This window comes from Spirochaetota bacterium (assembly GCA_017999915.1).
In the GTDB taxonomy this organism is placed as follows: Bacteria; Spirochaetota; UBA4802; order UBA4802; family UBA5550; genus RBG-16-49-21.
The window spans coordinates 115,344-310,666 of sequence record JAGNKX010000005.1 but is presented as its reverse complement, the minus strand read 5'-3'; the positions used below and the strand labels follow the sequence as shown (position 1 = coordinate 310,666).

The 195,323-nt window shown below is 56.2% G+C and carries 159 protein-coding genes and 3 tRNA genes; 100 read left to right on the top strand and 62 right to left on the bottom strand.

The annotated features are described in order from the left end of the window. Together KA369_10000 and KA369_09995 are read right to left on the bottom strand one after the other, a co-directional pair. A partial coding sequence (locus KA369_10000; protein MBP7736290.1) for a tyrosine-type recombinase/integrase occupies window positions 1–914 on the bottom strand: 914 nt, incomplete at its 3' end. A gap of 119 nt (window positions 915–1,033) precedes the next feature. After that, window positions 1,034–1,105 (bottom strand) — tRNA-Gly (locus KA369_09995). A 155-nt stretch (window positions 1,106–1,260) separates the two neighbouring features. On the opposite strand from KA369_09995, the gene KA369_09990 reads away from it, so the two are divergent. Both KA369_09990 and KA369_09985 read left to right on the top strand, forming a co-directional pair. Then, a complete protein-coding gene (locus tag KA369_09990; protein ID MBP7736289.1) occupies window positions 1,261–3,207 on the top strand; it encodes a hypothetical protein in 1,947 nt (648 codons plus the stop codon). 5 nt (window positions 3,208–3,212) lie between these two features. Continuing rightward, window positions 3,213–4,808, top strand: a complete 1,596-nt coding sequence (locus tag KA369_09985) for a SpoIIE family protein phosphatase (GenBank protein MBP7736288.1) — start codon at window positions 3,213–3,215, stop codon at window positions 4,806–4,808. 117 nt (window positions 4,809–4,925) lie between these two features. Here KA369_09985 and KA369_09980 read toward each other — a convergent pair whose 3' ends face one another. The 4 genes from KA369_09980 to KA369_09965 form a co-directional block, all read right to left on the bottom strand. After that, window positions 4,926–5,249 carry an STAS domain-containing protein gene (locus KA369_09980; GenBank protein MBP7736287.1) on the bottom strand — a complete coding sequence of 108 codons (324 nt, stop codon included), beginning with the start codon at window positions 5,247–5,249 and terminating at the stop codon, window positions 4,926–4,928. 270 nt (window positions 5,250–5,519) lie between these two features. Beyond that, window positions 5,520–6,914 carry a VWA domain-containing protein gene (locus KA369_09975; GenBank protein ID MBP7736286.1) on the bottom strand — a complete coding sequence of 465 codons (1,395 nt, stop codon included), beginning with the start codon at window positions 6,912–6,914 and terminating at the stop codon, window positions 5,520–5,522. Continuing rightward, window positions 6,911–7,819, bottom strand: a complete 909-nt coding sequence (locus KA369_09970; protein ID MBP7736285.1) for a MoxR family ATPase — start codon at window positions 7,817–7,819, stop codon at window positions 6,911–6,913. The genes KA369_09975 and KA369_09970 overlap by 4 nt, the downstream gene beginning before the upstream one ends. Before the next feature lie 100 nt (window positions 7,820–7,919). After that, window positions 7,920–8,372: a hypothetical protein gene (locus KA369_09965; protein ID MBP7736284.1), complete on the bottom strand. Its 453-nt coding sequence runs from the start codon at window positions 8,370–8,372 to the stop codon at window positions 7,920–7,922. Between the two features lie 568 nt (window positions 8,373–8,940). Between KA369_09965 and KA369_09960 the strand changes: the two genes are divergently transcribed. From KA369_09960 to KA369_09940, 5 genes are all read left to right on the top strand, one after another. Continuing rightward, a complete protein-coding gene (locus tag KA369_09960) occupies window positions 8,941–10,875 on the top strand; it encodes a methyl-accepting chemotaxis protein (protein MBP7736283.1) in 1,935 nt (644 codons plus the stop codon). Window positions 10,876–10,957: 82 nt separating this feature from the next. Next, on the top strand, window positions 10,958–11,197 hold the full coding sequence (locus KA369_09955; protein MBP7736282.1) for a hypothetical protein: 240 nt from the start codon (window positions 10,958–10,960) through the stop codon (window positions 11,195–11,197). A gap of 226 nt (window positions 11,198–11,423) precedes the next feature. Then, window positions 11,424–11,876, top strand: a complete 453-nt coding sequence (locus KA369_09950; GenBank protein ID MBP7736281.1) for a Spy/CpxP family protein refolding chaperone — start codon at window positions 11,424–11,426, stop codon at window positions 11,874–11,876. Window positions 11,877–11,922: 46 nt separating this feature from the next. Beyond that, the gene (locus KA369_09945) at window positions 11,923–12,609 is read left to right on the top strand and encodes a response regulator transcription factor (GenBank protein MBP7736280.1); all 687 of its coding nucleotides are present in this window, start codon (window positions 11,923–11,925) and stop codon (window positions 12,607–12,609) included. A 12-nt stretch (window positions 12,610–12,621) separates the two neighbouring features. Then, the gene (locus KA369_09940) at window positions 12,622–13,908 is read left to right on the top strand and encodes a HAMP domain-containing histidine kinase (protein MBP7736279.1); all 1,287 of its coding nucleotides are present in this window, start codon (window positions 12,622–12,624) and stop codon (window positions 13,906–13,908) included. 63 nt (window positions 13,909–13,971) lie between these two features. On the opposite strand, the gene KA369_09935 is transcribed toward KA369_09940, so the two are convergent. Together KA369_09935 and KA369_09930 are read right to left on the bottom strand one after the other, a co-directional pair. After that, window positions 13,972–15,156, bottom strand: coding sequence for a hypothetical protein (locus tag KA369_09935; GenBank protein ID MBP7736278.1), 1,185 nt, complete (start codon window positions 15,154–15,156; stop codon window positions 13,972–13,974). 90 nt (window positions 15,157–15,246) lie between these two features. Beyond that, window positions 15,247–16,452 carry an argininosuccinate synthase gene (locus KA369_09930; protein ID MBP7736277.1) on the bottom strand — a complete coding sequence of 402 codons (1,206 nt, stop codon included), beginning with the start codon at window positions 16,450–16,452 and terminating at the stop codon, window positions 15,247–15,249. Between the two features lie 224 nt (window positions 16,453–16,676). On the opposite strand from KA369_09930, the gene KA369_09925 reads away from it, so the two are divergent. From KA369_09925 to KA369_09900, 6 genes are all read left to right on the top strand, one after another. Continuing rightward, entirely contained in the window at window positions 16,677–17,036 is a 360-nt protein-coding gene (locus KA369_09925) for an ATP-binding protein (GenBank protein ID MBP7736276.1), read from the top strand. A 152-nt stretch (window positions 17,037–17,188) separates the two neighbouring features. Next, window positions 17,189–18,352, top strand: coding sequence for an ABC transporter substrate-binding protein (locus KA369_09920; GenBank protein MBP7736275.1), 1,164 nt, complete (start codon window positions 17,189–17,191; stop codon window positions 18,350–18,352). Window positions 18,353–18,361: 9 nt separating this feature from the next. Beyond that, entirely contained in the window at window positions 18,362–20,338 is a 1,977-nt protein-coding gene (locus KA369_09915; GenBank protein MBP7736274.1) for a PAS domain S-box protein, read from the top strand. 130 nt (window positions 20,339–20,468) lie between these two features. Further along, window positions 20,469–24,149 carry a choice-of-anchor D domain-containing protein gene (locus tag KA369_09910; protein MBP7736273.1) on the top strand — a complete coding sequence of 1,227 codons (3,681 nt, stop codon included), beginning with the start codon at window positions 20,469–20,471 and terminating at the stop codon, window positions 24,147–24,149. Between the two features lie 554 nt (window positions 24,150–24,703). Continuing rightward, window positions 24,704–29,383, top strand: coding sequence for a choice-of-anchor D domain-containing protein (locus KA369_09905; GenBank protein ID MBP7736272.1), 4,680 nt, complete (start codon window positions 24,704–24,706; stop codon window positions 29,381–29,383). Window positions 29,384–29,496: 113 nt separating this feature from the next. After that, on the top strand, window positions 29,497–29,997 hold the full coding sequence (locus KA369_09900) for a hypothetical protein (protein ID MBP7736271.1): 501 nt from the start codon (window positions 29,497–29,499) through the stop codon (window positions 29,995–29,997). 9 nt (window positions 29,998–30,006) lie between these two features. On the opposite strand, the gene KA369_09895 is transcribed toward KA369_09900, so the two are convergent. From KA369_09895 to argJ, 7 genes are all read right to left on the bottom strand, one after another. Beyond that, complete coding sequence (locus KA369_09895) at window positions 30,007–31,344, bottom strand: bile acid:sodium symporter family protein (protein MBP7736270.1); 1,338 nt, start codon at window positions 31,342–31,344, stop codon at window positions 30,007–30,009. Window positions 31,345–31,507: 163 nt separating this feature from the next. Further along, window positions 31,508–32,437: an ornithine carbamoyltransferase gene (gene argF, locus KA369_09890; GenBank protein MBP7736269.1), complete on the bottom strand. Its 930-nt coding sequence runs from the start codon at window positions 32,435–32,437 to the stop codon at window positions 31,508–31,510. Between the two features lie 11 nt (window positions 32,438–32,448). After that, window positions 32,449–33,639 carry an acetylornithine/succinylornithine family transaminase gene (locus tag KA369_09885; protein MBP7736268.1) on the bottom strand — a complete coding sequence of 397 codons (1,191 nt, stop codon included), beginning with the start codon at window positions 33,637–33,639 and terminating at the stop codon, window positions 32,449–32,451. A gap of 204 nt (window positions 33,640–33,843) precedes the next feature. Further along, entirely contained in the window at window positions 33,844–34,944 is a 1,101-nt protein-coding gene (locus tag KA369_09880; GenBank protein ID MBP7736267.1) for a hypothetical protein, read from the bottom strand. Between the two features lie 133 nt (window positions 34,945–35,077). Further along, window positions 35,078–35,413, bottom strand: coding sequence for a PilZ domain-containing protein (locus KA369_09875; GenBank protein MBP7736266.1), 336 nt, complete (start codon window positions 35,411–35,413; stop codon window positions 35,078–35,080). A 178-nt stretch (window positions 35,414–35,591) separates the two neighbouring features. After that, entirely contained in the window at window positions 35,592–37,121 is a 1,530-nt protein-coding gene (locus tag KA369_09870; protein MBP7736265.1) for a radical SAM protein, read from the bottom strand. Window positions 37,122–37,214: 93 nt separating this feature from the next. Further along, window positions 37,215–38,465: a bifunctional glutamate N-acetyltransferase/amino-acid acetyltransferase ArgJ gene (argJ, locus tag KA369_09865; GenBank protein ID MBP7736264.1), complete on the bottom strand. Its 1,251-nt coding sequence runs from the start codon at window positions 38,463–38,465 to the stop codon at window positions 37,215–37,217. A 250-nt stretch (window positions 38,466–38,715) separates the two neighbouring features. On the opposite strand from argJ, the gene KA369_09860 reads away from it, so the two are divergent. The 7 genes from KA369_09860 to KA369_09830 all read left to right on the top strand — a co-directional run bounded on the left by KA369_09860 (window position 38,716) and on the right by KA369_09830 (window position 45,713). Next, window positions 38,716–39,057 (top strand): STAS domain-containing protein, encoded by a 342-nt coding sequence (locus tag KA369_09860; protein ID MBP7736263.1) that lies wholly within the window; start codon window positions 38,716–38,718, stop codon window positions 39,055–39,057. 61 nt (window positions 39,058–39,118) lie between these two features. Continuing rightward, window positions 39,119–39,586 (top strand): C40 family peptidase, encoded by a 468-nt coding sequence (locus KA369_09855; GenBank protein ID MBP7736262.1) that lies wholly within the window; start codon window positions 39,119–39,121, stop codon window positions 39,584–39,586. A 287-nt stretch (window positions 39,587–39,873) separates the two neighbouring features. Further along, window positions 39,874–40,362 (top strand): pantetheine-phosphate adenylyltransferase, encoded by a 489-nt coding sequence (gene coaD / locus KA369_09850; protein ID MBP7736261.1) that lies wholly within the window; start codon window positions 39,874–39,876, stop codon window positions 40,360–40,362. Window positions 40,363–40,529: 167 nt separating this feature from the next. Then, on the top strand, window positions 40,530–42,056 hold the full coding sequence (gene rny / locus KA369_09845) for a ribonuclease Y (GenBank protein ID MBP7736260.1): 1,527 nt from the start codon (window positions 40,530–40,532) through the stop codon (window positions 42,054–42,056). Between the two features lie 218 nt (window positions 42,057–42,274). Beyond that, entirely contained in the window at window positions 42,275–43,042 is a 768-nt protein-coding gene (locus tag KA369_09840; GenBank protein MBP7736259.1) for a TIGR00282 family metallophosphoesterase, read from the top strand. Window positions 43,043–43,168: 126 nt separating this feature from the next. Beyond that, a complete protein-coding gene (locus tag KA369_09835; protein ID MBP7736258.1) occupies window positions 43,169–45,037 on the top strand; it encodes a 1-deoxy-D-xylulose-5-phosphate synthase in 1,869 nt (622 codons plus the stop codon). Between the two features lie 25 nt (window positions 45,038–45,062). After that, window positions 45,063–45,713: an isoprenylcysteine carboxylmethyltransferase family protein gene (locus tag KA369_09830; GenBank protein MBP7736257.1), complete on the top strand. Its 651-nt coding sequence runs from the start codon at window positions 45,063–45,065 to the stop codon at window positions 45,711–45,713. Window positions 45,714–45,750: 37 nt separating this feature from the next. Here KA369_09830 and KA369_09825 read toward each other — a convergent pair whose 3' ends face one another. After that, window positions 45,751–46,116, bottom strand: a complete 366-nt coding sequence (locus KA369_09825; protein MBP7736256.1) for a hypothetical protein — start codon at window positions 46,114–46,116, stop codon at window positions 45,751–45,753. 186 nt (window positions 46,117–46,302) lie between these two features. Between KA369_09825 and KA369_09820 the strand changes: the two genes are divergently transcribed. Next, entirely contained in the window at window positions 46,303–47,280 is a 978-nt protein-coding gene (locus KA369_09820) for a hypothetical protein (protein ID MBP7736255.1), read from the top strand. 74 nt (window positions 47,281–47,354) lie between these two features. On the opposite strand, the gene KA369_09815 is transcribed toward KA369_09820, so the two are convergent. Together KA369_09815 and KA369_09810 are read right to left on the bottom strand one after the other, a co-directional pair. Beyond that, window positions 47,355–48,167 carry an SDR family oxidoreductase gene (locus tag KA369_09815; protein ID MBP7736254.1) on the bottom strand — a complete coding sequence of 271 codons (813 nt, stop codon included), beginning with the start codon at window positions 48,165–48,167 and terminating at the stop codon, window positions 47,355–47,357. Window positions 48,168–48,171: 4 nt separating this feature from the next. After that, complete coding sequence (locus KA369_09810; protein ID MBP7736253.1) at window positions 48,172–48,627, bottom strand: VOC family protein; 456 nt, start codon at window positions 48,625–48,627, stop codon at window positions 48,172–48,174. A gap of 290 nt (window positions 48,628–48,917) precedes the next feature. Between KA369_09810 and KA369_09805 the strand changes: the two genes are divergently transcribed. The 8 genes from KA369_09805 to KA369_09770 all read left to right on the top strand — a co-directional run bounded on the left by KA369_09805 (window position 48,918) and on the right by KA369_09770 (window position 55,321). Further along, complete coding sequence (locus KA369_09805) at window positions 48,918–49,763, top strand: TlyA family RNA methyltransferase (GenBank protein ID MBP7736252.1); 846 nt, start codon at window positions 48,918–48,920, stop codon at window positions 49,761–49,763. Between the two features lie 132 nt (window positions 49,764–49,895). Further along, entirely contained in the window at window positions 49,896–51,221 is a 1,326-nt protein-coding gene (locus tag KA369_09800) for a hypothetical protein (protein MBP7736251.1), read from the top strand. A gap of 7 nt (window positions 51,222–51,228) precedes the next feature. Further along, on the top strand, window positions 51,229–52,026 hold the full coding sequence (folP, locus tag KA369_09795) for a dihydropteroate synthase (protein MBP7736250.1): 798 nt from the start codon (window positions 51,229–51,231) through the stop codon (window positions 52,024–52,026). A 3-nt stretch (window positions 52,027–52,029) separates the two neighbouring features. Beyond that, entirely contained in the window at window positions 52,030–52,857 is an 828-nt protein-coding gene (cdaA, locus tag KA369_09790; GenBank protein ID MBP7736249.1) for a diadenylate cyclase CdaA, read from the top strand. Between the two features lie 4 nt (window positions 52,858–52,861). Then, window positions 52,862–53,842, top strand: coding sequence for a YbbR-like domain-containing protein (locus tag KA369_09785; GenBank protein ID MBP7736248.1), 981 nt, complete (start codon window positions 52,862–52,864; stop codon window positions 53,840–53,842). Window positions 53,843–53,856: 14 nt separating this feature from the next. Further along, window positions 53,857–54,609: a pyridoxine 5'-phosphate synthase gene (locus KA369_09780; protein MBP7736247.1), complete on the top strand. Its 753-nt coding sequence runs from the start codon at window positions 53,857–53,859 to the stop codon at window positions 54,607–54,609. Window positions 54,610–54,666: 57 nt separating this feature from the next. After that, on the top strand, window positions 54,667–54,885 hold the full coding sequence (locus KA369_09775) for a hypothetical protein (GenBank protein ID MBP7736246.1): 219 nt from the start codon (window positions 54,667–54,669) through the stop codon (window positions 54,883–54,885). Between the two features lie 19 nt (window positions 54,886–54,904). Next, window positions 54,905–55,321, top strand: coding sequence for a hypothetical protein (locus KA369_09770; GenBank protein MBP7736245.1), 417 nt, complete (start codon window positions 54,905–54,907; stop codon window positions 55,319–55,321). A 1-nt stretch (window position 55,322) separates the two neighbouring features. Here KA369_09770 and KA369_09765 read toward each other — a convergent pair whose 3' ends face one another. From KA369_09765 to KA369_09755, 3 genes are all read right to left on the bottom strand, one after another. After that, a complete protein-coding gene (locus KA369_09765; protein ID MBP7736244.1) occupies window positions 55,323–55,589 on the bottom strand; it encodes a hypothetical protein in 267 nt (88 codons plus the stop codon). Between the two features lie 21 nt (window positions 55,590–55,610). Beyond that, window positions 55,611–55,684: transfer RNA gene (locus tag KA369_09760), tRNA-Met, on the bottom strand. Window positions 55,685–55,690: 6 nt separating this feature from the next. Next, a tRNA-Met gene (locus tag KA369_09755) sits at window positions 55,691–55,763 on the bottom strand. 391 nt (window positions 55,764–56,154) lie between these two features. Here KA369_09755 and KA369_09750 point away from each other — a divergent pair. The 17 genes from KA369_09750 (at window position 56,155) to KA369_09670 (ending at window position 77,984) form a co-directional block, all read left to right on the top strand. After that, the gene (locus KA369_09750; GenBank protein ID MBP7736243.1) at window positions 56,155–57,021 is read left to right on the top strand and encodes a FecR domain-containing protein; all 867 of its coding nucleotides are present in this window, start codon (window positions 56,155–56,157) and stop codon (window positions 57,019–57,021) included. Between the two features lie 68 nt (window positions 57,022–57,089). Beyond that, a complete protein-coding gene (locus KA369_09745; GenBank protein MBP7736242.1) occupies window positions 57,090–58,541 on the top strand; it encodes a hypothetical protein in 1,452 nt (483 codons plus the stop codon). Between the two features lie 15 nt (window positions 58,542–58,556). Then, a complete protein-coding gene (locus KA369_09740) occupies window positions 58,557–60,035 on the top strand; it encodes a hypothetical protein (protein MBP7736241.1) in 1,479 nt (492 codons plus the stop codon). 56 nt (window positions 60,036–60,091) lie between these two features. Further along, window positions 60,092–61,894 (top strand): fibronectin type III domain-containing protein, encoded by a 1,803-nt coding sequence (locus KA369_09735; protein ID MBP7736240.1) that lies wholly within the window; start codon window positions 60,092–60,094, stop codon window positions 61,892–61,894. 22 nt (window positions 61,895–61,916) lie between these two features. After that, entirely contained in the window at window positions 61,917–63,374 is a 1,458-nt protein-coding gene (locus KA369_09730) for an NHL repeat-containing protein (protein MBP7736239.1), read from the top strand. Window positions 63,375–63,907: 533 nt separating this feature from the next. Then, window positions 63,908–64,651, top strand: a complete 744-nt coding sequence (locus KA369_09725) for a hypothetical protein (GenBank protein ID MBP7736238.1) — start codon at window positions 63,908–63,910, stop codon at window positions 64,649–64,651. An 88-nt stretch (window positions 64,652–64,739) separates the two neighbouring features. Then, complete coding sequence (locus KA369_09720; GenBank protein MBP7736237.1) at window positions 64,740–65,123, top strand: hypothetical protein; 384 nt, start codon at window positions 64,740–64,742, stop codon at window positions 65,121–65,123. A gap of 67 nt (window positions 65,124–65,190) precedes the next feature. After that, window positions 65,191–65,802, top strand: a complete 612-nt coding sequence (locus KA369_09715; GenBank protein ID MBP7736236.1) for a tetratricopeptide repeat protein — start codon at window positions 65,191–65,193, stop codon at window positions 65,800–65,802. Between the two features lie 102 nt (window positions 65,803–65,904). Beyond that, a complete protein-coding gene (locus tag KA369_09710; GenBank protein ID MBP7736235.1) occupies window positions 65,905–66,990 on the top strand; it encodes an amino acid ABC transporter substrate-binding protein in 1,086 nt (361 codons plus the stop codon). Between the two features lie 4 nt (window positions 66,991–66,994). Next, window positions 66,995–68,974 carry a PAS domain S-box protein gene (locus KA369_09705; GenBank protein ID MBP7736234.1) on the top strand — a complete coding sequence of 660 codons (1,980 nt, stop codon included), beginning with the start codon at window positions 66,995–66,997 and terminating at the stop codon, window positions 68,972–68,974. Beyond that, window positions 68,971–69,336 carry a response regulator gene (locus KA369_09700; protein ID MBP7736233.1) on the top strand — a complete coding sequence of 122 codons (366 nt, stop codon included), beginning with the start codon at window positions 68,971–68,973 and terminating at the stop codon, window positions 69,334–69,336. The genes KA369_09705 and KA369_09700 overlap by 4 nt, the downstream gene beginning before the upstream one ends. Before the next feature lie 282 nt (window positions 69,337–69,618). Then, on the top strand, window positions 69,619–70,512 hold the full coding sequence (locus KA369_09695; protein MBP7736232.1) for a hypothetical protein: 894 nt from the start codon (window positions 69,619–69,621) through the stop codon (window positions 70,510–70,512). Window positions 70,513–70,662: 150 nt separating this feature from the next. After that, a complete protein-coding gene (locus KA369_09690) occupies window positions 70,663–71,652 on the top strand; it encodes a patatin-like phospholipase family protein (protein ID MBP7736231.1) in 990 nt (329 codons plus the stop codon). 50 nt (window positions 71,653–71,702) lie between these two features. After that, window positions 71,703–73,715, top strand: a complete 2,013-nt coding sequence (gene ligA / locus KA369_09685) for an NAD-dependent DNA ligase LigA (GenBank protein MBP7736230.1) — start codon at window positions 71,703–71,705, stop codon at window positions 73,713–73,715. Then, entirely contained in the window at window positions 73,708–75,321 is a 1,614-nt protein-coding gene (lnt, locus tag KA369_09680; protein MBP7736229.1) for an apolipoprotein N-acyltransferase, read from the top strand. Before ligA ends, lnt begins: the two co-directional genes overlap by 8 nt. A 108-nt stretch (window positions 75,322–75,429) precedes the next feature. After that, window positions 75,430–77,505: a transporter substrate-binding domain-containing protein gene (locus tag KA369_09675; GenBank protein MBP7736228.1), complete on the top strand. Its 2,076-nt coding sequence runs from the start codon at window positions 75,430–75,432 to the stop codon at window positions 77,503–77,505. Between the two features lie 77 nt (window positions 77,506–77,582). Next, window positions 77,583–77,984 carry a response regulator gene (locus KA369_09670; GenBank protein ID MBP7736227.1) on the top strand — a complete coding sequence of 134 codons (402 nt, stop codon included), beginning with the start codon at window positions 77,583–77,585 and terminating at the stop codon, window positions 77,982–77,984. A 390-nt stretch (window positions 77,985–78,374) separates the two neighbouring features. On the opposite strand, the gene ygiD is transcribed toward KA369_09670, so the two are convergent. The 19 genes from ygiD to lysA form a co-directional block, all read right to left on the bottom strand. Continuing rightward, window positions 78,375–79,148: a 4,5-DOPA dioxygenase extradiol gene (gene ygiD, locus KA369_09665; protein MBP7736226.1), complete on the bottom strand. Its 774-nt coding sequence runs from the start codon at window positions 79,146–79,148 to the stop codon at window positions 78,375–78,377. Window positions 79,149–79,277: 129 nt separating this feature from the next. Next, entirely contained in the window at window positions 79,278–80,288 is a 1,011-nt protein-coding gene (locus tag KA369_09660) for a CBS domain-containing protein (protein MBP7736225.1), read from the bottom strand. A gap of 15 nt (window positions 80,289–80,303) precedes the next feature. Then, window positions 80,304–80,660, bottom strand: coding sequence for a hypothetical protein (locus KA369_09655; protein ID MBP7736224.1), 357 nt, complete (start codon window positions 80,658–80,660; stop codon window positions 80,304–80,306). 120 nt (window positions 80,661–80,780) lie between these two features. After that, on the bottom strand, window positions 80,781–81,239 hold the full coding sequence (locus tag KA369_09650; protein MBP7736223.1) for a hypothetical protein: 459 nt from the start codon (window positions 81,237–81,239) through the stop codon (window positions 80,781–80,783). Between the two features lie 117 nt (window positions 81,240–81,356). Continuing rightward, window positions 81,357–81,857 carry a DUF4442 domain-containing protein gene (locus KA369_09645; protein ID MBP7736222.1) on the bottom strand — a complete coding sequence of 167 codons (501 nt, stop codon included), beginning with the start codon at window positions 81,855–81,857 and terminating at the stop codon, window positions 81,357–81,359. Between the two features lie 279 nt (window positions 81,858–82,136). Then, window positions 82,137–83,057, bottom strand: coding sequence for a carbon-nitrogen hydrolase family protein (locus tag KA369_09640; GenBank protein ID MBP7736221.1), 921 nt, complete (start codon window positions 83,055–83,057; stop codon window positions 82,137–82,139). Window positions 83,058–83,431: 374 nt separating this feature from the next. After that, the gene (locus tag KA369_09635) at window positions 83,432–84,271 is read right to left on the bottom strand and encodes an FAD/NAD(P)-binding protein (protein MBP7736220.1); all 840 of its coding nucleotides are present in this window, start codon (window positions 84,269–84,271) and stop codon (window positions 83,432–83,434) included. Then, entirely contained in the window at window positions 84,271–85,284 is a 1,014-nt protein-coding gene (locus tag KA369_09630; GenBank protein MBP7736219.1) for a 4Fe-4S dicluster domain-containing protein, read from the bottom strand. The genes KA369_09635 and KA369_09630 overlap by 1 nt, the downstream gene beginning before the upstream one ends. Window positions 85,285–85,290: 6 nt before the next feature. After that, complete coding sequence (locus tag KA369_09625) at window positions 85,291–86,079, bottom strand: 4Fe-4S dicluster domain-containing protein (GenBank protein MBP7736218.1); 789 nt, start codon at window positions 86,077–86,079, stop codon at window positions 85,291–85,293. Next, window positions 86,069–86,524 (bottom strand): hydrogenase iron-sulfur subunit, encoded by a 456-nt coding sequence (locus KA369_09620; protein MBP7736217.1) that lies wholly within the window; start codon window positions 86,522–86,524, stop codon window positions 86,069–86,071. Before KA369_09620 ends, KA369_09625 begins: the two co-directional genes overlap by 11 nt. Window positions 86,525–86,680: 156 nt before the next feature. After that, window positions 86,681–88,672 carry a CoB--CoM heterodisulfide reductase iron-sulfur subunit A family protein gene (locus tag KA369_09615; protein ID MBP7736216.1) on the bottom strand — a complete coding sequence of 664 codons (1,992 nt, stop codon included), beginning with the start codon at window positions 88,670–88,672 and terminating at the stop codon, window positions 86,681–86,683. After that, window positions 88,673–89,608: a CoB--CoM heterodisulfide reductase iron-sulfur subunit B family protein gene (locus KA369_09610; protein MBP7736215.1), complete on the bottom strand. Its 936-nt coding sequence runs from the start codon at window positions 89,606–89,608 to the stop codon at window positions 88,673–88,675. Continuing rightward, window positions 89,605–90,186 (bottom strand): 4Fe-4S dicluster domain-containing protein, encoded by a 582-nt coding sequence (locus KA369_09605; protein MBP7736214.1) that lies wholly within the window; start codon window positions 90,184–90,186, stop codon window positions 89,605–89,607. The genes KA369_09610 and KA369_09605 overlap by 4 nt, the downstream gene beginning before the upstream one ends. 346 nt (window positions 90,187–90,532) lie before the next feature. Beyond that, on the bottom strand, window positions 90,533–91,699 hold the full coding sequence (locus KA369_09600; protein MBP7736213.1) for a hypothetical protein: 1,167 nt from the start codon (window positions 91,697–91,699) through the stop codon (window positions 90,533–90,535). 12 nt (window positions 91,700–91,711) lie between these two features. Further along, window positions 91,712–92,407 carry a TetR/AcrR family transcriptional regulator gene (locus KA369_09595; GenBank protein ID MBP7736212.1) on the bottom strand — a complete coding sequence of 232 codons (696 nt, stop codon included), beginning with the start codon at window positions 92,405–92,407 and terminating at the stop codon, window positions 91,712–91,714. 213 nt (window positions 92,408–92,620) lie between these two features. Further along, window positions 92,621–94,120 (bottom strand): amidase, encoded by a 1,500-nt coding sequence (locus KA369_09590; GenBank protein MBP7736211.1) that lies wholly within the window; start codon window positions 94,118–94,120, stop codon window positions 92,621–92,623. Window positions 94,121–94,381: 261 nt separating this feature from the next. Next, the gene (locus KA369_09585; GenBank protein ID MBP7736210.1) at window positions 94,382–95,005 is read right to left on the bottom strand and encodes a carbonic anhydrase; all 624 of its coding nucleotides are present in this window, start codon (window positions 95,003–95,005) and stop codon (window positions 94,382–94,384) included. Window positions 95,006–95,194: 189 nt separating this feature from the next. Next, window positions 95,195–95,707: a signal peptidase II gene (gene lspA / locus KA369_09580; GenBank protein MBP7736209.1), complete on the bottom strand. Its 513-nt coding sequence runs from the start codon at window positions 95,705–95,707 to the stop codon at window positions 95,195–95,197. A 236-nt stretch (window positions 95,708–95,943) separates the two neighbouring features. Beyond that, window positions 95,944–97,212 carry a diaminopimelate decarboxylase gene (lysA, locus tag KA369_09575; protein ID MBP7736208.1) on the bottom strand — a complete coding sequence of 423 codons (1,269 nt, stop codon included), beginning with the start codon at window positions 97,210–97,212 and terminating at the stop codon, window positions 95,944–95,946. A gap of 528 nt (window positions 97,213–97,740) precedes the next feature. Here lysA and KA369_09570 point away from each other — a divergent pair. Together KA369_09570 and KA369_09565 are read left to right on the top strand one after the other, a co-directional pair. After that, on the top strand, window positions 97,741–98,319 hold the full coding sequence (locus KA369_09570; GenBank protein ID MBP7736207.1) for a nitroreductase family protein: 579 nt from the start codon (window positions 97,741–97,743) through the stop codon (window positions 98,317–98,319). 2 nt (window positions 98,320–98,321) lie between these two features. Continuing rightward, window positions 98,322–98,537 carry an AbrB/MazE/SpoVT family DNA-binding domain-containing protein gene (locus KA369_09565; protein MBP7736206.1) on the top strand — a complete coding sequence of 72 codons (216 nt, stop codon included), beginning with the start codon at window positions 98,322–98,324 and terminating at the stop codon, window positions 98,535–98,537. Between the two features lie 48 nt (window positions 98,538–98,585). On the opposite strand, the gene KA369_09560 is transcribed toward KA369_09565, so the two are convergent. Further along, on the bottom strand, window positions 98,586–102,995 hold the full coding sequence (locus tag KA369_09560; protein ID MBP7736205.1) for a DEAD/DEAH box helicase: 4,410 nt from the start codon (window positions 102,993–102,995) through the stop codon (window positions 98,586–98,588). Between the two features lie 476 nt (window positions 102,996–103,471). Between KA369_09560 and KA369_09555 the strand changes: the two genes are divergently transcribed. The 4 genes from KA369_09555 (at window position 103,472) to KA369_09540 (ending at window position 107,526) form a co-directional block, all read left to right on the top strand. After that, a complete protein-coding gene (locus KA369_09555) occupies window positions 103,472–104,932 on the top strand; it encodes an MBOAT family protein (protein ID MBP7736204.1) in 1,461 nt (486 codons plus the stop codon). A 5-nt stretch (window positions 104,933–104,937) separates the two neighbouring features. Then, window positions 104,938–106,002, top strand: a complete 1,065-nt coding sequence (locus KA369_09550) for a hypothetical protein (protein ID MBP7736203.1) — start codon at window positions 104,938–104,940, stop codon at window positions 106,000–106,002. 66 nt (window positions 106,003–106,068) lie between these two features. Further along, window positions 106,069–106,785: a CPBP family intramembrane metalloprotease gene (locus KA369_09545; protein MBP7736202.1), complete on the top strand. Its 717-nt coding sequence runs from the start codon at window positions 106,069–106,071 to the stop codon at window positions 106,783–106,785. 21 nt (window positions 106,786–106,806) lie between these two features. Continuing rightward, the gene (locus KA369_09540) at window positions 106,807–107,526 is read left to right on the top strand and encodes an MBL fold metallo-hydrolase (GenBank protein ID MBP7736201.1); all 720 of its coding nucleotides are present in this window, start codon (window positions 106,807–106,809) and stop codon (window positions 107,524–107,526) included. Between the two features lie 69 nt (window positions 107,527–107,595). Here KA369_09540 and KA369_09535 read toward each other — a convergent pair whose 3' ends face one another. Next, on the bottom strand, window positions 107,596–109,083 hold the full coding sequence (locus KA369_09535) for a PQQ-like beta-propeller repeat protein (GenBank protein MBP7736200.1): 1,488 nt from the start codon (window positions 109,081–109,083) through the stop codon (window positions 107,596–107,598). Window positions 109,084–109,437: 354 nt separating this feature from the next. On the opposite strand from KA369_09535, the gene larA reads away from it, so the two are divergent. Both larA and KA369_09525 read left to right on the top strand, forming a co-directional pair. Next, window positions 109,438–110,781 carry a nickel-dependent lactate racemase gene (larA, locus tag KA369_09530; protein MBP7736199.1) on the top strand — a complete coding sequence of 448 codons (1,344 nt, stop codon included), beginning with the start codon at window positions 109,438–109,440 and terminating at the stop codon, window positions 110,779–110,781. A gap of 70 nt (window positions 110,782–110,851) precedes the next feature. After that, entirely contained in the window at window positions 110,852–111,259 is a 408-nt protein-coding gene (locus KA369_09525) for a hemerythrin family protein (protein MBP7736198.1), read from the top strand. A 113-nt stretch (window positions 111,260–111,372) separates the two neighbouring features. Here KA369_09525 and KA369_09520 read toward each other — a convergent pair whose 3' ends face one another. The 3 genes from KA369_09520 to KA369_09510 are packed head-to-tail and all read right to left on the bottom strand — an operon-like array spanning window position 111,373 to window position 114,302. Then, a complete protein-coding gene (locus KA369_09520) occupies window positions 111,373–111,897 on the bottom strand; it encodes a gamma carbonic anhydrase family protein (GenBank protein MBP7736197.1) in 525 nt (174 codons plus the stop codon). A 17-nt stretch (window positions 111,898–111,914) separates the two neighbouring features. After that, window positions 111,915–112,778: a diaminopimelate epimerase gene (locus tag KA369_09515; protein ID MBP7736196.1), complete on the bottom strand. Its 864-nt coding sequence runs from the start codon at window positions 112,776–112,778 to the stop codon at window positions 111,915–111,917. A 45-nt stretch (window positions 112,779–112,823) separates the two neighbouring features. Next, complete coding sequence (locus tag KA369_09510) at window positions 112,824–114,302, bottom strand: hypothetical protein (GenBank protein ID MBP7736195.1); 1,479 nt, start codon at window positions 114,300–114,302, stop codon at window positions 112,824–112,826. 331 nt (window positions 114,303–114,633) lie between these two features. On the opposite strand from KA369_09510, the gene KA369_09505 reads away from it, so the two are divergent. Both KA369_09505 and KA369_09500 read left to right on the top strand, forming a co-directional pair. Further along, window positions 114,634–116,091: an MBOAT family protein gene (locus KA369_09505; GenBank protein MBP7736194.1), complete on the top strand. Its 1,458-nt coding sequence runs from the start codon at window positions 114,634–114,636 to the stop codon at window positions 116,089–116,091. A gap of 38 nt (window positions 116,092–116,129) precedes the next feature. After that, complete coding sequence (locus tag KA369_09500) at window positions 116,130–117,236, top strand: hypothetical protein (GenBank protein ID MBP7736193.1); 1,107 nt, start codon at window positions 116,130–116,132, stop codon at window positions 117,234–117,236. A 10-nt stretch (window positions 117,237–117,246) separates the two neighbouring features. On the opposite strand, the gene KA369_09495 is transcribed toward KA369_09500, so the two are convergent. Then, window positions 117,247–118,902, bottom strand: coding sequence for a DUF362 domain-containing protein (locus KA369_09495; GenBank protein ID MBP7736192.1), 1,656 nt, complete (start codon window positions 118,900–118,902; stop codon window positions 117,247–117,249). 361 nt (window positions 118,903–119,263) lie between these two features. Here KA369_09495 and KA369_09490 point away from each other — a divergent pair, with 361 nt between their 5' ends. The 3 genes from KA369_09490 to KA369_09480 are packed head-to-tail and all read left to right on the top strand — an operon-like array spanning window position 119,264 to window position 121,590. Continuing rightward, window positions 119,264–120,091: an ABC transporter permease gene (locus KA369_09490; GenBank protein MBP7736191.1), complete on the top strand. Its 828-nt coding sequence runs from the start codon at window positions 119,264–119,266 to the stop codon at window positions 120,089–120,091. Between the two features lie 3 nt (window positions 120,092–120,094). Beyond that, window positions 120,095–120,844: an ATP-binding cassette domain-containing protein gene (locus tag KA369_09485; GenBank protein ID MBP7736190.1), complete on the top strand. Its 750-nt coding sequence runs from the start codon at window positions 120,095–120,097 to the stop codon at window positions 120,842–120,844. 11 nt (window positions 120,845–120,855) lie between these two features. Beyond that, entirely contained in the window at window positions 120,856–121,590 is a 735-nt protein-coding gene (locus KA369_09480; GenBank protein MBP7736189.1) for an MCE family protein, read from the top strand. Between the two features lie 8 nt (window positions 121,591–121,598). Here KA369_09480 and KA369_09475 read toward each other — a convergent pair whose 3' ends face one another. Next, the gene (locus KA369_09475) at window positions 121,599–122,594 is read right to left on the bottom strand and encodes a glycosyltransferase family 2 protein (protein ID MBP7736188.1); all 996 of its coding nucleotides are present in this window, start codon (window positions 122,592–122,594) and stop codon (window positions 121,599–121,601) included. A 248-nt stretch (window positions 122,595–122,842) separates the two neighbouring features. Here KA369_09475 and KA369_09470 point away from each other — a divergent pair, with 248 nt between their 5' ends. After that, entirely contained in the window at window positions 122,843–123,895 is a 1,053-nt protein-coding gene (locus KA369_09470) for a 2-hydroxyacyl-CoA dehydratase (protein ID MBP7736187.1), read from the top strand. A 49-nt stretch (window positions 123,896–123,944) separates the two neighbouring features. Here the strand turns inward: KA369_09470 and KA369_09465 are convergent, their stop codons facing one another. Next, window positions 123,945–125,891, bottom strand: coding sequence for a carboxy terminal-processing peptidase (locus KA369_09465; GenBank protein MBP7736186.1), 1,947 nt, complete (start codon window positions 125,889–125,891; stop codon window positions 123,945–123,947). A 234-nt stretch (window positions 125,892–126,125) separates the two neighbouring features. Here KA369_09465 and KA369_09460 point away from each other — a divergent pair, with 234 nt between their 5' ends. From KA369_09460 to KA369_09435, 6 genes are all read left to right on the top strand, one after another. Beyond that, window positions 126,126–126,578: a hypothetical protein gene (locus tag KA369_09460; protein ID MBP7736185.1), complete on the top strand. Its 453-nt coding sequence runs from the start codon at window positions 126,126–126,128 to the stop codon at window positions 126,576–126,578. A 252-nt stretch (window positions 126,579–126,830) separates the two neighbouring features. Continuing rightward, a complete protein-coding gene (locus tag KA369_09455; GenBank protein MBP7736184.1) occupies window positions 126,831–128,147 on the top strand; it encodes a glycosyltransferase family 4 protein in 1,317 nt (438 codons plus the stop codon). 75 nt (window positions 128,148–128,222) lie between these two features. After that, window positions 128,223–129,221, top strand: coding sequence for a GTP 3',8-cyclase MoaA (gene moaA, locus KA369_09450; GenBank protein MBP7736183.1), 999 nt, complete (start codon window positions 128,223–128,225; stop codon window positions 129,219–129,221). 36 nt (window positions 129,222–129,257) lie between these two features. Beyond that, entirely contained in the window at window positions 129,258–129,707 is a 450-nt protein-coding gene (locus KA369_09445; GenBank protein MBP7736182.1) for a hypothetical protein, read from the top strand. A 106-nt stretch (window positions 129,708–129,813) separates the two neighbouring features. Further along, window positions 129,814–131,433: an MBOAT family protein gene (locus KA369_09440; protein MBP7736181.1), complete on the top strand. Its 1,620-nt coding sequence runs from the start codon at window positions 129,814–129,816 to the stop codon at window positions 131,431–131,433. A gap of 9 nt (window positions 131,434–131,442) precedes the next feature. After that, complete coding sequence (locus KA369_09435) at window positions 131,443–132,507, top strand: hypothetical protein (GenBank protein MBP7736180.1); 1,065 nt, start codon at window positions 131,443–131,445, stop codon at window positions 132,505–132,507. Window positions 132,508–132,534: 27 nt separating this feature from the next. On the opposite strand, the gene KA369_09430 is transcribed toward KA369_09435, so the two are convergent. Beyond that, window positions 132,535–132,930, bottom strand: coding sequence for a DUF2784 domain-containing protein (locus tag KA369_09430; GenBank protein MBP7736179.1), 396 nt, complete (start codon window positions 132,928–132,930; stop codon window positions 132,535–132,537). A gap of 173 nt (window positions 132,931–133,103) precedes the next feature. On the opposite strand from KA369_09430, the gene KA369_09425 reads away from it, so the two are divergent. The 4 genes from KA369_09425 (at window position 133,104) to KA369_09410 (ending at window position 140,461) form a co-directional block, all read left to right on the top strand. After that, window positions 133,104–135,149, top strand: a complete 2,046-nt coding sequence (locus tag KA369_09425; GenBank protein MBP7736178.1) for a thioredoxin domain-containing protein — start codon at window positions 133,104–133,106, stop codon at window positions 135,147–135,149. A gap of 99 nt (window positions 135,150–135,248) precedes the next feature. Further along, window positions 135,249–137,372, top strand: coding sequence for a cAMP/cGMP-dependent 3',5'-cyclic-AMP/GMP phosphodiesterase (locus tag KA369_09420; GenBank protein ID MBP7736177.1), 2,124 nt, complete (start codon window positions 135,249–135,251; stop codon window positions 137,370–137,372). Window positions 137,373–137,925: 553 nt separating this feature from the next. Continuing rightward, entirely contained in the window at window positions 137,926–139,296 is a 1,371-nt protein-coding gene (locus KA369_09415) for an MBOAT family protein (GenBank protein MBP7736176.1), read from the top strand. Window positions 139,297–139,306: 10 nt separating this feature from the next. Further along, entirely contained in the window at window positions 139,307–140,461 is a 1,155-nt protein-coding gene (locus KA369_09410) for a hypothetical protein (protein ID MBP7736175.1), read from the top strand. 14 nt (window positions 140,462–140,475) lie between these two features. Here the strand turns inward: KA369_09410 and creD are convergent, their stop codons facing one another. The 5 genes from creD to creB all read right to left on the bottom strand — a co-directional run bounded on the left by creD (window position 140,476) and on the right by creB (window position 145,793). Next, window positions 140,476–141,825, bottom strand: coding sequence for a cell envelope integrity protein CreD (creD, locus tag KA369_09405; protein ID MBP7736174.1), 1,350 nt, complete (start codon window positions 141,823–141,825; stop codon window positions 140,476–140,478). A gap of 435 nt (window positions 141,826–142,260) precedes the next feature. Continuing rightward, on the bottom strand, window positions 142,261–142,545 hold the full coding sequence (locus KA369_09400; protein ID MBP7736173.1) for a hypothetical protein: 285 nt from the start codon (window positions 142,543–142,545) through the stop codon (window positions 142,261–142,263). Window positions 142,546–142,869: 324 nt separating this feature from the next. Beyond that, window positions 142,870–143,529, bottom strand: coding sequence for a hypothetical protein (locus tag KA369_09395; GenBank protein MBP7736172.1), 660 nt, complete (start codon window positions 143,527–143,529; stop codon window positions 142,870–142,872). A 141-nt stretch (window positions 143,530–143,670) separates the two neighbouring features. Continuing rightward, window positions 143,671–145,107, bottom strand: coding sequence for a two-component system sensor histidine kinase CreC (creC, locus tag KA369_09390; protein ID MBP7736171.1), 1,437 nt, complete (start codon window positions 145,105–145,107; stop codon window positions 143,671–143,673). Beyond that, window positions 145,104–145,793, bottom strand: a complete 690-nt coding sequence (gene creB / locus KA369_09385) for a two-component system response regulator CreB (GenBank protein MBP7736170.1) — start codon at window positions 145,791–145,793, stop codon at window positions 145,104–145,106. The genes creC and creB overlap by 4 nt, the downstream gene beginning before the upstream one ends. Before the next feature lie 263 nt (window positions 145,794–146,056). Here creB and KA369_09380 point away from each other — a divergent pair, with 263 nt between their 5' ends. The 7 genes from KA369_09380 (at window position 146,057) to KA369_09350 (ending at window position 153,962) form a co-directional block, all read left to right on the top strand. Further along, window positions 146,057–146,914 (top strand): ankyrin repeat domain-containing protein, encoded by an 858-nt coding sequence (locus tag KA369_09380; GenBank protein ID MBP7736169.1) that lies wholly within the window; start codon window positions 146,057–146,059, stop codon window positions 146,912–146,914. A 324-nt stretch (window positions 146,915–147,238) separates the two neighbouring features. Then, the gene (locus KA369_09375; GenBank protein ID MBP7736168.1) at window positions 147,239–147,460 is read left to right on the top strand and encodes a hypothetical protein; all 222 of its coding nucleotides are present in this window, start codon (window positions 147,239–147,241) and stop codon (window positions 147,458–147,460) included. A gap of 26 nt (window positions 147,461–147,486) precedes the next feature. Further along, on the top strand, window positions 147,487–147,942 hold the full coding sequence (locus tag KA369_09370; GenBank protein ID MBP7736167.1) for a hydrogenase maturation protease: 456 nt from the start codon (window positions 147,487–147,489) through the stop codon (window positions 147,940–147,942). A gap of 338 nt (window positions 147,943–148,280) precedes the next feature. Continuing rightward, window positions 148,281–148,676 (top strand): cytochrome c3 family protein, encoded by a 396-nt coding sequence (locus KA369_09365; protein MBP7736166.1) that lies wholly within the window; start codon window positions 148,281–148,283, stop codon window positions 148,674–148,676. A 78-nt stretch (window positions 148,677–148,754) separates the two neighbouring features. Continuing rightward, on the top strand, window positions 148,755–149,741 hold the full coding sequence (locus KA369_09360) for a hydrogenase small subunit (protein MBP7736165.1): 987 nt from the start codon (window positions 148,755–148,757) through the stop codon (window positions 149,739–149,741). A 3-nt stretch (window positions 149,742–149,744) separates the two neighbouring features. Continuing rightward, a complete protein-coding gene (locus KA369_09355) occupies window positions 149,745–151,310 on the top strand; it encodes a nickel-dependent hydrogenase large subunit (protein ID MBP7736164.1) in 1,566 nt (521 codons plus the stop codon). Between the two features lie 339 nt (window positions 151,311–151,649). Beyond that, a complete protein-coding gene (locus tag KA369_09350) occupies window positions 151,650–153,962 on the top strand; it encodes a HAMP domain-containing protein (protein MBP7736163.1) in 2,313 nt (770 codons plus the stop codon). A 15-nt stretch (window positions 153,963–153,977) separates the two neighbouring features. Here the strand turns inward: KA369_09350 and KA369_09345 are convergent, their stop codons facing one another. Further along, the gene (locus tag KA369_09345) at window positions 153,978–154,643 is read right to left on the bottom strand and encodes a GntR family transcriptional regulator (protein MBP7736162.1); all 666 of its coding nucleotides are present in this window, start codon (window positions 154,641–154,643) and stop codon (window positions 153,978–153,980) included. A 162-nt stretch (window positions 154,644–154,805) separates the two neighbouring features. On the opposite strand from KA369_09345, the gene KA369_09340 reads away from it, so the two are divergent. The 3 genes from KA369_09340 to KA369_09330 all read left to right on the top strand — a co-directional run bounded on the left by KA369_09340 (window position 154,806) and on the right by KA369_09330 (window position 157,585). Continuing rightward, window positions 154,806–155,510 carry a hypothetical protein gene (locus KA369_09340; protein ID MBP7736161.1) on the top strand — a complete coding sequence of 235 codons (705 nt, stop codon included), beginning with the start codon at window positions 154,806–154,808 and terminating at the stop codon, window positions 155,508–155,510. Between the two features lie 84 nt (window positions 155,511–155,594). After that, entirely contained in the window at window positions 155,595–156,176 is a 582-nt protein-coding gene (locus tag KA369_09335; GenBank protein ID MBP7736160.1) for a TetR/AcrR family transcriptional regulator, read from the top strand. Window positions 156,177–156,463: 287 nt separating this feature from the next. Then, entirely contained in the window at window positions 156,464–157,585 is a 1,122-nt protein-coding gene (locus KA369_09330) for an epoxyqueuosine reductase (GenBank protein MBP7736159.1), read from the top strand. Between the two features lie 78 nt (window positions 157,586–157,663). On the opposite strand, the gene KA369_09325 is transcribed toward KA369_09330, so the two are convergent. Next, entirely contained in the window at window positions 157,664–158,422 is a 759-nt protein-coding gene (locus KA369_09325) for an SH3 domain-containing protein (protein MBP7736158.1), read from the bottom strand. Between the two features lie 227 nt (window positions 158,423–158,649). Here KA369_09325 and KA369_09320 point away from each other — a divergent pair, with 227 nt between their 5' ends. Genes KA369_09320 through KA369_09310 form a run of 3 tightly spaced genes read left to right on the top strand, consistent with a single transcriptional unit; the run spans window position 158,650 to window position 161,437 of the window. Then, window positions 158,650–159,798 carry a DUF819 family protein gene (locus tag KA369_09320; protein ID MBP7736157.1) on the top strand — a complete coding sequence of 383 codons (1,149 nt, stop codon included), beginning with the start codon at window positions 158,650–158,652 and terminating at the stop codon, window positions 159,796–159,798. 27 nt (window positions 159,799–159,825) lie between these two features. Next, window positions 159,826–161,064 carry an aminotransferase class III-fold pyridoxal phosphate-dependent enzyme gene (locus tag KA369_09315; GenBank protein ID MBP7736156.1) on the top strand — a complete coding sequence of 413 codons (1,239 nt, stop codon included), beginning with the start codon at window positions 159,826–159,828 and terminating at the stop codon, window positions 161,062–161,064. A 1-nt stretch (window position 161,065) separates the two neighbouring features. Next, the gene (locus tag KA369_09310) at window positions 161,066–161,437 is read left to right on the top strand and encodes a VOC family protein (protein MBP7736155.1); all 372 of its coding nucleotides are present in this window, start codon (window positions 161,066–161,068) and stop codon (window positions 161,435–161,437) included. A 56-nt stretch (window positions 161,438–161,493) separates the two neighbouring features. Here KA369_09310 and gltS read toward each other — a convergent pair whose 3' ends face one another. The 5 genes from gltS to KA369_09285 form a co-directional block, all read right to left on the bottom strand. Then, window positions 161,494–162,726, bottom strand: a complete 1,233-nt coding sequence (gene gltS, locus KA369_09305; GenBank protein ID MBP7736154.1) for a sodium/glutamate symporter — start codon at window positions 162,724–162,726, stop codon at window positions 161,494–161,496. A 77-nt stretch (window positions 162,727–162,803) separates the two neighbouring features. Next, a complete protein-coding gene (locus tag KA369_09300; protein MBP7736153.1) occupies window positions 162,804–164,516 on the bottom strand; it encodes a hypothetical protein in 1,713 nt (570 codons plus the stop codon). A 78-nt stretch (window positions 164,517–164,594) separates the two neighbouring features. Beyond that, on the bottom strand, window positions 164,595–164,996 hold the full coding sequence (locus KA369_09295) for a hypothetical protein (protein MBP7736152.1): 402 nt from the start codon (window positions 164,994–164,996) through the stop codon (window positions 164,595–164,597). 15 nt (window positions 164,997–165,011) lie between these two features. Next, entirely contained in the window at window positions 165,012–168,830 is a 3,819-nt protein-coding gene (locus KA369_09290; GenBank protein ID MBP7736151.1) for an AAA family ATPase, read from the bottom strand. A 489-nt stretch (window positions 168,831–169,319) separates the two neighbouring features. Beyond that, a complete protein-coding gene (locus KA369_09285) occupies window positions 169,320–169,805 on the bottom strand; it encodes an AsnC family transcriptional regulator (GenBank protein ID MBP7736150.1) in 486 nt (161 codons plus the stop codon). Window positions 169,806–170,004: 199 nt separating this feature from the next. On the opposite strand from KA369_09285, the gene panB reads away from it, so the two are divergent. From panB to KA369_09245, 8 genes are all read left to right on the top strand, one after another. Next, a complete protein-coding gene (panB, locus tag KA369_09280) occupies window positions 170,005–170,802 on the top strand; it encodes a 3-methyl-2-oxobutanoate hydroxymethyltransferase (GenBank protein MBP7736149.1) in 798 nt (265 codons plus the stop codon). 95 nt (window positions 170,803–170,897) lie between these two features. Beyond that, window positions 170,898–172,796 carry a GNAT family N-acetyltransferase gene (locus KA369_09275; GenBank protein ID MBP7736148.1) on the top strand — a complete coding sequence of 633 codons (1,899 nt, stop codon included), beginning with the start codon at window positions 170,898–170,900 and terminating at the stop codon, window positions 172,794–172,796. A 722-nt stretch (window positions 172,797–173,518) separates the two neighbouring features. Continuing rightward, a complete protein-coding gene (locus KA369_09270; protein MBP7736147.1) occupies window positions 173,519–174,376 on the top strand; it encodes a helix-turn-helix transcriptional regulator in 858 nt (285 codons plus the stop codon). Window positions 174,377–174,582: 206 nt separating this feature from the next. Next, window positions 174,583–175,599, top strand: coding sequence for a hypothetical protein (locus tag KA369_09265; protein ID MBP7736146.1), 1,017 nt, complete (start codon window positions 174,583–174,585; stop codon window positions 175,597–175,599). A 351-nt stretch (window positions 175,600–175,950) separates the two neighbouring features. Continuing rightward, window positions 175,951–176,229, top strand: coding sequence for a hypothetical protein (locus KA369_09260; protein ID MBP7736145.1), 279 nt, complete (start codon window positions 175,951–175,953; stop codon window positions 176,227–176,229). A 17-nt stretch (window positions 176,230–176,246) separates the two neighbouring features. Further along, entirely contained in the window at window positions 176,247–177,074 is an 828-nt protein-coding gene (locus tag KA369_09255; GenBank protein ID MBP7736144.1) for a 4Fe-4S binding protein, read from the top strand. A 46-nt stretch (window positions 177,075–177,120) separates the two neighbouring features. After that, window positions 177,121–177,801 (top strand): hypothetical protein, encoded by a 681-nt coding sequence (locus KA369_09250; GenBank protein ID MBP7736143.1) that lies wholly within the window; start codon window positions 177,121–177,123, stop codon window positions 177,799–177,801. Between the two features lie 121 nt (window positions 177,802–177,922). Beyond that, window positions 177,923–180,148, top strand: coding sequence for a hypothetical protein (locus KA369_09245; protein ID MBP7736142.1), 2,226 nt, complete (start codon window positions 177,923–177,925; stop codon window positions 180,146–180,148). A gap of 12 nt (window positions 180,149–180,160) precedes the next feature. Here the strand turns inward: KA369_09245 and KA369_09240 are convergent, their stop codons facing one another. After that, complete coding sequence (locus KA369_09240) at window positions 180,161–180,727, bottom strand: cupin domain-containing protein (GenBank protein ID MBP7736141.1); 567 nt, start codon at window positions 180,725–180,727, stop codon at window positions 180,161–180,163. Window positions 180,728–181,108: 381 nt separating this feature from the next. On the opposite strand from KA369_09240, the gene KA369_09235 reads away from it, so the two are divergent. The 9 genes from KA369_09235 (at window position 181,109) to KA369_09195 (ending at window position 195,296) form a co-directional block, all read left to right on the top strand. Continuing rightward, window positions 181,109–181,318: a 4Fe-4S binding protein gene (locus KA369_09235; protein ID MBP7736140.1), complete on the top strand. Its 210-nt coding sequence runs from the start codon at window positions 181,109–181,111 to the stop codon at window positions 181,316–181,318. Continuing rightward, window positions 181,315–182,367 (top strand): 3-methyl-2-oxobutanoate dehydrogenase subunit VorB, encoded by a 1,053-nt coding sequence (locus KA369_09230; protein ID MBP7736139.1) that lies wholly within the window; start codon window positions 181,315–181,317, stop codon window positions 182,365–182,367. The genes KA369_09235 and KA369_09230 overlap by 4 nt, the downstream gene beginning before the upstream one ends. Window positions 182,368–182,370: 3 nt before the next feature. Beyond that, a complete protein-coding gene (locus tag KA369_09225; GenBank protein MBP7736138.1) occupies window positions 182,371–183,123 on the top strand; it encodes a 2-oxoglutarate oxidoreductase in 753 nt (250 codons plus the stop codon). Between the two features lie 40 nt (window positions 183,124–183,163). Next, window positions 183,164–183,718: a 2-oxoacid:acceptor oxidoreductase family protein gene (locus tag KA369_09220; protein MBP7736137.1), complete on the top strand. Its 555-nt coding sequence runs from the start codon at window positions 183,164–183,166 to the stop codon at window positions 183,716–183,718. 461 nt (window positions 183,719–184,179) lie between these two features. Continuing rightward, window positions 184,180–186,054, top strand: a complete 1,875-nt coding sequence (locus KA369_09215; GenBank protein MBP7736136.1) for an acyl-CoA dehydrogenase — start codon at window positions 184,180–184,182, stop codon at window positions 186,052–186,054. Window positions 186,055–186,550: 496 nt separating this feature from the next. Beyond that, entirely contained in the window at window positions 186,551–191,443 is a 4,893-nt protein-coding gene (locus KA369_09210) for a PAS domain S-box protein (protein MBP7736135.1), read from the top strand. Between the two features lie 25 nt (window positions 191,444–191,468). Next, window positions 191,469–191,882 (top strand): response regulator, encoded by a 414-nt coding sequence (locus KA369_09205; GenBank protein MBP7736134.1) that lies wholly within the window; start codon window positions 191,469–191,471, stop codon window positions 191,880–191,882. Between the two features lie 13 nt (window positions 191,883–191,895). Next, on the top strand, window positions 191,896–194,286 hold the full coding sequence (locus tag KA369_09200) for a PAS domain S-box protein (GenBank protein MBP7736133.1): 2,391 nt from the start codon (window positions 191,896–191,898) through the stop codon (window positions 194,284–194,286). Then, window positions 194,283–195,296 carry a response regulator gene (locus KA369_09195; protein MBP7736132.1) on the top strand — a complete coding sequence of 338 codons (1,014 nt, stop codon included), beginning with the start codon at window positions 194,283–194,285 and terminating at the stop codon, window positions 195,294–195,296. Before KA369_09200 ends, KA369_09195 begins: the two co-directional genes overlap by 4 nt. Window positions 195,297–195,323 lie beyond the last annotated feature (27 nt).

Here is a 195,323-nt window from a genome sequence, read left to right as displayed (position 1 = left end):
GCAAGAGCCCGATAAAGTCCTTTTATCAGGGTATTTCTTTCCGTAGGATTATCAGGTATGAAATCCGACCAAAAGACAGGGCTTTCATCATTAAGAGGGTGCGGATTCGTAGAGATCACCCTTTGCAATGCATATACAACGTGGGATGAAAGAATTATGTTTCGGCTTCGTCCATTTTTTGTCGTTTCATTTAAGCATCTGTTTCTATAATCATAAGAACGCCTGCAAACCAGATAACTTTCAGGCAGGTGTAAATCAGCCATAACAAGACCCTGAATCTCTCCAAGCCTTAGACCTGTAGAGGCTGAAAGAAGCGATGCTGCAAAAGCTCTGTAATCCTTCCAGATGCCTTTTGTGAAAAGCGTCTTAACTTCTTCTACGGTTAAACAGCCACGGGGATTTAATACCGCTGTTGAACATTCCGGCAACAAAGGCGGTGCCTGAATCAGTTCGTCTTTGCAGGCTTCTTTCAGTATCGCATTGATTGTATGCAGGTGCTTAACGATAAAAGACCCTGTATATCCTTCCTTGAATTTATCATTTCTGTATTGTTCAAGAGTCTTGTATTTGATGTCGAAAATATATATATTACCTAAATATGGGATGATATGATTTTTCATTATATCCCGGCGCTCTTTGAGATGATGAAGTCCTATTCGTTTACCTGAATTATGCTTGTTGGTTGCATAAATACCTGTATCATCAAAAAAGCCTCTTGCGTATTCAGCAAAGGTGATCCGTTTGTCGATGAAAAAACGATTATTCTTCAGGTATTCGATAGCCCAGGACTCGGCGCGTGCTTTTGAAATTTGTCCTGATGATTTCGATGTTGACCTGCTTCCATCTGGAAGACGAAATCTAACATAATAAACTTGACTTCTTTTTAATAATGTGAATGGTTTTGAGTGTGACATTCTAATACCTCTATTTTTGTGCCAGTTCTGTTGGTCACAGTCTGGTCACATTTTAGGATTTAGAAGCACACCCGTTTTCGGGAAGGCTTTATAACCCCTGAATTTATCAGGGATTGATGAGCGGGTGATGGGGCTCGAACCCACGACGTCCAGCTTGGGAAGCTGGCATTCTACCACTGAATTACACCCGCGGACATGATACCGATGCGACAGAAATACACATGAACCGGCGCCGGGTATAATTTCAAGAATATTTTAGATTTATATATTTATTATTAATAAAAATTGTATAATCAGCATCAACCGGCTGTCTAATATAATGGAACCATGTTCCGGCAACTAATCCATGGCACGTACATCGAAATTCAACATTTTCCTTCTTGCCCTCCTGGCGGCCCTGCAGCTGCAGCCGGGTCTCCGGTCCGCCACGGTTAAGGATATGAATCGCGAAGCCCAGGCCTTCTTTGACAAGCGGGAATACAACCAGGCCATCGGCCTCTGGCTTTCATGCCTTGAGATGGAGCCGGAGAACGAGAAGATCCAGCAGAAGGTCGAGCTGATCTACGAGATCAAGCAGCGCAAGGACATCGCCTACCAGAAAGCCAAGTTGAGCTACCGTATTGCCCGGAAGAAGCTTAAATCGGAAAACGATCCGGACCTCGAGCTGGGGATCTCCAGGGGGAAGGACGCCATAACCGGCTATATGACCGCTTACCGTCTCGACCCCAATGACAGCGAGATGAAAGACGCCCTGGATAACATGAAAAAACTCGACATCGAAATCCGCGCGGCCCAGGAGAGGCTGCGGCTCTCCAAGGCCATGAGGGAGAAGATAGAACAACTCAAGACCGATGCGCGGACCGAGATGGCCCTGGAATTCCCTGATTATGAAAAGGCCCGGAAATTATGGAAGGAGGTTCTTCGCTACGTGCCCCGGGACAGCGAAGCCCTCGAGGGAAAACGCAAATGCGATTATGCCATCGAAAACCGGATCAAGTTCGAAAAAATACGCAACTACATGGCCCGCGGAATCGAGCGGTTCGATAAGAAAGATTACAGCGCCGCGAAGCCGGAATTCGAGGAAGTCCTGAAAATTGACCCGAAGCACCGTGAAGCGAAGGATTATCTGGAAAAGATAACGGAGATCGTCGATGAGAAGATGCTCTATGCCCAGCGGCAGAAGCAGGCGGAGGATTCGTACCAGTCCGGGATCAACAACATCAAGAACAACAGGTTCGACGAGGCCCAGCAGGACCTCGAGGCCTGCCTGGCCCTCATCAAGGACTACAAGGACGCGAAGGAGCGCCTCCGCGACCTTGACCGCCTGAAAAGGGAATACCAGAAGAGGGAGCAGGCGATGAGGCTCCAGCGCATCAACCAGAAGTTCCAGGAAGGCATCATGGCCTATACGCAGGGCAGGTACAAGGAGGCCATAGACGCCTTTGTGGCGACCCTCGCCATGGACAATAAGAACACCCAGGCGAAGGAGTACCTGCGGCGCGCCAGGGACGCCCAGCGCATCAACGAAGAGGAAGTGGTGGATGAGAATTCCCCCTATTACGATGTGATCAATACCCTGGTCGTGGCGGGGCGGAGCCTCTATGAAAAAGGGGAATACGCGGAATCAAGAAAGAAGTGGGACAGCATCCTGAACCTCTTTCCCAAAAACAAGATCGCCCGCGAATTCATCATCAAGTGCGACCTGATGATCAACCCGGACAACAAGGAGAACGTGGTGGCCTCGCGGGTCATGGAAGGACGCGGGTACCTCGAAAAAAAGGACTACCGGAACGCCCTGCGGATATTCAATATAATTAAATCAATTGACAGGAATTATCCCGGCCTGGATAATCTCATCGTTCAGGCGAATAACGGAATGAAAGAAGTCGCCGCCGGGGGGGACCTGACACCGGCGGACCGGGCCGAGCTGAACCGGCGGTATGATGTGGGCTTGAACCTGTACCAGATGGGCGGGAAGGACAATATCGAGAAGGCCCTGGCGCAGTTCCGGTGGATCGTGCAGAAGGACCCGACCAACGTCAAGGCGGTCATCACCGTCAACAAGATCGAATCGCAGCTCCGCATCGGCGGCGGCGAGGCCGACCGGGGCCAGATGCTCACCGCCAAACAGCGCGAGCTTGTCAACAAGTACTATTACAACGGCATCAATTTTTACTCGAATAACAATTTCCAGAGGGCCATAGAGGAGTGGCGCAAGGTGCTCGCCATTGACCCGGGCAACATCAAGGCGCGCAACAATATCCGCAAGGTGCTGGCCTTCATGGAGCGGTAGAGGGGATGAACAAAAAAGACGTGAAAGGAAACGAAAAGAGTGCCAGGGCCGACGCGCCGCGGGACACAAAGGCGGATACGGCCGAACAGGCGCCCAGCGTCAGGTTCGGCATCCGGCTGAAATTTTCCCTGGCCATCATATCCCTGGTGGCGCTGATCATTATCTTCATCACCTTCTTTTTCGTATGGAACGAGAGCAGTATCCTTACCCGGCAGACCCTTGACGCCGTCGAGCGGGAAACGGTGCACCTTGCCAATACCGCCCAGCAGTCCATCGGCCTGGACGAGCTTTCCATGATAGCGGCCATCAACGACCTCAAAAAGATGAACCACATCCATTACGCCTTCATCCTCGATAAAGATGACGCCGTGGTCCAGTATTTTGACCGCCGCAAGGAGCGCGAGCTGCAGGCGCCCCTGAGCGACCGGATCGAACGCAAACTGGCGGAGCGGGCCACCACGGAGGATATCCGGGTCGTCAAGGTGGAGGACCCGGGTCCGACGGGGGGAAAGATATATGACTTCTCAAAGACCATCCTGAACAAGCTTGACAAGAGGAAGATCGGGACGGTCATCATCGGCATGTCCGATGTCATCATCCGGAACGAAATAAGGAACCTGCTCACATTCATAATCCCCATCTCGCTGGTGTTTCTCGGCATATCCATCGTCGGATCGGTCATTCTCGCGACCTATACCATCCGGCCTATCAAGGCCCTGGCCAAGGGCACCGAGATCATCGGCGCTGGCAACCTGGACCATCGCATAGAGATCGATTCCAGGGACGAGCTGGGACAGCTGGCCAATGAATTCAACCAGATGACCGCGAAGATAAAGGAAGCCAAGGAGAAGGAGAAAGAGGCCATCATCATGGAAGAGCAGATGGAAATGGCCAAGGAAATCCAGGAGGGACTGAACCCCACCGGGTTTTACGAAAAGGGGGGCATACAGCTGAAGGGGCACACCAAGGCGGCCCGGGGAGTCGGGGGCGATTACTTCGATTACATCGATATCAATGAGGACAGGGTCGGCGCCCTCATCAGCGACGTTTCCGGCAAGGGGGTTCCGGCATCGCTGGTCATGGTGATGATCAGGACCGTTTTCACATCGTACATTTCCAGGGGCGATATCGACTGTGCGGGTGTTGTCCGCGCAATAAACGAATCCCTCAGCGCCGATTTCGCCATCGACAAGTTCGCCACCCTGTTTTTCCTGATATACGACCGTTCAACGGAAGAGATCGCTTTCTCGAACGCCGGCCACGGTCCCCTGTTCTGCTACCGGGCGTCGAAAGAAAGCTGCACCGTCACCAAGCTGGACGGCGTCCCCATCGGCATTGACGAGGAATCCGAATACAAGCAGGCCAAGGTGAAGCTCTATCCCGGCGATATCGTGATACTCTACACCGACGGCGTCACCGAGATGAGGAATGAGAAGCAGGAGGAATACGGGATCCAGCGCGTGAACCAGCTCCTCGTCGATAACCACTTTCAGAATGCCGATGAGATCGTCCGCCTCCTGGTTGATGACCTGGAACAGTTCCGCGGCCAGGAGCCGCCCCACGATGACACCACCATGCTGGTCCTTAAAAGAATATCGTAACGGGAACGTTCAGGTCTGTGCCGAGACGGCTGCTTTTCCATATACGGAATACGGACCTTCACAAAAAAAACCGGCTCGGGGCCGGTTTTTCGTGGTCATTGCTGATGGGCGGTAACGCTACAGGATCTCGTCCTCTGAATCGTAAATCTTGAAAAATTTGTCCAGCGTGGCGAGCTTGAGGATGTTCAGCACGTCTTCATGTATGTTCATCAGGGCGAACTTACCGGTATGGGCCCTCATTTTCTTTTGTCCCGCTACCAGCGCGCCGATGCCCGAAGAATCCATGTAGTTCACGTTCTTCATGTCAACGATGACGCTATGATGTTTTCCGTCGGTGATGCTGAACAGCGCTTTTTTAAGCTCGCTGACATTATAAAGATCCACTTCACCGCTGACCTGGATGACTTTATGTTCACCGATGTCTCTGAATTCAATCTCCATCCATTCCTCCTGGAACTATCGGTGATACACCCGGGGGTATCACGATTCCGGAATTTTGCATAATGTAAAAAAATAACCTGCTTTGTAAAGTAAAAAAAACGAATGTTTTTTCTATTATATATGAAATATTCGGCTTTGTATTGCTTGTGATATCCCGCCAGCGGCTTTTTAAAAAAATAAATTATAAAAAACCCCCCCCGAAGGGGCTATTATCATGACAATACAGGTTAAACCTAATCATTTAATTATAGATATGTTACATAAACCTGTTTATAAATCAAGAAATAATTTATCAATAAATTCGGAAAGGTCAAGAAAATTGTTAACTTCCTTCATTTCGTTGCAGTTTTCACGGTAAATATAGGCAATGCTGTCCGCCCAATTCCACAGGTGCATCCTGTCGGGGTTGAGCCAGAAAAGGTTCCGGGAGCGCTCCCGAATTCTAATAAAGGAATCGAGGCCAGGGTCCTGGTGATTATTCCTGCCGTCGCCCAGTACCAGGACCGTGGTTTTCCTGGTCAGTGAGTCGCTGTAATCGCGCATGAACTGGTTGAAGCAGCGGCCGTAATTGCTGCCCCATCCGTATGTGAAATTCGTATCCTCGAAAATGGAATTGAGGGCCCGCTCGGGGTCCATCTCCATGAAAAGAGGCGTGATCTCGACCATGTTGCTGATAAAGGCAAAGGACCGGACCTTGGAGAAAAGGCTCTGAAGCGTGTAGGTCAGGAGGAGCATGAAGCGTGAGTACTGGTTGACCGATCCGGAAATATCGCACATGACCACCAGCTGGGGCCGGTCTATCCTCCGGTCCTTGTGGAAGATCTTGAAGGGAACGCCGCCGTACTGCAGGCTGGTGCGGAGGGTCCGCTTGATGTCGAACCCGCCGTGCTTGATCCGCTTCTTGCGGAGGCTGATGCGGTTCTTGAGCTTCTGGCCAAAGCGCTTGATGAGCTCCCGCATTTCCTTGATCTCTTCCGGCGTGATCTTGTATATTTTCTTGGTGAGGAGGTAGTCCTCGCGGTCCCGGATCCGGGTCCCGATTTTTTTTGAGCTCATCCGCTTGCCGATCATGGCTGCCAGGGCGTTCCTTATATCGGCCATGTCCCCGGATTCTTCCGGGCCGCCGGAGCCGCGTCCCGTGGCGGCGCGGTTGCGGTTCCGGACGTTGAAAAGCATCTGCCCCATGCCGCCGGCCGATTCCGATTGGGCCAGCTCGTCCAGCAGGAGGTTCAGTATCTCTTCGGGCGACCGTTCAAAGAGTAGCTCGTCCGGCAGGGCGTCAATGAAGTCCGCAAGGGCCTCTTCGATACCCGTCATCTCTTCCGGCGTCATGGCGGCGCGCTCCTGCACCGTGTCCCGGGCGTTCATCTCCCGGAAGGCGTTTACCACGTCCACCTGGGCGTCGTCTCCCCCGGCGAAGAACTCGTCGAAGCAGCGGTCGAAGACGGGAATGTCCGTGTAATCCTTCACGAGGGTGGTCTTCAGGGTCTGTCTGAAGACCGGCTTGTCCATCAGGGAAATGTGGGGAAGGGCATTGAAGAGCGAAAGCACTTCATCGGTGGAGATGTTGATGCTGGCGTCCTTGAGAACGTCCATGAATTCATAGAGCTTGATCTGGACGGCTGATTCGCCCCGTGACGTTTCCGTAGAGAGCCTCCCCGTCAATGGAGAAAAATATTCTTGGAGTTTTTCCTGGCGTATTCTATGTCTTTTTCGTATTTCAGGATGCAGTTGAGCGTATCAACCGCGACGTCGTGGGTGAGGTCGTTGATGCCGAGGATCACCAGGGCCCGCGCCCAATCCAGGGTTTCGCTGATGCTCGGCTCTTTCTTAAGCTGCAGCTCCCTGATCATGTGCACGGCGCGGACCACCTCGGTGCGGAGCTTGTCTCCGCATTCGGGGACCTTCAGGGAGACGATCTCCTCTTCCAGTTCCCGCGAGGGATAATCGATATAGAGGTGCAGACACCGCCGTTTCAGGGCATCGGACATCTCCCTGGCATTGTTGGAGGTGAGGAATACCACGGGCTTGGAATCCGCCCGTATGGTGCCGATCTCCGGAATGCTTACCTGGAAATCGGAGAGCACTTCCAGGAGAAAGGCCTCGAACTCTGAGTCCGATTTGTCTATCTCGTCCAGAAGGAGGAGGCTTCTGTTCTTGCTTGTGATGGCTTTTAAAATGGGCCGGGGAAGCAGGAACTTGTTGGAAAAGAAGACATCGTCTTCCCGGGAGAGCCGCTCAACGGCTTTCGCCATGGTGGTTTCATGCTCCATGATGGCCGAGAGCTTGTCTTTCAGTATCTGGGTGTAGAGGAGCTGCTTCGCGTATTCCCATTCGTACAGGGCCTTGGACTCGTCCAGGCCCTCGTAGCACTGGAGCCGGATGAGGTCCATATTCAGGGCCGAGGCAATGCATTTACCCAGTTCGGTTTTGCCCACGCCGGCCGGACCTTCCACTAGTATGGGCTTTTCCATCTTCAGGGCCAGGTATACCGTTGTGGCGATGGCCTCGGAAGCGATATATTTCTGGGTCGCCAGCCCATCTATGGTGCTTTTTACGCTGTCAAACATGGGGATATTGTTGTAACGGGTGCCCTTATTGGCAAGGAATTAATTGGTAAAAGGGCATTTTTCGGAAATCTGGCCGGACGGATTTAAGGATCGGCTTATATTATCCTTTGTTCCGCCGGGACCTTACCACGGCATAGTCGGAAAATCCCTTGAGCCCGCAGATTGTTTCGAAACCGGGCCGGGGGTCAAGCCCCGCTTCTTCCGCCGTGACATAGAGTTCCGCCAGGGCCAGGAGCATGTCCCGCTGATCGACCTTTCCCAGGGATTCCTCGATGGAAGCAGCCGCCAGCGCGGTGTTGAGCCAGGTTGCGTCCCGCGTTGACCGGATTCGCTCCGCAGCATCGTATATGTAGCCGGCCAGCATGTTAAGGAGACCGTAACGGCCGCGGAAAGCCTCAAATATATCCTTCTGTTCTCCGGGCGGGGCCTCAATGTAGCGGATCATGATTCGATCGAGCAGCTGCCGCTGGTCGCCGTCGGGGCGGTATATCAGCAGCGTCGAATCGGAAAATCGCCGGTCGATTTCAGCCAGGCCCTCTTTAATATCATGCATGTTCATGTCCTGTTTTGCATGCCCTGGCCAGGGAAAAAAGTCAATAGCAATTCAAGATGCCCGCCGCAGACATGGATTGGAGCGGCTATACAATAATGGCGTCTTTATACAGTTTTTCCGGCAGGAGATGGAAGAAATAGCATGGTATCGTGAAAGATCCTTCCATGGCGCCCCCATCATGCGTCGAAATGTGTGTGATCCTTTATAGCATTATTACAACAGGAGGCCTAAAAAGATACATTTCATTTTTTCTTCTTGCAATAATCATCCGATGATTGTATCTTTTTTTCACATAGGGGTTTCACGGTACATTATCTGCGTATATACTTTCCCGATGCACGAGTAGTTATTGTAACTACATTTTTTTCATTCGATTGGCTACGCTTAAATGGAATATCTTTCGGCATATTGTATTTGAAAAATAACGTCGGTTATTCTATTCTTTGATAAAGTGATAATTTGTTAAAAAGAAAAATAAGCTGGTCGCAATGGTGGTTGTTTTTGTAAGCGCTATCTGACGGCACGGATTAATGCCGGATCATCACGTCGCATCGAGAGGAGTGCTATCATGAAACGGTTGCCGGGTCTTAAACTGAACAGTGTGGGCAGCAAACTTATTTTCTTCCAGGCCATAGCCATCGTGGCCGTGCTTCTGATGCTGGCCATCCTGACCGGGCAGATCATCAAGAGCAGGTACACGGTCATCAGCACCGGGGATATGACCGAATTGAACCGGCGTATCATCGAAATGATCGATGTGTATAACCTCAAGCTCATGGAGCACGCCGTTTCCCTGTCCGATGTTTTTATCAGTTATAACCAGGGCCAGGGCGCGGACGGATATATTTCGCAGGATAACATCGACCGCTTCACCAAGATCTCCGGCGCCGTGGCGACCCTGTTCATGAGGCAGGGAGACGACTTCCTCCGGGTGAGCACCTCCCTGAAGAAGCAGGACGGCACCAGGGCGGTGGGAACGCTCCTTGACCGGAAGCATCCCGGCTATAAAAAGGTGCTGGCCGGGGAAAGCTATACGGGCCCCGCGGTCCTCTTCGGGAGGAACTACATGACGCGCTACGTGCCGATCCTGCGGGGCGGCGCGGTCGCGGGCATCTACTTCATCGGCCTTGACTTCACCGAAGGGATCGAAAACCTTAAAAAGAAGATACGGGCCATCAGGGTCGCAGAAACCGGTTATGTCTATGTTGTCGAGGGTCCGGGGAGCAAGGAAAAGGGGAAATGCGTGGTCCATCCCTCGGCGACACTGGAAGGCAAGGATCTTTCCGGTTTGAAGGACAATGACGGAAACGAATTCGTCAAAACCATGATCCGCGATCTCAATGGCGTCATCAGGTATGAGTGGAAGGATAACCTCAAGGGAGGAATCGTGTACACGAAGTACGCGTCATTCAACCATTATAAAACGTGGGACTGGATCATCGCCGCAAGCGCTGCGGAGAACGAGCTCATTGCCGAGGGCATCGTGCTGCGCAACTATATTTTTATCGGGTTTTTCCTCTGCAGCATCTTCATCCTGGCCGTCCTGTATGTGGCGGTGAAAAGGATAATCACCAGGCGGTTCAAAAATCTGGCAACGATCATGGAAGATCTTTCAGAGGGCGAGGGCGACCTTTCGGTCCGTCTCGACTTCACCGAAAAGGACGAGATCGGCGTCATCGCCGGGAGCTTCAACCGGTTCCTCGACAACCTCGAACAGATGATGGTGGAGATCATCAGGGCGGGGAAAAACGTGGTGGCGTCGATCGAGAATATCCGGGTGGAGAACCAGAACCTGTCGCAGCGTACCTCCGACCAGGCGGCGAACCTGGAGGAGATCACGGCCACCCTGGAGGAGGCCACCGCGGCGATCAACATCAACGCGGAAAACGCCCTTAAAACAAGGGAGATCACCGAAAAGGGCGCCGAGCGTGCGGACGAGGGGAACCGTGTCTCCGAAGAGGCCATCGCCGCGATCAACGCGGTGAACGCCTCGAGCGACAGGGTGATGGAAACCCTGAATATCATCCGCGACATCACCTTCCAGACGAACCTGCTGGCGCTCAACGCGGCCGTCGAAGCCGCCAGGGCCGGCGAGCAGGGGCGCGGATTTGCCGTGGTGGCCGGCGAGGTGAGGAACCTGGCACAGCGTTCGTCGAGCGCGGCAATGGAGATCGAGGCGATCTTGCGGGAATCGGAGCAAAAGGTCAAGGAGGGGACATTGATGGTGGACAGGACGGGGAAGGTCCTGGCCGAGGTCGCCGGCTCGGCAAAAGATTCGGCGTCGCTGATCGCGGATATCAGCACCTCCACCGACGAGCAGCGCCTGAGCATGACGCAGATCAACAAGTCGGTTTCTTCCCTCGATTCGATGACCCAGAAGAATTCGGCCCTGGTGGTGAAAATCGCCGAATCGTCCAACGAGATGGCCGAACAGGCGCGGTCTCTGCTCTCCATGCTGGAGCGTTTCAAAACCACCGGGGATAGGGGCGGCGTGACGCGATAGCCGTGCCGGGATATATTCTTCACGCCGCATGTCGCGTCATAAGGGCGCGGCGCGGCATATGTCAATACTAAAGGAGCGTTCAATGAAAAGACTGTTGTTGCTCATGATCTTTCTGTCGGTGGCTGTCTCTGTCTTCGCGATGAGCGCGATACGGAACAAGACGAGCCGCCCCATATTCCTCAGGCTGGAAAGCGGCCAGACCGTGAGATTGCTGCCTGGAAAAACGGTCTCCGTGACCGATAAGGACCTGAAAAACCCCGTTATTGCGGACCTGATAAAGAGTGGGGATGTCGTCGTGGAAAAGGAGAAGGGCAAGAAATAACCGTGACCGGTCGAGAAATGCCGCGGAATCCCTTTCCCGTCATTACCGCATGACATCTGATCAGTGATATTAAAAAAAATACGCTTGTAACAAATCGTAACATTCATGCAATAATGCCGTTACAATGACTCTGTATCATCAGATTATCAGGAATGTATGACGTGCTGGCGCGATATAAACGCGCTAAAGGTCAGCCCTGTAATAATGTAAAAGGAGAGTCATTCATATGAAAAAAGCGGCAATTATCACACTGGCCGTGGTCCTCACGCTCGGTTCGGTGGTGGGGATCGGTTACGCCTTCGGCAGGCGCTTCTGCGCAATGACGCCGGCCCAGAGGGCGGACAAGATCGCTTCGCGGATCGCCCGCGAGCTGGACCTCACGGCGGAGCAGAAGACGAAGCTTGACGCCATGAAGGCCGAAGTCGTGGACCGGGTCACCAGGCTCCACGAGGACCGGGCGAAGATCCATGGCGAGGTCCTCGCGCTTGTCAAGAGCGACAATGTCACCGCGAAGGACATCGAGAAGATCCTCGAAGAGCGCGAGGCGAAATGGCAGGAGATGAAGCCCTTCGTGGCGGACACCCTTGCCGATTTTCACCGCATGCTGACCCCGGAGCAGAGAAATAAGCTTGCGGAAAAAATGGAATCGTTCCATAACAGGTGCGGCCGCTTCGAATAAGGGCCTCCCGCGGCGGGGACCGTCCCCGCCGCGGCCCGGACAGCCCATGAATGCCACGATCCTCATCATAGACGACGACACCAAGCTCACGACGCTTCTCAGTGGCTACCTTGGGAAGTTCGGCATGGCCGTGGAGTCGGCCTCAGACCCTGAAAAGGGGCTGGCCATCCTTAAAAAATCGCTCCCTGACCTTGTCATCCTCGACATCATGCTTCCCGGCATGGACGGGTTCGAGGTGTGCCGGCGCATACGGAAGAATCACACCGTGCCGATCATCATGCTCACGGCCCGGGGCGATGTGGCGGACCGGATCGTCGGCCTGGAGCTCGGGGCCGACGATTACCTGCCCAAGCCCTTCGAGCCGCGGGAGCTGGTGGCACGGATACAGTCGGTGCTCCGCCGGAGCGCCGACGCGAAGGAGGGCCGGCGCATCGTCGCGGGCGACCTGGAGCTGGACCTTGACGGCCGCGGCGCGTCCCTCGCCGGGAAGAAGGTGGACCTGACCGCCATGGAATTCGACCTGCTCACGCTGTTCGCCCGGAATCCCGGCGTCGTCCTCGACCGGGACCGTATCTTCGAATCCATCAAGGGCCTTGACGACGACTCCTTCGACCGGTCCATCGATGTCCTGGTGAGCCGGGTGCGGGGCAAGCTCGGCGACGATCCCCGGAACCCCCGGCTCTTGAAGACGGTTCGGGGCGCGGGATATAAATTCATAGGCCACACATCATAGGACGGGTATCGTATGGGGATCAGGATAACCAGGTCGATATTCGCGAAGCTCTTCTTCGCAATGATCATCGCCGGTATAGCCGTCAACCTTCTCGTGGGGGCCTTCTTCAGGTATTTTTTCATGCCCCGGAACCAGGCCAACCTGATGAATAACATCAGGGTGTATACGGATTACATCGTCAGGGAGATCGGGGTGCCGCCCGATACGAAGCGCGCGGGAGAGATCGCCCGCCGCACCGGGTTTGGCATTTCCATCGAGGGGAAGGGCCTGTACTGGTCTTCAACGGACCGCACGCTGATCCAATCCCGCTCCCATGAAGTGCACCGCCTCGCCGACGGCAGGATCCGGTGGGAGCGGGGCCGGTTTATCTATTACAAGGAATTCGGGCCATACCGCTACACCTTCTCCACCGTGCACAATGTCAATAAGGAAGTGAAGCACCTTCATCTTGCAATCCTGATCCTGCTGGTGACCGTTGTCTTCGGGGGTTGTTTCCTGCTGATACGGAGAATCCTGATGCCGGTGCGCGTCCTCACCAGTGCCATGGGGGAGGTTTCCGGGGGAAATCTCGATTACGAGGTGGCCGTCAGGACCGGCGATGAGATCGGCGAGCTCGCCCGGTCGTTCAACGAGATGAGGGGGCGCATACGGGACATGCTTCACTCGCGGGAGCAGCTCCTCCTGGACGTGAGCCATGAGCTTCGGTCGCCCCTCACCCGCATCAAGGTGGCCCTGGAATACCTGGAGGAGGGCGGCGCGCGTAAGGATATCGCAGAGGACGTGCTGGAAATGGAGAAGATGGTGACGGAGATCCTCGAGACCGAGCGCCTTAACCGCAGCGGGGGCATTTCGCAAAAAGAGACTATGGGATTGCTTCCGCTCCTCGAAGAGGTCCTCGGGGAGATGCAGGTCCCGGCCGGTGAGATTCTGCTGGACGCCGGCGATGACGTGTCTGTCAATGGGGACCGGCGGCTCATGAAAATGCTCTTCAGGAACATCCTGGAGAACGCCCGCAAGTACTCCGACCCGCTGAAAAAGCCGGTGGCGGTTTCCGTGCGGAACGAGGCCGGATCGGCCGTCATCGAGGTCCGCGACCATGGGATCGGCATTCCACCGGAGGAGCTTCCCTTCGTGTTCGAGCCCTTCTACCGGGTGGACCATTCGCGGTCGAGGAAGACCGGGGGGTACGGCCTGGGCCTCGGCCTGTGCAAGAAGATCGCCGAGGCCCACGGCGGGTCCATCGCCATCGAGAGCGCGCCGGGCGAGGGCACTGTCGTTCGGCTGAATCTGCCGGCGTAAAAAAAGCGATGTTCATGGACATCGCTTTTCCGTTCATGCTCCAGCGCCTTCCCGGCGCGGCGCCTATTGAAGCTTTCGGTAATCGTGGATGATCGCGTCCTTGTTGTTGCCGAAGAACATGTGCTCCCAGAGGGCCTCGGTTTTTATTTCTCTTTTGGCACCGTTCTCGGTCATGGTCAGGACCGCCTCGCCGATGATCCGCGCGTAGGTCGGGTTGGCGCCGGACAGCTTCGCCAGCGTTTCCACGATCCAGGAAAATTTCTGCGTTGCGATCAGGTCGACAACTTCGATGTCGCGTTTCCTGATCAGCTCGATCCTGTATTCCGCTCCCCGCGGCGTCTTCTGCGTGAATATGAGCCTGTTGTCCACGAATTTCTTCGTCGTTGGATGCCGTACCGTGTCCTTCCTCTCGATTTTCACAGATGATTCGTCATCATCGATTATGGCGCCGTTCCTGGCGATCATGAAAACGGGCAGGCGGGTATATCCGAATTTTTTCACGCTTACCAGGTCGCAGGCGATGACCGTGTATTCGCCGAAAACGGCCCGCGACCAGTACCAGTGGTTGAATATCTCCTGCATGCCGGTGTTTCCCCAGTTATGGTCGTGGTACCCGGCGCCCTTCATCTCGCGGACTTCCTTGCCCGTCCGCAGCGTCGACGCCAGGTCGGCCGCCGGCACCGCCACGAACCAGGCGAAAAAGTATTCCTGTTTGTCGCCGAAGTACCAGTGACCGGTTTTCGGCCGCCACATGGGCAGCCTGGGTGTCATGGTGGATTTGAACATGACGTCGTCGATCCTGACGAAGAGCTCATAGGTTTTCCCGTTATACCGGAGGTAATTGTCGCCGACCCTGACATCCCCCTTCTCCCTGGAAGCGTTTATGACCGTGCCCTCCTTGTCGGAGTACTCCTTTTCTATTTTCGAGCCGTCGGGCCGATTGATGTTTATCGTTACGGTCGGATGGGCCGGTCCCTTGACGTCGAACTTGTACTTGGTGTAGAACACCACCACGACCTTGGTGCCGTCGGTGAACTCGGAATCGGTGTACCACCATTCATAGGTCCCCTCTTTGCCGGAGGTCCTGATGCCATCCTCGCGCGGAGCGGGCTGCCGGGTGATGCCGATTGAATCGTAATGCTTCTGGTCTGACGCCAGGAATGCCCCGGGGCCGGGCTTGGTTGAATCGCACCCGGCGGAAACCGTTATGACGGCAGTGAGAAGAATTATCGCGGTTCTGAATTTCATGGTTTCTCCTTGATCCGCGTGATGCGCGGTATCCGTGTATGCCCTAAACACAAACAGGCGGCGCTGTTTGCGCCGCCTGTCCGATCTTCCTTATTTTCTCTTCTGGCTCAGCAGAGCCTCGACCCGGATGGGCAGGCCGAAGATTTTCATGAATCCCGACGCGTCCTTCTGGTCGTAGAGCGAGCTCGCGTCGAAGGTGGCGATGTCCGGCTCGTACAGGGTGACCGGCGATTTTCTTCCGACCGCCATGCAGCTTCCCTTGTAGAGCTTCACCCGCACGGTGCCGGTGACGTTCTTCTGCGTTTCCTCGATGAAGGCGTCCAGGGCCTCGCGCTTTTTCGTGAACCAGAGGCCGTAGTAGACCAGCTCGGCGTACTCATGGGCCAGCCGGTCCTTCAGGTGCTGGGTCTCGCGGTCGAGGGTGATCGCCTCCAGGTCGCGGTGGGCGGCGTGGAGCACCGTTCCGGCCGGGGTCTCGTAGACGCCGCGGGACTTGATGCCCACCAGGCGGTTCTCGACGATATCGACGCGGCCCACGCCGTTCTCTCCGGCGATTTTATTGAGTTGTCTCATAAGCTCCACGGGACCGAGCTTCTTTCCGTCAAGCGATACGGGGTTGCCCTTCTCAAAGCCTATCTCGACGTAGGTGGGCTTGTCCGGGGCCTTTTCCGGCGATTTCGTCAGGATGAACATGCTCTCGTCGGGCTCATTATAGGGGTCTTCAAGGATCCCTCCCTCGTAGGAGATGTGGAGAATATTGCGGTCCATGCTATAGGGCTTGTCCTTGGTCACCGGGACCGGAATACCGTGCTTCGCGGCGTAGTCGAAGAGCTTCGAGCGCGAATCGAGGTCCCAAAACCGCCAGGGAGCGATGATCTTCAGCTCCGGGGCCAGGGCCATGTAGGTCATCTCGAAGCGCACCTGGTCGTTCCCCTTGCCGGTGGCGCCGTGGCATACGGCGTCGGCCTTTTCCTTGAGGGCGATCTCCACCTGGCGCTGGGCGATGATGGGCCGGGCCAGGGAGGTGCCCATGAGATACCGGTTTTCATATATGGCGTTGGCCTTTATGGCCTTGAACACGTATCCGGACACGAATTCCTCTTTCAGGTCTTCGATGTAGCATTTGCTCGCGCCGGTCTTTTTGGCCTTTTCCTCAAGGCCGTCCAGCTCCTCATCCTGTCCCACGTCGCCGGCGACACAGACGACCTCGCAGCCGTACGTTTCAATGAGCCACTTGACCAGTATTGAGGTGTCGAGACCTCCGGAATAGGCAAGAACGACTTTTTTTATATCCATAATATACCTCGATTGTTGTTTGACATGTACCATCAGTGGTTTCGGGACCGTAAATTTCAATAAAAAAAGAGGTATTTGTTGACAAATTCAGGCAAGGGTGTATATTTCTGCCCGTAAGAGTAATTGTTTCCCCGAGTAACACATATAAATATCAACCTTTAATCGAGTCGTGCCGCATGCTTATTTTTGAGAAGACCATTTCGAGCAGCAGAGAGGCTTCAAGGATGTTGATTCATGAAGCCATGAGTTTCTTTGCCCAAATAAAGAAGAAGGGGTATGCACGGAACGTATCTGAGTTCTTTATGCGCCTCGCGCTGGACGAAGCCCTTGAAAATGCCCTCCGTCACGGCAATAATTACGATCATTCTAAAGCCATTGTTTTCAGGATGAAGGGCGATAAAACCAAGATAAAAGTCACCATCCAGGATCAGGGAAAGGGCTTCCGTCCGGACCGGATCGCGAATCCCCTCCATGGCAATAACAGGTACGCGCCCAACGGCCGCGGTCTCCACTTGTTGACGAACATCGGCGATGTTTCGTGGAACAGTGAAGGCAACTGCGTTTCAATTGAATTATCGAAATGATGCCGCTGTTATCGCCCCGTACCCCATGATAATTGAACTTGATTTTTTTTCCCCTTCTATCATAGTGGTTCCATCCGAGTTGACGGTTTGCCATCGATAACGCTTGCATCTTTGACGGGCATAACCATTTCGCGACAGGACGGTGTGGCGCCATGAATAAGATGATCATCTTTCTTATTGCAGCAGCTCTTTTCGTTCCCGCATCATGCAAAAAGGAAAAGGAGAGCGAGATCAGGGTGGGCGGCATTTTCGATCTCACCGGGCCGACCTCCGAAACGGGAAGCATGTACGCCAATGGCGTGAAAGATTATATCGAATTCATCAATGAAAAGGGCGGCGTCAACGGGAAGCGCGTCAGGCTCATATCGATCGACAGCGCCTACCTGATGGCGCGCGATATCGCCGCCTATGACCGGCTGTCGCAAAAAGAGAAGGTCCATCTGATCATAGGGTGGAGCACCGGCTCCTCGGAGCGGCTGGCGCCGCGGCTCGCTGAGGACCGGATCCCCTTCACCGGCGTTTCCTTTTCGACCAAGCTCGCCGACACCAGGCGCGCTCCCTACAATTTCATCATGGGCCCCACCTATTCAGACCAGATGAAAATCGCCCTGAAGTATATCAGGGACAACTGGAAGGACCCGTCGCGCAATCCCCGGGTCGCCTTTATCTACAATGACAAGGAATACGGCAGGTCGCCCATTCCCGACGGCAGGGCCTACGCGAAAAAGATCGGCATCGACCTGGTGGGCGAGGAGGTGGTGTTCCTCGACGACCAGGAGGTGCGGGAGCAGGTCCTCAGGCTCAGGGACAAAAAGCCTGATTTCATCATCAGCAATAATACGTCGTGGCCCACCTACGTGGTGCTGCGCGACGCTAGGATACTGGGGATGTCCGCGAAATTCATCGGCCTCATCTGGAGCACCGATGACAAGCTGATCACCCTCGCGGGGAAAGACGCGGAGGGCTTCATCGGCTCCGCGCCCTTCGTCGCCATGGACCCGGCGCTGCCAGGCGTCCGGGAGATACTGGATTTCAACAGGCGCCGCAACGTGCCGTCCGACAGCGTGAGATTTCTCTATGCCCATGGATGGACCGCTGCCAGGGTCATGCTCGAGGGGGCGAGAAGGGCCGGCGAGGACCTCTCCGGGGAAAACATCAAGAAGCGGATCGAGGAGATCAGGGATTTTGATACCGGGGGAATCACCGCGCCCTATAGCTTCAGCGGCGGGGGCCACGTGGGGCTGCGGAAGCTCAAGCTCTGCAGGGTCGTGGCCGGGAAATGGCGTCCCATCACCGATTTCATAGGGGCTGATTGACGGCGAACGATGAATAAACAGCTGTTGCATTCAATAATAACGAAGATCACCGGCAGCCTGCTGATCCTTATCGCCGCCATCGCCGCCATAGGCTTCTATTCATACGGCGGGCTCAATTCGATTTCTTTTTTTTCCCGGCAGCTGATGGACCGGGACAATACCCGGTGCCTCGTCAAGGACATCATCATCAAGAGCAAGAACATCGACAACCATGTCAACAGGTACCAGTGGACCAACGACCCGGTGCAGAAGGACTCGCTCCGCTCCGTCATCATCGACGAGCTGAGGATCATCAAGGAATTCATAGAGCAGATACATTCCCGCGAGCTCATAGCTGAAGAGCACAAGCTGCACAAGCAGCTGAATGACATATTCATCGGGTATGACGCGTCCACGCGGGAGCTCTTTTCCCAGCGCTTCGACAGGGAAAACTACGACTTCCTGAGCAACAAGTTCATAACCCAGCTGATCCGTTTCGACACCAGGGAGACGGAGCTGATGTACGATTCGTGGGAGTACGCCAGCCGCCGGATCGGGATGATCAAGTTCTTCGTCATAGTTTCCATCACCATAGCCCTGGCGGTGGGCCTCTTTCTCATCATCATGAGCTACCGGACGATAGCCGTTCCCATAAAGGAGGTCGCCGTCATACTGGACCGGTACGGGGCCGGGGATTTTACCGTGCGGGCGCCGGTGAACCGGAAGGACGAGATCGGCAATTTCGCCCGGCGCTTCAACGACATGCTCGACCAGATACAGGAGAACGCCCGGCATATCGAGCAGTCCAACCTGTTCCTTCAGCAGAAAAACGAGGAGATCCTCCACACCCGCCTTTATCTCCAGAACATCATCGATTCGATGCCCTCGATGATGATGGGCGTCGACAACGAGGGGATCGTCACGCACTGGAACCTCGTGGCCGAGCGCGCGACGGGCATATCCCGGGAGAAGGCCGAAGGGATGCGCATCGAGGCGCTCTACCCCGACATATCGGCCCACATGGAAAAGATCCGCCGCGCCGTGTCCGAGCGGGTCCCCCAGATCTCGGAAAGGGTCCCCCTGGCCAGGGAAGGGGAATCCCGCTATTATGATTACACCTTCTATCCCCTGACGACCAACGGCGTCGAGGGCGCCGTGATCCGCGTCGATGACGTCACCGCGCGGGTCCGCATCGAGGACATGATGATCCAGACGGAAAAGATGATGAGCGTCGGGGCCCTGGCCGCCGGCATGGCCCACGAGATCAATAATCCCCTGGGGGGCATTCTCATGGGGGTCAACAATATCCAGCGCCGCATCTCGCCGGACCTGGCTAAGAACAGCGAGGCGGCCCTCCAGTGCGGCATCCGGATGGACCAGCTTGCCGAATATGTCGAGAGGCGCGAGATATCCAAAATGATCGACGGCATCAGGGAGCTGGCCGTGCGGGCCGCCGGGATCGTCGGGGACATGCTCAGCTTCAGCAGGGCCAGTTCGTCGCGCCACGAGGCGGTTTCCCTCGCTGACGTGATCGAGAAGACCGTCACCCTGGCCGCCCACGACTACAACCTGAAGAACAATTACGATTTTCGCAGGATAGAGATTCTCCGCGAATTCGACGCCGATCTTCCCCCGGTCCCCTGCGTCGCGGTGGAGATAGAGCAGGTGCTGCTTAATTTATTGAAGAACGCGGCCCAGGCCCTGGCGTCAAAGGGGGCCGGGGAGGATAAGCAGCGGATCGTGCTGCGTCTCAGGCGCGAATGGTCCATGGCGCGCATCGAGGTCGAGGATAACGGGCCGGGCATGGAGCAGGCCACGGCAAAGAGGATCTTCGAGCCGTTCTTCACCACAAAGCCGGTGGGCCAGGGGACCGGCCTGGGCCTTTCGGTGTCGTATTTCATCATCACCCGCAACCACCATGGCATCATGAGCGTGGAAACCGCCGAGGGAAAGGGGACCAAGTTCATCATATCCATACCCCTGGCCGGCATAACAGAGGGGCGATAACAATCGCTATCTTGTGCCAATCAAAAAATTTTTTCAGAAATAATTTGACATTTTAGGGTAAAATATATATTTTGCTTAAAGTGTATTTTTGGATACAATATACATTTATTTCTGGCCCATATCATAACCTATGCTTAAACGGACTATTATCACTTTTGTTATAGCATTTGTTTCTTCTTTCTTTTTAACCCAATGTGAAAGGAACACTCTATACTTTTATTCTCCTGACGCCCTGTCCCTTTTAGGCTTAAATGCTTTATTCGCCAGTGACCGGATAAATGTTGAGGCCGGTCGGATCAATTACCTTGATTCCGGCACCTATAATTTCGGCACGGTCACCGTCGGGACATCGAGCCCGGCCGTCGTGTTCACGATCAGGAATACCGGAACCGATTATCTCGTCCTATCGGAGTCGCCCGTGGTGACGGTCGGCGGGGACAACCAGGCCGATTTCATGGTGTCGGATCCCGGTACCATGACCCTCGCGCCGGGAGGAAGCACCACCTTTACGGTGACCTTCACCCCGTCGGCGGAAGGCCTGCGCAGCGGTGTCATATCGATCCGCGCCGATGATTCAGCCAGGGACTTATACACCGTAAATGTCACCGGCACCGGAACGGCCACCGCGGTGCCTTCCATCTATGTGCGGATCGGCGGCGACTATTACGCGTCCGGCAGCAGTTACGAATTCGGTTCGGTCACCTTCGGCGGCGCGTCCAAAACGGTCGCCTTCACGATAGAGAACACGGGGGCCACGGACCTCAACCTGTCGGGCGTAACGGTGACCGGCGTCAACGCATCTGATTTCATCCTGAGCGGCCCCGGAGCATCCGTGATCGCAGCCGGGGCCAGCGCGGCCATGACCGTCACCTTCACCCCGACCGGGATAGGGGAATGTGAAGCCATGATCACCGTCGCCAACGACGATCCGGATGAAAGCACCTATACGATCGACCTCGGCGGCACGGGCTCCGGATCATTGGAGCCGGATATCAATATCCATAGCGGCGGCACCTATATAATCTCGGGCAACATTTACGGCTTTGGAAACGTAGTGATGGGGGCGCCGAGCACCGTCAACTTTACCCTGGAGAACGTGGGAACCGGGACCCTGAACGTTTCGGGACATACCCTGAGCGACGCCACCTCGTCATTTTCGGTGAGCGGCCTGGGCGCGACATCCATTGGCGCCGGGAGCAGCACGACCTTTACCGTCACCTTCGACCCGACGGCGGAAGGAACCCTTACCGCGGTTCTCACCATATCGTCGGATGACAGCGATGAAGGCTCCTACGTCATAAATTTAAACGGCTACGGTGTCGGCAATCCGGAGATCAATGTTAAGGTCGGTGGGGCCGATTGCCCGTCGGGAACAGGCTCCTATGATTTCGGCACGGTGAACACGACCCTTCCCCAAGCAGCCGCCTTTACGGTCCAGAACACCGGCACCGGGGCCCTCACCATCTCGGTCCCGACGACAGCCACCGGAGAATTCACGGTGACCGATCCCGGCTACTATATTATTGCGGCCGGCGCCAGTATGACTTTTACCGTGACCTTCAGCCCCGGCGGCGACGGTAATTTTACCGATACCCTTACGATCGCTTCCACCGATGCGGACGAAAGCCCCTACACGATATCCCTCTCCGGGACCGGATCGACATCGACGGTCCCGGACATAAACCTCAAGGTGGGCCTGACCGATTATTCGTCGGGAGCCGGTTACGGCTTCGGCTATGTCACGGTCGGCTCTTCGGCCACGGCAACCTTCACGATCCAGAATGTCGGTGTGGCGGACCTCACCATATCAACGGCGCCGACATTGGCCGGCGCGACGACATTCACGGTAAGCGACCCGGGCTGCACCACCATCCCGGCCGGGGGAGGCGCCACCTTCACCGTCACCTTTACCCCGACGGCGGAGACCGATGACACGGCCCTGTTCACCATCGTATCCGACGATCCGGATTTGTATGAGAAAACCTATACGATCAATCTTACCGGCTCGGGGCGGTCGACACCGTACCCGGACATAAACCTCCGGATAAGCGACGTTGATTATCCTTCGGGCGGCGCCTACAGCTTCGGCACCGTTGCCACGACCGATACTGACGGAAGCGGCCAGGTCGAGTTCCGGATCCAGAACCTCGGGCCGCTGGCCCTCTCCCTTACGGGCTCGCCGGCGGTGGCTATAAGCGGTCCCCACGCCGCTGATTTCACCATGGTGACGGCGCCATCCGCGTCCATAGCGGCTACCGGCGGTTCGACGATATTCACCGTGGCCTTTTTACCGTCCGGCACCGGCACGCGGGTAGCCCTTCTCACGATCGCCTCCGATGATCCGGATGAGGCGGCATATACGATCGATCTCAGCGGCACGGGAAGCGCCACCGCAGTTCCAAACATCAAGGTCCAGTACGGCGGCATTGTCCCCTCGGGCGGCACCTATGACTTCGGCGAGCTGCCGGTGGACCTGAACACTGTCAGCGTCGGTTTTTACATCTGCAACTACGGGGATACCATTCTCACTCTGACCGGCTCGCCGTTCGTGAACACAGGCGGCCCCTATACGGCTGATATTTGGAATTTAACTCAGCCGTCACCGACATCCATAAATCCGGGCGGGAACGCGCCCTTCACCTTCACCTATAATCCCCAGGGGACGGGAACGCGCATGGTCCCCATCACCATCCAGAGCAACGACCCGGACGAGCCTGTCTATACGATTAACATGATGGCAGCCGGGGTCATGCCGGTCATGGTGGTTCACGGAGGAGGGGATAACACTACCTCCATATACAATCCGGCAACAAATTCTTTTTCCGCGGGTCCTGCTTTGAGCGCTGGTACTGTGGCCCATGGCGGTCACAGCTTCGACGCCCCGAGCGGGAGCGCATATTACGGGCAGCGTGTCATCATTCATGGGGGCTTTCCCGGTTCGGAAACCAATGATACATCCCTGTATGCCCCTAATTTAGGGTGGGGAGTGATAGGATCGTTCAGTACGGGACCATCTACGGTTACCCCTGTCGGCAGAGGCGCCCATAGTTTTCTTACAAACTTTGGTCATGTCATGCTTATTCCAGGCGGTCAATTCGGTTCGGTTAATGCCGACACTTTTTTGAGCGCCTTTGGGTTGCATATCGATTCATTGGACTATGCCACCGGTGAAGGATCCTTGGCTCTGCCGATGACTTCCGGCAATCTATTTATATTGGAAGGCAATGGCGAAATTCATGGAACAATTTATAATAAGGCAACCGATGTATTTGATACAACAGCTGTCACTATCCCGGGGGCCAACGTACAGAACGGGGCACACGCTTTCTCCATTACCGGCGGTAATTATTCAGGATACATGCTTCTTGTCCCGGTGGGCGGCACAATCGGAGATGAGACGTATTTATATAATCCTTCGGGACCGTCTTTTACAGACTATTTACGGCCTCTTAGCGATACAGCCGGAGCGGGGGGGCACAATATACCCATAACGAGCGGCGCCAACGCGGGCCGTGTCCTCATAGTTCACGGCGGCACGATGGGGAGCACTAAAACATCCATATTTGACCCGACCGCCAATGGCGGCAACGGATCGATTACAGCAGGCCCATCATTTACCGATGGATCTGTAGGCATCGGGGCGTTCTCCTTTGCCATAACGGGCGGGCCCTATAAAGGCATGTACATGATCGTCCATGGCAATGGTGATACTGTGGCGACAATATTTGATCCGGAGACTATGGCCTTTGTCGGCACAGTCACACTGTCGGGCAGTGCCGGCGCCGGCGCCCACTGTTTCCCGGCGAAGTGATTACTGATAGAAGTTCGCTGAAGAAGCCCCCTGGTTTCCGGCCAGAGGGCTTTTTATGGCTATCCTGCTTTATGAATATTTACCCTGACACCTTATCTCCGGGAATTTATGGATTTTGGCATCGTCTATAACTGAATTTTGCTCTGCCCACCCTGATTTTTTCATCAATTGATCCTTGTCCAATATACATGTTGCTCTGACCCCGTCCCCATTTTTGATTTTTTCGATTTTACTCTGACACCGTAAAAAAAATTCAGCTATTTTGTGAGATTGTGAATCTAATTCTCAGAAATACAGATCTTATTAAATTTGTTTTTTAACACTCGATTAAATATTTAACAGGATTAATTTGACTGGTCGATAATTGAAATATATATTTAATAATGTGCATTTCAAAATTTGGAATTTTCATTATCATGGCATTGAAAAAACTAATTCATTTTGATGAAAGCGCAATTCAGGGAACAGCTAGATTGAATTAATCGATGTTCCCCATATATACATAAAGTCTTATTGTAGCATACTATTTTCAATTGTTGAAGGGTCTGTTATTGATGCTGAGGAGAAAACTATCCACCGGAATTGTGGTTCTTGTTTCGTTGTTTTTCTTTACACAATGTGAAAGAAATAACCTTCAAACAAATTCATGGAATCCCCTATCGCTTTTAGGTATTGAACAATTTTTCAGTTTTATCCCCACGGTGACAATCGGCGCGCCGTCAACGGCCGCCGTTAATTCGAGTGGGAGCGTTAATTATAACATTATCTACTCGAATGTGACCACGGTAAACCTGACCGCCACGGACGTCACTCTCACCACAACGGGGACCGCAACCTGTGCGCCGATCATCGTTACGAATGGCACAACATTTACGCCAACGGTAACGCTTTCCGGTTGCACCGGCGACGGCACGGCCACAATTACCATTGCGGCGGGCACATCGTCCGACGATGAGGGCAACATGGACACCGGCACGGGCCCCGGCCCCGCGGTTGCTGTGGATAATACGATCCCGGGGTTGATGATAACCACCCCGGCGGGCGGTGCCTACGTCAACGGGACTGCCGTGATAGTTTTCACGGACACGGAGCCTACCACCCCAGAGGTGTCGGTCGACAACATCAACTGGACCGCCGCGACGAACGGGGTTACCACCCTGTCAGCCATTCCGGAATTCGCGGGAGTGGGTGAGACCGGCTTTACCCTGTACCTGCGTGATACTGATGCGGCCGGCAACAGCGGAAATGCCTCCAGAAATATTATAAAGGATACGGTCCTGCCGACTGTTGCCATCACAACGGCGCCGACGATAAACGCGGCGAACCAGACAACATATTCTGTATCCGGAAACTGCTCGGATGTTGGTACGACGGTAATAATAAGCATCAACGGAACGGATAATACGAGCGGTACCTGTATGGGCGGCGGTACTTTCTCGGCAACTTTAATGAACGTGAGCGCCCCACCGGACGGAACGGTAACCGTGGCGGCCAGGCAAACCGATACGGCGGGCAACCAGGGCAGCGGCTCCACCGCGGTGTCAAAAGACACTGTCGCGCCCACTGTGTCCATCAGTGCACCGTCGCCATCGTTGATCAACAGCCTGGGAAACTCAAGCTTCGCGGTAACCTATACTGACGCCGATACGGTCAATCTGACCAATGGTGACATATCTCAAACACCCGCGGCCACATGCGGCACGGTCAATGTCACGGGCGGTACCACCTCGACGCCGATGGTAACACTTTCCGGCTGCACCGGGGACGGTACGGTTGCCATTACCGTGGCGGCCAATACCGCATCGGACACGGCCGGTAACACGAGCCTCGCCGAGGGACCCAGCGGCTCTTTAACCGTTGACAATGATGCCCCGGATGTGACATTTACATCGACGCCGACGATCAATTCGTCAAACGCTTCGGGCTATGTTGTTTCCGGCACCTGTGAGAACGGATTGACGGTAACCGTCACCGTCGGTGTTTCCGTCATCGATACGCCGACCTGCAGTGGCGGTTCCTTCACCACGGGAACCATGAACGTAAGCGGCGTTTCCGAAGGCCCATCGGTCAGCGTGACCGCGGAACAGACCGACGCCGCGGGCAATTCGGGTATAGATTCGACAACGGTGGTGAAGGATACTGTGGCGCCTTCCAGCTATGGAGTTTCTTTTGACCAGGACCCCGTCAACAGCGCGAACGAAGCATCTGTCTCATTTACCTTCGGCGGCGCTGAATTGGGTGCAGCATACAATTACAGCATCACTGACGGCACCGGTACGGTCAGCGGCAGCGGCACGGTCGCCGCGGCCGGAGAAACGATTACCGGCATCAATGTTTCCGGCCTCGGTGACGGCACCCTGACCTTGAGCGTCACCCTAACCGATGCGGCCGGCAACATAGGGGCCGCAGTGACGGACACGGCGACAAAAAACACTATCCCGGACATAAATCTTCAATACTCCGGTACCAATTTTGTGTCGGGTGACGGCATAGGCGCCACCACCTATGTTGGTACGCCGCTTGATTTAACTTTTACGATACAAAACCTGGGCGGCGGGGACCTGACCTCCGTGAGTTATTCATTGACCGGCACATCTGCGGGAGAATTTATCGTAAGCGGCCCAAGCACAGTAGCCGCAGGAGACCTCACCGCGACCTTTACGATTACCTTTGATCCGACAGCGGCGGGTTACCGCCCTGCTATTCTTGAGATCCATTCCGATGATCCTGATGAACCGGTGTATTATGTAAATCTTAACAGCTGCTATGCCTACTTGCCGGACATCAATGTCAAGGTGGGTGCTGTCAATTATCTTTCGGGCAGCAGCAGTTATAATTTCGGCACCGTTCAGCAGGGAACCTCTAAAACAGTAACTTTTACCGTGCAGAATACGGGAACCGGAACGCTCACCATCGGCGTTCCGTCTCCCTCGGTTGGCGTATTCGTTGTCAGCGATCCCGGACTATATGGAGCGCAATTCTACAACATTCCGGGCGGGGCCAGCGAGAACATTACGGTCACGTTCACTCCAAACGCGTCCACGGGCTTCAGCGACACCCTCTCGATCTCCTCAAACGATGTTGTTGGCGGTGAAAGCCCCTACACGATCACCCTCACCGGAAACGGCGTGTCTGCCCCGGCACCGGATATATCACTTAAGGTCGGGTCGACCGAGTATCCTTCGGGCAGCAGCACCTTCAGCTTCGGTGCTGTAGAGGTCGGTGTCACGAAGACGGCCACATTTACGATAAAGAACAACGGCGTCGGCGGCCTTGAGCTTTCGGCATGGCCCTGGATCGTTACCGGTTCCACGTTCTCAGTTACCGGCATAGATGAAATGAGCATTCCCGGCGGCGGCACCACGACATTCACCGTCGCATATACGCCTGACGCGGCCGATTCCGATTCGGGAATTCTGTCCATAGCCTCGAACGATCCCGATACCCCATCGTACTGGATCAATCTTAGCGGCGCTGGCAGCGCTGCGGCGGTCCAGGATATCCAGCTCACCGTTGACGGCATCGAGTATGTTTCAGGCGGCTCCTATAATTTAGGCATGGTTCAAAGCGGCGGCGGTTTAAGCGGGGCGCGATTCGTCATAACCAACAAGGGGACATCCGCGCTTACCATCTTGGCGAATCCTTCTGTCGCGGATACAACACATTTTTCTACCGGCACTCTCACGCCTTCATCAACGATAGCCGCGGGTGGAAGCTCGTACTTTGATGTTAACTTCGCGCCGATATCGGTGGGGCCACTCTCGACGGTGCTCACGATAATCTCAAATGACCCCGACGTGGGGACCTTTACCCTGAACCTCAACGGCAGCGGTTATGGGGCGGCGACCCCCGATATCCTGGTTAGCAATTCGGGAGGTAGCGTGTATTATCCCTCGGGCTGCGACTTTGATTTCGGCGAAGTGCTGATCGGGGGGACCTCCCTGACATCCGTGTATGAGATCCAGAATAGTGGCTCCATGGATCTTAACATATATAATGTAACCATTACCGGTATTCATGCCGGTGAATATACAATAACGCTCATGCCCAGCTTGCTGGTCACCACTTCTAGCGTAGGTGATCTTGAAATCACCTTCGACCCTGCGGGCGAAGGAGTACGTACGGCTGCCGTTGAAATCGAAACCGACGACCCGGACGAGCCTTTCTACGTGATCAACCTGACCGGAAGGGGCGTTATGCCGATGATGGTGGTCAATGGCGGCGGCTCAAGCAGCAATACGGCAACATATGATCCGATAAACAACGAATTCACCAACGCAGTTTCCATCGGTCCGGTCTCGTCAGGGGGGCATAGCTTCCTGATGGATTCCAGTTCTTCGTATCCGGGTCGGCGCATGGTTATCCACTCCAATGGTACTGCTACTTCGATATACAATCCGGCGGATCAATCAAAAATAACCAACCCCACCAGCCCTAGCACTATTACCGGTATTGGTTATGGGGCGCACAGCTTCAAGATAACAGGCGGTTCTAACATAAATTCGTATCTGGTCGTCTGTGGCGGCGTTTCTAATGCAACGCGGTTATATAATCAAACAACCGATAGTTTTGATGCCGGTATCGTTACTATGGGCGCGAATGTCGGGTATGGGTCCTTCAGTCTGCCTACCGCGAGCGGTGATAGGGTGATTGTGCTCGGCAACGGTCCTTATTATCAGGTATTTTATCAGGCCACCAATACCATGGATCCTTTGATGGAAATAGATCCCACTGCCTATATTTATCAGGGTGGCCATGCGTCCCTGATTCCAGCAGGGGCATTGCAAGCTGGTAAGTGGCTCGTTATTGAAGGACTTAATATTACCTGGCTCTACGATCCGTCAGGCCCATCATTCTCGTCCGGGCCCAACCTGACCGGAAATGCCGGTCTCGGGGCCCACAGTATTCCTATAAAAGAAGGACCCAATGCCGGGTGCATTCTTATTTTCCATGGTGAAAATGGCGGTTTCCCAACGCCGACAACGACGTCAGTATATAATAAGAATAATACGATTACCTCTGGCCCGATTATCTCCCCGGGTATTGACGACGGAGCGTTTTCGTTTAGAATAAACGGCGGCGTCCATAAAGGCAAGTTCATGGTCATCCATGGAGGTTCAAGCCAAACAACAAGCATTTTCAATCCTATTACCATGTCTTTTGAAGCTGCCAATGGGACTGATGACCTGCCTCAACCGGCGAGCTCGGGCGCTCACTGCTTCCCGGCGCGGTAAAACTATTAGGGATTCTCACAGCCCCCTGCTTATCCCTCGCAGGGGGCTTTTTATATCATACATTTCCCGAATAAATACTTGCAATCCCCGAACTATCCTTCATGATACGCATGATGATACACTGTAAAACATTCCCGATAGTTATCGCCTTCCTTGTCCTCCTTCCTTCCTGCGACACCTGGACCGAGAACAGTTCCGTCATGAAGGTTGCCCCTGAGTATGAGGGTATCACCCCGGATCTGGTCAGGGCCAACATCGCCACCACAGACTACTCCGCCATCGTGTTCATAGAGAAGGGAAAGGTTAAGGAGAAGGGCCCCCTGCGCCGCCTCGGGGGCTACGTGAACCATATCTACCGCGCCAGGGTGCTGGAAACCCTGCGGGGCCCCCGCTACGAAAGGATCACCTTCTCGGTCATGGCCGAGAGCGACATCGACCCGATCCTGCCAGGGTATCCGATCATCGTGAGCCTCTGCGGCACAGGGCCGGACGCCCTCTATGTGCCGGACAACGGCTATGAGCTGCCGGCGTCATCCGCACTTGCTAAAGCGGCCCGGGACGCGGCCCAAAAGGTGAAATCAACCAAGCCTGCGAAAAGCGTCTGCTCGGAATAGCGGCGGACTTTACTCCGCCGCCTCACCGGAGGAAAACTTCCTGAACAGGAACACGAAGATCAATCCCGCGATGTACATCTCCAGCCCGTAGATGCCGTTGACGATGAAGAGGGAACTGTAAAAGTCCCCGATCTGGTCCTGGATGAGAATGGCCAGGGTCATGGAAAGGGCCGAATTGCGCACGCCCGCCTCAAAGGCCAGGGAGCGCACCTGCCGCGAGGGCATCCGGAAGATCTTCGCGGCCCCGACCGCGACGGCCATGCCGGTTAGGGCCAGTATGAGGGGAACGAAGTAAAAGGAGACGCTGTAGCGCTCCGTGTCGGTCAGGGCGGTGATGTTGCCCGCCACGCCGGTCACCATGATGAAGAGGACCGTGACGATGCCCAGCACCGAGAAGAGGGGCGCCGCCTTTGTCGCGATCTTTTCAGCGCGGGCCCGCACCGTCATGCCCACGGCCAGGGGGATGATGACCAGGACGACGATGGTCTGGGCGATAAGAACGGCGGGAACGGTCGCCCCGGCGCCGGTGTTTCCGTAGAGAGTGAGGAGCAGGGGCGTGCAGAAAAGCGCCAGTATGGTGGAGATCGAGGTCAGCGATATGGAAAGGGCCAGGTCTCCCTTGGCGAACTGGGTCAGCAGGTTCGAGGTGACCCCCGCCGGGCTCGCCGTGGCCAGGATCAGCCCCATGAAGATGAAGGGATAGGCTTGGTAAAAACCGAAGAGATGGCTTAAGCCCAGGGCTATCAGGGGCATCAGGCCGTACTGGAGAAGAACGCCGATAACGATGCCCCGGGGCTTGCGGAAGACCAGGGTGAAGTCGCCGATCTTCAGGGTGAGTCCCATCCCCACCATGACGAAAAAGAGCATGAGCACTATGGATATCTTGAATATTTTATCAAAGAGGGAGGCCTTCGGCTCGCCCTTGATCCGTGCGAACAGGTAGGCCCTTCCTTCATGGTCGCCGGCGAGGGTCTCCAGGGTGAAGCTCATCCTGTTCTCGGTCATCTTCTCAAGTTTCTCCGGCGAGGTCCCCCCCTCCGCTGGCAGGGAGAGGATGTACATGGCGCCGCCGGCGTCCCGGATGAAGTAAAGGGCGCCGCCGGATCCTTTCGGCTTCAGGATGCGGAGGTTGCCGGTCACCTCGGCGGTGCGGGCCCCGGACCAGTCGAGGCCGCGGGAGCGGGCGTTCAGGCCCTCCGTGAAGGACGTGTCACCTTCGGTGATGATCTTCTGCGAAAGATACTGGTAGAGTTTCTCACCCTGCGAAGAGGCTTCGCCGGCGCTGAGAGCGGACGAGGCAAGGGCGATGAAGCAAATAACGGACACTATTCCGGCCGGAATCTTCATAAGCGTGTACCCCCAGGTATTGTTTGATTTTTAAGGCGCTCTCCCTCTCTTCGGAGCCTGTGGGTGTTCATTACCATGGAAACGGATAATTGTCAACCAGTAACCGCGGCGGGAACCGGTTAGATACAATGAATTGCGAATGGAGTTGCCGGGGCCGCCGGCGTTACCGCCTGGCCATGAGGGCGCACATCACCGCTTTCTGCACGTGGAGCCTGTTCTCAGCCTCGTCGAACACGATGGAACGCCCCGAGTCGAGGACGTCGCCCTCGATCTCCTCGTCGCGGTGGGCGGGAAGGCAGTGCATCACCTTGGAATCGGCCCGTCCCTTGCTGAGAAGCTCCTTGGTGATCTTGTATTTCGCCAGGGCCTTTCTCTTGGCGGCGGCCTTCTTTTCCTCGCCCATGCTGATCCACACGTCGGTGTAGATGTAGTTGGCGTTCTTGACGGCGGTTTCCGGGTCCCTGGTTATGACGATGGTCGATCCGGACCGGGCCGCGATCTTTCGCGCGTCGTCCACCACGTAGGGGTCCGGCTCGTATTGCTTGGGGCAGGCGATAGATATGTCCGCGCCCAGGATGGCGGCGCACTGGATGAGGGAGTTGGCCACGTTGTTGCCGTCGCCCACGTAGGCCAGGTGCGTCTTCTTGAAGTTCCCCTCGCGCTCGAAGATGGTGAAGAAGTCCGCCAGGGCCTGGCACGGGTGATGCTCGTCGCTGAGGCCGTTGATGACCGGCACGGTGGCGCTCTTCGCCAGCTCCACGACATTGTCGTGGGAGAAGGTCCGTATCATGATGCCGTCCACGTAGCGTGAAAGCACCTTCGCGGTGTCGACGATCGTCTCGCCCCGCTTGAGCTGTATGTCGTTGCCGTCCAGGAAGAGGGCGTGGCCGCCGAGCTGGGTGACGCCGGTCTCGAAGGAGACCCTGGTCCTGGTGGAGCTCTTTTCGAAGATCATGGCGAGGGATTTCTTGTGCAAAAAGTCGGGGTGCTTTCCCCTGGCCGCGTCCCTTTTCAGGCCCGCGGCCAGGCTGAAGATGTCCATGATCTCGCCCTTTTCGAGGTCGCTCACGGCGATAAGGTCCTTGGTTTTGATCTTGGGAATATTCACTGCGCGCCTCCCTCTTCCAGGAATAGACGCTCGAGGATCTTCATGCCTTCCCGCGCCGTTTTCAGGGTGATGTTCAGGGGCGGCATGATCCTGATGACCTTGTCGGCCGTGCAGTTGATCACCAGTCCCTTTTCCAGGGCCTTCGGCACCAGGTCCGCCCCCGGCTTCGTGAGCTCGATGCCGATGTGCAGGCCCAGGCCGCGAACTTCCTTTATGAATCCGACCTTCTTCGAGAGGCCGTTCAGCGCGTCGAAGAAATAGCCGCCCACGGCGTTCACGTTGGCGAGGAAGGCCTTGGCGCGCACCTGCTTCAGCACGGCGGCGGCCGCGGCGCAGGCGAGATGGTTCCCGCCGAAGGTGGTCCCGTGGGTCCCCCTGGGCAGGAATTCCGGCAGGAAATTCTTCGCGTGTATCGCCCCGATGGGGACGCCGCCGGCCAGGCCCTTGGCCATGGTGATGATGTCGGGGACCACGCCGAAATGCTGGTAGGCGAACATGGTCCCGGTCCTGCCGACGCCGGTCTGCACCTCGTCGACGATGGTGAGTATGCCGTTCTTGTTGCAGAGGCGGAACAGGTCCTTGACGAACCTCTTATCGGCTACCTGTATCCCCCCTTCGCCCTGGATGAGCTCGATCATGACCGCGCAGACATCGCGGTTTTTCCTGATCTCCTTCTCGAATATCTTGATATCGTTTCCCGGAAGGTAGGTGAAGCCCGGCACCAGGGGCCCGAATCCGTCATGGATCTTCTTCTGGGCCGTGGCGGTCATGCCGCCGTAGGTCCTTCCGTGGAATGAATTGTCAAAGGTGATGATGCGGTAGCGGTCCTTCCCGTGGCTCAGGCCGTAGCGGCGGGCGAGCTTGATGGCCGCCTCGGTGGCCTCGGTGCCGCTGTTGACAAAGAGGGTCTTCCCGGGGAAGGACACCTCGTTCAGGAGCCTGCCGGCCTCGTTCTGCTCCCTGTTGAAATAATGGTTGGAGCTGTGTATGATGCTGTCCACCTGGCGGTGCAGGGCCTTCGCATAGGCCTTGGTGCCGTAACCCAGGCTGGACACGGCTATGCCGGAAAAGAAGTCGACGTACTTCCTGTTGTCCTGGTCGTAGAGGTAGCTGTTCCGGCCCCTGACGAAGCAAACTTTCTGCCTGTTCCCGTAATTCTGGAACAGGTGGTTCTTGTCGTCGGTCATTATCTTTTTAAGTTTTGTGGAGGCCATGATCCTAACCCGGTGTCGTAAGTGTCTTTCCTAAAAAAAAATAAATCGGGAACGATCCCGATTACCTGATAAAAGTCATATATGGAATGATTAATTATCGTAACGTACACCGTAAAATAACATCTTCGGATGTCAAGAAAATTATAAGAGCATGTTTTAAAACTTGGCGGGCGCTAATTACAAGTGGAAGCCCACGCCGAAGAAGACGGTGATCAGCGAGAGGGACTTACCCTTGAAAAAGGCCGATTTATATCCGCCGCCGGCATTGATCTCCAGGGGCTTGAACCTGAGGTTGAGCGACGCGGCCAGGTTGAGGTAGGGATCGTTGCTTTTCCGCGCGGAAACGATCCCCAGGAAGGGATTGTCCCCGGTTCCCATGACGATCCTGCCCATTGAAGCGCCGAAGCCCGCCGTGAGCTTCACGCCGAAATGCTCGAAGAACATGTAGGTGAAATCGGCATTGAGGGTGACGGCCCAGAGCATCATAGTCGATCTCTGCTTGACGATGATGTTCTCGTTGTCCGCCTTCAGGTAATCGGCCTGCGCCGTGAGGCCGAACCATTTCAGGATATCGCAGGAAAGGTAGGGGCTGTAATACTCGGAATCCGCGTATATCCTGGAAAAGGGGCCCTTGATGAAGAAACGGCCCGTCTGCACGCCGAAGCCGACGCGGTCAAGGGCGCCGCGGTAGACCTTGAGGAAGGGAGACGGTCCTGTCTCGACCCGGCCTTCGCGGCGCTCGCCGCCCCTGCGCCGGCCCGCGGTTTCCGCCCGGTATACGCCGAGCTTCTGCTCGATGTTGACGGATATTTCATTGATGATGCTCTTGAGCTCCGCCCCCGTTTCGAAGCTGTCCTTGATGATGGCAATGAAATCCCGCGTTTTGACGTTTATCAGGGCCAGCTCCAGGGAGAGCTTCCTTCCCCGAACCGTGGCGCGCCCGCCGATGATATACTGCGCCCCGTACCGGTTGCCCAGCCTCTCCATGTCGTCATAAAAGGCGTCGCTGCCCATGTCCTTAATGGGAAGCTCGCCGTCGATTTTCCTGGCCTCGACCCTGCCGGAGGAGTTCAGGTTCTGCGCGATGGTGTGGGGGATGATGAAGGAAAAATGCCCGAACTCCTCTGTGGCGGCCTTACGGCGCGTATCGATGAAAATGCTTTTCTCGTAGGCGATGGAGATGTTGTAGATGAGGATCCGGTCCTTTCGCGTCTGCGCGGAGGCGGCGACCGACAGCGCCAGGATCAGCGCGGCATATATGGAAAATCGTTTCAACATATGGATTTTAATCTAGACCGTACGGGCATTGTTGTCAACTGAAATTGTAGGCTCATCCCGGCCGCTGATGCTCGTGATCGTTCCGGCGGGGTAATGTGCGGTATTTGCGCGCGATGCGTTCTGGCGTTACGGGCTACTTGTGGGACTTGATGATTTCACGGATCTCTCCCTCTTCGATTCTGGAGGGATTGACAAACATCAGGGCGATATGGTAATGTTCCGGCCCGTTTTCGCATCTAACCACGATGGCTTTAATGCGTGAACTCAGGTTCAGGGCCGTATCGGCGGGATCGAAGGATATGGTGACCAGCTGATTTGCCTTCAACTCGCCGGGATATTCAACGAGGATGCCGCCGAGGCTGATATTGATGATGGGATAGGAGCTGTCATCGGTATCGGACGGCTTCACCTGGAATTTCGCGCGGACCCGGATATTGCCCGTGCGTTCATGCTTTCTGCGTTCTTTCATAAATAATGGATTACAATGTTATTTTTTCCGCCGATAACCCACATAACAAGCATGTATTGAGACCCATGAGCCTTGATGGCTTAAAATCTGTCTGAATGCAATATAAATAATAAAGTATATTTTCGGCGATCTGTCCACTATTTTTTTTAATTAAGGGCGTCTCTGAAAATTGGAATTTTCAATCCCCGGCGCTTTCATCGATCCCCTGCCATGACGCGCTCATGGAGAAATCATAGTGGTGGGTATACTGCGACATGATGGTTATGGCCTTCTTGAAGTGGCGGGGGTTGATGTCCCATGCTTCCCTCAGGAACCTGAAATAGAGGTTTCGCACCTGTCCTGGCTCGTGGAGAACGTAGAACCAGGTGATGAAAAAGAACTTCATTAACTTTGACATCTTCATCCTGGATTTCCCGTAATGGGACGAAAGGTATTCGATCCCCTCCAGCCATCTGAGGGAGCGCCGCTCGAACCGCTCCGGATGGTATATCTTCCGGAACAGCGAGCGGTGACCGTGCAGGAGGTCGTGAAGGGGCATGCTTTTCTGGACGATGTTCGTGGAGAAATGCCATTTGCCGTCGAACTCGCCGGATATCCTGTCCTGGGCGCGAAGCCGGTCGTAGAGCACCGTGTTTTCCGGCGCGCTCAGTATGCTAATGGAGGCGAAAGGCGTATTGGTCCTTTCGATGAACTGCTCCAGCTCGTCGAAGGTTTTTTCGTCGTCGTGATCGAAGCCGACGATGAGCCCAACAAAGGGGAGTATTCCGTACCTGGATATGTTCATCACGGCCCTGTACGGGTCCACCTTCGCCATGTGCCCCTTGTTCACTTCCGCGAGGCATTCCGGCCGTACGCTCTCGACGCCGAGAAAAAGCACCGAGAATTTCGCGTCCGCCATGAGACGGAGGATCTCCTCGTCCTCCCCGACGCGCACCGTCACCTGGGCGCTGAAGGAGAGGGGGGTCCTGACCGAGCGGTTCCAGCGGATAATCTCGTTCAGCAGCTCGACGGTGAAGGCCTTGTTGACGAAAAAATTATCTTCAGAGAAAAACACCGTTTCCGCCCCGGCCCTGAAGGCGTTCCCGATCTCGGTCATGATCTGGGGGATCGTCTTCATACGGTAGCGCCGTCCCACCAGGCGTATGGCGTCGCAAAAATCGCATTTGTTGGGGCACCCCTTGCTGGTCTGCACCGGGAAGTAGAGATAATCGCCGCCCCGTATGTGGGACCAGTCGGGCGCCGGACTGTCCGTAAGGTCCACATGCTCTTCCTGCTTGTAGACTTTTTCGGCCTTGCCCGCCGCCCACTCCGAGAGAAACCGCGGCCACGTGTATTCCGCTTCGCCGATGAAAACATGATCGGCATGCTGTTCGGCGTCATGGGGGTAGAGCGTGGCATAGACGCCGCCGAGGGCGACGGGAACGCCCCTTTCCCTGAAGGCGGCGCATATCTCCCTGATCCGGGCAGAATGCAGGACAAAGCCGGTGACCGCCGCCAGGTCGTAATCGCCCTCCCATTGTATGGGAGACACGTTCTCGTCGCAGTAATGATACTCGATGCCGGCATCGGCCGGGGTGAGGGCCACCAGGGTCGCCAGCGCGGCGTTGGGCATGAGGGTTTTGACCCCCACCGCGCGGACCGAACTGTCCATGGTCCAGAAGTTCTCGGGGTTCTTCGGATTGATGAGATATATCTTTCGGTTTTTCATCGTGTCCTTTTTTTTACCCTGCAAGGATGAGCCCTGTCCACAACTTTTTTGGCGGAAGGGGTGTGCCGCGAAAACCGGGCATCGAACCGGGCTCTAGGTCGAGTACTCGGCGTTGATCCTGACATAGTCGAAGGTGATATCCGTCGTGAGCATCGACCATCCGGACGAGCCGAGGCCCACGTCAACGAAGACCTCGAAGATGTTTTTCTTCATGATGCCGACCAGGCCGTCGCGGTCGAAGGGGACCGGCGCGCCGTCGACCAGGAGGGGCATGTCGTCGAAGGAGACGCAGAGCCTGTTCTCGTCGATGGCCGCCCCGGAGTACCCGGCAGCCGCCGCTATCCTGCCCCAGTTCGGGTCGTTGCCGAAGAAGGCTGTCTTCACCAGGAGCGACTGCGCCACGGACCGCGCGATCCGCTCCGCGTCGCCGGCGGAGGCGGCGTTTTTAACCGTGACGCGGACGCGCTTGGTCGTGCCCTCTCCGTCATCGATGAGCATTTCCGACAGACGTCCCAGAACCGCGGCCAGGGCCTCTTCGAAGGAGGCCAGGTCGTCCTTGCCGGAGAGGGGCCTGGCCGACCGCGGCGAAAGGATGATGGCCGTGTCGTTGGTGGACATGTCCCCGTCTATGGTGATGGCGTTCAGCGTCGAGGAGACGCCGCGCCTGAAGATGGCGGCGAGGTCATCGGGGGCCACCGGCGCGTCCGTTACGATAAAGCAGAGCAGCGTGGCCATGTTCGGGGCGATCATGCCGGATCCCTTGGCGGTGCCGGCGACGCGGAATTCTCCCGCCGGGGCCGTAAAGGAGACGCAGACCTCTTTCGGCACGGTGTCGGTGGTCATGATGGCCCGGGGAATTATCCGCCCCCCGTCGCTGCCGAGGGCCGCGACGAGGCCTTCATGGGCGGCCAGCATTTTGTCAAGGGGGAGCTGCCGGCCGATGATGCCCGTCGAGGCCATCAGTATCGATTCGGGCGCGACCTTCAGGCGCGCCGCGATGTCCGCGGTGAGGATTTCGGCGGTCCGGTATCCCTGGTCGCCGGTGCAGGCATTGGCGTTGGTGGCGTTGACGAGTATACCCCGGATGTCGCCGCCGATCCTGGCCCGGCACAGCTTCACCGGTGCGGCGTTGACCTTGTTGGTGGTGAACATGCCGGCGGCGCTGCAGGGCCCCTCCGCCGCGATGAGGCAGTAATCCAGCCTGCCGCTGTACCTGATGCCGCATTCAACGGCGGAAAAGGTGAAACCCTTGACCTGTTCAAGGCCCCCTTCGATGAATTTCATGCTGTTTCCTTCTTTGAAATATTTAGTTGCTTTATCCTGCATGGTGTCTGATGTCATCATCAACCGCATCATGTCAATTCGAAAATGACAATGCTCTCTCGCTCAAGATCAGGCTGTCGAATTTTCGAGGTGCATTATCTATTTTTATGAATCAGCTATTATTTTGTTGACTATTGATTCGCTATGGTAGTACTATTGTACGAATCACGATACAGGTCAATTATTTTGTTACTGACGGTCCGGTTTATTGACGGAGAACCGGCTGAAGCGGCGCATTATTCTTCTAAAGACGCTCTTGCAGGAGTAGAATGTGGTTTCAATAGATATAGATGACCATGGCGCGATAAAGGTTATTAAGATCAAAGGGGAGTTTTTTCTAGGATACGTCCGTCAGGTCGAGGAAACCTGGAACAAGCTGGCGGCCATGGGTCCCGAGATCATCGCCATCGATTGCCGCGAGATGACTTTCGTGGACTCCTCCGCTATCGGCACCTTTGTCAAGTTTCTCCATAATTCCATGTCAAACAATATCAAGCTGATATTTTTCGATCTCAACGAGTCGATATCCCGCATTTTCGGCAAGGCGAAGCTCAACAAGATATTCACGATCCTGTCCCGAGATGAATTTGAAGATCTGACGGCAAAAAAATAATTCCCCCCGCAACGGCATTTACGGTATAATTCCCTTTTAAATTTCCGATAATAGTAGGGTGATGGTACGCAGATGTATCTGGATTATCATTGTCCTGTTCCTGATCTCTTCCATCTCCGGGTGCGGTTTTTACCGGTATGGCCGGTATTACTATAAGGGAGACCGCGGAAAGATCGTGCGGACGGCGCAGCGGTACCTGGGCGTTCCCTACCGCCACGGCGGAGCATCGCCAGGCGGCTTCGACTGCTCCGGCTATGTCATGTATGTTTATGAAAAGAACGGCATACTGCTGCCCCGATCGGTGAAGAGCCAGTACAGGGCGGGGCGGCCCATACGGATGAGGCAGGCAAAACCGGGTGACCTGGTCTTTTTCAGGACAAGCGGCCGGAAAAGGCTGTCCCATGTGGGGATTTACATGGGGGGCAGGCGGTTTATCCATGCGCCCAGTTCGGGGAAAAGGGTTTCCTATGCCGATATGGGCAATCCCTACTGGAAAAAAAAGTATATAGGGGCGGTAACGTTCATTTGACGGGCGGGATGTGCGGCTTGTTACCGATAACTATCGAGCGGGGGGAGTGCTCTGACCCCCCGGTATACCCGATAACTATCGGGTTTAACGGGTCAAATTGCAGAGGGGTCAGAGCAAAACAGGCTCGTTCTGGTGTAAGGGCAACCATGGCACCGATAACTATCGGTGACAAGGGATCGGTTTATTTTTGAAGCGTATTATTAAAGTAGGGAATCAATAATAATAAATTGTTGACAGAATTTGAATAGTTGTTAAATTAGCTGTGGCTTGGAGTATTTGGATTATATATGCGACTTGGGATTTATCCAGGATCCTTTGACCCTTTAACTAACGGACATCTCGATATTATTGAGAGGTCCCGGGGCATTTGTGATAAACTGGTAGTGGCAATAGCGATCAATCGCGAGAAACAACCTCTTTTCTCTGTTGCTGAGAGGTTAGAGATCATAAATAACTATTACAAGGATGATAGCTCGATCGAAGTAGTTTCTTTTCAAGGATTGTTAATAGAGTTTTGCAGGAAGAATGGAATATACTATATCATTCGTGGAGTCAGGAACATAACGGATTTCGAATACGAAATGACCAACGCCTCAATCAACAGCAAACTCGCTCCTGAAATAGAAACAGTTTTTCTCATGACCAAAGGTGAATACGCTTTTATATCCTCAAAAGCGGTCAAGGAAATTGCGAGCTACAACGGTGATCTTACCAGCCTCGTCCCCCAGTTCGTCATAGACCAAATCCAGAAAAAATACTCCTCCGTGCGGTCCTGATCGCGCTATAACCGCGCCGGGCCCTGCGTCTGAAACGGATGAACCGGTACGGTTCCCGGATCGATCATGGCGGCCTGGACAGAATTACAGACCGTCATGGCTGAAATATCGCCATGGCGGGGGCTGTTACATATTATAGGGGGGACGGGAGGAACTGTATGACAACATTGACGATTATACTCATTATTGCACTCCCAGTTGTTGGAATAGTGGGATATGCCTTTCGCGCATATCTTGGCAAGATAAAGCTGAGCTCCGCCGAGGCCAAGTCGCAGCGGATCGTGCAGGACGCGGTGAAGGATGCCGAGAACAAGCGGAAGGAGCTGCTCCTTGAAGCGAAGGACCAGCTGCTTAAAGAGAAGAACGCCCTGGAGAAGGAGGGCCGCGACCGGCGGCAGGAGCTTCAGAACATCGAGAAGCGCCTTCTCCAGAAGGAAGAGACTATAGACAAGCGCCTTGACCAGATCGACAAGCAGGAAAAGGTGCTGAAGGTTAAGGAGCAGGAGAACACGGAGAAAGAGGAAGAGCTCCGGAAGGAATTCGAGCGCCACAAGAAGGAGCTCGAGCGCGTGGCCGGCATGACCTCGGACGAGGCCAAGCAGGTGCTCCTGAAAAACCTTGAGAACGAGACCCGTTTCGAGGCCTCCAAGATCATCAACAAGATCGAGGAAGAGGCGAAGCGTGCCGCGGAAAAGAAGGCGAAGGAGATCATCATCACGGCGATCCAGCGCAACGCCTCCGATTACACCTCGGAGAGCACAATCACCACGGTATCCCTGCCGTCGGACGAGATGAAGGGGCGGATCATCGGCCGCGAGGGCCGGAACATACGCACCCTGGAGAACCTCACCGGCGTTGACATGATCATCGACGACACCCCCGAGGTCGTGGTCATATCCGGCTTCGACCCTGTGCGCCGCGAAATAGCGCGCCTCTCCCTTGAGCGGCTGATCCAGAACGGGCGGATCCACCCCGCCAGGATCGAGGAGGTCGTCGAGAAGGTCACCACCGAGATCGAGGAGAACATGCTCGATGAGGGCGAAAAGGCGGCGTACCAGCTCGGCATCACGGGCCTTTCCAAGGAGGCCCTCTACAACCTGGGCAAGCTGAAGTACCGCTCTAGCTACGGTCAGAACGTGCTCTCCCACAGCCTTGAAGTGGCCAACATGGCGGGCATCATGGCCGGCGAGCTCAAGCTCGACGTGCATCTGGCGAAGCGGTCGGGCCTCCTCCATGATATCGGCAAGGGGAGCGTGGTAGAGGGCGAGGGCGCCCATGCCATCGTCGGGGCCGAGCTGGCCAAGAAGTTCGGCGAGAGCGACAAGTGCGTGAACGCCATCGCCTCTCACCACAATGACCGCGAGCCGGAATCCTTCGAGGCGGTGCTGGTGCAGGTGGCAGACGCCATATCGGCGTCCCGTCCGGGGGCCCGCAAGGAGTCCCTCGACACGTACCTGAAGCGCCTCGACAACCTCGAGCAGATCGCGCTCACCTTCAAGGGGGTTGAGAAGTGCTACGCCATACAGGCCGGCCGGGAGCTCCGCGTCATCGTGGACAATTCCATCGTGAGCGACGAGAAGGCGGAGGGCATAGCCCGGGATGTGGCCACCAAGATCGAGTCTGAGCTGAAGTACCCCGGCATCGTGAAGGTCACGGTCATCCGGGAGACCCGGATTATCGAATACGCGAAATAATAGAAAATTGGTGGCGGTTTTAACCGCCACCAATAACAATTGATATTTCTGATAAGCAGTGGTTTTAACCGCTGCATTGAGGCGATGTAAATCGCCTTCCAAATATATCTGATAAGCAGTGGTTTTAACCGCTGCATTGAGGCGATGTAAATCGCCTTCCAAATAAATCTGATAAGCAGCGGTTTCAACCGCTGCATGCAGGCATAATGAGTGATACCATAAAAATATTAGCCGTCGGTGACGTCGTGGGACGGCCCGGGCGCCAGGTCCTGAAGGACAAGCTCCAGGGGATCGTCGACACGCACCGGATCGGCATGGTCATCGTCAACGGCGAGAATGCCGCGGGCGGCAAGTCGATAACGCCGGACATCGTCCACGAGTTCCTTGCCGCGGGCGTGGACTGCATCACCACCGGCAACCATATCTGGGACAACCAGGAGGTGATGAAGATTATCGACTCCGAGGCGGCGCTGCTCCGGCCGGCCAACTATCCCGCGGGCGTGCGCGGCCACGGCTGGCACATCATCGAGCGGAAGGGCTTCAGCGTGTGCGTCATCAATCTCCAGGGAAGGCTTTTCATGGAGCCCATCGACTGCCCCTTCCAGAAATTCGACGCCATCTACGGGGAAGTCAGGGACAGGGCCCCCATAATCATCGTGGACCTCCACGCGGAGGCCACCTCGGAGAAAAAGGCCTTCGGGTGGCACGTGGACGGCAGGGCCTCGGCCGTGTTCGGCACCCACACCCATGTCATGACCGCCGACGAGGACATCCTGCCGAACGGGACCGGTTACATCACCGATGTCGGGATGACCGGGTCCTTTGATTCGGTCATCGGCATCAACAAGGAAAATTCCGTGAAGCGTTTCCTTACCTTCACCAGGGTCAAGTTCGAGGTGGCGGAAAAGAATTGCAAGATCAACGCCATCGTGTTTGAAATAACCAGGGACGGGAAAACGGAGAAAGTCACGCGGATAATCGCGTGAGGTTTGTATTCCCCTCCCTTGATGGGAGGGGTCAGGGGAGGGTGGATCGTGCAATAATCACCCCCACCCGGCCTCCCCCATCAAGGGGGAGGGAAAGCTTAATAGCCATATGAGTATAAGCCGTAAATGTTACTCGAAAAGATAAACAGCTCCAGGGATCTGAAAAAACTCAAGCCGGCCGAACTGAATGACCTCGCGGGAGAAGTGCGCGATTACATCCTCGACGTGATATCCAAAAACGGCGGGCACCTCGCCTCCTCCCTCGGCGTCGTGGAGCTCACCATCGCCCTTCATTACGTTTTTAACACGCCGGCTGACAAGATCATCTGGGACGTGGGCCACCAGAGCTACGCCCACAAGATACTGACCGGCCGCCGGGACGCGTTCCGGAACATCAGGCAGTACGGCGGCATATCCGGATTTCCCAAGATGCATGAATCGGAATACGACGCCTTCGACACCGGCCACAGCAGCACGAGCCTCACCCTTGCCAGCGGCTCCGCCGTGGGCAGGGACCTGGCCGGGAAAAAGCACAAGGTCATAGCGGTGATCGGCGACGGCTCCCTCACCGGCGGCATGGCCTTCGAGGCCATCAACCAGATCGGCCAGATGGACAGCGACGTCATCATCATACTCAATGACAACGAGCATTCCATCAACGAGAACGTGGGCGCCCTGTCCAAGTACCTCACCCGCATCATTACCGGTTCGACCTACAACCGCATACGGAGAAAGTCGATGGAGCTGGTGAAGCGCATACCGCGCATCGGCGGGCCCCTCTTCAACTTGATCTACCGCTCCATCGAGAGCTTCAAGAAGATGATCATTCCCGGCCAGTTCTTCGAGGACATGGGGGTCCGTTATTTCGGCCCCATCGACGGCCATAACATATCCCAGCTGATCCATGTCATGAACAGGGTGAGGGCCATCAATTACGGGCCCAAGATAATCCATGTCCTCACCAAGAAGGGGAAGGGATACGTGCCGGCGGAGCTGAACCCGGCCCTGTTTCACGGTATCGGCCCCTTCGACCGGGCCACCGGTATCGCCCGGGGCGACAAGCGTATTTCCTATTCCGAGATTGCCGGCAAGACCCTGGCCCACATAGCCAGGAACGACAAGAAAATCGTCGCCATCACGGCCGCCATGAAGCTGGGCACGGGACTGTACGAGTTCGAGAAGAAGTGGCCCAACCGCTTTTTCGATGTCGGCATCGCCGAGCAGCACGCGGTCACCTTCGCGGGCGCGCTGACCGTAAGCGGGATCAAGCCTTTCGTGTCGATTTATTCGACCTTCCTCCAGCGCGCCGTTGACCAGCTCATTCATGACGTCGGCATCATGAAGCTCCCCATTCGCCTCCTGGTGGATCGCGCCGGCTCAGTTGGACAGGACGGCGAGACGCACCAGGGCCTCTTCGATATCGCCATTATTAAGAACATCCCCGGTTTCATCCTCCTGGCGCCGTCGACCGGGGAGGAGCTGCGCGACATGATTTACTTCGCGGCGCGGCACAATGACGGCCCCGTGGCCATCAGGTATCCCCGCGGCGGCATTGACCGGACCGAGTTTAATTACGATAAGGGAAAGAGCTTTGTCCTGGGCAGGATCAAGAAGCTGACCGCCGGAAGGGACCTCGCCATTTTCACCTTCGGCGACATGGTGCCCGTGGCCCTGAAGGTGCGCGACCTTCTCGGGGCGCGCGGCATCGGGACCGCGGTGGTAAACCTTCTCACCATCAAGCCGCTGGACGTCAGGGGAATCGAGCGGGTCCTGGGCGGCGTGAAGCGCGCCATCACCCTCGAGAACGCCATGATCTCCGGGGGCGCCGGCGAGCATCTCCTCGCGTCGATACGGCCCGCCCTCAGGGAAAAGGTCCTCTTCTGCGGCGGCTTCCCCGATGTTTTTATCACCCATGGCAGGAACGCGGAGCTCTTCAAGCAGTATGGCATAGACCCTGAGACCCTGGCCAAGCGTGTACTCAAGCTGATAAAATAATAATACATCATCCCGGAGAATCGAAATGAAAAAGTACGGTTCGCTGATCCTGCCGATGATACTTATCGTGCTTGTCGTTTTCTGCGTATTCATGAGATTGAACGGCGAGGGCTCTATCCCGGCCGGATCCCGTATCGACCTGGAGATAATCGTGATGCTGATCTACCTGCTCTGGCTGTTCCGTGAAATGAAAGTTTTCCGGCCCGATCTCCACCATGAGAAAAAGTCTTCGGATTACGGAACCAGGGAGCTCTACGGGGTCGGGCAGGCCCTGACGGTCCTTTCGGCCCTCTGGCTCGCTCCGCCGTATGTGCGGCACGGCATGGCCCACTGGGCCGGGGCGCTCCTGTTCCTGGCGGGCATTCTTTTCAGGACATGGGCGATTGAAACTCTTGGCGATTATTATTCCCACGCGGTCAGCGTGATGAATGATCACAGGATCATTACAACCGGACCTTACCGGTTTATGCGGCATCCCGCGTATGCCGGAATGCTGGCGGCCCATGGGGGCATTGTCGTTTTTTTCTTCAATTATGTAACGCTGGCCATATACCTGCTGCTGTTCATTCCCGCCATTGTAGTACGAATCCTCATCGAGGAGAAGACCCTCATGAAGATAGAGGGATACGCGGAATTCGCCCGGGACCGCAAGAGGCTGATTCCGGGATTGTGGTAATCAGCCGATAGTTATCGGTACGATAAATAATAGCATGTCACATTTTTGAAAATTCGGAGAGCTTCTCCATCACCAGGTCCCGGAGCCCGGCCTCGAGGGCGCCGGAGCTGTCCCTGAATTTTTCCATGATGGACGTGAGTGGAAAGACGCCGTCGTCGACGAGGATCGGCGTCGACGGGTGGCGGTGCGGCGACCGCGAATTGTCTATCCTGTGATGGCTGAACCCGCCCGTGGCATGCCAGGTGAAGGCATGCTCGTCTTTATTCTTGTCATAGCAGAGCTGAAAACCGGTGATTTGCCCGCTCTCCCTGTCATGCCATACGATCAGGTCGAAGTATTCATCCTGGAACCAGCGGCGATAGGTGCTTTCTTCCTTCTGGCTCACCAATGATTCACGAAGCATCGATAATCCTCTTATTGCTTTGTCTGGATGGGATGTTTTATATAGTACATGCGGCGACCTGTCAATACAATATTCATGCCGGGGCCATCGGGGAGAACGGGAGTTCCTGAAAACCTTCATGATACACGGCGCTGCCGCAGCCGTTAAATTATTGACAAATGGGGAATTGCCTGCATGATATAATTTATGAAAAAACAAACAGCGATCTTCATGTTCATTGTTCTTTTCAAAGCTGCCTATGCGCTCGCCGCTGTGGACCTGAGCATCGGCGGCACCGCCTGGTACGTGTGGTGGAACCCCGCATGGTCCGACGCGAAATCCATCACCATGGTGTATATTGAAAATCCGGGGCTCTTCATCGAGGATTCCCGCGATTTCAAACCGTCCCCCAACGCCATGGCGGGACCCGTGATTTCCATCGGCTTCCTGGGGCGCTGGTCCATCCAGTCGGTCTTCGCCATGGGCCAATTCAAGGCTCATTCCCGGGGATTTTCCAGGACCCAGTTCCTGTCGGGAGTGTCGGGCAACGGCGGATTGTCGGCATCGTATAAAAAGTATTCGCGGGACATCCTCAAGTGGGACAGCGACACCTCAATAGGATGCGCGGTGCACCGGATGGTGAAGATCTTCGGCGGCTTCAAGGCCCAGGGATACCGCTACGAGGAGCGCCTCGACGATGTTCTTCCGGGGTCGACACCGGTGATCATCGGCAGGTTCCTTGTCGATGAGGTGAAGGCCTTCGGCGGGGGAATCGGGGTGGGCCTGACCTTTCCCCTCGGGGCCGATTTCTATCTCATGATGAGCGCCTCCGGCCTGGCCCTCTGGTCGACTGAGAAAGTGAGGATCAACAGGGCCCGGTCGTTTCTCTATGAGAACTCGGTATTTAGCCTGCTCCCCGTAAGACCGGAAAAGGGCCGCTATTTTTCCTACGGCGGGAGCGCCTCCCTGTCCCTGGCCTACAATATCAGCAGGATCAACACGACCCTTTCCCTCGGCGGCAGATACCAGCTCCTCTACAACATGCAGCGGTTCAACAAGAACAGGATCAACGGCTATTTCAACAACGACGTGTCGATGAACATCATCGATAAGGAGTACGACCACTTTTTCGGCATACTGGTGTCCGCCATATACACGTTTCATATCGGGAACGGGAATGAGTGACATTGCCGCGCCGGGCGGAGCGATGCAAGGCGGGAAGAATCGTTCCCGCTTTCAGAGGCGGCGCATCCTCCGTTTCATTTCCCATAAAGCCTGTAATTCCCCGCGATAATCTTGAAGAAGAGCCGTTCCGGCAGCAGTTTTTGCAGCGCCATGATGAGCCCCGCCATCTTCGCCACCGGGTAACGGTAACGGCCCCCCGCCGATTCGATGGCGTCCGCGATCTGGCGCGCCACATGGGCCGGGCTGTCGGCGCCCGGTCCCATCTCTTTCGCTTTCACGGCGAGGAACCGTTCCAGCATGTCTTGATAGGGCGAGGCCGGCGCGTCTGTTTTGGCGGTGCGCTCCCAGATCGAGGTTCCCACGTCGCTCGGTTCCGCCACGATGACCCGGATGCCAAAGGGCGTCACTTCGTGCCTGAGAACCTCGCTCAGTCCCTCGAGGGCGAACTTGCTGGCGCTGTAATGTCCCTCGAAGGGGAGGCCGATCCTGCCCGCCGCGGAGGTTACGTTCACGATGGTCCCCGAGCGCCGCTCCCTCATGGCGGGGATGAGCTCCCTGATAAGCGACAGGGGGCCGAAGTAATTTGTCTCGAACATGTCCCTGGCGATCGCCGCCGGCGTTTCCTCCACGGTGCCGCAGTGGCTCACGCCCGCGTTGTTCACCAGCACATCGACGCGACCCTCGGCATTGATGACCTGCCGCACGGCCTTTTTGACCGACTTCCCGTCCGTCACGTCCATGGCAATGTACGCGAAGGGGAGCTTCTCCTTTATTGCGCTGCGGCCGGTGCCGTAAACGCGGTGCCCCCGGCGCGAGAGCTCTTCCGCCAGGGCCCGGCCGATCCCCCTGGAAGCGCCGGTGATCAGTACGACCTTCATTCCCTTCATGGCATCATCCTCCTCCGAGCTTGATGAGCTCGATGCACGATCCGCCCCAGAGCCCTTCGATCTGAAGGTAGGCCGTGCCGATGCCCGCGGGGTGGGCCGTCCGCTGCAGCAGCGTGCCGCCTTTCTCCTCCCATTCCTTCACCGACCGGTTTAGGTCCTTGACGTATATGCCCAGGTGATGGATCCCCGGGCCGTGAGATTCCATGAATTCCTTAACGATATGGTCGCCCTCGAGTATCTGCATCATCTCCAGGTCAATGGCGCCCGCCCTGGCGATGGATATCCTCGTGATGAACCGCACCTCCCTTCCGTGGAGTATGGCCCTGGCTTCGGGCATGTTGAAGGTCGTGAAGGTGAGCCCGAACGCCGCCTGCATGAATTTAGCCGCTTCGTCGGCATTGCGGACGGCTACGCCGACCTGGTCGATCTTCCCGATCTGGAACATTGGGTTCGTTTCCATGATTTCCCTCCGCTTGCACTCCAGGCAAATAAATCGCGGCCTCAGGTTGACGGGGCCGCCAAAGGCGACGCCATTGTTATTGCGCGGGATTTTATCCCGGCCATGAGCGGTCCCGTTATTATTTGCATTTTTGCGCCGGTGTCCAGCTAAATTTTTTTACACGACCATGGGAAATAGCCGCCATGGAGTTTCCAGGCATGGGCCGATCGGATCAGGCCGGTCAGTGAAACAGGGATGATTTTTTTCATTTGACACGGACTCTTATCTGGATCACATTCCAAGCGGAAGATATCCTCATGAAAAAAACGCGCCTTGATATCCATCTCGCCCGGAGCGGCCTGTCCCAGTCGCGGGAGAAGGCCAGGCGCGAGATCGTCGCCGGCTGGGTGAAGGTGAACGGCGAGACCGTCATGGACCCGGCCAGGACGATTTCCGGAGCCGAGACCATCACCGTTGAAAGACCCGGCGGTCTTTATGTGAGCCGGGGCGGCCGGAAGCTCAAGCTCGCCCTGGACCGCTTCGGCATTTCCCTGGCCGGGAAGACAGCCGTTGACCTGGGCGCCTCCACCGGCGGGTTCACCGACTGCATGCTCAGGGAGGGCGCGGTGAAAGTGTACGCCGTGGACGTGGGCTATGGCCAGCTTGACTATTCCTTGAGAAAGGACCCCCGCGTCATCGTCATGGAAAAGACAAACGCCCGGAGCCTGTCCCGGGAGATGTTCCCGGATCAGGTTGATTTCATCGCGGCGGACCTTTCCTTTATTTCCATAGTGAAGGTCTTCGACACGGTCCGGGACGTCTTCGCGCCCGTGGAGGGCGTGATCCTGGTGAAGCCCCAGTTCGAGGCGGGGCCGGGGGACCACAAGAAAGGCGTCGTGCGGAAAAAGGAGGTCCATGCCGTTATCCTGAAGCGCGTCATCGCCGCCCTCGCGGACAAGGGCATGGCCATGAAGGGCCTGACCCATTCTCCCATCCGGGGGCCCAAGGGGAACATCGAGTTCCTGCTCTACTTCTCCTGCGGCACGGAGGAGGCCGCTCCCGCGTCAGCGGAGCGGGAAGCCACGGTCGACGAGGTCGTGGCCGGGGCCCATGATTATTTCGAAGGCTCGCCGGATGATGATTCGATAAAAGAATGACCCGGTGGAATGACGCGATGGATCAAGATTCAATTTTAAGATTGCTTCTAAATTTTTGTTGACCTTATGATGAAATCGATATATCACCTTCATGTTATCAAATCCATAATTACGGGCTTGCGTTAAATCGTCATGAAACGTGTTTTGACATTGTTCCTGGGCACCTCCTGCATTGTTTTTTCGGCAGTGGCCGCCTTTGCGTACAACACGCAGGGTGTCATGGTGTGGCCCGTGCCCTTTTACCCGGGGAGCGGCATCGTGCAAATAACGGACCTGCAGGCCCTGGCGCTGGAGGCGATGGGATATCCCTCGCCGATGTTCAACAAGGTCAAGGTCAACATATACACCGTTGACGGAGAAGACGTCAACGGGGGGGTGTTTCCCGGCTACCCCGCGGTCTGGACGGGCAGGGACCGCCACGGAAACCGCGTTGAGCCGGGGATGTATGTGATGCGCGTTGAATCCGAGGACGTGCGCACCGGCCTGCGCGGGAGCAAGACCGTGCGGGTCCTGGCTCGGGGCCGGAGCAGGGGCACCTTCACCCGCGGCGGATGGGTCGGCGGGAAATACGTGGCCATGGGCAGGAACGGGGAAGTGACGGCCGACGACGTCTTCTCGATCTACTGGAACCCCGCCGGACTCACGGAGCTGCGCCACACCCAGTTCCTCACTGAAAAGGAAATCAAGGACAAGGCGCGGAAGGGTAAGGTGGAGGATATTTCCGAGAGCGACCTTATACGGTTCTCCGAGGAGGAAAGGAGCTTCACCGTGCAGGCGGCCCTCAGCGGGTCGATGCTTACCTACGGGACCAACACGGCCTTCTTCGGCATGGCCATCAATCTCCCCAAGGGCGTCCTCGGCCTGGGCGCCTACACCGTTTTTTCCGGCGGGATCGACCGGAGGGACTATAACAACCTGAAGACCGGGAGCCTCGGGTATCTCGCCACCGCGGGCTACCTATCCTATGGCGTGTCGCTGGGGGTCACCTCCTTCGGGTTCAGCGTCAAGGGGCTGTACGAGAGGATCGGCAACGATTACTACCTGGGATGCGGCGCCGATATCGGCACCCAGGTGTACCTGCTTCCCTTCCTGAAGGTCGGCCTCGTGGTGCAGGACCTGGGAACCGGGATGTACCCCATGGTCAAGAGGGCCGGCCTTGACCGGACCTACGCCTTCGCCTATCCCACGCTGAAGCTCGGCATCGCCCTCATCACCAACAGGAACTTCACCCTCGCGGTCAGCGGCACCAAGAAGCTCGACGTGAAGACCTTCGGCTACAGCGTCGGCGCCCAGTACGATGTGATGAAATGGGCGTCGATCTATATCGGCATCAAGGACCTGGTCTTTTCGGCCGGCCTGACCTTCCACGTGGTGCAGTTCGACGTTTCCTACGCCTTTACCATGGACACGATAACCAGGGGCTTCAACCATATCGCGTCGGTCAAAGTGACGTTCTGAGGCGCCCATGGACCGCGTGCGCATAATGGGGATCCTCAACGTAACGCCCGACTCGTTCTATGACGGCGGCAGGTACGCCGATCCGGACCGGGCGGCGGAGCGGGCCTATTGCATGCGCGACGAGGGAGCGGATATCATCGATATCGGCGGCGAGTCCACCAGGCCCGGCGCGAAGCCGGTGCCGGCGGGCGAGGAGATCGACCGGATCTGCCCGGTCATCGAGAGGATCGCCGGTGATATAGGCGTCCCCCTCTCGGTCGATACGAACAAGGCGGCGGTGGCGCGGGCGGCCCTGGCCGCGGGCGCCTCGATCGTAAACGACATCAGCGGCCTCACCTTCGACGGCGCCATGGCCGGCGTCGTTGCGGAGCGGGGCGCCGCGGTGGTCCTCATGCACATCCAGGGGACGCCGGAGACGATGCAGCGGGACCCCCGCTACGCCGACCTGGTGAGCGAGATATGCGCCTTCCTGGCGGCGGCCGCGGAAAGGGCCCTGGCGAGCGGCATCGGCCGCGAAAAAATTATCGTCGATCCGGGCATCGGGTTCGGAAAAACGCTTGAGGATAATTACCGGATAATAAAGAATCTCCATGAATTCAGGAAGCTCGGCTTCCCGGTCCTCGTGGGCCTGTCGCGCAAGTCCCTGATCGGGAAGCTCTACGGCGGCGACGCGGACCGCCTGCCGGCCACCATCGCGCTGAACGCTGCGTCTGTCCTGAACGGGGCCGACATCATCAGGGTCCATGACGTGAAGGAGCACCGCCTGGCCCTTGAGGCAATGGAGATGTTAAAGAGGATATCATAGGGAATGATTGAACTGGCGAACACCGTGACCCATTATTTCAGGCTATTCTGGGAATATTTCCGGAACGTCATCGATATTGTCCTGGTAGCGTTCATCTTCTACCTGGTGTACCGCTTCCTGTCCAACACCCGGGCCATCCAGCTCCTGAAGGGCGTGATGATCATCATCGTGGTGGCGATCCTGGCCAAGTTCCTCCACTTCGACACCCTGGACTGGCTCATCACGAACATCGCCTCCTCCGTGGTGATCGCCGTCATCATCCTGTTCCAGCCGGAGCTGCGGCGCCTCATCACCCAGTTCGGCCAGAGGAACTGGCTGGCCAACGAGGCGGGGAAGGAGCCGTTCCCCCTGGACGAGCTGGTAAACGCCGTGGTGTCGATGGCGGATGAGAAGATCGGGTCGCTCATCGTGATCGAGCGGAACACCGGTCTCAGGAGCTACGCGGAATCGGGCGTGCTGGTGAACGCGGACATATCGGAGGAGTTCATCCGCACGGTCTTTTTCCCGCTGACGCCGCTCCACGACGGGGCCATCATCATCCAGGAGGGGCGCATATCCGCCGCGGCCTGTTACCTTCCCCTGAGCGACTCCAAGCAGCTGAAGAAACAGCACGGCGCCCGCCACCGGGCGGCCCTGGGCATCGCGGAGGAATCCGACGCCCTGGTAATCCTCACCTCGGAGGAGACCGGCAGCATCTGCATCATGGTGAACGGGAGGCTCTTCTCCCGCGTGCGCGTGCAGGACCTGAAGAACATGATCCTCTTCTTCATGAACCCGAAAACGGCCTACGAGGAGAAATTCCGGGTGCCGACGAAGAAGGGCTCAGAGTGATATCATGAAAGTGATTAAAGAACGATTGACATCCATCGTGGGGGAGCGGGATTTCATGGCCAAGGGCATCTGTCTCCTCCTGGCGGTGATCCTCTGGGCCTTCATCATGACCGGCAAGACGGAGAAGCTCCGCTACAAGGTTCCCATCGTCACCAGGAACCTCCCGGCGAACCTGGCCGTTACGGGCCTCTCCGGACGGTACGCGATGGTGCTGCTGGAGGGAAGGAAGGACGAGCTGAAGAGCGTCAACATCAAGAACATTAAGGCCACCGTGAACATGGAGAAGGCCGAGATCGGCGATTCCAAGGCCTACCCGATACAGGTGGAAAAGCTGCAGGTCCCCGAGGATGTCTCGATATCCGTCGTGGAGCCCGAGGTGATCCTTACCGTTGAGAAAAAAGAGGACAAGTGGGTCAGGGTCGTGCCCGCCATAACCGGCACGGCGCCGAAGGGGAAGATCATCGTCGACAAGACGGTTTTGCCCGAGCGGGTCAGGATATCGGGCCCGAAATCCGTCATCAACGACATCGAATCGGTCGATACCGAGGGAGTGTCCGTTGAAAATGAGACGGGCGAGCTGCAGCGCCAGGTGGGCCTGATGAAGGAGCGGTACAAGGACGTCACGTTCAACGAGAAGAAATTCATGGTCAGGGTGCTGATCACGGACCTGAAGGACCTGGTGATGGTGACCGCGCCCGTCTCCATCCGGAACGGCGCGAAGGAGTACGAGTACGAGATCAGGGACCGCGAGGTCGAGGTCTATATCCGCTCGAAAAACAACCGCCCCGTGGCGCCCGGCGACCTTGAGGCCTACGTGGACGCCGCCAGGGTGAACCTGAAGGCCCTTTTCGAGGCCGAGCGGAAGGATACGGTGCTCAAGGAACTGCCCGTCGCCATAACGGGGAAAAACATCAACATTGCCGATATTATATCGGTCATGCCGAAAAAGGTCCTGGTCAGGATCACGCGCCGGCAGAACATGTGAGATCGGGGACGGCCATGGGACGGATAAAGCTCTGCGTAAACATCGATCATATAGCCACGGTGCGCGAGGCCCGGGGCACGGCTTATCCCGATCCCCTTGAAGGGGCGCGCCTCTGCGAGGAGAGCGGCGCCCACGGCATCACCGTGCACCTGCGCGAGGACCGGCGCCATATCCAGGACCGGGACGTGACGGCCCTCAAGGACATCGTCAGGGGTAAATACAACCTGGAGATGGCCCTCTCGGGCGAGATCATCGCCATAGCCCTGAAGGTCAGGCCGCACCAGGTCACCCTGGTGCCGGAGAAGCGCGAGGAGGTGACGACCGAGGGGGGGCTGGACGTCGCGGCGAATTTCGACCGGATCAAGGCCGTTGTCAAAAGGTTCCATGACGCCGGCATTATCGTGTCCCTGTTCATCGAGCCCGAAAAGGATGCCGTGTCCCGCTCGAAGGAAACGGGCGCCGACTACATCGAGCTCCATACCGGATCCTACTGCCTGGCGGCGGACAATTTCGGCGGGGACCTCTACGGCAACCCGCCCATGGAAGTGAAGCGCGAGCTGGACCGGATATACCGGGCGGCGGACTGCGCCGCGGAGATCGGCATCGGCGTCAACGCCGGCCACGGCCTGAACGTCTACAACCTGGGGCCGGTGCTGGCGGCGCGGGGGCTGGACGAGCTCAATATCGGCCATTCCATCATCGCGCGGTCCATATTCACGGGCCTGGCCGGGGCCGTCAAAGAGCTGCTTGACATAATAAACAGGTAGGTTTCGAATGGCCGACGCCGGAATTGACGCGGCGATTTCAGTCGGGAGTGATGCTTAATGTTTTTCGGACAATTGCTGAAAGTTATTTTTTTCGCGATAATCATATACTCGCTTTTCAGCCTGGTGCGGTTTCTGGTAAGGATCGGGACGGCCGTCAACAAGGGCCGTGAAGAGGAAAAAAGAGCGCGGCAGAACATCCGCGAGGAGGGCCCCCGGATGAGGAGAGACAGGCGGGGGGCGATCGAGCTCGACAAGGACCAGTACAAGGTCGAATAATCACGTAAGGATGGTGGTGATGACAATGCGCGGCTTCGTCCCCATAGGTCTCGTGGCGGTCCTTGCCCTCTGCGCCCTATCATGCGCCGTGGGCGGGACCTTCGGCTTCAGGAAATTCGGCGAGGACACCTATCGTCAATTGAGCGGAACGCCGGAATTCGCGTCGGACGAGGCCGTGGACTGGGTCTTCAAGTTCAATAAGAAATACGGCGAGCGCGCCATCGGCATCGTGTGCCAGAAAAAGGAGCTGGTGTGGGTCGAGGTGCTTTCCCGGTCCGAGAAGATCGATAAATTCAAATTGGTCGTGTACGGCACCATCAAGGACCTTGCGCCGGGTGAATACCAGCTTATCATCACCGATGTCGATAATGACAACAAGCTCATCGACATGAAGGATTTCATTATTTACGAGAAGGAAAGTGACGAGGACGACTAGCCTATCTGCCGTCCCTTATTTTTTTTAGCCCGCCAGTTTTCACTTCATCGATTTTCGTGTTCATATGGCGCAGCGCTTCCTGCTTTGTCTTGGGGACATTCTGGCCGGTGTACACCAGGTATGCCGCGTAGAGGATCAGCAGCGCCAGGAGCACGACCGCTACCTTGACGAGCTTCTTTACGACGGACAGAACAATGATGATGCTGATGATAACCGCTATGACGAGGAGTATCTTGTTGGATGTCAGCGCAGTGATTATGTTTTCCATAAGCAGGGGCGATAAAAATATTAGCGAGGGAGGGATTCGAACCCTCTACGCCGCGGGTATGAGCCGCGTGCTCTAACCAGCTGAGCTACCTCGCCGTTTATTAGCGCGGGCAGGATTTGAACCTGCGACCTTTGGGTTATGAGCCCAACGAGCTACCAACTGCTCCACCGCGCGATCTGTCCGTCAAACTATAGCATGGTGTTTTAGTGTCAACATATTTTTAGTATATGGACATAATGGCATTAATAATATATATAAGAGCCTTTTCAATTTCAAGAAAAGGGAACCCCGAAAAAATTAAAAATTAGCATGTTCCCCTGAGGTCATTTTCAAAATAAAATTGGAATTAACAATATTGATGTATTGAAAGAAATGGCTTAAGGGGCGCTTGTAAATACCCGGCGGAAGGGTGCCGGGTATATCAATGTCATGTCGGGATGGATGAAGTCGCTCATTGTATTTTTATTGACACTACCTTCATTCCTATCTAAGCTGGACTCAAATCAATAATTTTTTCCAAATGTCAAATTAATCTTTATCAATTGTTGCCGTGAAGAGGTATTGTATGAAAAATGGCCGTGCGTTACGCATATTTGTCATCGCTGTGATCGCCGCATTGACGGTGGGGATCCTTGCTTCATGCAGCAGGAGCTCAGACCGTACAGTGGTAACTTTTTACATGGGTAAGGTGGATGTGCTCCGCAGCGGGGCGGCCCTGAAGCCGGCCGTAAAGATGCAGATCAACGACGGTGACGTGATCTCCACCGGTCCCGGCGCCTTTATCCTGCTCCAGGTTGCCGATTCCACGGTCATCCGCATCATGGAAAGCACCACGGTGGAGATGAAAACTCTTCTCAGTCCGAAGAACCGCGAGCTTATTGTGAAGGAAGGCAAGGCCCTTTCCGCGGTGAAGAAGCTCTCCAAGGGAGATTCCTATTCGGCGAAGACGGCGACCCTCACGGCCTCGGTGCGCGGCACAGAGTACAGCGTATCCGCCAGGGCGGGCGAGTCGGTCGTGGCGGTGCGGAAAGGCATCGTCGAGGTGACCGTGACCGGAACGGCTCAGCGCGAGTCCGTGGGCGAGGGTAAGGCCTTCGTGTACACTGACAAGGCGGTGATCCGCGCCATATCCGACGCTGAAGACAAGGAGCTGGAGAAGATAGCGGCCGTTCCGCTCATTTACGGCCTGGAGGGAAAAACAGAGAAGGAGATCCGGGACATCCTGACGCCGCTCCTGGGCCGTGACGCCATGCCGGAGTCGACCCTGGTGGAGATGAAGGCCAAGTACGGCCGCACCGACACCGTTACGCTCTATGACGGCAGGGTGCTGACCGGCGTAATCCTGTCGCGCGGCGCGGTGTATACGATCCTGACCACGGGCGGCGTCATTACCGTGCCGGAGAAGAAGATAAGGAACACCCGGGTGCAATAGGGCCGCGGGTCCTTCGCATCGCCGAGATTCATTGAAATATACGTTGGTTAATCGAAGAAAAAATTCACATGAAAATTGATTCCAGACTGGCCGCTGCCGTAACGGCAGCGGCGCTGATGACCTGCGCCGCCGTTTTCCAGGCCAGCGCCGAAGTGGTGTTTCTCCGCGACGGACGCATCGTCGAGGGGAAGATACTGAACGAGACGCCCGCCGCCGTGACCGTGAAGAAGAGGGACGGATCCACGGCCGTGTTCGGCCGCGGCGCGGTGCTCCGCATCCTCTATACCGACGTGTACATGGGGAAGGTCTACATCCACCGGACCGACGGCAAGGTGGTGGAGGCCTTTATCGTGGACGAGGACCGGGAAACGTACACGGTGCGGACCGACCTGAATTCGACAAAGGAAATGGTGATCAGGCGCCAGGACGTGCTATTCATGGCGCGGAAGAACCCCTCGGCCCTGAAGGAGAAGGTCGCCCAGCGCCACGTGGACCTGGCCTGGCTCGCGCCCTTCAACCCGGTCAAACACTACAAGGTGTACATCCGGCCCCGGGGCGGCGAGTACCGTCTCGACGGCACATCCCTTTTCGCCAGATATCGCGTCTCGGGCCTTGCGTGCAACGGCACCTATTCAACATACGTGACAGCGGTGGACCGGGACAACTACGAGTCCCTGCCGAGCAACGAGGTCCATTTCACTACCCTGAAGGGCGAGCCGCTCCCGCCGGGAAGCGTGTCCATGAAGGTGACGCGGCCTGACAAGAAAAAGCCCTTCAACGCGCGGATCGCCTGGGACAGGGCAAAGGACCCCTGCGGTGGATCCATCACCGATTACCGCCTCTATCGGAGGGGAGCGAAGGGCTATACCCTGGTGGGCGCGACTAAAAAAACCGAATGGGACCTGAAGAACCTGGACCCGCTGGACAAGCACCGGTTCGTGCTCCGCTCCGTGGACGATCGGAACGTTGAGTCGGTGAATAGCGCCGTAGTCTCCACGGACCTGATTCCCGGGGCCATCATCTCGGCGCGGGGGGGCTATATCCTTCCCATCCGCGACTACGGGAAACTCTACCGGCACGGTTTTGGAGGCTCCCTGGCCGTATACGGAAAAAATCTGTTCACCCGGTGGCTTGATATCGGCGCTGAAACAGGTTTCTATTATTTATTTGGGAAGGCCCGCCATGTCAAGTCGGCCTGGATGGTCCCCTTCATGGCCGCCTTCGCGTGCCGCGTGCCCCTTGCCGATTGGGTTTCCATCGGCCCCCGCGCCGCCTTCGGCGGCGTATACGATCGTGTTAAGTACGTGCCGGAGGTCGCCGGACCGGCGGTCATGTTCCTCAAGCCGCCGGTCAAGGAGAAGGGCGCGGTGCAGATGATGTTCTCTATCGGCGTGAACTGCTCCTTTACCCTTAAAGATGTTGCCCTGCTGGAGTTCGGCGCGGACTACCGGGGCATCATAGAGAAGAGCGGTTTGATGGATTTCATGTCCTTTTACGCCGGGGCTGGTGCAACGTTTTAACGGGAGTGTGACGCTATGAATGTAAATATAGTAAGACCGATAGTTATCGGTATGATGGCCATATCGGCGCTGCTGGCGGCAGGGTGCGATGATCTGAACACGGGGTTGGTGAAGAGGGGATATAGTTTTCTGATACAATATCCTTTCAGTTGGGCACATCCGGCGAACCTGGATGCGGATAATATAGATTGTGATTCAGTATTAAAAAAACCAACTTCTGAAAAACCGATGGTTGTTGTTGATAGCAGCGGTAATGCCGTCATTACATGGCTATCGAAGCCTGATAGTGGCAATAACAGCATTTTTAAAAGTGAATATCGAAATGGGAGATGGATTCATCCCTGTGATTTTGATAATGATAAGTTAAACAGTGCAACAGCCGATCCAATTGATAATCACACTGTGTCCATATGCGATAATGGTACTGCAGTTATTGCGTGGGTGCAAAATGATTATGATGGGACATTTGCCAGGTTGCTGTTGTTCAATAACGGTGTTCGGGGTACCATGGAGACGATTTCGACTGCTCCTACCGAAGAGATCGCCTCAGCCTTGAACGCTAACGGCAATGGGTATATTGTATTTACTCAAATGAACGGCGGAATTTACCAAATTTATAGAAGAGAGATTCATAATGGTGTTTTGGATCCTGGTTCCCCCATTGGACCAATGAGTTCAGGTCCCAACCATGCATCATGTCTTCAGGTTGCCATTGACAAACAGGGCAATGCTGTCATCGCCTGGCAACAGAGTGACGGTTCAGCTTTGCAAACATACATGAACGAGTACCGGGGCGCATCATGGTCCGGTCCCATTAAGATCAGTTACAGCGGCGGTGATTTTAATGGTGCATTTATTCCTAAAGTTGCAATGAGCGATAACGGATCGGCTCTTGTTGCATGGCAACAGCAGACGGGTGGTTCTCTAAATAGAATATTCTACAGTTACTACAATGGCAGCAACTGGGACCATCCGGCCAGTGATGACGATAATCGACTTGACGATGCCGGTACGGGCGTAGATGGCGGTTTAAGCCCGCAGATAGCCATGGACCGGAATGGCAATGCAGTTGTCGCCTGGACTAGGACAATACACGGCATAAGTCATATACAGAAAGCAGATTATCGCAACGGCGCCTGGAGCAGGCCTGGCATTGATGATCACATCGATCCTGACAATGGAAGTGCGACAAATCCATCTGTGGCCATGGGAGGGAACGACGCTGTTATAGCATGGAGACAGGATGATGGAAGCAATTATCATATATACAAAGCCGAGTACCGCAATGGCTCCTGGAAATATCCATCTGACCTTTTGATTGAAAACATAGATTCCGAGGTCCCTTCAGAAACATCGGCGAATGTACCATTCGCGGCAATGAACAACAGCGGAGAGACCATTATAGTGTGGGACCAGACATATGGCGGCTACAAGCATATCTATAAAAGCGAATACAGAAATTTTTACCAGGAAATCCTGCCGTTCCTGTACTGAAAGGCAATGACGGGATGCCGCGAGGCCTCTCCATCAGCATTGAGACGGAATTATCTATGAAAAGAACGATAGTTATCGGTATAACGATCATCGCGGTCCTCCTGGCGGGGATCAGCCGGGCCGGGGCGGAATTCGTGTTTCTCCGAGACGGACGCATCATCGAGGGGAAGATCCTGAACGAGACGCCGGCGGCCGTAACCGTGAAAAAGAGTGACGGCTCCGTCACGGTCTTTGCCCGGGGCGCGGTGCTCCGCATCCTATTCACCCGGGTCTACATGGGCAAGGTTTACATCAACAAGACCGACGGCAAGGTCCTGGAGGCCTACATCGTGGATGAGGACCAGGAAGCGTACACGGTGCGGACCGATATCACCTCGCCGAAGGAGATCGTGATCAGGAGGGAGGACGTGCTCTTCATGGCGCGGAAAAATCCCACGGGCCTGAACGGCAGAGTCTCCCAGAAGCACGTGGACCTTGCCTGGAAACCGCCCTATAACCCGGTGAAAAAATACAAAATATACGTCAGCCCCAGGGGCGGCCAGTACCGGGAGGCGGGGACAAGCCTGGGAACAAGGTTCCGGGTGACCGGCCTCAATTGCAACATGGAATACCTGGCCAGGGTGACAGCGGTGGACCGGGACAATTATGAGTCCCTCCCGAGCAACGAGATCAGGATCGTGACGGAAAAGGGGAGGCCGGTCCCGCCCGGGGGCGTGAGGATAGCGAAGATGGCCTCGGACCGGGACCGGGTCTATACCGCGCACCTGGCCTGGGAGAGGGCGGAGGACCCCTGCGGCGGCGTCATCAGCGATTACAATGTCTACCTGAAGACCTTCGATGTTCCCGGGAAGGACGGCGGTTCGAAAGAGGCGGTACCGGCCGGGAAGGTGAAGATTCCATCGGGGTACCGGCTTGTAGGCAGGACCTCGGAGAGCGTGTTCCAGATAAAGGGCCTCAGGGACAGCACCCAGTACGGCGTCATCGTGACCTCCGTGGACAACACGAAGGATGAATCGGATTCCGGGGCGGAGATTGCCTTCAATACCGGCGTGAGCCGTCCCGCCTATCCTTACCCCGTGACCTGCAAGAAGGAGTTGTCGAAGGACGCAAAGGAGCTCTCGGCCATTATAACCTGGGGCGAGGTAAAGGACGAATTCAGGAGGATAGCCGGCTACCGCGTGTACCGCAGGGAAGGCGGTGGATTCAGGGCCATCGGCGCCACGGAAAGGACGGACTTCGCGGTTAAGAACCTATCGCCGGCAAAGAAAGAGACCTTCACGGTGCGCTCTATTGACGTGCGGGGCATGGAGTCGGAGGACAGCTACCCGGTTTCCACCGGCCTTCTGCGCTACACCGTGTTCACCGCCCGGTCAGGGTGCGTGGTGCCCCTGCGCGATTTCGGGCGCCTCTATAAGCCGGGCTACGGCGTGGCCCTCTACGTCGGGGTGGACAACCTCTTCCTGGACGGACTCGGCCTGGGGATTGAGACGGGATATTCATACCTGGAAGGCAAGACCGGCAAGTCCACCTTCACCGCCATGGTCCCCTTCATGGGGAAGATATCCTACCGGATACAGCTCACCCGGTGGTTCTCCCTGGACCCGTCGATCGCCATGGGCGGGAGCTGGAACAGGGCTGACCGGAGCGTGTTCATGGAAGGTCTGGTGGAGTCGCTGCTGTTCCAGCGCTACCGGACAAGGAGCCAGGTGGAGCCCATGTTCGCCGCGGGCCTGGACTGCACCTTCATCATAAAGAAATTCCTGCTGCTGCGCGCCGGCGCCCGGTACGGCGGCATTATCGAGAATAAAGGTCTCATGGATTTTATAAGCCTGACCGGTGCCATCGGGTTCAGGTTTTAACGATTTGTGCGGGGGCGGTGTAATGAAAACCTTCATGAAATTATTACTGGTGGCGGTCCTGATCTGGCCTGTCCTGGCCTGCGGCGACCTCTACACCGGCGTGTTTAAAAACATGGGGATCATTCTTTTGGCGCCGCCGGCGCTGAACGACCTGGGGCCGTTAGCGGATTCCGGCTCAATCCTGGTTCCGCGGCCGACCCTGGCCACTGACGGGCACCTTGACACGACCATTGCCGTCTACTGCGGCATTGACGGCGAAATAAGCGTTACCGGCCATGAAGTGTCCGGAATCTATACCCAGGGCTCCCTCGATACCGCGGCCGGGGGATTTGTCTTCGCCGGCCTGGATATGAATAAAACATATCGCATAATAGTAGTGGCCCGGAACGCCATGGGGTATTCGGTGAAGCAGGCGACACGGATGCCCTATAATCCGATCGCGGTGGCAGTGTACGGGCAGGGGGGTGATTTTACAACATCAAACCCCAATAAAGACGGTATAAGTGCAAAAAGTTTAGTTAGGCCGGCAAGCATTGCAATTAATGATCATGGTGTTTATATAGCTGACAGTCGGAATTATCGAGTATTATATTATGCAGGGAATAGTACAGAAGCATCTTTGGTCTATGGTCAGGGCGGCAGTTTCTCAACTGCTATTAATAATAACGGCGGCGTCAGCGCTGCAAGCATGAGTGACCCATATTCTGTAGCGATTTATGCGGGCGATGTATATATAACTGATCCCAATAACCACCGTTTGCTGTTTTTTGAATGGGACAGTACAACAGCAACGCGGGTTTATGGCCAGGGAGGTGATTTTACAACTCAAGCTTTAAATTATCCTAGTTTAGCTGAAAGCGGTTTATATATTCCTTATGCAATAGCGACGGACGGAGTTGGGATTTATATCGCTGATGCGGGGAACAATCGAGTTCTATATTATGCTGGAACTAGCACGACGGCGACCCGTGTTTATGGTCAGGGCGGTAATTTCGCAACCAGTAACGATAATAAAGGCGGCATCAGCGCCAGTAGTTTGTATTATCCTTGCGGATTAGCGGTTGATGCAGGTGGTATATATATCGCTGATTACCAGAATCATCGGGTTCTGTATTATGAAGGGACCAGCACGACTGCGACGCGGGTCTATGGTCAGGGTGCTTCAGGAACAAATTTTACCTCGAACGGATCCTCTACTAGCGCAACAGGTTTGAATGGCCCGACAGGTGTTGCGCTTGATGCGAGTGGTGTCTATATTGCTGATCATAACAACAATCGTGTACTGCATTACTGGGGAACCAGTGTGACCGCAACTGGGGTTTATGGCCAGGGTGGTAGCTTAACATCCGCTGCCATCAATCAGGGGGCTGGAGCTGCTTCTCCCACCGCTACAAGCTTATACCATCCCTGGGGTATAGCTGTTTATTCAGATAGGGTATATATTACCGACTGGGATAACCACCGCGTGCTCCGGTATTGAGTCGGTGGCGGCGGCCTTTTCTGCCGCCAGGTACCACCCTCCGGCTGATTTGAGCTTCAATCCAAATCCCTCGCCCCGTTTCCTACTGTTTTCGAATTCATCAGCCGATGATCCAGGCGCCAGGGTAAAAAAGACCATGATGCATTGAGGCCCTCAAACGTCCGCCCGCAGGGCGGACACTGATAGGCGCTTGTTGTCTGAGCCCTCACCGAACGGAGCGGAGCGGAGTGAATGAGGGCGAGTTAAGCGCCAAAGCCTCCGCCGGCGCTTGAGGCGGCACGGGGGGTGGGATCAAAAGGGAGGGGGTGTCCGTGTTGACACCCCCCTCCCTTTTAAAATAGTCCGGCCCGTGTCACGGGCTATCCCCATCCCGGGGTTCCGGGTATCAAACAACCGATAGTTATCGGTGGGAGGCCGATAGTTATCGGTGAATGGCCGATAGTTATCGGCGCCTGCAGCGTAGCAGTTTTTTATCTTGACAATTGCTGAAAATAAAGGCCAATCTTTGCATCAGCAAACATGGAGGAGTTCCCATGAAAAAAATACTGGCTGCATCGGCCGCTTTCCTGATAACACTCTGCTGCCTTATCCTGCCTGACCGGAAGAGCGAGGCCCAGGAGAATACCTTTGCCACCTTCAACAACCTTGAGGTGAAGATCCAGAAGTCAAAGTGGCAGGGACTGTTTTTATCGACAGACCAGGCGTATCAGAAAAGAAAGTCCCTGGCAAACAGGAACAGGTCCTATTCCTTTTACGCAAGCGGACTGGTGATGGTTTTTATCGGGACAGATGATTATGACAGGATGTCGAAGGCCACCGGATCGCGGACCTACCACCTGCTTCCGATCAAGGAAAACCGGGACCCTTCCTTCAGCAGCAGGGACGAATCCACGGTCGAGGCCCTTCTGCCGAGCGGTCATACCGCGTATTTTTCTCCTGAAACAGGGGAGCTTACCGGGATTGAGGGCTATACCGTGACCTTGATGCCGCTGGGGCATTTTGACGGCATGGTGAAAAACAAGGGGGGCGTTGAGATACGGCCCCTGAAAGGATCCCTTATCATCGATTATGGATGGCGCACCGGTGAAACCAACAGCACGCTGCTCTGGAGCCCCTCGGTCATTCTTGACGGCTACGGGAATAGGTGCGCGATAAAAAACAGCGACATTTCGATCCGTGATCCCAGGGACTCGGATGAGGTCATTTTCAAATTCAAGAACAATGACGAGCTTGACAGGTTCCTGAAGGTGAAATGTCCGAAGATCGTGCGGCAATAAATTAATAATAGCAGGTCCCAGCCGCGGCCCGTACCATCGATGACGGCACTGGGGGGCGGTATGAAAATATCAGAAGGAGAGCAGGAAAATGCAAAGGTTTCGCTTATTAACCATGATGGCTTTTATCCTCATGTTCGCGGTCGTGTCGGCGCCGGCATGGGCCTTTGACGCGAAAAAGCTGGTCGGCACCTGGTCCTATGAAAAGACCGAAACCAATCTGACCGGCAAGAAGCCCTTCGCCATGAAAGTCTTCTCGGAATGGCTGATGACCTTCAACGCCGACGGGACCTATCGCGAAAAATCGAAGCTGGGGGACAAGCAGAAGCCTGAAGTGAGCGGCACCTACCAGGTCCAGGGCGATCTGATCGTGAGAAGCGAGAACGCGGTGAAGATGCGTATCCTGGCGCTCACCGACAGGGAGCTGGTCATAACCAGCGCCGCCAACACGAAGATATTCTTTAAAAAGAAATAACGATTGCGGGGGCCGGCGGTACTGACGGCCCTTCCGGCACGATCGCTCTGATTCGCGGTAACGCTCCATGAAAAAAATCGGCCTCATTATCGCCATGGGACTTCTGTGGGCGGTCCTTTCACCGGCACCGATCGGAGCCGCCGATTCCCTGAATGAAGGGGTAAACAGGTATAGAGCCGGCGATTTCAAAGGCGCCATTGACTCTTTTACCAGGGCCCTCGAGATCAGGCCGGATGATTACGTGGCGTACAACAACAGGGGCCTGGCAAAGCAGGAGCTGAAGGACCACCGCGGGGCGGTGGCTGATTTTAACAGGTCGATACAACTCAAGCCCGGGTATCATGTCTCCTACTACAACAGGGGCGTCTCACGGGAGGCCCTGAGGGACGTCGCGGGCGCCATCGCCGACTTCACGAAGGCCATTGCATTGAAGCCGGATTATTATAAAGCCTACAACAACAGGGGCGTGTGCAGGGCGAAGAAGAAGGATTACGCCGGCGCCCTGGGCGATTTTCAGAAAGCCATCGAGATGGACCCGGATAACGGGATGGGATACTGCAACCGGGGCCTTGTCAAGAACCTCAAGGGAGACAGGAAAGGGGCCTGCGTTGATTTCAGAATTGCCCTGCGAAAGGGCTATGGCCCGGCAAAGGACCGGATACGGAGAAATTGCAGGTAGGGCATGGTCCGCTGTTTACCCATTATCACTTGACAACCCCATGCGAAATGCTTAACTTAATTGGCAGCGATTCGTGATAACTTGTGGATGCCGGAGGCGGATATGAAATATCGGCGGGCTCTCCCGGTCCTGTGCTGGTTCACATTCTCCATTGCTTCACTGCTGCCGATCTGCGGATGCGGACCCTCCAGGGTTAAAGTGGCCGTTATGACCAAGCTTGAGGCCGGCTCCATCGTCGGATCCAGCGAGATAAACGCGTCCAAGCTCTTCCTCGATGACAATAACGTCAATAATATGGAGATCATTCCCCTCGATGACGGGTGGAATCCCGCCAGGGCGGTAGAGGCGTACGGAGAATTGGAAAAGAGGGGGATCCGGATTCTTGTTACGAGCCATACGTCCAATTGCGCCCTGGCCCTTGAAAAATTAATACAACGAGACCATGTCCTGACCTTCGTAACCGGCGCGGCGACTCCCCTCCTGAAAGACAAGGATGATTATATAATCAGGAACATACAGGACGTCGGGAGCGAGCAGAAAAGCATCGCCGAATATATCAACGGGCTCCCCGGCGACGGCATCATCATTATCCGTGATACAGACAATAACGCCTATACCGGCCCGGCGCTGGACCACTTCAAGCGGCATCTGAAAAAACAGATCAGCGGCATCATCGAGATATCCATCGGCAAGTTCAATATCGATGACATCAACAGGCTTATCAGGAATAGGGGGTTTGGCATAGCTTATCTCCTGATCGGCGGTTACAACGTGGCGTCCGGAAGCATCGCCCAGGCGATACGGAGCGTCAACCCGAAGGCGCCCATCATCTTTACGCCGTGGATGAAGACCCCGACGCTCCTCGATACCCTGGGCGATGCCGTTAACAATTCGGTAATGCCCTCCCATTATCCACCGAGAAAACCGGGAGGGCCCATCGACGAATATTTCAAAAGGTTCAAAGAGAGGTTCGGCTATTCTCCCACGTATATCAGCCTGAACGTGTATACCGCGCTGGAGATATTGCATGACGCGGTTTCGGCCGGTCACAGGGACCCGGATTCGATCAGGCGCTATATCATCAACAGGAAGAAATTCAAAACCAGGTTCAACACCATTGTATTCGATAAGGAAGGCGATGTCAACGCGCCGCTCTATTTTATCACCGATATTACGAAGGAATTTTAGCGGGATGCGTTCGATCCGGTTCACCTACATCCTGCTCGAGGCCCTCACTCTGGCCGTTGCCCTCTTCTTTTCCCTACTCCTCCTGTATACCCTGCAGAAGGGAATCAAGGAGCGGTATATCGCGCGGCATGTGACATCAATAGAAACCATCGAGATCATGGTGGAAAAATTCTTAAATGATAACACCATGGCCTTTGCGAATTTCATGGAGATGCCGAACAGGGAAAGGGCAAGCATGCTCCGCCCGGTTTTTTCCGATATCTATTATTGCGACAATAAACTGCATATCGCCATGATAATAACCAAGGAGGAAGACAGCCACATATTTGCCGGCTATGACCTCGGCAAGAGCAAGGTCGGTCCTTTCCTGATGGGCCTGGGTCCCGGAAAGCCGCGTCATTCCCCTATGTACCGGTCCCCTGAAAATGACGGCCTTAGCGTATATATTGCGGCACAAAGGGGAGACGGGTTCCTCGTCGGGCGGATCGGCATGGAGAAGTTCCGTGAGTATCTATCCCGCATGGCCGGGTACGCGAACAGCATTATTATGCTGGCCACCAATGACGGGTATATACTGTTAAGCACCGACATGTCCCACCAGGTGAACGTTCTTCCCGACCGTGCGGAAAAGGAATTGGAATTGTCAGGAAAGAAATATCTGTATACGAAGAAGCACAGCGCCAAACTGGACAATTATATCGCCATATTCACCCCGCTTGAAAACGTATATGATATTGTGCGTTCGGTGCAGGCATCCATAGTTGTGTTCGTGGCGGTCATCTTCATGGTGATCGTCTCAAAGGTAATCTGGCAGTCGGTGAAGATGATACAGCCCCTCGGCAGGCTGAGCGCGTACCTTGGAGCATGGAATATAGACAGGGTGGGCCTGGATCTGCCGAAACAATTCATCGCCTATGAGGAAATATCTCTCCTGTATGACAGCTTCCGCGAAAAGTCAGCCCAGATCAACAACGCCGTAAACGCCCTTCGTGAAAGCGAGGAAAAGTTCCGGACGACCCTGTCCGCCATGGTCGACCAGGTCTTTGTGTTCAGCGGCGAGGGAAGGTTCGTGCTCTGCCATGCGCCCGGCTCCGTTGGCGACGGTGTATTCAGCTGCGATTCTGTCGGCAAGATATTTTCCGATGTCATGATCGGCGACATGGCGGAAAAATTCGGCGCGGCCTTCGACGCCAACAGGCGGGGCGGCCAGGCCGAGTTTGATTTCTCGGCTGATCGCGCCGGGGAGGCGCGCTGGTATTCAGCCAAGGTGTCGCCGAACAATATCGGAGGGGTCTACGGCGGCTCCATCGCCGTTATCAGGGACATCACGGAGAGGAAAAGGGCGGAGGAGCAGGCCCGGACCGATCTGAAGGAAAAGGACGTGCTCCTGAAAGAGATCCACCACCGCGTGAAAAACAATCTCAATGTCATCACGAGCCTCCTTGGCCTGCAATCGGACCAGCTGGAAGGAAAAGGCGAGGTTGTCGAGGCATTCAGGGAAAGCAGGAACCGCATCTTTTCAATGGCCCTGGTCCACGAGAAGCTGTACCAGACCAAGGATTATACCCGGGTAAATTTCAAGGAATACATCGAGGAGATGGCGGGAGAGCTCATGCGTGCCTATGCCGTCGGTAACAACGTGTCGCTCGAGTATGGCATTGACAATGTGCTGCTCGACATCAATATGGCCATTCCCTGCGGCCTTATATTGAACGAGCTGGTCTCGAACGCGCTGAAGCACGCTTTCCCCGGCATGGCCCCGGGAACGATCGGCATATTCCTGAGGGCCGGGGAGGGGGGCTCCCATGAGCTGATCGTCAGCGACAACGGCCGGGGACTTCCCCCGGGTTTTGATATCGAAGCAGTGGAATCCCTCGGGCTGAAGCTGGTAAAGATTCTCAGCGAGCAGATCGGAGGGACACTGGCGATCGAAAGCGGGCGGGGCGCGAAATTCACCATAGCGTTTACGGATGGATCATCATGAAAGACGCCATGATCATCGTCGAGGATGAGGCCATCATCGGCCTCGAGCTGAAAATGATAATGGAACATGCCGGATATTCCATAACCGCCATCGTGTCCAGCGCGGAGGATGCGATCAGCGCCGCCCTGAGGGACAGGCCTGATCTCATCATCATGGATGTGCTCCTGAGGGGCGAGAAGGACGGCGTCTATGCCGCGGAGCGCATCAACGGCGAATTCAAGGTGCCGATACTTTTTATTACCGGAAACAGGCAGATTGTTCATGAGGAACGTTTCAAGAATATCGACAACTATATCATCATGTCAAAACCGCCGGTTGAGGCCGATATCGTCAGGAACGTGCGGATTCTGACGTCGAAATAATAGTCAATTTCCGAGGACCTCGTTTCGCTCATGGCGGGATGTTTTATAAATAATTGACTTTTCCGGGATAATCTTCTACCTTATAGTTAATTAATCCCTTTGAACCGTTACTTCCCAGGATGTTCCTTTTCCCGCGGCGGGAACGTTCCTCCCCCCGCTTATTCCATTATCCTACTTGAACCGAGGTATCCTGTACCTGTCTGGATGACAATCGTTTCTATCGTCGGGAAGATGATTCCGGGTATGCCGGATATCGGGAATATAATAATTCAAGGAGGCGAAATGAAATATTACAGGTTTTTCATCGCGATTTTCATCGGTATCCTTCTTCCTTTTCTGTCAGGATGCATATCATGGGAGCCCGGCTGGAAGCTGGCAAAGGCGGCGGCGGTCAAGGGTGATGTAAAAATCCTGATGGAAAAAGCGGGGAAGCTTGAAGGGGAGGCTGATTCCGGGGAAAAGCTTCGCCAATTGATCAGGGCGCTGGAGGAGGTGCTAAAGGCCGATCCGGAGAACCGGGAGGCGCTTCATGACCTCGGTTGCTACCAGTTCCTGCTGGGATATGCGTACTGCGACAACTTGGATGAAAAAAAGGAGAATTATCGGAAGGCGATCCAGTATAACGAGAGGGCCCTGTACGGGGATCCCGACTTCAAGGCCCTCGTTGACAAGGGTGAGCCGGTATGGGACGCGTGCCGCGTGATAAAAAAAGATAACATGCGGGCGCTCTACTTCTGGTACATGGCGGTCGGCAACTGGTGGACCGACTGCCTTGGCCCCTGCGCGAAGCTGGCCAATTTTTACTGGATCGGAAGGGCGAAAACAACCCTCGAGCATATGCTGAAAATCTATCCGCAGTGGGGTAGCGGCAGGGTCTATTTTGCCTGGGCCTGCATGTATACCGTCAGCCCGGGCATCCTGGGCGGTGATATGAAAAAGGCGGAAGAATACTTTAAAAAGGCCTTCGACCTTGGCCCCCACATGTCCGTGTTCTACGCGAGCCGGGCGCGCTACTATCAGACGAAGCTCAAAGACCGCAAGGCGTTTTCCGGTGACCTTCATCATGCTATCGCCATAGACCCGCGCAAGGCCGACGCGCTTGAGTATCCCTGGGCTGCATGGTACCACGTCAATGCGGCACAGATGCTTAAGGATACAGACACCTATTTTAAATAACCTGGCTGATTTCCGGCGGGCGGGGACAGGAAGCCCAACCCGCCGCGCGCTTTGCCGAATCGCGTTTCATTCATAACTTCCCGCAAAAATAGTATTGACTGCCAGCCGAGACCGGGCCATGCTCAGTTCATTGCAGGACGCGGGAAAACCATGATCAACCCCTTGAAATATTTCCGGAACCGCACGGTGGGCCTTGCCCTGGGCAGCGGCGGCGCCAAGGGCCTTGCCCACATTGCCGTGATCGAGTACCTCGCGTCAACGGGGATCGCCATTGACGTTATCGCGGGGTCCAGCATCGGCGCGGTGATCGGCGCCCTCCATGGCATCGGCAGCCTGGACAAATTCAAAAAAGACATGGAAAAGATGACATTGCGCCAGCTCCTGGGATTCATGGACCCGGTGATGCCGCGGTCCGGTCTCATAGAGGGGAAGGGCTTCGTCAGGTTCATGGAGCGGTATATCCCCCGCGACGCCAGGATCGAGGACCTGAAAACTCCCCTGGCGGTGCTGGCCACGGATTACGTCAGCGGTACCTCGGTCATTTTCCGGACCGGGAACCTCCTGGAGGCGCTCCGCGCCAGCGTATCCATTCCCGGCGTACTTGTGCCGGTCAGGTACGGCGATACCATCCTGGTGGATGGCGGCGTGGCGAACCCGCTGCCGATCAACGTGGTGCGGGGCATGGGCGCGGGCATAACCATCGCGGTGAACCTTCACCCGCGGCTGAAAAAACGGGGCCTCAGGCATTATGTTGCGATGCCCGCAGCGGATAGTGAGCCGAAGGCCAAACCGGAAAGGCTCGTGCCGGTCGGCGACGGGCGGCCCCTGGACGTGCGCTCCCCGGGCACCGGCATAAAATGGCTCAAGGCCCTGGAAACATGGCTCCACGCCGACAGGAAGAAGGATAGCAAGACCATGCCCAATATTTTCGAGGTGATGGCCGGATCCGTCGACATCATGGAGTATGTCAACACCGCCCTCCTCCTAAGGTATAATTCGCCCACGGTCCTGATCGAGCCGGATGTCATCGATGTCCAGACCCTCGATTTTGCCGACGCGAAAAAGATAATCAATGAAGGATATCTCGCCTGCGTCAGGGCGGAGAAGACGCTGGTCCGAAGGGTCAAGGCGTGGATTTAAGCCCGGATTGCGGGATGAGATGAAATCATAACAAGTGGTGCTGTCAATTTATGGCCAGGAAAAAAGACGATATCGCGAAGCGATATAATGAGCTCTGCGATCTTATCCTCGAATACAACCGTCATTACTATGATTTGAGCGCGCCCCTGGTGGACGACGCGGAATATGACCGCCTCGTTGCGGAGCTCGCCGATATCGAGGCGAAGCGCCCCGACCTGAAGCGCGCCGATTCCCCGGCGGCCAAGGTGGGCGGCTACGCGTCGGCGACTTTTTCCGAGGTGCCCCACGATCCCCCCATGCTTTCCCTGGGCAATATCTTCACCGGCGAAGAGCTGGCTGATTTTGACGCCCGGTGCCGGAAGGCGGCGGAGGGCGAGCCTCTCTATTCCATGGAATTGAAGTACGACGGTCTCGCGGTGGAAGTGGTCTACGAAAAGGGAAAGCTCAAACAGGGGTCGACCCGCGGCAACGGCGAGGTGGGGGAGGATGTGACGCGGAACCTGGCCACCATCAGGGCGGTGCCCCGCACCCTTAAGGGCGCCGCGCCGGAATACCTTTCCGTCCGGGGCGAGGTCTTCATGCGCCACGGCGAGTTTGACCGCCTGAACGCGTCCCGCGCGGATAAAGGCGAGCCGGCCTTCGCCAATCCCCGCAATGCAGCGTCGGGGAGCCTGCGCCAGCTCGACCCGGCCGTGACCGCGGAGCGGAGCCTCGACGCCGTGTTCTACGCCGTCGGCAGGGTCTCCGAAGACCTGCCGATGCCGGACCAGCGGTCGCTCTTCGAAGGACTTCCCGGCCTGGGCCTGCCGGTGAGCCCCCAGGCGGCGGTGGGCACGGTGGAGCAAATAAAGGAATTTTACGCGTACTGGCTTGAGAACAGGCATACCCTCGATTTCGACATAGACGGGATCGTGATCAAGGCGAACGATTTCTCCCTCCGCGGCCGCATGGGCGTCACCAGCAAGGCCCCGCGGTGGGCCGTGGCGTGGAAGTTCCCAGCCCGGGAGGCGGTCACCGGCCTCGAATCGGTCGACTTCCAGGTGGGCCGCACCGGCATCATCACCCCGGTGGCGAACCTGCATCCCATCAATATCGGCGGGGTCATCGTGAAGAGGGCGACCCTCCACAACTTCAAGGAGGTGGAGCGCCTGGACGCGCGCATCGGCGACAGGGTCAGGATCATAAGGGCCGGCGACGTGATCCCCAAGGTCATCGAGGTGGTGCGCCACGACGGCGCCGCCCGGGGCCAGTCAATCGTGCCGCCTGACCGGTGCCCTTCATGCGGCGAGGAGCTGCGGCAGGAGGACATTTACCTCCGCTGCGTCAATCCCTCCTGCGAATCGAAGCGGATGGAGGCGCTCAAGTTCTTCGTCTCGAAGGACGGCATGGACATCGAGTTCTTCGGACCGGAGCTGGTGCAGCGCCTCTACGACGCCGGGCGGCTCAATACCATCGCCGATTTCTACAAGATAACCAGGGACGACCTGATGGGCCTGGACCGCATGGGCGACAAGCTGGCGGACAAGGTCCTCGATTCCATCAACGCCCGGCGGAGCGTGCCCCTGTCGCGCTTTCTCCAGAGCCTCGGCATCAGGAACGTCGGCGGCCACGTGGCGTCGGTGATCGCCGGCCACGTGAGGAGCCTCGGCAGGCTCCGGGAGATGGGCGTCGATGACCTGATGGATATCCACGAGGTGGGGCCCGGCGTGGCGGAGTCGGTGTACGGCTATTTCCATGACGCAAAGAACCTGGCCCTGGTCGACGACATGGTCGGCGCGGGCCTCGTCGTGGAAGAGGAGGAGGCGGCTGCCGAATCGGGAAGCCCCCTGAGCGGCAAGACCTTTGTCGTAACCGGGACCCTGTCGCGCTTCGGCCGCCAGGAGGCCGAGGATATCATCAAGAAACTCGGCGGCAGGGCGGCGGGGTCCGTGAGCGCCAGGACCGATTACGTGGTCGCCGGTGAATCGCCCGGCTCGAAGCTTGACAAGGCCCGGAGCCTCGGCGTTACGGTGATAGGCGAAGATGAATTCATAACCATGATAGGGAAGCAATCCGATGAATAAGATCATAGCGTTCTCCAGGCGTCACTATTACCTGCTGACGGCAATCCTCATGTATCTTTCGTTCCCCACCTATGATGTCTGGTTCCTCAAGGGATTCCCCTTCTTCGCGTGGATTGCCATGGTGCCCCTCTTCCTGTACGTGCGCGATAAGAGCGTAAAGGACATATACCTGACGTCGTTCATCACCGGCCTCCTGGGACACTTCCTCGCCTTCGAATGGATCGGCAACTTCGGCGCGGCCGCTCCCGGCGGCTACGCCGTCATCGTGGGATTTCTCATGCCGGCCCTGACGGTATTTTTCTCGATCAAGATAACCGTGGCCGAGATTCTCTCCCGGCGCTTCGAGTCCCTCCGGGTCCTCGTGTATCCCTCCGTGTGGGTCCTGGTCGACTGGATCGAGTCGATCGGCTACATCGCCTATCCCCTTCCCTTCTGGGGCTATACCCAGTATCCCCTGACGCCCTTCATACAGATGGCATCGATCACCGGCATCATGGGCATAACCTTTGTCATCATGGCCTTCAACTATTGCGCGGCTGAGTTCGTCCGCTCCTGGGCCTTCAGGAAAATGTCTTTCAAGGAATTATTAGCCATGACGGAGGCCCGTCGGCTCGGGGCCGTCGCACTCTTCGTTGCCGCGGTCACGGTCTGGGGCGCCGTTGTCATGGCGATCAATGACCGGCCACTTAAGAAGGGTCTTCGCGTGGCCATGATCCAGTCGTGCATATCGCCCTGGGAGAACTGGTTCGAGAACAGGTATAATTACCTGGAGGAGTTGAAGCGGTATACCGCCGCGTCCGTATCGGAGCGCCCGGACCTGATCGTCTGGTCGGAGTCGGCCACGCTGGAAACCATCGCCTACGATTACGAGCGGGGGACCCTGAATGACTTCGAGAAGGAGGTCCTGGCCGTGGCGCAATCCTACGAGACGCCCCTCCTGACTGGCGAGATAGGCGTGAAGGAGGATTTTGCCGACAGCTATCTGATGCGGGCACCCCAGAACAACGCCGTGCTGATAAACCGCAGCGGCGAGGTGGTCAAGACCTATTCCAAGATACACCTGGTCCCCTTCGGCGAATGGTTTCCCTACGAGAAGGCGCTCCCCTTTGTCAAGCGGATCACGACGAGCTTCGGTGGCTCGAGCTTCGTACCGGGAGAGAAGCCCGTTCTCTTTGACGTGATGGGGCGGAAGTTCGGCGCCCTGGTCTGCTATGAAGGCATCTTTTTTCGTCTCTGCCGGAACTATCGCAACCTGGGGGCGGAGTTCTACGTCAATATAACCAATGACGGCTGGACCGACACCTTCAGGGGGCACATGCAGCATTTCTCGGTGTCCCTGTTCAGGGCAGTGGAAAACGGCATCTGGTACCTCAGGGCCGGGAACACGGGGTACACCGTTTTAATCGATCCCTACGGCAGGATCAGGAAATCGTTCCCGATACTGAAAAAAGGCTACCTGGCAGGCGATATCGATTTTACCCTCAATCACCGGACTGTCTATTCCGTGATCGGAGACCTGTTTCTCTATATGGCCATGGGGTTCGTGATAGTTATCGCCTCAATCCTCGGCTTTGAGAAGATAAGGTCAAAATTGACAAATAAATAAAATAATATTTTTAGCCTTCTATATGACGTCATCAATTATTTTTTATACATTATAACCAACGCCTCTGATGGTGACTGTTGAATCTTCCTTATCTTCATGGGAGGTCGAATGTCTCTCGGCAGCAATGTTCAGGTTATCGATGGCGATGTTAATGATCTTAACCCGAGACAGCTGAAGCGGGCTGTCATACAACAAGGTGTGCAAGAGGTGATCCTCGCATGCATGGTAATGCTGATCGCCGCCGCGGGCGCCGCCGGTGCCGAACCGGTCGTATTTGTCGGCGATGCCGATTATCCCCCCCTGACATACCTGGAGAAGGGCGAACCGAAGGGATTGATAGTTGACATTATGCGCGCCCTGGCCCGGCGCATGAAGCGGCCCGCCGATATACGCCTGATGGAATGGGACAAGGCCCTGTTGATGGTGGTTCAGGGAAAGGCGGATGCCATCGGGCAGATGAGCATAAATGAATCCCGTAAAAGAACTTTTGACTTCTCCGACGAGGTTTACAATTCACGATATTCGATATTTGTCCGTTCCGGGACGATAGGCGTTGCAAAACTATCCGACCTGCGGGGATCCAGCGTCGGTGTTCGCGCCGGCGGACTGAATCAAAAGATAGTGGAAGCGGAGCCCCTGATCAAGGCATATCTCATGGACGATTACCTTGAGGGATTCCGCATGCTAAAAGACGGGAAACTGGAAGCTGTTATCGCCGATTACTGGATAGGAACATATATCATCGCGAAAAATCATATCCCGCAAGTTCGTCATGTTGGGGAGTCGGTTGCGGAATTGCCATCGGCCGTGGCCGTCCGAAAAGGCAACGCTTCGCTCCTGGCGGAAATCAATTCCGCTCTCAGGTCATTGAAGGCCGACGGAACCATGGGCCGCATATATTCCGCCTGGGAGCCCAAGGAAGTTGTTTTCCAGACACGGGAACAGATGCTGAGGGAAACCTTTTACTGGGCGATCGGACTTCTTGTCATGCTGCTGGTAATATCCGGCGTATGGATCGGGATCCTGAGGCGGGAGGCCTCGCGGCGCCGGGCTATAGAGGCGATACTGCGGGAGAGCGAATCGAAATACCGCGCCCTGAGCATCGAGCTGGAGAGCAAGGTCGCAGAGAGGACCGAGGAGCTTGAGCGGATGAATGATACCCTCGTCAGGACGAACCATGACCTCGAGAAGACACTCAATGAATTGAATACAACCCAGTCCCAGCTGGTGCAGTCGGAGAAGCTGGCCGCCCTGGGACAGTTTGCGGCGGGCATTGCCCATGAGCTGAACACGCCCCTTGGTGCGATTACATCGTCGATCCGCTCGATGGTGGATATCATCCAGAAGAAGATGCCTGAAGGAGCCCATGTCCTGCCGGAGTTCAGCGAGAGGGAATTGCGCGTGTTCTTTGCGCTTCTCGATGAAAGCCTGGCACAGGCGGCGCGTATCGATTCGCTGCCCGACAGAAAACTGGTAAAGGATATCGAGGATATTCTTCGAAACTCGGGAATCCCGGATCCTGATTCAACGGCAAAGCGCATTACAGATATGGGCGCGTACGGCCTGAAGGAAAAACTGGGAGAACTGCTCCTTGTCGGAAAGAGAGGGGAGATCCTGTCCGCCGTTGAGATGCTTTCGGCCATCAGGCGGCTGGGGGAGATTATCTCCGTGGCATCCGAAAAGGCGGCCAACGTGGTCAGGGCACTGCAGAATTATCTCAAGCAGGACGAAGCTGTCGATTTTGCCAGCGTTCATGTAGCCAGCGAGATCGACACCATCCTTACCCTGTTTAATAACAAGATAAAGCATGGCATTACCGTTCAAAAGAATTACCTGACGAACAGCCCGGTCATCGGTAACCGCGATAAATTAAACCAGCTCTGGATAAATCTGCTTAATAATGCTTTTCATGCCATGAACTGGCAGGGGACCATCGAAATAGAGACAAAGGATGCGGATGACCTGGTATCGGTGTCCATAATCGACTCGGGCCACGGCATTCCTTCCGAGATACAGGATAGGATTTTCGAGCCCTTCTTTACGACTAAAAAGTATGGCGAAGGAATGGGCCTCGGCCTTGATATCTGCAAAAAAATCGTTGAAACCCACAATGGGATAATCGAATTTGACAGTGTGCCCGGCAGGACCAGGTTCACCGTGCTGCTGAAGCGGGGTGAAGAGTAGATGGCGCGTGGGTCCCCGGCAACGGGTGATCCGACGTGATGTTGCGATAGGAAAATAATTCCGATTGAGACGGTACAATGAATAGAAAAGCGATAATGTGCGTTGACGATGAAATGATCATTCTGCTTTCCCTGAAGCAGGAGTTGGCAAATTATTTCGGAAACCGCTTTCTCTATGAGAGCGCCATGGATGCCTACGAGGCAATGAAGATAATCGATGAGCTCGTCGCGGAAGGGGTGGATGTGATACTGATAATTACAGACTGGCTTATGCCGGGACTGAAAGGTGATGAATTTCTTATAAAGGTGAGGGAACGGCATCCCGGCATCAAGTCCATAATGATCACGGGCCAGGCCGATGAGGCCGCCATCAGAAGGGCAAAGACGGAAGCCGGTGTATCCGAAGTGGTCAAGAAGCCATGGAGCAGAGAAGGTTTGATCGGCGCTATTCAGGCCTGTGTCCCGGAAGAGGTGTTATAATCAGGGGTTTATACCTCTGGTTGATCACTTGGCTACCCAACCCTGAAACACCGAATTCAAATTTATATACCGATAACTATCGGTCAGGGCACCGATAACTATCGGTCAGGGCACCGATAACTATCGGTCAGGGCACCGATAACTATCGGTCAGGGCACCGATAACAATCGGTCAGGGCACCGATAACAATCGGACGGGCACCGATAACTATCGGCCGGGTACCGATAACTATCAGCCGGGCACCGATAACTATCGGTCAGGGCACCGATAACTATCGGTCAGGGCACCGATAACAATCGGACGGGCACCGATAACTATCGGTCAGGGCACCGATAACTATCGGCCGGGTACCGATAACTATCAGCCGGGTACCGATAACTATCTGACCAACTACCCGATTTTAAAACACCGCATCGAAATCGTCCCGTTCTGAAAACCTTCATGGGTGAAGGCTATCTCATCGTCCTGTTCCTGGAGACCCAGGGTATAGAGCATTGGGAGGTAGTGATCGCCGCTATAGGGCGCTGCCAGGCCCATGTTCCTGCCCATCTCATGGTAATTGACCAGCTTTCCATGGTTTCCCTCGACCAGCAATGTCTTGATTTTTTCGTCGATCTCCACGGCCCAGTCATAGGGCTCGGCCTCCATGTCGTAATCCATGCGCTGCAGGTTGTGGACGATGTTGCCGCTGCCGATGATCAGTATCCCCTCGCGGCGCAGGGGCCCGAGGCGGCGGCCCATGTCAAAATGATAACGAGGCTCCATCGCGTCGTTCAGACTCATCTCGAAAACCGGGATGTCCGCATCAGGATACATGTGCTTCAGCACCGCCCAGGAGGCGTGGTCGAGGCCCCATTCCATGGAAGAGTTGACCATGTATTTCGTCACCCGTGTGACCTTCTCCGCGTCCTCGGGGGCGCCGGGGCAGGGGTATCGCACCTGGTAGAGCTCCGGGGGAAAACCTATAAAATCGTATAACTGCTCCGGGTTTTTCATGGCCGTGACCAGGGTCGCCTTGGCAAGCCAGTGGGCGGAGATGACCATGATCGATTTCGGCCGCGGCAGCTCCCGGCCGAGTTTCGCGAGGCTCCGGGTGAATTCATTGTCCATGACGATGTTCATCGGCGAGCCGTGGCCGATGAAGAGGACCGGCATCTTGTTCATGGGCCAACCTTGGGCGGACCGATGGGGGATGTCAAGGAAATTAAGGACCGGCCGATCCGGCTCGCGGCCTCAGGTCCGTTAGGTGTGCATGAATGTGTTTCTCACGAAATTCGCAGGGTACGGCCCGTTTCAATTACCATCGCCAGGGCGGTTTTCCCTGAATGAATCCTTTGCCTGGAGATTGATCTTTAACTCCAGCCTGGTGCCTTTCCCAACGGTTGATTCCAGCGATATCTCGTCCACACAGCGCTCTATGTTCTTGAGTCCCATGCCCGCGCCGAAGCCCATTTCCCGGACTTCTTCCGTAGCGGTTGAGAATCCCGCCTGTTTTGCCTGTTCAATATCCTGAATTCCCGGGCCGTCATCCGTCGTGATTATGGAGATCACGTGCGGCTCTATTTCCACCATGATTGTTCCGCCGTTTGTAGTGTGAATAATAAGGTTCATTTCCGCTTCATAAATGGCAATGGCGCAGCGTCTGGCGATCTGGGGATTTTCGCCGAGTCTCGCAAGGGCGCGTTTAATGTAGCTTGAAGCTGCGCCGCCGTTGATGAAGTCCCGCGGTTTTATGTTGTATCTGAGGACAAGGCCCGTGCGGTCAGACACGATATCCTCGAAAAGATGGCTGGCCCTGTAGCGTCTCATTTCTTCGGCCTGATAATCGGATTCAAGCGTTTTGAGAATGCCGCTCGTAATGTTGGCTTTTGTAAGAATGCCGACCAGTTTGCCAGATTCGTCCAGAACTGGCAGCCTGCCTACCGATGTCCGCCTGAATATTTTGAGCGCTTCGACCACCGGATCATAAGATTTTACCGTGATGACCTCTGCGCTTGAATATCTGGATACGGGAGCCTCCATGTCCCCAGTCCTGAGTGAACGGATCAGGTCTTCGATGCTTATAATCCCTATGAGTTTGTTGTCCGAAACTACCGGCGCGCCGGATATTCGTATTTCGCGGAAAAAATCGAGTACGTCCAGAAGACGCATCTCCGGACTTACCGTTTTTACGTCGCGCCTCATTACCTCTTCGACCTTGATCTCGTAAGCCAGCTCTTCAACTCTTGAGATGGCGCCTGCTGCTCTGTCGGTTATTTTTTTTGTTATAGCTGTATCGCTGTTGTCTTTGCGGGTTTTATTCATAAAAAATCTTGTGCGTTATATTATGTCATTTTCAAAGCTGGGCAGACCGGCTTTATACAGCCGGCCGCATAATTCGAACATTCCGAAAGGGGAAGATATAAGAGGAATATTTTCCTGATTGGCGAGCTCAACCGTTTCCTTGGGAGGTGTTTTCCCGCGTACCAGAACTATTGCCGTAATATCAGCCACCTGCGCGGTTCGGACAATCTGCGGATTGCACAGGCCGGTTAAAAGGACTGCGTGGGGTTGAATAGAAGCCAAGACATCGCTCATCAGGTCTGCTCCGCATCCGCCATTGACCTCGCGATTGAGATTTACATTTTTTGTTAATAAAGCACCCTTCACTGTTGTGATGAGTTCCTGAATTGTCATTATCGCCTCCATAGATGAATGGGTATTTCAGCGGGGAAATTTTAAAAGTCAATTAAAATTTATCCGCTTCTTTAAAAATAGCATTTGTTGCTCTCCGTTTGCCGCCGTCATCTGTTACCGCTAGTTGCAGTTGGCGAACCGTACTTCGCCCTTTATCCTGCTTTTTTTCGCGCCGATATTCACGGCGCAGTCCATTGACAGGGACCCGTCGGCATGATGAAAATCGTCAGGCGTCATGACATTGGTCAACCTGACGTCCCCTGATAACACGGAGCACCTGCTTTTGTCGATGAGAAGGGCCTGACAGGTGCCGTCCTTTTTGCACGTGGAAGGGATGGCGACGGTGATCAGCAGCTGGTTCCGCATGTCCCTGGCTATTCGCACGCTTACATTCGGGTCTTTTTCGGTGTAGAGTGCAGCCCCTACGATTCTTTCCCGGTTGCCGGTCATGCATTTGTCCGGCGTCAGGGTCCAGGTGCCCAGGGCTTCTCCCGTGGATTCTATCGCCCCCTGTATCTTTGTGCAGGAAACGAATGCAGTGACAAGGCTCAAAAGCGTCAGAAACACTATTTTTATCATGGGATGGTCCCCCCCTGTCGTTGAATTGCGATTTTTTTTAGTTTTCGATGTTCATGCTGCTTGTTAAAGCCTCTTCCTTCCCCGGGGCAATGGCGATACCGGCCGGATGCGGCCCCTTCAGCGGGCTCCGGCGGTATATTCGGTTGCGAGGATCGTGATGACCGCCCGCGCCACCGCGTCTCCGCCCCGGTCCGTGACTTCCACCGTTATGGGAATTTTGTCCGGATAGGGTCCCTCCGTTCCCAGACTGCCTTCGGCGCGCAGGGCGCCCCTCGCTTTTTTCAGATACTGAATGTCCATCTCCGCAGGGATCCAGCGCAGCCGGGGAGGAATGGTGACATCAGCCAGGAGACCCATGGTCGTCTCGCACAGGTTGCACAGCGCGGCGGCGTGAACGGTGCGCAGGTGGTTGCGCACCTTTCTTCGGTCCTTCACGATAAGGGCGCAGTAGCCGGGGCGCAGTTCCTCGACATGAGCTCCGATGGTCGATGTATAGGGAGCGTAGAAGCCGACCATGCGGCTATACAGGCGCTTTCCCAGGGGGAAGCGCGACATCTTTTGATACACGCGCAATGTTCTGCCTCGGTCGCGCTGCGCGGCCCGTGAGAAGAATGCCATAATGCCACCTCTGCCTGATGTGATTATTTAATGAAGTCTGTATCACGGATGCTTGCGGCGGTCAAATCATTTTCCGGGCCTGGTTCCCCGGCGCGTTCTTGCCGTGCGCCAGAGGCGATTCAAGCTGAAACGGGATCAATGACCATCCTGGAATAAGCCACTCCCTGGGGAAATAAAAGGGGATCATTTCATTGTATTTGTGCCGGGCCTGTCGAAGCATCGGCGCCGGCATCCTCTCAAATGAGGCCTCCCTAACAGAAAAAGCGCTGGATAGGGGTCTTAAAATTTTTTGCGAAGAGTGTAACGGACCCTGCCCAGGATATAACTGAGTTCAGTCGTTAACTTCGTGACGAACGTGTATGGCATGAGCCATCGGCCGGCCGGGATTGCCCTGTGTAGCCCGCGGAATGAATCAGGCCTGATCTCGATGTCGCTGACAAGAACCTGTTCTCCCGATTCCGCCCGGGCAAGGAGAGTGCCGTCGCGGTCGACGATCTGAGATACATCAATGAATGGCATCCGCGCCCTGATGAAACGGGTCAGGGGGAGGGTGCTGATAAATCCGCCCGTTTTATTTGAGGTGATCACTGGCACGCCCAGGTATTCGGCGTACGCGAAGGGGATGCGGATAAAGAGTTTGTCCCAGTTCTTCCTGCTGCCGGCAGGGAGAATCGTCGGAAGGCCCGGGCATGAGAAGGGTATAAGCACAAGGTCCGGCCTGCCGTCCGCCAGGGACTTCAACGTGTGGGTTTTGGAAGTGTCGAAGCAGATGGCAACGCCGATGCGACCCAGCGGCGTATCAAATACCCCTGGAATTACGCCGCCGCCCCTGAAGAAAAACGCCTCGTACGTAGCAGGCTCTATTTTCCGGTGGCTCCAGAATTCGTCTTTCCCCGGACCAACGAGAATGAAGGTGTCATAAAATTCATTGACCGCCTTTTCCAGGATACAGGTGCCGATATAAACCCTATGTTTTTTGCTAATATCTTTCATCAAGCGCGCGGTCGGGCCGTCGAGGGGCTCAGCCGTTTTCCAGATGTCATCGGTGTACGTGTACCCGTTCAGTGCGAATTCTGGCAACAGGATCAAGCGTGCCTTCTTTTTTATGGCCTGCCCGATAAGCCGCATCGCCCTGACCCTGTTGCCCATGATGTCGTTATTTTCAGAAATCATCTGGATGGAAGCGATCCGTAATCTCATAGCTCTACCTCGCAACAGTCGGTCTGGATACCGGAATAGTTCACATAACAGCGGTCGAGTCAATGATTTATTTTGACAAACCAGGAATTTACCTTCTCTCACGGGCAAGCTAAACGGAACACGATGCGTTTTATATGCACCAATTACGGATCATGTCATCGGGAAAAATAATGAACAAAGGCCTGGAAATTTTCCGCCACGCGCCCTTGTGTGGCGAGTGCCTGTCCATTCCCGGCCGGCAGGGCGGCGCGCAATATTGCCCGTTCGGAGTTACATGCATATGGAACAAACGGGGAATGGGATAGCATTTTATAACAATTAAGGCAGGTCTTGACCTGCCTTAATCTGTACAAACCAGTGTTTAAGCGCTTTTTTTAATACTCCGGCGGCAGCTGGGTTACCTGGGAGAAGGTGAAGACCGGGCCGTCCTTGCACACGAAGTATTTGCCCACGTTGCAGCGGCCGCACTTGCCGATGCCGCACTTCATCCTGTTCTCAAGGGTGGTGAAGATGTTGTCCGGCGTGAATCCGAGCTTGGTCAGGACCGGCATGGTGAGCTTTATCATGATGGGGGGGCCGCACAGGAGCGCGATGGTGTTGGCGCTGGACGGCGCCGCCTTTTCGAGGACCGTGGGCACGAATCCGACCTCGCCCTTCCACTCCTTGGTCTCCCCGCCGGGGTCGACCGTGGTGATGAGCTTCACGTCGCCGCGCTTGCCCCATTCCTCGAGCTCATGCTTGTACACCAGGTCGTTGACCGACCGGGCGCCGTACACGATGGTGATGTCCTTGAAGTTGTCGCGCAGGTCCAGGGAGTTCCAGATGACGCAGCGGAGCGGGGGCAGGGCGATGCCGCCCGTGACGAAGAGAAGGCTTTTCCCCTTCCACTGGTCGATGGGGAAGGTGTTGCCGTAGGGGCCGCGGAAGCCGACGGTGTCGCCGATCTCCCTGGACGCCAGGGCCTTGGTGACCCGACCCATCTTCCTGAAGGTGCATTCGATATATCCCTCGCGGGTGGGCGAGGAGGCGATGCAGAAGGTGCTCTCACCCTCGCCGAACACGGAGTATTCCCCGAACTGGCCGGCCTTGAACTTGAAGTTTTTACCCTCTTCCTCGTTGATGAACTCGAGGCGGAAGGTCTTGACGTCCGGCGTTTCGTCGATGATGGCGGCTACACGCATGAGATAGGGTTGATATACGTTTTTCTCTTCCATTACCGGACCTCAAGTATGTCTTTGATGTGTTGCAGTATGTTCATGTCCACCGGGCAGGCGCGCGAGCAGCGGCCGCACCCGACGCAGCCCGTGACCTGGAGCTGGTCCGGCTGGTAGGAGAACTTGTGCATGATACGCTGGCGCCACCGCTGGCTCTGGACCTCCCGGGGGTTGTGCCCGGAGGTGTGCAGGGTGAACTGCCCGAAGCCGCAGGAGTCCCAGCAGCGGAAGCGGATGCCCTTGCTTGCGTCCGTCTCGTCCTGGATGTCGAAGCAGGTGCAGGCCGGGCACACGTAGCTGCAGGTCCCGCAGCCGATGCAGCGGAGGGACTGTGTTATCCAGACCTCGGCGTCGAAGACGCCGGGGAGCTTTTTCTCCAGGGCCTTGACGTCGAACTGGACCTTTACATCGGCCAGGTGTTTGCCCTTGTCCTCGCTCCCGGCGGCCGTGAAGAGCTCCGGCGCCGAATCCGCCAGGGCCTTGCCTTTGTTGGTTATTATTTCAGCGAGATAATTGCCGCCGTCGACCTCGGTGAGGAGGATGTCGCTCCCCTCGGTGTCGCCCGGAGTGCCGTTGACCGATGTGCAGAAGCAATACTCGTCGCATTTCGCGCAGCTGATCCCGACGACGGTGGTGTTGTCGATCTTCGATTTAAACAGCGCGTCGTTGTAGTCCTTCAGGTATACCGCGTTCAGCACGGCGATGCTCCGCGCGTCGCAGGGGCGCACGCCGAAAACCACCGAGGGAGGCGGCATGTCCGGCGCCTTTTCCATGGAAACGGTGCCCTGGCCGGTCGTGAAACGCATCATCTCCTCGCACCGGGGCAGGATGACGTCCTTGGCGGACATGGTCGTCTGCACGTAGTCCGGGGCCATGGCAGCCGCGGAATCGACCTCCTGGAAGAGGATCTTCCCGCCTTTGTCCACGGGCGCGATGACGCGCTTCCCGCCTGATTTCAGCTTTTTGAACAGCTCGTCGAGGGAGCTTTTCTTCAGTATTTTTTTATCTGTCATGGCCTTCTACCTGATGAAGTCTTCTTTATCGTTCGGTTTAAACGCGGCGAGGGCGTACTCCCCTTCCTGGCCGAAATTGGCGGCTATGTCCGCGATGATTCTCTGGTTCAGGAGCCTTAAGGGTATCTTCACCGGGCAGGCCCGGGTGCATTCCCCGCAGTTGACGCAGCGGCCGGCGAGGTGCATGGCGCGCATGATGTGCCACTCAACGTTGCCGAGCTCATGGGAGGGGACGCTGATCCATTGCGGCTGGTTCACCTCCACGGTGCAGCGCTGGCAATAGCACATGGGGCAGCTGGCCCGGCAGGCGTAGCACTTGATGCAGTTCGAAAGCTCGTCGAGCCAGTACTTCCACCGCTCCTCGCGGGTCATTTTATCCAGCTTGTCGACCTCGGCCTGCTCCTCGGCGGTGAGGACCAGGGGATTTTTATCCGCGTAATCTTTTATGGATTTGAGGTCCGGCAGGTCCACGAGCTCGTTGTTTTCGGATATGCCGATTACGGCGATATCGCCGTCCCTGAACTGCTCCTCGTAGGCGAGCTGGTTGATGGACCAGATAACGTGCATCCGCGCCACGATGGCGGGCTTGCCCGCGGCGCGCACCTCGTGCTTGGTGAGGTATACGGCCAGGTTCTGGACGCAGCGCTCGTCCATGATGAGCTTGTCGGCGTCTTCCGGCTTCTGTATGAAGAGGGCGCGCACCCGCTTGCCGCTGCCTTCGCCGTAGCCGATGACCATTTTCACGGCGCCGCTCGAGAGCAGTTCCTTGGCTTTCTGTCTTATCTTATCCTGCATGTTCACTCCTCCAGCTCGAGCGGATCGGGGCGAGATCCTTGTATTCTTCATAGGGCCCCAGGGCCCTGAATTCCTTTACCGCGTTGTTGACGACCTCGGCCCACTTCGCTCCCTCGGCCGCGGAGACCCAGGAGAAGATGATCCTCCGGGTGTCGACGCCCATGAAATTGAGGAGGGACCGGTACACGATCCACCGGCGCCGGGCGTGGAAGTTGCCCGATGTGTAGTGGCAGTCGTTGGGATGGCACCCTGACACGATGATGCCGTCTGCGCCCTTGGCGAAGGCCTTCATCAGGAGCATGAAGTCGATCCGGCCGGTGCACGGCAGGCGGATGATCCTCACGTTGGAGGCGTGCTTGATGCGGCTCGTGCCGGTCAGGTCGGCGCCCGTGTAGGTGCACCAGTTGCAGACAAAGGCTATTACTTTCGGTTCGAAATCGGCCATGGTAGTACTCCGTTCATTGATTCTTTCACGAATCCCCCCTCCCTTGATGGGAGGGGCCGGGGGAGGGTGGATAACCATTTTCACCCCCACCTAACCTCCCCCATCGAGGGGGAGGAATCTGCTATTTGATGCGCGGCATAAATGCCGCGCTTTCAGTTACAATGCCATCAGCTCCGCGAAAATCTGCTCGTTGCTGAAACCCTGGATGTCTATCGCTTTCACCCGGCAGAGGGCGACGCAGGTGCCGCAGCCCTGGCAGAGGCCCGGGTTGACTTTCGCGGCGCGCTTGACGACCTTGCCGTCCCTGTTCTTGATCTCTTCCATCTCGATCGCCTGGTACGGGCACGCCGGCACGCAGAGGGCGCAGCCGGTGCAGGTCGAGTAGAGCGGCGGCGCGGTGCGGTTTACGACCGCGATGATCGGTTCCCTGGTCAGCTCGTCCTGGGAGAACAACGCGGCCACCTTGCTCGCCGCGCCGGACGACTGGGCGACGGTTTCGGGAATGTCCCGGGGCGCCTGGCAGGCGCCGGTCAGGAAGATGCCCGCGGTGTTGGTCTCCACCGGCCGCAGCTTCGGGTGCGCCTCGGCGAAGAAATGGTACGGGTCGTAGCTCACGTGGAGCTTCTGCGCCAGCTCTTCGGCGCCGTCGTTGGCGACCCCGGCGGTGGCCAGGACCACCAGATCGGCCTTGATCTCGACCGGCGTGTGGCCCAGGAGCGTGTCCGCGCCCATCACGATGAGCTTGCCGTCTTCCTCGTATATCTTGGAAACGCGGCCGCGGATATATTTTACGTCGTCTTCTTCTATCGCGCGGCGCACGAACTCATCGTACATCTTGCCGCCGGAGCGGATGTCCATGTAGAAGACGTAGGCGTTGCCGTGATGCACCTTGTGCTTGTAGAGCATGGCGTGCTTCGCCGTGTACATGCAGCATATCTTCGAGCAGTAGGGGAGGCCCTTGGCCTCGTCCCGGGAGCCGGCGCAGGCCACGAACACGATGGTTTCCGGCTCTTTCCCGTCGGACGGCCGCTTCATCGCCCCGGAGGTCGGGCCGGATGCGGACGCGATACGCTCGAACTGCAGGCCATTGATGACATCTTTATATTTGCCGTACCCGTATTCGGGGAAGTAATCGGTGCCGAGGACGTTGAAGCCGGTGGCCAGCACGATGGCGCCGATTTCCACGTCGAGGATCTGGTCCTCCTGGTCGTAGCGGATCGCCTTGGTGGGGCACACCTTTTCGCAGACCTTGCATTTTCCCTTCAGGAAAAAGGTGCACTGGGTCTTGTCGATGACGGGCTTGTTCGGAACCGCCTGGGGAAAGGGGACATATATGGCGGACCGCATTCCCAGGCCCTCGTTGAATTCGCTCGGTATCTTCTTGGTGGGGCATTTCGTCGTGCAGAGGCCGCAGCCGGTGCAGAGCTTCTCGTCGATGCAGCGAGCCTTCTTGCGTATCTTCACTTTAAAATTGCCGATGAAACCCTCCATGCTCTCGACCTCGGAATAGGTGTGGAGGGTGATGTTCGGATGCTGAGCCACCTCGACCATCCGCGGCGTCAGGATGCACTGGGAGCAGTCCAGGGTCGGGAAGGTCTCGGAGAGCTGGGACATGTGGCCGCCGATCGACGGTGAGCGCTCGACCATGACCACCTTGTGGCCGGCGTTGGCGATGTCCAGCGCCGCCTGGATGCCGGCGATGCCGCCGCCGATGACGAGTGCCGTCTTGGTGACCGGCACCTTGATGGAATAGAGGGGCTGGTTCTTCTTGACCTTCTCCACCATCTTCCGGACCAGGTCGATGGCCTTGACGGTCGTGGCTTCGTTCTTTTCATGGACCCAGGAGCAGTGCTCCCGGAGGTTGGCCATCTCGCACAGGAACGGGTTCAATCCCGCCTCGGCGCAGGCACGCCGGAAGGTTGGCTCGTGCATGTGGGGCGAGCAGGCGCTTACGACCACTCCGTCGAGCTTTTTCTCCTTGATGGCTTCCTTGATCATGTTCTGGCCCGGGTCCGAGCACATGTATTTGTAATCCACGCTGTGGACGACGCCGGGCACATGGGACAGGGTTTCTGCGACCCTGGCGCAGTCCACTGTCGCGCTTATATTCTCACCGCAATGACAAATGAAAACACCGATTCGTGACATTTACGCTTCCTCCGTCTGCTCTGATTGCGCGGCAGGGGCAGCCGCCGCGGCCGCGACTTTAGGCTTGGCCGGCGCTTCAACCCGCACCTTTTCCGGGTACCTTACCTTGACGATATGGCGGTGCAGGCCCAGCTCCTTTTCGCCCAGGCCCATGGCCAGGCCGATGGCCTGGGTGATGAAGATGATCGGTATGGTATAGTTCTGTCCGGCGGCCTTGTTGATGAAGCTGCGCCGCATGTCCAGATTGGACTGGCACATGGGACAGGCCACGACAATGGCCTGTGCCCCTTTTTTCACGGCGTTGCCGATTATCTTCGCCGAAAGCTTTCCGACCAGGTCGGTCTTGGATATTGAATGGCTCGCTCCGCAGCATTCGACCTTGAAGTCCCAGTCAAGGGCCTTCGCCCCTATCAATTCAACGAGGTTGTCCATGGTGCGCGGGTCCTCGGGGCGGTCGAACTTGGTGATCTTGGGCGGACGAACCAGGAGGCAGCCGTAGTAACAGGCCAGGTCCTTATCGAAGGGGGCCTTGATCTTGTCTTTAAAGGCGTCAGAGTGCTGATCCAGGAACTCCAGGATGTTCAGCGGCCTGACGGTGCCCTTGTAGGGCATGCCGATGATCTCGACGATTCTTTCCCGCATTTCGGTGCTTTCCGCGAGGTCGTGATGGGCGGTAACGAGGCGGCTGTAACAGGCCGCGCAGGGAACCAGCATCTCCTCGACACCCAGGGTCTCTGCAAGGGCCAGGATCCGCGCCGGCAGGGCCAGCGACAGCTCGTGGTTGAGGGTATGGGCCGATGAGGCGCCGCAGCAGTTCCAGTCGGGCACCTGAACGAGGTCAAACCCCATAGGCCCGGCGATGGCGCGCAGCGATTCGTCGTATTCCCGTGAAGATCCGAGGAGGGAACAGCCCGGATAATATGCGATCTTTGTCATTTGGCCGCCTCCATGCGGGCCTTGCCCGCTTTCTTAAAGATTTGCGAAATGTTTTTTCTGTTCTTGATGAGGTGGGGAAAGAGCTTCAGCTTGCCCTTGAAGTAGAGCCTTGGCGCCATGAGCACGTCCTGGAGCAGGTGCCAGGAACGCGCCTTGTACCCGGCGATGAGGCCCACCTCGTAGAGCCTTCCGACGTAATGTATCGAGTCGAGGAACGTTTTGTGCAGCGACACGAAATCCTTCGCCCGGGGATTGACCTTTTTTAGTCGCACCGATTCAGCGCGGAGAAAATCCATCATCTTGGGGATGTCTACCTCCTGGGGGCACCGGGCGTAGCACATCTCGCAGGTGAGGCACACCCAGGGTGAATAGGCCTTGAGCACCCTGTCTTCGAAACCATCAAGGTTTACCTGGAGGAGCCTCAGGATATGGCTCGGCGTGTAATCCATCTCCTCCGCCATGGGGCAGCCTGCGGTGCATTTGCCGCACTGGTAGCAGCGGGTGGCGGCGACGCCGGTGGCCTGTTTAAGCCTTCCGGCCAGTGTATGATTATCATGTTCGTGAGTTGTAGCGCTCATGTACGTCTCCACTATAGTTAGGTATACTGAACATTTATAATTGTTACAAATGCCAGAGCTATGTGACGGCAGCTTATCTATCTAAAAGAACAATACAATTCGAAGCTATAAAGAACGCTAAATGTTAACTTCCGTGCATCTGCTGGGGGTAAGACAGCCATTCACGGTAGCAGATTTTGTAAAACAGCAGCTTGTTGCTATTCTGTGATCTTATTGAACGCTAAAAAAGGGGGTATTTTTTGTCAATGAAGAAAAATCTTTTTCTTAGATATGATGTACTCTTTCGCGCAATCGATGCACGGCCCCGTGTTCGCGTGATTAGGCATTGATGCAACAGGAGCTGCCCTTACCTCGGGGTCGTTATGATCAAATGGTTCAATTTGTGCACATCGGAATAGCCGAACCGGAAATCAAGCTGCCGTGCCGGCTGTGATTTGAAGAGATTGCGAAGCTCGGCCGCGCCGCTTCCACCCTCGTTTTCCAGGAAGGCCCCGGAAAAAGATCCGTAGGTGGTCTGCTTGAAGCCGGCTGCCGAAGCGTGCTTCGGCAGGATGCCGGTTGAATCTGACACGCAATAGGCCATATGCTTGAGCAGGTAGTCGCGTATGGAAGAAAAATTAAGGAACCACAGGAGATAGCTCGCTCCTTTTACCATTACGGAAATCCTGCCTTTCTTTTCCAGGTGCTTCCGCAGCGGAGAGTCCTGGAAGTGGCCGTTGTCCAGGTTGAAGGCGATATGGCGGTGTATGATGGTGCGTCCGCCGCCCTTTTTCCGGAAGGCCAGCTCCATGTTGCGGAAGGCCACGGAAAAGTCCGTGTCGATCCAGGTTCCCTTGAGTCGCTGCCCCTTCGATTGTTCCATGGCGGCTATCTCCTCGGCGGAGAGATAATGAAGGGACCCGTCGTTTTCGATGCGGAAATATTTCAGCGACATCGGCTCATAGCCGAGAATGGCCAGCGCGGTCAGGGAAAAGGCGAGCTGGTTGGGGATGGCGCCCCGGTCCAGGTTGCGCACGCTTTCGTTGGAGCTGTCATTCGTGAGGAGCATGTAACCCACGTTGGAACGGTACATGTTTAATGCCTGGACAAGCTGCCCCGGCGAGGCTTTCATCAGGCGCCGCGGGTCCCCGGCGCTCTCCAGGGAGATGGTCGTTATCTCCGAGGCGCCCGGGTATACCACCAGCGCCGGCAGGAGGTCGCCGCCGCCGAAGGGAACGACTATGGTGCCCGGCACGCCCGAAGGGACAGTCTGGGAAAAGAAGGGCCCTGCCTTCTTGATGAAGTTGGCGCGATAGCTCGTTACGTTCTGCTCCATCCGCGAGCAGTGCGTGTTGACCGTCGCAGCGCTGATGCTGGACGGGATTTCCCCGGCCCCGCACGCGGCCACCCGGTATATGGCTTTTGCGTCCTTGACAAAATCATTTCCCGCACCCACGGCCCGGGACGCGGTGAGAGGGAACGAGATGATTGCCGCGACGGCCAGGATGATTCGCAGGTGATGGTTTATTGTCATGGTAATGGTTCCTTATTTGGGAGACTTCTTTCTGCGCGCGTTGCCTTCAGCCGTGTCGGGAACGATAATTTCCCTCAATCGCGGCAGGAAGATGAAGCCGAGGGTGTTCTTGACCCATTCACGATATTCCTTGCCGCCGGCTTCCATGCCCTGGATCTGTGCAATGCAGGTACTGGATCCGAGGAAGGAAATGGCCAGGAAGTTGAAGCTGTTCATTAACATGCTGATTTCCGATTCCGGTCCCGCGGGCGAGATCTTTTCAACGAAGATCTTGCGTATCCGGTCGATGAGCTCGGGGAACCGCTGATACCCGGGAATGAGGGATATGTTGTCGGCCTGGGTCAGGTTCATCGCCAGGATCCTTATCGTCTCCGGATTGACGGTGTTATAATCGATCATCAGGTCGATGTGCCTCATGAAGCCTTCCGCGATACTCCGGGCCCTGGATACCTCGTCGAGCCATTCCGCCGTGCGTTGAGCAAAACTCTCGCACAGGTCCTCGACTATGGTTTCGAAGAGCACCGCCTTGTTGGGGAAGTAATAGTTGATCAGCGGGTGTTCTATCTGCGCCTCTTTGCCTATCATGCGCATGCTGGCCGTGTGGTAAGGGTGCTCGGAGAATACCTTCCGGGCAGCCCGCATAATTTTTTCCTTTGTGCGGATGCTTTTCTTGTCTTTTGCCGCCGTTTGCGTCACTTGAGTGTTCATGATGAATTTATTCACTAGCACTATTTTTTTGTCAAGTAAAGCATTGTAGCCGTGTATTAATAATGATCCCGTCCCCGGGGCCGGGATGGTGTTCGGGACCGGGGCGATAAGCCGCCCGGGAGCCGGCCATCGATACCGATAGTTATCGGTGAATGGATGTTAAGATATTGATGGTGGAATTTGTTTCCCGATAGTTATCGGTACAACCGATAACTATCGGGCCATGGGCGGCCGCTTATCGAACCAGGGCCGGGCCTTTTCCAGCTGGGCAGCCAGGCGGAAGAGCGTGGCCTCGTCGCCGAAGGGCGCGATGAACTGCACTCCCACCGGCAGGCCGTCCGGGGTCCAGTGGAGCGGCACAGACATGGCGGGCTGGCCTGTCAGGTTGGCCAGCTGTGTGAAGGGCGTTTTCTCCAGGTTCAGAAGGGCGATGGCTTCGGCCATGCCGCTTTTCTTTAAGATGCCTCCCAGTTTCAGGGTGTTGATTATTCTCATGCCTGCCCGGTCAAAGGCCTTCGGCTTCAGGTCGTCCACGCCGAAGGGAGGGTATGCGATCGTCGGGGTCAGGTAGAGGTCGAACCGCTCATGGAAGAGCCCCATCTCGTGGGCGAAGACGTCCCATTGCCTGATGGCCATGACGAAATCCTCCGCTGAGTATAATCTGCCTAGGATTCCCAGTATCCACGTGGTGATCTCGAAATCGCCGGAGCGCGGTTTTCTTCCCAGGGCCTTTTCGCTGGCAGTGATGTCCGCCGCGGTTTCGCCGTAGTACATGGTGATATATGAACGGGCCAGGGCCATACCGTCAATAGCGGGTTTCGCCTCTTCCACGTGATGTCCCAGTTTTTCAAGGAGAGCCGCCGCATCGGTAACGGCCTTGACGCATTCGGGATGTACGTTGCCGCCCTCAAGGGGCGAATTAACGTTGAAGGCTATTTTCAATTTCCCCGGCTTGGTCTGGATTTCCTTCATATAAGGACGCTCGGGCGGCCCTATGACGCATCGGGACCCTGCACGGGCGCCGTTGGTGAAATCGAGCGCGGCGGCGCTGTCCCGCACTGAACGAGTAATAACATGCTCGACTGTGGCGCCCTGCCATCCCTCGCCGCTGCCCGGACCGACGGGGTTGCGGCCCCGTGTCGGCTTGAGACCGAAAATGCCGCAGCAGGACGAGGGGATCCTGATGGAGCCGCCGCCGTCGCCTCCCGCGGCGAGGGGCACCATGCCCGACGCCACCGCCGCGGCGGATCCGCCGCTGGAGCCGCCGGTGATGCGCTCCCTGTTCCAGGGATTGCGGGAGTGGCCGAAGAGCTCCGGATCGGTTATGCCCTTCAGGCCCAGCTCCGGGGTATTGGTCTTCCCCGCTATGACGAAACCCGCGCTCTTGAAGCGGCGCACCAGCTCCGTGTCGTAATCGGGCACGAAGTTGCGGTAGGCGCGGGAGCCGCACGATGTGGGAACGCCGGCGTAGCAGGCGATGAGGTCTTTAAGAAGGAAGGGAACTCCCCTGAAGGGACCGTTGGGGAGGGGGCCCTGGGCCGTTTTTCGCGCTATGTCGAACATGGGGTGGATGACCGCGTTGACAGCGGGATTGAGCTTCTCGATTCGGGAAATCGCTTCCTCGCATAATTCCTTCGGCGATACCTTTTTCTTTTTCACCAGATCGGCAAGGCCGAGACCGTCGTATTTGTCGTATTCCTTGAATCCGCCCATGGGAGCCTCCATGAATATCAGGATAGATCGCCGATATACATATGATCAGAATAACAAGTATTCTACACCAAAGCCAATACGATCCGTCAACAAGTATTATAAATTGTAAATGATCGACGGTTTTAGCACAGATTCGATTCCGGTGATTGTAACGCGTTCACGGGGCGGTGATGGAGGGCGGATCGGGAGAATACGCGGAAACCCGTCGCGATCCCATGCAGGCGGCGGATCGGGGGTTTCCGCGCTTCTGTAACAATCGGCTTACAGCTTAAGGTTCGCTTTCCGATATCCTTCGGCGAGGTTGGTGTTCACGTGCACCACGCCGTCGTTGAGGGTGCGGAACGCGTAATCCTCCGTGATCTTTTTCTGTAGACGGTCGGCATCGGCCTGGCTGGAGCAGACCGATCCGGTGGGAACGTAATTTCCCGACCTGATGGTCACGCCCACGAGGACGCAGTTCGGCTCGATCACGCAGCCGTCCTCCACCTTTGACTTGAAGACAAGGCTTTTCATGCCGATGAAGCAGTTATTGCCGATGGCCGCGGGGCCGTGGACCTGCACCTGGTGGGCCAGGGAAACCCGGTTGCCGATATAGACCGCGTATTTCTTCCCGTTGACTTCGACGAGGTTTTTTTCCACCACATGGCCCTCATGGAAGGTCTCCAATGCGTGGATGATGACGCCGTCCTGGACGTTGCTGTCGTCGCCGACATGGAGGGGTTGTCCTTCGTCGCCGCGGACGGAGGCGAAGGGGGAGACGAACACCCTCTTGCCGATGATCACGTTGCCGATGACCACCCCCAGGGGATGGACGTACGCGGTCGGATCGATCTGCGGCATATGCTCTTCGGGTGAAAATTCAGTTTTGACATTTTTATGAATCATAGGTTCCTCCAGGGAGTTGTTGTTGCCTGTCCATGTGCAACACAAACAATCGACGGCCCGATGACGCATATTGCAAGAAAAATTTATAGCGAAAAAAATTAAAATCCGCGGTTGCATGATGCCGGGCGCCAGCCGCTCATTGTGGGCCCGGGCGGCGCAATCGATGGTCCCGGCGGCTGCCCTGGACCGTCATGAGGGGATGATCCCGCCCGCCGTTTTGTTTTTATCCTTCATGGCCATGGCCAGGATGATGGCGGTGCCCCCCATGATGGAGAGGTCCGCGAAGTTGAAAATGCCGGACCGTACCATGCCGATGCCGATGTTCATGAAATCGATGACATATTCATTGGCCAGGCGGTCCACAATGTTGCTCAGTCCGCCGCCAATGATGCAGCTGAGGCCGAGGATGTGCAGGCCCGAGAGATCCGCGGCGGCGATGATGTACAGGGTCATCAGGACAAGGGCGATCAGTGGGATGATGGAGAGGAAAAAGAGCCGGAATGTTTTTGAGAGTGACGAGAACATGCTCAGGAACCCGCCCTTGTTCTCGGCGTACTGCAGCACGAAGAGATTGTCTATGACCTGGATGGTCATCTCCCGGGGCAGGTGCTTCTTCGCCAGGTACTTGGTCGACTGGTCGCAGCCGATGTTGATGGATATGATGGCGGCGATCACCAGGAAGCGCAGTAAGTGTTTTTTCATGGGAATCCCTCATTTTATGTGGATGAATTATAAATAAGATAATTCTGATGCATTATTGTTACTGGCAGCAATCAAAAATATTATTCAGGTATAGCATATGCGAAAAAAGTGTTTCTCGCAGAGTCATAGAGTCGCGGAGAAGAATAAAAAATAATCAAGTTTTATGTATTTAAAAAAAGCCAAACATAAAATACTCTGCGTCTCAGGGCCTCAGCGAGAAAAATTCTTTGTTGAACCTACCCCGGGTAATGCCTCGCCAGGTCTTCGAGGGTGTCCCGGGACCTGATCAGCACATCGTCGCCGCCTGCGGTGATGAGCACTTCCGCGGGCCGGAGCCGGCAGTTGTAGTTCGACGCCATAACCATGCCGTAGGCCCCGGCGTCCAGGATCCCGAGAATGTCGCCTTCCATCAGCGGCGGCAGCATCCGGTCCTTGGCGATGATGTCCCCGGTCTCGCAGATGTTACCCACGACCGTCACCTGGGCCATGGGGGCGCTCTCCCTCGGGGTGTCAGAGTAAACCTCGATGTCGTGGTGGGCGTCGTACATGGCCCGCCGGATAAGGACGTTGAAGCCGATGTCCGTGCCCGCGTAGCTCCGACCGCCGTTGACCTTCAGGGCGTGGACCGTGCCGAGAAGCAGGCCGCATTCGGCCACGGTGTAGCGCCCCGGCTCGATCTTGATTGTTATCCGCCTCCCGGTTTTTTCCACCCATTCCTCCACGGCTTTTTGAAGTCGTTTCCCGACATGGGAGAGGTCAAGCCTCTTCTCGCCGTTCTCCTTGTGGTAGGGGATGCCGAAGCCGCCGCCGAAATCGAGAAATTCGATCTCGGGGAAATCCTCCGCGAAGGAGAAAAGGAACCGCGCCGCCTCGATATATTCGTCGCCGGTCATGAACAGGGACCCGATGTGCTGGTTCAGTCCCGCGAGGCGCAGGTCGTGGCGCCCGAGGGCGGCGCGGAGCTCGCCGGCGAAGCGTGGGTCCACGCCGAACTTTGTGTTCGTCCCCGCGGTGACGACCTTTTCATGGTGGCCCGCGCCGATGCCGGGGTTTATCCGCACCGCGACCCGGCCGCCCCGGTTCAGCCGTCCGAGACGCTCCAGCTGCGAAATCGAATCCACGCTCACCAGGATGCCGGCGTCGACGGCGTAGCGGATCTCCTCGTCGGACACGTTGTTGCAGATAAAGAGAATGTCCTCCGGCCTGAACCCGGCTTTCAGCTCAAGGAATATCTCGCCGGGCGACATGGCGTCGACGTACAGGCCTTCCTCGCGGATGATCTTGAGGATGGCTGGGTTGGTATTGGCCTTGGCGGAGTAGTTCACGGCGAAGGCCGGGTAGTCGATGAGCCGCTTCATCTCCCTGCAGCGGCTCCGCAGCATGTTCTCGTTGTACACGTACAGGGGGCTTCCATATTTTTCAACCAGCGAAAGAGGCGTCGCCCTGCCGAAGAAGTCCTGTTCCCGTGTCCAGATCTCGTGGATGTAAGCAAAATCGTTATTCATCTCGGTCCTGCCGGATAATACGTTATTTCTCCGTTGTTTGCGGTTATACCATGGATGGTGGTGGAGATTATATCATGGCAGATAACATGACAAGTAGAAAAAACTTAATCTTGTCATTGCGAGTAAACAAAAAAGATTGTTCTCGCGGAGACGCAGAGCCGCGGAGAACTTTGATACACTACTTTTCCTGATTTGTTATTTCGAACCCTTCGACAAGCTCAGGACAGGCCCCGCTTCGCGGGGTGAGAAATCTTGAATTTAATATAGACTGTTATGATTTCTCCTCATCCCGGAATACCGGGATTCGTTGAAATGACAGTTTTACCACTCTGCGCCTCGGCGTCTCTGCGAGAGACATTCCCTGTATCTGAAAATAAAAATATTCCTTCCACGGGAGGGATTCTCATTAATTTCAATGAATACAAGAAAAACATTTTAATTTTACCGCATCTTTGCTATATTTTAATACAAGATCACGTCGCTTTGCCTGCGATGACAGGATAAATTTACACCGCTAAGGAGGTCGCCATGGACGTGCAAGAAGCCATTCAAAAACGCCGGGCCTACCGGGCCCTGGGGCCTGTTGAAATAACCGATGATATCATCAGGGAGATGGCCACGGCCGCTCAGCTCATGCCCTCCTGTTTCAACAACCAGCCGTGGCGCTTTGTCTTTGCCCGGTCAAAGGAGGCCCTGGCGAAGATGCACGGATGCATGAACAAGGGAAACGAGTGGACCTTCAAGGCATCGGCCATTGTCGCGGCCTTCGCGAAAAGGGAAAACGACTGTCTCATCAAGGAGAGGGAGTTCTATCTCTTCGACCTGGGCCAGGCCGTGTCGGCCATGGTCCTCCGCGCCACGGAGCTCGGCCTGGTGGCCCATCCCATCGCCGGTTTCGACCCCGGGAAGGTGAGGCAGGCCCTCGGCATCCCCGATGAGTACATGGTCCTCACGCTGGTCATCGTGGGAAAAAAATCGGACGATACAAGCTCCCTCACGGAGTGGCAGCTGGGCCAGGAGCCGCAGCGGCCGCCCCGTCTTCCCCTGGATACGATCTGCGCCGTCGACGCGTTCAATGAGAAAATGAACGCAAAGGTGGAGCGATAAAAATGAAAATTATGGAACGCGGACGGATAACAATCCCCAAGAAAATAAGGGATAAGTATGGGCTGAAGCCCGATACTGAGGTTGACATTTTTCCAGTCGAGGAGGGCATCCTTATCGTCAAGAGTATCTTGCAGAAAAGCCCGTTCAATGAAGTATATGGAATATTGAAAAAAAAGCGTGACAGCGATGGCCTTGTCGATAAGATGAGGGGCGGATAATAGAAGCGAATTAAACAGGAATTCGTCGGTGACAATTTTGCGATAAGCTTAGTACGTCTTCCATAACGTCAGGGCCTTGTAGCTTGGCCTGAACCCGAATTCCTTCAACACGCCGCAGTATTCGCTGTCAATGGCTGGAAGGCCGTTGATCTTCTCCACGTTAAGAGGATTCACAGGATTGAATCCGCGGGTAAGGATTGCCTTGTATATGCCAAGGGCCTCCTGGAGCCGCGGATGGTCCGGCGGTATATGGATGCGGAGGTCCTTGCCGCTTTTTTGGAGTTCCATCACGATGCGTTTCCCAATGCACACGATATGGTTGAACACGGCCCGCCGAGGCATTGTGCCCTTCAGGCCCTCGATGGCGATGCCGCAGAGTGAGGCAGGGTCCCGGGCGTTCAGCCAGTAGAGAAGGTCTTCGTCGAGGCCCTCCCGGAGAATCCGGAAGGCCTCGGGAGAGATGAACTGCGCCCCCGGAATTCCCTCGAAAAAATATCCGCTCATGATCTCGCCTGAGAGCTCCATGAGGCGGAGCACCGGGAACATCTTTTTCCACCGCATGGCCGGGGCCTCGCTCTCCAGGAGCTCGCGGAAGAGGACGCCGTAGCGGTCGAAGAGGGACCGGGCGCGGTCCCGGTCCGTTTCCTGGCGGTCGATCCCGTCGAGCTCCGCCTGCTCCGTGTCCAGCATCCTCCAGCTTTCCTGTACCGGTCTGGTCGCCGCCCATCTGCTCATGCCCGCGCGGCGTCCCGGTACGCGCAGGGGTTGGACATTCTCCAGGCCGGCCGGCACGAAGTCGTTCTGGATTCCCTTGCGCAAGGCTTCCATTGAGTCGTTGACGACCGTTCCCTTCCAGGCGAGCTCCCAGAGGACCCGGGCCGCTTCCCCGGTATTCGCCGACATGTGGCCCGCTATGTCGAAAAGATTGTAGCGGCCTCGCCGGTCCGGGAATATCCGCAATGCCCGCTCGATCTCTTTCCGGCCCGGCTCGATGAAGAGCCGCGCCTCGTCCTCAAGGACAAAGGTGACCGTTTTTTTCCCGGCGCCGACCCATTTCAGCGGGGTGGTATGGAGCAGGGAGTCGAGCCATTCCGTCCGGTAATCCCTCATCCGCGCCGGCAGGATCGCTTCCTCCCAGAGGTGCGCCGGCGCCGGGTAACCGAAGAGCTTCTCCATCCGCTTCTGCATATCTTCCATGGTCTCGCCCGGCCGCGCAGCGCCCTGGTGGGACGCCAGGAAGAGCTGCAGGTATTCCGGACCGAGGGCTTTAAAGGATGGCTGGCGGTCCTGACGCGCCATCCTGAGAAGGCGCTCCAGGTTGTCGGTATAGCAGACTTCCTCCGAGTCGCTCCCTTCAATGATCGCGTCGACTATGATGCGCCGCTCCTCCGCGAGGCGCTCCAGGAGGTCCTCCAGGTCGCCTCCCCGTATGCCGAGGGATTCCGTTATCCGCTCCCGCCTGAGGGGCCCGTAGTAGGAGAGCCACTGGGCCAGGAAGTCAGCCCTGTCCATTTCGCTTTCAACGGCTGAGGTGCCGGCCCCAGGGGATATGGCGCCGCCGTCATCGGCCATGCCGAAGAGGCTGCGGATGAGGGGGACGTTCTCAAGGGCCGCCCGGTGGGTGACGGTGCTTCCCGGAAGTATAATAGTAGAGATTTTTTCTGATATTGCAGGCGGGAGCTCCGCAGGGAAATCGGGAGAATCCCGCCGGCACGCCGCCGCCAGCCTGTCCCACTCGTCAAGGGGAATGAGGAGACGCTCCTTGAGCCAATCCAGGAGCTCCGCCGGACTCGACGGCGCGTACCCGGCCCTGAGGCGCTGGAGCCTGCTCTCCAGGTCGGCCGCGAGGCGCGCCGGTATCCGGGGCCGGAGCCGCGACGAGTGAAGGACCTCGTCCAGTATCGCCTGGCTCAGGTTCGACTGACCGCGGCCCTCCGGGGCGTCGTCCTGGTACATGTACTTGTTGGTCTGACGCCAGATGAGGCTGCCGCAGAAGGGGGAAGGCGCGCTGTTGGTCGTCTCCGTGAACTCGATCCGTCCAGCGGCCGCCTCGTCGAGGAGGATTTTAAGGCTCTCCAGGTCGAAGTCGTCCTGGAGGCATTCCCGCCATGTCTCGAGGAGGATGGGGAAGTCCGGATAGGCCATGACCGTCTCCAGGAGCTTCCGCGACCTGAGCCTGTTCAGCCAGAGGGGATACCTCTTCTTAAATGTGGCCCGCGGAAGGAGGAGGGCCCGGGCCGCGTTTATCCTGAACCGCGCGCCGAAGAAGCCGGAGCTTTCCATGCGCTTCCTCAGCAGCTCCTCCAGGTTTTCCGCCGTGACCAGGCTCAGCGCCTCCCTGATTGAAACATCGCCGGTGAGTATGAGAAGGATATTGGCGTCGCTGACGAATATCTCCAGGGGCGTGTGATAGCGCTCCTCCCAGGCGGCGGCCAGGGCCATGGCATAGGGGCGGTTCACGCGGCCGCCCCAGAAGGTGTGAAGGACCGTTTCCGTGCTGTCCGATGCGCCGCTCCCGTCGTGGTAATGCTCGATCACGACGCGGCCCCGGTGGGGCAGCTTCCCGCCGGAGGCCGCTTTCTGGCGCTGGAGAAAATCCGCCAGGGAAGCGGCCGCGTTTTCGTCCATAGAATATACGTGCCGGAGGCGGTCAATGAAGCCTTCGGGGTCGCCAAGGCCCTCGTCCGCCTCTTTCAGGAAGGACAGGATCTTTTCGGAGTAGTAGAAGTCGCGGTCCCGCTCCTCGGCCTTCCAGAAGGGGAGCATTCCCGCCGTTCCCCGGAGGGGGACCACCTCCACGTCGTTGTGCGTTATGTTCTGGATGCGCCAGCCCTGGGTTCCCAGGGTGAAGGTGTCGCCGATCTTCCGCTCCCACACGAACTCCTCGTCGAGCTCGCCGATCTTCGAGCCCGCGCCCTGGACGCGCATGTCGTAATAGCCCCGGTCCGGGATGGTGCCGCCGGAGGTGTATATGATATAGGCCGCGCCGGCGCGGGCGGCGACCGTGTTGTCGAGGCGGTCGATGGAGACGCGTTGGGACAGCTCCTTCAGCCTGCTGTCGGCGTATCTTCCGGCGAGCATCTCCAGGACGAGGCCGTACTGATTCCGCGAAAGGTTATGATAGGGATGGCAGGTTTTCAGAAAATTATACAGGTCGTCGATGTTCCATGTCTCGGCCGCGGTCATCGACACGATGACCTGCGCCAGGATATCCAGGGGGCATTCTACCGGCCGCACCGGCTCTATCCCGCGCTCGTCGACGCACCGGGCCATGACCGCGGCCGTGAGGAGGTCCATGCCGTGGGTGGGGAAGATCCTCCCCGCGCTCCTTTCGCCCACGCCGTGGCCGGCCCGTCCGAGGCGCTGGAGGCATGAGGATATGGAGAAGGGCGTCTGCACCAGGATGACCTCGTCGAGGTCGCCGATATCGATGCCGAGCTCCAGTGAGCTCGTCGCCACGATGGCCTTCAGCTCGCCCCGCTTCATCCGCTCCTCCACCTCGAGGCGTATCTCGCGGGCGATGGACCCGTGATGCGAATAGGCGATGATCTCCCCTTCGTCCTCGTTCAGGTAGCGCGCCATCTTTTCCGCCACCCTGCGGCTGTTGGCGAAGAAAAGCGTCGACCGGTTGCCCCTGATCGTTTCCTTCATGCGGCGCGAAAGGACCTGCCACCAGGTGTCATCCTCGCCGTCGTCCCCGGGCCGCTCCGGGTATTCGATGGAGAGCGCGTAGGACTTCGTGTCCTCGGCGCGGAGTATCGTGACAGGGCGCTTCTCGTAGCGGGGGCCGGTCGCTCCGGATACCAGCCGGAAGCCGCCGATGAAATCAGCCACGGTCTCCAGGGGGCGCACCGTGGCCGAAAGAGCTATGCGCTGGAACTCTCCGCTTATGAGGGTAAGGCGCTCCACCGCGGTCATGAGGTGGGTGCCCCGCTTCGTGCCTGCCAGGGCGTGGATCTCGTCCAGTATGACCGTCGTGATCCCCCGGAAGAGAGCCCTGCCGCTGCCGCTGGTGACCATGATGTTCAGGCTTTCCGGCGTGGTAATGAGGATCTCCGGCGGGTGCCGGTACAGGAGGCGCCGCTCCTCCGGGGGCGTGTCGCCGCTCCGTGTCATCACCCCGATGGGCGGAAGGACCGCGCCGTTTTTCCCGAAGTGCTCCCTGAGGCCTTCCAGCGGGATCGTCAGGTTTTTCCTGATGTCGTTGTTGAGGGCCTTGTGGGGAGAGATGTAGAGCACGCGCGGCGCTCCGCCCTGCCAGGCTCCTGCCGCAAGCTGGTTCAGGGCCCAGAGAAAGGCGGCCAGTGTCTTGCCGCTTCCCGTGGGAGCGGTGGCGAGGACATGGGACCCGGCGGCGATCTCCGTCCACGCCTGAGTCTGGATCCCCGTCGGCTCACCCAGTGTCTCCCTGAACCAGCGGGCCACCAGGGGATGGAACAACTCCAGAGCATTATCCATGGTTATCATCACCTCGTCAGCTTCCATTATAAAGAGTATAACGGATAAGACTATCCTGTGTTAATAAAAAAAAGAGATCAAGGCAAGAATATTTTAATCTCATAAGAAATGATGGGTGCAGTATCTTTTTTGGGGTATGGAGCCATCCCGGCGAGGTCGCTCACGGGCATCCATGCCCTCCGCGACACTCCTGCCATCCTAGCAGTAGCAGCGACATGGATGTCGCCGATTCCGCCGAGTCAACATGGTGCGCTGGCCAGGAGGGCCGAGTGCAGAGCCGCGACAGGATGTCGCATTTGGCTCTGCTTATACGAGGCGGACGAGCGGGATGGCCCATGCCCCCTAATTTATGACTGCTACCAGAACTGATATCCATCCAAAATAAATATTTTACTTGCCTTATTAATGCGCAAAATGTAGATGTACCAACCATGTTTTTTAAAGGCTCATCATTTTAAGAATTCAATAGTATTGCAATGTTCGGTTATTTCGAGTACATATTCCTCTTCCTGCCGCCGGTTATCGCGGTGTATTTTATTATTAATCGCAGCGGATATACCGATGCGGGCAGGATATTTCTTCTTGGGGCGAGCCTCTGCTTTTACGGACTCTGGAACGTCATCTACCTGCCGCTACTCCTGCTCTCCATCGTGGCGAACTTTTACATAGCCAGGGCAATGACGAACCCGGCCGGCTTCCTTATCAGGATCCCGAAAAAGGCCATCGTTGCCGTGGGAATATGCCTCAACGTGGGGCTCCTCGGCTACCTGAAGTACAGCGATTTTCTCATCCAGAACGTGAATATGGTCCTCGGGTCGGGCATCGGCCTCCTGAAGATCGCCGTGCCATTGGGCATCAGCTATTACACCCTGTCCCAGGTGGCCTTCCTGGTGGACACCTACCGCGGAAGGATCGGCAAAAACCCATTCATTCCCTACGCCCTCTTCGTTTCGTTCTTCCCGAAGGTCAGCCAGGGACCCATCGCGCTCCAGTTCGAGATGGTGCCGCAGTTCATGGACCGGGAGAAATCGAGGTTCAATCCCGAGAATTTCGCCCGGGGTCTCTTCCTGATAGCCCTGGGATTCTTCAAGAAGCTGGTCCTGGCCGACAACCTCGGCGTGTGGGCCACCCAGGGCTTCGACGTCGCGCCGGTGCTTCCCCTGCTGGAGGCCTGGTTTACGGCCCTTTCCTTCTGTTTCCAGATCTATTTCGACTTCAGCGGCTATACCGACATTGCCATCGGCGCGGGGCTCCTGTTCAATATTCGCGTGCCGGACAACTTTCTCTCGCCCTACAAGTCCCTGAGCTTCCAGGAACTGTGGCGGCGGTGGCACATCACCCTGGGAAGGTTTCTCAGGGAGTATATCTACATCCCCCTGGGCGGAAACCGCAATGGCGAGTTCCGGACCTATGTTAACCTCGTGATAACCTTCATCATCAGCGGTTTCTGGCACGGCCCCACCTGGAACTATGTCCTCTGGGGGGCGCTCAACGGACTGGGCCTCATAATACACCGCGCCTGGAGAAAGACCGGCCTGGGCATGCACTGGTTCCTGGCCTGGTTCCTTACCTTCATGTACTGGAACTTCACGGCCATCATGTGGCGGGCCACCTCGGTCAAGGCCGCGCTGAAGGTCCTGGGCGGCATGATCGGCCTCGACGGAGTGATACTGCCGGCGTCATTCGAGAAATGCGGGTTCCTGAGGTCGCTGGGAATCCAGTTCGGGCCGTGGCTGGGGCAGCTCGGCGACAAGCAATACTATTACATATTCCTGATCATAGCGTCCGGAACGATCATTTTCTTTACGAAGAATTCCATCGAGCTGTCGGAGCGGCTCAAGCCGAACCTGAAATGGGCCCTGTACACGGCGCTGCTCTTCGGGATCAGCATCATCCACCTGACCCAGGTGAGCCAATTCATTTACGCGAACTTTTGAGGACCATGAAGACACCCTATACGAAATGGATCATACTGACGCTGCTCCTCTCCCTCGTGATACCGGGCATCGTGGCCGGCATTAACGGCTTCATGGACCCGCTCTGGTACTGCAACACCTCCCACCGGTTCAACCAGAAGCAGGAGGACTTCAACGAGCGCCAGCAGAAGACGAACTACATAACCTACCACGACTTCGACTACGACGGCATCATCGTGGGCAGCAGCACGAGCACCAACCTGGACCAGCACTCATTCAGGGGGATCAGGGTGTACAATTACGCCATCAACGCGCTGCAGCCCCTGGAATTCAAACCCTATATCGCCTACGCGAGGAAGCGAAACGGCAAACCCTTTAAATACATCTTTATCGGGTTCGATTTCCTCCTGGCCAGCACCCTCGGCCCGCCTCCCTTCGACCCGGAAAAGATCTTCGAGGACACTAACAGCCCCCTGTACCGGGTCAAGACGCTGATCAGCCTGGACACCCTCAAGTTCTCCAGGAAGAATTTCATCAATGCCGGCAGCAACCGCCACGTGTACTACGACCGGAACAATGTCAAGCGCACGACCCAACTGAACCCGGAGGAGGCGAAAGCCAACATCGCGGCGCTGCTGCAGCACGCCCTCAATTCGCCCTTTCCCTATTCGTTCAACAATTACAAGTACAACGAGAGCTATAGATCAATTCTGCAGTCGATCCGCGACGACAACCCCGGCGCCGTCATCGTCTCCTTCACCACGCCGGTCATACAGCAGCTCCTCGTGGAGATCGTCCGCCACAACCTGCTGGACGAATACGAGCGGTGGATCAGGGAGGTCGTCGAGGTCAATGGCGAGTGCTATCATTTCATGTTCCCCAACACCCTCTCGAGGGACGAGCTGAAGTACTTCAACGATCCGAACCACTACTACCCCTTCGTGGCGGACATGATGATCGACGCCATGTACAACAAAAAGGCCGAGGGGGACACCGATATCTGCATGCGCATCACCAGGAAGAACCTTGAGGAGAAGATCCTCCTTCTCCGGAGGCTCATGCTGGAGGCGGCGGCCGCCGCGAAGAAGTGATCCGGCAGCGGCCGTTGACGGCGTTACGGTAAGCTTCGGGCCCTATTATGTAAAGGAGATCGCCCTATGCCGGAATACCGGGTCAGCGTCATGAAGGGAATGTATATTTTCCTGGCCTTCATGGTTTATTTTTTTCTGCTCCTTTTGACATTACTGCCTTTTTTAAAATACACTTTTTCCATCAATCCCGCCCTGTACTGGTTCATCACGGGATATGCCCTGTTTGTCCCGCTGTTTGTCTGCGCCGTCGCATTGGTAAGACTCGAAGGGAACTCCGCTCCGAAAGAGATAGTGAAGGCTTTGCATCTCAAATCCTTTTCAAAAAAAGACTGGGCCTATTCGATCGCGGGTCTTCTGCTGGTTTTCATTTTCACCGGAATGATCTTCGGCGTATCCGCCCTGTTGAATAAATATTTCGGCCTGCGGCCGTTATCAACAATGCCATGGTTCATGGAATTTAAACCGTTCCAGGGAGCTGAAAAGCTGCTGCTGCTGGCCTGGCTGCCAATGTTCTTCTTTAATATAGCAGGGGAAGAGCTGCTGTGGCGCGGATACATACAGGCGAGACTTTCCGGAAATCATACCTGGGCCCTCTGTTCGCTCCTGTGGCTGGTCTTCCACCTTCCCTTCGGACTGGACCTGATGATCATGGTCGTCCCTGCTATCATCATTATCCCCTATGTGTTTCACAAGACGCGGAACAGCCTCACCGGCATCTTCATCCATGGATTGTATAACGGGCCGGTCTTCGTGCTCCTTTCGCTGGGACTGATGAAGCAATAGGCGCGGATGGCGGCGGGGAAAATGAACAGGTGGCAGACCGGGAAGGGAACGACAATCCGCCGCGTCATCGGCGGGCGGAGCAATGTCTTTTTAATATCGAAAAACGGCCGCTTTATACTGGTCGATACGGGCACGGCGCATAATCTCCAGCGCCTCGAAAAGCGGCTTTATGCCCTTTCAGTCACGGCCGAAAATCTGTCGGCGCTGATACTGACCCATGTTCACTTTGACCATGTCGGGAATGCCGCCAGGATCAGGGAGAAATACGGGGTGAAGATCATCGTCCATGAGAGGGAGGCGGCCCTGCTGGAATCGGGAAGGAACGCGCCCCTTGACGGGGCTTTTCCTGTGACGCGATGGCTCTACAGGCTTGCCCATGGCGAAAGCATATTGAATGGAATGACCTTCAACCCATTGCGATGGGACATCGCCGTTCAGGGCCGCTGCGATCTGGGCGAATTCGGCTTTGACGCTTGCATTCTGCCCACGCCGGGCCATACGGTTGGCTCACAGAGTGTGATAGTGGATGATGAGATCGCCATAGTGGGGGACGCCCTTTTCGGCGTGTTCCCCGGCTCGGTCTACCCCCCCTGGGCTGCCGATGCGGATCTGATGATTAAAAGCTGGAAGATTCTGCTCGACACAGGGTGCCGATTGTTCCATCCCTCCCATGGCAGGCCCAGGGACAGGGAAACGCTGCTGGGGCAGTATAAGAAGCATTCTGCGCGATTGAAGAAATGAAATGGTTATGACAAGAAACCCCTCATAAAAGAGGGGTTTCTTGCCGTGCAATTGCAGTAAATTACTTATTTACTGGTATTTCACCAGGACGCTGTTCAGCTCAAGCGCCGCGGTGCCATTAACGGATTGAGTTCCGAATGTATAGGTGCCTGTATCGGATATCTGCCCGCCGGCAAAGAGGCCCATGGGTCCGCTGACAACGCCATAGAAATATGATTTTGCTGATCCGGCTGATATTGATTTTGCCCAGAGGGCATTGCCGCTGGTATCGTATTTCACCAGGACAGGATTGTCCTCGATCGTTGTGCCGGTAACGGATTTGGTGCCGAACGTGAAGGCCGTGGTGCCCATAATTTGTCTGGCCGCATAGACGCCATCGCTACCAGCGAAAACGGAATTGATGATTGAGTTGCTCGATCCGGCCGCCACCGATTTTGCCCAGACCGCGTCGCCGCTCGTATTGTATTTTACGAGCACCGCATTAAAACCTGAAAATGTTCCATTCACAGATTGAGTGCCGAAGGTGTAGGTCCCGGTATTGTTGATGTATCCAGCAGCATATATCCCGTCACTTCCCACGGAAACCGAATTTAGGTACGAGTCGTTCGAACCTGCCGAAACCGATTTTGCCCAGAGGGCATTGCCGCTGGTGTCGTATTTCACCAGCACCGTGTTAAAGGAGCTGTAGGTGCCTAAGACAGATTGACTGTCGAATGAAAAAGCAACGGTGCCCCTTATAAATCCGGCCGCATAGATTCCGTCGCTTCCTGCTGAAACGGCGTTGAAACCTGAACGATTAGGACCGGTAGTAACTGATTTTGCCCAGATCGCGTTGCCATTCGTATCATATTTTACAATAACCGCGTTTTTATGTGCAGCCCATTTGCCGGTTACCGATTGATCGCCGAATTTATATTCAGTGTTTCCCCAAATCGTACCTGCAGCATAGATGCCATCGCTTCCTATTGTGACAGAATTGAACTCGGAGCTGTTTAAACCTGCCGAGACCGATTTTGCCCAGATCGCGTTGCCATTCGTATCATATTTTACAATAACCACATTGCTGCCGGAATACATCCCGGCTACGTTTACAGTGCCGAATTTGTAGTTGGTGGTAGATTGAATAATCCCTACTGCATAGATGCCGTCGCTTCCTGCTTTGACACAGTTAAATAAGGATTCTTGGTCCGATGCCGGTCCATCGGAGATCGATTTAGCCCAGATCGCGTTGCCGGCTGTGTCATATTTGACCAGTACCGGATTATAGCTGTTGCTGCTTATACCGGTCACATTTTGAGTTCCGAAAGTGTAGGTCGAGTTACTGTTAATAATCCCCGCCGCATAAATGCCGTCGCTTCCAATCGAAACGGATTTTATCCCTGATTCGGATGTTCCCGCCGATACGGATCTGGCCCAGACCGCGTCGCCGGTAAAGTTTGGCTGTAAAAATAAAAGAAGCGAAAGTAGCTTGTTCTTGTCGTCTTTTTTATTGGTGTCGCAGTTCAAGAAAAGAGCGGTGAGCAGCAATGATACAATAAGAGTAATACTTTTCTTCATTGAATCCCCCTGTATATTATTTTTATATAGTGGATACCGGTGATGCCTTGTATCTATGGAAATTTTCTTGAAAATATCAGTTTAAGTCAATCTCTTTTGAGAAATGATGAAGAAGTGAAATCTATATATTTTTCAAAGAAAGTATAGTTTTTGCCGGGTGATTATTTTTTGCGTCGCACTATGCACCGTTCGTCCTCATCCCCTTGACGGAGCCGCCCTGTTTTTGAGTGCCCCGATAAAATGCTTGCAAATTTCCTCAAAATGCCTTTAATAAACAAAGAGGCGTCTGCGGAAGTATTTTTCGCCGCAAAGAGATTCAAAGACATATCCCATTCCCGTCCTGCGAGGTGTTTTATGGAAATAACAATGCCCTGGGGCTCCGGTTCACTATCATTGGATCTTCCGGACACGTGGAACGTCATCATGCCCGGGCGAGGGCAGGGCGGCGGCAGGATAAAAGGGGACGAGCTTTCCCTGGTTAAGGAGTCGCTGCGGAAGCCCGTAGGCGCGAAGCCGCTGGCCGCGCGAAAGCTCAGGGGCAAGAAGATCGTTATCATCGTCGACGACAATACCCGGCCCACGCCGACCCACAAGTTTTTCCACCTGGTCCTCGATTCCCTGAAGAAGGCCGGCGCCTCCCTGAAGGGCGTCACGGTCATTCCCGCCCTGGGGGTCCATACCGCCATGACCGAACAGGAGATGGCGGCGAAGGTCGGCCCGAAAAACCTGAAGCTGGTCCGGTGGGAGAACCATAACGCCTTCGACCTGAAGGCCTGCCACTACTTCGGCACCACGACCCGCAAGACCCCGGTCTATCTCAATAAAAATCTTAAAGATGCGGACCTCGTTGTGCTCATCGGCCTGGTGGAGCCGCACCTCTGGGCCGGCTTCGGCGGCGGCATGAAGAACATCCTTCCCGGCGTGGCCTACGCCGAGACCATCGGCCTGCACCACGAGATCATCGCGGAGCCGCCGTACCGCTTCAACCGCGTCGCCATGATGCCGGAGGAGAACTCCTTCAGGCAGGACCTGGAGGAGGTCCGGTCCATGATCGGCGCCGATATCTTCTGCCTGAACGTGGTCGTCGAGCACGGCGGCCGCGTCATCGCCTCCTTCGCCGGGGATCCCATTGAGGCGCACCGGCGGTGCATAGATTACAACCGCCGTGAAAGCGGCCTCCGCGTCGAGCGGCAGGTGGACGGCATCATCGTCAATTCCTTCCCCATGGACATCAACTTCAAGCAGGGAATGAAATGCGTCGGGAATTCCCTCCCGGCCCTGAGGCCCGGCGGCGTCATCATGGGGTTCCTGAAGGCCGAGCGCGGCCTCGACGATATCAAGCCGCCGGATAAGCGGCTGCCCCTGCCGATGCTCAAGGCGCTTCTCCGCCTCCTGGGGCCGGCCCGGGTCCGCGGCTTCCTTGACAGGGTGAGGAAGGGCCTTCCGGTGGAGGATAAATTCCTGCTCTATTATTCAATGCAGCTGATGCGCCAGTATGATCTCTTCTTCTTCGTTCCGTCGCTGAGCGACGAGGAAGCAAAGGCCGTGAGCATGTTCGTGAAGTGCCAGGACCCGGCCGAGGTCGTCGGCCGCGCCATGAAAAAGCTCGGGAAAAACGCCACGGTGGCGGTGTTCCCCGAGGGCGGAGCGACATTCGCCATGGTGGGGGAAGGGCCTGGATCCATGCAGGGCCGATAATGACCCTGTTATGAAATTAGTTTGCGATTATTTGTTTATTGAAGATAAAGGATAAATAAGGAGTCCGGTTATGGCGGCGCTGGAATGGGATAAACGACTGGAAACCGGCATCGAGGAGATCGACAGCCAGCACCGGGAGCTTTTTAAAAGGATCGATGCCCTGGAGCTGTCGATTTACAGTAATAAGTCGAAAGTCGAGATGGTGATGATGCTTGAATACCTCGAATCATATGTCGAGAAGCATTTCGACGCGGAGGAAGGTCTTATGGTCCGCGCCGTCTACCCGGGCCTCGACATGCACCGCAGAGAACATGAGGTATTTCGCCGGAAATACGCGAAAATAATGAATGAATACAGGGCCAGGGGCGCTGATTCATACCTGGCGCTGGACGTGGACAAGGAGGTCCGGAAGTGGTGGGAAAACCATATCTTGAAATCGGACATGGTGTTCGTCCCCCATCTTAAGGACAAGAAATAGGGAGCGGCTCGAGCATCACCTGATGGAAATGGACGCGGCCTACGTGCCCTATTGCGGGGGATATCGTCCCGACTGACGGGATGGGGAGACGCGGTCATCGCGGCTAAAATCAGCTACTGGATCTTCTTCAGGTTCTTCTTGAAGTTCTTAAAATTCCGGATATAGTGCTCAGCCGCGTCGAGCATTTCGTCGATCTGCTCCGGCGTCACGGGACGCGCGACCTTCGCCGGCGCCCCCAGCACCACGGAGTTGTCCGGGATAACGCTCTTCTCCAGCACCAGGGCGCCGGCGCCCACCAGGCAGTTCTTTCCTATGACCGCCCCGTTCAGCACCACCGCGTTGATCCCGATGAGGGAGTTGTCGCCGACGGTGCAGCTGTGGAGCATGGCCTTGTGGGCCACGGTGACGCCCCGGCCGATCACCAGGTCGTTTTCACTGTCGCAGTGGAGCACGGCGCCGTCCTGGATATTCGAGCTCTCGCCGATAACTATCACGCCGTCATCGGCCCGCACCACGGCGTTGAACCAGACGCTGGCGTTGTTGCCGATGCGCACCGATCCGACCACCACGGCCGTTTCCGCGATGAAGCAGTCGTCTCCCTCGATGATTATCCTCCGGTCGCCCAGGTCGTATTTCATGGCCTCGTCATCCTGTCTCAGCTTTTATGAGCGCCGCGGTCCAGGAGCCTCCTGAATTCCGGCGTAAAATTTCCTTCGGACACGCTGGCCACGGGCCCCGTCATGGCAACCGACCAGTCGCCGCCTATCTCTATCGAAAGGGGCCCGCCCGGCATGAGCACCGTGACGCTGCCGTCAACCAGCCCGAGGCGGCGGCAGGCGCAGGCGGCCGCGCAGCTGCTGCTGCCCGACGCGAGGGTGTAGCCGGCGCCGCGCTCCCAGATCTCTATTCGCAGGGTCCGGCGGTCAATCACCTTCGCCAGCTGCATGTTGATGCGGTTGGGGAAGAGGGGATGACGCTCGATGAGTGGGCCGATGTCGCAGGCAAGGCCTTTGGATATGTCGTCCAGGGGAATCACGCAGTGGGGGTTTCCCACGGATACGCAGGTCATTCGGAATGTTCTTCCTTTTACTTCAATCGCCTCGTTGATCACCTCGCGGCGCGGCCCCGCCGCCGGGATTTTTTCGCTGTCAAAGGCGCAGGTACCCATGTTGACCCGGATGCCGTATGTTCCCGTATCCAGCACCCGCGCCGTGATGGGCCCGCCGAGGGTGTCGAAGGCGGCGGTGTCCCCCCTGATATGGCCGTGCTCATGGAGGTGGCGCGTGAAGATCCTCGCGCCGTTTCCGCTCTTTTCCGCCTCGCTGCCGTCGGGATTGAATATCCGCACGCTGATGGAACCGTTGTCAAAGAACGGGCCGTGGAGGATCCCGTCCGATCCGATGCCGAGATTGCGGTCGCAGATGAGGATGATATTTTCCGGCGTGAGGGACACATCGTTCCTGCCCGGGTCGATGACGATATAATCGTTGCCCAATCCGTGGTATTTATAGAAATCCATGATGATGGTCCCTTGATGAAAGTATATTCCCCGCGACGGTCACGGTCAATTATCTTTGGTGTCGTCTCTGGCAGTCTTGACGCCGTTCATGTCCTCCAGGGCACGCATGACGGTGTCATAGTCGTTCGCCGCGTTCCAGAAGAGGTAGCCCTTTGCGCCCGATTCATCGGTGGCCTTGATCTGCGTCTTGATATACTGGCTGTTGTAGTTGGAAACGCGCCACCGGAAGGCCTGGAGCCACGGCCGCACGATGGCATTCTTCCCGGCCAGGGCGATCACCTTCTGGCAGCCGCTGTATATGAAGTAATAGGGGTTGTCGCCGGGCCTGGCGTATCCGTCGAAATCGTCGTTGAAGTGCGATGGATAGAGCATGGGCGATATGATATCGCAGTGCCTGGCCAGGAGCTCGATCCGCTGGCCGGTGCTGTTGATGTCCACCGTCTTGCCCCAGGCCACGACGCCGAAAATGTCGATGGACAGGCGCGACTTGCGAGCGGCAATGGCGTCGTGGGCCCGCTTCAGGAAATGGGTGATGGCCTGCTCGCGGGACATTTTGCCGAAATCGTATTTGAAGGCGATGTCGCCCTGGTTGCCCGTGGTGGGGAAGCGGATGTAGTCGAACTGGATTTCGTCCACGCCCAGCTCCGCCAGCTCCACGGCCATGGCGATATTGTAATCCTGCACTTTCCTGTTGGTCGGGTCGCACCATTTCTCCTTGGCGCCGGGGCTCCACGCGCCGCCGCCGCGCGACTGTATCGCCAGGGAGCGGTCCTTTTTCCGGAGGAGGTGGTCGTGGAACACCGCCATGCGGGCCACGGTGTAGAAGCCGTTTTCCTTCAGGGTGCGGATGAATTTTTCTATGTTGTCGATGGAGCGCTTTTCATGGGTATCCAGGCGCTGGACTTCCGGTACCCTGCTATAGTAGCTCAGGTCGCCGCCGATGTCCTTGGCGTCGAAGACGATGGTGTTGATGCCAAGCTCCCTGAAGCGGTCGAGGTTGCCCAGGATCTTGTTGCCGCCCAGGCTGGTGCCGGTGAAATAGAGGCCCCGGGCCGCGATCAGGGGAGGCATGACCTGGTTCCTCGGGTCGTGGCGCAGGGCCGGCGCCGACCCGGGTATCACCAGGGCGGTCCCGGCCGGCACGTCGCTTCCCCGCAGGCCGTTATAATCGCGGATCGCCGAGGCTAGGCTGGAGGCGCGGTAGTAATCGGTGTAGCCCACGGCCCCGGAGGCGATGTCGCCCAGGTCCTCGTCCTCGCCGCCGGCCCGGTACATGAGGAGGCTCCCGCTGTGGATGAAGCCCTCCGGCAGGTCGCGGTAGGTCCTCACCTGGGGACGGTAGGAGCGGTGGTCGACGATGGTGTAGGTCGGGCTCGACGGCATCAGCGTCTCCGCCGCCTCTATGTAAAAGCCGAGGATGCAGTCGTGGAGGTAGCGGACCATGTCCCAGTGGGTTATGACGCCGGCCGCCACGGTGCACGCGGCCAGTATGGCTACAATGATCTTGTTCAGGTTCTTGTTCATCGGGGGCCCCGTTCGCGGTACATGACATAATATTCGTTGTCTATTATCAATGATTTTTTCTGGGGGAGGATAATTATGTGAAGCTTCCATGATCTATTTGACGCGATTTGCATTCTCCTGAAACCGCCCGATGTATAAATTATTGATTGACTAATATTCCCCTCGACATCCATTTTCGATGGCGGGAATCTTGTTTGTTCCGGTCCGATCGGGCCGGCATGAACGGTTCCGGATGCAACAATATGCCGCGTAAACAGGCTGGCCGATGGCCCGATGACACCCGTTATGCCTGGAAAGCGCCATCACGAAAGGAAAGGACCCTGGACGCCCTATGGCATTTAATTCCGTAGATTTTCTCTTCATTTTTCTTCCCATCGTACTGGCGCTCAACACCGTTATAAAAAAGGAGTGGCGCAATCCCCTGTTGCTCGCGGCAAGCCTTGTCTTCTACGCCCTGGGAGAGAAATACTATGTGATCCTGCTGGTCGCCTCGGCGCTGATGAATTACGGCTTCGCCCGCATGATCGGCCGTAACGGCGGAAAGCCGCGCCTGGCAAGACGGATAATCACCGTCGCGATCATCGTCAACGTGGGAATGCTGGCCTTTTTCAAGTACACGGCCTTCATCGTCGCCAATCTCAACGCGGTGCTGCCGCTGATCGAGGTTTCACCGATCCTGATCAAGCCCCTGCACATCCCCATAGGGATATCCTTTTTTACGTTCCAGACACTGTCGTACCTCGTCGATGTCTATCGCCGGGACTCCCGGGCCAATGACAACCCCCTGGAGACATCACTCTATATAACAATGTTTCCGCAGATCGTGTCCGGTCCCATTATGAGGTATGATGTTATCGCCGGGCAGCTTGCGCGGAGGCAGATCACCCTTGACGGATTCACACAGGGGATACGGCGCTTCATCATCGGACTCGGGAAAAAAATGATAATAGCCACGGCCCTGGGCAATGTGGCGAACCAGGTCTTCGCCATCGCCCCGGATCTTCTCTCCTGCGAGGTCGCGTGGCTGGGCGTCATATGCTACACGTTCCAGCTCTTCTTTGATTTTTCAGGGTATACGGACATGGCCATCGGGGTCGCCGGCATGCTCGGTTTCACCCTGACGGAGAATTTCAATTATCCCTATATCTCGCAGTCGATGCGCGAATTCTGGCGGCGATGGCATATCACCCTGTCCGCCTGGTTCAGGGATTATGTATACATTCCCCTGGGCGGGAACCGGCAGTCCAAAGCCAACACTTTCATGAACATCATGATCGTATTTATCCTTACCGGTTTGTGGCACGGCGCCAACTGGACGTTCATCGTGTGGGGCCTCTGGCACGGCCTATTCCAGCTCGTGGAGAGGACGCGCCTCGGAGATATCATCAATAGAAGCGCCAGGCCCCTGCGCCATGGCTATGCCCTTCTGGTTGTCATGATCGGGTGGGTCTTCTTCAGATCGGCGGACATCGGAGGCGCCTTCACGTACCTGAAATCCATGGCCGGCTTCAACGGCCTTCACAATGGCAGCTATTTCCCCGCCATGTACCTGACCGGCGAGGTCATATTCGCCCTGGCCGCGGCCCTGCTTTTTTCCACGCCCATCGCGCCGTGGTTAGAAAACAGGATCAGGGAGGGCATATCGCGCATCGGCAATTCCGCCCTCGGCGCCGTTGCGAAACACGGCTTCGCCATCGGCGGATTGGCGCTGCTGCTTTCGATTTTTCTTTATTCCGTCATGGCCATGGCGGGGGGGACCTACAGCCCCTTCATATACTCGCGGTTCTGACGGTGTTCGGTATGAAAGACCAGGGGAGATCCGGCATAATGAGCATACCAAGGATATACAAGACCATATTGTGCGCCGTTTTCTGTATCGGCCTGGTCATCCCCGTCGGCTTCATGCCGGTTGAGAAAGGGCTCGATTTCAAGGATTTCCGGAAAAACTTTCTGTTCCGCAAAGACCTGATGAAGCTGAACAGCCTGATGAAAATAACGATCTTCAACGCGTCGCCGGTGAACTACGTCGTACCCGGAAAAGAGGGATGGCTTTTCCTGAAACCCGAAGCGGTCATGACAACGGAGCGTTTCCATGGCCCGGAGTGCGAGATCGATGATCACAGGGGCATGGCCCCCCTGAGCGGCGCGCAGACGGAGAGGATCAGGGCCTATCTCTCGGAGGCGTCGTCGCTGCTGAAGTCGAAGAATATCCCGTTCTACGTGTTGATCACGCCCAACAAGTCGACGATCTATCCCGAATATCTGCCCGATTACGTAACGGTGGTGAATCCCTCCGGCAGGCGCGTCGAGCAGTTAAAGAGAATCTGCGCTGAAGCGGGGGGCATCCGGGTCGTCGATATCCGCCAGGCCGTTCTAAAAGAAAAAAAGCGGCGCCGGCTGTATCAGAAGGCCGACACCCACTGGAACTATTACGGCGCCTACAAGGGTTACCGCGAGTTGATGATGGCGATTCGCGAGCGTTTCCCGTCCGTGCGTCCCTTTGAGCTCGATGATTTTACGGTTAAGAGAATGGCATACGATGAAAAATCGGCGAACGGCGGCGACATCGCCAAGATCATAACCCTGTTCGATTATTATGAAAAAACCGTCGATGTGCTGACGCCGGCAAAACCAGCGCGCCGTGACACGGTTCCCTCGGATTATCGGGTATTCAATCCCTACCATAACCAGTATATGGAATTACGGCATTACCGGACCGGCCTCGGCGGTCCCTCCCTTCTGATCCTTCACGATTCCTTTTTCGATTATTTCACTTATATTTCATACAATTTCAAGGAAACCTATACGCTGTGGGATTACAGGGCCGATGAAGCGATAATCAACCGCTGCAAACCGGATATCGTCGTCATCCAGGTTTTGGAGCGCTTCATCTACCTGCTGGCGGAAACCGACCGCGGAAGGGCGGAACAATAACGGCGAAAGATCAAAAATCCTTCATCATCATGTAATTTTCGAACTTGATGAGCTGCTTTTTTTCCTCATTGCTCAGGGGCGGGAAGGGCCACGGCACGAAATCCTCCTTTTTGTCTGCCGCGCTCAGCCCGGGCGTGTCCTCCAGTTCGTCCCGCAGCGGGAGCTCGCAGTCGAGCCGCTGGCCGGAGCGGATGAGCTTCTTGCGCGCCATCGTCATCGCCAGGAGGCCCCCCGCTATCGTGAAGAGCTGGCGGTTGGCCGGCCCCATGATGCGGCACCGCGACCCCGTCAGCTTGTGGATGAGTATGTGCGGCGTGTTGGGGAAAGGCATGCAGCCGTCGCAGTGCGCGTCGGCGATGTCGGCGACTGCCCCCGAGCAGGAGCCCACCGCCAGTATCTTGCCGGGAAGCGCGGCGATATCTTCCGGGGTATAGGGCTTCCCGTCCCTGTCGTAATACAGGGCGTTCCCGTTCACCAGGGCGCCCTCGCCGATGATCACCGTGAGGGGGTTTTTCATCGCCACGCCCTCATGGTAGACCATCTCGAAGCCGAATTTGGTCGTTGCCAGGCACCCGCCCCGGCACGCCATCTCCATTTCCTGCGCGAAGGCGGCATCCGCTTTCTTATTCTTTCCGGGAACGGGAGCGTGCTTCATACGGTGGCCCACCAGCACGGTGACCAGGGGGAAGCGGCTGCGGAAATCATCGTCCAGGAGCGAGGGATTGGCCTGCTTGAAGGGGACCTTGCGCTGCCTGCCGATGACCTTGACTTTTCGATCGCCGAAGCCGCGGGCGTCGGCGCACTGCATCAGCTTTATCGATGACGGGTCGATCCCCATCATGGCGGTGGCGACGCGGTCCACTTCGACGCTGTTGGTGCCGCTGATGATGACATTGCTTTTCACCGGGAAGACCGGGCCCGGGCAGTTCCCCTCGGCCCCCACGATGCCGTCGATGACGGTGAGGTCCGGCTTGAAAAGGCAGAGCATGTCCACCAGCTTTTCTTCTATATTATAGTTGTGGTTGCGCTGCCGCAGGTTGTAGGGGATCGTGCCCATGGCGTTCTTGAAGCCCAGGGTCACGCCGGTATAGAGGTTCGTCTTCATCTTGGGGAGCGAGACATAGAAGGCCTCGCCGCGGGCCACCTCGCTGAATATGCGGGGCACGATGATCTCTTTCATCACCTTCGCCTTCGGCAGGATGTAGCGGTCCACCGGCTGCTCCTCCAGCGCCATGAGCTCGGCGCCGTGGCGCTTCGCGATCCGGTCTATTCCCGTGATCTTGAAGGCGGCCCGGGTGGGAAATCCGCGGCCCGAGGATTCCACGATGGTCACCGAGGCGGCGTGCTTCCTGATATAATCCACGACCGCGTCGATCACCCTGGGGTCGGTGCTCTCCGGATACTCCCTCTCGCGGAACCCGATTTTAATATAGGTGCCCACCAGGTTCGGCTTGATCAGGGCCTTTTTGCCTTTGAGCTTCTTGGTGAACCCGGTCTCCCTGTCAAGGGTGTCAAGGCTGCCGTGGACGGTTTTGGTTATGGCGGCGATGTCGCTCCGGCCGTAATAGGCGGCGGAGCCGTAATCCGAGGGGAGGGCCACGTAGTCTTTTGTGTAATCCATCGGTTCGGCGTCGGTAATTACGACACAGCTTTTCATTTCCGCCATTATATACTCCTTTACGTCGGTTATGGTGATATCCTGTTGCCGCTCCACATTAACAGAACTAATAACTATTTGTAAAATGTTTTTCGTATTAAGGCAGGGGTGCTGCGTATGTACCCTCACCCACCGGCCCGCGTTCTCATGACAATTGAAAAAAGGAGAGGGGAGATGAAAAGAGCATATATTTCGTTAACCCTCTCCTTTTTTCAATTCTTAATGGGAGAGGGGCCGGGGGTGAGGGTGTTATGACCGAGATGGCTCCCTGATCGCGAGGAGCCATCAGCCACAAATTGTTATTGATTAAAATATCGTCCCCGTCCATACTATGTCCCTGCCGGAAAAAATTAACGGGAGCGGTGCGATAATGGCCGACGAACAGAACAGCTCGATCCGGGAACACTCCCTGGTGATCGCCACGGGCGCGCGGGTCCTGCGCTTCTGGGACGGGGTCCATGATTTCGGGGCCTACGTGTATTCCATTTTCCAGTCCTTCAAGTCCCTCAGGTTCATCCGCGTTCGCGCGCTCAACAGCATCATCCTGAACCAGACCAGGTACACCGGCATCGACGCGCTCCCCTTTATCATCGTCATTGCCATGCTCCTGGGCGGCGTGGTCATCATCCAGGGCATGACCAACCTGCCGAAGTACGGCATCGACGGCTACTTCGGCAACCTCCTGGTCATCATCATCGCCCGCGAGCTGGGCCCCCTGGTGACGGCCCTCATCGTGATAAGCCGGTCGGGGACGGCCATCGCCACCGAGATCGCGACGCAACAGTGGAGCAGGGAGATCCTTTCCCTGGAAATTTCGGGCATAGACCCGCGCCTCTACATCGTCATACCGCGGATCGCGGCGTCCATACTGTCGATCTTTTCCCTCATCATCTTTTTTGACATCGTCGCGTTCATGGGGGGCTACATCATATCGCTCACGACGATATTCATCCCCCTGGACACGTTCATCCAGAACCTGGTCCTCTCCTTTTCCCTGAAGGACCTGGTGGCCACCATTCTCAAGAGCCTCGCCTTCGGCCTGCTCATTCCCCTGATCAGCTGCTACTACGGGCTGATGCCGCGGTCCAAGTTCGAGATCCCGATCTTCGTGTCCCGCGCCGTGAGCCGCACCCTTTTCTGCGTCGTCCTGCTGAATGCGGCCATCTCGGTGGTTTTCTATTTCACGTGGATGGAGTAGGCGATGGAGCCCCTGCTGGAATTCATCAATGTCACCTGCGACGCCGCCGATCCCGTGGAGGACCTCTCCTTCTCGATAGGGGCGGGGGAGAACATCGTCTTTTTCGGCGTGGAGCGGTCGGGGCTGCGGACGCTGACGCAGTTGATGCTGAACATCGAGGAGATCTACCGCGGCGACATCCGGTACCGGGGCGCGACGATACAGGGCATCGACTACCTTGGGAAGCTGCGCTACAAGAACGAGATCGGCTATGTTCACGGCGATTATGGCCTCATCTCGAACATGACCGTGGAGCAGAACATAGCCATGCGCCTCGATTACTACTCGGATTATTCCCCGGAGGAGATTTCGGGGATCACCGAGCGCCTCATGAGGGAACTGAACATACTCGACGCCAGGGGGACGCGTCCGGTGGCGCTCACCGCGTCGGAGATTTTCCGCACCGCCTACGGGAGGGCGGTGGCCCATGATCCCTCGCTGCTGATCATCGAACACGCCTTCACGGGCCTGTCGCCCCTCAATATCCGCTCCTTCCTCGGCGTTTTAAAAAATCGCGTGTCAAGCCCGGAAAAGTCGGTGGTGTTCGTCACCTATGAACCGCAAAAATTTCTTGATTTTGCCGATACATTCCGCATGTTATATAAAGGAAGAATGGTCTTCTCAGGGACGCGCCGGGAATTCCTCGAATCGGATAACCCCTATCTGGTACAGTACCGGGACGTCTCTATGGAAGGGCCCATGGAGATCCGTTAAGGCGAGGGCGTATGAAACTACAATTGAAGGGAAAGGAAGCATACACGAGGGTGAGGCAGGGCCTCGGGCGGATCGAGTACCGGGTGGGCCTCTTCGTGCTCATACCGGCGATCGTCATCGTGCTCTTCATCCTGATAAAGCTCGGCTATTCACTGTCGACGTCCACCATGGACGTATACGTGAAGGTGAACAGCATCACGTCCCTCAAGAAGGGCACGCCCGTCCAGATCAAGGGCTACCAGCTGGGCCGTGTCGTCGACGTGAAGCCCCTGTTCAAGCCGGCCCTCCATTTCATCGCGACCCTGCGCATCAAGAAGGACATTGAGCTGTACGAGGACTGCGCCGCCATCATCACAAACCAGAACGTCATCGGCGACCCCGTGGTGGAGCTGCGTAACCCGGAGAAGAAAGGGGCCTTCCTGCTCGAGGGGGATGTCATCGAGGGGATCGAGTCGGGCAGCATCGAGGACATCATGGCCAAGGTCAACACTCTCCTGACCGAGGTGACCGGCATCGTGACCCTGTACCGCGAGGTGTCGCAGGAGAGCCGCGGCGACATCCGCAAGCTCGTCAGCAGCCTGGCCGGCACCATCGCGAACCTGAACAACATTCTGCAGAACTCGCAGAAGGACATCATCGACATCATCGGCAGCATCCGCCAGACCGCACGGACCCTGGACGAGGTGGCCAACGAGATCAAGCGGAACCCGATGAAATTCCTCTTCGGCGGCAAGAAGGAGCAGTAGGCGCCGGGTTATTTTTTCTTCACGATGTTGTGCGTCTCAAGGATGTTGTAGGGCTGCTTGTTCTGGGACTCGTGGTATATCCGTATGAGGATCTCCGCGAGGATCCCGATCTGGATGAACAGCACGGAGAGGAGCAGGAGCATGACCGTGAGGATCAGGAGCGGGTTCCTGTTCATGGGCTGGTAGAGGAAGATCTTCATCAGGATGGTCACCGCCCCGCTGAGGAGGCTCAGGACGAACATGATGAACCCCGTGCCGCCGAAGACGTAGATCGGCTTGGTCGAGTACTTGCCCATGAAGGTGACGGTTATGAGGTCCAGGATCACCTTGAAGGTGCGCTTGATGCCGTACTTCGATTTGCCGTACTTCCTCGCGTGGTGCATGACGGGGACTTCCGTGATCTTCGCGCCGATCCAGGACGCGTGCACCGGTATGAAGCGGTGCATCTCGCCGTAGAGGTTGACCTGCTTCAGCAGGTCGCTGCGGTACGCCTTGAGGGAGCAGCCCAGGTCGTGGAGCTTGACGCCGGTGACCCTGGCGATGAGCCAGTTGGCGATGCGCGACGGGAGCTTCCGCGACAGGAACTTGTCCTGCCTGTTCTTCCGCCAGCCGCTTACCACGTCGTATCCCTCCTCGATCTTCCTGAAGAGCATGCCGATGTCTTTCGGGTCGTTCTGGAGGTCGGAATCCATGAACACGATGATCTCGCCCGAGGCGTAATCGATGCCGGCCGACATGGCCGCCGTCTGGCCGAAATTGCGGCGGAACAGGACGACCTTGATGTTCCGGTCGTTTTTCGCGATGTCGCGGAGTATCTCCGGGGAAGAATCGGCGCTGCCGTCATCGATGAAAATGACTTCATAGGAGACGTTGAGCGGCTTCAGGGCCTTGATGATCTCCTCGTACTGGAGACGGATGTTGTCCTGCTCGTTGTAGACCGGCAGCACGATGGACAGATAGGTTGCCGTCGATTTTTTCTTCTGGGCTGATCTTGCAGTTGGCATAATAAAGCTCCACGTCATGGTTGATTGTCGGCGCCGCTGACCGGCCCCGGCAGCGCGGGCCGGGGATGCGGGAGCGCATATTTCAGCGCGCCTGTTTTCTTCTTGCAAAAAGCAACAATAATGAGGTATCTGCATAAATACAAACATTTTTTTAAATTATGCCTCGACTATGCTCGGCAACCGTGCCTCGACAGTTCGGCAGGCTTGTTCTGGGCTCGGTCGAAGGGCGTGATGATAAGGCTGAAGCTATGCTGGAATCGAAGCTTTCACATCTCGTCGACCCCCTGAGGGAAATGCTCTATCAGCCTGCCATGGTGATCGGCAGGTTCCGCGAGGAGAGCGGCGCCCGCGTCGCCGGCGTCACCTGCGACATGTTTCCCCCGGAGATAACCGCGTCCCTGGGGCTGGTCCCCCTCCGGATACCCTCCCCGGTGACCGGGCACTGCACGGCGGCCGGAGCGGCGGAGATCGGGGCCCTCGGGGGATTGTACGATATCCTGGTGGCGCCGCGCGGCTGCGCCGGCAGGGACCATCTCCCCGAGGCGGGCATCCGGGTCCACGAGTTCCCCTGCCCCCCCGGCTGGGGAGAGGAATCGTGCCGCATCATGGAGTCTTCCCTGGAGAAGCTCCTTGAGGCTGCGGGAGCGCCGGCCCTTTCAGCGATCGATCCCGGGAATCTCGCCGCGGTCACCGCGGGCTATAACGCTGTGCGGAGGATGGTGCGGGGCATACTGTCGGCACGCCGCGAAAAGCCGGATCTGCTCTCCTGCCGCGACCTGGGGTCCGTCCTTGACGCTGTCATGGTGTTTCCCCCGTCCGTCACGGCGGAGTATCTCGCCGCGGTCCTGGACGGGCTGAACCGCGCTGAGAGCCCCGGGGCCGGGGCCATGGTGCCGGCCCTGGTCTATGCCGCCTTTGGATGCGGCGACGGGGTCCTTGACCGGATCGAGGAGGCGGGGTTGCTTCTCGTCGAGGATGACGCCTGCGGCGGCAGGCGGCAGTACGACATGTCCTATAATTACGAATCGGCTGAGCTGTACCGCGAGATCCTTGACGCCTTCTCGTACCGTCCCCGCTGTCCATCGGTGCGAACCGTGGAGGAGCGGAACGCGCTGTTTTACTCGATGATGAAGGGCCAGGGCATCGAGACGGTCATCTTCATAAGGGACCTCTGCTGCCCCTCCCGTATGAGGGACATCGAGGCGCTGCGCGTGCGCCTTATGCGCTACGGCGTCGATCCCCTGGTGGTGACATCGTCGGACGCGGCTGAAAAGGTGCGGGAGTATGTCGGGAGGACGTGAGGGTATAAATCATGAAGGCGGGGTCACGTGACCCCGCCTTCATGATTTATTATTTTCCAACCATGTCGATGTAATCCCCGGTTATCTTGAAGGCCTCGCCGAGGAAGAGGTCGTTCTCCAGGTCGATCAGCTTTTTGCCGCTATCCTTGTTGAAGGTCTTCTCCAGCTCTTTCTGCTTCTGCTTCTCGAGGGTCGACTCCTCCTTCAGGCTGATGGTCTTGCTGTTGACCTGCTCCTTGTATTTCCTGATCTTGTCTATGAGCTTGCGGTACTTCTCGTTCTCGTTGATCCGCGCCGTCGATTTGCCGCTCAGCTGGGATACCACGCCCTGGGTCACCAGGCCGAATTTCTTGTGCTCGGCCGCGGGGATCTTTTTCCACTTCAGGGGATAGCGGTTCTTGTTTTCGCCGATGTCCCATATCGAGGAGAGGTCCGGAACCCGGATGTCCGGCGCGATGCCGGTGAGCTGGTTCGACAGGCCGTCCGGCTGATAGAAGATCGATATGGTGATCTTGATGGCTCCCTTCTTGAAGGGGAGCTCGTTGTACGACTGCACGGTCCCCTTGCCGAAGGTGCTGTCGGGGCCCACGATGAGCCCGCGGTTATAGTCCCTGATGGCGCCGGCGAGGATCTCCGACGCGCTGGCGCTGAACTTGTCGATGAGCACCACCATCGGCCCGTCGTACAGGATGCTTTCGTCGTTGTCGTTGACCACGTGGGGCCGGTTCCTGCCGTCGACGATCTGGAGGACCGGGCCGCCGGCGATGAAGAACCCCGCGATGTCGATGGCCTCGTTCAGGAGGCCGCCGGGATTGCCCCGCAGATCGAGGATGATTCCCTTCACCTTTTCCGCCTTCAGCTTCATTAGAATGTCACGCATGTCGCCGGAGGAGCTTTTTCCCCGCTCCTTGTCGTAATAGAAGGAAGGGAGCTTGATGTATCCCACCCTGCGGTTCTTGTCGTTGTTGAGAAGAAGGATCTGCGATTCCGCGGCGCTGTCCTTCAGGCTGATCTCCTCTCGGACGATGGGTATCATCATGCGGAGGGGCTTGTTGTCCTCGCCGGATTTGCGCAGTATGGTCAGGCGCACCTCGGTTCCCTTGGTGCCGCGGATCTTTTTCACCACGTCCCGGAGGTCCATGTCGACGACGTCGACCGCTTCACCGTCGGCCTGGGCCACGGCTATGATCTTGTCGCCCGGCTTCAGCTTCAGCTTTTCCGGCAGCTTGTCGGCCGCCCCGCCGGCTATGATCGACTCGACGATGACGAAGCCGTCCTCAGATTTGAGGCGAACGCCGATCCCTTCAAGTTTCAGCTTCATGGATATGCTGAAGTCCTCGTTTTCCTCCTGGCTGAGGTAGTTGGAGTGCGGGTCAAGGGCCATCGAAAAGGCGTTCATGAAACGGTCAAGGAGCTTTTCCTCGTCGATCTCGTCCACGCGCTTGTTGAGCAGGTTGTATTTCTTGGCGAGCTTCTTCTTGGCTTCCTCCAGGCTCTGTCCCGACGAGAGGTAGTTGAGGAGCTGGAGCTTGACGTTCTTGCGCCAGCGGTCCCGCATTTCCTTCCGGGTTTCCGCGTACTCCACCTTGTCGCGGTCCACCGTGATCTTTTCGTCCACAGTGAAATCGAACTTGCTCGTGATGAGGTCGTTGATGAGCTTGTTGCTTTCCATGAAGCGCTTCTTGTACACCGAATAGATGTCATCCAGGAAGTCGAACTGGTTGTTCCGGATGTTGTCGTCTATCTTGTGGCGGTACTTGTTGAAACCTTCGATGTCCTTCTTGTAGAAGTAATACTTGCCGTAATCCAGGGACGTTATCAGGTTTTCCAGGATCCGCTCCGACAGGTCGTCGTTCAGGGAATGGTACTGCACATGCATGGCGAGGAACTGGTTCACCAGGTTGGGAACGTCGTTTTTTTTGAGCCCCTCGGAATTTTTGAAGCAGGAAAGGACGATCGCGAAGGTCGCGATCAGGACAAGGTACTTTTTCGACATTGGTTGTATCTCCGGAGTGAAAGATCTGATCTTATAGAATCACAAGAAAAAGCAATTAAAGTAATTAGTCAATTATTATTTGCAATGGTTACAGGATAATGAGGATTCGGCGGGGCGATGGTTCCTTCGCCGCGTACGGTCCCCGGAGGGCCCGCCTTTTTTGTATTGACATCGCCCGGTTCCGGGTGTGTCTGATGGTAAAGGAGTTTTCCGGAGCGTGAGAGGAGGGGTGCCGTGGCGCGTTGTATGCTGATCCTTGCCGTGATGTCGACCCTGTTCATGGATTCGTGCTACCGTTACCATTCAATACCGTCGGAGCGCAGGTACGGCCTGCACGGCTCCGGCGGAGCGGACGAAAGCGCCGCGGGGAAGCGGACGTTCCGGTACCGCGTTGCCGTCGAAAGGGTCTTTGCCCGAAGGATATCCCTGTCCCCGGCGGCGGTCATCAACAACAGGGCCGTCGATAGCGCCCTGGAGGGCCGCTATGGCGAGGCGGATATTCTTTTCCGGGAGGCGCTGTCCGAGGACGGCCGTGACCCCGCCGCGTACAACAACCTGGGGATCATCTGCGAATTGACCGGCAACAGGAACGAGGCGTTCAGGATGTACATGGAGGCGTACCGCCTCGACCCGCGCAACGGCGTCTTCAGGGCCAATTACCGGACCTTCGCCGGCCACAGGGAATGACTCGGTAAGCGGCCGCAAGCCATCCCGCTCGTCCGCCTCGTATAAGCAGAGCCAAATGCGACCTCCTGTCGCGGCTCTGCACTCGGCCCTCCTGGCCAGCGCACCATGTTGACTCGGCGGAAACGGCGACATCCGTGTCGCCTACTCGCCGGGATGGCTTGTGGCCTTGACTTATGAGAAAGCTTAAGGTAAAAAGATATTGACACCAAGCACGATAATGAATTCTTTACTGAAATGCCCGCCGGCGCATCAATGCCGGATAATGACAATCGTCTGGTAACCATGCCGAAGAAAATAAAAGAATCCTCACATCGATCCGCTGCCGCCGGCAGGGACCGCGCCGGGTCGATACGGATCGCCCTTTTTTCCCCCATGGAACCACTCAAGTCGGGAGTGGCCTGGTATTCGCTCAAAATCATCCAGGGGCTGGTAAAGAAGCGTCCTGGCGTGGCCATCGACGTATACATCGATGACGGATATGCGCCCGATGAGATCGTGTCCGATGCCGTCAGGCTTCTCAATCACCGGCTTTTCCATGAGAACAGGGACCTCTATCACGCGGTGCTCTATGAGGTCGGGAACAATTATGAATTTCACTCCTACATGCTTCCGTACATCCATGCCTGCGGGGGCATCGTGGAGTTCCATGACGTCAACACGAGCGGCATATACGCGAAGATCATCAAGGATCTGGCGGGCCATCTGAAAAAGCTGCGGCTCCTCCGGTTCATCACAACCGTCGCCGTCTACCCGGAGCTCCGTTTTTTTCTCTGGTACAAGTTAATCCGGCCGTTCCGTGAAAAGAACGCCTTCCTTGACAGGCACCTCTACCGGAAGTCGATGATGGTGCGAAAGGCCGCCATGGTCATCGTCCATGATGACTTCATGCGGAATCATTTCAGGCTCCCGGCGCGGAAAACCAGGATCATCACCCACGGGATCGATATCCGGAAGCTGCCGTCGGAATCCGAGAAGGCCGCGATCCGCCGCCGCATGAAGATAGGGAAGAGCGCCTTTGTCCTGGTGTCCGCAGGCCTGATCAACTCGATCAAAAAGATCGACCGGGTCATAGAGGCGGTGGCGCGCCTGAAGGCGGAAACGCCCGATCTCCTGTACGTGCTGGCCGGCCAGAGCGTCCTGGGAGAGCATTATATCGAGTCGCTCATAGAGAAGTTCGGCCTTGAGAGCCGTGTGAGGATAACCGGGTGGCTCTCGAACGAGGACTGGCTCGACTACCTCTCCATCGCCGATGTGGGGGTCAACCTGAGGTCGGAAAACCTGGGGGAGCATTCGGGTCCCACGATCAGCTTCATAGAAAAGGGGAAGGTCATACTCGTGTCGGATTTCGAGCAGTACCGTGCCTTTCCGGATGAATTCGCGATCAAGATCCCCAACGGCGAAGATGACGTGAGGCTCATCGCGGAAAAGGTTCTCTGGCTCTACAATAACCGCGATTTCTTGAAGCGCGGCGGCAGGATCGCCCGGGAGTACGCCATAACGAAGCTGGATTTCGACGAGCGGATAATCCCTCTCTATTGCGACGCCATGAGGATCCCGGAGCGGTTTTGATGCCCCGGCAAGCCCCTGTCATGGGCGGAATTATTTTTTTATTGACAACAATAATCGTTCCTTGACCCTTCCACTATGCTTACCGATGCCTATCTGCGCAAGCACGATTACCTGCGCGTTTCCATAACCGACAAATGCAACCTGCGATGCCGCTACTGCATGCCCCCCGAAGGAGTGGAGCTGCTGCCCCATGAAAAGATCCTGAGAAACGAGGAGTTCATCCGTCTCATCGGCATATTCGCTTCCATGGGCGTGGTGAAGGTGCGTTTTACCGGCGGCGAGCCCCTTGTGCGGAAAGGGTTCATTGATATCGTTTCACAGACCCGTTCGCTCTTCCCGGATCTGGAGCTCTGCCTCACCACGAACGGCATCCTTCTCGGCGATTATATCGACGACCTGCGCCGCCTTTCCCTGAAAAAGCTGAACATCAGCCTCGACACGCTCTCGCGGGAGCGGTACCTGGCCATTACGATGAGGGACAAGCTCGACGATGTCACCGCCGCCATAGACCGCGCCCTGGCCTTCGGCTTTTTCGATATCAAGATCAACGCCGTGCTCTTCGGGGAGACGATCCCGGAGCTGGACCGGTTTCTCGATTTTTTCCGGGAACGGGACGTGGCCCTTCGCTTCATTGAAAAGATGCCCTTCGTCACCGGCGACGGCGGCGGTTCATTTCTTTCCTCGGACGTCTTTGTCAAGGAGTTGAGCTTACGGGGGGACCTGGTCCGCAATTCCGCCTTTGACACCAATGTCGCCGTCATGTATGACTTCAAATACCGGGGGAAATATCCCATGCGGATCGGCGTGATACCGCCCATGACCCATAAGTTCTGCTCCTCCTGCAACCGCCTCAGGATCACCTCGGACGGATTCCTCAAAACGTGCCTCCATTCGGATGCCAATTATAATTTGAAGCGGCTTCTCACGGAAGGGGCTGACGATGAGACTATCAGGCAGGAAATACTGAAGGCCGTTTCGATGAAGGGGAAGGGGCACAGTCTTGACTGCGTTTCCGAAGATGGCGGATGCTCCGCCCTGGTAAGGTCCGGGTTCATGTCGAAAATCGGCGGTTGACCGCATTATCAAATATCACCATGTACGAGGCGCGCCATGACAAAAAATAGGATTGCGATCTGTATCGCCGCTGCCGCAGTGTTGATGGCCGGTTGCGCCACAACGGTCCGGGAAGAGCCGCAGGAGGGGCTGTTCGTGACCTGGGAGTTCGCCGCCGTGGACCGGGACGGTGAGCCCTGGACCGAAGCGACCCTGATCGTCAACGGGAGCCTGCAGCACAGGCACCGGGTCGGCGTGTTCTATGGAAAGGTGAGAAGGATTCTGAGCGCAGCGGAGATCAACCCGGAAATGACCGGCGGCACCCTGTCGGGCTTTGTCACGGTCAACAGGGGAAGGGGCCAGGAGGTCATCGTCCGGTATAACGAGCAGCTCCATCGCCTCACCGTGGCTGAGCGCCCCTGGGGCGGCTCACTGCCGGCCGGACCGTACCGCGGCATTAAGAACATCCCGGTCCCTGACATGAAAAAAGAAAAGATCGGTTTTTAATCGCCGGCCAAAAAAACAATTTACTTGACATTTTGCCTGAAAAAACCTCTGGTTGATACTTTCGAAGACGGGCCATACTTTATCATAATGACGCACGCGGAGCATAATGCTTTTTAATACATATCAATTTTTCGTTTTCCTGTCGGTCGTCGTTCTCGTTTTTTTTCTCCTTCCCCACAGGTTCCGCTGGATCTTCATGCTCGGCGCGAGCTATTTCTATTACATGTACTGGGACCTGAAATACGGGATCCTCATCATGACCACCACCGTGGTCGTCTACGCCACGGCGCTCCTGATGGAAGGGAGGTCGCAGGGAGTGAAAAAGCTCCTTGTTGCCCTGAGCGTAATCATCAACCTGTCGATCCTGGCATCGGTCAAATACTTCAATTTTGTCAATGACAGCCTGAAGGACCTTTTTACCCTCTTCGGCGCCTCCTACACGGTGCCTTCCTTTAATATACTCATGGGCATCGGCATCTCCTTCTATACTTTCCAGGCGTTGAGCTACACCATCGATATCTATCGGGGCACGAGGAAGCCGGAGCGGCATTTCGGCATCTTCGCCCTCTATGTCAGCTTCTTCCCCGTGCTCCTTTGCGGGCCCATCGAGCGGTCCACCACGCTCCTGCCGCAGCTCTACAAGGAGATGGAGTACGATTACGACCGGGTCACGGACGGCCTCAAGCTCATGGCGTGGGGCTATTTTCAGAAGCTTGTCATCGCGGACCGGTTGGGCGAGTACATTTCCCAGGTACAGGCCAATCCCGAGGCCTTTTCCGGCCTTCCGATTCTGGTGGCCATCTACCTGTACCCGTTCCAGGTGCTGTGCGATTTCTCGGGATACACCGACATGGCCATCGGCGCGGCCCAGATCCTGGGATACAAGCTGACGCCCAATTTTCGCAGGCCCTTCCTGGCGTTGTCCCTCAACGACATGTGGAGACGGTGGCACATATCCCTCATCTCCTGGTTCAGGGACTACCTCTATATCCCTCTCGGGGGGAACCGGGTTGCCAGGTGGCGGCAGTATCTCAACCTGATGATAATCTTCGCCCTTTCCGGTCTCTGGCACGGGGCGCAGTGGACCTTCGTTCTCTGGGGCTCCCTTAACGGCCTCTTCATCATCATTAGCCGCATGACCCAGAGGCTCCGGGACTGGACCAGGGAGAACATCTTCAGGGGAATCGGCGGGATGCCGGCGGCCGCGCATTTTGCGCTTGCCGTCGCCCTTGTCGCGGCGGCCTTCTTTTTAGGGAAGGCTGGGATCAGGATGGGGACCGGCGGGAAGATCGCCGTCGGCGCCTGCGGAGCGGCAGCCTTCGCCTTCGGTATCGTTCGAATAAAAAGCGAAGAGCTTTACGGACGCTGGACCGGCGGGCTCAAGAAGTTCTGGATGATGCTCGTGGTGTTCCACCTCTTCGCCTACAGCGGCATATTCTTCGGCGTCAGGACCGTGAAGGACGGCGTGTACATGATCACCCACTGCTTTGCCAGGACGATCAATACGGAGCCGCTCACGTACGATCCCTTCAAGACATGGATGATGTTCATCCTCGTCGCGATATACATGGCGATCCAGTATGTCCAGGAATACCGCGGTAGCATACGGGACCTGATCCGTCCGAGACCGGCGTGGATGCGGTGGCTGCTGTACGCCCTGCTATGCTCGAGCATACTGCTGATAGGGGTCCGCGGGGCCAAGCAGTTCATATACTTCAAGTTTTAGGGTGTCTCTTTGAAACGATTGATCGGAAAAATAATCCTCATTTCGGCGCTGTCGCTGCTGCCGCTGGTGCTGTATAATTTCATCTATGATCCGTATTTTGTCCTGAGGCACGACGTGCAGTCGATGCGCATACTGCCTAACGAGCGCTGGGTGAAGACCCGGCACCTGCTGAACAATCCGGGCAAGTACGACGCGCTGCTCCTCGGATCATCCCGGGTGAGCCAGGTCCCGATCGACTATATGAACAGGGTCTCCGGCAGGCGCTATTACAACATGACCCTGATGGCGGGCGTCCCGACGGACTATATCCAGATCCTGGCCATGCTCAAGAAGCACGGGGTGTCCGTCAAGAAAGTCATTATCGGCCTCGACTATTATTCCTTTGAAGGCGCGACGCCCAAGCAGTTTCACCGCGGCATCATGTACCTGGACGATCCCTGGGCGCGGATGAAGCAATACCTGGCCTATCTCTTTCTTCCCATCGACAGCAGCAATTTTTTTGAGCTGAGGTTCGACAACAAGGATATCGTCTATGATATTTTCGGCACCGGCGAATATACCTTCGTGCGAAAAGAGAGGAACATGGACAAGGACCCGGCGAAGCACCGGGAACGCTTCAGCGCTCCCATCTTTACGGTCTGCAGCGACCGCCTTGAAAAGACCCTGAACGAGATCAGGCAAATCATCGAGTTCTGCCGGGCCAACAACATCGAGACGGTCTTTTTTATCAACCCGGAATACGCCATGAACTATCTCTGCGACGATATCGCCTTCCTCAACAGGGTCCGCGAGCGGTTCGCCGACGTCACCGACTTCTGGGATTTTACCCGGCCCACGGCCGTCACCGAGAACATGTTCAATTTCGTCGATTTCACCCATTACCGCAAGTCCGTCGGTAAAATGATGGCCGCCAAAATGCTCAACGCGCCGGGGGATGCGCCGGCTGAATTCGGCAGGCTGGTGACGAAGGCGCAGGCGGCGGCTTACGTGAAGGAGACTGTTCCGGAGTACCAGGCGCGGAAAAAGGCGCTCAATCCGAACTGCGCCAAGTGCCTCAAGGCGATATGGGACTGACCGGGTTGGGCCCGGTGAGCGGGTGCGTCAGCCTGCGATACCCTTCTTTTTTTTCCTACACAACAGGAAGTCCCTCAGGTTCAGCGCGACGGTCATGACGCAACAGGCGATGAATACGGCCATTGTGGCGTTATCCACCAGGTGCGCGGGAAGGTTGATCCCCGTTATTTCGAGAATGAGAAAGTGTATGTAGGAGTCGGAGGTTATGGGCCTTCCCAGGGCGGACCGCACCTTCCAGTGCCAGTCCGTGCAGAAGCAGAACCCCCACCCGTACCAGATGCCGATGACAAACCATGAAAAAGCCGTGACGGTGACGGTAATAAGGTGAATTCTCCTCGTCTTTTCCCATATCCACCCGGTCATGTTGAAGAGGGTGAAGAGCGCGTGGAAGACGAGGAAGAAGCGGTCGAGAAGATCAAGCATGGCATATTGGATTGCCTGAGATCCCCCCTGTCAAATGATTTCCCTGATTCTGCCAGATTATTAAGAAATATCTAAAAATCTTAAATATTCCATTGATTATCCGAATAATCATGATTATATTATTATAATTTATCCGGTAACAGGAATATGTTACTGCGCCATGGAGGAATTCTATGAATCGCCTCGCAGGAGAGAAGAGTCCCTACCTTCTCCAGCATGCCGGCAATCCCGTTGACTGGTATCCCTGGGGCGAGGAGGCCTTTGGCCGCGCGCGGTCCGGGGACAGGCCCATATTCCTCTCGATCGGGTATTCCACCTGCCACTGGTGCCACGTGATGGAAAGGGAGTCCTTCGAGAGCGAAGACGTGGCGGCCCTGCTGAACGATTCCTTCGTATCGATAAAGGTCGACCGGGAGGAGCGGCCCGATGTGGACAGGGTCTACATGACCGCGTGCCAGATGATGACCGGGACAGGCGGCTGGCCCCTCACCATTTTCATGACCCCGGAGGGGAAGCCCTTTTACGCCGCCACCTATCTGCCCCGCCGGAGCATCTACGGCAGGCAGGGTCTGGTCGAGACTCTCGGCCGGGTGAGGGACCTCTGGCGGGAGCGGCGCGGCGACATCGACTCCTCGGCCGACGCCGTGGCCAGGGCACTGGGAGGACCGGCGCCGTCCCGTCCCGCAGCGGCCATTGACGGGGCGTTTCTCGGCCGGGCGTCGTCGGTGTTCGCTTCGCTGTATGATGACGCCCACGGCGGGTTCGGGAGCGTGCCGAAATTTCCCTCCGCCCACAATCTGCTCTTCCTCCTGCGGCGCTGGAAGCTTGCCGGCGACGAAAAGGCCGGAACAATGGCGATGGAGACGCTGCGGCGCATGCGCATGGGCGGCATCTACGACCAGATAGGGTATGGATTTCACCGTTATTCTACCGATGAAATTTGGATGGTGCCCCATTTCGAGAAGATGCTCTACGACCAGGCCATGCTCGCCATGGCCTATGCCGAAGCCTACCAGGCTTCCGGCGATCCGCTCTTCGCCTCGACTGCGCGGGAGATATTCGAATACGTGTCCCGCGACCTGTCGGCGCCGGAGGGGTGCTTCTATTCCGCGGAGGACGCGGACAGCGAGGGGCGCGAAGGCGCCTTTTATCTCTGGACCGCCGGGGAGATCGGGGAAATCCTGGGCGCGGCCGACACCGGGTATGCCATGAGAGCCTACGGGGCCACTGAAGAAGGAAATTTCGCCGAAGAGGCGACCGGCAGGAGCACGGGGGAGAACATTTTGCTCTTCAAGTCATGGCCGGCAGAAGCCGAGCGTCTCGCTTCCCTCCGCGATAAGCTCTTTGCCGCGCGGGAGCTGCGCCGGAGGCCTTTCCGCGACGACAAGGTCCTTACCGACTGGAACGGCCTTATGATCGCGGCGCTGGCAGTCGGCGCGAGTGCCCTGGATGACGACCGGTACCTTGGTATGGCCGCCGGCGCCGCTTCCTTCATAGAGTCAAGAATGCTCGTAAACGGCGACAGGCTCCTGCACCGGTACCGCGGCGGGGAAGCGTCGGTGCCCGCTTATCTCGATGATTACGCTTTCTTCATATGGGGCCTCATCGAGCTCTACCAGGCGGGATTCGATCCCGGGCGCCTGGAGCTGGCCCTCCGCCTCGCCGCTTCGATGCTGAGGCTCTTCGACGGCGGGGAAGGGGGCCTGACCTTCGCGCCGCTGGACGGCGAGCGGCTCATCGCCGGGACCGTCGAATACCACGACGGGGCCTATCCGTCGGGAAACTCCGTCGCCTTCTATGACCTCGTCCGCCTGTCGCGGATCACCGGCGACCCCTCCTGGGAGGCGTCGGCCCGGAGGATCATCGACGGCGCCGGGGAGGGGCCGGGGAAATATCCCCACGGTCACGGGATGCTCCTGGCGGCCCTCCAGTATGGGGCGGGCGAGTCCTGCGAGGTGGTCCTGGCCGGCGATGAGGATGACGCGGGCCTTCGGGAAATGGTCCGGTCCCTGCGGCGTCACTACCTGCCTCACTGCTCCGTCCTTGTCAGGCCCGGGGGTGAGAAGGGCCGCGTTATCAGGGGAATCGCACCCTTTACCGCTTCAATGGGGTCCTCCGACGGCGGCCCGGCTGCCTATGTGTGCCGCGGAAACCGGTGCCATCCGCCGGCCCGCGATGCCGGGGAGCTGCTGCGTCTCCTCGGGATAAAAAGTACTTGATTTATTTGCGGTGAATTATCAGAACATTATTTGAACGAGCCGGCAGCCATCCGGCTCGTATCGCATCATCGGCAAACAATTATGACAGATCAACAACCCATGAAGAACGTTACGGTTCTCCCCCGGGGTGGATACCTGGTGGATACGCCTGCCGGGTATATCCAGTTCGGGTCCCCGCCGGAGACGATCAAGGACACCATGGCCATGCCCAAGGGCGTGCCGCAGATCTTCGTCCTCACCGACGAGCTCTTCAACTGGCTGAAGGGTATCAGCATCGCCGAGATCGAGTTCCCCATCTATTATAACTTTTTTTTGAAGAAGAGACGGACCACCATCATCTGCCGCGAGAAGCAGTTTGAGCAGATGAAAGAGGTTCTCCAGGAATCCCTGTTCGGCCCCAGGGAGTTCGATATAACCGGGGACTTTGACCTTTCCGACGGACGCACCGTGCCGGACATCAAGATGGAGATGGATTATTTCAGGAGGGGCCTGAAGTTCTCAGATCTCCTCTCCTTCGGTTTCTTCAAGAACGACAGGTTCACCCTGCAGGGGGTCACCATCGAGATCATGGAGGAGGGCGGTTTCCGCGTCAGCCAGGGGGACGACGTCATCGCAGCGGTGCCGTCGCGGGTCGAGTACAAGCCGAAGTACCTCATCGGCAAGCGCCTCCCGGAGCCGTACAAGCCGCCCCTCTTCGGCGTCACCTGCCTGGGGCCGAGCCACGGCTTTGACCCGGAGGAGAACACGTCCGGGTTCATCATCTGGCTGAACCACAGCGGCATCATGGTGGACCCGCCGGTGAACTCTACGGAATGGCTTGTGGACTCCAACGTCAATCCGAAGCTGACCGACAGCATCATCCTCACCCACTGCCACGCGGACCATGACGCCGGGACCTTCCAGAAGATCCTCCAGGAACAGCGGGTGACCATCTACACCACCGAAACGGTGATGATGAGCTTTTTGAGGAAGTATTCCGCCCTGAGCGACATGCCCATATCGTACCTGATGAGGCTCTTCGATTTCCACCCGGTCAGGGTCGGGAAGCCGACCTTCATCCACGGCGGCAGGTTCGACATGTTCTACACGCTCCATTCGATACCCGCCATGGGCTTCAAGATGGAGTTTCAGGACCAGACCTTCGTGTATTCATCTGACCACAACAATGACCCGAAGATCCACCAGGAGCTCCTCGGCAACGGACTTATAACCAGGGAGCGCTATGACGAGCTCGTCAATTTCCCCTGGGATTCCAAGGTCATTTACCACGAATCGGGCATAGCCCCGCTCCATACGCCCATAACGTACCTGAACTCGCTGCCGAAAAAGATCAGGAAGAAGATCGTGGTGTACCATATCGCCAAGAAGGATTTCCCGGCCAAAACCAACCTGACCCTGGCGAAGTTCGGCATAGAGAACACCCTCTACTTCAAGACGTCCCATCCCCGCTTCGAGACGGCGTACCAGATCATGGGGATATTAAAGAACCTGGATTTCTTCGAGGCCCTTCCCCTGTCAAAGGCCCAGGAGTTCCTCGATATCGTCGAGGAGGAGCGCTACCGGAAGGGAGACATCGTCATCAAGAAAGGAACGGCAGGCGACAAGTTCTTCATCATCTATTCCGGCAACATCTCCGTGGACAGCGGCGGCCTCGAGCAGAAGAAGATCTACGGCACCTACGACTATTTCGGCGAGGTGGCCCTGGTCACCGAGCAGACACGGGCCGCCGACGTCATCGCGGAAACGGACCTGGTCGTGTACACCATCAGCAGGGAGAAGTTCCAGAACTTCATCGTCGGGACTGAATTCGAGAAGACCCTCCAGCGCCTGGCCCGCATCCGGAACAGCGAGACGTGGAACCTCCTCTCCACCAGCGATATCTTCCGCTACTGCACCTCTTCCCAGAAGACCTGGCTCGAGTCGCTCTTCAGTCTGATGGAGATACAGGAGCCGGGCGACATCATCCGGGAAGGGGAGCCGATGCAGCATGTCTACATCCTGAGGAGCGGCGAAGTGGAGGTCACGAAGGAAGGGAAGCGCGTGGCCCTGCTGAAGCGGGGCGATCTCATCGGCTCCATCCAGAGGCTTCACCTGGGAGAGCCGTCCGACTATACCTTTTCAAACCGTGAGCCGGTGGCGGTCTATGCAATGAAGAGCGACGAAATCAAGAAATTCATCAACAACAACCCGGGCCTGCTGATGAAGCTTGTCTACGACTTCTAGGGGTCTCCCTCCCGCAAACTATTTCAATTCCTGATATTGGTTTATTGATGGTAATGGGATCGGGACTCAATCCATATCAATAATAATCTTTGAGATGGCGATGAAAGATTTATATGGGGGTCGGGCTATCCGGCTCGTCCGCCTCGTATAACCTCCTGTTGACTCGGCGGAATCGGCGACATCTTCCAATATCCTGGTCGCATTTTCTGCCAGGATGGCAGGAATGCCGCGAAGGGCAAGGATGCCCGAGAGCGGCCTCGCCTGTATAGCCACGACCCCCATACTAAAATACAATTATTCCGACAATTGGACGATGTCCGATATTTTTCTTGACTTGTGCGGGAAGGTGATTAGCATTGCACAGTTTTTTGATTGATATCTCTCCGTCCGGATGGTGTCGTGGCCCGGTGCGGATACCGGTTCATGGCGCGGCAGCGAAGAAACTAGTCAGGTTCACTCGATAACATAGCATATGGTTTTCAGCTCGGTCACATTTCTATTTTTCTTTCTACCCATCACCCTGGTCTTCTTCTTTTTCCTGAGGAACAGGCCGATGGCGAGGAACGTGTATCTTCTCATCGCGAGCCTGGTGTTCTATTTCTGGGACGAGAAGATATACACGGTGCTCCTCGTCATTTTCATGGTGATGAACTACTATTTCGGGATCCTCATCGCCCGCGCCAACGAGCGGCGCAGGATGATCCTGATCATATCGCTGGTGTGCAACATACTCCCCCTGGTGTTTTTCAAGTACACGGGCTTTTTCGTGAGCAATTTCAACTCGATCATCGCCCTGTTCGGCGCGGCGCCCTTTCCGGTGCCCCGCCTCAAGATGCCGGTGGGCCTGTCGTTTTACACCTTCCAGATCCTGACCTACTGCATCGACGTGTACCGCCGGAAGGTCGAGGCCGAAAAGGACCCTGTGAAGATAGGCCTTTTCATATCGCTGTTCCCCAAGGTGCTCCAGGGTCCCATCGAGACATACCACCACATGGCGCCGCAGCTGGCGGAGCGCCGCGTCAGCAGCGCCGATTTCGCCGAAGGGGTGCGGCGGGTGATCATGGGCCTCGGCAAAAAGGCCCTTATCGCCAACGTCCTCGGCGGTCCCGTCGACAAGATATTCGCCGTTCCGGCCCAGAACCTCTCGGCCGGCGTGGCCTGGCTCGGCGCGGCCCTGTACGTGCTCCAGATCCTCTTCGACCTTATCGCCTACAACGACATCGCCATCGGCCTGGGCAAGATGTTCGGCTTCAACTTCATGGAGAACTTCAATTACCCGTTGATAGCGCGGTCGGTGCGGCAATTCTGGCAGCGAAATCATATTACGCTTACCGCCTGGTTCAGGGAATATCTCTACATTCCCCTCGGCGGGAACCGGGTGCCCGTGGGGCGGGCCTATTTTAACGTTATTATCATCTTCTTTATTTCGGGCCTCTGGCACGGGGCGGCCTGGTCCTTCGTGGTCTGGGGCATGTGCCATGGCATCTTCTCCGCTTTTGAAAAGGCCACGGACAAGGCGACCGAGCGGGTCTGGAGGCCCCTGGGTCATCTCTACCTGCTCCTGTTCCACGTCACCACCATGGTCTTCTTCCGGGTCAGCGACCTTGCGGCCGCGGGCACGTACATCGGGACCATGTACGGCATCGTCAGGCCCGATGTCGCCCGCTATGACATTATCCAGTTCATCAGCAATTCCGACACGGTGATCGCCATTGCCCTCGCCCTGATAGGCTCGGTGCCCCTGCTGCCCTTTCTGAAGGGTAAGATCGAAGGCCTGGTCGATACCCGGGAAGGGAGCGCATACAGCGCCGCGGCGATCGCCTACCTGGCGGTGCAGATCATTTTCTACGGAGGGGTGCTCCTCCTTTCGGCGATGGCCCTGGCGAGCGATACCTACACTCCGTTCCTGTACAGGCAGTTCTGAGGCGCGGCCCATGAAGGACAGTAGAATGAAATCGGCGGCAAACGGCATCCTGATAGGCCTCTTCCTCCTGGCCATCTGGCTCCCCAATATCGGGAGCATCTTCGGCATTGCGCCCGGGGAGAGCTCGGAGCAGCGCGCCATGACGAAGCTGCCGGAATTGAAGTTGGACCGGAAGTCCATCATCAATTTCCAGAGCAAGTTCATGAAATACTACGTGGATAATTTCGGCTTCCGCAACGTGCTCATCCGGTGGAACAGCCTCTTCAAGCTGAACGTCCTCAAGGTCGACCAGTTCTCCAAGGTCCTCGTGGGCAGGGAGGGCTGGCTCTATCTCATCAAGGACGACGAGGGGAACAATTCCCTCGACTACTACCGGTCGCTGTCGCTTTACTCTTCCGAGAAGGAGATGGCACAGTGGGTGAAGCCCCTGGCCGATGTAAAGAAGTATCTTGACCGGAAGGGGTGTCGCCTGTTGGTGGCCTTCGTTCCCATGAAGCCGAGGGTGTATCCCGAATATGTCCCCGCCTACCTCCGGCCGGTGCAGGAGGGGACGCGCCTCGACCAGATGATGCGGTACCTGAAAGAGAGGACCGATATCGAGGCGATCGATCTCGGACCGGATCTGATCGCCGAGAAAAAGGATCACCCCATGTTCCTGAAGCACGACGTGCACTGGAACGGGTATGGCGCCTATTACGCCTATCGAGCCATCATCAACAAGCTCTCCGGGTCCCTCGCCTGGAAAGAGCCGCGTCCGCTGGATGATTACAAGGTGGAAATACATGATTTCACCGGCGGCGACCTGGCGAACATGCTCGGCCTGAAGGAGCGGTATACCGAGAAGGTCTATCTCCTGACCCCGAAGACCGGGTGGAAATGCAAGATAACGCCGATGGCGTACCCGTCCCCCTTCAGCCGCTTCACCGAGGCCTTTAAAACGGCCGGAGGGCAGGGCCCGAAGGCCCTGGTCTTTCACGATTCCTTCTATAATTTCCTCAAGCCCTTCGTCGCGGAGCACCTGGGCCGTATGGTCTGCTTTCAGAGCTACGGCCGCTTTGACGCGGCCGTGGTTGAGATCGAAAAGCCCGACCTGGTGATCTTCGAGATCGCCGAGCATTTCCTGCTGAAAGCCCCCGCCTACGTGGCGCCGGTGAACCTGCCGTAGTCCTTGGTCGTCGATCAAGCCTTTCCCGAACCCGCCTCTACCGACTGCGCCTTTCCGTTCAAGCTCACCCGGTACCAGTCTATGTTCCTGGTGATGTACATCACGGCCCCGAGGATCACGAAGAGCGCCACCGATCCGAGCAGGAGGGTGTAGTCCTCGTTCTGCAATAAAATGAAGAGATAGGAGTAGAGCCCGGCCAGGAGTCCGGCCATGATGCCGCCGCGCTTCCTGGTTTTAAGCACCTTGACGCTGTAGCCGGTGATCAACGCGATTACGCCGGCGCCGGCGATCAGGTATGACACGACGAAGTTCATGTATTCGGACATGGAGAGGAAGAGGAGATAGAACAGGCAGAGGGCGAACCCCACCATCAGGTACTGCAGCGGGTGGATTTTCAGGCCCATGAACACCTCGAACAGGAAGAAGCAGAGGAACGTGAGGAAGATGAAGAGGAATCCGTACTTGACCGCGCGCACGCATTTCTGGTAGAAGTCGACGGGCTGGTACAGGAGGACGCCGAAGGCCGATTCTGCCGGGTTTATCTTGGATGCGTCCGTCAGCTCCTGGGGAAAGTTCCTGCCGAAGTAGGACACTTTCCATCCCGCCTCGAAACCCCTGGCCGTTATCTTCCGCGCGGAGGGAAGGTATGAGCCGGTAAAGCTCGGATGGGGCCAGGACGACCGGAGGCGCACCGTGGTTTCCTGTCCCAGGGGCGCGAAGGAGAGCGACGAGCTTCCCTGGATCGAGAGCTTCATGGCGAAGTCGAAGGCGCGGGCCCCCGACCTGATGTCCCTGACGAAGGCGTGGATCCCTGACTTGAAGATGCCGCTGCCCCGCACTCCCGGCAGGAACGGCACCTCCTGTTTGTTCCAGGTGAGGGACACGCGCCGCTGTATGCCCCGTGTGTCCGGGATCCCCACGGTGACGCAGGCCTCTTCCCAGAGAATATCCTTCTCCGGGATGCGCAGCCTGGAGAAATCCGGAACGCTGAACCGTCCCAGGATCGAAAGCCCCTCTATCCTGTAGAGGACCACCTCGTAGAGGCCCCGGGCGCGTTTTTCCGGCAGGATATCGCCGTCTATGGCCAGGGCGTCCGGCAGGAAATAGGCATTTTCGATGTTCATCCTCGTGACGTTCTTTTCATCCTTGTAGTACTGGCGGTAGGGGATCGTGAGCACCGGCCCTATGATCGTCTGCTCGTTGCCCCATTTGCCGCTCACCTCCGCGACCGCCTCGGCGCGGCGGGACTCGCGCTCCGCCACCAGGCTGCCCACCATGGCGAGGGGGATCAGCAGGGCGAGGGAGATTATGCCGGTAAAGGCGATCTTGAAGATCAGTGAATCTGATAGATTTTTGAGAACCATGTGTTTCCTCCAGTGAAGTGTTTCTACAAACATGGAGGGGGATGGTGAAGGGATTATGAAGTTTCTGTGAAGTCAGATTTTTTTGACCCGGAGCGGGTCGGCATGGAGATAGGGGGGCTTTGCACGAAGGCCCCCCTATCAATTCCCCCGCGTGCCGCCTCAATCGCCGGCGGGGGCTTACTTTTTTAATGTCTTTTATTATTCTATGCTGATCTGTTTTTGAAAGCTTGAGTATGTTTATTGTTTTAAGGCGAGGGCTTTAAGTGTTTTTCTCCTTTCGCTCCGGAAGCGCGCCGGCTTCTTTTCGCCATCCGTGGCGAAGCCGGCATTGCGACATCCCTGTCGGGAACACCTGTGGCATCCTCGCGACGCCGGGCCTCGAGCCCGACGACGCGAGGATGAGGCTTTCTCCGAATAATTCCGGGGACCGGTGCGTTATTTTCCCATGGCTTTTTTAATGAGGCCTACAATAACCATCACTACGGCCCCGCCCACGCCTCCGCTTGCAACATCCGTGCCAATATTGGCGGCGCTAAGACCGCCGCTGTTCGAGATGCCGGCAAGCACATTGATGATCACCCCGCCAATTCCTCCGCCGACAACGCCTGAAATCGCATCGCCAATTGTGCCGAGAGATTGATTCTTTAATACCTTGCCGGCGCCGAGACCGCCTGCCGCTCCGCTGATCAACTGGATGACCCATGGTAACCAAGATTCCATAATTATCCTCCTCGAACAATTTTTGAAATACTGATTATAGACTTGTAGCGTGTAAATATTAATCTTTATATACTTGAATTATAAGGTCTTAATTTGTTAAAATCAAGTTTATTGTCTTTCTAACCGTACTGATGTCAGCTTTGGCGTTAAAATTTTGCAAATTATTGTACAAAACAAGAGCTTGTGTTGTCATATAACAAACTCTTGATTTGTTGTGTTACCAAAAGGCGCTGCGGCACTTAAAAATGAAGAAGCAGAAATTTCAAATCCCTGTGACGGATACCTGGAGAATTTTTAATAATGAAATGATAGCCTCATCGCTAACTATTTCATATACTTATCCCATTTCACGGCAAGAAAAAATGCCGTTATCTCCTTAATGGCGTTGGTCACATTTTCGATCTTATCCGGCATGTTGACGATCCGTATCGTCAGCACCGTGTTGTTCTTGTAAAGGGATGCCTCCGCGATATAATACACATAGTCGACCTTTTTGAAATCGTCGATCTCGACATCCTTCGCCGTGCACTTCTGGATGTACACGTCGGCGCCGTTGATGGTCGTCTTGGTAACCGGTTCGTAAACGTAGTTGGCGTGGCTCTTGAGACCGTCCATCTTCCCGTACTGCTTCGCCTGCTGGGCCATGGTGGGCCAGGTGGATGCCATGTAGGAGGCGGTCCGGGGATTGTAAGCCAGGACGCCGACCTGCAGCTCCAGGGCGTGGTGGAATTTGCGCTGGTCGTTTTTCTCCCCCTGGATGCCCAGGCAGAGGAACATGTTCTGGGTCTCAGCGTAAACAAAGGTCTTCGATTTAACAGGCACGCCTTTCGGCATCAGGGCCTCCAGCTCTTTGGGGAAGTTCTTGGCGGTGTTCTCCCCCATTTTCATGTACTCCCCCATCATGTCCGATGTCTGGTCAGCAAAAACGGCGCACGGCGCCAGCAGGAGGAGGCAGTAAGCCGCCATCTTTTTTAAATAGTTCATGGTCTTCTCCGATGTGATATGTGGATTTCTCGCGATGCGGCCATGGCCGACCGCGTGATGAAGATTAGACAAAATCACCGGAAAAAAATCGAGAAATTAATTTAAGTATGCCAAAAATTTCGTGATAGTGTTAATGCGCTGTCAGGAGCGCTTGGCCGGCAGCGAAAGTGTCGCGGTAACGCCGGGGCCGCCATCATTGTTGCGCACCTTGACATATCCGCCATGGAGAAGGGCGACCTCGCGCACGAAGGGGAGGCCCAGGCCGGTGCCCCGCGTGCGGTCCCTCCCCGGAAGGGAATAGAAACGGTCGAAGACCCTCTCCAGCGCGTAATCAGGGATGCCGCTGCCGGTATCAGTTACGGTGAGCAGGGTGAATTCTTGCTGCGCCGATGATGAAAGGGTGACCGTGCCGCCGGCGGGGGTGAACTGGACCGCGTTCTTGACCAGGTTCAGCACCGCGTGGGTGATGAGGAATTTTTCCCCGGCGACCCTGTGGCCGGGGTCCACGGCATTCTTTATCTGTATGCCCGCCTTGAGAACCTGGGGCTCCAGGCTCGCCATGACCTCGGCGGCGACGCCTTCAAGATCGATGGTCTCGACATTGTTCAAGTGCTTCCGCTTCTCGAGGGCGGTCAGCTGAAGAAGTCTTTCGATGATGGTGTCGATGCGGCCCGTTTCATCGCGGATGGTCCGGTGAAAAATTTTTCTACGGTCGTCGGTCATGTCGTCGTCAAGGAGCTCGGCTGCGCCGCGGATCGACGAGAGGGGGCTCTTGAGCTCGTGGGTGAGGGCCTGGACGTAGCCTTCGATGTAGTTCTTGCCCTCGAGCTCGGCGCGCATCTCGTCAAAGGCGACGCCCAGGTCGCGGATCTCGGCCGCGGATAGGCGGGGGAACGCCGGGCGCCCGCCGGCACGCAGCGACGTCACGTAGCCGAAGAGCCTGGCGATGGGCCTGTTGATCCAGAGGGTAAGGAGCACTCCCAGGGCCGCGAAGGCCAGGCAGGAGATGACGGCCGCCATTATGATCTTTCTCCGGGCGAGGGCCATGAAGAGGGTGACGCTGTTTTCCGGCTTCACCACGGTGACGACGCCCGCTATCGCGCCTCCGTGACGAACCGGCGCGGACACGTACAGCGCGTTCGTCGAGGGATCGCTCTTCACCGCGCGGGATGACCGGGCGCCGTAGACACCGTCCAGGGTCCGGTGCACGTCGTTCCACCGGGAGAAATCCTTCCCCACGCTTGTACCGCCCTTTGAATCATAGCGAACAATGCCCCGCGCGTCGGTCACGTATACCTGAAGGTTGATATCGGTCTTGGTGAGGCCGTAGATGCGGGAGGAGATTTTTTTGCCCGCCACGGCGCCGAATACGGCGTCCAGGGATTCGTAGGGGGATTTCCCCTTCCTCATGTCCGATTCTATGAGCGCCGCCATCAGGTGCGCCGTGTCGTTAAGGGATTCCTCCACCGCCTCGAGGTAGCGCGGCCGGATGTCGCTGACGACCATGTCGAACACGAAATAGGATCCGGCGGCGTAAAGAAGGATGAAGCCGATGAGGATGCGCGTGCGGATTCTCACAGGCCCTCCCTGAGGGAGTATCCCACGCCGCGGTGCGTCATGATCGGGTCGGTGCCGGGGTCCACGGCGCGCAGCTTCGCCCGTATGGTCTTGATGTGCGTGTCCACGGTGCGCTCGAAGCTCTCGTCAGGCTCGATCCACACCATCTCCATTATCTTTTCCCGCGTGAAAACCCAGCCGGGGCGCCTGATAAGGAGGCAGAGGATCTCGTACTCGTAGCGGGCAAGGTCCAGCCGCTCTCCGCGGTAGGTGATCTGCCTCCGTTCGGCGTCTATGGAGAAGGACGCGCTCCCGGGAACAGCCGTGTTATTATCGCCGCCGCTTCTCCGCAGCACCGCCCTGACCCTGGCCACGAGTTCCCGCGGGCTGAAGGGCTTGACGATGTAGTCGTCGGCGCCCAGCTCCAGGCCCAGGACGCGGTCGATCTCGCCGGACCGCGCGGTGAGCACCAGGAGCGGCATGGCGGATCGCTTCCTGATCGCCTTAACCAGGTCGAAGCCGGATATGTCGGGGAGGCCGATGTCCAGGATGACCAGGTCGACGCCGCCGCTATCCAGGCGCGCCATGCCCTCGGCGCCGGTGGGCGCCCAGAGGGGAAGGAACCCTTCGCGCTCCAGGGCATAGGTCACGGTGTCGGCGATGCCCGGCTCGTCTTCGATGATGAGGATGGTCTGTTTTTCCGGCATAGGCGATGAGAGTACAGGCGCTCGTTCCCCGCGATAATGGCCGATCGAAGCGCCTCAGTCAAGTGCAATTTCCTGGATTGAGATGAAAGGCCTGCCGTCTCCGTCGTCCGCAAGCCTCGCCGGTTCTTCGTTCCGATTTTCACTGATGGGCCAAAAAAATATAGACAATTCGTAAAATAAGGATGATACTAGGCGCGGTGATGTCGCAGGCTGCGGCGAAAGCGCCCCGTCAGGCTCGGGGCTGGTATGCGAGGAGGGAACCCATGGGACGGAATATCGGTGCCGCATTGTTTCTTGTCCAATTGTGCGTCTGGTCGCTGGCCTATGGCGGAGTCAACGAAGACCTCGTCAGGGCTGCCCGTGAGGGCGATGCGGAGGGAGTCCGTTCCGCCCTTGCAGCCGGCGCCCCCGTGGATGCGAAGAATGGAGACGGTGTGACCGCCCTGATGGCCGCATCGGAAGCCGGGAAAAGCGAAATTGTGACACTTCTGATTGGGAAAAAGGCCGATATTAACATGAAAGATATCAACGGCCGGACCGCCGTCATGGCTGCGGCGGAAAGCGGTTCCGTTGAGACGGTCAGAGCCCTTATTGTCGGTGGCGCGGCGGTAAACACGAAAGACAACGACGGCGTATCGGCCCTTATGCGGGCTGCGGAAAACGGTTCCATCGATGTGATGGATTACCTGACCAGGGTGGGCGCCCAGATCGACGCCCGGGACAACCATGGCAGGACCCCCCTCCTCATGGCGGCCGGCGCGGGGCATGACGGTGCGGTGAAGCTCCTCTTGAAGAAAAACGCCGGCGTGAACGCGACGGATAACGGCGGCTGGACACCGCTCCTCAGGGCCGCCTATGCCGGCCATGGGGACGCGGCTGCGCTGCTCCTCGGCGCAGGGGCCCGTGTCAATGCGAAAATAACACTTGCCGATTCCTACGGTATAACGGCCCTGATGCTGGCGTCCCTGAACGGCCATGCAGGCGTGGTGAAGCTCTTGATCAAGCACCAGGCCGATATGAACGCCAGGGACAACTTCGGGCAGACGGCCCTGACAAAGGCGCTCCAGTACGGTCATGAGGAAGTGGCCAATCTCCTTAAAGCCGCGGGCGCAAAGGAGTAGCGCCTCCGTTTTTTTACTGTTATTTTTATCCTATCTCGAAAAATCTGTTGACACCCCGCCGCAAAAAGTTAGGTTGGCGTAACTTATATTTGCTTTGAATTTGATTGATAATTATTTGATGACTATTGGGAATTGTTATCAATGAGTTTCATAAAGATTCCCGGTAATCATTAATATGGTTACAGAAACGAATAATGAGGATCAATATTGTCGGATATACATAGTAAAGGCAGTATGAAAAGACTAATCCCCTTAACATCCTGTGTTTTAATCCTCATGATCCCCGCCTTTGTTCTTTCCTGCAAAAAGAAAGGCCCAACCGACATGGCCGAGTTGACACGCATTGTGTCCACGCAAAGCACCAAAGATGAAATGGACATCGTACATAAGACCCACGAGAAAATGGGTATTGACTGCTATAAATGCCATCACAAGTGGGAGAATCCGGACAGGATCAGAAACTGCTCGAACTGCCACCAGAAGGATATTGTCCAGATAACCAAAGACACTTGTCTTAAATGCCACACGGCAACAGACAAGCAGTGATTATTGGACAGTGAAAGCGGGTGGCGATGCGGAAAGTACTGATATTGGGTATCGGCAACACGTTGAGATGTGATGACGGTCTCGGCGTATATCTGGTAAGACACATGGAAGTATCGGGAATGCCCCTTCCGGAGGGAGTGGAGCTCCTCGACGGCGGCACGGCCGGTTTTGACCTGCTGGGCCTGATCGACGGTTATGACAAGATCGTGATCGTCGACGCCCTCAAGACCGACGACAGGCCGGGGAGCATATACCGGTTTTCTCCCGAACATGCGGTCGAGCGTCGCGCGCAGATCTCGATGCATGAAGTGGGGATAATGGAAGTGATCAAAACTCTTCGGATCATGGATAGCAATCCTGAGATTGAATTTGTCGGGATTGTCCCGGAGAATATAAGCGACGTGGATACGACGATTAGTCAGGCGGTTCTGGATTCAATTCCCCGCGCGGTTGAAGTGATCCTGGATGCCGCTACTCATTGAATTCACAACGTATCAAGATATCGTGACTGATTCAATAGACTTGTTGCGAAACTGCGTCTCGCGCTCGCAGGATAACCCTGCGGGGGGCTTTTAAGGGGCTTCGCCCCTTAACCCCTATTAAAAGATTCAGATTTGCAACAACTCTAATAATTATCCTTTTATAGCCATTGGTCGAGTGATTAAGCTTCTTTGTTGCCCTCCCTCCATCTCTTTTTATAACAAAAAATAACAAAATATTTCAAAAACGAACTTTTTTGTTGACATGTATGCTAAAATTAACAGAAAGGATGTAGATGTCCTGAATAAAATCTTTCAGATTGTACAGGTAAAATAATTATATGGAGAATGCCGTGAGGTGTAAGCAAGTATTTATCACATCTATTACCGCATTGACCGCTTTCATGGTAAACGCCTGCAGCCTTGACCCCTGGGTTGCGGGGAAAGAATACCCCGATATGGTAACCATTTCAAAGACAACCGCATATGGCAAGTCCGCCGACGGATCTTCTCCGATGAAAAGCGCTGTCGGTGCGGTCAAGTTTTCCCATAAGACCCATGAAAAGATGGGAGTGAATTGTAATGATTGCCATCATAAAAAAGCTAACCCTGAAAGGATAAAGCAATGCGCGTATTGCCACAAGGGCGACAATGGCTATGAGACGATGCATGGCCTGTGTGTGGATTGCCACATAAAGAAAAAGGAAGGCCCGCAGCGATGCAAGGAATGTCATTGATTTCAGTCGATTTCAATAATGAGCGGTGGGATTGATCCCGGAAGCCGCGACTCATTAAACAAAAAGAGGAGGATATGTATGTCTTTGAACAGAAGGGACTTCTTGAAGATTATGGGCGGAACGACAGCCGCTTTCGCCTTTCCCTCGGTAATACTACAGGGATGCAAGAAGGCGCTTGAAAAAGCCGCTGAGCGGACTCAGGTCATATGGATACAGGCCCAGTCCTGTTCCGGTTGTTCGGTATCGATATTGAACAAGATGGACCCGAGCATCGTCTCGGTCATAACGGAGTACATCAGCCTGAATTACCACCAGACGCTTATGGCAGGCACCGGCCACGTGGCGATCAGTGTCCTGGAGGAAGCGGTCAAGAAAAACCGGAAGGATTTTGTGCTCATAGTCGAGGGCTCCATCCCCACCAAGGATGACAAGTACTGCACCATCGGCGAGATGGACGGCAGGCTCATCGGCGCCCGCGAGTGGATCGAAAAGCTCGGCGCCAACGCCAAGGCCCTGGTTTCCGTCGGCACCTGCGCCGCTTACGGCGGCATACCGGCCGGCGAAATGCGGAACGGCACCGGCAATCCCACCGGCGCGGTCAGCCTCGGCCAGCTTATGAAAGGCAAGACCGTGTTGAATATCCCCGGCTGTCCGCCCCATCCCGACTGGATGGTGGGCACGCTCCTGCACGTGCTTCTGAAGGGCATGCCCGAGCTTGACGAGTATAACAGGCCGAAGATGTATTACGGCAAGACGGTGCACGAGCAGTGCGAGCGCCTGAGCTATTACAAGGCCGGCCAGTTCGCGAAAAACTGGGGCGATGAAGGATGCCTCTACAATGTCGGCTGCCTCGGCATGGATTCATGCTGCGATATTCCCGCCCGGAAGTGGCTCGGCGGCGTCAATTCCTGCACCCAGTGCGGCGCGGGCTGCATCGGCTGCACCGAGGACGTATTCCCGGATTACGGCAAGCGGGGCGTCTTCAAACACCTGACCGCCCGGAACGAGCGTATCATCAAGCCTGAGCACCGGGTGTCGGTTTTCAAACACAGGACGGAGGTGTAACACATGGCTAAGGTATTAATTGATCCCATAACAAGGATCGAAGGTCATCTTTCAATAGAAATAGACGTTGAAGGCGGCAAGATCGTCGACGCGAAAAGCATCGGCGACATGTTCCGCGGTTACGAAAAGATATTCCAGGGGCGAAATCCTCTCGACGCGAACCAGCTTTCCCAGCGGATCTGCGGCGTGTGCCCCATTTCCCACGGCATCGCTTCCAGCAAGTGCCTTGAAGGCGCCTTCGGCATCAAGCCGAACAACAACGGCCGGGTTCTCCGGAACCTGATGCTGGCGGCGAACTACATGCATTCTCACCTGATTCACTTCTATCATCTGGCTGCCCTGGATTTTGTGGACATCACCGCCCTGCTTAAATACAACGGCGGCGATTCCAAGATGAATAACCTGAAGGCATGGGTGGAGAACGAAGTCAAGACCAAGAAAGGCCGGGCCGACGCCCTTACCGCCGGCGCGCCCTTCCTGCCCCGCTACGAAGGTAACTTCTACATCAAGGACGTCGACACCAACATCGACGCGATTGCCGGCTACGTGAAGGCCCTTGAAATTAGGATGAAGGCCCATAAGATGGTCGCGGCTATCGGCGGCCGCGCTCCCCACGCCATCGGCCTGGTTCCCGGCGGCGTCACCCAGGTGCCGACCCGCGCCATGATCAAGGAATACAAGAAGCACATCAAGGAGATCGAAAACTTCGTCAACGACGTGTACATGAACCATGTCATCGCCGTGGCGAAAACCTTTAAAGACTACTTCAAGATCGGGGCATTCACGAACTTCCTCTCCTACGGTCTCTTCGAGCAGGATGTCGACGACAAGAAGTTCTTCCTCCAGCGCGGCGTGGCTTACGGCACCAAGCTCGAGACCTTCGACGCCGAGAAGATCAAGGAGCAGGTCAAGTACTCCCGCTACAGCTCCGGTTCGAACCTGCACCCCTTCCAGGGACAGACCGAGCCGCAGCCCGGAAAGGGCGGGGCCTATACCTGGCTCAAGGCGCCGCGGTACGACGGGAAAGGCATGGAAGTCGGTCCCCTGGCCCGCGTGGTCATCAGCTACCTCTCCGGCAACGCCGCCGTCAAGAAGGAAGTCGATGACCTGTTGAAAGTTTTTAACGCCGACATCAACGCCGTGTTCTCGGTCCTGGGACGGCACGCCGCCCGCGCCATCGAGGCGAAGCTCATCGTCGCCGAGATGGACAAGTGGATCGACGAGCTTGACGTGAACGGCAAGCCGAGGAACTCATTCGACATCCCCGACACCGGCGAAGGCATGGGACTCGTCGAGGCGTCCCGGGGCGCCCTGGGCCACTGGATCGTGGTGAAGGACAAGAAGATCGCCAACTACCAGGCGGTCGTTCCCACCACCTGGTTCTGCGGCCCACGCGGCGACGACGGCGTCAAGGGCCCCGTCGAGCAGGCCCTCATCGGCACACCGATTTCCGACCCGAAGAATCCCATCGAGGCCGCCCGCGTGGTGCGGTCCTTTGACCCGTGTATCGCCTGCGCGGTCCACGTTGTCGAGGGAGACAAGGATCTCGGCACGTTCAAGGTCTGCTAGGCTTTACTCTCAAGAAATGACACGAAGGCGAGGATGCGCATCCTCGCCTTCGTTTTTGTTTGCCCGCATTGTTAGTCGGCTTTTCCTCGCCGAAATCGGCTTCGGAACTATACGGATCGCGTCAATACATGAATCCGCCGTTGTTATGATCACAATCAATGCCATGAAATCCTGGCTGAGAAAATGACGGATTTCCCAATTTTGGGATAATTGGGGAAAAGTGTTTCTCATTAATCGAAAACATAGTATATTATTCTTATCAGAGTTTCTTATGTGAATCGCTTGTCAGCTGAATCTAATTGAGATTTAATTCATGTCCAATGTGCGGAGGTGGCTGCAATGACGAACAATTCCCGCCCTGTTGAAAACGTGCCTTATTTTCTATTCCTTTTAATGCTGGTATTTTTCATTGCTGATCCTATCGTGATCTGCGTTTTCATGGTATACATGATCGGCATGGATAGTTTTCTTTCCGTGCTCAAAATCCTCGCCCTGCTGGCGCCCCCGATCATCGTCATCATATCCCTGTATCTGTATTTCCTTACGCGTAAGCTGCGGACAATTATCCTGGAGCTCAAGAATAATTCCCTGACCATTGATAGAAACGAAGCATTGAAACTTGTAAAATCATATCCTTTGAAAATGTCCCTGTTTCTGTTCTTCGGTAATTGGTGCGGACCGATCCTCTTCGGAATATTGGGTATCATGATGAATACCATGATCTCCTTTCAACAGGCGTTTCTCTTCATGACCATGGGGCAGTTTACAGCCCTTGTCGTGGCGATGGTCCTCTATTATATCTCCAGCATGGAGCTGTATCCGCTCCGGCAGTACATTGATTACAAGCCGCTGTCAATATTCATGAAGCTTTCGGTGCCGATTGTGTCCATGCTGATGCTGCTGCTCTGCGCAACCGGCATAGGCGTTTACCAGATTGCCGCGGACAACGTCCTGTCTCTTTCAAAAACATCCATGAAGCTCATGCTGGAGAAGACCGGCCGCGGCACCGAGGAGATACTGGGGAGCCTGACCAACGACCTGCGGGTCCTGGCCGAGACAGGCGGATATGCGACGGTCAACCCGGACCAGGTGCGGCCGCTTCTGAACACTCTTTTCCAGCAGCGCAAGGGCATTGTCGAGGCGTATTACGCGGCCCGGGCCGACGGTTCGGCGGTTGTCCATAACGGCACTTTAGGCAATGTGGCGGACCGGGAATATTTCAAGGAGCTCCTTGAGACGAAAAAAACAGTTTTTTCCGACGTGGTAAAAAGCCGCGCGATAAATAAGGATGTCATCGTGGGTGCGGTGCCGGTCATGGCGCAGGATCGGGTCGAGGGCGCTTTCGGCGTCACGATCCCCCTTGACTCGATGCGCGAATTCCTCAACAAGGCGGGAGCGGAAAACAAGGTGGAGTATGTTCTGGTATCAAAGAAGGGGGTGGTTGTGGCGTGCCCCGACACCGCGTTGCTGAACAAGATTGTCGGCAAGGAGATCAAGGATGACGGCACGAAGTTTGAGGCAACGGCGGCCCTTGTTGCGCCGAAAGATGATGCTTACAAAATCACCTTCAACGGGAAGAAGAAGATTGCCCTGACGTCGAAGTTCCCCCTTATTGACGGCACCATCACAATACTTAACGACCCGTCCGCCTATTATTCGGAGTTCAATAGTATCCTGCTCAAAGTCATCGTGCTGCTCGTGGTGCTCTTTTTCATTACGGTAGCCACGCTGTTCGTCATTGCCAGGCGCTTCACGGATCCTATCAGGAATACCATATCGGTCCTTGACCGCGTCGCGCAAGGCGACTTCACAAGGAAGTACGAGGATATTGTCAGGGATGAGATGGGCCTGCTGGTCGAGGCCCTCAATAAATCCATTGAAAACGTGCGCGGCATGATTGCTACGGTGAACACATCGTCTCAGAATCTTTCGCAGGTGGTCGATCAGATAGCCAATGGGAACCAGAACATGTCCCAGCGCACGGCGGAACAGGCTTCCTCCCTGGAGGAGGTCGCCTCAACGATAGAGGAAGCGACCTCCATCATCAACCAGAACGCCGAGAACGCCATCAGGGCGCGCTCCCTTACCGATCAGGGAGCGGAAAAATCGGTGCATGGCAACGCCGTCGCCAAGGACGCGATAGGCGCCATAAACGACATGAACAGTGCGAGCGGCCGCATCGCCGATATCACCGCAATGATAAACGAGATCGCCTTCCAGACGAACCTCCTGGCCCTCAATGCCGCGGTCGAGGCGGCCCGGGCCGGGGAGCAGGGGCGCGGTTTTGCCGTTGTCGCGGGAGAGGTGCGGAACCTGGCTCAGCGCTCCGGCAATGCGGCGAAGGAGATCGAGGATCTGATCAAGGAGACGATTCGCACGGTGGAGAAGGGCACCGACCTGGTGCTGCGCACCGGCGAAGCCCTGGGCGATATCGCGGGCACGGCCAAGGAGTCGGCCCGCATCATGTCGGAAATAACGGACGCCACCGTGGAGCAGCGTCAGGGCATGGATCAGATTAATACCGCGATCTCCGATCTGGACCAGATGACCCAGCAAAACGCCTCGATGGTTGAGGAAACCGCTTCGGCGAGCGAAGAGATGATGCGGCAGGCGCAGGAGCTGATGGCGCTGGTGGCGCAGTTCAGGACATGATCCCCGTCGCGGTTTTTAGAGGGTGCCGAACTGGGAATAGTATTTCACGCTGTACCGCGTTTCAATTGCGATGATCTCGCGGATGATGGCGGCGGCCTTGTCCCCGTTCCGCTCCATTATATATGGAAGGGCCTGGCGGAAGTATTTGATGGAATCCGTGAGACTCTCGGTCCTGAGCCTGATGGTGGCGTACTGGACGCGGTGGGTCGATGGCCACAGGTCTTTCAGTAATATATTCAGGACGACATTCTTCGCCGCCTTCAGGCAGGCGGCCTCAAATTCCATGAGGGCGTCAAAGTACCCGCGGCGGTCGTCGTTTTTGGCGCATTCTTCGCAAATGGTCAATTTTTTTGATACCAGGTCGAGCTCATCCTTGGTGCCGAATTCAGCGGCCCTGCGCGCGACCAGGCCGTACAGCTCTTTTAGAATGTCGCCGGTAGACATGAGCATCTCTTCGTTAAGGACCGATACGCGCGCCTCGCGGCGGGGGATAAGGTCCACCAGCCATTTTTTTTCGAGGATGCGAAGGGCCTCCCGCAGGGGACTGCGGCTTACGCCGAGCTCGCGGGCGAGGTCTTCCTCGATAAGCCGTTCGCCCGGCTTCAGTTGAAAGAGGATTATTTTATCGCCCAGGTACTGCGCGATCTGTTCTGCAAGGTTCTTAGACGGTTTGAAATCCATTATTTTCCCCCCGATAATGAGAAGATGCATTATTCATTTTTTGTAAACCTTTTTTTAAATGTCGGCGATTGTCAACATAAATATGCGTTGACCGCTTTATTCCGCAGGCTCAGCATAACACCGCTCATTGGAGCGGAACGTGGCAACGGGATAATTAGGTGTATGTATAAAATAATTTTTGCCTGTGTCGTATCGGCCCTCGTGGCGGCGGCGCTGATAGCATACGGCGGCCGTGACGTGCCCGCCGCTCATTTCCCGGGGCGCCTTGCGGAGACCTCCATCGTCAATCCGATTACCATAGAAGAAGACCCATACCGGAACGGAACGGATCCCCCGGGCGATCACACCATGAAATCAGCCGTATGCGGGTTCAGGTTCGCCGACGTCAGCCGGAAAAGATATTCCATCCGGACCTTCCGGGATGAGGCGGACGCCGCCCGATCCGGTTACGCCGTGACCCACCGGGGATACTGCGGGACCTGCTCGACCCTGAAGGACCTGGCCGTGTACCTGGAGCGCCGGGACATGACCTATGCCGTGCGGTCCTGTTCGTTCAGGATGACGCGGTGCGGCATCCTGTCGTGCCTCGGGTCAATGGGATTCACGGGCCCCTGCGCACTGACATGGTACTACAATATACGGAACACGGCCCGTCATTGCCTGGGGACCTGCCTCCTGTCATGGATGAAGCGGGAGCCCCTGAACAGGGCCGACGGGAGCCTGAACGACTGCATCCGGTGCGACGAGGACAGGTCCGGGCCGATCTTCAAGTATTACGCCGGCAGGACGAGGCGCAACTCGGGGATAAAATCCGAGATCGGCCGCGATCCGAAGGAAATCTATCGCGTCATTCACGACTATCGCTGACGTCGTCGTATTGTCCTTGACAGAAATCAGCCTGAAAAATAATGTACCAAACGGTCAGTATAAAATATCGGGGAGCTTAAGCCGATGACAAAAGGTGAAGATACCCGCGCCCGCGTGCTGGACGCTACAGTGGCCCTCATAAACAGGAAGGGATTCCGGAACACCAGCGTCCAGGACATTATCGATGAAACGGGGGTGAAAAAGGGGAACCTCTATTTCCACTTTTCGAGCAAGGATGGGCTGGGGCGGGCCCTCCTGAGGGAAGCGGCGGACCGGTACTTTGAATATCTCTCGGATAGCGTCACGAGGAGCGATCCCCTCGGGAAGATAGGGGATATCCTCGGCGCAGTCCTCAGGTATCACCGGGGAAGGGGATTTGTCGGCGGCTGTCTCTTCGGCAACACGGCCCTTGAAATGAGCGACACTGACGAGGAATACGCCGTCCTGGTGCGGGAGGTCTTCGATCGCTGGGTAAAGATACTGGCGCGGCATCTACGCGAAGCCGGGAAGTTGGGACAGGTCCCTCCCGGGATCAAGCCGGAGCCGATGGCGAGACACATCGTCGCGGCCATGGAGGGAAGCATCATGATGGCGCGCCTGTATAAGCGGGAAGAGCCTATTGTTGAATGCATAGGATATATTGAGAAGTTGATCGGGATTAAATAGTGTTGGATGCCCTCACCCCCTCGATCCCCCTCTCCCATAAAAAGATGAAGAAAGGAGAGGGGGATGTCCACGGAAAAATCCGGGTTGCAAAGAAACCCTCTCCTTATTTCCGAGTTTAATGGGAGAGGCGCCGAACAGGACGTTTCAGTGGCAGACGCATTCGGTACATCCATGTCCCGCGTCTGCAGGCGGCCATCCTGACCGCTCCCAGCGCGGCCAGGACGGCCAAAAAGCGCTCGGCGTGCCCTGGAGGGGCGGGTGAGGGTTTAATTAAAAGGAGCAATACAATGATAAAAGAACATGATATAATCGAAAAGGCCCTCGATCTCGGTTTCGTTGACGCCGGCTTCACCACGGCGGAGCCCTTCGAGTCGCACCGGCAGTTCCTCCTCGAACGACAGGAAGAATATGGATGGGCCGAAAAGTCCGGCCTGGCGCTCATGGACGGAACCGATCCCAAAACGGTCCTTCCCGGGGCGAAGTCGATCATCGTTCTCCTCGAATGCTATTGCGGCGAGGCCTTCCCCCGTTCCCTGGAGGGCAATTTCGGCCGCTGCTACCTTGACGACGACCGGGTAACGAAGGACGGCCTCGCCCTCAGGATAAAGGCGTTCCGCTCCTTTCTGCGCGACAACGGCGTCGATTCGAAGGTCCCCTTCAATCTGCCGCACCGGGTGGCGGCGGCGAGGGCAGGCCTCGGCACACTGGGAAAGAACTGCCTTTTCTACGCAGGCCGTGCCGCCCGCCGGAGCTCCTGGGTATTCCCCATCACCCTTGTGGTGGACCGTGAGTTCGCGCCGGGCGAGCCCACGGTGCGGATAGAATGCCCCGACTGGTGCAGGAACGCCTGCGTCGCGGCATGTCCCACCAGGGCGCTGAAGGGGAACGGGACCATCGATCCGAGGCGGTGCATATCCTACATGACCTATTATGGCGACGAGATCACGCCGCGGGAGCTGCGGGAGCCGATGGGAATGTACGTGTACGGCTGCGACATCTGCCAGAATGTGTGCCCGAGGAACAGGCCCTGGCTTGCGAAGGAGCTCCCCGGGAATCCGCGCGTGGCCGCCCGGGCCGGTGATTTCGAGCTCAGGGCGCTCCTGCGCATGGACCGCGATTATTTCACAGCCAGGATATGGCCCCGCATGTTCTACATGAGGCCGGACAGGCTCTGGAAGTGGAAGATGAACGCGGCCCGCGCCATGGGGAACAGCCTGGACGAAGGCTATGTACCCGACCTGGTCCGCGCCTTTGACGAAAATGAGGACGAGCGGACCCTGGGGATGATCGCCTGGGCCCTGGGACGGATCGGCGGCTCAGTGTCGATTGAGGCGCTCAGATCCTTCCATGGGAAAAGCAGCGGACCGGTGAAGGAGGAGATAGAGGCGGCGCTGGACGGATGTCCGTGAATAGCGTAACAATTCCCGTTCGGGGAGTAATGCAAGACACGCCATCTGTGATAGGATCGGCCCGGCCCGTATCGAGGATCAATCGGACGCGATGAATTCCGAGGCGATATAGCCGATCTGCCCCCGGCAGGTGACGCGGACCCATTTTTCATTCTCCATGTACATGTAGCCCACAAGGGTGCCCTTCCTGAACACGGTGATGATCTCACCGTCCAGGGACGGCTTTTTCCTCAGGCGCACGTTGTCGCCGGTGATGACCCCGGGACGCGTTCTGAATAAATTCCCTCCCCGTATGAAGACCTTTTTCCCGCCGTGCTCCACTTCCGCGAGGGAATCGCCGTCATCAGGCAGCCGTTTCAGGGTGACCCGGGTGTTTTGACCGAGGGTATAGAGGACCGCTCCATCGCCTCTTTTTGTGCCGTATACGGGGCCGCTGGCGAAACAGAGCCGGTCGACCGGGGGGAGCTCGATCCTCTTGCCGTTATCGAAGAGAAGGGAGGCCCGCTCTCCCTTGCAGGTCAGAATAGCCCCTCCCTTTATCCTTAGCAGGGAGCACTCTTTATTAATCCCGCTCTCCTTGAAAACAAAGGAACAGGTCCCGGCTTTTTCGTCGCAGTTGATGGAGCGGAGCGGCGCCGGCGGCATTTTCTCTCCCATGGCGACGGTGTATTCTCCGGACAGTCCGTCCCGCTCCTTTTTCAGGGTGATCTCGGACCCGGTGAGGTCTCCTGTTTCCGGGGACATCTCCATGTTGCTGAATGTGCCCAGCGGTATTTCCGGCAAAACCGGAAGAGATAGAATCAGCACAAGAAGCGGTATAAGAAGCGTCTTTTTCATGGTTGATCCTCCTTTGGGCGCGTTCGGTGAAAGCCATTTTGGTATTTTGCTGGATATGGATATTTCACTCCGATTGATGATTTGTCAATCGGCTTTTATCTGACCCCGGGCATGGATCAACTTTTTAGTAAAATTGTTTGACAATCGGGGCTGGTTGCTGAATTATGTTCAGTAGATGAACGCTTTTTAGCAAAAAATGCCGGCATCCCGACAACAGGAGTGTTTCCATGATGGCGATAATTCTGGTGCTCTTCTTTCTGCTTTTTCCCGCCCTGGTGATCTATCTCTGCAAAAAGTACTCATTCGTGGATAAGCTCGGCGCCGTCGTCGTCTGCTACATAGTCGGCGCCCTGATCGGCAACGTGGGCATTCTCCCGGAGAACTTCGACAAGGTGCAGAACCCCCTGATGCTGATCAATATCTGCCTGGCCCTCCCTCTCATGTTCTTCTCACTCGATGTCAGGCGCTGGACCAGGCTGGCGGGTAAGTCGATCCTCTCCTTCGCGCTGCAGGCCCTGGCCATTGTGACGGTCGCCACTGCCGGCTATTTTATTTTCATGAGCTATGTGGGGCCCGAGACCTGGAAGATAGCCGGCATGTTTATCGGCGTGTACACCGGGGGCACCGTCAACCTGGGGGCCATCGCCACGGCCCTCCAGACGGACCGCACCCTGTACCTGGCGGCCCACACTTCGGACGTGGTTGTTTCCGCGGTGTACCTCCTCTTTCTCATGACCATCGGGCAGAAGATTTTTCTTAAAGTGCTGCCCCCCTTCAAGGCCGCCGGAGTGAACGCCCCGGAAGAGACCTTCAACTTCCATTCCTATGACGGCATATTCAGGAAAGACATAGCCGTTCCCCTCCTCGGAGCGCTGGGGCTGGCATTACTCATTTTTATCATCGGCGGGACGGCTTTCCTGGTTTTCAGCGAGGACACGGCCTTCGTGGTCTCGATCCTGGTCATTGCGACTCTCGGCATCGTATGTTCATTTGTGCCAAAGATCAGGAACATCAAGATGACCTACCAGCTTGGCAACTATTTCATCCTGGTGTTCAGCCTGGTGGTGAGCTCCATGGCCAATATCAACAAGCTCCTGACAACCGCGCCGGTTATGCTGGTCTATGTGACCTTTACCATATTCGTATGCCTGCTGCTGCACGTGATGTTCGCTTCTTTTTTGAAGATCGACGCAGATACGGTCATCATAACCTCGGTTGCTGGGATCTGCTCGCCGCCCCTGGTGCCCATGGTGGCGTCGGCGCTCAAGAACAGGGAGATCGTCATCACCGGTGTCGTAACAGGTATCATCGGATGGGTGGTAGGGACCTATCTCGGCATAGGCATCGCCTACCTGCTCCATAATCTGCCATTTTAAACTTACATCGAAGCGGAGGAATCGTCCATGAAGCTCTATGAATTCACAAAATCCTATGAACTCTTTGAGGAGGCCCAGAAATACGTTCCCGGCGGGATCTACGGTCCGCGGACGCCGCGGTTCCTCACCTTCGGGTCCTACCCGGCCTTCCTGAAGCACGGCGATGGCTGCCGGGTGTGGGACGTGGACGGCAACGAGTATATAGACTACATGTGCTCCTTCGGCACGAACCTCCTGGGCCTGAAAAATCCAAAGGTCGAGGCCGCCGTCCAGGAGCAGATGAAGAACGCCGACTGCTTCACCCTGCCCAGCGACCTCTGGGTGCCCCTGGCGAAAAAGATGACCGGGACGATCCACAACGGCGACTGGTGCGTATTCGGGAAGAACGGCTCAGACGTCACGTCGTACTGCATGACCGTGGCGCGCGTCGCCACCGGGAAATGGGGCGTGATCCTGGCGAAGGGCTCTTACCACGGGTCCCACTTCTGGTGCCAGCCCCACGGCGCCGGCGTGCCAGAGGAATGGAAAGCCCACATTCATTACATTGAATATAACAATCCGGCTTCATTGAAGAGCGTGGTCGAGGCGAACAGAGGGAAGATCGCGGCAATCATGCTGACCCCCCACCGCCACGACGCCTTCGTCGACCAGGAGCTCCCCACTAAGGAGTTCGTCGATACGGTCAATTCCCTGGCGAAGAGCGAGGGCTTCAAGGTCATCATCGACGACGTGCGATGCGGCTTCAGGCTGCACCTGGCCGGGAGCGCCAAGTGGTACGGCTACGACGCCGACCTCCAGTGCTTCGGCAAGGCCATGGCGAACGGCTATCCCATAGCCGTGGGCATGGGGAAAAAGGAGCTCATGGAGGCGGCCACGAAGGTCTACTTCACCGGCACCCACTTTTTCTCCGGCGTTCCCTTTGCCGCGGCCCTGGCCGCCATAGAGGAGAACAGGGCCAGCGGCGCCATTGAGAAGATCGACGCCATGGGCAAGAAGCTCATTAAGGGCCTGGCCGACGCTGCCGCAGCCGAGGGGATGAAGGTGGTCCTTTCGGGCCCGCCTGCGATGCCCTACATGAACTTCGACAACGACGCCAGCCACGAAAAGAACCGGTATTTCTGCGGCGAGGCGTCCCGGCGGGGGATCTTCTTCCACCCGCACCACAACTGGTTCGTGTGCGCAGCCATCACCGACGACGATATCAGGAAAACCCTAGAAGTATCCGCGGAATGCTTCAAGCTGACGAAAGTGAAGTTCGGGGGCTGACATGAAGTGGAACCATGTGGGAATTAAGACCGCGGATCTTGGTCGATCCATCCGTTTTTACTGCGATGTTCTGGGATTCCGCAAGCTGGAAGAGATTGAAGTGCTCGGGAAGATGTATCATTTTGTCGGCAACGACACGGTGAACATCGAGATTGAGCCATGCAAGCCGGCGGACACACAGGCGGACATGAGGGAGCATTCAGGCCTTTACCACCTCTGCTTCACGGTGGATGATATAGAAAAAACCGCCGCTGACTTGAAGGATAAAGGCGTTGAATTCATGCTGCCCGTATCGCAGTTCAGGCCGGACCGGAAGATCGCCTTCATCCGCGACCCGGACGGCATAATCATACAGCTGATACAATACCTGTGACATTCTCCGCAAACCTGATAGGCGCGCAAGCGCTTGCGCGCCTATCAGGTTTGCGGTCACGAAAAGAAATTCAGAAACACCGTGATGATAATAGCGTTGGCGAAGTCGATGAAGAAGGCCCCCACGATGGGGACCACCAGGAAGGCGCGTTTCGCCGGTCCGTACCGCTCGGCCAAGGACTCCATGCTCGCCATGGCGTTGGCCGTGGTCCCCAGCATGAAGCCGCAGAAGCCTGCGCAGGTGACCGCGCCGTCGTAATCCTTCCCGAAAAGCCTGAAGAGGGGCCAGAAGCAGGCTGCCCCGACCACGATGACCTGCGCCGCCACGACCGCCAGCATCGGCAGGGCCACGTCCGCCAGCTCCCAGAGCTTCAGGGTCATCATGGCCATGGCTATGAAGAGGGTGAGGGCCACGGTGCCGATGTCGTCGATCGACTTCTGCGAAAGGGAGATGACGCCGGTGAAGTCCGCCAGGTTCCGGATGATGGCGCCGGCGAACATGGCGCCGATATAAGCGGGAAGCGTCATCCCCAGGGCGGTGAAGCCCCGGCTTATCCAGTACCCAATCCACATGGCAGCGAGGATGGCCACCAGGTTTTTCAACAGCGCATAGGCCGACGGGTCCTCCCCGGACGGCGACTCCCCATCAGCCTCGGCAATCTGCTCTTCCACGATCTCGGTCGAAGCCGGCACGCGGCCGGGAATGGGGCTGTCGGCGCCGTGGCGCAGGCGGTACCGCTCGATGAGCCAGGTGCCGATGGGGGCGCCGATGAGGCCGCCGCAGATGATGCCGGTCATGGCCGAGGCCACCGCCAGGGACGACGCGCCGGGAACGCCGGCCTTCTCAAAGAGGGGGGCGAAGGCGAGTCCCGTGGCGGGCCCTCCCACCAGGGTCACCGAGGAGTTGAACACGCCGAAGAGGGGGTGCTGTCCCAGGGGCACAGCCACGGCGATGCCAATGGCGTTCTGCAGTATTGTGAAGAATATGGCGATGATAAGGAAGGTGACGATTTTCACTCCCCCGGTACGCAGGAGTTTCAGGCTGCTCCCGAGGCCGATGGAGGTGAAAAAGGCCGTCATCAGGGGCGCCTGCAGGGACGTGTCAAAGGTGAAGGGGCTGCCGCCGAAGCCCCGCGCAGCCAGGTTGACCAGGGCGATGACGAGCCCGCCCAGGACCGGCGCCGGCAGGTTGTACCGCGCCAGTACCGGGACGATCTTCCTGATACCGTACCCGGCGAATACCACCAGGCCGGCAAAGGCGACGGTCTGAATCATGTCGAGAATGAACATGCGGGGAATTGATCAGAGAGGATCGGCGGCGTCAATAAATAAATTGAATCATCCCAACCCCTTTACGGTTTATCAGTCTATCCTTTGCGGGCTTCTTTTAATTCATTAATTATATCTTCTTCATTTAATATCGTGCCGGGGCTTCGCCACAGGAGAGATCCGTCGGGATTCAATATTCGCAGATTATTGAAATCCTCTTCGCACAGGTGTATGGTTCCCCGGCCAGTGACGGACATTTTTTTTACCGTTGATCCGAAGGTGAAATTGTTTTTCGGCGCATGGGGGCCGGCGAGCACCTGGAACGAACCGTCGGTTCCGATCTTCGCCACATGGGACCAGTCCAATCCCCCGATTGTTTTCCGGTGATAAAAAAGAATGAAAAGAGACCCGTCTCCCGAGACATCGCAGTCCACTATGCTGCCCACCGCCTTCTGGGAAGGCTTCATCATTCCGAGGAATTTCCCAGTACTGTCAAACCTGGCGAAAAATATATCGTCCTTTTCCACCATGTAGAGGGAGCCGTCAGGACCCGCCACCATCTGTGCGCCATGGGGTGGAAGGGCCGGCTGATCATGGAGGGTATCCCAATCAGGCATTTCATGATCAAGTTCTTCATCCCTGAAGCCCGGCCAGAGGGGGATTCGCTTTCCCTCGGAATTGAAACGGCGGATTTCGGCAATTCCGAAGTTTTCTTTGACGATTTCTTCCGGGGTTAACGTGCGGCTTCCGGGCTTCAGCTTCCGCCACAGGCTCTTTTGGGGGGGAGGTTCATCCATCCACTGGCGATATACGAGCATGGTATTATCATGACACAGGGCTGTGTTGTCCCAATTTTTTATTACGGATATCAGGTCCGGATCATGATCTTCATTATTAATAGTGAGCTCCTTTTTTCCGGTTTCCGCGTCAAAGATGTTAACCGATTCGATGTCCTGGTCAACGACCCAGAGCCTGTTCATCTTCTCCGCGTAGAAAAGGCGAGCCGATGACCTGCATTCAAAGTTTTTTTCCAGCCATCGGAATTTGCCGACCTGGTCCGCCCTCCCGAGACAATAATCCTCCCCTTCCTGGTACAATAAAACGATATCATCATTAGGCATTCCCGCAAGATCGTAGAAATCCCCGATTTCATACGGAAGGATCGTTTCCCCTTCGTTGAGATCGATAAGGATGAACCAGGGATAGGAAACGGTGACGGGGTGAAGCCTCCGCCACACGTCGTCAGGCACCAGGAAGTCACTTCCGCAGTTTTTGCACTTCACGGTCCGGCTCGAGCCGTCGAGGGGGAGCGATCCCCCGCAATTGTAGCAGAATATCGATATGCCCGTGTTTTCATGGGCGGATTGTATCGCTGATTCATCCGCTGTTTCCCCGACTATAAAGCTCGCGTACAGCATGACCCGGTTGAACCATTCCGGCGGCTTGCGGATGCTCCAGCCGGTATTGCACCTGGTGCATAGGAATTCCGTTTTTCCGCTTTCGAACATGTTGACAAGGTCATCAATGCGCCACGGGGTATTGCATTTCTGGCACCGGGGATTCCGGTTGCCGTAGGTCATGCTGAAGGAGCCGACTCCCGCGCTCATGCCCGTGGCACCCGTGTCCGTTTCAGCATTCATGGAAAGCGCCTGCATCAATTGGGATTTCACTATGTACTGCCAGAATTCCACCGGTGTCGCCGTTTCCTTGAGACAGGATGGGCATAGAATCGTTTCATAAGCCCCGTTGACGGGCATGGGCAGGCGGCAATTGGCGCAATCGATGGTCAGGTTCATGAAGATTGATTTCATCCGTCACCTCCTCATTTGTTCGCGGAACATGGACCCGGTCCTTTTCGCAGCGGGATCGGGGAATACGTTGATGTGTGATTATTTCACCAATCCTTTCCTCACTGAAAGCAGAAATTCCACGAACAGACTGACAAAGATCATATCTACGGTTCCAACCAGGAGCAGCAGTACATTGGCCTGATTCAAAGCCAGGGTTATGACGCAATCGATAAAGAACAATGTTTTTGCCGTAATTCCGATCACTACGACCCCGTGATTTTTTGTGATGTCACGGCTTACTATAAGGTAGCCAATGCCAAAGGCTATGATAAACCAGAACATAGCGTGGTAGGGAAAGAGGACCGCGGGAGGATTAATGCCGAAAAAGCCGAAGGAAAATTCCGGCATAAGAATGCCACCCAGCCAGACAGGGAATGCCGCTGCAATGTTCCATATTCCGCCAATAAGAAAAAGGTTCTTGTAATACGCTGATCTGTTCATGATGGTATCCCCCTCTTAATGGTTTTGCATTTTTATATTGTTAAGCAATGTCTCCAGTTGTTCCAGGTCCCACTGGAGGTCCATTTCTTGGAACATGGTCCTGGCCCTTTCGAGGCATTCCTCCGGGGTGAGGCCGATGATTTTTTTTGCCAGAACGCGGGCCTTCGGCTGGAGGCGGGCGTGTTTTTCCGTGAGGGGCTTTTCAAGGAGGCGCTTGCCGACCTCGAAGTAGGTGCGGGAGAGTTCGGGACGGGCGCCGAGGCGTTCGCCTTCGTAAATAGTTTTCTTCCACCAGCGAATGGATTTCTTCTTTTTGCATAGCAGCCAGAAATGAGTTCCAATAACTCTATAAGCCCTCGTTCTGCATAAAGCATTTTTGCGTGCATGCCGGATCATTATTTTCAGAAATCTCGATGCCATCTGTTTCTCCTTGCGAAAGCTATCAATATCACCAACAATATTATAATGCTCCATTAATTGCTGTGCAATAATGAGTTTAGTAATGAAATAATCAGATGTTATAATTGGAACCGTTTCATATTCATTATAAATTGAATCTGCTTCTGTAATATGGCGTTGTGCGTCGAGCAATTTCCCATTCAATAAAGATGTATATGATTGTGCTGAATAAAGTGATATAAGAAAATTCATTTCGGATCCATGTTTTCGAATATGATTTATTCCTTCATTAATGATCGCACAATCACCTGTTTTATTCTTTATTTGTAGTAATTTTGATTTGATCCAGAACAGATCATCTTTTGCGGAATTTAAAGAATATTGAAGATATATTTCTTCTAATTTTGTTATTTTTGAATCACAACAACTAAAATTACCACGTTCAGCATTTAACAATGATTCAAAAAATAACAAGCTTGCAGTATTGATATATTCACCGATATCATTTCCATTTTTAACCAAATCATCAGTGGCAGGTAAATCTATCCAATTTCCCGATAATACATTAAAAATGGTTGAACTCAATGTATAATATAAAATACTGATGGTATTGTCAGGATTAATATTTTTTTCGGCGAGCTTAAGACTCATTTTGCTTACTGAAAATGAAATCCCCGTATAAGAAAAAAGCACACTATTCGTAGCAAGAATCCCAACACCAAATTCAAATAGCCTGAAATTAAATTGGGAGAAGTATTTCCAGAAATAATATGTATTAATAAAGAATTGCCAGGGCTGTGTTAGCATAACCGCATAGAGCATTTTATGGAAAAGACGAATGTTGTCAACATCGTGTTCCGAAGGAACGCGTTTCCATTTGACCAAAGGCATGTAAAGACTAATTAGGTGATGGGCAATACAGTTAACTGTTTTCGTGGCGGAGCCAAAGCGACTGCGAGGAAATTTCCCCCAGTAAAATTCAAGGGCGGGACGAAAATATTTAAGTGACTCATTCCAGTCTGATCGGTAGAAATATGCAAGGGCAATATTCTTTTCTATCATTGCGATTTTTTCAGGATCGGATTTGTTTTTATATTTATTTCGATAGAGTTCAAGCGCCCTTGAATAGTAGCCCAATGCCTCACTGCTTGCTGACGCCTTCATCGCCTCTTCGCCGGCTTTGAGCATGTATTCTTCGGCCTTGTCCGGGTTGTCGCCATTGCTATAATGGTAAGCCAGCATACCGTAAAACTCATGGAGTCGCTCCGTGAACACGCTCTCTATTGCATGCGCAACATACAGGTGCAGTTCCTTTCGCTTCTGTATCAGTATTGATTCGTAAGCCGCCTCTTGGGCCAGGGCGTGCTTGAAGAGATACTCTATCTCGTCCAGGCGTTTCCGTTTACGGATGAGCTGAATATCCTCAAGATAGGAAAGCCTCCGGTCGATATCAGACACGTTTTGAGCAACTTCGGTAATTATCTTGTGGAAAAAGTTACGGCCGATGACCGACGCTGTCTTAACCAGGATTTTCGTCTCCTCGTCGAGCCGGTCGATGCGTCCCATTAATACCTCGTTAATAGTGAGGGGCACCGTGACGTTGTGGATTCTCGCCGTCACCTCGAAGGTGTCACCTTTCCTGATCACCGCTCCCTCGTCGATGAAGGAGCGCACCACCTCCTCGACAAAGAATGGATTCCCTCCGGCACGTTCCTTGATCTGCTCCTCAATCTGGCGCGGAAGCCCCCTGATGTTCATCAAGTTGCCTATGAGTGCGCGGGTTTCCAGCTCCGTAAGGGGCTCGATAACGATTGGCATGTACCGGTCAGGGAAATCGGACGCGAGAGTTGTGAGGATACGGTCGCTGGTATCTACGTAGTTGGGCCGGAATACGAGGATATAGAGGATGCGATAGTTATCGACAAGCTTAAAAAGGGCGCTAAGGAGCTCAATGGAACTGGTATCGGCCCAGTGGAAATCCTCAATGTATACAACCATTGGCCTTAATGTTGAACCCTTGATGAGAAGCTCCCGTATATTCTTGAAAATGAGTTTCTCCATGGCTTCGCCCTCGATCCCCTTCACCCGCTCCGCGTGTTTCCCCGAGAGCTTCATGCCCATGAGGGTTCCGGCAAAAGGAATGATCTCCTCCGCCTCGTCGGGGTGGATTGATCGTATGGCTTTTTCAAGCTTCGTGAATTGAACTGTCTCGCCATCGTCCTCGGCTATTCCGGCCCAGCTTTTCAGAAGGTCGATGATGGGGTGGAAGGAAAGGCTGCGACCCATGGAAACAGCACGTCCTTCCAGCAGTGTCACCTGCTTCATGGCCGGATCGGCTTTGAGCTCCGCCATCAGTCGCGACTTGCCGATGCCTGCCTCGCCTACGATGGTGACGATGCCGCCTTCGCCCTTGATGAGCTTCATTACCTGGAAGCGGAGGTCGTTCATCTCCTCGTCGCGGCCCACCAGCTCGGAGTAGATCATCCGGTCGGGACCGGTTTTCGATTTTTGCTCTGACCCCCGGGTTTGTGCAGGTCTCTGACCCCCTCTTGTGTGGCGCGTTTTTTCCATGACCGATAACAATTCAAAGGTCGGCACCGGTTCGGATTTCCCCTTGAGCGAAACAGGGGGCAGAGCCCTGTATTCAAAGTCATCCCGGGTTGCACGGTAGGTCTCCGGACCCATCAGTATCTGACCTTTCTCGGACGCTCCCTCTATGCGAGAAGCGAGATTCACCGTATCTCCCATGACGGTGAAATCAGTGCGGTCTTTGCCCCCGACCTGGCCGGCAATGACCGGGCCGGTGTTCATGCCGATATGGATGTCGAGAGGTATGGCCAGGTTGTTTACTTTATTAAAGCGATACAGAGTGTTCCTCATTTCGATGGCTGTATTTACCGCCATGAGGGGGGCGTTTTCAAGGGCCCTGGGAACACCGAAGAGGACCATCACGCAGTCGCCGATGAACTTGTCAATGGTGCCGCCATGGGCCTTGATGACATCTTCCATCTCCCGGAAGACGCCGTTCATGATCCCGGTCACCTGCTCCGGGTCCATCTTTTCGCTCATGGCGGTGAATCCGGAGATATCGGCGAACATCACCGTGGCCAGGCGGCGCTCGGACTCGGCGGACTGCTTTTTAGGCTGCTCTGACCCCGGTACTGGGGGGGTGGGGCCGATAGTTATCGGTCGGGAAGGGTCTGTTTTATGCTCGATAGTTATCGGTGACGATTCTAATGCTTGCTCTGACCCCGGTTTTAGGGCTTCGGGACCGATAGTTATCGGTTCGAGGGTTGTTTTTTTCTCGCCGATAGTTATCGGTGCCTGGCTTTCCGATTGCTCTGACCCCGATTCCAGGTCATTTTCACCGATAGTTATCGGTCCGGAGTCATTATTTTGCTCTGACCCCCGGCATAATCCCCTGACGCAGGCCACTATTTCACTCCTTTTGGCCGGGAGGGACAGGTACGTGGCCCCGCATCCGGTACATGCCGCAGCAAGGTTATCGTCATTCCGATTGGACAAGAATAAAACCGGTATGTCAGAGTATTTTGGCTTGTTCCGGAGTTGATTGATGAACTTCATTGTTAACCGGTATTTTTCCGGATCATGCTGTTCCGGAAAACCGGTCATTACCAGGAGGGCCACATTCTCAGGCGGGAGGGCGTTGCTGTTCAGATCGGCAGCCAGTCCCTTTACACCGATATACTCACTCACGGGAAGCCCTAATGTCGCTCCCATGGAGGTAATAGTCGCCTGAAAGCCGTTGAAACGGTTTACGACAACAAGTGTTTTGGGCATGGTCAAGCGTAATCACGAATACTGCGGTCGCGCAACTCTTTTTTGAACTATCTTTGTCTGAGTGTGAAATGCCAGTGATAATAATGATTGTTTTTCAGCGTCTGCCAGGTTGTAATCCAGTGGTCAATCGTACGCCGTTCCATAGCCGTAATCCCGCTTGATGTACTTCATAATCAGCGAGGTTTCTATCCGGATGACGCCGTCGATCTTGCTGATCCGGTTGTACACCAGGTCGCTCAGCTCCTCCCTGGTCTTTACGATAAACTCCGCGTTGATGTTCGATTCGCCGCTGGTCATGATGATATACCAGAGCTCTTTCATTTTCTTCAGCTCATTGAGGACGGAATCCAGCTTCTTCATCTCGATATGGATATAGAGGTCGCCGGTCATCTCGAAGCCCAGGAGGTACGGATCGCAGACCGCCACGATTTGGATGAGCCTGCTGTCTATCAGTCGCTTGATGCGGGAGCGCACCGTTGCCTCGGAAATATCCAGCTTCTTGGCGATATCGATATTTGACAGCCTCCCGTCTTTCTGGAGAAGGGTGATGATCCGCGAATCGATGCTATCGATCTCTTTTTTTGCAGGGTCCTGTTCGTTTTTTTTCATTTTTTGATGCCTTTTTGAGTTAGAATCTCGTAAATCGTATATAAATATCATATATATATCATAATTCGTAAAAATCAATATTAATTTTATTGAATATCGTATATTTTTTATTGACAAGTAATCCTTCCATTCCTATTTTATGGGTGATAAAACCACAAGGGGGCATGATATGAGCAGCACCACGAACACGGCCGCGCCAATGGGATTCACCATCAACGATTTTAAAAAATACAAGGAAGCAGGCACGCCCATATCGATGATCACCTGTTATGATTTTCCCTTCGCGAAGATCATCGATCAGACCGATATCGACGTGGTCCTGGTGGGCGATTCCCTGGGAAATGTCATCGCCGGTTACCAGAACACCATCGCCGTCACCCTTGACCAGATCATCTATCACACGGAGATCGTGCGCCGCGGGGTGCCCTCCAAGTTTCTCATCGCTGACATGCCCTTCATGAGCTATCATATTTCCGTGGAAGATACCCTGCGGAACGCCGGCAGGGTCATGAAGGAGACCGGCGCGAACGCCATCAAGCTCGAAGGGGGCAGGGATTTCGCCGCGACCGTTACGGCCCTTGTGAAGGCGTCAATCCCGGTGATGGGCCACCTGGGCCTGACCCCCCAGTCGGTGCACAAGCTCGGCGGATACTCGGTGCAGGGAAAGGATGAAGACGCGCGGAAGACCATCATCGAGGACGCCCGGATCCTGGTGGATTGCGGCGTTTGCTCCATGGTTTTAGAAAAGGTCCCGGAGGAGCTGGCAAAGGAGATATCGGAGATGATACCGGTGCCGACCATCGGCATAGGCGCCGGCCGCTACTGCGACGGCCAGGTCCTGGTGCTTCACGACATGCTCGGCATGGACGAGTCTTTTAGGCCGAAATTCCTGAAAACCTACGCTTCCCTCTTTGATATATCCAAAAAAGCCATCCAGGAATACCATGACGAGGTGAGAGGGAAAAAATTCCCTGAAGAAAAGCACGCCTATCATTGATTCGTCTGGTGTGGCCTTCCTGCCAAAAATTATAATTGAAAATTTTCTATTATATTGTTATATAGTAAGCATCATTATTCGCTAAGGACGGCCCTATGGACAGACGGCGAGGCGATTACTTCCAGATGTGGAAGGAGCGGTATCCGGAGAAATTCGAAGCCGAGGAAACGATCTTTTCCCATGTCCACCGGGGGGACCGGCTGTTCATCAGCACGGCCTGCGGAGAGCCGCAGTACCTGGTGCATTCCCTGGTCAAGTATGCCGAGTCGCACCCCAAGGCTATCGTCGACGCGGAGCTCATGCAGGTATGGACCCTCGGCGTCGCGCCCTATTCGGACCAGAAGTTCGGGGCCAATTTCAGGCACAATTCCTTTTTCGTGGGCGATAACACCCGCGACTCCGTCAACACGGGACTGGCTGATTACACCCCGATTTTCCTTTCGCGGATCCCCCAGCTCTTCCGCAACAAGATGATCCCCATCGACGTGGCCCTTATCCAGACCTCGCTCCCGGACCAGAACGGGTACGTGAGCCTGGGCATCAGCGTCGATATCTGCATGGACGCCATCGAGAACGCCAAGCTGGTCATAGCCCAGATGAATCCTCGCATGCCCCGTGTTCACGGCGATACCTTCATCAGCATCAAGGATGTCGGCTTCATCGTGATGCAGGATGAGCCGCTGCTGGAGTACAATCCGGAGGTGCCCGACGAGATCGCCCGCACCATTGGCCGCTACGTCGCCAGCATCGTCAATGACGGCGATACGATCCAGGTGGGATACGGGAGCATGCCCAGCGCCATCATGTCCAGCCTTGTGGAAAAAAACAACCTGGGCGTCCACAGCGAGCTTTTCACCCATCCCATGATGGACCTTCTTAAGAGAGGAGTGGTGGACAATTCGAGAAAGACCACCGACCGCGGCAAGACCATGGCGGCCTTCTGCATGGGCGTGAAGGAAACCTACGAATACATCGACGACAACCCGTTCATCGAGTTCAAGCGGATCAGCTACACCAACAATCCCCTGGTGATAGCGCAGAACGTCAACATGACGGCCATCAACGCGGCCCTCCAGATCGACCTCACGGGGCAGGCCACGGCGGAGTCCATCGGAAACCAGTTCTTCAGCGGTATCGGCGGGAGCGCCGATTTCATGCGCGGCGCGATCCTGTCGCCGGGCGGGAAGACCATCCTGGTGCTCCAGTCCACGGCGCGGGGCGGCGAGGTCTCGCGCATCGTCCCCTTCCTCGATCCGGGCACCGGCGTGACCCTGAACCGCGGCGACATCAATTACGTGGTAACCGAGTACGGCATCGCCTACATCCACGGCAAGAACATCCGCGAGCGGGCCATGGACCTCATCGCCATCGCCCACCCGAAGTTCAGGCCCTGGCTGATCGACGAGGCGAAGAAGCAGAACCTCATTTACAAGGACCAGGCCTTTATCCCGGGCAAGCGCGGGGAATACCCGGAGCACCTTGCCACGTTCCGGACGACCAGGTCAGGCACGGCGCTGAAGATGCGGCCCGTGAACATCAACGACGAGACCATCATCAAGGACCTGTTCTATTCCCTTTCGGACCAGAGTTTCCAGCGTCGGTTCATGTCGTCGCGCCTTGACATGCCCCACGAGCGGCGGCAGGAATTCGTGGTGATCGATTACACCAGGGAGCTGGTCATCCTGGCCTTCGTCGAGGAGGGCGGCAAGGACATCGCCGCCGGCATGGGCCAGATGATCAAGGACGAGAAGAGCCACACCGCGGAGGTGGCCTTCGCCGTCCGCGACGACATGCACAACCGCGGGATCGGGTCGGAGCTCCTGGGGTACCTGATACTCCTGGCGAAGCGCGAGGGTCTCCTCGGGTTCACGGCGGAGGTGCTGGCGGAGAACCGTCCCATGCTCCACGTGTTCGAGAAAATGTTCCCCGATATCGAAAAGAAGCTGGATGACGGCGTTTTCGAGCTGGTGCTGCGCTTCAGCGACTCGGAGTAGAGAATAATGTGCGTCCTATGAAATATCTTTTCCCAGTCGCCGCGCTTATAATTCTTTTTTCACCGTCCATTGTTCATGCTTTCCCCGCCATTCCGGAGTCGATAGCCGTGACGGAGTGGAGAGCGCTTTTCAGCCAGGACCCGTCCCTTGAGGCGGCCCGTGAAAGCGACCGGTGGCAATCCATCGGGATGCCCTTAAAATTCCAGCTTCCCTATAAGCCGAAGCGGTCCTTCCAATACTGCTGGCTCAGGGGGGAGTTCATCATCGAGGATGATCCCGCCAGGTATTACGGTATCACCCTTGGAAGGATTAATTATACCTATACGATTTATATCAATAATTACCTGATCGATATTAAAACACCCGCGGAGATAGCCAATCTTCATTATCCGGAAAGCTTCATGATGCCACGGGGCCTTCTCAAAAAAGGCAGGAACGAATTATTCCTGTACCTGGGCGTTTTCGGATACGAATACGGCGGACTCCCGGACGGAGTCTATATCCAACCGAAGGTCGAATACCGCAGGTTGAAGAATTTCTATGACCTGGTGTTCAACCAGCTTCCCATCGGCATACTGCTGCTCCTGGCGGGGAGCATCCTCCTCATGGCTGCCGTGACGTTTTTCTATGGCTTCGACAGGCTTTTTCTCTACGAGATTCTCGTGCAGCTCCTCAACGCCGCCTATATCATCACCCTCTTTTCCCCCTATAAAATAGTGGCAATGGATATGATCTCGCCGATGCTGACGATGGCGATCCCGTTTTTTGCCGTCCTGTTCCTGCTAATCATACAGTCCCTGTACCGCGCTGAGCTGTATGAATATTCCTGGATCATCCACGGGGGAGTGCTGATACTGTCCGGTTCGGTCTTTGTGCTGAATTATTTCGTTCTCAATTTTTTTCTGAACCCGGCCTATTGCCTGGCCGTTATCGTCCTTTTCATTCCCTATGCCATCTACATGACCCTGAGGATCAACAGGGCGCGGCCCGACCGGTTCAAGCTCGTCGCGATACTGGCGCTGGTGTCGCTCCTCTCCGCCGGGGGAATCCTTGAGGTGATATTATACCTCTCCGGGAGCAGGTATTCCTTCCTGACCGTGACCTATGTCTCGCCCTTCGTGATACTGGGCTTCGCGGTCCTGGGCTCCAGGGAATACCAGAGGAGGATGATCGGCCTCAAGGTCCTCTACGATCAGCTCCAGGTCCGGGAGCCGAAGGCCGATCAGGCCAGGCGGAGGGTCGTGACCGATTCCACCGGGGAAAAATTAAAGAGCATCCTTTCGTTCATCAACGAGAATTACCGGTCAGATATTTCCCGCGAGGGCCTGGCCGCGGCCGTCGGCATGAACCCCAACTATTTCAGCAGCCAGTTCAAGGAGTTCACCGGGAAAAAGATCAATGACTACATCAACGAGCTCAGGATCCGCGAGGCGATGGAGCTTTTAAAGCAGGGCCATGTAAAGATCATCGATGTCGCCCTGGCAACGGGCTTTGACAGCCTCTCGACCTTTAACCGGGCCTTCAAGAGCTGCAGCGGCAAGACACCCACCGAGTACCGGGCGGAATTGACCATGGGCTAATCGACAGCAGCTCTCCTCTTTAAATGACTCTTGATTTTCCCCGTCAAATTTACAGAATCTGAAATATTGATTGGCATTGGTATTCGGGAGTATGATATCAATGAACGTATTAAACCGACCGGACGGTCATATAAAAAGAATATTTTCAGGATACGGAGTGGCGCGGATAGTTATCGGCCGATAAAAATTGATCGGGAGGATTTAAAATGAAGAAATATTTACTCTGGTTTGGATTATTGGCGCTTATAGTTCTGCTGCATTCAGATTCCATCAATGCCGCCGGGATTACCGCCCCGGGGCAGGCATCCTCCGGCTATGGCTCGGCGGAAAATTACATATGCAGCAGCTATACAGAGGGAAGGGTGGGAGCCTGGTATAATCCATGGAGCGGTTACTGGTGCTGGTACTATGTCCCGGCCAGGCTGAAGAACGGCTCCACCGCGCCGGTGGTCATCTATCTCCATGGCATGATGCTGATGGCGCCGGACATCTACATGGCCCATATCGAGCACCTGTGCAGGCAGGGGTATATCGTCCTGTTCCCGCAGATTAACAGGGGTGGATTGGTGGGCCTCGCCACCGATAACAATCAGAACAACATGATGCACCGGACCATCGATTCTGTCAACGACGCCCTGAATAAGATCGGATCAAAGGCCGACCGGGGCAACATGGTGCTCTTCGGCCATTCCCTGGGAGGGCTGATCAGCCTCTGCTGGTCCGATAACGAGGGAGACGCCGTTGCCCCGGCCGTTAAAAGGATCGTTACGGCCGATCCCTGCCTCTATTCCAATATTCCGGATTTTGTCGATGTATTTGTCACGGTGACGGAGCTCGATTTCAGAGAGAAGGCGAAATCGACCACGGCCCCGGTCATCATACTGACCGGCTCCGACGATACCATCGCCCTGCCCGAAACGGCATTTGACGCCCGTGACGCCCTGGTCAATTCCCCTTCAAAAGTAATATACCAGTATAATACGGATGATCACGGCGCCAGGGCCCTGAAGGCCGATCATATGGCCCCCATCTGCGACGACGGGTGGATGCCAAGCTGGGCCATGGACATGCTGGGAGGCGACGGCGAGGTGGACACCTTCGATTACCGCGTGTTCTGGGCCGCCCTGGACGCCGCCCTGGACGGGTGCGATACCCTTTCCTTTGACATGGGGACCTGGAGCGACGGCACCCCGGTCAAGGCCGTTACCCAGCTTGCCCCGTAAAATCCGCGCGGAGATAGGAACGTGCTCCGGCCCCCTCCTGTGAGGGGGCCATTCTATTTATTATTGTCATATTTTTTTGTAATTGCTTCCGAAAATAATAGTGTCAGAGTAAAAATTTAAGGTGTCAGGGTAACATGGCATTGACCTCTTATCATTCAGCTTCATGGTTACAGGTTGCTTCGGCCCGCCTCTGATGGGTACCCCCGGTTTCCGGTGATTCCGGAATAATTATACGGTAAATTCTTGACAGTGCCGTCCCGTTGACCGGTAATGACGATTGGTCGATTGTCCAATTTGACTTTTATGGGTACCTTGGGTATAGTATAAGAGAGCTACTGGAATGGAGGATATATGATCCAAAATAAAAAGTTCTGGTATTTCCTGATGATCGGGGCAATAGTCCTTTACGCCCTGTCCATTGTGCTGGGGCGATACCTGTTCCCCGGCGATCTTCTCATGTCCCACATTTTTTTTATCGGCCTTGTCGCGCTTCACATCGTTGAGATCCCAACCGTATCATTGAAAATTGGAAGAGATAAGGGGATTCCCATATTGATCGTCGTGTTAAATACGCTCCTGTACGGCTTCACCTGGTGGCTGCCGCTAAAAAAAGGCATAATAGACAAATAATTCTCCGAGAGGTTATCATGTTCAAATATGGTCCCGGTAAAAAGCTGGTGAGTTTCATGGTCTGGCTCTCCTGGCCGATCATAAAGGCCGGCAAGAAATACAGCAATGTTCCCGTTCTGAAATGGATCATAAATCCCTTTTTCCGGAGGCCCTATAACGAAGTGACTTCCGTGCCTATCAGCGTCAATATCAATCTTCCCAAGTCGGTGCCCCTTCCGCGAGCCACCCTGGAAAAACTGGTGGCGAAAGTCGACGACAAGTTCGTACTTCATGAATGCATATGCCGGCACCATAACAAGCGGCCCATGGAGGAGCGCACCCTCGGCTGCATGGTTTTAGGACCGGCGATAAAAAGGATCAATCCCTCCAACGGGCGCAGGATAACGACAAAGGAAGCTGTCGCCCATATCCGCCGCGCGGCAAAAATGGGTCTTATCGCCAATATAGCCCACGTGTGGATCGACCCCCTGGCGTACTGGCTCAGCTTCAAGGACCTGATGTTCATATGCTTCTGCGACGACGTCAATTGCCTTTACCGGACCCACATGAAAGACCGCGGGCCCAACCTCGATAAGACCTACAAGAAGCTGCCGGGCATCACCGTCCGCGTGGAGCCGAAGAAGTGCGACGGCTGCGAGGTCTGCGTGGACAAATGCTTCGTCGCCGCCATAACCATGAAAAACGGGAAAGCCCTCATCGGTCCCGATTGCAAGGGGTGCGGCCGCTGCGTCGAGGTGTGCCCGAGTAAGGCGATAACCTTGAAGCTGGCGGACGAGAAAAAGCTCCTCAGGCAGATAGAGGAGCGGATTCGCGAGATTGCCGTTATTCCCGGCATCGGGAAATAAGGGCTTTCGGGAAGAAGTCTGAAATTATGATTCAAGGGAGTCGATCATGAAGCTGTCATTAACACGCGAAGAGCTCGATGCCATAATCTTTCACGCGGCCTATTCCGTCATCTGTCTTCCCGTTCTCCTGGTCCCGGGGCTGGAGGTCGGCATCAAGCTCTTCTTGCTCGTGGTCCTTTACAATGTCGCCCTGCCGGTCACGGCAAAGCTCCGCGGTCATGATCTCTGGATCAACATCTGGCTTTTCGCCCTGATCCTGAGCGTCTTCCAGGTTTTCCCGGACTGGTTCCTTTCGCGCCAGCTGGGGATACTGGTTTTCCCGGAAGACGGCTTTCTCAAAATCGGCACCGTGTCCGGCTACATGGCCGGGCTGTGGGCCATCCCCGTCTTCATGATCGTGTACGTTTCCGTCAGGGCCGGAGAGCGCCTGTCGCCCCGGGCCGGATACCTGGCCGCGGCCCTTCTGGCGCTGGTGATTTTCGCCGGTTCCGAGGAGACCGTGTGGATGCTCCCCTCCTGGTACGCGCAAAACGTTGCCATGGTGGGCCATGTCGCCGTCTACATCGTCATCCCTGAAATTATACTGGGCATATCATGCCTGTATGCGTTTATGCAGATTAAGGAAAAGAAGAACTGGTATAAAGTACCGGTGGCGTTCCTGGTCATGCTCCTTTACCTGGGAGCGTCGGCGTTTTTCTTTTTTATCGTGGAACGCCTGCTGCGCTGATCGGTCCGGCGGCCGGTCGAAGGGGCCGCTCCCGAGCCTGATGAAGGATTCGATAATATATAGAAAGTAACAAGTCTGTAGCATAGGGTAACACCACATCCCACCTCCAGGGGTTATTATTATGAGACGCAGTACTGTGAAGCGAAGCATCATTTCCCTCACCGGAATGCTGATGGCATTTTCCCTGTTGCTGATTCTCGCGGCGCCCGCTTCAGCCGAAGAAGCCTTTACGATCACAACAAAAAGTAACTACTATGAAATACCGGGACGCCATATCTCCCTGCTGGAAGACCCGGGCAAGGAATTGACGATTGAACAGGTTGCGGGGCCGGATTACGGCGGCAGGTTTGCCGTCAGCAAAGAGGAAGTCCCCAACATCGGCCAGACGAGATCCGCCTGGTGGATAAGGTTTGCCATAAAGAATGACTCGGGGAAGGATAATGACTGGTTTCTTGAGCTGAACCATCCCCTCATAGATTATGTGTCGCTCTACGCAATGGACCCGAAAGGCGATTTCACCGAGCTTCGGCAGGGGCGCGCCATGCCCTTTACGGGTAAAGAGGTCAAGCGACGCACCTTTGTGTTCGAGCAGAGACTGAAAGCGGGGGAAACCCGCCATTATTACCTGCGGGCCCAGAGCGGGGACGGCATCGTGTTCCCCCTGCGCCTCATGTCGCCCGTCGAGTTCATCAAGAGCGAGCGGAAGGACCAGATCGTGCTGGGCCTTCTCCTGGGCGCCATGATCATCATCATGATCTACAACTTCTTTATTTTTTTCATGTCCCGCGACGAGAGCTACCTGTACCTGGTCTTTTTCATTTTCTCGTTCCTGTTTTACATCGTCTCGGAGAACGGCATCGGCAATGAGTTCGTATGGCGAAAATTCAGCTGGATGTCGATGAACTGCATTCTCCTTGCCGTCTCCCTGGTCATGATGTCCAGCTCCCTGTTCATGCAGAAGTTCCTTGAGACGAAGATCCATGTCCCCCGCCTTCACCGCGCCATCGTCGTCTTTCCGGTCCTGGGCGCCGTGATCCTGGCGCTGACCGGGGCCCTCACGCCCTTCTTCGGGAACTCCGCCTATTACTTCATCGTCATACCGGCCATGGGCGTAACCTTCGTGCTCGCCATCATCCTTATCGTGACGGGCGTCATCCGCTGGCGCCAGGGGAGCAGGCCGGCCCGGTTTTTCCTCATCGCCTGGGGCGCGCTGATACTGGGCGCCTGCGTCTACATACTCAAGGCCGTGCGCGTCCTCCCCGAGTCGTTCATCACCCACCAGGGGGTTCCCCTCGGCGGCGCCGTCCAGATGGTGCTCCTCTCCCTGGGGCTCGCGGACAAGATCAGGACCATGAACATCGAGGTCTACAAGCTCAAGGATAGCATCGAGGAGCGCAACCGGAACCTCGAGAGCATCATGGAACAGGCGCAGATGGCCTCGAACGAGCTCCTCAACGTCGGCCGGGAAGAGGAGGCGATGGGCAAGCGCCTCCAGGAAACCTCGATGGAGCAGGCTTCCCTGGGCGAGGAGATGTCCGCCTCCTTCGAGGAGCTGACGTCGGCCATCGAGTCGATCGTGGATTCGGTGTTCAGCCAGGAGGAGGAGCGGGCGAAGGTCTCGGCGATGGTCGATAACCTCAAGGGGACCCAGCAGTCCGTGAAGGCCATGAGCGAGGCGGTCCGTTCCGGCATCAGCGACATAGAAAAGACCACCGACGTCACCGGCGAGAACTACGAGAAGATGATGTCCATGATGCATATCATCAACGAGGGCGGCCAGACCATCAACAACTTCATATCGGTCATCGACGACATATCCGACAAGATCAACCTTCTCAGCCTGAATGCCGCCATTGAGGCCGCGCGGGCCGGGGAGCATGGCCGGGGTTTCGCCGTCGTCGCCGACGAGATAGGCAAGCTGGCGGCGCGGACCACCGAGAATTCAAAAATCATTTCGGACCAGGTGACGAAGATCACCGGCGATATAGCCAGCGGCATCACCATGCTCTCCGAGACCCGTAAGTCCGCGGAGTCGATCTTCACCCTGATCAAGGGGATCACCGGCAAGGTCGACACCGTGTCCGACGCCATGGGGGACCTTGGCGTCACCATCATCGATATCATCGAACAGGCCCGGACGCTGGAGAAGGTGTCCCACACGATCCAGAACTCGACCACGGAACAGAGAAAGTCGATGGAGGAAAACGCCAGGACGGTCCTGCGCCTCTCAGAAATGGCCCAGGACGTGGCTGAAACGAGCCGCCGGCTCCAGGAGTTCACCCACGTGATAGCCGACAAGGCCAACGGCCTCAAGGAGATCGTTATGGCCGGCAGGAAGGATGAATGACGGGCCGGTCACTCAGGCGTAGATGACGGCGATGATCCGCGCCGGCTTGTCGTCGGCGCAGGCGACCCGATGGTCGAGCTTTGAATCGTAGTAGATGCTGTCCCCCGCCTCGAGGATGTCCGTGTGCGCGCCGAGCTGGATCTCCACTTTCCCCTCAAGGACAAAGAGAAATTCCTCCCCGTCATGGCTGTAAGGAACGCCCTTTTTTGCGACCGGCTCCAGGGTGACCAGGAAGGGCTCCATCTTGCGGTTTATCTTTTCCGGCGCCAGCGATTCGTAGGAATAGCCGTACCGGACCCCTTCCTTTGAGGCGACCCGGGACGTCGGCACCCGCTCGTCCTTGCGGACGATGGTGAAGGGCGCCGTGCCCTTCTGGTTAAAGAGCATGCCGATTTCAATGCCGATGGAGCGGGCGATTTTCATCAGCGCCCCAAGGGGCGGCGAGATGAGATGGTTCTCGAGCTGGGATATGAAGGCGGGGGAAAACCCGGTGCGCTCGGCAAGGTCCGCCAGGGACATGCCCATGGATTCGCGGTATTTTTTTATCTTTTCTCCCACTTTGACGTCGGTGTTGTCCATGTTCCCTCTCTGCTCTTTTATCTGTTACATTTAATGAAATGTGTGAAGGTTTATCTGTCAAATATAATTTCTCATGGCGATGATTCCTGGATGCCATGCATGACTGGCGGCGCGTCCGGGGCTAATTTTTTGAGTATCCGGCCAGTTTTTGTTGACTTAAAAAAGGTAATTTCGATAGAGTGTATATGAGGATGAAAATGTTTTACTTGACTAATATTTGTAATTATATTAAATTTTACTCAATTGCGTGTAGTAAATGACCTTTACCCCGCCGCCTTCGGCGGCCGGGCAAGGGTTTAAAATTGATGCGTAAGGTATTCAATATTCTGTAAGATATTTTAATACTGACTAAAAAGTTAAAAAGGATCGTCAAACGCCGGTATGGCCCACATTACGATAGACGCGGACCGATGCAAGGGATGTTATTTCTGCATCAAGTTCTGTCCCAAGCAGATCATCATTGTCTCCGACAAGCATAACCGGGTGGGTTATTTCCCGGCGCAATTTTCCGAGGGCGGGGAAGAACAGTGTACGGCCTGCAAGACCTGCGCGCTCATGTGCCCCGATAACGCCATAGAGGTGTTCAAATGACCGAGAAGAAGCTGACCAAGGGCAACATCGCCCTTGCCGAGGGGGCGATACAGGCGGGGTGCCGGTTCTATTTCGGATACCCCATTACGCCGCAGAATGACATTCCCGAATACCTCGCGAAGGAGCTTCCCAAGTACGGCGGCACCTTCATCCCCGCGGAGAGCGAGATCGCCTCGATCAACATGGTCCTCGGCGCCGGCGCGTCGGGGGCCCGCTCCATGACATCATCGTCAGGCCCCGGCATTTCCCTCATGCAGGAGGGGTTCTCCTATATCGCCGGTTCCGATATCCCGGGCCTGGTGGTCAACATCATGAGGTGCGGCCCCGGTCTCGGCGGCATATCCCCCACCCAGGGCGACTACACCCAGGCGGTCCACGGCGGCGGCCATGGCGATTACCGCAACATCGTGCTGGCGCCGGCGTCGGTCCAGGAGATGTTCGATCTCACCATCAGGGGCTTCGAGCTGGCCGACAAGTACCGGATGCTCTCGGTCATACTGGCGGACGCCATGGTGGGCCAGTTCCAGGAGCCGTGCCGCCTCACGCCGGACCATCCCATCGTGATACCGGAAAAACCGTGGGCGCTGAAGGGACGCGAAGGGCGGAAGCCGCAGCTCCTCAAGTCGCTCTACCTGGGGCCCGGCGAGCAGGAACAGCACAACCTCGTGCTTCAGAAAAAATATGACGAGGTCCGCGCCAACGAGGTCCTCTGGGAGGAAAAATACCTCGATGACGCCGAGCTCATGATAGTGGCCTTCGGCACGCCGTCCCGCATCGCCAAGACGGCGATAGGGATGGCCAGGGAGCAGGGGATGAGGATCGGCCTGCTGCGGCCGATCACGCTCTTCCCCTTCCCGGCCGAGCAGGTATACCGCCATTCGGAAAGGATAAAAAACATACTGGTGGTGGAAATGAACACCGGCCAGATGCTCTATGACGTGAAAATAGCCGCCCACAAGGACGCGAAGATATCCTTCTACGGCAGGCCCGGCGGCGGCATCCCGTTCCCCAACGAGGTGCTGGCGGAGATCAGAAAGGCCCTGGAGTGACCCATGAACAAAGTATTCAGCAGGAGCGAGTGCCTCACCGATAGACCGACCCATTTCTGTCCCGGCTGCACCCACGGCATAGCGCACCGCCTGGTGGCCGAGGCCCTGGACGAGCTGGGCGTCACCGATCGGACCATTGGCGTGCCCGGCGTGGGCTGCTGCGTGTTCCTCTATTATTATCTTTCCATCGACGTTCTCGAAGCGCCCCACGGCAGGGCCCCGGCGGTGGCCACGGGGATGAAGCGCGCCCAGCCGGACAAGATCATCTTCAATTACCAGGGCGACGGCGACATGGCCGCCATCGGGACGTCGGAGATCATTCATGCCGCGAACCGCGGGGAGAACATTACCGTCATATTCATCAATAACTCCGTGTACGGCATGACGGGGGGGCAGATGGCCCCCACCACGCTCCTGGGCCAGCAGACCACCACGTCCCCCTACGGAAGGAATTTCCAGACCGAGGGATATCCCATCAGGATGGCCGAGCTCCTGGCGACCCTTGAAGGCGTGGCCTACTCGGCGCGGGTCTCTCTCCACAAGCCGAAGAACGTGATCCAGGCGAAGAAGGCCATCATCAAGGCCTTCGAGATGCAGATCAACCAGATGGGATTCTCGATGGTCGAGCTCCTGTCCACATGCAATACCAACTGGCGGGTTTCCCCGGTGGAAGCCCTGGACGTGATAGAGAACGAGATGATCCCCTACTTTCCGCTGGGCGTGTTCAAGGAAAGGACCGGGAAGGATTTCTTATAGCGTGGGGTTTAAACCCCACGTTAACAGAAACGGAGATTTTATGTACTACGACGTGATAATGACCGGCTTCGGCGGGCAGGGGATACAGACCATCAGCCTCATGGTCGCCCTTGCCTCCATGGAAAAGAACCTGGAGGTGACCTACCTTCCTTCCTACGGCGTGGAAAAGCGCGGCGGCAGGACCAATGTGTACGTTATCGTCTCCGATGAGGAGATCGGCTCGCCCATAACCAACAATCCCAGGGCCCTGCTGGCGCTGGACGCCATCGGCCTGGATTTCTACCAGGGGATGCTGGAAAAGGGGAGTGTGCTGATCGCCAACTCCAGTCTCATCCCGGATGACATGATCAAAACGAAAGACGGCGTCACCGTCTTAAAGGTCAGGTTCAACGAGGAAGCCGTGGCCATGGGCAATCCTAAAATGGCCAACATGATCACCCTGGGCTGTTTCGTCGAGGGGCTTCCGTTCCTCGATTTTAACGACCTGAAGGCCGTTATCGACAGGGTTATCCCCGCCCGTCTCAAGGAAACCATTCCTGACAACCTGAAGGCGATTGAGCGGGGCATAGAGCTTGCGAAAGAACTGAAGAAGTAAATATCCGCTGTATATCGCATCACCCCGTCATTTTATATATCAGGCTTACCCTCATCCCCCAGCCCCTTCTCCCATTGAGAATTGAAGAAAGGAGAAGGGGGGATTGACGATGAGCCCTCTCCTTTTATCAAAGCTTAATGGGAGGCAGCATCTTGTACATCCGTGTACGATGCTGCATGCGCGACATCCTGTCGCTTAGTGCGCGCGGAGCGCGGGTGAGGTCGAACCATGTAGAGTGCGCGCCGGCCTGTCCCGAGCCGTTTCGAGGGGAGGCGGGGTGAGGGTTGATCAATCCATATACAAATCTGACATCCTGTGCAAAATAACAAAAATCAGGTATTGGTTTCGCGCCAATATTATTTGACAAAAAAAGGGGCGCCAATAATCCTTGGCTTATAATGTGTGTGCATATATATCCGCATTCGGGGATGGTATACTATATTTATACGGAGGAGTGATTTATGGCTGCAAATCCTATTGTTGATTCACGGGACACCAAGTTCATATTATTTGAATTGTTCGAAGTCGATAAGCTGACCAAGTTCGAAAAGTTTGCCGATTTTGACAAAGACACCATGGAAAGCGTCGTTGACCTTGCCGAAACAATATCGGTCGAGCAGGTTTATCCCATCAACGCCGCAGCCGACAAGAGCGGCGCGAAGTATGATGCCTCGACGAAAAAGGTCGCTATTCCCCAGGAATATTTCGCCGGCCTGAAGGCTTACTATGAGGCGGGTTTTATGAGCGTTGCCACCGATCCCAAATGGGGCGGCATGGGAATGCCGGAATCCATATACTATACCGTAACCGATTACTTCACCGCGGCCAGCTGCGCCTTTACCATGTTCCCGATGCTGTCCATCGGCGCCTGCAACATGTATATGAAGTTCCTGCCCGACCATCCCTGGAAGAAGGCGGTCGTCGACAAGATGCTTACCGGCGAATGGGGCGGCACCATGTGCCTCACCGAGCCCGACGCCGGATCCGATGTGGGCGCCCTCAAGACCAAGGCGACCAAGAATGCCGACGGCACCTATTCGATCAAGGGCCAGAAGATATTCATATCCGCCGGCGAAAACGATTTTTCAAAGAACATCATTCACCCCGTCCTCGCCCGGATCGAAGGCGATCCCGAGGGGACCAAGGGCATATCGATCTTCCTTGTGCCGAAGTACCGCATCAAGGATGACGGCTCCATGGGCGAGCCCAATGACGTCCAGTGCGCCGGCATCGAGCACAAGATGGGGATCCACGGAAACCCGACCTGCACCATGGTCTTCGGCGACGAAGGCAAGTGCCAGGGATTCCTGATGGGCGAGGCCCGTCAGGGAATGAAGATCATGTTCCAGATGATGAACGAGGCCCGTCTCTATGTCGGCGGCCAGGGCGCGTCGGTATCCAGCGCGGCCTACATGCACGCCGTCACTTACGCCCGGAACCGGGTGCAGGGCAAGCGGCCCGAAGACATGATGAAGCCCGACGCGAAGAGCGCCACCATCATGAACCACCCGGATGTCAAGCGGATGCTCCTTTCCATGAAAGCCCGGGTCGAGGCCATGAGGACCCTGACCCTGTACTGCGGCTACCTGACGGACCTTACCCATGTGCATAAGGACGAGGCCAAGAAGGAAGCGCAGGCGATGCTTGATTTCCTGATTCCTATCAACAAGGCCGGCAACACCGACACCGCGTGGGAAGTCACCGCTGACGCCATCCAGTGCTACGGCGGCTATGGTTTCTGCTCCGACTACCCGGTCGAGCAGTACGCCCGCGACGCCAAGATCCTCACGCTCTATGAAGGGACCAATGGCATCCAATCGATGGACCTGGCGATGCGGAAGCTTCTTATGGACAAGGATTTCTACAACTACAAGGCCTATGTGAAAATAATCAACGAGACCATCAAGAAGGCCAAGGGCGCCGTCGACGACAAGTACCTCTCCATTATGGAAAAGGGCCTTGCCAAGATTGACGAGGTCGTCAAGTACATGAAGGGCCTCATGGACGGCGGCAAGTACCTGCACATTTTCGCCAACGCGACGCCGATGCAGCAGGCCTTCGCGATGCTGTCCTACGCCTTCATACACCTCTGGGCGCTGACGCTGGTAAACCCGAAGGCGAAAGAGCTTGTCGGCGACAAGAAGGGCGCGGACCTCGAAAAGCTTCTCGCGGACAACGCGGAAGCCGCCTACTACTACGGCCGTATGCTTTCCGCCCAGTTCTATATCGGCGCGGAATTCCAGAAGTTCTTCGGCAAGTGCGAGTACATCCTTCAGGGAGAGGCCGCGGTCGTCAAAACGACATCGGCGATATTCTCCGGGGCGCCGGAGCAGTAAGCGATACGTTAAAGAAGAAACTGAAAGGCCGCCGGGTAATCCGGCGGCCTTTTTTATATTTATGCCTGGTATTTCCAGGAACTCCGATCTTGATCATCCGACATTGCCCAATTCTTGCCCTGGGCATTAATAGCCTTCCTGTTAAAGCATCATCACATTGTCGATTTAAAAGAACCTGCACATATCTGTCTATTGCCTGTATCCATTAGGCTTAAAAGTCGATTGTTTAGCACCAAGGTTTAGTGATGCTAAACTTTGGAACTATTGACTTTAATCGAAATGTTATATACATTACTATTACCTGACCGCCGGGAGAAATATGTTGTATGTTGTATGGATAGATATGTAGTAAGTTAAGCATAAAACCGCCGTAATGCGGGTATCTAGCTGAAGGTGTTTCATTGGAATAAGACTCATGTTCAATGGAATACCGCCAGGGCTTACCTCAAGTATCGATTTCTTGTTAATCTCTATATTAACGGAGCGAAATCGCCTTATGACCTGGCATCACATTGTATACTTTGCCTCCATCGCCATAACAGCCGCCATCATGGCCTGCATAGCCCGTTACTCATGGCGTAAACGTAACACCTCCAGAGGCGCCGCCATATATGCCCTTATCGCTCTCCTGGTGAGCCTTTTATCGGTTTTCCAGGGCGTTTCCATGATAGGCCCGACTGAAGAATGGGCGCTATTCTGGTTCAACCTGCGCATTTTTTGCTTCGCGACGATCCCCGTGCTCTGGCTGGTTTTCGTAATCCAGTATACCGGCATGGATCGTGTCCTTACAAACCTCCGAATCGCCGCGCTTTGTGTAATACCCCTGGTTACGCAGGTGATGATCTGGACGAATGACCACCATGGCCTCTGGGTGAAACGAGATGTTCTTTTCAGCCGGGCAGGGGCTTTTTTTATCCCGGAAACCTCCGTGCGCATCCTGGGCCCCTGGTTTGCCGTGCATAATCTCTATACCTACGGGATGACGCTGGCCGGCCTGGTTCTTCTCCTGGCCTCGGCTATCCGCCTGAGGCGGGGCCAGCGCGGTCAGGCGGTCATACTGGGCGCCGGCACCCTGGTGATGATCGCCGGCGCGCTTCTGGCCACGTTCAACGTGGTCCCCGGCGTCAAGCTGAATCCCCTGCCTCAAAGCTTCGCCCTGGGGTCGATGATGATCGCCTGGGGCATGTACCGGTACAAGTTTCTGGAGGCGGCTCCCCAGTTCGACCGGAGTAAGCCCATACCGGTCGCGATCATCGCGCTTTTCATGGCTTTGACGGCGGGGATAATCGTCGCGGGGTTCATTAATTATCGCCAGTTTCTCGATCAATACCGCGAACAGACGATACGCAAGCTGTCATCCATCGCCGAATTGAAAGTTGAAGAGCTCCATAGATGGCGGAAGGAGCGGGTGGGTGATGGAAGCACTTTATTCAATAATATTACATTTAATGGCCTGGCGAGGGGTTATTTTGCTAATCCTGGCGACGCCGCCCTTCGGCTTCAGATCGATTCCTGGCTGGGAAAGATTCAGGCCGCGTATAAATATGACACGATCTTTTTGATGGACGCCGGCGGTGTCGTTTATGTTACCGTCAAGGGCAGAGTAGTGAATCGCTGCGGACATCTGCCGGGCCTTCTTGCCGATGCCCGGAGGGCGGGCAGGGTGATCATTTCCGATTTCCATCGTGACACTCCGGATACGTCCATTTATCTGTCCGTTATCGTTCCCCTCGTGGATGCCCCGGGCGGATCGCCGCCCTTTGGTTTTGTCGTAATGTTCATTGATCCCGGCAGGTTTCTGTATCCGATGGTAACGCGATGGCCGGCGGAAAGCCGAACCGCGGAAACTCTCCTGGTTCGCAGGGAGAATGACCATGTATTGTATTTAAACGATCTCAAATTCGAAAAAAATGCGGCGCTCAGGCTGAAATTCCCTTTATCCAATAAGCTGCTTCCCGCCGCCGCCGCCGTCAGGGGCGTGAAAGGTATCTTCGATGGGATCGATTACCGGGGCGTCCCGGTCGTCGCGGCGCTGCGCGCCGTACCGGATTCTCCCTGGTTTCTTGTGGCCCGCATGGACGCGGAGGAGGTGTATGAGCCGGTGCGGGGGCGATTCTGGTCGATGTTGGTCGTGACGGCGGGGCTTGTCACCGGCGTCGGCGCCGGATTATGGATAGTCTGGCGCAGGCGGGACGAACGATACGTTCGGGAGCAGATTGAGGCCGCGGAAGCGCTGCGGGAAAGCGAGGAGAAATTCTCTCTGGCGTTCCGGACCTCGCCCTATGCCATAACCATCACCAGGCCCGACGATGGAAAATTCGTCGACGTGAATGAAGCCTTCAACCGGATTACCGGCTATTCCCGGGAGGAAGTGATGTCTGATTCCTCGATCGGGCTGAATCTCTGGGCCAATAGCGGGGACCGCGATCGGGTGGTCCGGGACCTGATGAACGGCGTCCCGGTGATCGGGCGGGAGATACAATTCAGAATAAAGAACGGCGAGATCATGATCGGGCTGTTCTCGGCCGAATTCATGCCGCTTCGAAACGAGCAAGTCATCCTGTCCAGCATCAATGACATCAGCGACCGGAAGCGCGCCGAGGAGGCCCTGCGGAAAAACGAGCAATTCATACGGGTGGTCCTGGATAATCTTCCCATCGGCATTGCCGTAAATTCGATCGAACCGTCCGTTGAATTCAAGTATATGAACGACAGGTTTCCCGCCCTGTACCGAACGACAAGGGAAAAGCTGGCCGATCCCGACAACTTCTGGGACGCCGTCTACGAGAATGCGGAATTACGGGAGGACATCAGGAGGAGGGTGCTGGAAGACTGCGCGAGCGGAGACCCCGAAAGGATGAACTGGACCGACATACCGTTAGCCCGCGGGGGTGAAGAGACCACGTATATAACCGCGCGGAATATACCCCTTTCCGGGAGCGGGTTGATGATATCGGTCGTGTGGGACGTTACGGAACGCAAGCGCACGCTGATGACCCTGGCGGAGAACGAGGCCCGCCTGCGGACCCTGGTGAGTACGATACCGGACCTGGTATGGCTGAAGGATCCCGACGGGGCCTACCTGCTGTGCAATCCGCCCTTCGAGCGCTTTTTCGGCGCCAAGGAATCGGACATCCTGGGCAGGACGGATTACGATTTCGTGGACAGGGAGCTGGCCGATTTTTTCCGGCAGAAGGACCGCGAGGCCCTGGACGCCGGCCGGCCCACCGTCAACGAGGAATGGGTCACCTTCGCCGACGACGGCCGACGCGCTTTACTGGAAACCATCAAAACGCCCATGCGCGACAGGGACGGAAAGCTTCTCGGCATCCTTGGCATAGCCCGCGATATTACCGAATGGAGGCGCACGGAAGAGGCGCTGCGGGCGAGCGAGCGGAGATTGAAAGAGGCCAAGGAAATCGCCCACCTGGGGTACTGGTTCTGGGACATCAAGACCGGCGATGTCGAATGGTCCGAGGAGATCTATAACATATTCAGGCTCGACCCGAAAAAGTTCAAGCCGCAGATCGATTCGGTCCTCGCGCTGTCGCCGTGGCCGGAAGACCATGAACGGGACCGGGAGCTGATCCGGAAAGCCATTGAATCGCGCCAGGAGGGCTCTTATGAACAGCGTTTTCTCCGTCCGGACAACAGCATCGGATACTATTATTCGTCATTTCAGGGCCAGTACGACGAAGGCGGCGCTCTTGTTTCCATTGTCGGGACGGTCATGGATATCACCGAAATAAAGCGCGCCGAGGAGAAAATCAAGCAGCTCAATGACCGCCTGAAACTCCTGAGCGGGGCCGTGCTGAAACTGGCGGCAGCCCGGAGCCTGGAGGACGTCATGGCGGTCGTGCGGAAAACGGCGCAGGGTATTTCCGGCTCGGACGGCGTTACGTTCATCCTGCGGGAGGGGGACCGGTGCTTTTACGCGGACGAGGACGCCATCGGGCCCCTCTGGAAGGGCCGGCGGTTTCCCCTGGAGGCCTGCGCCAGCGGATGGGTCATGATGAATAAAAGAACGGCGGTTGTGGAGGATGTGTATAACGATCCCAGGGTGCCGGCGGACGCGTACCGGAACACATTCGTGAAAAGCATGGTCATAGCTCCCATGAGAATCTCCGATCCGCTGGGCGCGATCGGATGCTACTGGGCCGGCGCGTATACTCCCCAGCCCGACGAGGTGCGCCTTATCGAGGCGCTGGCCGAAGCCGCGGGCACGGCCCTTGACAACATTGATCTGTACCACGGCCTGGAAAAGCGGGTCTCTGAACGGACGGCGCAGCTTGAGGAAGCCAATGCCGCCATCGTTGCCAACGCGCTCCGCGTGGAGGACCTGTACAACCATGCGCCCTGCGGGTATCACTCCATTGACAGCAGCGGCCTGTTCGTGGAAATCAATGATACCGAGCTTGAATGGCTCGGATACCGGAGGGACGAAGTGCTTGGAAAGATGTCGTTCACGGACGTTATCACGCGGGAGAGCCTTCATGTTTTTCAGGATAATTTTCCCACGCTGAAGGAGCGCGGCTTCGTCAATGATCTTGAAGTAGACATGGTGCGAAAGGACGGGACGGTGTTTCCGGTGATCATAAGCGCCACCGCCATCAGGGACACGGCCGGAACATTTGTCAGGAGCAGGTCCACGGTCATGGATTTCAGGGAAGTGAAGCGCGCCCGGGAGGAGTTGATCCGTTATGCCCGCCGCCTTGAAGAGGCCAACAGCGAGCTCGAATCCTTCTCCTACTCGGTGTCCCATGACCTGCGCGCCCCGCTCCGCGGCATCGACGGCTTCAGCCAGGCGGTCATCGAGGATTATGGGGATAAACTGGATGAGCGGGGGAAGGATTACCTGAAGCGCCTGCGGAATGCCAGCCAGCGGATGGGGAACCTCATCGATGACATACTGCGGCTTTCGCGCGTCAGCCGCGCCGGTTTATCGGCGAGTGACGTGGACCTGAGCGGCCTTGCCCTTTCCGTGGCCCGGGCCCTGGAGGAGCGTGATCCCGGGCGGAAGGCCGAGTTCGTTATCCGGCCGGGCCTTTCGGCGAGGTGCGACCCGGCGCTTCTCCGCATCGTTCTGGAGAATCTTATCGGCAACGCGTGGAAATTCACATCGAAGCGGGACAGCGCGCGCATAGAATTCGGCGTCATTGAGCAGGGTGATGGACCGGCCTTTTTCGTGCGGGACAACGGCGCCGGATTTGACATGAAATACTCGGACAAGCTCTTTGCGCCCTTCCAGCGCCTCCACGGCGATGACGAATTCGAAGGCACCGGCATAGGCCTTGCCCTTGTCAAGCGGATCATTACCCGACACGGGGGAACGATATGGGCCGAAGGCGAAGAGGGGAAAGGGGCGACGATATTGTTTACTCTCAAATAGATAGCTTGCATGGAGGCGCCTTATGATGAAAATGATACTGCTTGTCGAGGATAATCCCGATGACGTGGAGCTGACGAAGCGTGCCTTTAAAAAAAGCAATGTCGCCAATGAGCTCATGGTGGCCCGGGATGGAGAGGAGGCCCTTGAAATGCTTCATGGCAGCGACAGGATAGTCCCGGCCGTGGTTCTCCTTGACCTGAATCTACCCAAAATCGACGGCCTGGAAGTCCTCAGGCGCATACGGGCCGACGAACGGACGAGGCTCCTGCCGGTGGTCATTCTCACGTCGTCCCGGGAGGAAAGCGACCTGATCAAGGGATATTCCAACGGCGCGAACAGTTATATACGGAAACCGGTCGATTTCGATAAATTCATAGAGGCGATCCAGAGCCTGGGCCTGTATTGGCTGGTGCTGAACGAACTGCCTACGGCGCAATAGGAGGCCGCGATCCATGGACGAAAAGAAGCGCATTAGCATCCTTATCGTAGAGGACTCTGAAGAGGACGCCATTCTTCTGACCAGGGAATTGTCGAAGGCCGGATATGACCTCAATTTCGAGAGGGTGCAAACGGCCGAGAAGATGCGTGACGCCCTCGGGAGAGCGGAATGGGACGCGGTTATCTCCGATCACTCCATGCCTCGCTTCAGCTCCTTCGGCGCCCTTGTCGTGCTGAAAGAGAGCGGCAGGGATATTCCTTTCATCATCGTTTCCGGTTCAATAGGAGAGGAAACGGCCGTCGCAGTCATGAAGGCCGGGGCCCATGACTATATCATGAAGGGAAACCTGAAGCGCCTGGCGCCGGTCCTCGAGCGGGAACTGGTCGAGGCCGAAATGCGGCGCAATAAAAGAAAAACGGAAAAACGTTTGTACAAGAGCGAGGTCCGCTACCGGCAGCTTTTTGAGATGATGATGGACTCCTTTGCGTTGCTGGAGCATCTCGGCGCGGAAGACGATAAGCCGGGGGATTTTCTTTATATAGATCTCAATGATTCCTACGCGGCATCACTGGGGCGCACGCGCGAGGAGATAATCGGGAAAACCCTCCGGGAGGCGTACCCGCAGGTCGGCGATGAGCTGTTCGAGCGTTTCGTGAATGTCGTCCGGACCGGCGCGCCCGATCATTTCGAGTACCATTCCGTGTCGGCGCGCCGCCATTTCGAGATCAGCGCGTACCGTCCCCGCGAGGGCCACGTGGCCACGGTTGTCAGGGACATCACGACGAGAAAAACAGCGGCGGAGCGCCAGGCACTGATGGGCTACATCCTCGAAACGATAAACCGGGAAAACGACACCCACTCGATAATCCAGGATGCTATCAACCTGCTGAAGCACCATTACGGGTTTGACGCGGTGGGCCTGAGGCTCCAGCAGGGAAGCGATTACCCGTACTATTATTATGAAGGGTTTGACGACAACTTCGTCATGTCGGAGAATGACCTTTGCGCAAAAAATAAAGAGGGTGCGATAATCACCGGCGATGACGGCATGGCGGCCCTTGAATGTCTCTGCGGCCAGGTCCTGAAAGGAAAAACCGATTTCACCGCAGAGTCCTTCACCGGCGGCGGGAGCTTCTGGACCAATGATATTTCGATGCTGCCGGTAATGACTGACACGCCGGGTTCAATGATAAGGAACAGGAACAGATGCGCCATCTATGGGTATCGGTCCGTGGCGCTTATCCCGCTTCGGTCCGGCGAGGAGATAACAGGCCTCCTCCAGCTCAATTCCTTCAAAAAAAACCTGTTCACCCCGGACCTGATCGAATTCTATGAAAGCATCGGGCTCACCGTCGGCATCGCCCTGAAGCGCCGGCGCATCGAGGAGGCCCTCCGTGAGAGCGAGGAAAAGTACCGCACCCTGGTGGAAAATCTCAATGACGTGATATACACCCTCAACGCCAGGGGTGATGTTACCTATATAAGTTCAGGGTGCACTCGATTGTTCAGCTATGCCGCTGAAGAGATCATCGGCAGGAACTTCCGGGATTTTATATATCCCGATGACTATGAGGCCGTCTACAGCCAGTTTGTCAAGACGATGGAGGGCGCCAATACCGCCCTCGAGTACAGGGTCATTGACAAGAACAATGATATCCATTACGTGCGGACATCGGTCAATCCGGTGACCGTCGATGGCCGCGTTACGGCGTTAAACGGCGTTCTCATTGATACCACGGAACGGAAGCGCGCCGAGGAAAAAATAATAGCTTCCCTGCGCGAAAAGGAAATCCTTCTCCGGGAAATCCATCACCGTGTCAAGAACAACATGCAGGTCATATCGAGCCTCATGGGCCTACAGCTGACATACCTGGACAAGTACAGGAACATCGGGGACGTATTCTATGAAATGCAAAACCGCATAAAATCAATGGCCATCGTCCACGAAAAGCTGTATCAATCGGAGGATTTAAGCAAAATCGATTTTAAGGGGTACGTAACCAGCCTGGTTGCAACGGTCATTCAATCCATTCGTGTCGATCCTGAGCGGATAGCCATCGTATACGACGTGGCGCCGCTTTCACTCGGCATCGATATCGCCGTGCCCTGCGGCCTCATCCTGAACGAGCTCCTTACCAATGCGTTCAAATACGCCTTTCCTGGCGGCCGCCGCGGTTCCGTTGTCGTCGCCCTGGCCGCCAAAGACGAACACTCGTACCGGCTGTCCGTCAGGGATGACGGCGTGGGCCTTCCCGATGATTTTGTCATGGAGACGTCCGGTTCCCTGGGTATGCGTCTTGTCCGGATATTGACCAACCAGATCGAGGGCACCCTTGATATCATAAGAAATAACGGCGTCGAATTCATCATCACCATTCCTCACAAGCTGGAGGCTGCGCAATGAGATTTGATAAGAAAATACTTATCGTCGAGGACGAACTCATCACGGCTGAAAACATCAAGGAATGCCTTGTGCGGGGGGGCTACCGCGTTGCCGGGATCGCCGGCACAGCTGATGAAGCCCTCGGCATGATAGCGAATGAGCCGCCCGGGCTGGCACTTCTTGACATCAAGCTGAGGGGCGGCATGGACGGTGTCGAGCTGGCGCGGCGCATCGGCGAACAATACGACGTCCCCGTCATTTTCCTTACGGCTTTTTCGGATGAAAGCATCCTCGATCGCGCCAGGGACACGATGTCGTACGGGTACCTGATCAAGCCCTTCGAGGACCGCGAGCTGACCAGCAATATAGAGATCGCGATCCACAAGCACGATGCGGACCGGAGGGTGCGGGAAAGCGAGTTGCAGCTGAAGGACATGAATAAAAAGCTGCGGAACACCATCATGGGTATCGCGGAGGCTATGGCCATGGCCGTTGAGACAAGGGATCCCTACACCGCCGGCCATCAGCGGCGCGTGGCGGACCTGGCCACGTCCATAGCCCGCGAGATGGGATTCGCGCAGGACACGGTCGAGGGGATCGCCGTGGCTGCGTCGATCCATGATATCGGCAAACTGGGTGTTCCCGCGGAGATCCTGTCGAAGCCGTCGCGCCTGAGCGAAATTGAATTCAAGTTGATTAAGCTGCATCCGGAAACCGGGTACACTATCCTCAAGAACATCGATTTTCCATGGCACATTGCCGACATGGTGCACCAGCATCACGAAAAGATGAACGGTACCGGCTATCCCCAGGGGTTGGCCGGAGACGACATTCTCGTGGAGGCCAGGATCATTACCATCGCCGACGTGGTCGAGGCCATCGTCTCGCACAGGCCCTACAGGGCCGCGCTGGGGCCGGATGTCGCCATCGATGAGCTGAAGAAAAACAAGGGGACGCTGTATGATCCCGGAGCGGTGGACGCGTGCATTACGGTTTTCGCCGGGGGGTTCACATTCCCGAAGGTTTCATAGAAGGATGTTTATTACTGCAGAATAACA

Excerpts from the sequence above, each read along its gene's own strand:
- KA369_09430 (MBP7736179.1), bottom strand. The coding sequence starts at position 132,930 with ATGCTTGATCTTCTCGACCGCTTCTTCCTCGTCTTCCACGCGCTCTTC.
- moaA (MBP7736183.1), top strand. The coding sequence starts at position 128,223 with ATGCTTACCGATGCCTATCTGCGCAAGCACGATTACCTGCGCGTTTCC.
- KA369_09660 (MBP7736225.1), bottom strand. The coding sequence starts at position 80,288 with ATGAATAAAACCCGCAAAGACAACAGCGATACAGCTATAACAAAAAAA.
- KA369_09615 (MBP7736216.1), bottom strand. The coding sequence starts at position 88,672 with ATGTCACGAATCGGTGTTTTCATTTGTCATTGCGGTGAGAATATAAGC.
- KA369_09655 (MBP7736224.1), bottom strand. The coding sequence starts at position 80,660 with ATGACAATTCAGGAACTCATCACAACAGTGAAGGGTGCTTTATTAACA.
- KA369_09785 (MBP7736248.1), top strand. The coding sequence starts at position 52,862 with ATGAAAGTGATTAAAGAACGATTGACATCCATCGTGGGGGAGCGGGAT.
- KA369_09780 (MBP7736247.1), top strand. The coding sequence starts at position 53,857 with ATGGGACGGATAAAGCTCTGCGTAAACATCGATCATATAGCCACGGTG.
- KA369_09555 (MBP7736204.1), top strand. The coding sequence starts at position 103,472 with ATGTTCGGTTATTTCGAGTACATATTCCTCTTCCTGCCGCCGGTTATC.
- KA369_09675 (MBP7736228.1), top strand. The coding sequence starts at position 75,430 with ATGTCTCTCGGCAGCAATGTTCAGGTTATCGATGGCGATGTTAATGAT.
- KA369_09465 (MBP7736186.1), bottom strand. The coding sequence starts at position 125,891 with ATGTCGAAAAAGTACCTTGTCCTGATCGCGACCTTCGCGATCGTCCTT.
- creD (MBP7736174.1), bottom strand. The coding sequence starts at position 141,825 with ATGGTTCTCAAAAATCTATCAGATTCACTGATCTTCAAGATCGCCTTT.
- KA369_09985 (MBP7736288.1), top strand. The coding sequence starts at position 3,213 with ATGAACAAAAAAGACGTGAAAGGAAACGAAAAGAGTGCCAGGGCCGAC.
- KA369_09565 (MBP7736206.1), top strand. The coding sequence starts at position 98,322 with ATGAAAATTATGGAACGCGGACGGATAACAATCCCCAAGAAAATAAGG.
- larA (MBP7736199.1), top strand. The coding sequence starts at position 109,438 with ATGGAAATAACAATGCCCTGGGGCTCCGGTTCACTATCATTGGATCTT.
- ligA (MBP7736230.1), top strand. The coding sequence starts at position 71,703 with ATGGCCAGGAAAAAAGACGATATCGCGAAGCGATATAATGAGCTCTGC.
- KA369_09380 (MBP7736169.1), top strand. The coding sequence starts at position 146,057 with ATGGGACGGAATATCGGTGCCGCATTGTTTCTTGTCCAATTGTGCGTC.
- KA369_09695 (MBP7736232.1), top strand. The coding sequence starts at position 69,619 with ATGAAATATTACAGGTTTTTCATCGCGATTTTCATCGGTATCCTTCTT.
- KA369_09210 (MBP7736135.1), top strand. The coding sequence starts at position 186,551 with ATGACCTGGCATCACATTGTATACTTTGCCTCCATCGCCATAACAGCC.
- KA369_09815 (MBP7736254.1), bottom strand. The coding sequence starts at position 48,167 with ATGAAGGGAATGAAGGTCGTACTGATCACCGGCGCTTCCAGGGGGATC.
- KA369_09720 (MBP7736237.1), top strand. The coding sequence starts at position 64,740 with ATGCAAAGGTTTCGCTTATTAACCATGATGGCTTTTATCCTCATGTTC.
- KA369_09545 (MBP7736202.1), top strand. The coding sequence starts at position 106,069 with ATGCCGGAATACCGGGTCAGCGTCATGAAGGGAATGTATATTTTCCTG.
- KA369_09195 (MBP7736132.1), top strand. The coding sequence starts at position 194,283 with ATGAGATTTGATAAGAAAATACTTATCGTCGAGGACGAACTCATCACG.
- cdaA (MBP7736249.1), top strand. The coding sequence starts at position 52,030 with ATGATTGAACTGGCGAACACCGTGACCCATTATTTCAGGCTATTCTGG.
- KA369_09480 (MBP7736189.1), top strand. The coding sequence starts at position 120,856 with ATGAAACTACAATTGAAGGGAAAGGAAGCATACACGAGGGTGAGGCAG.
- KA369_09235 (MBP7736140.1), top strand. The coding sequence starts at position 181,109 with ATGGCCCACATTACGATAGACGCGGACCGATGCAAGGGATGTTATTTC.
- KA369_09540 (MBP7736201.1), top strand. The coding sequence starts at position 106,807 with ATGAACAGGTGGCAGACCGGGAAGGGAACGACAATCCGCCGCGTCATC.
- KA369_09215 (MBP7736136.1), top strand. The coding sequence starts at position 184,180 with ATGGCTGCAAATCCTATTGTTGATTCACGGGACACCAAGTTCATATTA.
- KA369_09990 (MBP7736289.1), top strand. The coding sequence starts at position 1,261 with ATGGCACGTACATCGAAATTCAACATTTTCCTTCTTGCCCTCCTGGCG.
- KA369_09560 (MBP7736205.1), bottom strand. The coding sequence starts at position 102,995 with ATGGATAATGCTCTGGAGTTGTTCCATCCCCTGGTGGCCCGCTGGTTC.
- KA369_09500 (MBP7736193.1), top strand. The coding sequence starts at position 116,130 with ATGAGCATACCAAGGATATACAAGACCATATTGTGCGCCGTTTTCTGT.
- KA369_09600 (MBP7736213.1), bottom strand. The coding sequence starts at position 91,699 with ATGACAATAAACCATCACCTGCGAATCATCCTGGCCGTCGCGGCAATC.
- KA369_09230 (MBP7736139.1), top strand. The coding sequence starts at position 181,315 with ATGACCGAGAAGAAGCTGACCAAGGGCAACATCGCCCTTGCCGAGGGG.
- KA369_09735 (MBP7736240.1), top strand. The coding sequence starts at position 60,092 with ATGAAAAGAACGATAGTTATCGGTATAACGATCATCGCGGTCCTCCTG.
- KA369_09285 (MBP7736150.1), bottom strand. The coding sequence starts at position 169,805 with ATGAAAAAAAACGAACAGGACCCTGCAAAAAAAGAGATCGATAGCATC.
- KA369_09490 (MBP7736191.1), top strand. The coding sequence starts at position 119,264 with ATGGCCGACGAACAGAACAGCTCGATCCGGGAACACTCCCTGGTGATC.
- KA369_09905 (MBP7736272.1), top strand. The coding sequence starts at position 24,704 with ATGCTGAGGAGAAAACTATCCACCGGAATTGTGGTTCTTGTTTCGTTG.
- KA369_09875 (MBP7736266.1), bottom strand. The coding sequence starts at position 35,413 with ATGAAAGAACGCAGAAAGCATGAACGCACGGGCAATATCCGGGTCCGC.
- KA369_09690 (MBP7736231.1), top strand. The coding sequence starts at position 70,663 with ATGATCAACCCCTTGAAATATTTCCGGAACCGCACGGTGGGCCTTGCC.
- KA369_09630 (MBP7736219.1), bottom strand. The coding sequence starts at position 85,284 with ATGACAGATAAAAAAATACTGAAGAAAAGCTCCCTCGACGAGCTGTTC.
- KA369_09295 (MBP7736152.1), bottom strand. The coding sequence starts at position 164,996 with ATGAACAGATCAGCGTATTACAAGAACCTTTTTCTTATTGGCGGAATA.
- KA369_09335 (MBP7736160.1), top strand. The coding sequence starts at position 155,595 with ATGACAAAAGGTGAAGATACCCGCGCCCGCGTGCTGGACGCTACAGTG.
- KA369_09415 (MBP7736176.1), top strand. The coding sequence starts at position 137,926 with ATGGCGAGGAACGTGTATCTTCTCATCGCGAGCCTGGTGTTCTATTTC.
- KA369_09670 (MBP7736227.1), top strand. The coding sequence starts at position 77,583 with ATGAATAGAAAAGCGATAATGTGCGTTGACGATGAAATGATCATTCTG.
- KA369_09245 (MBP7736142.1), top strand. The coding sequence starts at position 177,923 with ATGAGACGCAGTACTGTGAAGCGAAGCATCATTTCCCTCACCGGAATG.
- KA369_09445 (MBP7736182.1), top strand. The coding sequence starts at position 129,258 with ATGACAAAAAATAGGATTGCGATCTGTATCGCCGCTGCCGCAGTGTTG.
- KA369_09395 (MBP7736172.1), bottom strand. The coding sequence starts at position 143,529 with ATGAACTATTTAAAAAAGATGGCGGCTTACTGCCTCCTCCTGCTGGCG.
- KA369_09275 (MBP7736148.1), top strand. The coding sequence starts at position 170,898 with ATGGACAGACGGCGAGGCGATTACTTCCAGATGTGGAAGGAGCGGTAT.
- KA369_09340 (MBP7736161.1), top strand. The coding sequence starts at position 154,806 with ATGTATAAAATAATTTTTGCCTGTGTCGTATCGGCCCTCGTGGCGGCG.
- KA369_09525 (MBP7736198.1), top strand. The coding sequence starts at position 110,852 with ATGGCGGCGCTGGAATGGGATAAACGACTGGAAACCGGCATCGAGGAG.
- KA369_09950 (MBP7736281.1), top strand. The coding sequence starts at position 11,424 with ATGAAAAAAGCGGCAATTATCACACTGGCCGTGGTCCTCACGCTCGGT.
- KA369_09420 (MBP7736177.1), top strand. The coding sequence starts at position 135,249 with ATGAAGAACGTTACGGTTCTCCCCCGGGGTGGATACCTGGTGGATACG.
- KA369_09775 (MBP7736246.1), top strand. The coding sequence starts at position 54,667 with ATGTTTTTCGGACAATTGCTGAAAGTTATTTTTTTCGCGATAATCATA.
- KA369_09325 (MBP7736158.1), bottom strand. The coding sequence starts at position 158,422 with ATGAAAAAGACGCTTCTTATACCGCTTCTTGTGCTGATTCTATCTCTT.
- KA369_09270 (MBP7736147.1), top strand. The coding sequence starts at position 173,519 with ATGGATATGATCTCGCCGATGCTGACGATGGCGATCCCGTTTTTTGCC.
- KA369_09625 (MBP7736218.1), bottom strand. The coding sequence starts at position 86,079 with ATGCAGGATAAGATAAGACAGAAAGCCAAGGAACTGCTCTCGAGCGGC.
- KA369_09220 (MBP7736137.1), top strand. The coding sequence starts at position 183,164 with ATGTACTACGACGTGATAATGACCGGCTTCGGCGGGCAGGGGATACAG.
- KA369_09425 (MBP7736178.1), top strand. The coding sequence starts at position 133,104 with ATGAATCGCCTCGCAGGAGAGAAGAGTCCCTACCTTCTCCAGCATGCC.
- KA369_09365 (MBP7736166.1), top strand. The coding sequence starts at position 148,281 with ATGGAGAATGCCGTGAGGTGTAAGCAAGTATTTATCACATCTATTACC.
- KA369_09510 (MBP7736195.1), bottom strand. The coding sequence starts at position 114,302 with ATGAACAAGAACCTGAACAAGATCATTGTAGCCATACTGGCCGCGTGC.
- KA369_09370 (MBP7736167.1), top strand. The coding sequence starts at position 147,487 with ATGCGGAAAGTACTGATATTGGGTATCGGCAACACGTTGAGATGTGAT.
- KA369_09980 (MBP7736287.1), bottom strand. The coding sequence starts at position 5,249 with ATGGAGATTGAATTCAGAGACATCGGTGAACATAAAGTCATCCAGGTC.
- KA369_09505 (MBP7736194.1), top strand. The coding sequence starts at position 114,634 with ATGGCATTTAATTCCGTAGATTTTCTCTTCATTTTTCTTCCCATCGTA.
- lnt (MBP7736229.1), top strand. The coding sequence starts at position 73,708 with ATGAATAAGATCATAGCGTTCTCCAGGCGTCACTATTACCTGCTGACG.
- KA369_09700 (MBP7736233.1), top strand. The coding sequence starts at position 68,971 with ATGAAAGACGCCATGATCATCGTCGAGGATGAGGCCATCATCGGCCTC.
- KA369_09825 (MBP7736256.1), bottom strand. The coding sequence starts at position 46,116 with ATGCTTCGTGAATCATTGGTGAGCCAGAAGGAAGAAAGCACCTATCGC.
- KA369_09350 (MBP7736163.1), top strand. The coding sequence starts at position 151,650 with ATGACGAACAATTCCCGCCCTGTTGAAAACGTGCCTTATTTTCTATTC.
- KA369_09595 (MBP7736212.1), bottom strand. The coding sequence starts at position 92,407 with ATGAACACTCAAGTGACGCAAACGGCGGCAAAAGACAAGAAAAGCATC.
- KA369_09250 (MBP7736143.1), top strand. The coding sequence starts at position 177,121 with ATGAAGCTGTCATTAACACGCGAAGAGCTCGATGCCATAATCTTTCAC.
- KA369_09605 (MBP7736214.1), bottom strand. The coding sequence starts at position 90,186 with ATGAGCGCTACAACTCACGAACATGATAATCATACACTGGCCGGAAGG.
- folP (MBP7736250.1), top strand. The coding sequence starts at position 51,229 with ATGGACCGCGTGCGCATAATGGGGATCCTCAACGTAACGCCCGACTCG.
- KA369_09715 (MBP7736236.1), top strand. The coding sequence starts at position 65,191 with ATGAAAAAAATCGGCCTCATTATCGCCATGGGACTTCTGTGGGCGGTC.
- KA369_09830 (MBP7736257.1), top strand. The coding sequence starts at position 45,063 with ATGAAAAAGTACGGTTCGCTGATCCTGCCGATGATACTTATCGTGCTT.
- KA369_09835 (MBP7736258.1), top strand. The coding sequence starts at position 43,169 with ATGTTACTCGAAAAGATAAACAGCTCCAGGGATCTGAAAAAACTCAAG.
- KA369_09265 (MBP7736146.1), top strand. The coding sequence starts at position 174,583 with ATGAAGAAATATTTACTCTGGTTTGGATTATTGGCGCTTATAGTTCTG.
- KA369_09320 (MBP7736157.1), top strand. The coding sequence starts at position 158,650 with ATGATGGCGATAATTCTGGTGCTCTTCTTTCTGCTTTTTCCCGCCCTG.
- KA369_09885 (MBP7736268.1), bottom strand. The coding sequence starts at position 33,639 with ATGACCGACGACAAGAACCACCTGTTCCAGAATTACGGGAACAGGCAG.
- KA369_09225 (MBP7736138.1), top strand. The coding sequence starts at position 182,371 with ATGAACAAAGTATTCAGCAGGAGCGAGTGCCTCACCGATAGACCGACC.
- KA369_09925 (MBP7736276.1), top strand. The coding sequence starts at position 16,677 with ATGTTGATTCATGAAGCCATGAGTTTCTTTGCCCAAATAAAGAAGAAG.
- KA369_09520 (MBP7736197.1), bottom strand. The coding sequence starts at position 111,897 with ATGAAATACGACCTGGGCGACCGGAGGATAATCATCGAGGGAGACGAC.
- KA369_09820 (MBP7736255.1), top strand. The coding sequence starts at position 46,303 with ATGAAAAAACAAACAGCGATCTTCATGTTCATTGTTCTTTTCAAAGCT.
- KA369_09495 (MBP7736192.1), bottom strand. The coding sequence starts at position 118,902 with ATGGCGGAAATGAAAAGCTGTGTCGTAATTACCGACGCCGAACCGATG.
- KA369_09240 (MBP7736141.1), bottom strand. The coding sequence starts at position 180,727 with ATGGACAACACCGACGTCAAAGTGGGAGAAAAGATAAAAAAATACCGC.
- KA369_09260 (MBP7736145.1), top strand. The coding sequence starts at position 175,951 with ATGATCCAAAATAAAAAGTTCTGGTATTTCCTGATGATCGGGGCAATA.
- KA369_09345 (MBP7736162.1), bottom strand. The coding sequence starts at position 154,643 with ATGGATTTCAAACCGTCTAAGAACCTTGCAGAACAGATCGCGCAGTAC.
- KA369_09205 (MBP7736134.1), top strand. The coding sequence starts at position 191,469 with ATGAAAATGATACTGCTTGTCGAGGATAATCCCGATGACGTGGAGCTG.
- KA369_09355 (MBP7736164.1), top strand. The coding sequence starts at position 149,745 with ATGGCTAAGGTATTAATTGATCCCATAACAAGGATCGAAGGTCATCTT.
- KA369_09730 (MBP7736239.1), top strand. The coding sequence starts at position 61,917 with ATGAAAACCTTCATGAAATTATTACTGGTGGCGGTCCTGATCTGGCCT.
- KA369_09900 (MBP7736271.1), top strand. The coding sequence starts at position 29,497 with ATGATACACTGTAAAACATTCCCGATAGTTATCGCCTTCCTTGTCCTC.
- KA369_09855 (MBP7736262.1), top strand. The coding sequence starts at position 39,119 with ATGGTACGCAGATGTATCTGGATTATCATTGTCCTGTTCCTGATCTCT.
- KA369_09960 (MBP7736283.1), top strand. The coding sequence starts at position 8,941 with ATGAAACGGTTGCCGGGTCTTAAACTGAACAGTGTGGGCAGCAAACTT.
- gltS (MBP7736154.1), bottom strand. The coding sequence starts at position 162,726 with ATGTTCATTCTCGACATGATTCAGACCGTCGCCTTTGCCGGCCTGGTG.
- KA369_09800 (MBP7736251.1), top strand. The coding sequence starts at position 49,896 with ATGAAACGTGTTTTGACATTGTTCCTGGGCACCTCCTGCATTGTTTTT.
- creB (MBP7736170.1), bottom strand. The coding sequence starts at position 145,793 with ATGCCGGAAAAACAGACCATCCTCATCATCGAAGACGAGCCGGGCATC.
- KA369_09870 (MBP7736265.1), bottom strand. The coding sequence starts at position 37,121 with ATGAAAAACCGAAAGATATATCTCATCAATCCGAAGAACCCCGAGAAC.
- KA369_09770 (MBP7736245.1), top strand. The coding sequence starts at position 54,905 with ATGACAATGCGCGGCTTCGTCCCCATAGGTCTCGTGGCGGTCCTTGCC.
- KA369_09650 (MBP7736223.1), bottom strand. The coding sequence starts at position 81,239 with ATGATAAAAATAGTGTTTCTGACGCTTTTGAGCCTTGTCACTGCATTC.
- KA369_09895 (MBP7736270.1), bottom strand. The coding sequence starts at position 31,344 with ATGAAGATTCCGGCCGGAATAGTGTCCGTTATTTGCTTCATCGCCCTT.
- KA369_09810 (MBP7736253.1), bottom strand. The coding sequence starts at position 48,627 with ATGGAAACGAACCCAATGTTCCAGATCGGGAAGATCGACCAGGTCGGC.
- KA369_09400 (MBP7736173.1), bottom strand. The coding sequence starts at position 142,545 with ATGGAATCTTGGTTACCATGGGTCATCCAGTTGATCAGCGGAGCGGCA.
- KA369_09740 (MBP7736241.1), top strand. The coding sequence starts at position 58,557 with ATGAATGTAAATATAGTAAGACCGATAGTTATCGGTATGATGGCCATA.
- KA369_09455 (MBP7736184.1), top strand. The coding sequence starts at position 126,831 with ATGCCGGATAATGACAATCGTCTGGTAACCATGCCGAAGAAAATAAAA.
- KA369_09515 (MBP7736196.1), bottom strand. The coding sequence starts at position 112,778 with ATGGATTTCTATAAATACCACGGATTGGGCAACGATTATATCGTCATC.
- KA369_09920 (MBP7736275.1), top strand. The coding sequence starts at position 17,189 with ATGAATAAGATGATCATCTTTCTTATTGCAGCAGCTCTTTTCGTTCCC.
- KA369_09550 (MBP7736203.1), top strand. The coding sequence starts at position 104,938 with ATGAAGACACCCTATACGAAATGGATCATACTGACGCTGCTCCTCTCC.
- KA369_09640 (MBP7736221.1), bottom strand. The coding sequence starts at position 83,057 with ATGAGATTACGGATCGCTTCCATCCAGATGATTTCTGAAAATAACGAC.
- KA369_09200 (MBP7736133.1), top strand. The coding sequence starts at position 191,896 with ATGGACGAAAAGAAGCGCATTAGCATCCTTATCGTAGAGGACTCTGAA.
- lspA (MBP7736209.1), bottom strand. The coding sequence starts at position 95,707 with ATGAAAAAACACTTACTGCGCTTCCTGGTGATCGCCGCCATCATATCC.
- KA369_09610 (MBP7736215.1), bottom strand. The coding sequence starts at position 89,608 with ATGACAAAGATCGCATATTATCCGGGCTGTTCCCTCCTCGGATCTTCA.
- KA369_09745 (MBP7736242.1), top strand. The coding sequence starts at position 57,090 with ATGAAAATTGATTCCAGACTGGCCGCTGCCGTAACGGCAGCGGCGCTG.
- KA369_09935 (MBP7736278.1), bottom strand. The coding sequence starts at position 15,156 with ATGAAATTCAGAACCGCGATAATTCTTCTCACTGCCGTCATAACGGTT.
- panB (MBP7736149.1), top strand. The coding sequence starts at position 170,005 with ATGGGATTCACCATCAACGATTTTAAAAAATACAAGGAAGCAGGCACG.
- KA369_09910 (MBP7736273.1), top strand. The coding sequence starts at position 20,469 with ATGCTTAAACGGACTATTATCACTTTTGTTATAGCATTTGTTTCTTCT.
- KA369_09645 (MBP7736222.1), bottom strand. The coding sequence starts at position 81,857 with ATGGCATTCTTCTCACGGGCCGCGCAGCGCGACCGAGGCAGAACATTG.
- KA369_09255 (MBP7736144.1), top strand. The coding sequence starts at position 176,247 with ATGTTCAAATATGGTCCCGGTAAAAAGCTGGTGAGTTTCATGGTCTGG.
- KA369_09470 (MBP7736187.1), top strand. The coding sequence starts at position 122,843 with ATGCTGGAATCGAAGCTTTCACATCTCGTCGACCCCCTGAGGGAAATG.
- KA369_09570 (MBP7736207.1), top strand. The coding sequence starts at position 97,741 with ATGGACGTGCAAGAAGCCATTCAAAAACGCCGGGCCTACCGGGCCCTG.
- KA369_09880 (MBP7736267.1), bottom strand. The coding sequence starts at position 34,944 with ATGTTGAAACGATTTTCCATATATGCCGCGCTGATCCTGGCGCTGTCG.
- KA369_09750 (MBP7736243.1), top strand. The coding sequence starts at position 56,155 with ATGAAAAATGGCCGTGCGTTACGCATATTTGTCATCGCTGTGATCGCC.
- KA369_09440 (MBP7736181.1), top strand. The coding sequence starts at position 129,814 with ATGCTTTTTAATACATATCAATTTTTCGTTTTCCTGTCGGTCGTCGTT.
- KA369_09940 (MBP7736279.1), top strand. The coding sequence starts at position 12,622 with ATGGGGATCAGGATAACCAGGTCGATATTCGCGAAGCTCTTCTTCGCA.
- KA369_09410 (MBP7736175.1), top strand. The coding sequence starts at position 139,307 with ATGAAGGACAGTAGAATGAAATCGGCGGCAAACGGCATCCTGATAGGC.
- KA369_09765 (MBP7736244.1), bottom strand. The coding sequence starts at position 55,589 with ATGGAAAACATAATCACTGCGCTGACATCCAACAAGATACTCCTCGTC.
- KA369_09330 (MBP7736159.1), top strand. The coding sequence starts at position 156,464 with ATGATAAAAGAACATGATATAATCGAAAAGGCCCTCGATCTCGGTTTC.
- KA369_09635 (MBP7736220.1), bottom strand. The coding sequence starts at position 84,271 with ATGGAAGAGAAAAACGTATATCAACCCTATCTCATGCGTGTAGCCGCC.
- KA369_09955 (MBP7736282.1), top strand. The coding sequence starts at position 10,958 with ATGAAAAGACTGTTGTTGCTCATGATCTTTCTGTCGGTGGCTGTCTCT.
- KA369_09535 (MBP7736200.1), bottom strand. The coding sequence starts at position 109,083 with ATGAAGAAAAGTATTACTCTTATTGTATCATTGCTGCTCACCGCTCTT.
- KA369_09710 (MBP7736235.1), top strand. The coding sequence starts at position 65,905 with ATGAAATATCGGCGGGCTCTCCCGGTCCTGTGCTGGTTCACATTCTCC.
- KA369_09375 (MBP7736168.1), top strand. The coding sequence starts at position 147,239 with ATGGCCGAGTTGACACGCATTGTGTCCACGCAAAGCACCAAAGATGAA.
- KA369_09310 (MBP7736155.1), top strand. The coding sequence starts at position 161,066 with ATGAAGTGGAACCATGTGGGAATTAAGACCGCGGATCTTGGTCGATCC.
- KA369_09725 (MBP7736238.1), top strand. The coding sequence starts at position 63,908 with ATGAAAAAAATACTGGCTGCATCGGCCGCTTTCCTGATAACACTCTGC.
- coaD (MBP7736261.1), top strand. The coding sequence starts at position 39,874 with ATGCGACTTGGGATTTATCCAGGATCCTTTGACCCTTTAACTAACGGA.
- argJ (MBP7736264.1), bottom strand. The coding sequence starts at position 38,465 with ATGATGACATCAGACACCATGCAGGATAAAGCAACTAAATATTTCAAA.
- KA369_09300 (MBP7736153.1), bottom strand. The coding sequence starts at position 164,516 with ATGAAATCAATCTTCATGAACCTGACCATCGATTGCGCCAATTGCCGC.
- KA369_09590 (MBP7736211.1), bottom strand. The coding sequence starts at position 94,120 with ATGGGCGGATTCAAGGAATACGACAAATACGACGGTCTCGGCCTTGCC.
- KA369_09315 (MBP7736156.1), top strand. The coding sequence starts at position 159,826 with ATGAAGCTCTATGAATTCACAAAATCCTATGAACTCTTTGAGGAGGCC.
- KA369_09585 (MBP7736210.1), bottom strand. The coding sequence starts at position 95,005 with ATGATTCATAAAAATGTCAAAACTGAATTTTCACCCGAAGAGCATATG.
- KA369_09915 (MBP7736274.1), top strand. The coding sequence starts at position 18,362 with ATGAATAAACAGCTGTTGCATTCAATAATAACGAAGATCACCGGCAGC.
- KA369_09965 (MBP7736284.1), bottom strand. The coding sequence starts at position 8,372 with ATGCATGATATTAAAGAGGGCCTGGCTGAAATCGACCGGCGATTTTCC.
- KA369_09360 (MBP7736165.1), top strand. The coding sequence starts at position 148,755 with ATGTCTTTGAACAGAAGGGACTTCTTGAAGATTATGGGCGGAACGACA.
- KA369_09970 (MBP7736285.1), bottom strand. The coding sequence starts at position 7,819 with ATGTTTGACAGCGTAAAAAGCACCATAGATGGGCTGGCGACCCAGAAA.
- KA369_09930 (MBP7736277.1), bottom strand. The coding sequence starts at position 16,452 with ATGGATATAAAAAAAGTCGTTCTTGCCTATTCCGGAGGTCTCGACACC.
- lysA (MBP7736208.1), bottom strand. The coding sequence starts at position 97,212 with ATGAATAACGATTTTGCTTACATCCACGAGATCTGGACACGGGAACAG.
- KA369_09705 (MBP7736234.1), top strand. The coding sequence starts at position 66,995 with ATGCGTTCGATCCGGTTCACCTACATCCTGCTCGAGGCCCTCACTCTG.
- KA369_09475 (MBP7736188.1), bottom strand. The coding sequence starts at position 122,594 with ATGCCAACTGCAAGATCAGCCCAGAAGAAAAAATCGACGGCAACCTAT.
- KA369_09485 (MBP7736190.1), top strand. The coding sequence starts at position 120,095 with ATGGAGCCCCTGCTGGAATTCATCAATGTCACCTGCGACGCCGCCGAT.
- ygiD (MBP7736226.1), bottom strand. The coding sequence starts at position 79,148 with ATGAACAAGATGCCGGTCCTCTTCATCGGCCACGGCTCGCCGATGAAC.
- KA369_09620 (MBP7736217.1), bottom strand. The coding sequence starts at position 86,524 with ATGGCCGATTTCGAACCGAAAGTAATAGCCTTTGTCTGCAACTGGTGC.
- KA369_09945 (MBP7736280.1), top strand. The coding sequence starts at position 11,923 with ATGAATGCCACGATCCTCATCATAGACGACGACACCAAGCTCACGACG.